This is a genomic window from Streptomyces sp. NPDC001851 (assembly GCF_040297165.1).
Lineage (GTDB): Bacteria > Actinomycetota > Actinomycetes > Streptomycetales > Streptomycetaceae > Streptomyces.
The window spans coordinates 1-176,670 of record NZ_JBEOYR010000019.1 but is presented as its reverse complement, the minus strand read 5'-3'; the positions used below and the strand labels follow the sequence as shown (position 1 = coordinate 176,670).

The 176,670-nt window shown below is 72.5% G+C and carries 142 protein-coding genes and 5 pseudogenes; 58 read left to right on the top strand and 89 right to left on the bottom strand.

Annotated features, from left to right (window positions below):
• Positions 1-101: 101 nt before the first annotated feature.
• Both ABT171_RS27155 and ABT171_RS27150 read right to left on the bottom strand, forming a co-directional pair.
• Complete coding sequence (locus tag ABT171_RS27155) at positions 102-1,280, bottom strand: acyl-CoA dehydrogenase family protein (RefSeq protein ID WP_351248182.1); 1,179 nt, start codon at positions 1,278-1,280, stop codon at positions 102-104.
• Positions 1,281-1,388: 108 nt separating this feature from the next.
• Positions 1,389-1,760 (bottom strand): four-helix bundle copper-binding protein, encoded by a 372-nt coding sequence (locus tag ABT171_RS27150; RefSeq protein WP_351248180.1) that lies wholly within the window; start codon positions 1,758-1,760, stop codon positions 1,389-1,391.
• Between the two features lie 184 nt (positions 1,761-1,944).
• Here ABT171_RS27150 and ABT171_RS27145 point away from each other — a divergent pair, with 184 nt between their 5' ends.
• Complete coding sequence (locus ABT171_RS27145) at positions 1,945-2,310, top strand: DUF6479 family protein (RefSeq protein ID WP_351248178.1); 366 nt, start codon at positions 1,945-1,947, stop codon at positions 2,308-2,310.
• 31 nt (positions 2,311-2,341) lie between these two features.
• Here ABT171_RS27145 and ABT171_RS27140 read toward each other — a convergent pair whose 3' ends face one another.
• The 15 genes from ABT171_RS27140 to ABT171_RS27070 form a co-directional block, all read right to left on the bottom strand.
• Entirely contained in the window at positions 2,342-2,797 is a 456-nt protein-coding gene (locus tag ABT171_RS27140) for an RpiB/LacA/LacB family sugar-phosphate isomerase (RefSeq protein WP_351248176.1), read from the bottom strand.
• 126 nt (positions 2,798-2,923) lie between these two features.
• Positions 2,924-4,447: an ANTAR domain-containing protein gene (locus tag ABT171_RS27135; RefSeq protein WP_351248174.1), complete on the bottom strand. Its 1,524-nt coding sequence runs from the start codon at positions 4,445-4,447 to the stop codon at positions 2,924-2,926.
• A gap of 123 nt (positions 4,448-4,570) precedes the next feature.
• Positions 4,571-5,035 (bottom strand): STAS domain-containing protein, encoded by a 465-nt coding sequence (locus ABT171_RS27130; protein ID WP_351248172.1) that lies wholly within the window; start codon positions 5,033-5,035, stop codon positions 4,571-4,573.
• Between the two features lie 125 nt (positions 5,036-5,160).
• Complete coding sequence (locus tag ABT171_RS27125; RefSeq protein ID WP_351248170.1) at positions 5,161-6,069, bottom strand: glycosyltransferase family 2 protein; 909 nt, start codon at positions 6,067-6,069, stop codon at positions 5,161-5,163.
• Positions 6,066-7,007 (bottom strand): glycosyltransferase family 2 protein, encoded by a 942-nt coding sequence (locus ABT171_RS27120; RefSeq protein WP_351248168.1) that lies wholly within the window; start codon positions 7,005-7,007, stop codon positions 6,066-6,068. Before ABT171_RS27120 ends, ABT171_RS27125 begins: the two co-directional genes overlap by 4 nt.
• The gene (locus ABT171_RS27115) at positions 6,997-7,995 is read right to left on the bottom strand and encodes a glycosyltransferase family 9 protein (protein WP_351248166.1); all 999 of its coding nucleotides are present in this window, start codon (positions 7,993-7,995) and stop codon (positions 6,997-6,999) included. The genes ABT171_RS27120 and ABT171_RS27115 overlap by 11 nt, the downstream gene beginning before the upstream one ends.
• Before the next feature lie 563 nt (positions 7,996-8,558).
• A complete protein-coding gene (locus ABT171_RS27110) occupies positions 8,559-9,989 on the bottom strand; it encodes a PfkB family carbohydrate kinase (RefSeq protein ID WP_351248164.1) in 1,431 nt (476 codons plus the stop codon).
• The gene (locus ABT171_RS27105; protein WP_351248162.1) at positions 9,986-10,687 is read right to left on the bottom strand and encodes a D-sedoheptulose-7-phosphate isomerase; all 702 of its coding nucleotides are present in this window, start codon (positions 10,685-10,687) and stop codon (positions 9,986-9,988) included. The genes ABT171_RS27110 and ABT171_RS27105 overlap by 4 nt, the downstream gene beginning before the upstream one ends.
• The gene (locus tag ABT171_RS27100) at positions 10,684-11,916 is read right to left on the bottom strand and encodes a glycosyltransferase (protein WP_351248160.1); all 1,233 of its coding nucleotides are present in this window, start codon (positions 11,914-11,916) and stop codon (positions 10,684-10,686) included. The genes ABT171_RS27105 and ABT171_RS27100 overlap by 4 nt, the downstream gene beginning before the upstream one ends.
• Entirely contained in the window at positions 11,913-12,875 is a 963-nt protein-coding gene (locus tag ABT171_RS27095) for a glycosyltransferase (protein ID WP_351248158.1), read from the bottom strand. The genes ABT171_RS27100 and ABT171_RS27095 overlap by 4 nt, the downstream gene beginning before the upstream one ends.
• The gene (locus tag ABT171_RS27090; RefSeq protein ID WP_351248156.1) at positions 12,872-13,882 is read right to left on the bottom strand and encodes a glycosyltransferase family 9 protein; all 1,011 of its coding nucleotides are present in this window, start codon (positions 13,880-13,882) and stop codon (positions 12,872-12,874) included. Before ABT171_RS27090 ends, ABT171_RS27095 begins: the two co-directional genes overlap by 4 nt.
• Complete coding sequence (locus ABT171_RS27085) at positions 13,879-14,928, bottom strand: HAD-IIIA family hydrolase (RefSeq protein WP_351248154.1); 1,050 nt, start codon at positions 14,926-14,928, stop codon at positions 13,879-13,881. Before ABT171_RS27085 ends, ABT171_RS27090 begins: the two co-directional genes overlap by 4 nt.
• Positions 14,925-15,920 carry a glycosyltransferase family 2 protein gene (locus ABT171_RS27080; protein ID WP_351248152.1) on the bottom strand — a complete coding sequence of 332 codons (996 nt, stop codon included), beginning with the start codon at positions 15,918-15,920 and terminating at the stop codon, positions 14,925-14,927. Before ABT171_RS27080 ends, ABT171_RS27085 begins: the two co-directional genes overlap by 4 nt.
• The gene (locus ABT171_RS27075) at positions 15,917-17,551 is read right to left on the bottom strand and encodes a carbamoyltransferase family protein (protein WP_351248150.1); all 1,635 of its coding nucleotides are present in this window, start codon (positions 17,549-17,551) and stop codon (positions 15,917-15,919) included. Before ABT171_RS27075 ends, ABT171_RS27080 begins: the two co-directional genes overlap by 4 nt.
• Before the next feature lie 31 nt (positions 17,552-17,582).
• Complete coding sequence (locus tag ABT171_RS27070; protein WP_351248148.1) at positions 17,583-18,590, bottom strand: NAD-dependent epimerase/dehydratase family protein; 1,008 nt, start codon at positions 18,588-18,590, stop codon at positions 17,583-17,585.
• A 381-nt stretch (positions 18,591-18,971) separates the two neighbouring features.
• Here ABT171_RS27070 and ABT171_RS27065 point away from each other — a divergent pair, with 381 nt between their 5' ends.
• Together ABT171_RS27065 and ABT171_RS27060 are read left to right on the top strand one after the other, a co-directional pair.
• Positions 18,972-19,865, top strand: coding sequence for a polysaccharide pyruvyl transferase family protein (locus ABT171_RS27065; RefSeq protein WP_351248198.1), 894 nt, complete (start codon positions 18,972-18,974; stop codon positions 19,863-19,865).
• A gap of 544 nt (positions 19,866-20,409) precedes the next feature.
• Complete coding sequence (locus ABT171_RS27060; RefSeq protein ID WP_351248146.1) at positions 20,410-20,973, top strand: hemerythrin domain-containing protein; 564 nt, start codon at positions 20,410-20,412, stop codon at positions 20,971-20,973.
• Positions 20,974-21,058: 85 nt separating this feature from the next.
• On the opposite strand, the gene ABT171_RS27055 is transcribed toward ABT171_RS27060, so the two are convergent.
• The 3 genes from ABT171_RS27055 to ABT171_RS27045 all read right to left on the bottom strand — a co-directional run bounded on the left by ABT171_RS27055 (position 21,059) and on the right by ABT171_RS27045 (position 22,758).
• Positions 21,059-21,382, bottom strand: a complete 324-nt coding sequence (locus tag ABT171_RS27055) for a DUF3040 domain-containing protein (protein WP_351248144.1) — start codon at positions 21,380-21,382, stop codon at positions 21,059-21,061.
• Between the two features lie 115 nt (positions 21,383-21,497).
• Positions 21,498-21,857, bottom strand: coding sequence for a hypothetical protein (locus ABT171_RS27050; protein ID WP_351248142.1), 360 nt, complete (start codon positions 21,855-21,857; stop codon positions 21,498-21,500).
• 259 nt (positions 21,858-22,116) lie between these two features.
• On the bottom strand, positions 22,117-22,758 hold the full coding sequence (locus tag ABT171_RS27045; protein ID WP_351248140.1) for a histidine phosphatase family protein: 642 nt from the start codon (positions 22,756-22,758) through the stop codon (positions 22,117-22,119).
• 327 nt (positions 22,759-23,085) lie between these two features.
• On the opposite strand from ABT171_RS27045, the gene ABT171_RS27040 reads away from it, so the two are divergent.
• Positions 23,086-23,751 carry a response regulator gene (locus tag ABT171_RS27040; RefSeq protein ID WP_351248138.1) on the top strand — a complete coding sequence of 222 codons (666 nt, stop codon included), beginning with the start codon at positions 23,086-23,088 and terminating at the stop codon, positions 23,749-23,751.
• Positions 23,748-24,854 (top strand): sensor histidine kinase, encoded by a 1,107-nt coding sequence (locus tag ABT171_RS27035; RefSeq protein WP_351248136.1) that lies wholly within the window; start codon positions 23,748-23,750, stop codon positions 24,852-24,854. The genes ABT171_RS27040 and ABT171_RS27035 overlap by 4 nt, the downstream gene beginning before the upstream one ends.
• Positions 24,855-24,961: 107 nt before the next feature.
• Here ABT171_RS27035 and ABT171_RS27030 read toward each other — a convergent pair whose 3' ends face one another.
• Both ABT171_RS27030 and ABT171_RS27025 read right to left on the bottom strand, forming a co-directional pair.
• Positions 24,962-25,789 (bottom strand): oxidoreductase, encoded by an 828-nt coding sequence (locus tag ABT171_RS27030; RefSeq protein WP_351248134.1) that lies wholly within the window; start codon positions 25,787-25,789, stop codon positions 24,962-24,964.
• Positions 25,790-25,885: 96 nt separating this feature from the next.
• Positions 25,886-26,308 carry a hypothetical protein gene (locus ABT171_RS27025; protein WP_351248132.1) on the bottom strand — a complete coding sequence of 141 codons (423 nt, stop codon included), beginning with the start codon at positions 26,306-26,308 and terminating at the stop codon, positions 25,886-25,888.
• A 316-nt stretch (positions 26,309-26,624) separates the two neighbouring features.
• On the opposite strand from ABT171_RS27025, the gene ABT171_RS27020 reads away from it, so the two are divergent.
• The 4 genes from ABT171_RS27020 (at position 26,625) to ABT171_RS27005 (ending at position 33,044) form a co-directional block, all read left to right on the top strand.
• Entirely contained in the window at positions 26,625-30,695 is a 4,071-nt protein-coding gene (locus ABT171_RS27020; protein ID WP_503076740.1) for a beta-galactosidase, read from the top strand.
• A 276-nt stretch (positions 30,696-30,971) separates the two neighbouring features.
• On the top strand, positions 30,972-31,964 hold the full coding sequence (dhaK, locus tag ABT171_RS27015) for a dihydroxyacetone kinase subunit DhaK (protein WP_351248128.1): 993 nt from the start codon (positions 30,972-30,974) through the stop codon (positions 31,962-31,964).
• Between the two features lie 67 nt (positions 31,965-32,031).
• On the top strand, positions 32,032-32,631 hold the full coding sequence (dhaL, locus tag ABT171_RS27010; protein WP_351248126.1) for a dihydroxyacetone kinase subunit DhaL: 600 nt from the start codon (positions 32,032-32,034) through the stop codon (positions 32,629-32,631).
• Between the two features lie 2 nt (positions 32,632-32,633).
• Positions 32,634-33,044: a PTS sugar transporter subunit IIA domain-containing protein gene (locus ABT171_RS27005; protein ID WP_351248124.1), complete on the top strand. Its 411-nt coding sequence runs from the start codon at positions 32,634-32,636 to the stop codon at positions 33,042-33,044.
• Between the two features lie 23 nt (positions 33,045-33,067).
• Here ABT171_RS27005 and ABT171_RS27000 read toward each other — a convergent pair whose 3' ends face one another.
• Positions 33,068-33,769, bottom strand: coding sequence for a glycoside hydrolase family 75 protein (locus tag ABT171_RS27000; protein WP_351248122.1), 702 nt, complete (start codon positions 33,767-33,769; stop codon positions 33,068-33,070).
• 413 nt (positions 33,770-34,182) lie between these two features.
• On the opposite strand from ABT171_RS27000, the gene ABT171_RS26995 reads away from it, so the two are divergent.
• The gene (locus ABT171_RS26995; protein ID WP_351248120.1) at positions 34,183-35,157 is read left to right on the top strand and encodes a fibronectin type III domain-containing protein; all 975 of its coding nucleotides are present in this window, start codon (positions 34,183-34,185) and stop codon (positions 35,155-35,157) included.
• A gap of 298 nt (positions 35,158-35,455) precedes the next feature.
• Positions 35,456-36,004 carry a hypothetical protein gene (locus ABT171_RS26990; protein ID WP_351248118.1) on the top strand — a complete coding sequence of 183 codons (549 nt, stop codon included), beginning with the start codon at positions 35,456-35,458 and terminating at the stop codon, positions 36,002-36,004.
• Positions 36,005-36,012: 8 nt separating this feature from the next.
• Here ABT171_RS26990 and ABT171_RS26985 read toward each other — a convergent pair whose 3' ends face one another.
• Both ABT171_RS26985 and ABT171_RS26980 read right to left on the bottom strand, forming a co-directional pair.
• Positions 36,013-36,558, bottom strand: coding sequence for a PadR family transcriptional regulator (locus tag ABT171_RS26985; protein WP_351248116.1), 546 nt, complete (start codon positions 36,556-36,558; stop codon positions 36,013-36,015).
• 31 nt (positions 36,559-36,589) lie between these two features.
• On the bottom strand, positions 36,590-38,605 hold the full coding sequence (locus ABT171_RS26980; protein ID WP_351248114.1) for an FAD-dependent oxidoreductase: 2,016 nt from the start codon (positions 38,603-38,605) through the stop codon (positions 36,590-36,592).
• A gap of 164 nt (positions 38,606-38,769) precedes the next feature.
• On the opposite strand from ABT171_RS26980, the gene ABT171_RS26975 reads away from it, so the two are divergent.
• Entirely contained in the window at positions 38,770-39,183 is a 414-nt protein-coding gene (locus tag ABT171_RS26975) for a tautomerase family protein (protein WP_351248112.1), read from the top strand.
• Positions 39,184-39,195: 12 nt separating this feature from the next.
• On the opposite strand, the gene ABT171_RS26970 is transcribed toward ABT171_RS26975, so the two are convergent.
• Both ABT171_RS26970 and ABT171_RS26965 read right to left on the bottom strand, forming a co-directional pair.
• Positions 39,196-39,567, bottom strand: a complete 372-nt coding sequence (locus ABT171_RS26970; protein ID WP_351248110.1) for a hypothetical protein — start codon at positions 39,565-39,567, stop codon at positions 39,196-39,198.
• 104 nt (positions 39,568-39,671) lie between these two features.
• The gene (locus ABT171_RS26965; RefSeq protein ID WP_351248108.1) at positions 39,672-40,544 is read right to left on the bottom strand and encodes a hypothetical protein; all 873 of its coding nucleotides are present in this window, start codon (positions 40,542-40,544) and stop codon (positions 39,672-39,674) included.
• A gap of 326 nt (positions 40,545-40,870) precedes the next feature.
• Between ABT171_RS26965 and ABT171_RS26960 the strand changes: the two genes are divergently transcribed.
• Positions 40,871-42,949, top strand: coding sequence for a SpoIIE family protein phosphatase (locus ABT171_RS26960; RefSeq protein ID WP_351248106.1), 2,079 nt, complete (start codon positions 40,871-40,873; stop codon positions 42,947-42,949).
• Positions 42,950-42,952: 3 nt separating this feature from the next.
• On the opposite strand, the gene ABT171_RS26955 is transcribed toward ABT171_RS26960, so the two are convergent.
• Positions 42,953-43,804, bottom strand: a complete 852-nt coding sequence (locus ABT171_RS26955) for a putative protein N(5)-glutamine methyltransferase (protein ID WP_351248104.1) — start codon at positions 43,802-43,804, stop codon at positions 42,953-42,955.
• 321 nt (positions 43,805-44,125) lie between these two features.
• Positions 44,126-45,220 (bottom strand): ABC-2 transporter permease, encoded by a 1,095-nt coding sequence (locus ABT171_RS26950; protein ID WP_351248102.1) that lies wholly within the window; start codon positions 45,218-45,220, stop codon positions 44,126-44,128.
• Positions 45,221-45,344: 124 nt separating this feature from the next.
• On the opposite strand from ABT171_RS26950, the gene ABT171_RS26945 reads away from it, so the two are divergent.
• On the top strand, positions 45,345-45,743 hold the full coding sequence (locus ABT171_RS26945; protein ID WP_351248196.1) for a MarR family winged helix-turn-helix transcriptional regulator: 399 nt from the start codon (positions 45,345-45,347) through the stop codon (positions 45,741-45,743).
• 22 nt (positions 45,744-45,765) lie between these two features.
• On the opposite strand, the gene ABT171_RS26940 is transcribed toward ABT171_RS26945, so the two are convergent.
• Entirely contained in the window at positions 45,766-46,527 is a 762-nt protein-coding gene (locus ABT171_RS26940; protein WP_351248100.1) for a GNAT family N-acetyltransferase, read from the bottom strand.
• A 230-nt stretch (positions 46,528-46,757) separates the two neighbouring features.
• On the opposite strand from ABT171_RS26940, the gene ABT171_RS26935 reads away from it, so the two are divergent.
• The 6 genes from ABT171_RS26935 to ABT171_RS26910 all read left to right on the top strand — a co-directional run bounded on the left by ABT171_RS26935 (position 46,758) and on the right by ABT171_RS26910 (position 52,197).
• Positions 46,758-47,363: a sulfite oxidase-like oxidoreductase gene (locus ABT171_RS26935; RefSeq protein ID WP_351248098.1), complete on the top strand. Its 606-nt coding sequence runs from the start codon at positions 46,758-46,760 to the stop codon at positions 47,361-47,363.
• 91 nt (positions 47,364-47,454) lie between these two features.
• On the top strand, positions 47,455-48,174 hold the full coding sequence (locus ABT171_RS26930; protein WP_351248194.1) for a ferredoxin reductase: 720 nt from the start codon (positions 47,455-47,457) through the stop codon (positions 48,172-48,174).
• A gap of 217 nt (positions 48,175-48,391) precedes the next feature.
• A complete protein-coding gene (locus ABT171_RS26925; RefSeq protein ID WP_351248096.1) occupies positions 48,392-48,976 on the top strand; it encodes an Rv1733c family protein in 585 nt (194 codons plus the stop codon).
• Positions 48,977-49,078: 102 nt separating this feature from the next.
• Complete coding sequence (locus ABT171_RS26920) at positions 49,079-50,047, top strand: acetylxylan esterase (protein WP_351248094.1); 969 nt, start codon at positions 49,079-49,081, stop codon at positions 50,045-50,047.
• A gap of 109 nt (positions 50,048-50,156) precedes the next feature.
• Positions 50,157-51,323 (top strand): serine hydrolase domain-containing protein, encoded by a 1,167-nt coding sequence (locus tag ABT171_RS26915; protein WP_351248092.1) that lies wholly within the window; start codon positions 50,157-50,159, stop codon positions 51,321-51,323.
• 130 nt (positions 51,324-51,453) lie between these two features.
• Entirely contained in the window at positions 51,454-52,197 is a 744-nt protein-coding gene (locus ABT171_RS26910) for a GntR family transcriptional regulator (protein ID WP_351248090.1), read from the top strand.
• On the opposite strand, the gene ABT171_RS26905 is transcribed toward ABT171_RS26910, so the two are convergent.
• Positions 52,167-52,919, bottom strand: coding sequence for a class I SAM-dependent methyltransferase (locus tag ABT171_RS26905; protein ID WP_351248088.1), 753 nt, complete (start codon positions 52,917-52,919; stop codon positions 52,167-52,169). The two genes, ABT171_RS26910 and ABT171_RS26905, sit on opposite strands and share 31 nt — an antisense overlap.
• A gap of 4 nt (positions 52,920-52,923) precedes the next feature.
• A complete protein-coding gene (locus ABT171_RS26900; protein WP_351248086.1) occupies positions 52,924-53,487 on the bottom strand; it encodes a PadR family transcriptional regulator in 564 nt (187 codons plus the stop codon).
• Positions 53,488-53,559: 72 nt separating this feature from the next.
• On the opposite strand from ABT171_RS26900, the gene ABT171_RS26895 reads away from it, so the two are divergent.
• Positions 53,560-53,958, top strand: coding sequence for a nuclear transport factor 2 family protein (locus ABT171_RS26895; RefSeq protein ID WP_351248084.1), 399 nt, complete (start codon positions 53,560-53,562; stop codon positions 53,956-53,958).
• Positions 53,959-54,040: 82 nt separating this feature from the next.
• On the opposite strand, the gene ABT171_RS26890 is transcribed toward ABT171_RS26895, so the two are convergent.
• The gene (locus ABT171_RS26890) at positions 54,041-56,143 is read right to left on the bottom strand and encodes a HelD family protein (protein ID WP_503076713.1); all 2,103 of its coding nucleotides are present in this window, start codon (positions 56,141-56,143) and stop codon (positions 54,041-54,043) included.
• Between the two features lie 515 nt (positions 56,144-56,658).
• On the opposite strand from ABT171_RS26890, the gene rho reads away from it, so the two are divergent.
• Both rho and ABT171_RS26880 read left to right on the top strand, forming a co-directional pair.
• Positions 56,659-57,807 carry a transcription termination factor Rho gene (rho, locus tag ABT171_RS26885; protein WP_351248082.1) on the top strand — a complete coding sequence of 383 codons (1,149 nt, stop codon included), beginning with the start codon at positions 56,659-56,661 and terminating at the stop codon, positions 57,805-57,807.
• A 102-nt stretch (positions 57,808-57,909) separates the two neighbouring features.
• Positions 57,910-58,743, top strand: a pseudogene (locus tag ABT171_RS26880) (D-alanyl-D-alanine carboxypeptidase family protein); the annotation flags it as partial.
• A gap of 83 nt (positions 58,744-58,826) precedes the next feature.
• Here the strand turns inward: ABT171_RS26880 and ABT171_RS26875 are convergent.
• The 14 genes and pseudogenes from ABT171_RS26875 to ABT171_RS26810 all read right to left on the bottom strand — a co-directional run.
• A complete protein-coding gene (locus ABT171_RS26875) occupies positions 58,827-60,188 on the bottom strand; it encodes a glycosyltransferase family 87 protein (protein WP_503076708.1) in 1,362 nt (453 codons plus the stop codon).
• A complete protein-coding gene (gene mptB / locus ABT171_RS26870) occupies positions 60,185-61,591 on the bottom strand; it encodes a polyprenol phosphomannose-dependent alpha 1,6 mannosyltransferase MptB (protein WP_351248080.1) in 1,407 nt (468 codons plus the stop codon). Before mptB ends, ABT171_RS26875 begins: the two co-directional genes overlap by 4 nt.
• A 111-nt stretch (positions 61,592-61,702) precedes the next feature.
• Positions 61,703-62,641: a glutaminase gene (locus tag ABT171_RS26865; RefSeq protein WP_351248078.1), complete on the bottom strand. Its 939-nt coding sequence runs from the start codon at positions 62,639-62,641 to the stop codon at positions 61,703-61,705.
• A gap of 50 nt (positions 62,642-62,691) precedes the next feature.
• The gene (aspA, locus tag ABT171_RS26860) at positions 62,692-64,101 is read right to left on the bottom strand and encodes an aspartate ammonia-lyase (RefSeq protein WP_351248076.1); all 1,410 of its coding nucleotides are present in this window, start codon (positions 64,099-64,101) and stop codon (positions 62,692-62,694) included.
• A 73-nt stretch (positions 64,102-64,174) separates the two neighbouring features.
• On the bottom strand, positions 64,175-65,191 hold the full coding sequence (locus ABT171_RS26855) for an asparaginase (protein ID WP_351248074.1): 1,017 nt from the start codon (positions 65,189-65,191) through the stop codon (positions 64,175-64,177).
• 41 nt (positions 65,192-65,232) lie between these two features.
• A complete protein-coding gene (locus ABT171_RS26850; RefSeq protein ID WP_351248072.1) occupies positions 65,233-66,672 on the bottom strand; it encodes an amino acid permease in 1,440 nt (479 codons plus the stop codon).
• Entirely contained in the window at positions 66,669-67,346 is a 678-nt protein-coding gene (locus tag ABT171_RS26845) for a FadR/GntR family transcriptional regulator (protein WP_351248188.1), read from the bottom strand. The genes ABT171_RS26850 and ABT171_RS26845 overlap by 4 nt, the downstream gene beginning before the upstream one ends.
• A 171-nt stretch (positions 67,347-67,517) precedes the next feature.
• Positions 67,518-68,354, bottom strand: coding sequence for an undecaprenyl-diphosphate phosphatase (locus ABT171_RS26840; RefSeq protein ID WP_351248070.1), 837 nt, complete (start codon positions 68,352-68,354; stop codon positions 67,518-67,520).
• Positions 68,355-68,429: 75 nt separating this feature from the next.
• Positions 68,430-68,804: a fluoride efflux transporter CrcB gene (gene crcB / locus ABT171_RS26835; protein WP_351248068.1), complete on the bottom strand. Its 375-nt coding sequence runs from the start codon at positions 68,802-68,804 to the stop codon at positions 68,430-68,432.
• Positions 68,801-69,181: a DUF190 domain-containing protein gene (locus tag ABT171_RS26830; RefSeq protein WP_351248066.1), complete on the bottom strand. Its 381-nt coding sequence runs from the start codon at positions 69,179-69,181 to the stop codon at positions 68,801-68,803. Before ABT171_RS26830 ends, crcB (ABT171_RS26835) begins: the two co-directional genes overlap by 4 nt.
• Positions 69,178-69,639 (bottom strand): fluoride efflux transporter CrcB, encoded by a 462-nt coding sequence (gene crcB, locus ABT171_RS26825; RefSeq protein ID WP_351248064.1) that lies wholly within the window; start codon positions 69,637-69,639, stop codon positions 69,178-69,180. The genes ABT171_RS26830 and crcB (ABT171_RS26825) overlap by 4 nt, the downstream gene beginning before the upstream one ends.
• Before the next feature lie 67 nt (positions 69,640-69,706).
• The gene (locus tag ABT171_RS26820) at positions 69,707-70,666 is read right to left on the bottom strand and encodes an SMP-30/gluconolactonase/LRE family protein (RefSeq protein ID WP_351248062.1); all 960 of its coding nucleotides are present in this window, start codon (positions 70,664-70,666) and stop codon (positions 69,707-69,709) included.
• Between the two features lie 65 nt (positions 70,667-70,731).
• Positions 70,732-71,019 carry a helix-turn-helix domain-containing protein gene (locus ABT171_RS26815; RefSeq protein WP_351248060.1) on the bottom strand — a complete coding sequence of 96 codons (288 nt, stop codon included), beginning with the start codon at positions 71,017-71,019 and terminating at the stop codon, positions 70,732-70,734.
• 188 nt (positions 71,020-71,207) lie between these two features.
• A pseudogene (locus ABT171_RS26810) lies at positions 71,208-71,384 on the bottom strand (glycosyl hydrolase 53 family protein); the annotation flags it as partial.
• Positions 71,385-71,387: 3 nt separating this feature from the next.
• Here ABT171_RS26810 and ABT171_RS26805 point away from each other — a divergent pair.
• The 3 genes from ABT171_RS26805 to ABT171_RS26795 all read left to right on the top strand — a co-directional run bounded on the left by ABT171_RS26805 (position 71,388) and on the right by ABT171_RS26795 (position 72,742).
• On the top strand, positions 71,388-71,858 hold the full coding sequence (locus ABT171_RS26805) for an ABC transporter permease (RefSeq protein WP_351248059.1): 471 nt from the start codon (positions 71,388-71,390) through the stop codon (positions 71,856-71,858).
• 55 nt (positions 71,859-71,913) lie between these two features.
• Entirely contained in the window at positions 71,914-72,267 is a 354-nt protein-coding gene (locus ABT171_RS26800; protein WP_351248057.1) for a VOC family protein, read from the top strand.
• Between the two features lie 73 nt (positions 72,268-72,340).
• The gene (locus ABT171_RS26795) at positions 72,341-72,742 is read left to right on the top strand and encodes a MarR family winged helix-turn-helix transcriptional regulator (RefSeq protein ID WP_351248055.1); all 402 of its coding nucleotides are present in this window, start codon (positions 72,341-72,343) and stop codon (positions 72,740-72,742) included.
• 36 nt (positions 72,743-72,778) lie between these two features.
• On the opposite strand, the gene ABT171_RS26790 is transcribed toward ABT171_RS26795, so the two are convergent.
• The 6 genes from ABT171_RS26790 to ABT171_RS26765 all read right to left on the bottom strand — a co-directional run bounded on the left by ABT171_RS26790 (position 72,779) and on the right by ABT171_RS26765 (position 76,719).
• The gene (locus ABT171_RS26790) at positions 72,779-73,177 is read right to left on the bottom strand and encodes an SseB family protein (RefSeq protein WP_351248053.1); all 399 of its coding nucleotides are present in this window, start codon (positions 73,175-73,177) and stop codon (positions 72,779-72,781) included.
• Between the two features lie 172 nt (positions 73,178-73,349).
• Positions 73,350-74,057 carry a GntR family transcriptional regulator gene (locus ABT171_RS26785; protein ID WP_351248051.1) on the bottom strand — a complete coding sequence of 236 codons (708 nt, stop codon included), beginning with the start codon at positions 74,055-74,057 and terminating at the stop codon, positions 73,350-73,352.
• Entirely contained in the window at positions 74,054-74,605 is a 552-nt protein-coding gene (locus tag ABT171_RS26780) for a cysteine hydrolase family protein (protein ID WP_351248049.1), read from the bottom strand. Before ABT171_RS26780 ends, ABT171_RS26785 begins: the two co-directional genes overlap by 4 nt.
• Positions 74,602-76,116, bottom strand: a complete 1,515-nt coding sequence (locus ABT171_RS26775) for a purine-cytosine permease family protein (protein WP_351248047.1) — start codon at positions 76,114-76,116, stop codon at positions 74,602-74,604. Before ABT171_RS26775 ends, ABT171_RS26780 begins: the two co-directional genes overlap by 4 nt.
• A gap of 116 nt (positions 76,117-76,232) precedes the next feature.
• Positions 76,233-76,556, bottom strand: a complete 324-nt coding sequence (locus ABT171_RS26770; protein WP_351248045.1) for a DUF2795 domain-containing protein — start codon at positions 76,554-76,556, stop codon at positions 76,233-76,235.
• A 10-nt stretch (positions 76,557-76,566) separates the two neighbouring features.
• The gene (locus ABT171_RS26765) at positions 76,567-76,719 is read right to left on the bottom strand and encodes a hypothetical protein (RefSeq protein WP_351248043.1); all 153 of its coding nucleotides are present in this window, start codon (positions 76,717-76,719) and stop codon (positions 76,567-76,569) included.
• Positions 76,720-76,897: 178 nt separating this feature from the next.
• Between ABT171_RS26765 and ABT171_RS26760 the strand changes: the two genes are divergently transcribed.
• From ABT171_RS26760 to ABT171_RS26750, 3 genes and pseudogenes are all read left to right on the top strand, one after another.
• Positions 76,898-77,092, top strand: coding sequence for a DUF2795 domain-containing protein (locus ABT171_RS26760; RefSeq protein ID WP_351248042.1), 195 nt, complete (start codon positions 76,898-76,900; stop codon positions 77,090-77,092).
• 71 nt (positions 77,093-77,163) lie between these two features.
• Positions 77,164-77,461: pseudogene (locus ABT171_RS26755) on the top strand (helix-turn-helix transcriptional regulator); the annotation flags it as partial.
• Between the two features lie 171 nt (positions 77,462-77,632).
• Positions 77,633-78,706: an NAD(+)/NADH kinase gene (locus tag ABT171_RS26750; RefSeq protein ID WP_351248040.1), complete on the top strand. Its 1,074-nt coding sequence runs from the start codon at positions 77,633-77,635 to the stop codon at positions 78,704-78,706.
• A gap of 137 nt (positions 78,707-78,843) precedes the next feature.
• Here the strand turns inward: ABT171_RS26750 and msrA are convergent, their stop codons facing one another.
• Together msrA and ABT171_RS26740 are read right to left on the bottom strand one after the other, a co-directional pair.
• Positions 78,844-79,365, bottom strand: coding sequence for a peptide-methionine (S)-S-oxide reductase MsrA (msrA, locus tag ABT171_RS26745; protein WP_351248038.1), 522 nt, complete (start codon positions 79,363-79,365; stop codon positions 78,844-78,846).
• 158 nt (positions 79,366-79,523) lie between these two features.
• Positions 79,524-80,315: a TetR/AcrR family transcriptional regulator gene (locus ABT171_RS26740; RefSeq protein WP_351248036.1), complete on the bottom strand. Its 792-nt coding sequence runs from the start codon at positions 80,313-80,315 to the stop codon at positions 79,524-79,526.
• A gap of 158 nt (positions 80,316-80,473) precedes the next feature.
• Here ABT171_RS26740 and ABT171_RS26735 point away from each other — a divergent pair, with 158 nt between their 5' ends.
• Positions 80,474-82,186, top strand: a complete 1,713-nt coding sequence (locus ABT171_RS26735; RefSeq protein WP_351248034.1) for an MFS transporter — start codon at positions 80,474-80,476, stop codon at positions 82,184-82,186.
• 380 nt (positions 82,187-82,566) lie between these two features.
• Here the strand turns inward: ABT171_RS26735 and ABT171_RS26730 are convergent, their stop codons facing one another.
• Genes ABT171_RS26730 through ABT171_RS26715 form a run of 4 tightly spaced genes read right to left on the bottom strand, consistent with a single transcriptional unit; the run spans position 82,567 to position 87,304 of the window.
• Positions 82,567-83,610 (bottom strand): 2-hydroxyacid dehydrogenase, encoded by a 1,044-nt coding sequence (locus ABT171_RS26730; RefSeq protein WP_351248032.1) that lies wholly within the window; start codon positions 83,608-83,610, stop codon positions 82,567-82,569.
• A gap of 25 nt (positions 83,611-83,635) precedes the next feature.
• Positions 83,636-84,241, bottom strand: a complete 606-nt coding sequence (locus ABT171_RS26725; RefSeq protein WP_351248030.1) for a histidine phosphatase family protein — start codon at positions 84,239-84,241, stop codon at positions 83,636-83,638.
• Positions 84,238-85,752, bottom strand: a complete 1,515-nt coding sequence (locus ABT171_RS26720) for an FGGY-family carbohydrate kinase (RefSeq protein WP_351248029.1) — start codon at positions 85,750-85,752, stop codon at positions 84,238-84,240. Before ABT171_RS26720 ends, ABT171_RS26725 begins: the two co-directional genes overlap by 4 nt.
• A complete protein-coding gene (locus ABT171_RS26715) occupies positions 85,745-87,304 on the bottom strand; it encodes an FGGY-family carbohydrate kinase (protein ID WP_351248027.1) in 1,560 nt (519 codons plus the stop codon). Before ABT171_RS26715 ends, ABT171_RS26720 begins: the two co-directional genes overlap by 8 nt.
• A 298-nt stretch (positions 87,305-87,602) precedes the next feature.
• Here ABT171_RS26715 and ABT171_RS26710 point away from each other — a divergent pair, with 298 nt between their 5' ends.
• Together ABT171_RS26710 and ABT171_RS26705 are read left to right on the top strand one after the other, a co-directional pair.
• Positions 87,603-88,394, top strand: a complete 792-nt coding sequence (locus ABT171_RS26710) for a DeoR/GlpR family DNA-binding transcription regulator (protein WP_351248025.1) — start codon at positions 87,603-87,605, stop codon at positions 88,392-88,394.
• A gap of 249 nt (positions 88,395-88,643) precedes the next feature.
• Positions 88,644-89,927: an MFS transporter gene (locus tag ABT171_RS26705; protein ID WP_351248023.1), complete on the top strand. Its 1,284-nt coding sequence runs from the start codon at positions 88,644-88,646 to the stop codon at positions 89,925-89,927.
• Positions 89,928-90,025: 98 nt separating this feature from the next.
• Here the strand turns inward: ABT171_RS26705 and ABT171_RS26700 are convergent, their stop codons facing one another.
• On the bottom strand, positions 90,026-91,330 hold the full coding sequence (locus tag ABT171_RS26700) for a serine hydrolase domain-containing protein (protein ID WP_351248021.1): 1,305 nt from the start codon (positions 91,328-91,330) through the stop codon (positions 90,026-90,028).
• A gap of 366 nt (positions 91,331-91,696) precedes the next feature.
• Between ABT171_RS26700 and ABT171_RS26695 the strand changes: the two genes are divergently transcribed.
• Genes ABT171_RS26695 through ABT171_RS26675 form a run of 5 tightly spaced genes read left to right on the top strand, consistent with a single transcriptional unit; the run spans position 91,697 to position 99,060 of the window.
• The gene (locus tag ABT171_RS26695) at positions 91,697-92,959 is read left to right on the top strand and encodes a phenylacetate--CoA ligase family protein (protein WP_351248019.1); all 1,263 of its coding nucleotides are present in this window, start codon (positions 91,697-91,699) and stop codon (positions 92,957-92,959) included.
• On the top strand, positions 92,956-94,233 hold the full coding sequence (locus tag ABT171_RS26690; protein ID WP_351248017.1) for an MFS transporter: 1,278 nt from the start codon (positions 92,956-92,958) through the stop codon (positions 94,231-94,233). Before ABT171_RS26695 ends, ABT171_RS26690 begins: the two co-directional genes overlap by 4 nt.
• Positions 94,230-95,369, top strand: coding sequence for a GNAT family N-acetyltransferase (locus ABT171_RS26685; RefSeq protein ID WP_351248015.1), 1,140 nt, complete (start codon positions 94,230-94,232; stop codon positions 95,367-95,369). The genes ABT171_RS26690 and ABT171_RS26685 overlap by 4 nt, the downstream gene beginning before the upstream one ends.
• A complete protein-coding gene (locus ABT171_RS26680) occupies positions 95,366-96,532 on the top strand; it encodes a LuxE/PaaK family acyltransferase (protein WP_351248013.1) in 1,167 nt (388 codons plus the stop codon). Before ABT171_RS26685 ends, ABT171_RS26680 begins: the two co-directional genes overlap by 4 nt.
• Positions 96,529-99,060, top strand: a complete 2,532-nt coding sequence (locus tag ABT171_RS26675; RefSeq protein WP_351248011.1) for an acyl-CoA reductase — start codon at positions 96,529-96,531, stop codon at positions 99,058-99,060. Before ABT171_RS26680 ends, ABT171_RS26675 begins: the two co-directional genes overlap by 4 nt.
• A gap of 4 nt (positions 99,061-99,064) precedes the next feature.
• On the opposite strand, the gene ABT171_RS26670 is transcribed toward ABT171_RS26675, so the two are convergent.
• The 5 genes from ABT171_RS26670 to ABT171_RS26650 form a co-directional block, all read right to left on the bottom strand.
• Positions 99,065-99,868, bottom strand: a complete 804-nt coding sequence (locus ABT171_RS26670; protein ID WP_351248009.1) for an IclR family transcriptional regulator domain-containing protein — start codon at positions 99,866-99,868, stop codon at positions 99,065-99,067.
• 61 nt (positions 99,869-99,929) lie between these two features.
• Entirely contained in the window at positions 99,930-100,883 is a 954-nt protein-coding gene (locus ABT171_RS26665) for a quinone oxidoreductase family protein (protein WP_351248007.1), read from the bottom strand.
• A gap of 295 nt (positions 100,884-101,178) precedes the next feature.
• Positions 101,179-103,422, bottom strand: coding sequence for a prolyl oligopeptidase family serine peptidase (locus ABT171_RS26660; RefSeq protein ID WP_351248005.1), 2,244 nt, complete (start codon positions 103,420-103,422; stop codon positions 101,179-101,181).
• Positions 103,398-105,179, bottom strand: a complete 1,782-nt coding sequence (locus tag ABT171_RS26655; protein WP_351248003.1) for an N-acetylglutaminylglutamine amidotransferase — start codon at positions 105,177-105,179, stop codon at positions 103,398-103,400. The genes ABT171_RS26660 and ABT171_RS26655 overlap by 25 nt, the downstream gene beginning before the upstream one ends.
• 183 nt (positions 105,180-105,362) lie before the next feature.
• Complete coding sequence (locus tag ABT171_RS26650; RefSeq protein WP_351248001.1) at positions 105,363-106,553, bottom strand: carboxylate-amine ligase; 1,191 nt, start codon at positions 106,551-106,553, stop codon at positions 105,363-105,365.
• Between the two features lie 245 nt (positions 106,554-106,798).
• On the opposite strand from ABT171_RS26650, the gene ABT171_RS26645 reads away from it, so the two are divergent.
• Both ABT171_RS26645 and ABT171_RS26640 read left to right on the top strand, forming a co-directional pair.
• Positions 106,799-107,938 (top strand): hypothetical protein, encoded by a 1,140-nt coding sequence (locus ABT171_RS26645; protein ID WP_351247999.1) that lies wholly within the window; start codon positions 106,799-106,801, stop codon positions 107,936-107,938.
• Positions 107,939-108,030: 92 nt separating this feature from the next.
• Positions 108,031-108,372, top strand: a complete 342-nt coding sequence (locus ABT171_RS26640; RefSeq protein WP_351247998.1) for a hypothetical protein — start codon at positions 108,031-108,033, stop codon at positions 108,370-108,372.
• A 46-nt stretch (positions 108,373-108,418) separates the two neighbouring features.
• Here ABT171_RS26640 and ABT171_RS26635 read toward each other — a convergent pair whose 3' ends face one another.
• From ABT171_RS26635 to ABT171_RS26620, 4 genes are all read right to left on the bottom strand, one after another.
• Positions 108,419-109,717: a M64 family metallopeptidase gene (locus ABT171_RS26635; protein ID WP_351247996.1), complete on the bottom strand. Its 1,299-nt coding sequence runs from the start codon at positions 109,715-109,717 to the stop codon at positions 108,419-108,421.
• A gap of 158 nt (positions 109,718-109,875) precedes the next feature.
• Positions 109,876-113,451 (bottom strand): sodium/proline symporter PutP, encoded by a 3,576-nt coding sequence (gene putP / locus ABT171_RS26630; protein WP_503076773.1) that lies wholly within the window; start codon positions 113,449-113,451, stop codon positions 109,876-109,878.
• 129 nt (positions 113,452-113,580) lie between these two features.
• Entirely contained in the window at positions 113,581-115,650 is a 2,070-nt protein-coding gene (locus ABT171_RS26625; protein ID WP_351247992.1) for a SpoIIE family protein phosphatase, read from the bottom strand.
• 162 nt (positions 115,651-115,812) lie between these two features.
• Entirely contained in the window at positions 115,813-116,856 is a 1,044-nt protein-coding gene (locus ABT171_RS26620; protein WP_351247990.1) for a PP2C family protein-serine/threonine phosphatase, read from the bottom strand.
• 193 nt (positions 116,857-117,049) lie between these two features.
• Between ABT171_RS26620 and ABT171_RS26615 the strand changes: the two genes are divergently transcribed.
• Positions 117,050-119,869: a SpoIIE family protein phosphatase gene (locus ABT171_RS26615; protein ID WP_351247988.1), complete on the top strand. Its 2,820-nt coding sequence runs from the start codon at positions 117,050-117,052 to the stop codon at positions 119,867-119,869.
• A gap of 64 nt (positions 119,870-119,933) precedes the next feature.
• On the opposite strand, the gene ABT171_RS26610 is transcribed toward ABT171_RS26615, so the two are convergent.
• The 4 genes from ABT171_RS26610 to ABT171_RS26595 form a co-directional block, all read right to left on the bottom strand.
• Positions 119,934-122,009, bottom strand: a complete 2,076-nt coding sequence (locus tag ABT171_RS26610; protein ID WP_351247986.1) for a SpoIIE family protein phosphatase — start codon at positions 122,007-122,009, stop codon at positions 119,934-119,936.
• 153 nt (positions 122,010-122,162) lie between these two features.
• Positions 122,163-123,170, bottom strand: a complete 1,008-nt coding sequence (locus ABT171_RS26605) for a YihY/virulence factor BrkB family protein (RefSeq protein WP_351247984.1) — start codon at positions 123,168-123,170, stop codon at positions 122,163-122,165.
• A 122-nt stretch (positions 123,171-123,292) separates the two neighbouring features.
• Positions 123,293-123,688, bottom strand: a complete 396-nt coding sequence (locus tag ABT171_RS26600) for a peptidoglycan-binding domain-containing protein (protein WP_351247982.1) — start codon at positions 123,686-123,688, stop codon at positions 123,293-123,295.
• 96 nt (positions 123,689-123,784) lie between these two features.
• Entirely contained in the window at positions 123,785-124,156 is a 372-nt protein-coding gene (locus ABT171_RS26595) for a peptidoglycan-binding domain-containing protein (protein ID WP_351247980.1), read from the bottom strand.
• Between the two features lie 256 nt (positions 124,157-124,412).
• Here ABT171_RS26595 and ABT171_RS26590 point away from each other — a divergent pair, with 256 nt between their 5' ends.
• Complete coding sequence (locus ABT171_RS26590; protein ID WP_351247978.1) at positions 124,413-127,949, top strand: nSTAND1 domain-containing NTPase; 3,537 nt, start codon at positions 124,413-124,415, stop codon at positions 127,947-127,949.
• Between the two features lie 26 nt (positions 127,950-127,975).
• Here ABT171_RS26590 and ABT171_RS26585 read toward each other — a convergent pair whose 3' ends face one another.
• Entirely contained in the window at positions 127,976-128,560 is a 585-nt protein-coding gene (locus tag ABT171_RS26585; protein ID WP_351247976.1) for an isochorismatase family protein, read from the bottom strand.
• A 95-nt stretch (positions 128,561-128,655) separates the two neighbouring features.
• Here ABT171_RS26585 and ABT171_RS26580 point away from each other — a divergent pair, with 95 nt between their 5' ends.
• Positions 128,656-129,324 carry a TetR/AcrR family transcriptional regulator gene (locus ABT171_RS26580; RefSeq protein WP_351247974.1) on the top strand — a complete coding sequence of 223 codons (669 nt, stop codon included), beginning with the start codon at positions 128,656-128,658 and terminating at the stop codon, positions 129,322-129,324.
• Between the two features lie 35 nt (positions 129,325-129,359).
• Here ABT171_RS26580 and ABT171_RS26575 read toward each other — a convergent pair whose 3' ends face one another.
• A complete protein-coding gene (locus ABT171_RS26575) occupies positions 129,360-130,403 on the bottom strand; it encodes a cytochrome P450 (RefSeq protein WP_351247972.1) in 1,044 nt (347 codons plus the stop codon).
• Positions 130,404-130,503: 100 nt separating this feature from the next.
• Positions 130,504-130,584: a tryptorubin family RiPP precursor gene (locus ABT171_RS26570; RefSeq protein WP_351248186.1), complete on the bottom strand. Its 81-nt coding sequence runs from the start codon at positions 130,582-130,584 to the stop codon at positions 130,504-130,506.
• Between the two features lie 206 nt (positions 130,585-130,790).
• Between ABT171_RS26570 and ABT171_RS26565 the strand changes: the two genes are divergently transcribed.
• Entirely contained in the window at positions 130,791-132,413 is a 1,623-nt protein-coding gene (locus ABT171_RS26565; protein WP_503076627.1) for a serine/threonine-protein kinase, read from the top strand.
• A gap of 48 nt (positions 132,414-132,461) precedes the next feature.
• Here ABT171_RS26565 and ABT171_RS26560 read toward each other — a convergent pair whose 3' ends face one another.
• From ABT171_RS26560 to ABT171_RS26520, 9 genes are all read right to left on the bottom strand, one after another.
• A complete protein-coding gene (locus ABT171_RS26560; RefSeq protein WP_351247968.1) occupies positions 132,462-134,315 on the bottom strand; it encodes a peroxidase family protein in 1,854 nt (617 codons plus the stop codon).
• Positions 134,312-136,237, bottom strand: coding sequence for a GMC family oxidoreductase (locus ABT171_RS26555; protein WP_351247966.1), 1,926 nt, complete (start codon positions 136,235-136,237; stop codon positions 134,312-134,314). Before ABT171_RS26555 ends, ABT171_RS26560 begins: the two co-directional genes overlap by 4 nt.
• Positions 136,234-136,641 carry a hypothetical protein gene (locus ABT171_RS26550; protein ID WP_351247965.1) on the bottom strand — a complete coding sequence of 136 codons (408 nt, stop codon included), beginning with the start codon at positions 136,639-136,641 and terminating at the stop codon, positions 136,234-136,236. Before ABT171_RS26550 ends, ABT171_RS26555 begins: the two co-directional genes overlap by 4 nt.
• Positions 136,642-137,006: 365 nt before the next feature.
• Complete coding sequence (locus ABT171_RS26545; protein ID WP_351247963.1) at positions 137,007-137,963, bottom strand: hypothetical protein; 957 nt, start codon at positions 137,961-137,963, stop codon at positions 137,007-137,009.
• Positions 137,964-138,002: 39 nt separating this feature from the next.
• The gene (locus ABT171_RS26540; RefSeq protein WP_351247961.1) at positions 138,003-139,646 is read right to left on the bottom strand and encodes a M4 family metallopeptidase; all 1,644 of its coding nucleotides are present in this window, start codon (positions 139,644-139,646) and stop codon (positions 138,003-138,005) included.
• 252 nt (positions 139,647-139,898) lie between these two features.
• Positions 139,899-140,258: a nuclear transport factor 2 family protein gene (locus ABT171_RS26535; protein ID WP_351247959.1), complete on the bottom strand. Its 360-nt coding sequence runs from the start codon at positions 140,256-140,258 to the stop codon at positions 139,899-139,901.
• Positions 140,255-143,512, bottom strand: a complete 3,258-nt coding sequence (locus ABT171_RS26530) for a non-ribosomal peptide synthetase (RefSeq protein ID WP_351247957.1) — start codon at positions 143,510-143,512, stop codon at positions 140,255-140,257. Before ABT171_RS26530 ends, ABT171_RS26535 begins: the two co-directional genes overlap by 4 nt.
• 17 nt (positions 143,513-143,529) lie before the next feature.
• Positions 143,530-147,609 (bottom strand): non-ribosomal peptide synthetase, encoded by a 4,080-nt coding sequence (locus tag ABT171_RS26525; protein WP_351247955.1) that lies wholly within the window; start codon positions 147,607-147,609, stop codon positions 143,530-143,532.
• 10 nt (positions 147,610-147,619) lie between these two features.
• Positions 147,620-149,587 carry an aminotransferase class III-fold pyridoxal phosphate-dependent enzyme gene (locus tag ABT171_RS26520; protein ID WP_351247953.1) on the bottom strand — a complete coding sequence of 656 codons (1,968 nt, stop codon included), beginning with the start codon at positions 149,585-149,587 and terminating at the stop codon, positions 147,620-147,622.
• A 294-nt stretch (positions 149,588-149,881) separates the two neighbouring features.
• On the opposite strand from ABT171_RS26520, the gene ABT171_RS26515 reads away from it, so the two are divergent.
• The 7 genes from ABT171_RS26515 to ABT171_RS26485 are packed head-to-tail and all read left to right on the top strand — an operon-like array spanning position 149,882 to position 165,695.
• Entirely contained in the window at positions 149,882-151,096 is a 1,215-nt protein-coding gene (locus ABT171_RS26515; protein ID WP_351247951.1) for an MFS transporter, read from the top strand.
• Entirely contained in the window at positions 151,093-156,933 is a 5,841-nt protein-coding gene (locus tag ABT171_RS26510; RefSeq protein WP_351247949.1) for a non-ribosomal peptide synthetase, read from the top strand. Before ABT171_RS26515 ends, ABT171_RS26510 begins: the two co-directional genes overlap by 4 nt.
• Positions 156,930-159,245 (top strand): type I polyketide synthase, encoded by a 2,316-nt coding sequence (locus tag ABT171_RS26505; RefSeq protein WP_351247947.1) that lies wholly within the window; start codon positions 156,930-156,932, stop codon positions 159,243-159,245. The genes ABT171_RS26510 and ABT171_RS26505 overlap by 4 nt, the downstream gene beginning before the upstream one ends.
• A complete protein-coding gene (locus tag ABT171_RS26500) occupies positions 159,242-162,457 on the top strand; it encodes a non-ribosomal peptide synthetase (protein WP_351247946.1) in 3,216 nt (1,071 codons plus the stop codon). Before ABT171_RS26505 ends, ABT171_RS26500 begins: the two co-directional genes overlap by 4 nt.
• 19 nt (positions 162,458-162,476) lie before the next feature.
• Positions 162,477-162,659 (top strand): MbtH family protein, encoded by a 183-nt coding sequence (locus ABT171_RS26495; RefSeq protein WP_351248184.1) that lies wholly within the window; start codon positions 162,477-162,479, stop codon positions 162,657-162,659.
• The gene (locus ABT171_RS26490) at positions 162,649-164,574 is read left to right on the top strand and encodes a S9 family peptidase (protein WP_351247945.1); all 1,926 of its coding nucleotides are present in this window, start codon (positions 162,649-162,651) and stop codon (positions 164,572-164,574) included. The genes ABT171_RS26495 and ABT171_RS26490 overlap by 11 nt, the downstream gene beginning before the upstream one ends.
• 23 nt (positions 164,575-164,597) lie before the next feature.
• Entirely contained in the window at positions 164,598-165,695 is a 1,098-nt protein-coding gene (locus tag ABT171_RS26485; protein WP_351247943.1) for an ornithine cyclodeaminase family protein, read from the top strand.
• A 109-nt stretch (positions 165,696-165,804) separates the two neighbouring features.
• Here the strand turns inward: ABT171_RS26485 and ABT171_RS26480 are convergent, their stop codons facing one another.
• Positions 165,805-166,674 (bottom strand): trypsin-like serine peptidase, encoded by an 870-nt coding sequence (locus tag ABT171_RS26480; protein WP_351247941.1) that lies wholly within the window; start codon positions 166,672-166,674, stop codon positions 165,805-165,807.
• Between the two features lie 372 nt (positions 166,675-167,046).
• Here ABT171_RS26480 and ABT171_RS26475 point away from each other — a divergent pair, with 372 nt between their 5' ends.
• The gene (locus ABT171_RS26475; protein ID WP_351247939.1) at positions 167,047-168,294 is read left to right on the top strand and encodes a S53 family peptidase; all 1,248 of its coding nucleotides are present in this window, start codon (positions 167,047-167,049) and stop codon (positions 168,292-168,294) included.
• A gap of 76 nt (positions 168,295-168,370) precedes the next feature.
• Here ABT171_RS26475 and ABT171_RS26470 read toward each other — a convergent pair whose 3' ends face one another.
• Positions 168,371-168,769, bottom strand: a complete 399-nt coding sequence (locus tag ABT171_RS26470; RefSeq protein ID WP_351247937.1) for an ArsR/SmtB family transcription factor — start codon at positions 168,767-168,769, stop codon at positions 168,371-168,373.
• 96 nt (positions 168,770-168,865) lie between these two features.
• Here ABT171_RS26470 and ABT171_RS26465 point away from each other — a divergent pair.
• From ABT171_RS26465 to ABT171_RS26445, 5 genes and pseudogenes are all read left to right on the top strand, one after another.
• Positions 168,866-169,837: pseudogene (locus ABT171_RS26465) on the top strand (HAD-IC family P-type ATPase); the annotation flags it as partial.
• A gap of 76 nt (positions 169,838-169,913) precedes the next feature.
• The gene (locus ABT171_RS26460) at positions 169,914-170,852 is read left to right on the top strand and encodes a metal ABC transporter ATP-binding protein (protein WP_351247935.1); all 939 of its coding nucleotides are present in this window, start codon (positions 169,914-169,916) and stop codon (positions 170,850-170,852) included.
• Positions 170,839-171,750 carry a metal ABC transporter permease gene (locus ABT171_RS26455; RefSeq protein ID WP_351247933.1) on the top strand — a complete coding sequence of 304 codons (912 nt, stop codon included), beginning with the start codon at positions 170,839-170,841 and terminating at the stop codon, positions 171,748-171,750. Before ABT171_RS26460 ends, ABT171_RS26455 begins: the two co-directional genes overlap by 14 nt.
• Complete coding sequence (locus ABT171_RS26450; RefSeq protein WP_351247931.1) at positions 171,747-172,631, top strand: metal ABC transporter permease; 885 nt, start codon at positions 171,747-171,749, stop codon at positions 172,629-172,631. The genes ABT171_RS26455 and ABT171_RS26450 overlap by 4 nt, the downstream gene beginning before the upstream one ends.
• Before the next feature lie 13 nt (positions 172,632-172,644).
• Complete coding sequence (locus tag ABT171_RS26445) at positions 172,645-173,103, top strand: Fur family transcriptional regulator (RefSeq protein WP_351247929.1); 459 nt, start codon at positions 172,645-172,647, stop codon at positions 173,101-173,103.
• Positions 173,104-173,194: 91 nt separating this feature from the next.
• Here the strand turns inward: ABT171_RS26445 and ABT171_RS26440 are convergent.
• Positions 173,195-173,434: pseudogene (locus ABT171_RS26440) on the bottom strand (cation transporter); the annotation flags it as partial.
• A 47-nt stretch (positions 173,435-173,481) separates the two neighbouring features.
• Here ABT171_RS26440 and rpmF point away from each other — a divergent pair.
• Both rpmF and ABT171_RS26430 read left to right on the top strand, forming a co-directional pair.
• Positions 173,482-173,652: a 50S ribosomal protein L32 gene (rpmF, locus tag ABT171_RS26435; RefSeq protein WP_067052544.1), complete on the top strand. Its 171-nt coding sequence runs from the start codon at positions 173,482-173,484 to the stop codon at positions 173,650-173,652.
• A gap of 6 nt (positions 173,653-173,658) precedes the next feature.
• The gene (locus tag ABT171_RS26430) at positions 173,659-174,843 is read left to right on the top strand and encodes a GTP-binding protein (RefSeq protein ID WP_351247926.1); all 1,185 of its coding nucleotides are present in this window, start codon (positions 173,659-173,661) and stop codon (positions 174,841-174,843) included.
• Positions 174,844-175,083: 240 nt separating this feature from the next.
• Here ABT171_RS26430 and ABT171_RS26425 read toward each other — a convergent pair.
• A partial coding sequence (locus ABT171_RS26425; protein ID WP_351247924.1) for a putative Ig domain-containing protein occupies positions 175,084-176,670 on the bottom strand: 1,587 nt, incomplete at its 5' end.

The window sequence follows — 176,670 nt, the reverse complement described above, 5'->3', positions numbered from 1 at the left end:
CACAGTCGGCGCGCCAGACCCGCTACCCACTGGCCCGCGACTTCAGACCGGTGCCAACTATCCCGCTTTTGTGCCAACTAAAAAGCCTCGTCACAAGCAGGCTAGCGCCGTACCCTCGGCATCCCCAGGCCGATCCAGGAGATGATCTCGCGCTGGATCTCGTTGTTGCCGCCGCCGAAGGTGAAGATGACCGCCGAGCGGTAGCCGCGCTCCAGTTCGCCGTGCAGGACGGCGCCCGCCGAGCCCTCCTTCAGCGGTCCCGCGGCCGCGACGATCTCCATGAGCCAGGCGTAGGCGTCGCGGCGGGCCTCGGAGCCGTAGACCTTGACGGCGGAGGCGTCCTGGGGGGTGAGCGTGCCGTCCTGGACGGCGGTGACCATCTGCCAGTTCAGGAGCTTCAGCGCGTCGAGCCGGGTGTGGGTGCGGGCGAGCAGCCGGCGCACCCAGCCGAGATCCACCACGCGGCGGCCGTCGGCGAGTTTGGTCTCCGTCGCCCAGCGCTGGACGTCGTGCAGGGCGCGGACGGCCATGGTGCCGTGCGCGGCGAGGGTGACGCGTTCGTGGTTGAGCTGGTTGGTGATCAGCCGCCAGCCCTGGTTCTCCTCCCCGACGCGGCGGGAGAGCGGGACTCGGACGTTCTCGTAGTAGCTGGCGGTGGTGTCGTGGGAGGCGAGGGTGGTGATGAGCGTGCAGGAGTAGCCCGGGTCGGAGGTCGGCACCAGCAGCATGGTGATGCCCTTGTGCGGCGGGGCGGCGGGGTCGGTGCGCACGGCCAGCCACACCCAGTCCGCGGTGTCGCCGTTCGTCGTCCAGATCTTCTGCCCGTTGACGACGTACTCGTCGCCGTCGCGGACGGCCCTGGTCTTCAGGGAGGCGAGGTCGGTGCCGGCGTCCGGTTCGCTGTAGCCGATGGCGAAGTCGATCTCGCCGGAGAGGATGCGCGGCAGGAAGTACGCCTTCTGCTCCTCGGTGCCGTAGCGCATGAGCGTCGGGCCCACCGTGTTCAGCGCCATCAACGGCAGGGGTACGCCCGCCTGCGCGGCCTCGTCGAAGAAGATGAACTGTTCCATCGCCGTCATGCCGCGCCCGCCGTACTCCTTCGGCCAGCCGACGCCGAGCCAGCCGTCGGTGCCGAGCCGGCGGATGGTGTCCCGGTAGAACCGCTTCTGGGCGGCCGGGTTGGCGTACCGGGCGTAGGCGTGGTCCGGAACCAGCTCCGCGAAGTAGGCGCGCAGTTCGGCGCGCAGTCGCTGCTGCTCGGGCGTGTGGTCGAGATGCACGGCGCCTCCAGGCTCCCCAAGGGCGGTCCTGACGGCGCACACCGTAGAACGTGTTCCAGAAATAGGGAATGACGCGTCGCGGGGAATTCCCGGCTTCGGGCGGGAAGGTCACACGAGGCTCTGCAGGAACTCCGAGCAGGCGTCGGCGCATGCCCTGCAGGTGGCCGAGGCCGACTCGGCGCCGGGCTGGTCGTCGAAGGCGCGGGCGCACTCCAGACAGGCGGAGCGGCACCACTCCAGCCGGACGCGGATCTCGTCCTCGTCCTGCCGCCCCTCCTCGCACAGGACGCGGCACGTGGAGTCGCAGACCTCCGCGCACATGATGCCCAGTCGGCGCACCCGCTCCTGCCGCTCGGTGCCGTCCGGGTCGACCAGGCTCGCGCGCACCGCACAGGCCCTGGCGCACTCGGTGCACGCCTGTGCACACGCGAAGCGGTCTTCCAGGAACCGGTACAGCTGCTGCGAACTGGGCGATGTCACATCATGCGGGTAGCCGGGGCACAGGACGGCAAACCACCGTACGGGCGGACGAGCGCCCGTGACGACGCACGCACGGCGGCGGGCACGCGGCCGCCGTGCACCGTGGGCACGGAATCGCCGTACGTACGGTACCGTCACGCAGTGCGTCCGGTTCGTCCGGTTCTGGGTGGGGTATCCCTCTTCTATGAGTACCGCATCGACGCAGCTGGCCGCAGCGAGCGGCCTGATGAGCCTCGTCCTGTTCATCGTGGCCGTGGGCCTCCTGGCGCTGCTCGCCGGCGGCTTCTGGATGAACTCCCGTGTCAAGTACCGAGAGTCTCCTCGGCCGCGCCCCGAGGAGCAGCCCACGCTGCCGCCGGACGGCCCGGTGCGCGAAGTGCGGGAGAACAGGGAGTCCCAGGAGGTTCCCCAGATCCCCAAGGGCGGCCGTCCGCTCACCCCGTACGAGCTGAGCAACATGGACTCCAAACCGAGCGCGTCGAAGGATCGTCCGCGCTGGAGCAAGGGTTCCAGCGGTTCGTTCGGCGGCGGCGGGCTGGGCGCCCACTGAATCCCGGCCCGCGCCGGACCGCCGTACGCCCCTAGGAACCGTGCCGGGCGGCGTCGAGGCGGCCGACGCGGGCCATGTTCCGCCGGTCCTCGGGGTCCTGGCTGGGTTCCGCCGCGAACCAGGCGTCGAGGATCTCCTTCAGCAGCGGTTCCGAGGTCAGGCGCAGGCTCAGCGCGAGGACGTTGGCGTCGTTCCAGCGGCGCGCGCCGTCCGCGGTGACGGCGTCCGTGCACAGGGCCGCGCGTGCGCCGGGCACCTTGTTGGCCGCGATGGACGCGCCCGTGCCGGTCCAGCAGCACACCACCGCCTGATCGGCCCCGCCCTCGGCGACGTCCCGGGCAGCCGCCTCCGAGCAGACCGCCCACTGCGCGTCGGCGCCCGGCCGCAGCGCGCCGTACGCCCGCACCTCATGGCCACGGCGCCGCAACTCGGCGACCAGGAGACGGGCCACGGGTTCGTCCATGTCGGAGGAGACGGAGATCCGCATACCGGGGAGCCTAGCGTCTGGAGCGCGAGCCCGGTGACGGCCTTCGCGGGCGGGGTCGAGCGCGTGACCGGGGCCCCGGCGGGCGCTCAGCGCCGGCCGGGGCCCGGTGGCGGCGGATGCGGGCGGTCACGAGTGGTCGGGGCGCTGCGACGGAGGTACGCCGCCGCCCTCGCCGCCGCCCTTCTCGCCCTTGTCCGAGCCGTGCGGGCGGCCCGCCTTCCGGTCGGCCGTCTGGCGGGCCTTCAGCTCGCCGCTGTCCTGCGGGGTGGCGCCTCCCTTGTCACTGCGCCGCTGTTCGGGCTGCTGCGGATTGGACATGCGCCGGACTCCCTCCGAATGGTGCGGGGTGCGTGCACGCTCCGGGTTCCCAGAGCCGTGCGGGTCACCCGCGCCGGACGCGGCGGGCGAGGGGGCGGAACCGCTCGCCGCCCGGTGGAGGTGTTCGAGGGCGTCGAGGAGTACGGAGCGGTGGTACCAGCTCAGCCAGGCCGCCGTGTCGGAGGCCAGCAGGGCGAGGGCCTCGGCCTGGGGGGCGGCCGGCCGGTGCCCGGCGCCGGGCCAGTGCAGGGTGATCACGCCGGTGCAGGAGCCGGCTGAGGACAGCACGGGCACGGCGTGCAGGGCGCCGGTGCCCGTGGTCAGCAGGACGCGCCGGAACTCCTCGGAGAGCAGCGCGTCGGCGGCCACGTCGGGCACGCTCACCCGGTGTCCGCTCAGTCGCGCCACCGCGTCGGCCGTACCCTCGTCCCGGCCGCGCACGAGGTGGTCGACGAACGTCTCCGCACAGCCGTAGTGGGTCTCCAGCATCAGCGTGTTCGCGGCCGGGTCGACGAAGCGCACATACCCGGCCGGCGCCCGCCCGATGGCCAGCGCCTCGTGCAGTACGGCGTCGATCATCTGCCGGCGGTAGCGGGGGTCCCGGCCGTCCCGGGCCAGGATCCGCAGCTGCGGCACGGGCAGGGAGCGCCGGCCCGGGAACCACACCTCGCCGTCCGGGGGCCGGGCCACCACCACCGCGGAGACGAGGACGCGCAGCGGCACGTTGAACCGCTGCGAGGCCTCACGCAGCACCCGGAAGGCGCTGCCGGAGTCGGGCAGGCCGTAGCGGACCATGAGCACGCCCTGCGCCATGCCGATGACCGGCGCGGTGCGCACCCGGGCGCGCAGCGCGCGCACCTCCTTGCGCAGGTCCTCGTAGCTGGGCCGCAGCGGATCCGCCATCTGCGAGCGCCAGGCGGGCAGGTCCTCCACGCGGGAGGCGGCGCGGGCGAGCTCCCGCAGCGCCTCGTCGAGGGTGGTGTAGAGCCGTACGCCGTTCAGGCGGGCCAGGTGCACCGCCTCGCGCACTCCGGGCCGGGCGCGCACGATGATCAGGTCCGGGCGTCCGGCGCGCTGCCGGGTCGTCTCACTGAGCGTGTGCAGCACGGCGGCGCCGCCGAGCTGCACATGGGCCATGTCGAGGACGGGGCGCAGGCCCGCGCGGTCCGCCTTTTCGAGGTGGCCGCGCAGCTCCGCCGACCAGGCCTCGGCTCCCGCGGCGTCGAGGCTGCCGGACATGCGCAGCAGCAGCGCTCCCTCGGCGGGCAGTCCCTCCACGACGGACGACTCGATGACGAGCGGGGCCGGGGGCGGGTCGGAAGAGGGTTTCATGGCATCACCGGGATCAGGACGTCGCAGAAGACACGATGGGCCTCTTCCTGACCACTGTGCACGCCAGGTGTCCGGCCCGCGATCGCGCCATGCACCGCGCCGGGAGGCCCGGGGCCGGTGTTCTCACCATGCGGTGCCGCCGGGCGGCGGGCTCGCGCGCGGCCCGGCCTCCAGGGGTTCCCGCAGCGAGTTCAGGGCGGACGCCATCGTGGCATGGGCCCGCACGCCCGGCAGCCCCGCGGCGCGCAGCGCCTCGCGTACGTGCGGCCGGGGCTGGACGACGGGCAGAGCGCGGCCGGAGAAGGCGAGGATGCCGGTGGCCCGGTCGACGGCGCGCACGGCGGCGGCGCAGGCGAGGTAGAGCTCGGTCATGTCCAGCACGGGGTGTTCGCCGGCTCGGTCGGCCTGGGCGATGTGCTCGGCCAGCGCCTCGGAGAACTCCCCGGCGTTGACGGCGTCGACCGTGCCCCGGGCCTTCAGGAGGCTGATCGCGCCGAGTTCGGGGCGGTGCTCGTGCACGGTCTGCAGGAGCAGCGGGGCCGGGCCGCCGGGGCGGAACCGGGCACGGGGGCGCTGACCGTCATCCATGGGATCGCGCTTCCTGGGCGGGGAAGGATCAGAGCAGCCAGCCGCGTCTTGACCGGGGAGTTCACTGTGCCTGCGCCCCGCGCCCGGCGCAACGACTCGGGCCGGGCGTGTCGCGCTGGCGCCGTTCAGCCGACATACCGCCGTGCGGGCGAATTCCGGCGGGCCCGTTCCAGCGCCGCGAGCCGGCGTTCCAGGTCCGGCGGTACGGGGTCGCGCTGGCGCAGCACCCAGGGCAGTCCGGCGGTGGCGTGGGCGAAGGCGCGCGCGGAGGCGGCGTCCCGGGGCACGGTCCGCATCAGGTGCCCGGTGCGGCGCAGCGCCGGCAGCAGCGGGCGGCGCAGCCAGGTGAACCACAGCGTGTTGCGCAGGCCGAGGACGCGCCGGGCCGTGCTGTCGCGCAGCCGGGAGGCGTGGTGGTGGACGGTGAGGTCCTCGGCGTAGGCGAGCCACCATCCCTGCCGCAGCAGGTCGCAGGCGAGCAGTTCCTCCTCGCCGCCGAGCCACAGCCCCGGGTGGAAGCCGCCACCCGCACGGAAGGCCTCGGTCCGCAGCACGGTGGCGGCGGCGAGGAACGAGCCGAGGGCGGGGCCCGGCAGCCAGTCGGGTCCGGGCAGCGGGGACTCGCGCAGTTCGCGTACGACGGGGTCCTCGGTGCCGTCGGGTTCCACGACGATCCGGGCGGTGACGGCCGCCAGCCCGGGCCGGGCGTCGAGCAGGTCGGCGGCGCGGCGCAGGCTGCCGGGCTCCCACCAGGTGTCGTCGTCGCAGAAGGCGACATAGGGCGTGCGGACCTGCCGGACGGCGAGGTTGCGGCCGATGGCGCCCAGGTTGCGGCCCGGGCGCAGCAGCGTCACCTGGGGGAAGTCGCGGGCGACGGCTTCGGCGGTGCCGTCGGTCGAGGCGTTGTCGGTGACGATCACGCGGGGGCGTTCGGGCAGCCGGTGCAGCAGGGCGAGGGTGTGCAGCAGTTCCTCGCGGCGGTTGTGGGTGATCACCACGACGGTCGTGCGGTCGTCGGGGGCGGCCGGGGTCATCGCGCGGGGTCTTCCTGCGGGCGTACGGCCGCCTGCCGGTCGAGCAGGCGGGCGGCGTGTTCGACGTGCGGGGGCAGGGTGCGGCGGCGGGCCAGGGCGGCCGGGAAGCGTACGAGGGTCTCCTTCAGGGCGCGGCGCGCACCGGGGCGGCCGGCCGCGGCGGCCACGGCGAGGTCGGTGCCGGCCCGCAGGGCCACGGGCCAGGGGCGGCGCAGACAGGTGGTCAGCACGTGGTTGCGGCGGACGAGGAAGGCGCGGCCGGTGCGGCCGCGGTCCTCGGGGAGGTGGCGGGCGCGCAGCGTGGGTTCGTAGGCGACGCCCCAGCCCTCGGCGGCCAGGTCGTAGGCGAGCAGGGTCTCCTCGCCGCCGAAGAAGAGCAGCGGGTGGAAGCCGCCGACGTCGAGGAAGGCCTCCCGGCGCACCACGCAGGCGCAGCCGAGGAAGCCGAGCACCGGGCGGCCGGGCAGGTCGGGTTCCGGGGGCAGGGGCGAGGCGGCGAGGACGGCGTTGAGGGGGTCCTCGACGGCCTCTTCGCCGACCAGGGTGCGGGCGGCGAGCAGACCGAGCCGGGCATGGTGGTCGAGGAGGTCGGCGGCGCGGCGCAGGCTGCCCGGCTCCCACCAGGAGTCGTCGTCGCTGAAGGCGACGTAGGGGGTGCGGGCGTGCCGGACGGCCAGGTTGCGGCCGAGCGCGCCCGTGTTGTCCGCGGGCCGCAGCAGGCGGGTGAGGGCCGGGTGGCCGCGCACGGCCCTGCCGGTGGTGTCGTCACGGGAGTTGTCGACGACGATGACCGGGGGCCGCTCGGGCAGCTCGGCCAGCGCGTCGAGCGTACGCAGCAGGCTGGCGGCCCGGTCGCGGGTGATGACGGCGACGGTGATCCGCGGGTCCGGCGCGGCGGTGGGCCTGCGGGTGCGGCCGGCGGCGGACTCAGTGGACACGCGCCACCTCCGGTCCGGCCTGCCGGGAGCCGCTGCCGGCCGGACGGAGCAGCGTCAGGCAGGCCGCGGCCACCTCGCCGGAGCCGATGCGCAGCAGGCGGGCGTCGGGGGTGCGGCCGTGCGGGTCGCCGGGCGGGCCGGGCTTCCACAGGGCCAGGTGGGCCGGGCTCGGCGGCGGGCCCCACAGGTGGGGGGACACCGGGCCGAAGAGGGTGACGGAGCGGGTGCCGTGGGCGACCGCGAGATGCGCCAGGCCGGTGTCGCCGCTGAGCACCAGGGACGCCTCGGCCACCAGCGCGGACAGCTCCGCGTACGGCAGGCCGCCGGTGAGCACGTCACGGGCCCGCTGTCCGCTGCGCTCGGCGACCGAACGCACGAGGGCGTCCTCGCCGGGTCCGCCGGTGAGCACGACGTGGTGTCCGGCCGCGCGCAGGCACCGTACGACGGCGGCGAACCGCTCCCCCGGCCAGCGGCGGGCGCCGGAGGCCGCGCCGGGGTGCACGACCACCGCGCCCGGCGCCGGGGACGGCGTCCGGGGCCGGGGCAGCCGCAGGTCCAGGGGGTCGGCGGGGATGCCGTAGGCGTGCAGGAAGGCGCACCACCGGTCCCGTTCATGGAGCCGGGCCTGCCACGTCGGGCCGTCCGGGCCGGCATGGGCGAGCAGTCTGCGCGGGTGTACCGCCGCGAGGGCGTCGCGGCTCTCGGGGCCGTTGCCGTGCAGGTCGATCGCCACGTCGGGCGGCGGGCCGGTCCAGTGCGCGAGGGAGGGCACCGCCCGCCCCGGGGCCTCGGCCGGGAAGACGGCGTCGACCGCCCCGGTGGCGAGCGCCGGTTCGGCGAGGCCCGGCGGCACGGCGAGAACGGTGCGATGGCCGGGGAAGGCCCGCCGGATGCCGCGCAGGGCGGGCACACCGGCCAGCAGATCACCGAGCCCGAGCGCGCGCAGCACCAGGACGACCGGGGGGTGGGACGAGGGCGTGCGGGTCACCGAGTGACTCCTCCGAAGGGTGCGGCTGCCGTGACGGAACGGCGGGCGAGTACCGCGTCGCGGGCGGGCGACGCGTACCGGATGGCGGAGTGCGCCGGGCGGGGGCGCACGGCACCGGGGCGGGAGCGCCCGGCATCGGACCGGTGCCGGGCGGCGCGTAGACCGGACCAGTGCGGTGCGCGGACCCGGACCAGCGCGGTGCGGCGGCCGCCGAGGGCCGCCCCCGGCGGGCCGGGCACCGCCCCCAGCCGGGACCGCCGTGCGGACCGCGCCGGGGCGGGGAGCCGCGCAGAGCGAGCCCGCCCACCGGCGTACGGCATACACCTGGCCCCCAGGACGGCCAGGCACCGCGAACAGGCCGCCCACCGACGTACGGCGGACGCCGGGCGTCGGCCCCGGCCGGCCAAGCAGCGCCCGGACAGCCACGGCACCCGCCGTACCGACCAGGCCGCGGGGACGGCCGAGCAGCGCGCGGAGGCCTGCGCCGGGGCGGGGCGGTCGGGCGCTGTCGAGAGGCCATGCCGTGCCGTGCGGTACTCGCCGGGGTGCGGGGTGTCCGGGGATCACCTGGGGGTTCCTCCCGTGGGGGCCGGGGACTGGGCGGCTCGGTGGGCCAGGGCGGTGGTGGAGCGGCCGTCGAGGTAGGGCAGCAGCAGGACCTGGCCGCCCCAGCTCTCCACGAGGGGCTGTTCGGGGAGTTCGGTGCGGGCGTAGTCGCCGCCCTTGGCCCAGATGTGCGGGCGGAGTTCGCCGAGGATGCGTTCGGGCGTGTCCTCGTCGAAGACGGCGACCGCGTCGACGCACTCCAGGGCCCGTAGCACCCGGACCCGGTCGGGGGCCGGGACCAGGGGGCGGCCGGTGCCCTTGCGGCGGCGCACCGAGTCGTCGGAGTTGATGCAGACGATCAGGCAGTCGCCGGCCCGGCGGGCTGCCTGGAGGAGGGCGACGTGCCCGGCGTGCAGCAGGTCGAAGCAGCCGCCCGCGGCGACGACGGTGCCGCCCGCGGCCCGGACCCGGGTGGCCGTGCGCACGGCGTCCGCCGTGGTGTCCCCGGAGGGCGGGACCGCCTCGGGAGCGTCCGCCCGGTCCGCGGTGGCGACCGCGCGGGCACCGCCCTCGGCGACGTAGCGGGTCGCGGCGTGGACGGCGGCCTGCACGGCGGCCTCGGTGAGCGCGCCGTCGGCGAGCAGGCCGGCGGCCGCCGCGGCGAACCGGTCGCCCGCGCCGCACGGGTCGCCCGCCGCGGCGGCCGGGGTCGGTACCAGCAGCGGTGTCTCGCCGTGGGAGAGCAGCGCGCCGCGCTCGCCCAGGGTCACGGCGACGGCCCGGGCCTGCCAGGCACGGACCAGGGTGCGGGCGTCCCGGGCGGCGGTGCGCAGTCCGGCCTCGTCACCCGTCCCGTCGGCGTCGTCCAGCCTGCGCGCGAAGGCGCGGGCCTCCTGCGCGGACGGCGTGGCCAGGCGGACGCCGGGGACCGGGGGCCGGCCGCGCACATGGGGGTCCCAGACCACGGGGGTCCGGGTGGCGGCGGTGGTCAGGGCCGCGCGCAGGACGTCGGCGGTGCCCCGGCCGTAGTCGGCGACCAGAACGCCGTCGGCTCCGGTCACGGCGGCCTCGGCGGCCCCCGTCGCCGCGCGGGCGCGTCCCTCGCCGTCGTCGAGGCGGAGCAGCGGCCGGTCCCCGGCCATGACCCGGGTCTTGCTGCTCAGGGTGCCGTCCAGCGGCACCTCGACGAGGTCGACGCGGCCGGACAGCAGCTCGCGCAGGGTGTCGCTGGCGGGGTCGTCGCCGAGCGCGGTGACGAGCGTGACCGGGCGGCCGTCGGCGGCGGCGAGGCAGGCGGCGAGGGCCGCGCCGCCCGGGCGGGAGCTGCGCCGGGTGCCGTGCACCACCGGCACGGGGGCGTCCGGGGCCAGCCGCTCGGCCCGGCCGCACAGGTCGTGGTCGAGCAGTGCGTCGCCCACGACGACCAGGGGGGTGCGCGAGCTGTTCATGCGTGCCCCTTCCTGGGGGCCATGGGCGTGCCGTCCACGGACCGCCCGACCGTGCGGGCCCGGCCGACGAGCCGGCCGACGACCCCCGGCCTGCCGTCCGCGCCGCCGGACCCGGTGCGCCCGGCCTCCCCGCGCTCCAGCGCGCTGTCGAAGGCCTCGCAGAGCATGTGCACGGCCACCAGGTGGAGTTCCTGCACGGTGGCGGCGGCCGGCGTGTCCACGCACAGCGCGTCGTCCGCGCCGAGCTGGAGGGGGTTGGGGGCCCGGCCGGTCAGCGCCCACACCGTCATGCCGAGCCGGTGCGCGCAGTCGGCGGCGGCCAGCAGGTTGGCGCTCGCGCCGCTGGTGGACAGCAGCATGAGCACGTCTCCCGGGCGGCCGTGGGCGGCGGTCTGCCGGGCGAAGATCTCCTGGACGCCGTAGTCGTTGGCGATCGCGGTCGTGGACGAGGTGTCGGCGTGCAGGGCGAGGGCGGAGAACGGCGGCCGGTCGTCGCGGTAGCGGCCGACGAGTTCGGCGGTCAGGTGCTGGGCCTGCGCCGCGCTGCCGCCGTTGCCGGCGACGAGCAGCCGGGCCCCGGAGCCGAGGCGGCGGGCGAGTTCGCCGCCCCACCGCTCGATGAGGGAGCCGTGCTCACGGAACGCGTCCAGGGCCTTGGCGAGGTCGTCGCAGTGCGTGGTGTCGTGGACGGTCTTCATCGGACGACTCCCGAGAGCGAGGGGGCCGAGGACACGGCGCCGTACACCGCGGCCACGCCGTCGGCCACGCGGTCCCAGGTGTAGTGGGCCAGCACCCGCTGCCGGCCGGCGGCGCCGTACCGGGCGAGGCGGACGGGGTCGGCGAGGAGCGAACGGACGACGGCGCCGAGGTCGTAGTCGTCGTCGGCCGGCACCAGCACGCCCGTGGTGCCGTCCACGACCGTGTCGAGCTGGCCGCCGACCGCGGTCGCGACCACCGGCGTGGCGCAGGCCATGGCCTCCAGCGGGACGATGCCGAAGGGCTCGTAGCGGGGCAGCGACAGCACGAGGTCCGCGCCGGCCATCAGCCGGGGCATCCGGGCCCGGCTGATCCCGCCGAGCAGGGTGACGCGGTCGCTGACGCCGTACTCGCCGGCGATGGCGTAGAGGCGCTGTGCCTCGGGTTCGGCGCCGAGCAGATCGGCCTCGGGGCCGCCCGCGATGAGCAGTTCGGCGTCGGGGATGCCGGCCAGGGCGCGGATGGCGCGGTCGAAGCCCTTGCGGGGCACCAGCCGCCCGACGGACAGCAGCCGCCTGCGGGCACCGGCCGGGCGGGGGCGGGCGGCGGGCGCGAACTGGTCGGGGTCGACGCCGCACGGTACGACGCTCATCCGGTCCTCCGGCAGGCCCATGGCCTTCAGCTCGCCGACCTCGTCGCTGCAGGTGGCGATGATCCGCGCGCACTCGTGGCCGACGGCCTCCTCGATGGCGAGGCGCTGCGGCGGGCTGGTGTCGGCGGCGCCCTGGTAGCGCTTCTTGACCGTGCCCAGCGCGTGGTAGGTCTGCACGACCGGTATGCCGAGGTCCCGGGCTCCGGCGAGGGAGGCGAGGCCCGACATCCAGAAGTGGGAGTGCACCACGTCCGGCGGGCGCTGCGACCACTGCCGGGCCAGGAACGCCCCGAACTCGCCCATGTGCGGAAGGAGTTCGTCCTTGGGGACGGGGGCGGGCGGCCCGGCGGGCACGTGCACCACCTGCACCCCGTCGATCAGGGTCACCCGGTCCGGCAGGCCCGCCGAGTCCCGCCGGGTGTACACCGTGACCCGGTATCCCTTTCTGGCGAGCTGCCGGGCTACCTGCGCCACGTACACGTTCTGGCCGCCGGCGTCCGGTCCGCCGAGCGCGGCCAGCGGGCTGGCGTGCTCGGAGACCATGGCGATGCGCCCGGCCGTGTGCGGAATGCGGCTCATCGGGTGACCTCCTTGATCAGGCGCTCCCAGTCGTCCAGGAAGCGCCGCTCTCCGTAGCGGGCCTGGGCCGCGGCCCGGGCCGCCGCGCCGGTGCGGCGGGCGAGCCCGGGGTCGGCGAGGAAGGCCCGTACGGCGTCCTCCAGTACGTCGAGACGGTTCGAGACCACCCCGGCGCCGTCGGGTACCGCTTCCCGTACCTCGGTGGTGCCGAGGGCGACCACCGGCATGCCCAGGAACATCGCCTCCAGCAGGGACAGTCCGAGCGAGGTCCAGCGCACGGGGTGCAGATAGAGCCGGCAGCGGGCCATCTCCCGGTGCAGCGCGTGCTGGGGCAGGTCGCGGGTGCGGCAGCGGTCGGGGGGCAGGCCGAGGTGTTCGGCGAGCCCTTCGGTGCGCATGCCGAAGACGTCCAGGGGTGCGCAGCGGGCGAAGCGGGGCAGTAGATCCGTGCCGGTGGTACGGCCCCTGCGCACGGGCTCGTTGACCACGACGGCCGCGCGGCGCTCGGTGCCGGTCCAGCGGTGGCCGGGGTCGATGATGCCGTGTTCGACGACCTCGGTGGGGGCCTTGCCGTTGTCCCACATGAGCCGGTTGAAGTGGGTGACGTGCACGATCGGGATCTGCGACTGTCCGGCCAGCGGGTGCGGTTGGCGCTCCGGGGTCTCCTCGGGGCTGTTGTGCTCGACGTACACGGCGGGCACGTCCACGCCGGGACGGCGGCCGGTCCAGCGCGGGGCCAGGTCGAGTTCGTGCGGCCGTTGCAGCACCATCAGGTCGATGTCGCGGTCCCCCAGCTCCTTCGGGGTGCACTCCTCGACGGCCTGGGGCCAGTCCCAGGTGACGGCACGGCCGAGTCCGTCGGGGCCGCGGTCGTCGGTGACCGGGACCAGGTAGGTGTGCGGGCCCTGCACGAAGGCGGTGAGCCACGATCCGTGCACGTGCCAGACGAGGATGTTCATGAGTGCCGCTCCTGGATGAGCTTGTGCACCGCGCGCACCACGTCCTGGCCGGTGACCTCGTCCAGGCAGGGGTGTCCGGGCACCGGGCAGATCAGCGCCCTGGTGTCGGCGCACGGCGCCGACTGGTCGCCGAGCAGGATGGTGGGGACGCCGTACGGGGCCCAGCGCTCGGCCGGGACGACGGGCGCGAACAGCGACACGACCGGGGTGCCGACGGCGGCGGCGAGGTGGGCGGGGCCGGTGTTGGCGCTGACCACGACGTCGGCCATGCGCAGCACGCCCGCGAGGGTGCGCGGGGAGGTCCGCCCGCCGAGGTCGACGCCCACGTCCCCGCTCACGCTCCGGGTGAGCACGCGCTCGTGCGGGCCGCCGGTGACGACCACGCGGTGCCCGGCGTCGGTGAGCAGGGCGACCGCCTCCGCGCACCGGTGGGGGTTCCAGGCGCGGGCGGGCGTGCTGGCGCCGGGGTGCAGGACGACGTACGGGCCGTTGCCGGTGAGGCCGCTGGTGTCCGGTGGCGGGAGCACGCGCAACCGTCCCTCGTCGCCCGGCGGGAGCCGGAATCCCATCGCGGCGGCGGTGTCGAGCGCCGCCTCCGCCTCGTGGCGGCCCGGCAGCCGCCGGTGCCGTACGTCGAGCAGTCGTCCGGGGTGGTCGAAGCTGTCGGCGCCGATCCGGCCGACGCCGGCCAGCCGCAGCAACAGTGCGGTGGGCAGCGGGCTCTGGTGGAAGGAGGTGAGGACGAGCGCGGCGTCGAAGGCTTTCGCGCGCAGCCGGGCGAGGAGGTCCTCGACGTCCTCCGGGCTCACCTCGGGCGGGTCGAAGCCCTCCCAGGGCGCCTCCCACACCAGCACCTCGTCGGCCCCGGGCAGCAGTCGGGCCGCATCCGCGCCACGCGGGCCGCACAGCACGGTGACGTGCGCGCTGTGCGCGGCGACGGCACGCACGGCCGGCCCGGCGAGCAGCACGTCCCCGAAGCTGTCGAGCCGCACGACGAGAGCCTTCACGCCGACCGCCTCCTCCCCGGGAACGGCCCGCCCGACTGGACCGTCCGCACACCGCCCCGGGCCGCCAGGTCCCGTTCGGAGGGCCGGGTTCGGCCAAGGACCGCAGCGTCCCGTTCGGAGGGCGAGCTTCGGCCGAGGACCGCCACGTCCTGTTCGGACGGCCGGGTTCGGGCCGAGGCCGTAGCGTCCTGGCCGGACGGCCAAGTCCCCTCGGGAGCCGGAGCCGCAGCGTCACGCGAAGACGACCGGCCCTGAACCACCGCCTCCCACTCCGCCGGCCGGCCTCGGACCCAGGCCGCCGTCTCCTGCCCGGACGGGCTCAGCCCGGCCGGGCCCATCGCGTCCGGCGAAGGCGACCCCGTCCGGCCAGGACCCCGCGTGTCCGGCGAAGACGGCCGTGCTCCGGCGGGCAGCGCCGCCTCCCCGCCCGGCGACCGCCGCCCGGCCGAACCCGTCGCGCCCTGCGACGACGACCGCACCCCACCAGGACCCGGCGTGTCCGGCGAAGGCGACCGTGTCCCCGCTGCGCCGGTGAGCGCCGCGCGCACTGCGGTGAGCAGGTCAGGGGCGCTCTGGTCGGCGAAGCGCTCGACCTCCGCGGGTGCGGTGGCCGCGTTCGGTACGAGCACCCCGTGGGCGCCCGCCGCGCGCGCGGCCAGCACGTCGGCGGCGATGTCGCCGACCACCAGGCACTCGGCGGGCGCCACCCCCAGCCGGGCCGCGGCCGCGAGTACCAGGCCCGGTCGCGGCTTGCGGCAGTCGCAGCCGGCGTCCGGGGTGTGCGGGCAGAACTCCCAGGTGTCCAGGCCGCCCAGCAAAGTGTCGACGCGCTCGTTGACGCGGCGTACGTCGTCCTCGGTGAGCAGACCGCGTCCGATGCCGGACTGGTTGCTGACGACACCGGTGGCGAGGCCGCGGGCGCGTGCGAGTGCGACGGCGGCCGCGGCGCCGGGCCGGAGCCGGACACGGTCGGGGTCGGGGTTGTAGGGCACGTCCTCCACGAGGGTGCCGTCGCGGTCGAACAGGATGGCGGAGACAGGATTCACCCGGTACCCCCCAGCGGTCGTGCGTGCCGGTGGCGAACGACTCCGCGCAGCCAGTGCCGTACGGCGAGGGGCGGTATGAGGAGGCTGGTGCCGAGCATCCCGGCGGTCTCGCGGGCCGTACGGGGGCCGGGCAGGATGCGGGCCAGGGCGAACTCGGCGGTGCCGAGCGTCCACAGCGCCGCGCAGGCGGTGGCGGCCCTGCGGCGGCCGGTCAGCGCGCAGGCGGCCGTGGCGAGGGCGGCACCGGTCACCGCCAGGTGGCGGGGCAGCCGGCCGCGGGGCGCCCGCGCGCGGTCCCACCAGTCGCGCCCGTGCAGCCGGTTCATCAGCGCGTCGTCGGCGTTGCCGCGCTGCGCGGGCAGCGAGGCCCACCAGTGCGCCGGGCGGACCGGGTGCCGGGTGATCCGCCTCCCGCGGATCAGCGACCAGCCGGCCCGCTGGACGCGCAGGGCGAGGTCGGCGTCCTCGCGGAAGGCACGCCGGAAGCGTTCGTCGAAGCCGCCGACCCGGGCCAGCGCGTCGGTGCGGTACGCCATGTCGGCGGTGGCCCAGGCGGCGTTCTCCAGGCCCTTGGTGTTGCGTTCCCAGTCCGTGGGCCGGCGGTCCGGGGGCAGGGGGACACGCAGCTGTCCCTGGATGCCGCCGACCTGCTCGTCGGCCTCCCGCAGGTCCTCGGCGAGCAGCCGGGACCAGTCGGGCAGCACCTGGACGTCGTCGTCGAGGAAGACCGTCCAGGGGGTCTCGACGGTGCGCCAGCCGGCGTTGCGGGCCGCGGCCGGGCCCTTGCCGCCGGTGCGCAGGATCCGCACCCGGTCGAGCAGCGGCCCGGCCGCCCGCAGCGGCAACTCGCCGTCGGGCGCGGGCCGGTCGTCCACCACGATCACCTCGTGCGGCGGCTGTCCCGCGGCCTCGGCGAGCGCGCGCAGGCACTCGGCGAGGCAGGGGCGGCCGATCGTCGGGACGACGACGGTGTAGGCGGGCGCACCGGTCATGCGAACGCCTTCCCCCGGCGGATGGCGAACGGCCCGAGCACCAGCAGGTCCACGGGTGCGGAGCCGAAGCACTCCAGGGCGTCACGCGGGTCGTCGACCATGGGCCGGCCGGCGGTGTTCAGGCTGGTGTTGACGACCACCGGCAGCCCGGTGCGCCGCTCGAACCCGTCTATCATCCGTGCGACCAGGGGCTCTTGGGCACGGTCGACGGTCTGAATGCGGGCCGTGCCGTCGACGTGGACGACGGCCGGGATGCGGTCCCTCCAGCCGGCGGCCACATCGTGCACGAACAGCATGTGCGGGCTGGGCAGCGGCCCGTCGAAGATCTCGGCGGCGCGCTCGGCGAGCACCATGGGGGCGACCGGCCGGAACTCCTCGCGGCCCTTGACCGCGTTGAGCCGTTCCAGGTTGTCCGCCCTGCCGGGGTGGGCGAGCAGTGAGCGGTGGCCGAGGGCACGCGGCCCGTACTCGCTGCGGCCCTGGAACCACGCCACGATCCCGTCGGCGGCCAGCGCCTCGGCGGCGGTCTCGGCGATGTCGGCGGGCTCCTCGTACGGTACGGCGGCCCGCTCCAGCCACGCCCGCAGCTCGTCGTCGGCCCACCCCCGGCCGAGCGCGGCGGTCGGCATCGGCTCCAGGGTGTCCTTCTGGCCGGCGACATGCGCGGCCGCGCCCAGGGCCGTACCGGCGTCTCCGGCGGCGGGCTGCACCCACACGTGCCGGAAGCCGCTCTCGCGCCACAGCCGGGTGTTGGCGACGCAGTTCAGGGCGACACCGCCGGCCATGGCGAGCGCGTCCTCGCCGGTGCGTTCGCGCAGCCAGCGGGCGAGGGCGAGCATGGCCTCCTCCAGGCACAGCTGGGCGCTGGCGGCGAGGTCGGCGTGGTGCTGGCTCCAGGTTCCGCCGGCCGGGCGGGGCGGGACGAGGTCGGCCCAGGGGACGGGCCGGGCACGGAAGCCGCCCTGCGCGTCGGCCCGGACGTACTCCCGCAGCCGCTCGGCGAAGCGCGGGGTGCCGTAGGAGGCGAGGGCCATCACCTTGAACTCGTCGCTGCTGCGCAGGAAGCCGAGGTGCTGGGTGAGGTCCTCGTAGAACAGGCCGAGGGAGTCGGGCAGTTGCTGGGTGCCGAGGACCGTCAGTTCGCGGTTGGTGTAGCGGCCGGCCAGGTGGGAGCCGCACTCGCCACGGCCGTCCAGGACGAGGACTGCGCAGTCCGGGTACGGCGAGACGGGCCCGGCGGAGGCGGCGTGGGCCACGTGGTGCGGGACGAACCTCACCTTGGCCGGGTCGAGTCCGGGCAGGGCCTCGGCGAGGAAGTTGGGGGCCTCGCGGGCGTACTGCTGACGCAGGTGGTCCCAGGGATCGGCCAGCCCCATCTGCTCGGCGGGGCGGGCGAGTGCGGGGTCGTAGGAGTAGGCGACGGCGTCCAGGTCGGACGGGGTGAGGCCGCCCTGCTCCAGGCACCAGCGGGCCGACTGTTCGGGGAGTTCCCAGGCGGAGAAGGGGACGGGCCGCTTGCCGTGCTTGCGGCGCGAGAACCGTTCCTCCTCCGCCGCCGCCACGATCGTGCCGTCGGTGATCAGGGCGGCGGCGGGGTCGTGGAAGAGTGCGTTGATACCGAGGACGTGCATGCGCTGCTCCAGTGCGGCGGGCGGTCGGGGGTCAGGACTGCGGTGCCGGGTCCTCCTCCCGCGGGACCGGTTCGGGGGGCCGGGCGGCGAAGTAGGCGATGGTCTGCTTCAGGCCCTCCTCCCAGGGGACCTGCGGCGACCAGCCGAGCAGTTCGCGCGCGAGGGTGGTGTCGGGGCGGCGCCGGCCGGGGTCGTCGACGGGCCGGTCTATGAAGGCGATCGGGGAGCGCGAGCCGGTGAGGGCGACCACCCGGCGGGCCAGGTCGGCGACGGTGATCTCGTCGCTGCCGCCGATGTTCACGGGCCGCACGGACCGGCTCGCGGCGACCCGGAGGATGCCGTCGACGGTGTCGTCCACGTAGCACAGCGAGCGGGTCTGGCTGCCGTCGCCGGTCACGGTGAGGGGCTCCCCGGCCAGGGCCTGGCAGATGAAGGTGGGCACCGCGCGGCCGTCGTGGGCCCGCATGCGCGGCCCGTAGGTGTTGAACAGCCGCACGATCCCGGCGTCGGTGTCCCTGCTGCCGGCGTGCGCGGTGACCAGGGCCTCGGCGAACCGTTTGGACTCGTCGTACACACTGCGCGGACCGACGGGGTTCACATTGCCCCAGTAGCCCTCGTGCTGCGGGTGCACCAGCGGATCGCCGTAGACCTCCGAGGTGGAGGCGAGCAGGAAGCGGGCGCCGTCACGTTCCGCGATCGTGAGCGCGTTGCGGGTGCCCAGGCTGCCGACGTCCAGGGTCTCCAGCGGCAGGCGCAGGTAGTCCGCGGGCGAGGCCGGGCAGGCGAAGTGCAGGACCAGGCCGTACGGCCCCGTCAGCGACTGCACGCAGTCGGGGTCGGAGACGTCGCAGTACACGTACCGGAAACCGGGCCGCTCCTCAAGCTGGGCGACGTTCTCGCGCCGCCCGCAGGCGAGGTTGTCGGCGCAGTCGACTTCGACGCCCGAATCCAGCAGGCTCTCGCAGAGATGGGAGCCGAGGAAGCCGGCGCCGCCCGTCACGAGGGCGCGCCGCCAGGAAAGCGGTGTGTCACCAGTCATGGGGGCCATTCCTTCGTCCACGTCGTCGCGCCCGTGTGGAACGCTCCTGGCCGGGCCGTCGCAAGGCGCCTGCCTGGGCGTTCGGCGCGTACCGCGTCGCCGGGCCGATCTCGTCGGCCCGCTGGGGAAGCACGGGGAGAAAACCCGAGAGGAATCAGTGATCTCTGGGCAGGGCACGGGTCCCGCTGGTCCGGAGGACCGCCCTGCTCGGCCGCCACTGGCTGGACGGCACTGGCAGGCTGAGTGCCCCTGCCAGTTGGTTTCACACGTTGGATTCTTATTGTCCGGAAGCCCGGGTACTCGCGCGACTTCGACGGCGGTCCATGGGCGGACGGCTGGGGAAGAGGCGCACAGCCGGGCAGGAAAGGGCTGGTGAGGGACATGGACGACGACCTCACGGCCGGCTTGCTGCGCATGGTGCGCGGGTCCGGCCGGCCTCCCGGGCGGGTGCTGCTGACGGGCTGGTTCAGCTTCTGGGACGGAGAGGCGACGGCCGGGGACACGCTCGCGCAACGCCGGGCGTCGGCCGCGCTGACCCGGGCGGGCATCCCGCACGACACGGCGTGGAGCCCCGGCTTCCGTCCCGGCGCGCTCTCCTTGGAGGCGGCGCGGCCGGAGGCGTACGACACCGTGCTGTTCGTGTGCGGTCCGGTGCACGGGCCGCAAGTCGCCGGGCTGCATGCCAGGTTCGGGACTTGTCGGCGGCTCGCCGCCGGAGTCTCGGTCGTCGATCCGGCGGATCCCGCGGTCACCGGTTTCCACGAGATCGTCGCCCGGGACGGCACGGCGGCCCCGGCTCGGCGCGACCTGGCGGCAGCGGCCCCGGCGGGCCCGCTGCCGCCCGTGGCGGGGGCGCTGCTCTCCCATGGGCAGGGCGAGTACGGGGCGCGCCGCAGGCACGAGGAGGTCAACGCGCGGCTCACCCGCTGGCTGTCCGGGAAGGACTGCGCCCGCGTGGCGGCCGACACCCGGCTGGCCACCGACGACTGGCGGCTGTGCGCGACGGCCGAGCAGTTCCTCGCCCTGGTCTCCCGTTTCGACGTCGTCGTCACCACCCGGCTGCACGGCCTGGTGCTGGCCCTGCGCACCGGCACCCCGGTGATCGCCGTGGACCCGGTCGCGGGCGGCGCCAAGATCACCGCGCAGGCGCGGGCGCTGCGCTGGCCGGCGCTGGTGGACGCGGGGGCGCTCAAGGAGGAGTTGCTGGACCACTGGTGGTGGTGGACGCTGTCGGAGGCGGGCCGGACGGCCGCGGCACGCCACGCGATGCGCTGACGTCGGCCACCGAACGCGCGCACAGCCACCGCAGCCGGACCGGACGGCCACGGCCGTCGCGCCCCCTTCACTCGCTGCGCCGACTTGACGGCCCCCGCCGGACTGGACGACCGCGGCCCGCTCACGCGATACGCCGACCCGAAGGCTGCCCGAGCCCGCCGGACCGTCGCATCCCACTGCCGTCATGCACAAACCTGGCGGCCGCCCAAACCGGACCGCACCACCGCAGCCCCGCACACTCGACACACGACCCGGCAGCTGCCCAAGCCTTACGGCACCCGTCGCAGCCTGGCTGCTCGACAGGCCGGTCCGACGACTGCCCGAGCCCGCCGGGCCCCGCCTCCCACCGACCTCATACCCAGACCCGTCGGCCGCCCAAGCCGGACCACACCGCCGGCTGACCGAGTCCGCCGGACGGGTGCGGTCGGACACCCGATGCGCTGACCGGCGCGGGCGAGCCGTGTAGCGCGTCGCGCGCGGGGCACTCGACGCGGCGACGGCAGGCCGTCATGGGCCGCCGCGATGTCTCCCAGGAGGTAACGACATGGGTCACGGCGGAAACGTCATCCAGGAACTGACGACCGACCACCGCGAGGTCGAGGAGATCTTCGGCCGTATCGAGGCGCTGCCGCCCGGCTCCAAGGACCGCAAGAACCTCGCCGACCAGGCCACGATCGAGCTGGTGCGCCACTCGGTCGCGGAGGAGGCCTATCTGTACCCGGCGGTGCGCGAGCACATCTCCGGCGGGGACGCCCTGGCCGACAAGGAGCTGGAGGATCACGCCAAGGCCGAGCAGCTCATGAAGGACCTGGAGGGCCTGCAGGCGGACGATCCGCGGTTCGACACGTTGATGGCGCAGCTGATGAGCGAGATCCGCTCGCATGTGACGGACGAGGAGCAGAACCTCTTCCCGCGGCTGGCGGGCGCCTGCCCCGCCGATGCGCTGATGGACCTGGGCGACAAGGTGCGCCGGGCGAAGAAGATGGCGCCCACGCGCCCGCACCCGTCCGCACCGGACACTCCCCCGGCCAACAAGCTCCTGGCCCCGGGCGCCGGCCTGGTGGACCGCATGCGCGATGCGCTGACGGGTCGGGGCAAGAAGAGCTGAGAGCAGCGGCTGGCGAAAGCAGGACCCCGGCTCGGCAGGGCCGGGGTCCTTCCGGGCCGAGCCGGGGTCCTTGCGGGCCGAGGAGTCACCCGTTCCCCGTGTGGGACCGAAGGCGCGCCGTGCGGCGGAGGAGGCGGACGGCCTGGAGGACGGTCAGGGGCCACAGGAGAGCGAAGCAGCACAGCAGCGCGGGGTCCGAGGTGCGGATGCCCATGACGGCCACGAACGCCGAGGCGATGCCCAGCAGGAGTACGGCCACGTGCAGCCAGGCCCTGCGATGACCGTCCCCCATGCGGTGCGCGAACCGGCGGTCCTGCCGGAGGTCGGTCTCGATCTGCAGCAACACCAGCCGTTCGCGCAGCGACAGCCGTACCTCGTCGTGCATCTCCCACATCTCCCAGTCGTCCACGGCAACGGCACCTCCTCCGCCGATCGGCGGCTTCCGTCCCCGGACGCCCGAGTTCCCCCGACGGCCCGGCCGATGCGGTCCGCGGTCGCCCCGCGCCCCGCACCCCGGGCAGCTGTCACCCAGCGGGCCTGAACAGCACCGACCGGAAGTGCAGTGTGTCCGGGGCCCCGGGGGCATCGGGTGCGAGGGTCGTCCTGGTGCCCTCGCAGTCCCTGCCCTCGTACACATCGGCGTAGGCGTCGGTGACGTTGTGCGGGGCGTCCGCATAGGTGCCCGAGTCCGTGGAAGACCCCAGTTCAGGAACGTTGACGCACTCGTTCAGGGCCGGGTCTTCCAGCGTTCCGGCGTGATGGCCGCCCGCCTGTACGAAGCCGTAGTCGAATGCGCCGTCGGCCCCCGCGTGCGCGGATGCGGAGACGGAGAGGACAAGGGTGACAGCACTCGCGAGGGAGAGCAGCGCGGTGCGCAGGCGCATGGGGTTCCCTTCGGGGGTGGGTCCGGGCCGGTCTTCCCATGGTGCGGGTGCCCCGCCCGGAAACTCGCCGGCAGCGCTGTTCAGGGGCCCATTCCACTCTCGGGGGTGAAGGCACGGTGATCACCGTGAGGAGTGGTGTCAGTGCTCGGCCCAGGCCAGAGGATCGAAGCGCGGGCGATCACGGTCGGACGGCTTGCGTCCCCGCATGGGCGAAGGACGAGTGCCGGGTGTCCGCCGGGCGCGCCTGCGGCGTGGTCGGCTACCTGGTCAGGGGTGCCTGAGCCGCACCGGGCCGGCCCTGGGCGGCGTCGGACAGCGGCCGACGCTTGGGTGCGGGGAAGATGGTGGCCGGCTGGATGCTCCAGGCGGCACCGCGACGCGTGAGGCAGACGGCGTGCCGGGGCGATATCCGGAGTTGCCAGAAGGCGCGTGCGGGTGCGGACAGGCCGTGGACGAGGAGGGCCCGCCAGACGGCCGGTTCGGCGATGGCCACGGCGTGGCCGGTGCCGGCGGGCAGGCCGTCGAGCCAGAGCGCGGTCCGGTGGCAGAGCCGGCGTATGGTTTCGCCGCCGTGAGGTGCGGCATCCGGGTCGGTGAGCCAGGCACTGTATCCGTAGGGGTCCGCGGCGACGATGTCGGCCGCGGTGCGGCCGCGCCATGCGCCGTAGTCCAGGTCGCGCAGGGCGGGCTCCGTTGTGGCCCGCAGTGCGAGGGCTGCGGCGGTTCGTGCGCAGCGGCTCGTGGGCGACCGCATGGCCGAGGTGCCGGGGCCCAGCGTCGTCAGGACGGTGCCGGCCACGTCGATGCCGGTTGCCCCGTCGGTGTCGCGGTCACCGGGCAGCGGGTGCCCGAAGGGCGCGTCTGCGGGGTGCGCGCACACCAGTGTCAGGCTGATCGTCATGCGGCTGCCCTCCTCATGCGGCCCGGCGTGACACCGCCGGGGTGCGACACCGCCAGGGCGATGCCGCTGGGCCGTCGTGCCGGCCCCCGTGCGGCGGCGGCGAACGGTCGCCGACCGCCACCCGCGCCACCTCGGTCCGACTCGTTGCGTTCCACGTGCTCCAGGGTCCGTGCACCCGGTTGCCGTAACCATCCGGCAGCAGGCCGGAGCGTCCCCGCCGACCGGCCGGTACCGGTCCCGCCACCCGGCCGGTCATCCGTCTCGGGGCGCGGGGCGCGGCTCGGCGTGGTACGACGGACGGTGATCCGACGGCGAGTGGGAGCGTGCGTGGTCCGGGTACTGGTGGTCGACGACGAGGCCCTGATCCGTACGGGCTTCCGGTGCATCCTGGACGCGGCGGACGATCTGGAGGTCGTGGCGGCGGTCCCCGGCGGGGAGGCGGTGCGGACGGCGCGGGAGATGCGCCCGGACGTCGTACTGCTGGACATCCGCATGCCGGACGTGGACGGACTGTCCGTCCTGGCCGAGCTGCGCCGGCTCCCGCAGCCTCCGGTGGTGGCCATGCTCACGACGTTCGACATGGACGAGTACGTGGCCACGGCCCTGCGCTGCGGGGCGGCGGGGTTCCTGCTGAAGGACACCGACCCGGAGCAGCTGCCGTTCCTCGTGCGCGCCCTGGCCGACGGGGGAACCGTCCTGTCGTCCAAGGTCACGCGGACCGTCGTGGACGGATACCTCGAAGCCAGCTGCCAGGGAACCGTGCCCCGCGGCCTGGACCGGCTGACCGAGCGCGAACGCGCCGTGCTCGTCCTGATCGCCGAGGGACTGTCCAACGCGGACATCGCCGCCCGGATGCACCTGGGCACCGGCACGGTGAAGGACCATGTGAGCGCCATCCTCACCAAGCTGGAGGTCGGCAGCCGCGTCCAGGCGGCCCTGGTCGCCGAACGCGCCGGACTGCTCAGACCGTCCCGAGACCTGGAGCCGGGATGACGCCCCGCCGCCTGGCCGGCGCACTGCGTGATGCCGGCTTCGTCGGCGCCGCACTGCTGGACGTGTGGGTGCATGTCGGTGTGGACGAGCCGCTGCGCATGGGCTTGGCCCTGGCCGCTGCCTGCCTGCTCCTGCTGCGCCGGCGCCGACCGCTGCTCACCTTTCTGCTCACCGTGCCCGCCGTCCTGCTGTCGGACGCGACCTTCGCCGCGCTGGCGGCGCTGTACACCCTGGCGACGCGCACCCGGAGCCGGATGCTGCTGGCCGCGTGTGCCATGGCCTACACGCTCTGCGACATGACCTCCTGGTCGCCGCCGCCGCATCTGGATCTGTGGACCGCCTCGGCGTTGATCACTCTGGGCTACACCGCGGCGACGGCTGCGGCGCCCGTCTTCCTGGGGCAGCTGGTTCAGGCTCGGTGTGATCTGTCGCTGCGGCTGGCCGAGATCTCGCAGGCCCGGGACCACGAGCGGCGGCTGAGCGCACAGGCCGTCCTGGCCGAGGAGCGCGCGCAGCTGGCCCGCGAGATGCACGATGTGGTCGCCCACCAGGTGAGCCTGATCGCGGTGCGGGCGGGTGCGCTGCAGGTCGGCACGCGGGACGCCGGAGCGAGGGAAGCCGCGGCCACCATCCGGCGGCTGAGTGTGCAGACGCTCGACGAGCTGCGGCACATGGTCAACGTCCTGCGTGACTCCCACAGCCGCCCCAGGGAACTGACTCCGCAGCCTTCCCTGGCCGATCTGCGGCGGCTGATCGACGCCAGCGGAATCGACACCGACCTGACGACGGATCTGCCCGCCGACCTTCCGCCGGCTGTGCAGCGCGCCGTCTACCGCACCGTCCAGGAAGCGCTGACCAACGTGCGCAAACACGCACCCGGTGCCACCGCCACCGTGCACGCCCGCTGCAAGGGCGACGTCGTTCGTGTCACGGTCGGCAACAGCGTGCCGACCCGGCCCGCCCTGCCCCTGCCCAGCGCGCACTACGGCCTGGTCGCCCTGCGACAGCGGGCCGCCCTCCTCGGCGGCACCGTCACGTTCGGCCCCACCGCCGACGGCGGCTGGGAGGTCCTCCTGGAACTCCCGGTCCAGCCGGCATCGTGACGTCGGAGCCCGGTGGGAAAGCACGACCGCCGCGTCCGTGGGCCTGAACCGGAGCAGCTGTGGGCCCAGGGTGAACCGGCTGCGTGACCGCCGGCTGTCCCGGAGACTCAGATGCCGGTGGAGAGCGCTACGTGCCGCCATTCATCGAGTTCACGTCGCACCAGATCCAGCTTCGCCTCGACGCGCTCGACCGCGTCCGCGCCCAACTGCAGGCGCAGCGGAGGCTGCGCGGCCTCGGTGACGTCGACGATGGCCTTCGCTCCCTTCACCGGATCCCCTGGCTGGCGGCCGTCGTTCTCGGCCAGTGCCTCGCGCACTGGTCCGGCACCGGCGACGTAGTCCCCGATCGAGGCCGGTTCGACCTGGATGCTTGAGCTGTTGAGGAAGTCGGTGCGAAACCCGCCCGGCTCCACGATGGTGACGCGGACGCCCAGCGGTGCCAACTCACCGTGCAGTGCCTCGGAGATGCCCTCGACGGCGAATTTGGACGCGCCGTACAGGCCGACGGCCGGAGCGGTGGCGAAGCCGCCCACGGAGCCGATGTTCAGGACGTGCCCGGACCGCTGGGCCCGCAAGGTCGGCAGGGTCGCCCGCAAGGTGTTGAGCACACCGAAGACGTTGACGTCGAACAGATCCCGGGCCGCCTTGTCGGAGACCTCCTCGACCGCGCCCACGAGGCCGTATCCGGCGTTGTTGACCACGATGTCGATCCGGCCGAACCGCGCCAGACCGGCATCCACCGCGGCCGTCAACTGCCCCGGTTCGGTCACGTCCGCACTCACCGCCAGCAATCCGTCCGGCTTTTCCGGATACGCCGCAAGCACCGCCGACACGTCCCTCGCCGTAGCGATCACGCCATGTCCTCGGTCCAGCGCCTCACGGGTGATCTCCGCGCCGAGTCCACGCGACGCACCGGTGACAAACCACACGCTCATTGCTCTCCCCTGTTCCGATCGCCCGATGGGCCAACAGCTCGACGCTACAAGTTGGAGTCGGGTCTAGATCAATGGCTGTGTGACGGAGGTCAGCGCCTACCGCGGGGCGGACTTCCTCACCACGGGGGCGGTCACGGGCCGGCCCGTGGCTCCGTCGATGATCGTGCGCCCGCCCAGGGACCGCGTCAACGTCACCTTGAGCGGAACGAGTTCGACGTTGGCGGTGCACACCTGGCCCGGGTCCTGTCGGGTAACGACCTCGATCGTCAGGGTCAGCGCGGCAGTCGCCTCCCGGGCGGAGAGGCGGGGTGTCAGACAGCCGCCCCCTGTCGCCCCGACGGACACAGTACGTCCGTCTTGGCTGACGGAGATCGGACGCACCGGAGAGAACGGCTGGGTGTCGCCCTGGACGGTCGGAGCCGTCGGGACGCCGCCCTGCTCGATGGCCTTGCCTGACTTCTCTGCTGTGCCGCACGCGCCGAGCGTTGCGGTGGCAGCAGCGACGAGGAGTACGGTCACGGTTCGTCTCATCATGCCTGTGGGACGGAGACGAGCCCTGCGAGGTTCGCCACTGGCCCGCCCGCCACGGCCGGCCGTGTCCACGGTTTCCGGGCCGCCCCCGCCAACTCAGCGGTGTCTCCCGCCCCATTGTGTTGAGCCTTGCGCCCCTTTACTGTTCGACTTTGCCTGAGTCTGTTGGATGTTGATTGCTCAGGCGGTATTGGAGGCCGCAGTGCGGAGTGATCGGATCGGTTCAGTAGCTGCGAGACCCGGTAGCCGTCGGCGGTGGAGGGCGGTCCTCGCGACGGCCGCGACCATCGCCCTGGCCACGGGCGTGACCGCGCCCGCCGCGGCGCAGGACGGCGGCGGGCAGGCACCCGCCGCCGCGTCCGCCGCCAGCCCGGGGGCGCGCACGGTGACTTTCGACGGCTACTCGTTCCTCGTCGACGGCAGGCGCACCTACCTGTGGTCCGGCGAGTTCCACTACTTCCGGCTCCCCAGTCCGGACCTGTGGCGCGACATCTTCCAGAAGATGAAGGCCGCCGGGTTCAACGCCACCTCGCTGTACTTCGACTGGGGTTACCACTCGCCGAAGCCGGGTGTGTACGACTTCAGCGGGGTGCGTGACGTCGACAAGCTGCTCGACATGGCCCAGGAGGCCGGGCTCTATGTGATCGCGCGCCCGGCGCCGTACATCAACGCGGAGGTGGACAGCGGCGGTCTGCCCGGCTGGCTGACCACCAAGCCCGGGCACAACCGCAGTGACGACCCGCAGTTCCTGAAGTACGCGGACGAGTGGCTGACGCAGATCGACCGGATCATCGCCCGCCACCAGCTGACCAACGGCACCGGGTCGGTCATCGCCTACCAGGTCGAGAACGAGTACTACAACGGCTCGGCCGCCGGCCGCTCCTACATGAAGCACCTGGAGGACAAGGCCCGCGCCGACGGCATCACCGTACCGCTGACCGGCAACAACAACGGCACCTTCAACTCCGGTACCGGCGCCCTGGACGTCGACGGACCGGACTCCTACCCGCAGGGCTTCAACTGCTCGAACCCCGCGAAGTGGAACGGCGTACCCGACATCAGCTACGACCACCCGGACGGCAGGCCGCTGTACTCGCCGGAGTTCCAGGGCGGCGCCTTCGACCCCTGGGGCGGTCCGGGCTACGACAAGTGCGCCCAGCTGATCAACGACCAGTTCGCCAACGTGTTCTACAAGCAGAACATAGCCGTCGGCGCCACCGCACAGAGCTTCTACATGACCTACGGCGGCACCAACTGGGGCTGGCTGGGCATGCCGGAGAACTACACGTCGTACGACTACGGGGCCGCGATCCGCGAGAACCGCCAGCTCGATCCGAAGTACTACGAGGACAAGCTGATCGGGTACTTCACACAGTCCGTGGCCCCACTGACCAAGACCGAGGCGATCAGGGCCACTCCGCCGGACGACTCCGCGGTCGTCGACACCGCCCGGATGAACCCGGACACCAAGACGCAGTTCCATGTGCTGCGGCACGGCGACTCCACGTCCACGGCGGTCGACAAGACCCACATCTCGCTGGACCTCAACGCCCAGCCGTCCGCGGACACCACCTACACCTGGGACGACCCCGACTCCGCGCTGCAGTACACCGGTTCGTGGTCGCACATGGCCGACCAGAGCTACACCGGCGGCGACTACAAGCACACCGAGTCGTTCTCCAACAAAGCCGGTGACTCGGTCACCGTTCCCTTCGACGGCACCGCGATACGCTGGATCGGATCGAAGACCAGCAACCACGGCTACGCCGACGTCTACCTCGACGGCACCAAGGTGGCGACGGTGGACGACTCCGGCGGCGAGAACCAGGCGGTGATCTTCCAGAAGACCGGCCTGACGCCCGGAGCGCACACGCTGAGGATCGTCGTCAGCGGGAGCCACAGCTCGGGCTCGACGGACAACTACGTGTCCATCGACGCCATCGACGTGCCGACGGCGGCCACCGCGACGCCGACGTACCCGGTCGTGCCGCAGCAGCCGGGCACCGCGATCACCCTCGACGGACGCGACTCGCACGTGATCGTGGCGAACTACCGGCTCGGGAACGCGCAGTTGCAGTACTCGACCTCGGAGATCATGACCCACGCGGCCATCGGCGACCGGGACGTCGCCGTGCTCTACGGCGACCCGGGCAGCGACGGCGAGACCGTGCTGCGCTACTCGTCCAAGCCCACCGTGACCAGCAGCGGCGGCAGGGTCACGACCACCTGGGACGAGGCCACCGGTGACCTGCGGCTGAACTACACGCACAAGGGCCTGCTCCGCATCAGCGTCAGCGGCGGCGGAAAGCGCCCGCTGCTGCTGCTCGTCGGCGACAAGGCCACGGCGGAGACCTTCTGGCGTCAGGACACGGCGACCGGGCCGGTGCTCGTGCGGGGCACCCACCTGCTGCGGACGGCGACCAGCCCGGACGACGGCCGCACCCTGGCGCTCACCGGCGACAACGCCGACGACGAGAACATCGAGGTGTTCACCTCCGCCGACCACCTCACCTGGAACGGCAGGGCCTTGGGCACCCGGGCCACCGGCACCGGAAGCCTCATCGGGAAGATCCCGGTGGCCGCCCCGGTCCACCTGCCGGCACTGACCGGCTGGAAGCACGCCGAGGAGTCCCCCGAAGCCGCCCCCGGTTTCGACGACACCAGCTGGCAGGTGGCCGACAAGACCACCACCAACAGCGTCTCCGGCGCCGACTCGCTGCCGGTCCTCCACGCGGACGACTACGGGTTCCACACCGGCAACACCTGGTACCGCGGCCGCTTCCGCGCCACCGGCAAGGAGACCGGCATCCGCCTGGTCTCGGACTCCGGCGGCAAGGCGCAGGCGTTCTCCGCCTGGCTCAACGGCACCTTCCTGGGCAGCTCCACCACGGGCGGCGCCGACCTCACCTTCCCCGCCGGCTCGGTGCAGCCGAAGGGCGACAACGTCATATCCGTGCTCACCGTGAACATGGGCCATGAGGAGGACTACAACTCCACCAACGGCAACAAGGCCGCGCGCGGCCTGACCAGCGCCTCCCTCGTCGGGGCGCCGCTGACCCCGGTCACCTGGCGGCTGCAGGGCGTACGGGGCGGCGAGGAGCTGCAGGACACGGTGCGCGGCCCGCTCTCGACGGGCGGTCTGTACGGCGAGCGGGCCGGCTGGTCCCTGCCGGGCTACCCGGACGGCACCTGGAAGGGGGTGTCCCTGCCGACGACCGACACCCGTCCCGGGGTCTCCTGGTACCGCACCGACGTCAGCCTGGACCTGCCGCACGGCCAGGACACCTCGCTCGGGCTGACGTTCACCGACGACCCGCGACGCAAGTACCGCGCCACGATCTTCGTGAACGGCTGGCAGGTCGGCAACTACGTCAACTACCTCGGCCCGCAGCACACCTTCCCGGTCCCCAACGGCATCCTGGATCCGAACGGCCGGAACAGCATCGCCATCGCCGTGTGGAACCTCGACGGCAGCACCGGTGGGCTGGGCAGGGTCTCGCTCACCGACTACGGCAGCTACGCCTCGTCGCTGCGCGTAGGGCAGAACGACAGCCCCCGCTACGACCACCGGAAGTACGCGATGCCGAAGCGTCCGGGAGCGGATGTCACCCTGGGCGTGCCGGACACCGCTCGGCCGGCACAGGCCTTCACGGCCGAGGCGACGGTGCGGGTGCCCAAGGACGAACCGTCCGCCTCCCGGCTGACGGCCTCGCTCTCCGCGCCCGACGGCTGGACCGTGGCTGCCACGAGCCCCGCGTCGGTCGAGCGCGTGCGGCCCGGCGGTTCCGCCGCCTTCACCTGGAAGGTCCAGCCGCCGGCCGGGAAGCTGCCCTCCGCCTCGGCTCTCGCCGCCACCGTGCACTACCTGCAGAACGGACGGCGGGCTGCCGGCGGTGACGAGCGCATCGTCGGCGGGGTCCCGCCGGCTCCACCGGCCGGCAGGAGTGCCGTGAGCGACCTGCCGTTCCTCTCGTCCACCAACGGGTGGGGGCCCGTCGAGCGCGACAGCAGCGTCGGTGAACAGGCGGCCGGGGACGGCCGTGCGATCAGCATCGCCGGTGCCGGTCACGCCAAGGGCCTGGGCACCAACTCGGTCAGCGACGTCGCGCTCTACCTCGCCGGAAAGTGCTCCCGCTTGACGGCGGACGTGGGTGTCGACGACGAGACCGGCGGTGCGGGAACGGTGACGTTCTCGGTGATCGCCGACGGCAGGACCCTGACGACCACGCCGACGCTCCGCGGCGGACAGGCCGCGGCGCCGGTCGACGTGGACGTCAGCGGCGCCCAGGTGGTCGACCTCAAGGTCGGTGACGCCGGCGACGGCAACGGCGACGATCACGGCGACTGGGCGACGCCCACGCTGACGTGCGGCTAGACGTGCGGCTGGGCGTGCACTGACGGACGCCTGCGACAGCGGATACATGGGGTAGCCGGAGGCTACGCTCCGTACGGCCGCGCTGTCGCAGGTGACCTTCGCTGGTGCAAGGCCGATACTTCCAGTAGACGGGGCGGGCGGCCGCCTCCACGAGGCGGCCGTCAGCACCTGACGTCCCGTCACCGAAGTCGGCCATGAGTCGGCGACAGTCCCGCCGCAACCCGCCTCCGACCGCAACGGACCGCCAAGATCGAGAACCGGAACGAGGAGATACCGATGAGGATGCTGATCAACGTGCCGGAGACCGTCGTGGCGGACGCGCTGCGCGGGATGGCGGCCGCGTATCCGGATCTGACCGTGGACGTGGAGAACCGGGTGATCGTCCGGAGGGACGCCCCGGTGGCCGGGCAGGTCGCGCTGGTGTCCGGCGGCGGGTCCGGGCACGAGCCGCTGCACGGCGGGTTCGTCGGCCCGGGCATGCTCTCCGCCGCCTGCCCCGGAGAGGTGTTCACCTCGCCGGTGCCGGACCAGATGGCGCGCGCCGCGGCCGCCGTGGACAGCGGCGCCGGGGTGCTGTTCGTCGTGAAGAACTACACCGGTGACGTGCTGAACTTCGACATGGCCGCCGAACTCGCCGAGGACGAGGGCATCCAGGTCGCCAAGGTGCTCGTCAACGACGACGTGGCCGTCACCGACAGCCTGTACACCGCCGGCCGGCGCGGCACCGGCGCGACCCTGTTCGTGGAGAAGATCGCGGGCGCGGCCGCGGCCGAGGGGCAGCCGCTGGAACGCGTGGAGGCCATCGGCCGCCAGGTGAATGAGAACGCGCGCAGTTTCGGCGTGGCGCTCAGCGCCTGTACGACCCCGGCGAAGGGCAGCCCCACCTTCGAGCTGCCGGACGGAGAGCTGGAGTTGGGCATCGGCATCCACGGGGAGCCGGGCCGGGAGCGGCGCCCGATGATGACCTCAGGGGAGATCGCCGACTTCGCGGTGAACGCGATCCTGGAGGACATGCCCCCGCGCAACCCCGTACTGGTGCTGGTCAACGGCATGGGCGCCACCCCGCTGCTGGAGCTCTTCGGTTTCAACGCCGAGGTGCAGCGGGTCCTGCGCGAGCGCGGCGTCGCCGTGGCCCGCACGCTCGTCGGCAACTACGTCACCTCCCTGGACATGGCGGGCGCGTCGGTGACACTCTGCCAGGCCGACGAGGAGCTGCTGCGGTTGTGGGACGCGCCGGTGAAAACCCCGGCGCTGCGCTGGGGGATGTGATACGGCGGGAGAGGCGAACCTCACCCGTGGGACGCAGGTCAGCATCCCTACCACGCAAGGAGATCCAGTGCTCGACGCCGACTTCTTCCGCCGTTGGATGGCGGCGACCGCCGCGTCCGTCGACCGTGAGGCGGAGCGGCTCACCGCCCTCGACTCGGCCATCGGGGACGCCGATCACGGCAGCAACCTGCAGCGCGGTTTCACGGCCGTGCGGACCGCTCTGGAGAAGGAGGCGCCGGACACCCCGGGGGGCGTACTGACCCTGGCCGGGCGGCAGCTCATCTCGACGGTCGGCGGTGCGTCCGGACCGCTGTACGGCACGCTGCTGCGCCGCACCGGCAAGGCGCTCGGCGATGCGGCCGAGGTCAGCACGGAGCAGCTGGCCGAGGCGCTGCGCGCGGGTGTGGAGGGGGTGATGGCGCTGGGCGGGGCGGCCCCCGGCGACAAGACCATGATCGACGCCCTGGCGCCGGCCGTGGACGCGTTCGGTGGCGGCTTCGCCGCCGCGCGGGCCGCCGCCGAGGAGGGCGCGGTGGCCACCACGCCGCTGCAGGCCCGCAAGGGCCGGGCGAGTTATCTCGGTGAGCGCAGCATCGGCCACCAGGACCCGGGCGCCACCTCGTCGGCGCTGCTGATCGCCGCGCTGGAAGAAGCGGCGGAGGGCTGACGGTGAGTGACGAGAAGCTGGTCGGTATCGTGCTCGTGTCGCACAGCGCGGAGGTGGCCGCCTCGGTCGCCGAGCTGGCGAAGGGGCTGGCGGGCGGGGCCGCGGCGGTGCCCGTGGCCACGGCGGGCGGCACCGAGGGCGGCGGGCTCGGCACCAGCGCCGAGCTGATCTCCGCCGCGGCGGCCTCGGTCGACCGGGGCGCCGGGGTCGCGCTGCTCACCGATCTCGGCAGTGCCGTGCTCACCGTGAAGGCGCTGATCGCCGAGGGCGACGAACTGCCGGACGGCTCACGGCTGGTGGACGCGCCCTTCGTCGAGGGTGCGGTGGCCGCCGTGGTCACCGCCGCCACCGGCGCCGGCCTGGACGCGGTCGAGGCCGCGGCGAAAGAGGCGTACGGCTACCGCAAGGTCTGATCGCGCCTCGGGGGACGCGCTGGTCACCTGTCCGCGACGAACAGTCTGGCCAGCCGCACTCCCGCGGCCGCCGCCGCGGCGTCGTCGTCGATGTGGTCCACGCGCGAGTTCCTGAAGACGATGTAGGTGACCCCGGAGGGCGCCCCGCCGCCGCGCGGGTCGGCCCGGATGCCGAGGCGCCGGGCGGTGGCGTAGGAGGCCTCGCCGATGAGGTCGCGCGGACCGGTGTCGGCGACCACGGCGTACTGCACCCGGTCCCGGTAGACGACGGCGGCGATGGAGCCGCCGCGTACGCCGTCCTTGCCGGGGTCCCAGATACGGCTCGCGGCCGGCACGACGATGTAGGGCAGCGTCTCGGCGTTCAGGTGGCGGCCGTCGGGCGGTTCGTAGGCGGTCGCGTCGGAGAACTGCGGGTCGGTACGGCGGTTGCAGCGGGCGGTGGACTGTCCGTCGCAGTCGACGTCCAGGTCGGCCTTCCAGTAGACGGCGTCCCGGGTACCGCAGACGGGGACGTTCGCGGGGCTGTCGGTGTCGGTGCGGTACCGGCCCCGGGAGATCTGCCGGCAATCCCCCAGCCGGGCCAGCAGGTCGGTGGCGGCCACGGCGCCCCCGCCACGGGCCGTGGACCGTTCCCCGGGCGGGAGGGCGGCCGCCGGGACGGGCAGCGCGGCCGGGGCGAGCAGGGTGGCGCCGGCGACGGCCAGCGTCAAGGACGGGACACGCACGATGAGGACCCTCTCGACGGGGACGGGCGGACACCCAGCACACTGTGGTGCGCGTACACGGCCCCGGCGGTCCGGGCCACTCCGAAGCGGCCGGATGGAGCACGCTTATGACACCCGGTGAGGGACAACTCCACCAGTCGGCCCAATGCACGGCGACCACAGGGGCCGGGTATCCGGGCCGTAGCCGGTCCGGATACCCCGGCCGCCCGCGCCGGCGCGGGTTCGGCGACGACAGCGTGTCCGCGCCGCAGGCGTGAACTCCCCTGTCCTCTCGGGCAGTTCAGCCGTAGGGAGGCTCAGCATACGTAACGCCCCCGGCGGTCACCACCGCGGCCCTCTTGCCACTCCGCACCCACCGCGCCATATTGGTCCGGACCTTTGCGTGATGCCGACGCCGTCCGGGAGGCAGAGCCGTGCGACGCGTTCCCTGGCCGCTCGTCCCGGTCTGCGGGGCCCTGTTGCTGGTGACGGCCTGTGGCCAGAGCCGGGCCGCCGACGGCGAGGAGGGCCGGGCGCCGGGTCCTCCGACCGGGGTCACCGCGCAGGCGGGCAGCGCCACGAGCGTGCACGTGATGTGGAACGCGGTGGCGGACGGGCCCGGCATCCGTTCCTACGAGGTATATCGCGGCACCACAGAGGTGGAGGAAGTGCCGGGTTCGCAGCACATGGTGGACGTCACCAGGCTCAGGCCGTCCACCGTGTATGCCTTCACCGTGCGGGCCCGGGACACCGCGGGCCGGCTCGGCCCGCCGAGCCGTGTGGTGCGGGCGCGCACACCGGCCAGGGCGGCGGCGGACCGTTCGGCACCCACCCGGCCGTCGGAACCCGCCGGGCGGATCGTCGGCAGCCGCGCGGTCGAGCTGTCCTGGGGCGCCTCCCGGGACGACCGGGGCGTGGTGTCGTACGACGTGTACCAGGGCGGGGCGAAGATCCATGGTGTCGGCGGGAGCCAGACCGCGACCGTGGTGACCGGACTGCGCCCCGGAACCGGTTACGTGTTCACGGTGCGGGCCCGCGACGCCGCCGGCAACCTCTCCCCCGCGAGCGCCCCGGTCCGCCTCACCACCCCGGGCACCGACGACGGCCGGAACACCGCGCCCACCGGCTTCCGCGCGACGACCCACCGGTCCCAAGGGGCGTACTACCTCGACCTGTCCTGGGACCCGCCGCGCGTGGACGGGGTGGTCACCGAGTACCAGATCCGGCTCGACGGCGCCTCGGCCACGTCACTGGTGTGGGGCGGCACGCCACCCGCCGGCCGGGCGGGCTACAGCTTCTACGTCGGCCGGAGCGCCGGCGAGGAGCACCGCGTGCGGCTGCGGGCGCGGCTGCCGGACGGAACCTGGGGCGGCTGGTCTGCGCAGCGGACGGTGATCACCGGTGGGTGACGGGGGGCAACCTCCTCACGCTCCTCACGCCGGTTCCGGCGGCACCCCAGGGGCGCGGGGAACTGCGCGACCCGCCACGAACGACGTCGCACCCGCCAACGCGCAGCCTCCGGCGCACGAGTAGGCGATCCGGCCCCGTACCGCGCTGCGCCGGACGCAGGAAACGTTCACCTGACTGGCTGCGCCCAGGTGCGGGCGCCCCCGTGGCCGCGTTGGCTGCTGTCGAGGCAGCACGGACGTTTCCCGACCCCGGCGGCGCATCGGACGTACCGCCAACCGTGCCGCCGGAGGCCAGCCCATGCACACCTCGCGACTCCTCGTCCGCTCCGGTCTGTTCCTGGCGGCCGCCGCGGCGCTCCCGACCGCCCTCGCCGCCCCGTCCGCCGCGGTCTCGGGCATCTCCGTCAGCACCACCGGGTCCACGGTTTCGGTGGTCACCAGCGCCTGCACCCAGATCAACGGCAGTTGGGGCACCGCGGCCCTGCTCGGCAGCCGGCAGGCCAACTTCGCCCAGGGCCGCCAGGTGGCGCTGTCGGGTACGACCATCAGCCAGTCCGCGGCGTGGACGGGGGTGAGCCCGGGGACGTACACCGTGGTCGTGGTCTGCTCCAGCGGCAGCACCGCGGGCACCCAGTCGGTGATCGTCTCGGCGCCCTCGGTGCCCTCGGCGCCGACGATCTCCTCGACGCGCACGCCGGCGCCGTCGCGGGGTGTGATGGGCGGCGCGGGCGGTGCCACCCGGGACTACGGCTCGCTGACGCTGGGCGTCGGCGGGGCCCTGGTCGGCGCCGGAATGATCGCCACCGGCTGGTACCTGCGCCGGCGTTCGCGGCCGTACCGGCTCTGAGCGGGGGCTCAGTCGGCGTCGGGCAGTCCGGCGAACTCCGCCAGGGCATGGGTGAGCCACTGGGTCCAGAAGGTCTCCAGGTCGATGCCGGCCCGCAGCACGAGGTGGCGGAGCCGGTCCTCGGGGGCGTCGCGGTCCGGCGGGAAGTCGCGCTCCTCGATCTCCCGGTACTCGGCCAGCTGCCGCCGGTGCAGCTCCAGATGGCGGCGCAGATCCGCCTCCAGACCGGCCGTGCCGACCACCGCCGCGGCCCGCAGCCGCAGCAGGAGCACGTCCCGCTGGGGCTTCGGGTCCTGGGTGGCGGCGGTCCAGCGGGCCAGTTCGGCGCGGCCCGCGGGCAGCACCTCGTAACTCTTCTTCTGCCCACGGGCCGGCTGCTCGGCCGGCAGTGTGCGGATGAGCCCTTCGGCCTCCAGCTTCCCCAGCTCGCGGTAGATCTGCTGGTGCGTCGCGGACCAGAAGTAGCCGATCGACTTGTCGAACCGGCGGGTCAGCTCCAGTCCCGACGACGGCTTTTCCAGCAGGGCGGTGAGGATCGCGTGCGGGAGTGACATGGGCTCATCCTAGGGACGTGCTCCGGGCGCCCTACAGCGCCGCCGCCAGCTCCGTGCCCTGCTTGATGGCCCGCTTGGCGTCCAGCTCGGCCGCGACGTCCGCGCCGCCGATCAGGTGGACGCTGCGCCCGGCGGCGGCGAGCTCGTCGTACAGGTCGCGGCGCGGCTCCTGGCCGGTGCACAGGACGACCGTGTCGACCTCCAGGACCGTGCTCTCCTCACCGACGGTGATGTGCAGGCCGGCGTCGTCGATCCGGTCGTAGCGCACGCCCGGGACCATGGTCACGCCGCGGTGCTTGAGCTCGGTGCGGTGGATCCAGCCGGTGGTCTTGCCGAGGCCGGCGCCGACCTTGGTGGTCTTGCGCTGGAGCAGATGGACCTGGCGGGGCGGCGCCGGCCGCTCGGGGGCCGCGAGGCCGCCCGGCGCCCGGTACTCCATGTCGACACCCCAGTTCCGGAAGTACGTCTCCGGGTCCTCGCTCGCCTTGTCGCCGCCGTCGGTGAGGTACTCGGCGACGTCGAAGCCGATACCGCCCGCCCCGAGGATGGCGACGCGGTCGCCGACGGGGGCGCCGCCCTGGAGCACGTCGAGGTAGCCGAGGACGCGGGGGTGGTCGACGCCGGGGATGTCCGGGGTGCGCGGGCTGACGCCGGTGGCGACGACGACCTCGTCGTAGCCGGCCACGGTCTCCGCGGTGGCCCGGGTGCCGAGCCGTACGTCGACCCCGTGGGCGTCGAGCTGGTGGCGGAAGTAGCGCAGCGTCTCGTCGAACTCCTGCTTGCCGGGGACCTTGCGGGCGACGTTGAGCTGGCCGCCGATCTCGCTCGCGGCGTCGAAGAGCGTGACCTCGTGGCCGCGTTCGGCGGCGCTCACCGCACAGGCGAGTCCGGCCGGTCCCGCGCCGACGACGGCGACCCGCTTCTTCAGCCGGGTCGGGGCGAGCACCAGCTCGGTCTCGTGGCAGGCGCGCGGGTTGACCAGGCAGGAGGTGATCTTGCCGCTGAAGGTGTGGTCGAGGCAGGCCTGGTTGCAGCCGATGCAGGTGTTGATGGCCTCCGGTGTCCCGGCGGCGGCCTTGGCCACGAAGTCGGGGTCGGCGAGCATCGGGCGCGCCATGGACACCATGTCCGCGCAGCCGCCGGCCAGCAACTCCTCGGCGACGTCGGGGGTGTTGATGCGGTTGGTGGTCACCAGGGGCACGGACACCTCGCCCATGAGCTTCTTGGTGACCCAGGTGTAGGCGCCGCGCGGCACGGAGGTGGCGATGGTCGGGATGCGGGCCTCGTGCCAGCCGATGCCCGTGTTGATGATCGTCGCCCCGGCGGTCTCGACCGCCTTGCCGAGGGCGATCACCTCGTCCAGGGAGGAGCCGCCGGGGACCAGGTCCAGCATGGAGAGGCGGTAGATGACGATGAAGTCCTCACCGACGGCCTCGCGCACCCGCCGCACGATCTCGACCGGGAAGCGCATCCGGTTCTCGTAGGAGCCGCCCCAGCGGTCGGTGCGCTGGTTGGTCCGCGCGGCGATGAACTCGTTGATGAGGTAGCCCTCGGAGCCCATGATCTCCACGCCGTCGTAGCCGGCCTGCCGGGCCAGGCGGGCGGCGCGGGCGTAGTCGTCGATGGTCCGCTCGACGTCGGCGTCGGTCATCTCGCGGGGCACGAACGGGCTGATCGGCGCCTGCAGCGGGCTCGGCGCGACCAGTTCCTGGTGGTAGGCGTACCGGCCGAAGTGCAGGATCTGCAGCGCGATCCGTCCGCCCTCGCGGTGCACGGCCTCGGTGACGGCCTTGTGCTGCTCGGCCTCCGCCTCGGTGGTGAGCTTGGCGCCGCCCTCGTACGGCCGGCCCTCGTCGTTGGGCGCGATGCCGCCGGTGACGATGAGGCCGACGCCGCCGCGTGCGCGGGCCGCGTAGAACGCCGCCATCCGCTCGAAGCCGCGCTCGGCCTCCTCCAGGCCGACGTGCATGGAGCCCATCAGCACGCGGTTGGGCAGTGTGGTGAAGCCCAGGTCGAGCGGGGTCATCAGGTGCGGGTAACGGCTCATCGGGCCCTCCGTGCGCGGTGTCGTCGCCTCTTGTTGTAGAGGACACCCGAGGTTTATGCAACTAGTTGCACAATCGCCTCGGCGTGACACCAGCCCCTCTGTACCTACTAGTATGTACACGCACGGCGCGGAGACCCGTGCCCGATCCGAAAGGACGCTCCGTCATGCCCTTCGTCCGGATAGACGCCCTCGGCACCGACCCCGCCCGGCTCGACGCGCTCGGCCAGGCCGTCCACGACGCCCTGGTGGAGACCCTCGGCGTCCCGCCCGAGGACCGGTTCCAGGTGCTGACCGGCCACGACGGCGTCACCAGCACGCTGCGCTACGACGACCACCTGGGCGTGCGCAAGGACGGCTCGGTGGTGTTCGTGGCGATCACCATGCGCTCGGGGCGGCCGCCGGAGCTCAAGCGCGCGCTGTACCGCAGGATCGCCGGGCTGGTGCACGAGCGCACCGGTACCGAGCCGCGCAACGTCCTCGTCACCGTCACCGAGAACGCGTCCGTCGACTGGTCCTTCGGCGACGGTGAGGCGCAGTACGCCCCGGCCGGCGCGGAGCCGGACGGGGCGTTGCGGTAGCGGGCAGGCGGGTCAGCGGCTCTGCAGCCGCAGATGCAGATCCCGCTCCTGGTCGCCGGAGGCCGCGCAGGTCTCCTCGACGGTGAACATCGCGTCCAGGGTGTGCCGGAACCGGTCCACGGCCCAGTAGCCGCCCTGGACGTCCGCCTGCACGGACGCGCCGAGGTGGACCGGCGCACAGCCCTGGCCGCGGGCGTCCGCGACGTCGTAGGTGCCCAGCCACACCATCGGCCGGACCTCGTGGAGCTGCTGAGGGATCTCGTCCGCGCCCCGGTCGGACGCGAAGCAGGAGCTCAGCGCGTCGAAGACGAGGCGGGCGTCCTCCTTGTCACCGCTGATCTCCACCGTGACGGTTTCCGGATGCGACCGCTCCGTGTGTGCCATTGATCGCTCCTTTCGTGGCCGCGCTGCGGTGGAACGGGGTACCCCGCCGAACCGCGTCCACCCTCAGGAAAGCACCACCGGCCGCGCGGCACACCCCAGCGGGCTCAGCCGCGGGAGAACTTGTACGTCTTGCTGTCGGTCAGGACGCAGAAGCCGGGCGACATGACGATCACGCGCAGGATGCCGGTGCGGCGGTCGTAGTCGATGCCCTCCGCCTCGAAGGAGCCCGAGCACGAGCTGCGCAGCGGGAGCTGGCGCAGGGCGGTGACGTGGCCGGTGACGTCCACGGAGCCGCTCGGCGGGGCCGACAGGTCGATCTGGAGCAGCGGCTTGGTGAGGCCGAAGAGGCTGCCGTCCGGGTCGTCTGAGGAGCACAGCAGGGTGGTGGGGGCGGAGAAGTCGCAGCCCTGGACGTCGCGGACGGCGTGGTCCAGGCGGACCGTCGAGGCCTGCGGGAGGTTCGCGGAGGGCGAGGTGGCCGGGTTGACGCCGGGGGTCGGGAAGACCAGCAGGCGGTTCATCGTGCCCCACTCGCCCGAGAGCATCCACTGGCCGTCGGGCGAGATCGCGTCCCAGGAGTTGTTCAGGGCCTCACCGGGGCTCAGCGTGTGGACGTACTCCGACCAGGTGCCGTCGGGCGCCTGCACGCGGTACATCTTCGAGTTGCCGGAGTCCTGCTGGTAGGGCTCGATGTAGTAGCCGTCGTACGAGGCGTCGGGGTCGCCGACGTGGTTCCAGCCGCGGCTGGAGACACCGAGCGGAATGGTGCCGATACCGGTGTACCGGTTGGGGCTGTTCGCCGGGACCTCGACGGAGGTGAGCCCCTGGCTCTCGTCCAGCGGACGGGCACGGTCGGAGCCGGTCTCCGTCCAGGTGTCCGCGGCTGCGGCGGAACCGGGCACGGCGAGGGACACGACGGCGAAAGTGACGAGTCCGGCGAGAACTGCGTGACAACGTAGCCGGGCGGACGCGGGCATGGCCGACTCCTCGAAGGGGGTGGGGTGCGAGGCGGGTGTGCGGAGACACTCGGACGGCGGACAGTCTGGCGTGGCGTCGTGGTCATGTACAGGCCAATGGAGCAACATGAGCGTGAACTCTCCCGGCCCGCCGCCCGGGCGTGCACGATGTCCGGGAGAGCACTCGCGCCCGGGCGTGGCGGCCTCGTCGGACGTGCACCGCCGGGGTGAGAGATGGTGGAGCCAGTCGGCGAGGGCGTCGCGGAGTCGGGTGTGAGTGCGGTGGAAGCAGGGGAGTCGGCACGGGGGACGACGTGCCGTGCCAACGGGCGAAGGCGGTGCATGGCATGAGTGCAGCCGAGGCTCCGGTGACGGAGGGCGGCGAGCCGGTGCGCGGGCCGGTGCGGCCCGGCGGTCTGCTCGACGTACTGGGCGTGGCCTCGGTGGTGCTGGACACCACCGGGAGGATCGTGCTGTGGAGCCCGCAGGCGGAGGAACTGTTCGGATACAGCGCCCGCGAGGCCCTCGGCCAGTACGCCGCCCGGCTCATGGTCCACGAACGGCATTTCGAGCTGGTCGGCAAGCTCTTCGCCGATGTGATGCGCACCGGCCAGAGCTGGGCCGGCGGCTTCCCGATCCGACGCAAGGACGGCAGCACCCGCCTGGTGGAGTTCCGCAACATGCGGCTGCTGGACGACCGCGGTGACGTGTACGCGCTCGGGCTCGCCGCCGACCAGACGACCGTGCGGCGGCTGGAGCAGGACGTGGCGCTGTCCGAGCGGATGGTGAAGCAGTCACCGATCGGTTACGCCGTTCTGGACACCCGGCTGCGGTTCGTCTCGGTCAACCCGGCCCTGGAGCAGATCAACGGGGTGCCGGCCGCCGAGCACGTGGGCCGGACGCTGCGCGAAGTGCTCCCCATGCTGGACTCCGAGCCTGTGGAGACGGACGCCCGGCGGGTGCTGGAGACCGGCGTGCCCGTGATCGACAACACGCTGGTCGGCCGTACCCCCGCCGACCCGGACCAGGACCACGCCTGGGCGCACTCGCTGTACCGGCTGGAGGACGCGATGGGCAACGTGCTCGGCGTCGCGGTCTCGGTCGTCGACATCACCGAGCAGCACCGGGCCTCGCTGGCGGCGGAGGCCGCCCGGCGCCGGCTCGCGGTCGTCGCCGACGCCTCCGCCCGGATCGGTACGACGCTGGAGCTGGACCGCACCGCCTGTGAGCTGGCCGAGGTCGCCGTGCCGGAGCTGGCCGACGTGGCCGCCGTGGATCTGCTGGACGCGGTGGTGGAGGGCCGGCGCAGCACGCTCGGGCCGTCGGAGGCTGCGGTCATCCGGGCCCTCGCGGTGCGCCCGCAGGACGGCTCGGACGCCGTACGGGCCGCCGACCCACCCGGCCGGATCGCCCGGTACGCACCCGACCGCCTGGTCACCGAGTGCGTGCGCTCGGGCGAGGCGGTGCTGGTGCCGCACGTGAAGGACGACGATCTGCCGCGCATCGCCCGCTCCGCCGAGGCGGCCGAACTGCTCGGCCGGGCGGGACTGCACTCGTATCTCGCGGTGCCGCTGATCGCGCGGGGCGAGGTGCTCGGCGCCCTGGACCTCAAACGCACCCGCAATCCGGCGCCGTTCGACGAGGACGACGTGCTCCTCGCCCGGGAGCTGGCCGCCCGCGCGGCCGTGCAGATCGACAACGCGCGCTGGTACCAGAGCGCCCGCAACACCGCCCTCACCCTGCAGCGGAGCCTGCTGCCCGGCCATCCGCCGGTCATGACCGGTCTGGAGGTGGCCTCCCGCTACCAGCCCGCCGGGGCCACCAGCGAGGTCGGCGGCGACTGGTTCGACGTCATCCCGCTGGAGGGCGGCAAGACCGCGCTCGTGGTGGGCGATGTGATGGGCAGCGGAATCAGCGCGGCCGCGACCATGGGCCGGCTGCGCACGGCCACCACCACGCTGGCCGCCCTCGGCCTCGACCCGGCGCTGCTGCTGGAGCACCTGGACAAGACGACGTCGGCCCTGGACCACTCCATCGCGACGTGTGTGTACGCCGTGCACGATCCGCATCTGCGGCAGTGCCGGATCGCCAACGCCGGCCATCTGCCGCCGGCCCGGGTCCGCCCGGGCCGGCCGCCGGAACTGCTGGAGCTGCCGACGGGGGTGCCGCTGGGTGTGGGCGGGGTCGGATTCTCCACCGTCGCCTTCGACTTCGAGCCCGGCGACGAGCTGGTGTTCTACACCGACGGGCTGGTGGAGACCCGACGCCACTCCCTGGACGAACGCCTGGACTTCCTGCTGTCCCTGCTCGACGACCCGGCCCGCCCGCTGGAGGAGACCTGCGACCTCCTCCTGCGCACCCTGCACCACCCCGACAACCACGACGACGTCGCCCTGCTGATCGCCCGGGCGCAGGAACTGCGCTGACGGTTACGGCAGTACGCCGACCACCACGTGCGCGGACAGCTCCTCCGAAACCGCCAGACGGGTGGTCAGACCCGCGCCGGTGAGGGCCCGCACGGCGGCCGGCGCCTGCCGTTCGCTGGTCTCGGTCAGCAGGCAGCCTCCCGGCGCCAGCCACTCGGGTGCCCCGGCGGCCACCCGGCGCAGTACGTCCAGGCCGTCGGCACCGCCGTCGAGGGCGACGCGCGGCTCATGGTCGCGGGCCTCCGCCGGCAGCAGACACAGTTCGGCGGTGGGGACATAGGGCACGTTGGCGGTGAGGATGCCGACGCGGCGGCGCAGCGCGGCGGGCAGGGCGCCGTAGAGGTCGCCGGCGTGGGCCCGGCCGCCGAAGGCGGCGAGGTTGCGGCGGGCACACCGTACGGCGGCGGGGTCGATGTCGGCGGCGTGCACCTCGGCACCGTCCAGGGCGGCGGCGAGGGCGGCGCCGAGCGCGCCCGAACCGCAGCACAGGTCCACGACCACCCGCGCGTACGGCGCCTGGGCCAGGGCCTGGTCGACCAGGAACTCGGTACGGCGGCGCGGGACGAACACCCCCGGTTCCACGGTGACGCGCAGCCCGCGGAACTCGGCCCAGCCGAGGACCTGTTCCAGCGGGAAACCGGCGACGCGCCGGTCCACCATCGAGGACAGTTCGTCCGCGGTGCCGGCGGCGGCGAGGATCAACTCCGCCTCGTCCTCGGCGAAGACGCACCCGGCGGCACGCAGCGCGGAGACGACGGCGGTGCGGGAACGGGAAGGTGCCGAAGACGAGGAGGACAAGGAAGACAAGGAAGACGAGGGCGAAGAGGGAGAAGAGGAAGGCGACGAGGATGACATGGAGGCGACGGGCCTTTCGGGAGCGCGAGACCTTCAGGGCGCTCCCGCGGTCACCGCTGCCGGTGCACCGCGTCGTCCTGAGGAGAGAGCACCCCGGCTGACACAGCGGTAATGGGTCCCACCTCCTCGCGATCGAGGCCGCGAACGTCCGCGACCGGGCAGCCACCCTACCCCAAACGGGGCCCGTCGCAGCGGGGCGAACGGCCGGCGGCGGTGAGGAAGTGGAGGGGCCGGTGGCGGTCGGTCGGGGTCGCCCTGAAAGACCGGCAGGGAGCCCCGCCCGTCGGCGGGCGGTGTGCTCCCTGTCGTGGCCGGCCGGGGTCAGACGCCGACCGTCTCCTCGGCCTCTTCCTCGGCGGCCTCCTCCTCGGCCCGCTCCGTCTCCCGCTCGGTGGGAGTCAGGGCCGGTGTGGCCGCCGTCTCCGTCGCGGTGCCGGGGTGGCCGGCCGCGTGCCGGGCCTTGCGGGGCCGCTCGTACAGGGCGGCGATCCCGGTCACGACCAGGCCCGCCGCCAGCCAGAACACGAGGGTCCAGACGTTGCGCGAGAGACCGTCGTCGCCGAAGTACAGCAGGCTGCGGACGCCCTCGACGAAGCCGGCGCCGTTCCAGAAGGCGTGCAGGGTGCCGAAGAAGCCGTTCTGCAGCTCGGGGCGGAACAACCCGCCGGAACTGGTGAAGTTGAGCATAACGAACAGCACCATCATGGTGAGCGTGGTCCACCGCTTCAGGAAGGTGTGCAGGCCGACGCCGATGAAGAGGATGCCGGCCGAGTACAGCCAGGCCATGCCCCACACGGCGGTGAGGTCGTGGTGCGCGAGATGGAACACCGGTCCGGCGAGCAGCGCGCCGATGCCGCTGACCACGGCGGAGACACCGAGCGCGAGCAGTGCCCGCGCCCGCATCGCCAGGCCCGCGCCCGCGGCACCGAGGGCGGCGACCGAGGCGTAGGAGCCGATGCTGAGGGCGATCAGCAGAAAGAACAGGCCCTGGCCCGTCGGGTCGTCGGCGACCGGCTGGGCCACGTCGGTGACCTTCAGCGGCACGCCCTGCTTGGCGGCGACCGGCGTGAAGACCTTCTCCACGGCCGTCGCCCCCATGTCGGAGGCGGCGCTCGCCACCAGCAGCTCGGGGGCCTTGCCGCTCGGCACATAGGCGCCGGTCACGTCGCGGGACTTCAGCAGGCCGACGGCGTCGGCGCGGGTGGCCACGGTGCGGACGTCGAGCTTGTCCCCGGCGGTGTCCTTGACCGTCTGGGCGAAGACCTTGGCCTGCGGGGCGGTGCCGACGACGGCGACGGGCAGGTGGTGCGGCTCGGGGGTGACGAAGGCCCCCATGTATGCGAGCCCCATGCCTATGCACATCAGCAGCGGGGTGATCAGGTGCGTCAGCACATGGCGCAGTGCCGGTGACCTCATCGCGGGCGACCTCCAAAGGTTGGCATATACAACTTCCTTTTCGGTTGTACTATACAACTAGAACGCCGGAGGAGGTATTCCCGTGAACGCAGCAAAGTCGGCCGTCAAGGCGATCCAGCGCGAGATGACCATCTTCGCCCGCCGGGCGCGCGCCTCGGCGGGACGTATGCACCCCGAGCTGTCACTGGTGTCGTACACCCTGCTCAGCCATCTGGAGGAGCAGTCCGGCCGCCGTGCGACCGACCTGGCCGCGCACTACGCGCTGGACAAGTCCACGGTCAGCCGCCAGGTGGCCGCGCTGGAGCGGGCCGGGCTGATCGAGCGCCGCCCGGACCCGGAGGACGCCCGGGTCCAGGTGCTGCATCTGACGCAGGCCGGCCGCGAGGTCCTGGCCCAGGTCACCCGCAGCCGCCGCGCCGCGTTCCGCGAGCGGCTCGCCGACTGGCCGGAGGAGGACCTCGTGCGCTTCGCGGCCTACCTGGAGCGGTACAACGCGGGGCCGGGCGAGACCGGGTCCGCCTGACCCCTCTGCTGTCCGCGCCGGCTCACGCCACCGGTACGGCGGCGTGCGCGTCCGCCGGCCGCCGCGGGGCGCGGGCCGCGAGGAACGCCGTACGACGTCGCAGCCGGAAGCCGAGGGACTCGTACAGCCGGATCGCGCCCGTGTTCTCGGCGCTCGTGTGCAGGAAGGGCGTCTCGCCACGCTCCCGTATGCCGTGCGCGACCGCGAGGATCAGCCGGGTGGCGAGGCCCTCACCCCGGAAGGCGGGGTCGGTGCAGACCGCGCTGATCTCGGTCCAGCCCGGCGGGTGCAGGCGCTCCCCCGCCATGGCGATCAGCGCGCCGCCGCGGCGGATGCCGAGGTAGGTGCCGAGTTCGACGGTGCGCGGCAGGAACGGTCCGGGCCGGGTACGGGCCACGAGGTCGAGCATCTCCGGCACGTCCGCGGCGCCCAGGCGGACCGCCTCCGCGTCCGGCGCGGCGGCCAGGCCGTCGTCCACGAACTGCACGCCGTCCACGCGGAAGGTGATCTCCCAGCCGTCCGGCAGCGCGCCCTGGTAGCCGGGCAGCGGGATCTCCCCGCCGGGGCCCGCCAGCGCGGCCAGGTCCGCCCAGTCCCGTGCGTCCGGCTCGGCGGGCAGCGCCAGCCACGGGGAGACGTCGTCCGGGTAGCGCAGCACCCGGCCGCGCCGCTCGGCGAAGTGGGCGTGCGGGCCGGTCAACGAGGCGTGGGCCGGGTTGTCCAGGACGTGCGGGACGCCGGCGGCGCTCCGGTCGCCGACGTCCGCACCGGCGGTGACGCTCACGCGGCCACCTCGCTCACGATCTCCGGTCCGCCGTGCCGCCTGTGCACATACGCCTTGGGCATGCTCTCCCTCGCTTCTCTCGCGCTGTCACCGGTGTACCGGTGCCGGCATCGAGCGCAAAGGAGAAGCGTCGCGGAGCTATTCCCTGTCCCCGAAGAGTTCATACGGGCGCAATGGTCCGGGGCGTGACCAGGGACGGAGCACCCGGAACGACAGCGTACGGTTGAAGGATGAACGTCACGCGAGGCTTCACGGGCCGCCCGCGCGTCCACAACCCGGGGCTGCCGCCCGGGCAGTACGACGCGGGTGCGGACTGGCCCGTCCTGTCCGCCGAGGTCACCCCCGACCTCGCGCCGGCCGACTGGTCCTTCCGCATCGACGGACTGGTCGAGGCGCCGTACACCTGGGACTGGGAGGCCGCGCACGCGCTGCCGGCCTCGGCGTACGACGGCGACATCCACTGTGTGACCGGCTGGTCGAAGTTCGGCGTGCGGTTCGGCGGTGTCTCCCTGGACGCGTTCTTCGATGTGGTGCGGCCCCATGTGTCCGCCACCCATGTACTCGCCCGCTCTCACACGGGGTACACCACCGGCCTGCCGCTCGCCGACGTCACCGGCGGGCGGGCCTGGATCGTCTGGGAGTACGGCGGCGAGCCGCTGCCGTCCGAACACGGCGGGCCGGCGCGGCTGCTGGTCCCCCACCTCTACTTCTGGAAGAGCGCCAAGTGGATCGCGGGCCTCACGCTCCTCGACCACGACGAGCCCGGCTTCTGGGAGCGCAACGGCTACCACGCGCGCGGCAACCCCTGGGAGGAGCAGCGGTACTCCGGTGACTGAGACGCAGACGACGGACCCGGGCAACCCGGCGACCGCCCCCGCCGGGACCTCCCCGGCTCCCGGCCCGGGCGCTGCCGCGCGGGAGTTCGCGGTGCCCGGGCGCATCGCGGTGAGCGAGCAGGCGGCGGCGGTGTGGCGGACGGCCACGCTGGTGGAGATCCGGCGCGAGACGCCGCACGCGGCCACCTTCCGGCTGGCGGTGCCGGGCTGGGCGGGGCATCTGCCCGGCCAGCATCTGATGCTGCGGCTGACCGCGCCGGACGGCTATGTGGCGCAGCGCCACTACTCGATCGCCTCGGCGCCGGACCACTCCGGGCACATCGAGCTCACCCTGGACCATGTGCCGGACGGCGAGGTCTCCGGCTGGTTCCACACCATCGCCCGCCCCGGGGACACGGTCGAGGTGCGCGGGCCGCTGAGCGGGTTCTTCGCCTGGCCGGGCGACCGGCCCGCGCTGTTGGTCGGCGCCGGCTCCGGGATCGTCCCGCTGATGTCGATGGCGCGGCACCACCGGCGGCGCGGCCTCACCGTGCCGCTGCGCATGCTGGTGTCCGCGCGCAGCCCCGAGGAGCTGATCTACGCCTCCGAGCTGGGCGAGGAGTCGACGCCCGTGTTCACCCGCAGGGCTCCGAACGGTGCGCCCGTGGGACGCATGGCGGCCGCACATGTGGCCCCGCTCCTGGCCGAGCAGCCTCCTGGTGGATGGGAGGCCTATGTGTGCGGGTCCAACGGGTTCGCCGAACACGCGTCCCGGCTGCTGGTCGCGGCGGGCCAGCCGGTGGACCGGATCCGCATCGAGCGCTTCGGCTGATCCCGGGGCGCGCCCGGCTCCCGGTCGCGCGATCGTGGGGCGCAGGGCGCGTTCCGCGCTTCGGACGGACGTGAACTCACGGTTCGCGGCGTGAGCGAGGGTGCTCCGTACGGGGTACGAGACGGGTGTGGACGCTCGTGTGCGTGAGCGGCGGGGGTGACGGGCGCCGGGAAGCGGCCTGTCGGCTCTCCGGCGCAGGCGGTGCGAGGAGGTGGACATGCGTACCCGGGTGCGTGGCTGGCGCTGGCGGCGCAATCCGCTGCGGCGCCGATCGGATCTCGTCGAGGCGTGGACGGTGCTGGTCGTCGCCGTCCTGCTGTTCGTCGTCGCGCCCCTGGCGGGCGTGGCCGCGGGCCTGCGCGCGCATGATGAGGCCCGAGCCCTCGCGGCTGCCCAGCGGGCCGAGCGCCACCGGGTGCGCGCCCTGGTGATCGGCTCCCCGCCCGAGCGGGTGTCCGCCGGGCAGGGCGACCGTGAACACCCGTACCGCGCCCAGGTCCGCTGGACCGAGCCCGGCAGGGGGACCCGGACGGCGGTGGCCCGGGTGTCGGCGGGGACCCGGACCGGTGACACGGTCTCCGTGTGGTTCGACGCCAGGGGCCGCAATGTCGCACCGCCGGCCGGCGACGCGGCGGTCTGGCAGCACGCGGTGACGGTCGGCGTGTGCGCGGCGGGCGGTGCGGCGGCCGTCGTCCTCCTCGGACACGCCGTCGAGCGCCGGATCGCGCTGCGCCACCGGCTTGCGGAGTGGGAACGGGAGTGGGCGCGCACGGGACCGAGGTGGACCCAGCCGCGGACGTGACGGCGATCCGCCCGCCGAGCGGGAGCAAACGCTTACTGGTCAGCCTCCGACCGCCCACGTACGGTGAGTTGACGTCGGTTCCCTTCACCAAGGCGGTTGCTGATGGCCCTGTTCGACCTTCCCCTCGACGAACTGCGCACGCATCGCAGCGAGTCCACCGAGCCGGAGGACTTCGACGCCTTCTGGGAGAAGACGCTGGAGGAGGCACGCGAGCACGAGCTGGACGTCCGCTTCGAGCCGGTGGACGCCGGGTTGTCGACGGTCCAGGTGTACGACGTGACGTTCGCCGGGTTCGGCGGGCATCCGGTCAAGGGCTGGCTGCGGTTGCCGGCCGGTGCCAGTGAACCCCTGCCGCTGGTCGTGGAGTTCATCGGCTACGGCGGCGGGCGCGGGCTGCCGCACGAGAACCTGTTGTGGGCGTCGACGGGCCGGGCGCACTTCGTGATGGACACCCGCGGCCAGGGCAGCGCCTGGGGCGGCGGGGGCGGCACGGCGGATCCGGTCGGTGCGGCGCCGGCGTATCCCGGGTTCATGACGCGGGGCATCGACGCGCCCGAGAACTACTACTACCGCCGGGTGTACACGGACGCCGTGCGCGCCGTCGAGGCGGCCCGCTCGCACCCGCTGACCGACGCGGCGCGCACGGTGGTGCTCGGGGCGAGCCAGGGCGGCGGCATCTCCCTGGCCGTCGGCGGCCTGGTCCCCGACCTGGTCGCGGTGGCGCCGGACGTACCGTTCCTGTGCGACTTCCCGCGCGCGACGGTACTGACGAACCGTCATCCATACCGGGAGATCGGGCTGTTCCTCAGGACGCACCGCGGCCGCTCCGCGGAGGTGCAGCGCACGCTGTCCTACTTCGACGCGGTGCACTTCGCGGCCCGGGGCCGGGCGCCGGCGCTGTTCTCGGCGGCGCTGGAGGACGAGACCTGCCCGCCGTCGACGGTGTTCGCGGCGTTCAACGCCTGGGCACACGCGGACAAGGCCATCGAGGTCTACGACTTCAACGACCATGAGGGCGGCGGCCCCTTCCACGTGGCCGAGCAGGTGCGCTGGCTGAGGTCCTACGCCTGACGGCGCCCGGGACAGCGGGGGCACTTCCCTCCAGTCCGACCAGTCGGTACGTTCGGAGCGCCGGGGTCGCGGGGCCGCGGCCCGGGTTCCCGGCGACGAGGGAGGCTCCATGTCCGCGCCCGAGGCTCACCTCCACGGCCACTGCGACGCGCGTTTCGCGGCGGTGCGGGAGGCGTTCGAGGAGAACTTCCGGGAGCGGGGTGAGCTGGGCGCCGCCGTGGCGGTGACCGTGGACGGCGCCACGGTGGTGGATCTGTGGGGCGGCTGGGCGGACACGGCCGGCACCCGCCCGTGGGAGCGGGACACACTGGTCAACGTGTGGTCGACCACGAAGGGCCCGGTCGCGCTGTGCGCGCATCTGCTCGCCGACCGGGGGCTGCTCGACCTCGATGCGCCCGTGGCCGCGTACTGGCCGGAGTTCGCGGCGGCGGGCAAGGACAAGGTGCTCGTACGACATCTGCTGTCGCACCGCGCGGGACTGCCGGGGCTGCGGGAGCCGCATTCCCTGGCGGACCTGTACGACTGGGGGCTGACGACCGCCCGGCTGGCGGCGACCGAGCCGTGGTGGGAGCCGGGCACCCGGTCCGGATACCACGCGCTGACGTACGGCTTCCTGGTCGGCGAGGTGGTCCGGCGGGTCTCCGGGGTGCGGCCGGGGGCCTTCCTGGAGCGGGAGGTGACCGGGCCGCTCGGAATCGACTTCACGGTCGGGCTGCCCGCGAAGGAGGCGGGACGGGTGGCCGAGCTGGTCCACTCGCCGGCCGCGGCCGACAGTGAACGGGTGGCGGCCTTCAGCCGGTTGCCGCCCCTCGCGCTCGCGGCCCTGACGAATCCCGCGGTCGGCGCGGCACAGGCGAACACGCCCGAGTGGCGGGCGGCGGAGATCCCCGCGGCGAACGGGCACGGCACGGCACGCGCGGTCGCGGCCCTGTACGGCGTCCTCGCCGGGCGCGGCTCCCGCGGCGGGCGGCGCCTGCTGTCGCCGGAGGCCGCGGAGCGGGTGCGGGAGGGGCAGGGAGCCTGCCGCGATCTGGTCGTGGGCGCGGGTTTCGCGGGCGAGACCGAGGTCGGGCTCGGTCTGTGGCTGAGCGGCCCCCAGGGCTCGTACGGCCCGAACCCGCGGGCATTCGGTCATGACGGGTTCGGCGGTTCGTGCGGGCTCGCCGATCCGGAGGCGGGCGTGTCGCTGGGGTATGTGATGAACCGGATGGGGCCGCACATCGCCAACGACCCGCGGAAGACGGCGTTGGTCGACGCTCTGTACAGCGCCCTGTGACCACGGCGTCGCGCGGGTGGGTTTCGGCCGAACCGGCGGACCGCCCTTCCCTCGTGGTTTAGACCAATGCTAATTGTGGTCGCGCAACGAGCCCGCACGACTACGTCTTGTCACCACAGGAGGGCGCGGCATGGCCCGCACCACCCCGCACGAATCCGCCCGGAACGACGACCGGCCCCTGTACGGGCGCATCGCGGCGCTGCTGCTCGACGAACTGCGCGACGGCACCATCCCGCCGGGCGAACGGCTCCCGGGCGAACGGCACTTGGCCGAGCGCTTCCAGGTCAGCCGGGAGACCGTCCGGCAGGCCCTGGAGGTGCTGCGGCGCGGCGGCCTGGTCGCCACCGACCGGCGGGGCAGCCATGCCGCGCTGCCCACCCGGCCGCTTCAGGCACAGGGCACGCCGGCCTTCCCGCTGGGATCCCGCCCGGCGGACCCGGGCGCGGTCGACCGGGCCACGGTGACGTGGGAGACTCCGCCGCCGGAGCACGCGCGGGCGCTGGGCCTGGCCCCGCACCGACCGACGCTGGTACACCGCTACCGCTCGGCCACGCCGGACGGCCGGTCGCTGCGGACGGCGGTGACGTCGTTCTCGGCGGTGGCGCTCGCGGAGGTCGCGGAGCTGGCCCGCTACCGGGACCGGGCCGACGGCGCAACCCCCGCGCATCTGCGGCGAGCCTACGACTGGATGCGCAAGGCAGGCCTGTCCCTGCACCACCGCGATGCCATCACCCAGGCGGACGGTGCCTCCTCGGTGCGGGTGACCCGGCACGTGCACGACCAGTACGCCCGGCCGCTGGAGATCACCGATCTGGTGGTGAACGCCGAACGGGACACCCTCGTCTACGAGTTCACGCTGCCCGCGGCGGGGTGAGCTCGCCGGGCCTCGACCAGCCGGGCCCGTGGGCTGCCGTCGCCGCGCCGCCCGAACTCGGGCAGGGCGTGCAGCTCGACGGTGAACCCGGCCCGCGCCAGCTCCCCGAGCACGTCGCCGAGCCGGAAGGCCCGGTAGTACATGACGAACGGCGGTCGCCACAGCGCGTTGCGCACCCGCATCACCGCGTCGAAGCCGAGCAGCACCCAGAAGCCGGGCCGCGTGGGCCGGGGCGGGGCGAGCACCGGGAAGGCGAACCGGCCGCCGGGCCGCAGCACCGAGTGGACCTGCGCGAACAGCCCGGGCAGCTCGCGTGGCAGGAAGTGACCGAACGCCCCGAAGGAGACCACGAGATCGAAGGCGGCGCGGAACGGCAGGGCACGGGCGTCGCCGCGTACCCAGGCGACCTCGGGCCCGCCGGCGGGCCGCACCCGGCGCCCGGCGACGTCGAGCATGCCCGCGCTGAAGTCCATCCCGGTGACGCTGCGACGGCACACACCGGTCAGGACCTCCACGCCGGCACCTGTGCCGCAGCACAGGTCGAGCCCGTCCTCGAACGGCCCGAGCGGGGCCAGCGCCTTCGCCACGGACTCCAGGACCCGGTCGGGGGTCCGGAAGGGCGTGTGGTCGAACTTCGGGGCGAGGAGGTCGTAGCCGTGCTCGACGGACGACAGGGCCTGTACGGCCAGTTCACGCAGACTGGGGCCTTCGGGACCGAACATCTCCTCAGCCTAGGGCCACCCGCTCGGCCAGGACCGCGAGGGCCCGCTCGCACCAGCGCAGGTTCTCCTCCTCGAAGGCGATCCCGGCCATGAGGGTGAGATAGGGGCCGACGCGATCGGACTCGCGGAGGTACTCGTCCTCCGAGCGACCGCCGAGGAGGCGGGCCTGCACCCGCCGGTAGCGGTCGAGCTTGCCGCGCGCCCAGCCCCTGCGCTCCTCGATCAGCGCGCGGGTGACCTCGGGGTCGCCGCCGTCCATCGCCTGCACCTTGATGAGGAGTTCGTCACGGATGGCGGTGGGCCGCTTCGGCGGCTCGGCGGCGAAGGCGCCCAGCTCCGCCCGGCCCGCCTCGGTGAGCGTGAACATCCGCTTGTTCGGCCGCCGTTCCTGCTGCACCGTCCGGGCCTGGACCAGCCCGTCCTGGGCCAGGCGCTCCAGCTCCCGGTAGAGCTGCTGCGGGGTGGCGGGCCAGAAGTTCGCGAGCGAGACGTCGAACGCCTTCGACAGCTCATAGCCCGAGGCCTCGCCCTCCAGCAGGGCTGCCAGGACGGCGTACTTGAGGGACATGTGGACAGGCTAGCAGCCGTTGATTAATCTCATCCGCACCTATTCAATAAATTGATTATGCGAGGTGGTCCGATGCGCGCTTTCCGCGAGGCGGTGGAGGCGGGGGACATGGACGCCGTCGAGGCGCTGCTGGCCGAGGACGTCGTCTTCACCAGCCCGGTCGTCTTCAAGCCGTACCCGGGCAAGGCGATCACCGCGGCGATCCTGCGCGCGGTCTCCCAGGTGTTCCAGGACTTCCGGTACGTCCGCGAGATCGGCGACCCGGCCGGCTCGGACCACGGGCTGGTCTTCACGGCCCGGGTCGGCGACCGGGAGCTGACGGGCTGCGACTTCCTGCACGTGAACGAGGAAGGCCTGATCGACGACTTCATGGTCATGGTCCGCCCGCTCTCCGGCGCCCATGCCCTCGCCGAGGCCATGGGCGCGCGGTTCGACCAGATCGCCAAGGAGGCGGAGGCCCGGTCGGCATAGGTCCGGCGCGGCGAAGCACGGGGATGTCGTGCCCGCCCTGTCAGCCCGTCGAGGTACCGGCTCCGAGCGTCCCTCACAGGCGTCATGAGGTGTGCTGCGGCGCCGTGTGTACGGCGATCGTGCACAGTCTCTTGGTCGCACGCGTGAGGGCGACATACAGGTCGCGCTCGCCGCCGGGGCGGGCTGCGGCGATCTCCTCCGGGGCGACGACGACGATCGCGTCGAACTCCAGGCCGCGGGCTTCGGAAGCGGGCACGAGGCGGGCCCACCGCGCTACATCCGCGGACGCCAACTCCTCGACCCGGTCGTCCGCGCAGATCACGGCGAGCAGGTCGTCCGGGTGCGATGCCGCCTGCGCCCGAAGTTCTGCGGCCACGGTGGTGGCGACGGAGCGGGGGCAGGCGGTGAGGTGGCGGGGAGGATCGCCGTGGCGGATCGACCGGCTCGGCGTCCGACCGGGGGCGATCCGCGCCAGCAGGCCCTGGGTGATCGCAAGGATCTCCTGGGTCGTGCGGTAGCTGACGGTCAACGTGTGCAGGGAGAACCGGTTGCCGATGTGCGGACCCAGCGCCTGGGACCAGTCGCTCGCCGCCGTCGCAGGGCCCGCCTGGGCGAAGTCACCCACCAGCGTCATCGACCTGGCCGGACACCGGCGCATCACCATCCGCCACTGCATCGCGGTCAGTTCCTGGGCCTCATCGACCACGACGTGCCCGAACGACCGCTCCGGCAGCCCGTCCACCAGGGCCGCCGCCTCATCCAGCAGCGGTACGTCGGCATCCGTCCACGGGGCATCAGGCGACCGCACCAGCCGGGACCGTTCGTCGCCGGCGAGCGAGGGCAGGTGCCTCGCCAACGTGCGAGCGTCCGCCAGCAGGGCCCGTACGACCACTTCGGGCGTCAGCCGCGGCCAGAGGGACTCCACCGCACGGTCGACGTGGGCGTCGCCCGAGAGGTCCGCACGGACGGCGTCCGCGTCGAACACCTCAGCCGGATCCGCGGACGGCGCGTCGACGAAGCCGAGAGCCCGCAGATCGGCCTCGGCCGCGGCATCGAGATCCATGCCCGTGCTCTCGGCGATCTCGGCGTCGATACGTTCGAGGTCCTCGACGGCGCCGCGTTCCAGGGCATCCGTGACCGCGCCGATCAGGTGTTCCTTGAACACCTCCCGCGCGCGGTTGTGCGCCAGACCGCTCGCCACCGCGGCCTCCCGCGCCGCCGCGACATCCACGCTCTCCAGCCGGACCGACTGCCGCCCCACCCCGACCACGAAGCCGCCGGCAGGTGCCTGCAGGGAGTGCACCAGGTCCGCGAGCGCCTCGGCCAGCGCGGAACTCCCCTTGAGGCGCGCGACGTCGAACGACTCCACAGCAGCGGGCTCCACCCCGGCCAGCTCCGCGCACGTCGCCAGGAGCACGTCGTTCTCCCCCAGCGAGGGGAGCACCTGGGAAACGTAGTCGAGGAACCGCGCGTTCGGCCCGAGCACCAGCACACCGCGCGCGGCCGCTCCCGGGAACGCGTACAGCACGTACGCCGCCCGGTGCAGCGCGACCACGGTCTTGCCCGTACCGGGGCCGCCCTGCACCACCGTCACCCCCCGATGCGGGGACCGGACGATCGCGTCCTGCTCCGCCTGAAGCGTCGCCACCGCCGCACGCATCCGCCCCGTGCGCCGCGCCTCCAGCGCTTCCGTCAGCGGACCGTCGCCGACGACGTCGCCGACCGCGGCCGGCGATCCGTCCAGCAGTTCGTCGCTCACCGCACGTACCGCACGGCCCTCGACCCGCAGATGACGCCGGCGCCGCAGCCCCATGGGGTGCACGGTCGTCGCCTCGTAGAAAGGCCGCGCCGCGTCCGCTCGCCAGTCGACCAGCAGGGGCAGGTCCCGGTCACCCACGTGCAGGCCGAGCCGTCCGATGTGCAGGACGGTTCCGTCCGCGCCATCGACCCGGCCGAACGCCAGCCCCTCCTCGGCCCCCTCCAGCCCGCGAATCCGACGTGCCAGACGCTCCGCGGCGACATCGCGCGCGTACACCTCGCCCGCACTGTCGGCCGACGACCTCAGCACATCCGCCAGTTGAGCCCGTGCCTCCGCCAATCGCTCGTCGAGCAGCCGGTACATGGCGGCCACGTGGGTCTGCTCCACCTCGACCTGTCCTGCGGCATCCTTATGGAACTGCGGCAACGGCGGCCCTCCCTTCGACTCGGCCCTCCACTATGCAGCCGACTTTCCAGGAAAGTAAGGCTTGACTTACTTGTCCGAGTCAGCCGCCGCGGCTGGTCCGCCGTCACGGTTCAGCCGGTGAAGTCCCTTGACGTCCGGGGTGGTTGGGGTCCGGGGACATCCGGGCGGGGTATCCGCAGCCACGGGGAACTGCGCGAGGGAACAGACGCGGGCGCCGTCATGTTGACCCGAGCGGACGCACGGGTATAGTGCGATCAGCGCATGTGCGTGTCCCGTCGTACGGACACCGGTGCCGTTCTCTCTTCATCAGCCCCTCGGCCAAGGCTTCCGACCGGCTCGGGCTTCTTCTCCGCACCACCTCGTGACCAGGGCGTCCGCGCCGTACCCGAGGTGCCGTTCCCGCCGCCCGGAGACGGCTGTCAGGGCCTCCCGCTCGCGGTCTCTCCCCCTTCCCACCCCCATCTTCCGTCCGCAAGAGGACGCACCCCCTTCCGTCCGTGAAAGGACTTCCCACCATGACCACCACACTCGAACACCCTCCCGTGGTCCAGCAGACCCCGGCCCCCCGGCTCGTCACCGGTGTCCTCGACATCGACGCGCGGGGGAAGGGACATCTGCGGGCCGCGCACCTGCTCCCCTCCCCCGCCGACCCCCAGGTGCCGCCGGCCGCGATCCGGCGCCACCGGCTGCGCAAGGGCGACCTCGTCGAGGGCGTCCTGGGCGACCGGCGCGCCCTGACCGAGGTCACGCGCGTCGACGGACGCGACCCGGCGGACCTGCGCGACCGGCGCCACTTCCATGACCTCACCCCGCTCCACCCGCACGACCGCATCCGCCTCGAACACCCCGCGTCCGGACTCGCCGGGCGGGTCACGGATCTCTTCGCGCCGGTCGGCAAGGGCCAGCGCGGACTGATCGTGGCTCCGCCGAAGAGCGGCAAGACGGTGCTGCTCCAGCAGTTCGCCGCCGCCGTGGCCGGCAACCACCCCGAGTGCCGGCTGATCGTCCTGCTGCTGGACGAGCGTCCCGAGGAAGTCACCGAGATGCGCCGCTCGGTGCGCGGCGAGGTGTACTCCTCCACCTTCGACCGGACCCCCGAGGAGCACATCGCCCTCGCCGAACTCGTCGTCGAACGGGCCAAGCGCCGGGTGGAGGCCGGCGAGGACGTCGTCGTCCTGCTGGACTCGCTGACCCGGCTGTGCCGGGCCCACAACAACGCCTCCGCCGCCGGCGGCCGCACGCTGAGCGGCGGTGTCGACGCGGGCGCGCTGCTCGGCCCCAAGCGGTTCTTCGGTGCCGCGCGCCAGGCCGAGGAGGGCGGCTCGCTGACCATCCTCGCCACCGTCCTGGTGGACACGGGCTCCCGCGCCGACGGCTACTACTTCGAGGAGCTCAAGAGCACGGGCAACATGGAGCTGCGGCTCGACCGCGAGGCCGCCGCCCGGCGCCTCTTCCCCGCTGTGGACCTCGGCGCCACCGGCACCCGGCGTGAGGAACTCCTGCTCCCCGCGGCCGAGTTGACGGCCGTACACGGTCTGCGCCGCGTCCTGCGCTCCCGCGAGAGCGGCCCGCCCGGTCTGGAGACCCTCCTGGAGCGGCTGCGCTCCACCCCCGACAACGCCGCGTTCCTGAGGCAGGTCCGGCCCACCCTGCCCGGCGGCTGAGCCCGCGCCGTGGGCGGCCGGGGTGCGGCATCCGGGTTGCTCCGGTGGGCCGAACGGCCCCGACAGCGCGAGGGACGGCGCCCCCGTTCGTACGTTGATCATATGTTCACAGCCCTTTCTCATCGGGCGGCCGTGTCGGCCTGTTCCCTGTGCGTGGCGGGCGTGCTGGCACTCGCGCCGGCCGCCGCCGCTGCCGGGCCCCGGGTCGGCGAGCCCGCACCGCCCGGACCCCGGGCGGCGATGCCCGCGCCGTCCCTGCTCTACCGCTCCGGACTCCAGGTCCGCCCCCGCCGGGGCGCGCCCGAGGTGCCGGAGGTGTCGGCGCTGTCCTGGGTGGTGGCCGACGCGCACGACGGGGAGGTGCTGGCCGCGAACGACGCGCACCGCAAGCTGCCTCCCGCGAGCACCCTGAAGACGCTGTTCGCCCTCACCGTGCTGCCGACGCTGCCCGCCGGGATGCTGCACACCGTGCGGGACGAGGAACTGGCGGACATCGGTGCGGGCAGCAGCCTGGTCGGTGTCGAGGAGGGGCACGCCTACCAGGTGGCCGACCTGTGGCGCGGGGTCTTCCTCAGCTCCGGCAACGACGCGGTGCACGTGCTCGCCTCGCTGGACGGCGGCTGGGCGGCCACGGCCGCGCGGATGCAGGGCAAGGCACGTTCGCTCGGCGCCCTGGACACCCATGTCGTGTCCCCCGACGGCTACGACGCCCCCGGCCAGGTGTCCTCCGCCTACGACCTGGCGGTCTTCGGCCGGGCCGGGCTGCGCAATCCCGACTTCGCCCGCTACTGCTCCACCGCCCAGGCGCAGTTCCCCGGTGAGGGCTCGTCGTACGGCATCGAGAACACCAACCGGCTGCTGACCGGCGAGGACGGGGTGGCGCCGTACCCCGGGCTGATCGGGATCAAGAACGGCTACACCACCAACGCGGGCAACACCCTCGTGGCCGCGGCCCGACGGGGCGGGCGCACGCTGGTGGTGACCGTGATGAACCCTCAGGAGGGCGGCGGACTGGCCGTCTACGAGGAGGCACGCCGGCTGCTCGACTGGGGCTTCGCGGCGGCCGGGCGGGTGGATCCGGTCGGCTCGCTGGACGGGCTGCGCGCCAAGTCGTCCCCGGCGTCCGCCGCCGCACCGGTGGCCGCGGCCACCTCACAGACACAGGACGACGACTGGTCGGGCACCGCCGTCGTGGTAGGGCTTTCAGGGCTCGGCGCGGTGGCCGTGGCGCTGGTGCTGCGGTCCAAGGGCGGCCGCGGCGCGCGCGGGTGACCCGTCGGCAGGCCGCACAGCAGACCCAGCGTGATCCACGTATAGGTGTTGCTGCCGAGGAAGCCGCCGATGCCGGAGGCGTCGTCGACCCACAGCCAGACCACGCTCGTGCACAGCACCGCGTACAGGGCGCATGCGATCCGCCGGTGCCCGGCGCGGACCAGGACGGCGAAGGACGGCAGCAGCCACACCAGGTGGTGCACCCAGGTGATGGGGCTGACCAGGCAGGCCGCCGCCGCGGTGAGCGCGAAGGCCGCCGTCCAGTCGCCGGCCGTCACCGCCCTGCGGGCCCGCCACGCCCAGACGCACAGGGCCAGCAGGACCGCCGTCGCCCACAGCGGACGGCCCGGCTCGCCCAGGCGGGCCAGCACGCCCTGGAGCGACTGGTTCGACACATAGTCGAGCCGGCCCACCCGGCCGGTGTCCCACAGCGCCTCGGTCCAGTAGAAACGGGACGCCCCCGGGTCCGCCCAGGCGGCCAGCCCGGTCGCCGCGGCGGCGACGGCCGTGGCGATGCCGGCCGCCCGGCGCCGTCCGGCGAGCAGCAGCAGGCCGATGAACAGGGCGGGCGTGAGCTTCACGGCGGCGGCGAGCCCGATCCCGGCACCCGCCCGGCGCTCCCGGCCGGTCGCCAGCAGCCGGCAGTCGCCGAGGACGAGCGCGAGCAGCACCAGGTTGACCTGGCCGAAGCTGAAGGTGTCCCGCAACGGCTCGAACAGGGCGAGCAGGCACAGGCCCAGCGACCACCGGTACCAGCCGTGCCGCCGCCAGCCGGGCCCGGCCAGGAACCGCAGGACCACCGCCATCGCGGCCAGGTTGACCAGCAGGGACGCCAGGATCGCCGGGGTACGGCCCAGCAGGGCCAGGGGCAGCATGGCGAGGGCCGCGAACGGCGGATAGGTGAAGCCGTACGAGGTGCCCGGCACCCGGTAGTCGTAGATCCGGCCGCCGTGGTGCACCCAGGTGTGCACGGTGCCGTAGTAGACGCGCAGGTCGAAGAAGCCGCGCAGCAGCGGCACGGTGGCGGTGAAGACCGTGACGGCCGCGACGAGGAGGAGCACGAGCAGCACGCGTCCGCGGTCCGTACGGGGGCGCAGCGGGCCGCTCACGCCGTGCGTCCCGGTGCCGGGGCCTGGACGTGGACCTGGGCCGACTGGTGGGCCTGCCACAGGACGACCACGCCGAGCACCCCGCCGGAGACGGCGAGCACCAGCTGGCCGGGGCCGGCCGGTCCGCCGCTCGGCAGGACGGCGAGGGCGAGGACGCCGGCCAGGGCCGCGACCCGGTGCCGCACCGAGGTCTCGGGCGCGCCGGCGGCGATGAGGAACAGGCCCCACAGCACGTACCAGGGGCGGATGGCCGGGCCGAACACGGCGACCGTCAGCAGGCTGAGTCCGAGCGCGTACTCCGGTCTCAGGCGCAGTCGGAGCCAGATCAGCGCCACGGCGACGGCGGTGGCCGCGAGCCCGAGCAGGTGCCAGGCGGGCACGGCCAGCGGGGCCAGGCCGCTGTGGAGGTGTTCGAGCAGAGCGCCGGTGGCGCGGCCGGCCAGGCTGGTCAGGGCCCAGTTCTGCGGGGAGACCGGGGTGGTCAGGGCACCGATCCAGCCGTAGCCGGTGCCGGCGACGGCGGTGGCGGCGACCGTGGTCAGGGCGGAGGCGCCCGCCGTGGTCAGGGTGGCCGGCAGCGGGCGGCGGCCGGAGCGGACCTGGAGGACCAGGACGGCGAGGAGGCCGAGGCCCGCGGGTGCCTTGACCAGCGCGGCGAGGGTGACGAGGACGGCGCCGAGGGCGGGTCGGCGACCGCGCGCGGCGACCAGTCCGAGACCGAGCAGGCCGAGCATGAGGGCGTCGTTGTGGGCACCGGCCACCAGGTGCAGCAGGACCAGCGGATTCAGGGCGCCGAGCCACAGGGCGGCGGCCGGGTCGGCACCGCTGTGCCGGGCCAGGCGGGGCAGCGCCGCCGCCATCAGGGCCACACCGAGCAGGGCGAGCAGGCGCATGCCCAGCAGGCCGGCCGGGAGCTGACCGCGGGTCAGGCCCGCCAGGGCGGAGGCCACGGCCAGGAAGGCGGGCCCGTAGGGGGCGCCGGTGTGCTGCCACATCGGGGCGACCTGGTCGGCGAGCGGGCCGCCGAGCCTGTCGGGCCCGTGGGCGTAGACGTCCATGTGGGCGTCGGCCATGGCGCCCTGCGCGAGGTAGCTGTAGACGTCCCGGCTGAACAGCGGCGGGGCGAGCAGCAGCGGGGCCGCCCACACGGCGAGCACCAGCAGCAGGGCACGCGGGGTGGGCGGCTGGGGGCCGCGCACCAGACGGCCGAGGAGCACCCAGGCCGCGATGAGCAGCACGACACCGAAGTACACCCCGACCAGGCCGAGCGCGGCCCGCGCGGAGGCGGGTGCGAGGAGATCCTGTACGGGCAGGGCACCGGCTGTCTCACCGCCCAGCGCGAGGAAGGCGGTGCCCGCCAGCCCGAGCAGCCGGCAGCGGCGGAGATCGACGGGGAATGCCATGGCCAACACTGGGTGAGCGTGTCAACGCCGGGTGGCCGGAAGGCGACGGTGGCCCTGCCGGGCGGGGGCGACGATGTAACCGGCGGGTGCGGGTGCGTGGTCGGGCCGCCCTCAGAACACCGACAAGCCCGTCAGCGTCGTGAACCGGTCGAGGGCCGCCACCCCCGCCACCGAGTTGCCCCGTTCGTCCAGCCCGGGGCTCCACACGCACAGCGTGCACCGGCCCGGTACGACGGCGATGATCCCGCCGCCGACCCCGCTCTTGCCGGGCAGCCCCACCCGGTACGCGAAGTCCCCGGCCGCGTCGTACGTGCCGCAGGTCAGCATCACCGCGTTGACCTGCTTGGCCTGGCTGCGGGTGAGCAGGCGGCTGCCGTCGGCGCGTATGCCGTGCCGGGCGAGGAAGCCGGTGGCGAGGGCCAGGTCGGCGCAGGAGGCGGTGAGGGAACACTGCCGGAAGTACTGGTCGAGCAGGGTCGGCACGTCGTTGTCGATGTTGCCGTAGGACGCCATGAAATGGGCGAGGGCGGCGTTGCGGTCGCCGTGGGCGGTCTCGGAGGCGGCGACCTCCTCGTCGAAGTCCAGGGAGGCGTTGCCGCTCTCGGCCCGCAGAAAGGCCAGCAGCTCGCCGGCCGCGTCTCCGGTACGGGTCTGGAGGCGGTCGGTGACGACGAGGGCGCCCGCGTTGATGAAGGGATTGCGCGGGATGCCGTTCTCGTACTCCAGCTGGACCAGGGAGTTGAAGGGGTTGCCGGAGGGTTCGCGGCCCACGTGCTCCCAGAGTTCGTCGCCCTCGCGGGCCAGGTCCAGGGCGAGCGTGAAGACCTTGGTGACGGACTGCGTGGAGAACGGCTCGCGCCACTCCCCCACCCCGTACACCGTGCCGTCCAGCTCGGCGACGGCCATGCCGAACCGGCGGGGATCGAGGGCGGCGAGGGCCGGGATGTAGTCGGCGGCCCGGCCGCGGCCGGGCGTGCGCTCCATCTCCTCGGCGATGCGCTCCAGGACCGGCAGGAAGGTGAGGGACGACGTCGTTGTCATGATCACCATTGTGCCTCCCGCTCGCTCCCGGAGCGCAATCGGCCCCGCGTCGCCGCAGGTCAGGCGGCTGGTGCCCCGCTGCCTGCGACGACCTCGGGGCGCAGCAGCTCGGCGAGCCGCTCGGCCGGGAGCAGGCCCTTCTCCAGCACCAGTTCCGCCACTCCGCGGCCGGTGACGAGGGCCTCCTTGGCGATGTCGGTCGCGGCCGTGTAGCCGATGTGCGGGTTGAGCGCGGTGACCAGGCCGATGGAGTTCTCCACGGTCGCCCGCAGCCGCTCGGTGTTGGCGGTGATGCCGTTCACGCACCGCTCGGCCAGCGTCAGACAGGCGCTCCGCAGATGCGTGATCGACTCCGACAGGGAGTGCAGGATGATCGGCTCGAAGGCGTTGAGCTGGAGCTGTCCGGCCTCGGCGGCCATGGTGATGGCGACGTCGTTGCCGATCACCTCGAAGGCGACCTGGTTGACCACCTCGGGGATCACCGGGTTGACCTTGCCCGGCATGATGGACGAACCGGCCTGCACCGGCGGCAGGTTGATCTCGCCGAGGCCCGCGCGCGGACCGGAGGACAGCAGCCGCAGGTCGTTGCAGCTCTTGGAGAGCTTGACCGCGATCCGCTTGAGCACACCGGACATCTGGACGAACGCACCGCAGTCCTGGGTGGCCTCGACCAGGTTGGCGGCGGTGACCAGCGGCAGCCCGGTGATCGCGGACAGGTGCCGGCGGGCGGCTTCGGCGTAGCCGGCGGGCGCGTTGAGCCCCGTGCCGATCGCCGTGGCACCCAGGTTGATCTCATGGATCAACTCGACGGCCTCGGCAAGACGGCTGCGGTCCTCCTCGATCATGACGGCATAGGCGGAGAACTCCTGGCCGAGCGTCATCGGCACCGCGTCCTGCAATTGTGTACGGCCCATCTTGAGCACGTCACGGAACTCGACCGCCTTGCGGGCGAACGCGTCCTGGAGTACGGCCATCGCCTTGAGCAGTCCACGCACCGCGAAGACCGTCGCTATCTTGACGGCGGTCGGGTAGACGTCATTGGTCGACTGACCGAGGTTGACGTGCTCGTTGGGGTGCAGGTGCGCGTACTGGCCCTTCTCGTGCCCGAGCAGTTCCAGCGCGCGGTTCGCCACGACCTCGTTGGCGTTCATGTTCGTGGACGTGCCGGCGCCGCCCTGGATGACGTCGACCACGAACTGGTCGTGCAGCTTGCCGTCGCGGATCTCGCGGCAGGCCGCCACGATGGCGGCGGCCTTCTTCGGCTCCAGCAGGCCGAGTTCCTCGTTGGCGAGGGCGGCGGCCTCCTTGACGGCGGCCAGGGCGTCGATGAGATGCGGGTACGCGGAGATCGGGGTGCCCGTGATGGGGAAGTTCTCCGTCGCGCGCAGGGTGTGCACACCCCAGTACGCGTCGGCGGGTATGTCGCGGTCGCCGAGCAAATCGTGTTCGCTGCGGGTGGCGGCGGTCATGAGGTATGGGTTCTCTTTCTGAGACACGGAGGTGGCAGCGCCCCGTATGGGGCGCGGGGCTGTACTGATGCGCCTATGCGCAGGCGGTGACGGGAACCGGGTCCAGCGCACGCACCGCACGCACGCACCCCACCGGCTCCCCGCCCCCGAGCAGCGGCTCCCCCGCGAATTCGGTGAGCAGCCCGGGGTCGACGCCCGCGCGAGCGAGAGCGGCGGCCGCGACCGGAACGCGGGCCCGGTTCGCCCCGTCGGCGATCTTGACGGCGATGGCCCGGCCATCGGGCAGCGCAGCGACCTGAACGCCCTCGAACCCGTCCTTGGCCAGCAGCCCCGGCACGGCCCGCATCAGCGCGGCGACGTCCCGCCCCGAGCCGGAGGCCATCTCGGCGTGCGAGCGCATGGCGTCGGCGACCCGTGCCTCGGGCGTCCCGGGGGCCGCCGAGGCGAGGCGGGACACGGCGCGGGCGAGCCCGTGCAGGGAGATGGCGAACAGCGGAGCCCCGCAGCCGTCCACGGTGACGCGGGCGACCCGCTGGCCGGTCAGGTCCTCGACGGCCGCCTCGATCGCCTGCTGCAGCGGGTGCTCCGGGTCGAGGTAGTCCGGCAGGGACCACCCGTTGAGCTGGGCGGTCCACAGCATGGCGGCGTGCTTGCCGGAGCAGTTCTGGGCGAGCCGGGAGGGCATGCGGCCCTCGCGCACCCAGGCGTCCCGGACGACCGGGTCGAACGGCATGTCGGGGACGTTGCGCAGGTCGTCCTCAGTCAGCCCGGCGAGGTCGAGGATGCGCCGGGTGCCGGCGAGGTGGCGTTCCTCGCCAGAGTGGCTGGCCGCGGCCAGGGACAGGAGTTCGCCGTCGAGCGGCAGTCCGGCCCGCAGCATGGCCACGGCCTGGAGGGGTTTGACGGCCGAGCGCGGGTAGAAGGCGGCCTCGATGTCGCCGAGCTGGAACTCCACCCGGCCGTCGGCGCCGAGGACGACGACGGAGCCGTAGTGGATGCCCTCGACGACCCCGCCGCGGAGGAGGTGGGCGACGGGAGCGTGGAGGGGTTCGCGTATGACGGGTGCGTCGGCGGGGGAACTGCTGTACATCACTGCCTGTATCGAGGGATCGGGGCGGTCCGGGTCGCGGGTCACGCGTCGGCGCCGGTGGATGTGCGCGCTGTGCGGACGCGGATGGCGTACCAGCCCGCGACCAGCGCTGCGACGATCAGCGGCAGGCAGAGCACGGTGGTGCGTCCGGCGCCGCCGTCGGCGTACATGAGGACCAGGACGGAGGCGAGGAACGCCAGCGTCACGAGTTCGGTCCAGGGGGAGCCCGGCAGCCGGTAGGACGGCCGGGTCAGTTCGCCCTTCTGGGTCTTCCGCCAGAAGAGCACGTGACAGAGCATGATCATGCCCCAGGTGGCGAGGATGCCGATCGCCGCGAAGTTGAGGACGATCTCGAACGCGTCGGCGGGGACGACGTAGTTGAGGCCCACTCCGAGGACGCAGATGCCGCTGGTGAGCAGGATTCCGCCGTACGGGACCTGGCTGCGGCTCATCTTCGCGGTGAACTTGGGGGCCGAGCCGCTCATGGCCATGGAGCGCAGGATGCGGCCGGTGGAGTACAGGCCGGAGTTGAGCGAGGACATGGCGGCGGTGAGCACGACCAGGTTCATCACACCGCCGGCCGCCGGGACGCCGATGTGCGACAGGACGGTCACGAAGGGGCTCTCACCGGCGCTGTACTTGTTCCAGGGCAGCAGCATCGAGAGGAGGACGACGGAGCCGACGTAGAACAGGCCCACGCGCCACATGATCGAGTTGATCGCCTTCGGCATGATCTTCTCGGGGTTCTCGGTCTCGCCGGCGGCCACGCCGACCAGTTCGACGGAGGCGTAGGCGAAGACGACGCCCTGGATGATCAGCAGCATGGGCAGCAGGCCGTTGGGGAAGATGCCGCCGTTGTCGGTGATCAGGGCCGGGCCGGGGTGGTGACCGTCGACCGGGTGCTGGGTGACCAGCAGGAAGATGCCGATGCACATGAAGACGACGAGCGCGCCGACCTTGACGATGGCGAACCAGAACTCCAGTTCGCCGAAGATCTTGACCGAGATCAGATTGACGGTCAACACGACGGCCAGGGCGATCAATGCGATCAACCATTGGGGGATGTCCGAGAACATGCCCCAGTAGTGGGTGTAGGTGGCGACCGCGGTGATGTCGGCGATGCCGGTGGTCGCCCAGTTGAGGAAGTACATCCAGCCCGCGGTGTAGGCGCCCTTCTCGCCCAGGAACTCCCGGGCGTACGACACGAAGGCGCCGGAGGACGGGCGGTACAGGACGAGTTCGCCGAGGGCCCGGACGACCAGGAAGGCGAAGACGCCGCAGACGGCGTACGCGATGAAGAGGGAGGGTCCGGCGTCGGCGAGCCGGCCGCCCGCGCCGAGGAAGAGGCCGGTGCCTATGGCGCCGCCGATGGCGATCATGTTGACGTGCCGGTGCTTGAGGCCCTTGCTGTAGCCGGCGTCTCCGGCGTCGACATGGCCGGACGAGGGGCGCGTCTCGTCTTTGAGGTGCTGCTCGCTCACGCCTCGGGTCCGCCTTCCGTGGGGAGGTCCGTGCGCGCGGGGCGCACGATGTCGGTGAGGGTCGTCTCGACGCGGTCCAGGTGGTGGCTCATGGCCTCCACGGCGTCGAGTTCGGAACCGTCGATCAGCGCCTCGACGATCGCCCGGTGCTCGCGGTTGGACTGCTCGCGACGGCCGCCCAGTTCGTTGAGGAAGGCCGACTGACGCGCCAGTGCGTCGCGGATCTCCTCGATGACCCGGCGGAAGACCGGGTTCTGGGCGGCCTCGGCCACGGCGAGGTGGAAGAGCGTGTCCATCGCGACCCACGCGGTGGTGTCCGTCTCCCGCTCCATGCGGTCGAGCAGGTGGGCCAGGTGGTCCAGGTTCTCCGGGGTGCGGCGCAGGGCCGCGTATCCGGCGACCGGGATCTCGATGTGCCGGCGCACCTCCAGCAGGTCGCTGGCCGCGTAGTCGCCGAAGGTGGGGTCCTCGACGGCGGTGGCGACGACGAAGGTGCCCTTGCCGGTCCGGGAGACCGTCAGGCCCATCGTCTGCAGCGCGCGCAGCGCCTCGCGGAGCACGGGCCGGGACACCTCAAGGGTGCGGCACAGCTCGGCCTCGGAGGGGAGCTTGTCGCCTATGGCGTACTCGCCGCGCTCGATGGCACCGCGGAGGTGGGCGAGGACCGCTTCCATGGCGCTGACGCGCCGGGGCCCCCGACCAGCTGTCTGGCTGTCTGACAGGTTCACGGGAGCGATCCTGCGGGTTGCGCGCCAGGACTGTCAAGACATCGAGTAAGGAAACATTCACGGGGTGCGGCGCCTGAATGCAGGCATCCGCACCCCGTGGGTGATCGGCAGGTTCGGTCAGGCGCTGAGGGTGCCCGTGGCGAGCAGGCCGAGCAGGCCCGCGCCGATCACGATGCGGTAGATCACGAAGGCGTTGAAGGAGTGCTTGGCGACGAACTTCAGCAGCCAGGCGATCGAGGCGTAGGCGACGACGAAGGACACGATGGTGCCGACGGCCAGCGGGGCGGCGCCCACGCCGGCGCCGAGGGCGTCCTTCAGCTCGTAGATGCCGGCGCCGGTCAGGGCCGGGATGCCGAGGAAGAACGACAGGCGGGTGGCGGCGACGCGGTCCAGGTCCAGGATGAGCGCGGTGGACATGGTGGCCCCGGAGCGGGAGAAGCCGGGGAAGAGCAGGGCGAGGATCTGGGAGCAGCCGACCCACATCGCGTCCTTGAAGGAGGTGTCGTCCTCACCGCGCTTGTGCCGGCCCATCTGGTCCGCGCACCACATCACGACGGAGCCGAGGATGAGCGAGCCCGCGACGACCCAGAGGGAGCCCAGCGGCCCGTCGATCAGCGGCTTGGCGGCAAGACCCACCACGACGATCGGAATGGTCGCGGCGATGACCCACCAGGCGAACTTGTAGTCGTGGTGGTAGCGCTCCTCGCGGTTGGTCAGGCCGCGGAACCAGGCGGAGACGATCCGCTTGATGTCCTTGAGGAAGTACACGAGCACGGCGGCGATGGCGCCGACCTGGATGACGGCAGAGAACCCGACGACGGACTTGTCGTCGACCGGGATGTTCATGAGTCCCTCGGCGATCTTCAGGTGACCCGTGGAGGACACCGGGAGGAACTCGGTCACCCCCTCGACTACTCCGAGGACGACGGCCTGACCGACGGAGATGGCGCTCATGGGATCCAGTTCTGAGGAGAGTTGGTCGACAGTGCTGTAGACAGTACTTGCTGCGTCCGGCGGCCTGGCAAGCGCCTAGCCCCACAGGGCGCCGGCGAGCGAGACCCCGGCGAAGGCTGCGGCGAGCCCCGCCGCGACGCTCGCGACGACGTTGACGGCAGCGTAGAGGCCGGAGCCGGCCTCCGTGAGGCGCAGGGTCTCGTAGGAGAAGGTCGAGTACGTCGTCAGCGCGCCGCACAGCCCCGTGCCGATGAGAAGCTGCAGGTGGGGGCCGGCGGCTCCGGCGGACACGGCGCCCGTGAGCAGCCCGAGGACCAGCGAGCCGGTGACGTTCACCACGAAGGTGCCCCAGGGGAAGACCGAGTCGTGGCGGGCCTGCACCGCCCTGTCGGTGAGATAGCGCAGCGGTGCGCCGACCACGGCCCCCGCGATGACCAGCAGCCAGTTCACAACGACTTCTTACCCTTCGGATCCGTGTCCTCCGGGCCGGCGGAGCGCCCCACGTACCGGACGACCTCGCATTCCTCCAGGGTCACCAGACCTTCCTCGACGAGTTCGTCGAGTTGCGGCAGGAAGGCCCGTACGCGCTCCTCGCCGTCCACGACGACGACGGCCACGGGCAGGTCCTCGCTCAGCGACAGCAGGCGGGAGGTGTGGATGCGGGAGGAGGCGCCGAAGCCCTCGATACCCCGGAAGACGCTCGCCCCGGCGAGTCCGGCCGCGTGGGCGCGGTGCACGATCTCGGAGTAGAGGGGCTTGTGGTGCCAGGTGTCGTCCTCACCGATGTAGACGGTCAGCCTGAGGGCGCGGCCGGTGAGTGATGTCATCGCTGCCTCCTGACGAGCACCCGGCGGGCGGCGGCCGAGGCGAGCCACACCGCGGCGAGGGCCGCGCACAGCGTCGCGGCGAGATAGGCGAGCCCGAGCCCCGGGCGGCCGGCGTCGACCAGCCTGCGGATGTCGACGGCGTAGGTGGAGAAGGTGGTGAAGCCGCCGAGCACACCGGTGCCGAAGAAGGGGCGTACGAGGCGGTGGGCGGCCCACACGTCGGTGATCAGCACCATGAAGACACCGATCACCGCACAGCCGGCGACATTGGTCCAGAAGGTCGCCCAGGGGAAGCCGCCGGGCGGTGTGGGCCAGGCGAGGGTGAGCCCGTACCGTGCGCACGCGCCGAGGGCGCCGCCGATAGCGACCACCGCGACGACGGGTATCTGGTGATGCCATGCGGACCGCCGCCGTGGCGTGGGGCGGACACGGAGGCTCTCGGCTTCCGGGGCTGTCATGCGCTTGCTTCTCCTGTTCGGCCTGCCCCGACGGGTGATCACGGCCGGGCACCAGCCTACCGCCGTGTCAGGGGGCCGCGGGCCGCGCGCAGACCGCGACGCCGGGCTCCCGGAGGCTGCCGAGGACCAGGTGGTCCCCCGTCGCGCAGACGCTGGTGACCATGCGGAAGCCGGAGCGGCGCCGGGTGAGGTGGTGCACGGTCCGTCCGGCGTCGTCGAGGGCCACGACCCCGATCGTTCCGCTCGGGCGGTAGGGCGCGTGGACGGCGGCCCGGGCGGCGGCGCCGCGCACGGCGGGCCGGGTGCGGTGCAGGAGGTCCAGCGGCGGGACCCGCGGACTGGCGAGCGCGGCCCAGAGCGGGCCGTCGGGACCCTCGCGCCAGAGGTTGTCCGGCATACCGGGCAGCGCGGCGAAGAGGTCGGTGCGGCCGGCGCGCGGGCCGGTGAGGTGGTAGCGGGTCAGCCGGCAGGCCCCGGTCTCGGCGATTACCAGGAAGGCGCCGTCGCCGCCGACTGCCAGACCGTTGGCGAACTGCAGCCCCTCCAGGACGACTTCCGGCTCACCGCCCTCGGCGGGAAGGCGCAGCAGACGCCCGGTCCCGGTGTGTTCGACGATGTCGCCGATCCACTGGTCCAGCGGGTAGCGGCGGCTGGAGACGGTGAAGTACACGGTGCCGTCCGGCAGGGCGACGACGTTGCTGCAGAAGCGGAGCCGCTGCCCCGCCACCGAGTCCGCAAGGACGTGGACGGTGCCGCCACCGGGCTCGACGCGCAGCAGGCCGCGTTCCGCGTCGCACACCAACACACCGCCGTCCGGGAGCGGTTCGAGCCCGAGCGGACGGCCGCCGGTCTCGGCCAGCACCTCCACGCGGGCCGTGCGCGGGTCGCCGAGATGGTGGACGCGCAGGATCCGCCCGTCCTCCGCCCCGGTCAGCACGCGTCCGTGCGCGTCGGCCACCACGTCCTCGGGACCCCGGGCGCCCAGCGAGACGTAGTGCAGCGGGTGGAGTGCCGTCGGTCGGTCCATGCGCGGTGCCCTTTCGCCGTCGGTCGTCCCGCCTGCCCGGCCACTCTCTCCTGCCCGGCCGCCGCTCACCACCCCTTCTCGAACATCCGGGCCACCTCGGCGATGCGGATCTCGTCGCGCCGGTAGTAGGTGCGGCAGCAGACGCGGCGGGTGCGCAGCACGCCGAGGCGGGTGAGGAAGTCCAGGTGCGCGAGGGCGGTCCGGCGGGGTACGCCCAGCTTGACGGCCACGGCCCGCGCGGTGACGCCTCTCTCGACGGGGTCGCGGCGATGGTGCGCCGGGAAGTGGGCCGCCGGGTCCTTGAGCCACTCCAGGATGGTCTGACGCATCCGGCCCGAGGGAGTTCCCATCATCCGTCCGCCTCCGTCCCCGGCCTCCTCGTACGCAGTCTTCCCACTGTCGCCCGGGCGACTCCGCCGCGTCCGGAAGTCGTACACCGTTGTCCGGTACCGAACGGCCGTACGACCGCGGAGCTCCGTCCGGCCCCGGAAACACGGCGGGGTCCGGCCGCCGCCTACCGCCGGGCCCCGCACCGGGTGGTTCAGCGGTGGCTGAACCACGTCATGGAGGGCAGCGCCTTGTCGTCGTAGCCGAACAGGGCCTGGTTCTCCCAGCCGTTGCCGGAGCCGGCGCCGGCCGGGTCCCAGCCGTCGCCGGAGACGGCGGTCCAGGTCGCCTCCCGGTAGAAGACGCCGAAGCCGCGGCCGTTCGGGACGGCCGGGTGCCGCTGGTCTCCAGTCACTCCGGCGATCTGATGCTGGCCCTGGTCGCCTCCCTCGGGGTGTTCAACACGGCCGTGCTCAACACCCACGACCGGCGCCGCGACCTCGGCATTCTGAAGTCGATCGGTATGACCCCGCGCCAGGTGACGGTGACGTCGATGGCCGTGCTCGGCGTGCTCGGGTCGGTGCCGGGCATCCCGCTGGGCGTCGCCGCCTACGAGGTGGTCGTCCCGCGGATGGCCGCGGGGATCGGCGTCGTCCTGCCGTCGTACATGACGGACGTCTGGCACGTGCCCCGGCTGGCCGGGCTGGCTCTCACGGGGCTCGTGATCGCCGTCGCCGGTGCCCTCGTGCCCGCCCGGCGGGCCGCCCGCCTCACCGTCTCGGAGGTCCCGCACAACGAGTGGGGGTGCCGGGGAGGCCGCAAGCGGTCAGGATCGGAGAAGCCCGGGCGGGCTCCCCGGTCCTAGCGTGAAGTGCACCGGCGGACAACGCGTCGGCCCGCACCTCGCGAAGGAGAGTCCCATGAGCGCCACCGGCCTGCAGACGATCATCTACCCCGTCAAGGACAAGGACCGCTCCAAGGCGCTGTTCACCGCCTTGCTGGGGGTAGAGCCGTATGTGGACGAGCCCTATTACGTCGGTTTCAAGGCCGAGGGTCAGGACGTCGGCCTCGACCCGAACGGGCATGCCCAGGGCCTGACCGGGCCGGTGCCGTTCTGGCACGTCACCGACCTCCGGGAGCGGCTCGCGGCGCTGCTGGAGGCGGGCGCCGAAGTGGTCCAGGAGGTGCGGGACGTCGGCAACGGCAGGCTCATCGCCTCGGTGAAGGACCCGGACGGCAATCTGGTCGGTCTCCTCCAGGACCCGGTCGCCTGAGCGGCTGAGCTGCGCGCTCACCCACACTAGTTGCACACTCAATGATTGCCGGGATCGGTGCTACGGTGCGGGTATGGCAGTCAAGACGGCCGACGCCCGGCTTGAGGAACGGTGGCGGGACATCCTCGCCGTGCACGCGCGCACGATGTGCGAGATCGACCGGGCCCTGCACCCGCACGGGCTGGGCGCCAGCGACTTCGAGGTGCTGGACATCCTGGCGACCGAGTCGCCCGCGGAGGGCGACCAGTGCCGGGTGCAGAACCTGGTCGGACGAGTCCATCTCAGCCAGAGCGCGCTGTCCCGGCTGATCGGCCGGCTGGAGAAGGACGGGCTGGTGGAGCGTTCGGTGTGTGCGGACGACCGGCGCGGCGTGTGGGTGGCGCTCACCGGCAAGGGCCGCGCGCTGCACGCCGAGGTGCTGCCGCTGCAGCGCGCCGTGCTGCAGCGGATGCTCAGCGAGCAGCAGGGTGAGTGAGGCAGCCCGGCCCCGTCGCGCAGGGCCGGGCTCCGGTCACCGCGCCAACAGGGTGCGGACCCCCTGTGACGTGAGGGTCAGGGCGTGGGTGGAGTTGCCGTCGATGGCCAGGGAGAGGTCCTCGTCGGGCCACTGGGAGGCCAGGGCGCCCAGGGGTATGAGGCGGTAGCGGGAGACGAACGGCAGCAGTCCGGTCATCTCGCCCTCCGTGGTGAACACGGGGACGACCTGGTCGCCTCCGGGCTGTTCGAGGACGGGCAGGGCCACGCTGGTGGCATCGGCGCCCTCCCCGTCGATCGCGTCGTCCGGCACGGGGACGAGTACGTCACTGTGGGCGAGGACGTCCAGCGCGGCCTGGTCCTCGGCGTTCACGGCCAGCGCGTCCAGCGCCTGCTGGGCGGGCGTCGGCAGGTCGTCGTGTGCGGGTGTCTCCATGGCAGATCCCCAGGTAGCGGCGGTCGTACGGGCCACCCGGGACGGTTGCACCCGGGCGTGCTCCCGCCTCGCGTACCCGGTGGACGGCGGGGCATGCGTCGGTCATGGTGATCACCGCCAGGCGAGCCCGTCCCGTCGTCACCGGAAGCGGTGAGAGGCGGAGGCGGGCGGGTCAGCCGACGGTGAGGGCCAGATGGAAGTGGCCGGGGTCGAGCAGGGTGACGACGTGTTCGACGAAGGAGCCGTCGGCCGCCCGGCCGGTCCGCCGCGTCCGCAGGAACCAGTCCCCCGGCGTGCGACGCAGCAGTTCCGCCTCCTCGGCGTCGACCGGCCGCCCGCAGACCCGCTGCTCCCCCTGTTCGGCGCGCAGCCCGGCCCGCTGCAGCAGTGCGGTGAGCGACTCCTGACCGAGGCCGCGGGCGGGCAACTCACGGATCACGGGCACCGGCGGCAGGAAGCTGCGCTCGTACGACACCACAGTGCCGTCCGCGGCCAGCTCGCGGACGCGCTCCACGCAGACGAACACGTCCTTCTCCAGGCCGAGTTCGGCGGCGAGTGCGGCGTCGCGCGCCTCGCGTACGGCGAGGGTCCGCACGGTGGTGTCCCCGCCCGGCACGGCGACGGCCCGGGCCCAGCCGGGCCGGTCGTCCGGCGGGCGGCCGTCGAAGAGGACGTAGGAGCCCTTGCCGGTGCGGGTGGTGATCAGGCCCTGCTCGGACAGTTCGGCGAGGGCCGCGCGGATGGTCGTACGGCTGACGCCGAACCGCTGGGCGAGGGCGTGTTCGCCGGGCAGCCGCTCGCCGGCCGGGCGGGCGCCGTCGCGGATCTCCCGGGCGAGGATCCGGCTGATCCGCTGGTGCTTGAGCGGCACGCCGGTCATGGTCCGCTCTCCGCGAGCAGGTCGTCGACGGTGGTGACCCGGACGAGCGGCCGGTACAGGTCCATGATCTGCAGGGCCTTGAGATGGGAGTCGTCGTCCACACCCGCGCAGGCGTCGGCGACGACCAGCACCTCCCTGCCGGCGTCGGCGGCGGCCAGGGCCGTGGACAGCACACAGCACTCGGTGCTGACACCGGCCAGGACCAGGCGGTCGTCCGGGCCGACGCGGGCGGCGAGGTCCGGGGTCCACTTGCCGAAGGTGGTCGCCTCCAGCACGGGGCCGGCCAGGTCGGCGAACTCCTCGGACAGCCGCCACAGTCCGGCGTCCGGGGGCTGGAGCGCGAAGGGCCACTGGTCGTAGTAGGCGCGCCAGGCTCCGGTGGGTTCCGCGGGGGCGAGGAAGCGGGTGAAGGTGACCCGGCCGGCGAAGGCCGGCAGCAGGCTGCGGACGCCCGCCGCCGCGTCGGCGTACCGGGGAGTGGCCCAGGGGCTCGCCGGGTCGGCGAAGACCTGCTGCATGTCGATGACGGCGAGGTGTCCGGCGGTCATGCGTTCAGCACCCCCTCGTCGCCGACCGGGCTCGGCGCCTGCGCCTCCTGGGCGCGCACCCGGCCCCGGGCGAGCAGCAGGGTGCCCGTGAAGGCGAGGGCGAGCGCGACCAGGACGCCGAGGTTGGCGTACGCCCAGGCACCGGTCTTGCCGCCGAGGCCGAGGGGAGCGAGGAGGTAGCCCTGCCAGGCGAGCCAGCTCGCGGCGGTGTTGGTGACCAGGCCCCAGCCGACGGCGGTGGCGGCGAGGGTGAGCAGCAGGGGCGGCAGGGGGATGTCGCCGTAGCGGCCGTGCGGGCGGTACAGGTCGCCGTCGTCGTAGTCGCGGCGGCGCAGGGCGAGGTCGCCGAGCATGATGCCGCACCAGGCGGCGATGGGCACGCCGAGGGTGGTGAGGAAGCCCATGAACTGGCCGAGGAAGTTGCCGGCGAAGAAGACGATGTACACGGAGCCGGCGATCATCAGGACGCCGTCGAAGAACGCGGCGAGGTAGCGGGGGACGCGCAGCCCGGCGGAGAGCAGGGCGAGGCCGGAGGAGTAGATGTCGAGGACGGCGCCGCCGACCAGGCCGAGCACGGCGACCACGGCGAAGGGCACCAGGAACCAGGTGGGCAGGATCGTCGTCAGCGCACCGATCGGGTCGGCCGCGACGGCCTTGCTCAGGCTCGGGGAGGAACCGGCCAGCAGCAGGCCGAAGACCAGCAGGAGCAGCGGGGCCACGGAGGCGCCGAAGGCGGTCCAGCCGACCACTCCCCGGCTGGACGAACTCCGGGGCAGATAGCGGGAGTAGTCGGCGGCGGCGTTGACCCAGCCGAGGCCGAAGCCGGTCATCATGAACACCAGGGCGCCGACGAACTCCTGCGCGGAACCGGCCGGGACGGCGCTGACCGTGCTCCAGTCGATGTGGTCGGCGACGAGGGCGACGTAGACGAGCGTGAGGACGCCCGTGATCACGGTGATGGCCGTCTGCAGCCGCATGATCAGGTCGAAGCCCATGACTCCGCCCACGACGGTCAGCGCGGCCACCACTATGAGGGCGACCACCTTGGTCTCGGTGCCGCCGCCCCAGCCGAGGCGGCTGAAGACGGTCGCGGTGGCCAGCGTGGCGAGCGCGGTGAGGACGGTCTCCCAGCCGACGGTCAGCACCCAGGAGATCACGGACGGCAGGCGGTTGCCGCGCACACCGTACGCCGCCCGGCTGAGCACCATCGTGGGCGCCGAGCCGCGCTTCCCGGCGACCGCGATGAAACCGCACAGCAGGAACGAGACGACGATGCCGAGCACACCGGCGGCGAGCGCCTGCCAGAAGGAGATGCCGAAGCCGAACGCGAAGGCGCCGTAGCTCAGTCCGAGGACGGAGACGTTGGCTCCGAACCAGGGCCAGAACAGCGTGCGCGGGGTGCCCTTGCGGTCCCCGTCCCCGATCACGTCGAGCCCGTGCGTCTCCAGCTGGATCGGGCGGCCGGGGGATCTGCCGTCGGTGCTTGTGAGCGGATCCTGCGGGTGCGTCATCGCCGAGCCACCTGCCCTGCCTGTCCAGACGTGTCTGATCGAGCACCTAGCGTACGGGGGCGGGGTGCCACGGGCGTCTGGAACGCTCGGGCGGCGCCTGGGGCGCCGGCGCCGGGTCAGCGGTCGAACTCCTCCTGGATCGGTGTCTTCGGCTCCTCCCGCAGATGCTGGGAGAGGCCGGGCTTGCCTCCCTCGCGTGCCTGCTCCGCGCGCTGGGTGGCGTTGAGCCCCAGGTCCGAGTCCAGGTCCACCCGTACCGACCTCGCCACGTCCTCACGGCCCGTGTACTGCTCGGCGGGGATGGCGCGCAGGGCCTTGACGACCTCCTCCGACGCACCCGCCTCCCGCGCGGCCGTGACGAGGTGCTCCTTGTCCGTCGGGTACGACACGTCCTTCAACGCCGCCAGCACCTCGGGGACGCTGGTGTGTGCCGTGCTCATGACGCCTCCTTCACTCGTCGCCCTGCTCGCTGTCGTCGACCGCGTTCTCGTCCGCGGTGTCGGGTCCCTCCGCCTGGGAGGGAGTCGTGCGCGGTGGCTGGTCCGCCTGCGCGTCGCCGGGGTCCCGCTCGCCTTCCGCCTGGGAGGGCGTGGACTCGCTCATGGGCGCCTCCCTGATGTGTCCGTGCCTGTTCCGAAGCCCTCGGGTACCCGTCCGCCCGGTGGCCCATGACCGGGGGAATCCGTGAATCCGCTGCCAGGGCGTGGGTACCTGGGCAGTCCCGGCGCAGCATGCGGCGCCGGCGCACAGACCGAGCACCATCTCACCGCCTGGAGGAACCATGGCGGGTATCAGCCCCCCTGATCTGCAGAAAGCACTGTCCGGCGCGGAGTACCCGGCCAACTCGGAACAGCTCCGGAAGGTGGCCGAGAAGAATCACGCGTCCAAGGAGGTCACCGAGCGCATCGCGCACCTCGGCAAGAAGGAGTTCCAGAACCCCGCCGAGGTGAGCAAGGCCGTCTTCCGGGACGAGTGACGGACCACGGCGTGCGGCGGCCGGGCATCCCGCTCCGGCCGCCGCACGGTCCGTCTGCGCTCGTCGCTCACGACCAGCTGAGGGCCTCGCCGCAGCAGCCCACGCCCCGCCCCCGCCCCCGTCGCCCCTGCTGCGCGCGCTGTGCGACATCCTGCGCGCCGATCCGGCCGACGGCGGCACCCTGGTCGAGCCGGGCCGGGAGGTCAGGCGCGCAACCGTACGCTGTCGCGGCTGTTCCAGACGCCGGTGGCCACGGTGGCGCACCGGTACGGCTGGTCCTCGGCCGGCGCGTTCATCGACGCCTTCCGCCGCACCTTCGGCCACGCACCGGGCTACCGCCCGAAGGACACCGGCGGACCGGCCGACTGACGCGGCGTCGACGTCGACGTCAGGGGTATGACGGGGGTGTCAGGAGAGACGGCCGTACTCGGGCCCGTCGGCACACGCGCCCAGGAGGCCGCCCGCCCGCGTGGCGGGGGCCGCACCGCAGCGGTTCGCGGGCGAGGATGGCGCGGGGGAACAGCCGGCTGGGAGGCGGATATGAGGGTGAACCATGTCGGCCTGGTGGTGCACGGCGGCCGCGCCGAGGCCGTGGCCGCCGCGCAGGCGGTGCGCGAGTGGTGCGCGGAGCACGCCGTGGCGTGCGCCGACATCGACGTGTGGCAGGAGGGGGCGCGGCACAGCGCCCGCGAGGAGGTCGACGCGGCGGGCGATCCGGACCTCATCGTCACCCTCGGCGGGGACGGCACGTTCCTGCGCGGCGCCCGGGTAGCGGCCGAGAACGACGCCCTGGTCCTGGGCGTCGACCTCGGCCGGGTCGGCTTCCTCACCGAGGTCCCGGCCCCGGCGGTGCGCGCGGCGCTGGACGCGGTCCTGGCCGGAGGCATCACCGTCGAGAGCCGGATGCTCCTCACCCTTCGGGCGTCGTGCCGGCTGGAGGTGCCCGCGCAGATGGAGGCGCTGCTGCGGTACGGCCGCGGGCCGATGCTGCCGCCGCCCCGGGTGCGGACGGAGTGCGTGACGGGTGACGACTGGGGCGTCGCGCTGAACGTCACGGCGCTGAACGACGTCGTCGTGGAGAAGCTCGCCAGGGACCGGCAGGTGTCGGTCGGTGTCTATCTCGCCGGCCGGCTCCTGGCCTGCTACTCCGCCGACGCACTGCTGGTGGCCACGCCCACGGGCTCGACCGCGTACAGTTTCGCCGCCGGCGGTCCGGTGGTCTCGCCGCGCGCGGAGGCTCTGGTGTTCACGCCGGTCGCCCCGCACATGGTGTTCAACCGCTCGGTCGTCGCCGCCCCCGACGAACCGATCGCGCTGCGGATTCTCGAACGGTCCGGCCAGGCCGCCGTCAGCATCGACGGCCAGCTGCGCGGGGTACTGAGCCCCGGGGACTGGATCGGCGTGTACGCCGCGCCACGCCGGCTGAAGGCGGTCCGGCTGGGCCCGACGGACTTCTACGGCCGGCTGCGCGAGCGCATGAACCTCACCGACGCGCCGGCCGCGCTCGCCGACGGGGAGGCCGCTCCCCTGTGGCCGGTCACCACACCCCGACCGGGCGACCTCGCCCACCTCGCGCTGCCACCGGCTCCCGAGAAGGGGACTCGGCTGTCGTGAGGTGGACGCGTGTGCGGCCTCACGGCTGCCGTGGGCTCGACCGCACGGCGCGGCGGGCACGGTCATGCTGCCGACCCTCGTCCGCGCCGGACTGGACTCCAGCAGCCGGCCGACCGGAACCACCTCGCCCGCTCGGCTCAGTTCTTCGGGGACGCCTCCCGGCGCGGCAGCTTCCAGTTCGGTCGCGGGAAGTGGCACGTGTAGCCGTCGGGATACCGCTCCAGATAGTCCTGGTGCTCGGGTTCCGCCTCCCAGAAGTCGCCCAGGGGCTCCACCTCGGTGACCACCTTTCCCGGCCACAGCCCGCTCGCCTCGACGTCCGCGATCGTGTCCACGGCGACGCGGTGCTGTTCTTCGTCGCCGTAGAAGATGGCGGACCGGTAGCTGCGTCCGATGTCGTTGCCCTGGCGGTCCCTGGTGGTCGGGTCGTGGATCTGGAAGAAGAACTCCAGGATGTCGCGGTAGCTCGTGACCGTGGGATCGAAGAGGATCTCGATGGCCTCGGCGTGGTCGCCGTGATGGCGGTACGTGGCGTTCGGGGTGTCACCACCGCTGTAGCCGACGCGTGTGGAGACCACACCCGGCTGCTTGCGGATCAGATCCTGCATGCCCCAGAAACAACCCCCTGCGAGTACGGCCCGCTGGATTTCCACGGTCATCGGTGACTCCTGACGCTCGAACCCGGCACCGCTGTCGGCATTCCGGCTTACCCGATCACCCTAATACCGGCCAGGCACTTACTTGGTCTGGTCCTCTTGACGGGACATCGTCCGGGCTGCTTGGTACGCACCAACGCCGGATACCGGGCCCTCATTCCTCAAGACCGCCGAGGCGCGCTGGACTCCGGGTCGGGCAGATAGCTCGCCAGGCCGCGCAGGATGATCTCCAGGCCGATATCGAACCTCTCGTCGGAGGAGTCCGACACGATCAACCCGGCCAAGGCGCGCAGATGGGGAAATTCCGCTGCGGACAGGGACGCGAAGTACTCCCGCATCTCGTCGGCCATCTCACGCCAGTCGGGGCGGGCCGGCGAGGAATCGTCACTGCTGTGCCGGGCGGCCCGGTCCTGCCACATGCCCTCCTCCAGGACGAACCCGTCGATGTAGGTGGAGATGAGATCCCCGGCCTCCGCCGCGATACGGTCGGGCAGCCCTGCGGCGCGGAAGATGGCGAGCAACGCTTCGAGGTGCGGCAGAAGTTCGGCCGTGAAGGGAACGTGGGCCATGGAGATCCTGGCCATGTCGCGGTGGGACAGCAGGCGTTGCCGTCCCGAACGGGCGTAGTCCCGCACCTGTTCCCGCCACCGCTCCGGGTCGGGCTCGGGCAGGGCGAAGCCGTCGAAGAGCCGCGTGTACATCAGCTCCAGGAGGTCGTCCTTGGAGCTGACGTGGGCGTAGAGGGCGGAGACCGCGACTCCCAGTTCGGCCGCCACCTGACGCATCGACAGCCCGTCGAGTCCTTGGCGGTCCAGGACGGTGAAGGCGGCCTCGACGACCCGTTCCCGCGACAGCGGTGCGCGCGCGGGCGTCACGGGGGTACGCGCACGCCGCTCACGCTCCCAGGGCGACGGCGGAGGGGAGGTACGGGCATCGGCGGCCTCGTCGGTCATGTCGCCAGTCTAGGCATCACGGAGAACAGCGTTCTGCCGCGTGAGCGGCCTCCGAAGACCCTTCCATACGCGATATATCTTGTCGCGGGATCGCCGATTGCGCTATATCTTAATGAACGCCGTTCTCTCATCGAACACTGTTCTGCCAGGGGGTACCGATGTCCACCACCGATGTCGCGTCCGTCGAGACGCCCACCGACTCGCCAGCGCCCTACCGGTGGCGCTGGGCTGCGCTCTTCGTGATCCTCGCGGCCGAGGTGATGGATCTCCTCGACGCCGTCGTCACGAACATCGCCGGCCCGTCCATGCGAGCCGACCTCGGCGGAGGTGCCTCCACACTGCAGTGGCTCGCCGCCGCGTACACGCTGGCGATGGCCGTCGGGCTCGTCACCGGTGGCCGGCTCGGGGACATTCACGGGCGCCGCCGGATGTTCCTGGTGGGAGCCGCCGGCTTCACCGCGGGGTCGCTGCTGTGCGCGGTGTCCGTGTCGCCCGAGGTATTGATCGCCGCACGTGTCGTACAGGGGCTGTTCGGCGCGGTGATGCTGCCGCAGGGCCTCGGCATGATCAAGGAGATGTTCCCGCCGCAGGAGTCGCAGAAGGCCTTCGGCATGTTCGGCCCGGTCATGGGGCTGTCCGCGGTGTGCGGACCGATCCTGGCGGGCTGGCTCGTGGACGCCGACTACTTCGGCACCGGCTGGCGGATGATCTTTCTGATCAACCTGCCGCTGGGCGCCGCGGCCTTCCTCGGTGCCGTGCGCTACCTGCCGAGGGGCCGGTCCGGCACCAAGCCGCGCCTCGACATCCCCGGCATGCTCCTGGTCTCACTGGCCGCGCTGCTCATCATCTTCCCGCTGGTCCAGGGCCGTGAGTACGACTGGCCCCTGTGGACGTTCGCGATGATGGCCGCCTCGCTGGTCGTCTTCATCGCCTTCGGTGTGTACGAGGGCCGCCGCAGCAGGGCCGGCCGGGACCCGCTCGTCGTGCCCAGCCTGTTCCGCAAGCGCGGATTCAGCGGCGGCATGACGCTCGGGCTGGTGTTCTTCTCGACCATGCAGGGCTTCATGCTGGTCTTCAACCTCTACACCCAGATCGGTCTCGGCTACTCGCCGCTGAAGGCGGGACTCGTGATGGTGCCCTGGTCGGGCGGCATGATCGTCGGGTTCGGGATCGCTCAGGGGGTCGCCCGGTTCGGCCGGGCCGTCCTGCAGGCGGGCGCGCTGGTCATGGCGGTCGGCGTGTTCGGCGTGTGGCTGACCCTCGACATGGTGGGGTCCGGCGTCGGCCCCTGGCAGCTCCTGCCGTCCCTGCTCGGCACCGGAATCGGAATGGGCCTGCTGATGGCGCCGTTCTTCGACATCGTGCTCGCCAGCGTCGAGCAGCACGAGACGGGTTCGGCGTCCGGCACGATGACCGCGATGCAACAGCTCGGCGGCGCGTTCGGGGTGGCCGTACTCGGTACCGTGTTCTTCGGTCTGCTGGGCAGTGGGATCGCCACCGCCGTCGACCACCACGCGGACGGCCTGCGGGGGCAACTCGCCGCCGCGCACGTTGCGCCCGCCACCCAGGAGCGCCTCGTGGCGGACCTTCGCACGTGCACCTCGGACCGTGCCGTGGCCAAGGATCCTGCCGCGACGCCGGCGTCCTGCGCACGCCTGGAGAAGGACACCCGCGCCGCCGTGACCTCACCTCAGGCCGGCGCCCGGATACCCGGCGCGCTGCATGCCACCGCGTCGTCGGCCTTCCGGAGCGGTTTCGGCTCCGTCATGAAGACGGTGCTGTGGATCGTCGACGGCATGCTCGCCCTGACCTTCCTGCTGGCGTTCCTCCTGCCGCGCCACGCGCGCCCCGAGGGAGCCGCCGGACACTGACGCGAGCCTGGCCGGCACCAGCGCCGACGGGTGGCCGGGCCCCTGAGCAGAACCCGTCCGGCCGCCTCGTCCGCGTGGGGAGGGTCTGGCCCCGGCGTTCCGTCCAGGTGGAGAGGGGCTGACCCGGCGTCCCGTCTGCACGTGGAAGCGCTGCCGGAGCGCCCCGTCTGCGGGAGAGGGGCCGCCGCGTCTGTATGAAGGGCGCCCGTGCGACGCGCCGCGCTCGGGCGCCGCGCTCCTGGCCCGTCGGCCCTGGTGCCTGCGGCGCGCCGCTGTCGCCCCGCACCGCCGCGCCGTGAAGACGGGCCCGGTACGGGCGGTTGCGTGCTCGGAAGAGAATTGAGCCGCCTTGTGACCTGTGCGGAAGGCGGGGCGCCGGGTCAGCCCTTCAGGGCCTCGGGGTTGGCGCAGTGGGCCAGTGGCTCGCCGCGGAGGAAGCGGGCGGCCTCGGCGGCGACGATCCGGGCGGCCTTGTGGGCGACCTCGCGGCTGGCGCCGGCGATGTGCGGGGTGAGGATGACGCCCGGGGTGGACAGCAGGCGCGAGCCCGCCGGTACCGGTTCGACGGGGAACACGTCGAAGCCGGCGGCTGCCAGATGTCCCGAGTCGAGCGCGTCGCACACCGCGTCGTAGTCGACCAGGGCGCCGCGCGCGCAGTTGACGAGCACGGAACCGCGCGGCATGGCCCCGATCTGGGCCTGCCCGATCATGCCGCGGGTCTCGTCCGTCACGCGCGCGTGCAGGGAGACGATCCCGGAGCGGCTCAGCAATTCGTCCAGCGGCACGAGCCGTGCCACACCCTGCACCGCCTCCGGAGACACATAGGGGTCGTGGACGAGAACCGTGGCCCCCATCGCGGTCAGGACGCGGGCGACCCGCGAGCCGATGGCGCCGAAGCCGACCAGGCCCACGACCGAGCCGTCGATCTCGACGCCGCAGCGCGTGTAGTCGTAGTAGTCGCCGCGCCAGGTGCCCCGCTTGAGGTCGGTGTGGACGTCGCCGATCCCGCGGGCGGCGGCGAGGACGAGCGCGAGGGTGTGCTCCGCGGTGGCGACGGCGTTGCGGCCCGGTGCGTAGCAGACGGCGACGCCATGGCGGCCGGCGGCCTCCAGGTTGGCGTTGACGGGGCCGCCCCGGCTGACGCAGAACAGCTCCAGATCGGGGCAGGCGGCCAGCACCCGTTCGGTGAGCGGGGCCATCTGGGTCACACAGATCCGTACGCCGCGCAGCGCCTCGATCAGCTGCTCCTCGGTTCCGGATGCCTCGTCGACCTCGGCGACCCTTCCGAACGGGGTGTGCGGCCAGGGCAGTTGGAGCTGCCGGATGTCCAGGTCGGTGTCGGCGGGCGCCGCGGCGCGCACTTCCTGTGCGAGCAGCCCGGGCAGGACGAAGTGGTCGCCGGCGGCGAGGACGGTGGTGGGCACGGTGGTTCTCCCGGAGAGCGAGGGGTCAGCGAACGGGTGCGTTGAGGCGGAGCAGGGACGCCTGGTCGTCGCGCAGCCGCAGTTCGGTCAGGGCGCCGTTGTGCAGGGCGGGGAAGACCTGGCGGTAGCGGGCGAGGCGGATGCCGAGCAGCTTGCACAGCGCCAGGCGCAGCAGGGTGGAGTGGGCCACGACGAGGACGCGCCCGCCGGGGAGCTTGTGCGCGGTCTCCTGCAGGCAGTCGACCGCGCGGTCCGCCGCCGTGGCGGGATGCTCCCCGCCGGGCAGGTGGTGGGCGACCGGGTCGCTGAGGAAGGCGGCGAGTGCCTCGGGGAAGGCCTCGGCCATCTCGGCGCGGGTGAGCCCGTCGCCGCGGCCGAAGTCCACCTCGTAGAGGCGCTCGTCGACCCACGGTGTCAGGCCGAGCGCGGTGGCCGCGGGCTCGGCGGTCTGCCGGGCCCGGGACAGCGGTGAGCAGAGCACGGCGTCCAGGTGCTGCCCGGCGGCCCAGACCCCCAGTTCGGCGGCCTGGCGGCGGCCGAGTTCGGTGAGCGGCACGTCGGTGCGGCCCGCGTAGCGGTTGTCCGCGTGCCAGACGGTCTCCCCATGGCGGACGAGGACGAAGTCGGTCACTGGAGGGCCTTTCCGCGCGCGTGGCCGGCCACGGCCGGTGCCAGCCAGCCGCGGTGGACCAGCGCGTCGACGAATGCGAGGTAGGCGGGCAGCAGGCGGGCGGTGCGGGCGGGATCGGGGTGGAGTTCCTCGCGCAGCCGCACCATGGCGCCCGCGGCCTCCTCCAGCGTGGCACCCGAGGCGGTGGCGGCGAGCACCGCCATGCCGAGGGCGCTCTCGGCCTGCTCCGGCAGCCGGGCGGGGCGGCCGAGCACATCGGCGCGCAGCTGCGCCCAGTAGCGGTTGCGGGCCCCGCCGCCGGTGAACGTGAGCGGGCCGTCGACCGGGGCGCCGAGGAGGTCGAGGTAGTCGAAGCAGAGCCGTTCGAGCAGCGCCACGCCCAGCAGACAGGCGTGGAACACCTCCGCGTCGCCCGAGGGCTCGCCAAGGACGAAGGACTCGGCGCCGGGGGCACGGAACGGGAAGCGCTCGCCGCCCGAGCCCACCAGCGGGTAGACGACGGCGGTGGAACCGGTCGCGGCGGCCCGCGCGGTCAGCGCGTCGAGGTCCGCGGCGCTCGCCGAGGGGAAGCGGTGGGCGAGGACGCCGGCACCGCTGCTGGAGGCGCCGCCGGGCAGCCAGGTGCCGCCGGGTGCGCGGTGGCAGTAGACCACGCCGCCGGGATCGCGGACGAGATGGGGGCTCGTCCCCTTGAACACCAGGGTGGTGCCCAGCACGGAGTTCCAGGAACCGGGGGTGAGCGCCCCGGCTGCGATCTGCGCCGCGCAGCCGTCGGTCATGCCCGCGGTGATGAGGGTGCCGGCGGGGATGCCGGTCGCGTCGGAGGCCTCGGCGCACACCGTGCCGAGGACCGTTCCGGGCCGTACGACATCGGGCAGCAGCCCGCCCGGGACGCCCAGCGCGTCCAGCTCGTCCTCGGGCCACCGCTCGGCGACCAGGTCGTAGCCCGTCTTCAGGGCGTGACTGGCGTCGCTCGGGACCTGGTGCCCGGCGAGCCGCCAGGTGACCAGATCGGCCTGGTGCAGCAGGCGGGCGCCCGCCGGGAGGCCCCGGCCGCCGGAGCGGGCCGGGTCGTCCAGCAGCCAGAGCAGTTTGGGCAGCGCCCAGGACGGCTGCATGGCGCGGTAGCCGAGCTTCTCCCACACCCGCGCGCCACGCGTGTTGACGCGGTCGGCGTACGCGTCGGCCCGGCGGTCGTCGTACATCAGCCCCGGGGTGAGGGGGACGCCCGCGGAGTCGGCCAGGAGCACGGTTCCGGAGGTGGCGTCCACGGCCAGGCCCCGCACCCGGGACGGGTCGATGCCGGTCAGGGCCTCGCGGCAGGCGGCGGCGAGTGCGGACCACCACTGCTCGGGGTCCTGCTCGTGGCGTACGCCGTCGCGGCGGCCGGTCAGCGGACGGGAGGCGGCGCCCAGCAGCAGGCCGGTACCGTCCACGGCGACCGCGCGGGCGCTCTGGGTGCCGAGGTCCAGTCCGAGGTGCACGGCGTCGGGTGACAGGGCGTCAGACATGCGGGGTCTCCTGGGCGCGGGCCGGGGAGGCGGCCGGTACGGCAGCGGGCGGTGGGGCGGGGACAGCGGCGGGCGCGGAGGCCCAGCCGAGGGAGCGGGCGGCGTCGCGCCAGGTGAGGTACGCGTCGTAGAGACCGTCGTAGAACGCGGCGCGCCCGGCGTCCGGTTCCCAGCTCGCGCGCATGCGGACGTACCGGGTGGCGGCGCTGTGCATGCTGCTCTCCGCCCCGGTGAGGACGAGACCGGTCAGGAACGCGCCCTTGGCGCCCAGTTCCGCGTCGGCGCTGCGGGCCGTCGGCACGCCGGTGACGTCCGCGATGAGCCGGCACCAGGCGTCGCTGGCGGATCCGCCGCCGCACAGGCGCAGTTCGTGGACGTCGGTCCCGGACGCGGTCAGGCAGTCGCGGACGACGAGGGACAGTCCCTCGAAGACGGCGCGGGCGACATGGGCGGGGGTGTGGTCGAGGGACAGGCCCCAGAAGGCGCCGCGGGCGTGCGGGTCCAGGAAGGGGGCGCGCTCACCGGCGGGCGAGAGGTACGGCAGGAACGACAGTCCGGCCGCGCCCGGTTCGGTCGCGAAGGCGAGCCTGCCGAGGTGGGCGGGGTCCTCGACGCCCAGGGTGCGGCAGGCCCAGTCGAGGACCTCGGTGCCGGAGAGGGTGGGGAAGGCGCGCAGGATGCGTTCGCGGCCGCGATAGGCGATGTTGATGCCGCACGGCTCTCCGCCGGTGTCCGGCTCACGGGTGACGATCTCGGTGCAGAGGGTGGTGCCGAGGATGGCGCACGCCTGGCCGGGGTTGACGGCTCCGGCGCCGCGGGCGGTGGCGGCGATGTCGTAGGGGGCCATGACGACGGGGAGCCCGGCCGGCAGGCCCAGTTCGGCCGCGGTGCGGCGGGTGATCTCGGCGATGCGCTCGTGCTCGCCGAGGATCCGTGGCAGCAGCGGCTCGGCCCACTTCATGGCGAACAGGTCGAGGATCACGGGGTCGTACGCGCCGGTGGTGTGGTCGAGGAAGGGCGCCGAGGCGTCGGACTCGTCGATGGCGGTGACCCCGGTGAGCTTCAGGAACAGCCAGCCCGCCGCCGTCAGCGCGGTATGGGAGCGCCGCAGTCGCTCCGGGTCGTGCCCGGCGAGCCAGCTGAGCACCGCGTTCGGCATGCCGCTGCAGGTGAGCGAGCCGTTGCGGCGGAAGGCCTGCTCCAGGACGCCGTCGGTCTGCCAACGGGTGAGCAGGTCGCCGGCGCGCCCGTCGGACCAGAGGATCGCGGGGCCGGTGGGGCGTCCGTCGCCGTCCACCAGCCAGCAGCCGTCGCCCTGGGCGGTGAAGCTCACCAGCCAGACCGGGTCCTGGGCCGGGCCGAGCTGGGACTGGACGCTGCGCACGGTGTGGACGACCCCGTTCCACACCGCCTCCATGTCCTGCTCCGCCCAGCCGGGACGGGGCCGCAGCACCTCGGTGCCGATACGGGAGACCGCCAGCTCCTGGCCCTGGTCGTCGAACACGACGGATTTGATGACCGAGGTCCCGACGTCGATGGTGAGAACCGACATGACTGCAATACCTGCCCCTTCACAAAGGCCCGCGCCCGCGGAACGGACCGTCGGATCGAACGGTCCGCCCGGGCGGCTCGCAGAAATCAGCAAACGCGTCTCGGAAAGGGCCGTCAATCGTCCTGGCGACTTATCCCGCGGCCGGGCCTGTGCACCGTGTTAAATTCCCTGCCGCATCCGGTGCGCCACCGTCCGCGTGCACCGCTCGCCGGGACACCGGCCAGGCCAGGGCCCGCCTCCGCCGTGTTACGTTCATGTGGGATTCTCATGAGCCTCTTCTCAGGAAGGAGCGCCCGCCATGGCCGGTCCGGACACCCGGACGGACGTTCAGGAGGGGCGTCGGAGCCGGGTGCGCGAACGCGTGACGAGCAAGGGCTTCGTCCGTACCGCCGAGCTCGCGGCCGAGTTCGGCGTGAGCGTCATGACCATCCACCGTGATCTGGACGCTCTGCAGGCACAGGGCTGGCTGCGCAAGGTGCGCGGCGGGGCCAGCTGTCTGCCCTCGACGCAGTTCCACGGCAGCGCCAGTGAACGCCTGTCGACGATGGTGCCCGCCAAGCAGCTGCTGGCGCGGGCCGCCGCCGAGGAACTCGCGCCCGGTCAGGTCGTGATGATCGACGATTCCACGACCTGTCTGCACCTGGTCCGGCACCTGCCGGACCACACCCCGATCACGGCGATCACCAACTCGCTGCCGGCCGTCTCGGCACTGGCCCGCGAACCCGGCGTGGCCCTGGTCGCCCTCGGCGGCACCTACTTCCCGGCCTACGACGCCTTCATGGGCGTGCACACGGCGCACAGTGTGGAGGCGTTCCGGGCGGATGTGCTGTTCATGTCCACCACGGCGGTGACCGGCGGCCGCTGCTACCACATGTCACCCGAGACCGTGCAGGTCAAGCGGGCCATGATGGCCGTCGCCGCGCGCCGAGTGCTGCTCATCGACCACACCAAGTTCGCCAACCAGGGCCTGTACGCACTCGCCCCGCTCACCGACTTCGACCTGGTCCTGGTCGACGACGCGGCCCCTGCGGGAGAGGTGCGGCGGCTGCGCGACAGCGGAGTCCACGTCCGCACCGTCGCGGGAGCGTAGCCACGTGAACATCACACGGTTCTCACTCGGCGTGCTGCACCCCGGCGGCGCGCACACCCCTCTGATCTGGGGTGACACGGCCATTCCCGGGCTCCCCCGCAGCGGCGGGACGACGACTTAACACCACGGGTCACACGGCCGACGAGGTCTTTCCCATGACGGATTGACCCCGCCCGGAGCGGGACTTTTTCATTCTTGCCACGCCGTGAGGCGCTCCGCTCTCCCCATTTCCGCACAAAGGTGGCTGCCGTGACCGTCCCCCTGGCCCTGGATCGCATAGGTATTCCCAAGTCCCTTTCCTGGGGATTTCTCGGTGTTCTCATCTTCATGATCGGTGACGGTGTGGAATCAGGATTCCTCTCGCCCTATCTGCTGCACGAGGGCATCTCCAAGGAACGCGTGGCCCTGCTGTTCACCGTCTACGGCGTCACGGCGAGCATCTCCGCCTGGTTCTCCGGAGCGCTCTCCGACCTGTGGGGCCCGCGCCGGGTGATGACGCTCGGCCTCGGCATCTGGGCCGCGCTGCAGGTGGCCTTCCTCGGCCTCGCCGTCCCGACGCACCACTACTGGCTGCTGCTGACCAGCTATGGTCTGCGCGGCTTCGGCTATCCGCTGTTCGCCTACGGCTTCCTGGTCTGGGTGACGGCGGTGACGCCCAGACACCGGCTCGGCTCCGCGGTGGGCTGGTTCTGGTTCGCCTTCACCGGCGGGCTGCCCACGCTCGGCTCGCTGCTCGCCAGCTTCACGGTGCCGTGGGTGGGCACGTACCGCACCCTGTGGTTCGCGCTGGCCCTGGTGGTGGCGGGCGGTCTGATCACCCTGCTCCTCGTGCGGGAGCCGACGGGCAGGAACCGGCTGGCGCCCACCGGTGAGCGTCCGGTGGCCACGCTGCTCGGCTCGCTCTCCATCGTCTGGCGCAGTCCGCGCATCGGAGTCGGTGCGGTGGTACGCACCATCAACACCGCGGCACAGTTCGGATTCCTGGTGTTCCTGCCCGTGTTCTTCACCGACACACTGGGCTTCTCGCTGACCGAGTGGCTGCGGCTGCTGTCGGCGATGTTCGCCACCAACATCTTCTTCAACCTGCTCTTCGGCCTGGTCGGCGACCGCCTCGGCTGGCAGCGCACCGTCGCCTGGTTCGGCGGGGTGGGCTGCGCGGTCACCACGCTGCTGCTCTACTACGGCACCGTGGCCGCCGGCGACGACTTCCCGCTGGCCATGGTCCTGGTGAGCCTCTTCGGCGCGACGCTCGCCGGTTATGTGCCGCTGTCCGCGCTGATGCCCTCACTGGCACCGGAGCACAAGGGGCAGGCGATGTCGGCGCTCAACCTCGGCGCGGGCGCCAGCACGTTCGTGGGCCCGGCCGTGGTCGCCCTCTTCCTCGGCCCGCTCGGCGTCCAGGGCGTGATGTGGATCTTCGCCGGGCTCTACCTGGCGAGCGCCGGCATGACCCTCTTCCTCACGCTGCCGGAGCACTCCGCCGCGGCCGGCGCCTCCCTGGTGCGGGCACCGGACCGTGCCGAGAAGGTGTAGCCGCCCGCCGGTGCGCACCGTTCCCCGCCCGGGGTGGGGAACGGTGCACGTGGGAGCCCTGCCCCGGGCGCGCATGCGCGCCCGGGGCAGGACCGGTTTCAGCGCAGGCCCTCGGCCCACGTCCCCGGCGCCAGGTCCACGGTGGGCAGCACCGTCCGGGGCGGCGCCGTCGCCGAGTGGGAATCGGCGGGCGGGGTCGCCGGGCACAGTGCGCGCACGACCTGGCGGTTGAGGGCGTCGTCGATCGGGCTGTCCTCGAACCCGGTACCGTCGGATTTCAGGCGCTCGTACTTCATGAGGTTCCAGCCCATGGCGAGTTGGCGCTTGCCGTCAGGGCTGGAGTAGACGAGGGTGCCGGCACCGAAGACCGCGCCGTCGTGCCCCCAGAAGCGCCCGCAGCCGCGGATGTCGACGCTGTAGATGCCCAGGCCGTAGTTCGCGCCGCCGCCCGTCGGGACGGTGCGCTGCATCTCCCGCAGGGCGGCCGGGCCGATCAGTTCGCCGCCCAGCAGGGCGCGGTAGAAGCGGTTGAGGTCGTCGGTGGTGGAGACGAGCGCACCCGCGGTGTACGCCCAGGACATGTCGTAGTCGCTGTAGTCGCGGGGCGGGTTGTTCAGGCCGTAGAACGAGTCGTACATGCGGGCGTGCGGGCCCTGGATGTACGGGGTGCGCGGGAACGAGGTGTGGTGCAGGCCGGCCCGGGCGATGACGTGGCGGGTGATGTAGGCCTCGGCGTCCTGGCCGGTCAGCTTCTCCAGGAGCAGCCCGGCGATGACGTAGTTGGTGTTGGAGTACGACCACTTCTCGCCGGGCTTGCCGGTGGCCGGGGCGGCCAGTCCGAGGCGGACCAGTTCCTCGGGACGGATGGAACGGAAGCGGTTCTCGTCGAGGCTGGCCGTCGAACCGTGGGCCAGCGAGGGGAAGGCGCCGGCGATGTAGTCGCCGATGCCGCTCGTGTGGTTCAGGAGCATCCGGACCGTGATCTCACGGCCGCGTTCGCCGGGGACCAGGTGGGGGAGGTAGTCGCCGATGGGCGCGTCGAGGCGGAGCCGGCCGCGTTCCACCTGCTGGAGGAGGGCGACGGAGGTGAAGGCCTTGCTGACGCTGCCCACCCGGTGGAGCATGCCCGGCCGGACGGGGCGGCGGGTGTCCACGTCCGCGACGCCGGCCGCGCCGGTCCACCGCTGGGAGCCGTCGCGTACGGAGGAGTAGATGCCGTACATACCCGCGTCATGGATGGCGCGGAGGCCGGAGTTGAGCGCCGCGTCGTCCAACTTCCCCTTGTTCGAGGACGATGCGGACGCCATCGAGGCCGGTCTGGTGTCCGCCTGTGCGACCGGAGCCGTGGCGGTCAGCACAAGCGTCGTACCCAGGACGGTTCCGACGAGCCGGAGTTTACGCAAGGGGTCCCCCTTCCCTGGGGTCCGGACCCCGTGTCCGGACCTCACCCGGCCATCGTCGTCGATCATGGATGCGGCCTACATCCTTCTTGCGGAGGATCATGGTGGCGCGCGCTACGACGTGAGACTTCAACGCACCGATATGCACGCCCAGCTGAATGTGATCGCCGTCTCCGCGACAGAAGGAACCCAAGGGCTCCGCAATACGTCCGCGAGGCGCGAACCCCTTTTCAGCCCTGGCGGGTTGGCGCAAATCCGTCCCGCATAGTGAGATATCCTGGTGCACCGGCCGCCCCGTTCGTCATGGGCGCCGCTTTTCCTCGCCGGTGATGTGCCGTCCCGGCGGGCCACGCCTTTGAGCAGGAATTGATGCCCGTTCAACGTTTTGCGGAACTCATATGTTTCGCCCGCAACAACTCGCCTTTCTACCGTGAGCTCTACACCGGACTTCCCGAGCGCGTCACCCGGCTCACGGATCTTCCCGTCGTACCCCAGGCCGATTTCTGGCGGGCCAATTCACCCCGCGACAACCGGCTGCTGACCGCCCCGCTGGACGAAGCGGTCGTCTTCCGCAGCGGCGGGACCACCGGGTCGCCGAAGTTCTCGTACTACACCCGCACGGAGTGGCGGGAGTTCACGACCGCGTTCGGTGCCGGGCTCGTCCGCGCCGGGCTGAAGCCCGGTCACCGGGTCGCGGACCTCTTCTACGCGGGCGACCTGTACGCCAGCTTCAGCTTCGTCCTCGACTCGCTGCACCGCTCTCCCGTGGCCAACGTCCGCCTGCCCATCGGCGGCGCGGCGCCCTGGGAGTCCACCGCGGCGACCCTGGAGGAGTTCCGGGTCCAGGTGGTCGCCGGTACCCCGACCACACTGTGCTCGCTCGCCGAGCGCCTCGGCTGTGCCGGCCGGACCCTGCCGGACGTGGAGCTGCTGTTCTTCGGCGGGGAGTGCCTCTTCGGCGACCAACTCCCCTTGCTGCGGGCCGCGTTCCCGAACGCCGAACCGCGTTCCCTGGGATACGCGAGCGTGGACGCCGGGCTCCTCGGCGAGGCCGTGCCCGGCGACGACCCGCGCGTGCACCGCGCGTTCACCCCGTACACGGCCGTCGAGATCCTCTGCGACGAGACCGACCGGCCCGTCGAGGCGAACGGCGTGCCGGGGCGGCTCGTCGTCACCGATCTGCGCAGGCGGCTCATGCCGGTGCTCCGGTATCCGGCGGGCGACCGGGCCGAGTGGGTCGACCGGGACACCGGTGTCTTCCGCATCCTCGGCCGCGCCGAGGAGGGCGTGCGGGTCGGTCCCGTCTCCCTCTACACCGAGGACGTCCATCACGTCGTCAACACCGCCGACGCCTCCGGCGAGGTGTCCGGGCTGCAGCTCGTCGTACGGCGGTGGGACGGCCGCGACGGGCTGGTGCTGCGCCTCGCGGTCGCCGATCCTGGCGAGGACCATGCCGCGCTGGGCGAGTCCGTCATAGCCGCGCTGCTCGCGGAGCGCCCCCTCTACCTGACCGCGACCGCCGCCGGGCACGTGAACCCGCTGACCGTCGAATGGGTGCGGCACCGGGACCTCGCGGTCAACTCCCGCTCCGGCAAGCTCATCCGCGTCATCGACGAACGGCCGCACGCGTGAGCCCGGCACCCGCGCGCGCACGGCGGCTGCCCCTCGTGCTGCGCAATCCGTCCTTCGGCCGGGTCTGGGCCGGTCAGCTCCTCACCCAGGCGGCGAGCCGCATGTTCCAGGTCGGCGCGGTCTGGTGGCTCGTCGGCTTCGCGGGCGGCGCGCACCGCGGCCTGGCCTCGGGTCTGTTCCTCATGGTGAGCACCCTGCCCGCGGTCGCGCTCGCTCCGGTGGTCGCGCGCGTCGTCGCCCGCTGCGCACACCGCACGGTGCTGGCCGGCGCGGCGGCCGTGGCGGGAGCGGTGGCGGGCACGGCGGCCGTCATGGCGTACTCCGGACTGCTGTCCATGCCCGCCGCCTACGCGGTGGGGCTGGCGCTGGCCGCCTGTCAGGCGGTGTTCGACCCGTGTCTGACCACCTCGGTGCCGGAACTCGTCGAGGACGCCGACATCGAGTCGGCCACCGGATTCGAGCTGTCCACCCAGTCCGTCGCGGGGCTGTGCGGCGGACTGCTCGGCCCGCTCGTCGTCGACGCGGGCTCACTGGCCGCCGTCGTCGCCGTGTGCGCCGCCGCGTACCTGCTCGCCGCCGTGCTGGCCGGCTCCACCCGCTTCCCGCGGACCGGGGCGGGGCACGAGGACACGGCCGGCCCGTCCCCGAGGCGGCGCACGCTGCGCCAGGTCCTGGCCGGTCTGCCGTTCATCCGCCGGGTGCTGGTCTGTTTCGCCGCCGCCAACGTCTTCACCACCGCGGTCTACGTCGTGATGCCGCTGTACACCCGGGAGGTGCTGCACGCCACCGGCTCGACCGTGGCCTCCCTGGAGGCGGCCCTCGGCGCGGGCACCCTGGTCGGGTCCTTCAGCGGCGGGCGGCTGCCCGGCCGCCCGGTCGCCGTCGGCAGTGTGTGTCTCGCGGTCATGGCCGCGGCCCTCGGGCTGCCGGGGCTGTTCGCCGGACACGCGGCGGCGGTCGTCTCGATGGCCGCCGCCGGCTGGTGCGTCGGTGTGATCGGCGTGCGGTTCGTCGCGCTGTTCCAGCGGCTGGTGCCCGCCGCCGACAAGCCGGGGTTCTTCGCGGTCATGCAGGCGCTGCTGGGCGCGACCTTCCCCGTCTCGTCGCTCGTCTTCGGCGCGCTGGGCGACCATCTGGCGGCCCGCACGCTGTGCCTGGTCCAGGGCGCGGGTCTGGTACCGGTGGCGCTGGCACTGTGGTGGCTGGGCCGCCGGTCCGACGCCGGGGCCCAGCGGACACCCGTCGTACCGGAGCCGGCGGGAGCGGCGTCGTGACCGCCGTCCTCTCCCCCGCCTCCGCCCAGGACATCGCCGAGCTGCGGCAGTTGTACTTCGAGGTGTACGGGCACGGCTATCCGGTGCCGCTGGGCAGCGACCCGGTGGTCATGCGCCGGCTGATCACCGACGGCACCGCGCACTGGCTGACCGCCCGCACCGCCGGCGGCGTCCTGGTGGGCTCCGCCGTCGTGGTGACCGAACCGGGCAGCCGCATCGGAAAGCTCGTCGGCCTCGCCGTACACCCCGGCCATCGCGGCGGCGGGCTCGCCTCCCGGCTGACCGGAGCGGTCTGCGCCGAGGCCTTCGCCACCGGCGGCCTCGACTCGGTGTACGCCACCGTCCGCCTGGTCACCGAGGGACCGCAGCACGTCGTCGTGCGCAACGGCTTCCGGCCGCTCGGCCTGCTGCCGAACGCCGTCGAGGTCGAGGGGTGCGAGACCCTCGCGCTGTTCGCCCGCTACGCCGACGGCGTGCTGGAACACCGCGCACCGGTGGCGAGCGTGCCCGAACGGCTGTCTCCGCTGCTGTCCGCCGTGGCCGCCGGCGTCGGCATCGACTACGCCGGCACCCGGCACGCCCCCTCCCGCCGCGCGGCGGGGGGCGCGGCCCCCGGTGCCGAGCCGATCGAGCTGATCACCGCCCCGGCCTTCGTGCGGCGCCGCTTCCTGGAGCTGTTCCCGGAGGCCGACGACCGCTTCTTCCCGCTGCACACGCCCAACGCGGTCCTGGTCGCCGCCGACGGCAGCTTCGAGGCGTACGCCGACCTGGACGCCGTAGCGGGCAGTTGTGCGCTCGTAGCCGTCCATCCGCGTCCGGCCGCGGTGGCCGGCGCGCTGGAAGCGCTGATGGCCGCGGTCCGCCGGGCCGGCGCGGACTACGCCGAGGCACTGCTGCCGCTGGCCGACACCGAGGCCCTGGAGGTCTTCCTCGCCTCGGGGTTCGTGCCGAGCGCGGTCTACCCGGCGATGCGCCGCATCCGCGACCGCCTCCACGACTACGTGGTGCTGTCGCGGACCAGCCGTCAGATCGACTTCCGCACCACCGCCGTCAGTCCGCTGCTGCAGCCGTACCTCGGCGCCTACCTGAGTGCCTGGACCGCCACCTATCTGCCCGTTCACGAGGTGTCCCGATGAAACCCCATCTCGCTCCCGTCGAGGTTCCCGACCCGGCGGAGCTGGCCCATGTGCAGCGGCTGTGCGACCTGGCCGAGCCGTACGCGCACGGCCCCGCCGCGGACGAGCTGTTCGCCGCCGCCATGGCGGAGACCAACGCCTGGCACGCCCGCCGCTCCCCCTTCTTCGCCGCCCTGCTCCAGGACCCGGCCGAGGCGCCCGCGCCCAGCGTCGGCGACGGGGTGCGCAGCCCGCTGGTGCCCGCCGCCTTCTTCAAGCGCCATGAGGTGCTCTCGATCCCGCGCGAGGAGGTGTTCCTGCATCTGACCTCCTCGGGGACGACGGGCCAGAAGTCGCAGATGTTCTTCGACGAGTGGACCATCCGCTCGGCCCAGCGCATGGTGGCCCGGATCTTCGACCACTACGGCTGGATCACCCCCGAGCAGCCGGTGAACTACCTGCTGTACAGCTACGAGCCGGCGCCCGCGCTGAAACTGGGCACGTCCTTCACGGACAACTACCTGTGCGACTTCGCCCCGGCCCGGCACACCACGCACGCCCTGCGGCACACCGGCAGCGGCCACGAGTTCGACGTGCACGGCTGCATCGCGGCGCTCCAGCGCTACGCCGAGGACGACGTGCCGGTCCGCATCCTGGGCTTCCCGGCGTTCCTGTACTTCACCCTGGAGCGGATGCGGGCGATGGGGCTGCCGCCGCTCACCCTGCCCGAGGGGTCGCTGGTGGTGCTCGGCGGCGGCTGGAAGGGCCACGCCGACCGGCAGATCGGCAAGGAGGCGTTCTACGCCGAGGTCACCGACCTGCTCGGCGTGCCGGGGGACCGCGTGCGCGACACCTTCGGCTCGGTCGAGCACTGTGTGCCGTACGTCGAGTGCGCGCACCACCGGCTGCACGTGCCCGTGTGGTCGCGGGCGGCGGTACGCGACACCGGGACGCTGCGCCCGCTGCCGTACGGCGAACGCGGATTCCTGCATCTGGTCAGTCCCTACATCACCTCCGTGCCCGCACACAGCGTGGTGATGGGCGACCTCGCGTCGCTCCACCCGGGCGGGGAGTGCCCCTGCCCGCTGTCCACCGACTGGTTCACCGTGCACGGCCGGGCCGGGGTGAGCCGCAACCGCAGCTGTGCGGTGGCCGCCGCCGAACTGATGAAGGGAATGTCGTGACCGCCTCCGTACTCCATCCCGTGTCCCGCCCCGGACTCCACCTCTGGCAGGGCGAGTTCGTCGACGAGGCCGAGGCCGGCCGGCGGCTCGCCGACCTGCCGGAGCTGGCCGCGCGGGTCCTGACGCGCCCGCTGCCCACCGAGGTGGTGCTCGGCGCCTGCGCCCTGGTCGGCCGTGACCTGGCCGATCCCGCCTCCGCCCTGTACGGCCGTCTCGCCGGGCACCTGCCCGCCGGTGAGGCCCCGGTCGTCCTGGCCGAACTGGCCGGCATGCTCACCCGGGAGGTGCTGGAGCGCAAGCTGCGGCGGGAACTGGGCGGCCTGCGCCCGGAGCGGCTGACCCGGCCGGACGCCCGCGAGACGGTGTACGAGGCCTGGGCGCCCGTCGGCCTGCTGGTGCACATCGCGCCGGGCAACGCCGCGGCCGTGGCACCGCTGAGCGTCGTGGAGGGGCTGCTGGCGGGCAATGTGAACGTGCTGAAGACCAGCAGCTCCGACTCGGCTCTCGCCCTCGACCTGCTGGCCGCGATCGGTGCGGCCGATCGCTGCGGACTGCTGGCCGAACGCGTCATCGCCCTGCGCTTCCCCTCCTCGCGCCGCGCCTGGCTGGAGGCGCTGTGCGGGCAGGCCGACGCGATCGCGGTGTGGGGCGGCGAGGACGCGGTGCGCGCGGCGGGCGAACTGGCGCCGTCCGGCTGCCGGGTGGTCGAGTGGGGCCACCGGATCTCCTTCGCCTATCTGACCCGGCGGGCCGCGTCCGACGACGGTGTCCTCGACGCGCTCGCCGAGGACGTCTGCCGGCTCGAACAGCAGGCGTGTTCCAGCCCGCAGGTGGTCTACCTCGACACCGAGGACACCGATGAGTTGTCCGGGTTCGCCGGACGGTTCGCCGAGCGGCTCGCGAAGGTGTCCGCCGAGCGGCCGGCGTCCGCTCCGCCCGGTCCGGCGGAGCAGGCCGAGATCACCACCGTGCAGCAGCTCGCCCGGCTCGAACAGCACCTGGGGCTGACCCGGGTGTTCGCCGCCGAGGACGGTTCCTGGCGGGTACTGGCCGACACCCGGCCCGCGCTCGACGCGTCGCCGCTGTACCGCACCGTTTGGGTCAAGCCCCTGCCCCGGCACGCGGTCACCGCGACCCTCCGCCCCATGCGCCGCTATCTGCAGACGGCGGCGGTCGGGGGCGACCGCGCGGACGTGGCCGCGCTGTCCCGGGCGCTGTTCGCGGCGGGTGTCACCCGCGTCACCCCGGTCGGCTCCATGCTGGACGGCTACGAGGGCGAACCGCACGACGGGGTCTACGCGTTGCAGCGCTACAGCCGCCGGGTGAGCGTGCGCGCCGCGGACGCCGGATTCCGCACCGTGGCCTGCCTGGACGATCTGGTGGCTCCGCCGGTGCTGCCCACCGCGCCGGACGCGCCGCTGCTCGGCAAGGAGGGCGTACAGCACGCGCTCGCCGCCCTGGACCCACGCCACGCGCAGCTGTACTTCCGCAGCGGAGGTTCCACGGGCGCGCCCGCGCTGTCGGTGTTCACCTGCGACGACTACGACAACCAGATGCGCGCCGCGGCGGACGGACTGCTCACCGCGGGCTTCGACCCGGCCCGCGACCGGGCGGCCAACCTGTTCTACTGCGGCGGGATGTACGGCAGTTTCATCAGCTTCTTCTCCATCCTGGAACGGCTGAACGCCACCCAGCTGCCGATCGCCGCGGGCCCCGACCACGCCGCGGTGGCCGAGGCCCTGGTCACCCACCGGGCGGACACCGTCTTCGGCATGCCGTCCTACCTGTGGCAGCTGTTCCACGCCGAGGCGGACCGGTTCCGCTCCTACGGCGGCATCCGCAAGGTCTTCTACGGCGGCGAGCACTTCACCGCCGAACAACGCAGGGTGCTCACCGACGAGTTCGGGGTGGAGGTGATCCGTTCCGCGGCGTACGGCAGCACCGACCTGGGGCCGCTGGGCTACCAGTGCGCGTCCTGCGGCGGCTCGGTCCACCATGTGCTGACGGACCTGCACACGCTGGAGATCCTCGACCCGCACGAGGACCGGCCGGTGGCGCCGGGCGAGCCCGGACGGCTGGTGTTCACCTCCCTGGCGCGGTCCGGGCAGCGGCTGGAGCGCTACGAGATCGGTGACCTGGGCCGGGCGGTGCAGGGGCCGTGCCCGTGCGGCAGCCACGTGCCCCGTCTGGAACTGCTCGGGCGCTACGGCGACGTCGTCCGCGTGGGCACGTACTTCGTCAACTACCGGCGCGTCGTCCGGGCGTTGGAGGAGCGGCTCGGCTACCACGGCGAGGTACAGCTGGTGGTGGCCCCGGGAGCCGGGCGTGAGCGGCTGACGGTCCGGCTCGACGAGCAGTACGCACCGGGTCCGGAGGCCGTCCGGGGCGCTCTTGCCGCCGAGGTGGCGGAGCTCGCCGCGGCCGAGACGGAGGGGCTGTTGTCCCTCGCCGTGCAGACCGCCCGTCGGGAGGAGTTCGAGCGCACCGCGACCAGCGGCAAACTGCGCACGGTCGTCGACCTGCGCTAGGTGATCAGTCGGCCGACCAGGCTCCGCCGAGCCGGCTGAGCCTGGCAGCCGCCGTGATGGTGGCGTGGATGTAGCGCTGGGGGGCTTCCGGCATGACGTCGGCGGGCTTGAGCAGCAGGACCGCCCCCCAGATCGCACCGTCCCAGATGACGGGGGCGGCGATGGAGTTCCACTTGGCCATGCACTCCTCGCGTCCCAGGGCGTAACCCTGGTCGCGGATCTCGGCGAGTGAGGCGAGCAGTTCGCCGCCGTCCCGGATGACGCCGGGTCCCGCTTCCTGCGGGACCGGGTCGGCGGCGACGCGCTCCTGGATCTGCGCGGGCAGGTAGGCGAGGATCGTCCGGCCCGAGGCGCCGGTGCGCAGCGACCGTGTGACGGAGAGGACGTCGCGCGGTGTCATGCCGAGTTCCACGAGGTCGGAGTCCCCCACCGCCATGTCCAGGCACTGTCTGCCTGCTATGCCGAAGGGGGCCCTCATGTACAGGAAGACCAGACCGCTGTCGGTCGCCTCCCGCAGGCCCCGCAGCACGTGGGTGGCCTCGTGACCGGAGAGTTTGTCCTCGGAGAGTGCGTGGAGCCCCAGGTCGGCGACCGTGCTGCCGAGCTGGTACAGGCCGCGGTCGACCCGGACGAAGGTGCTGTTGTAGGTGCCGGCGGTCAGCATGCGGCTGGTGGTGGAGTCGTCGAGATCGGCGGCTTTGGCGATCGCGGACAGCCGGTGGGCACCGGGCCCCAGAGTGATGAACGCCTGCTGCACTCGCATGAAACGGTCGGCGTATCCGGTCCCGCTTCCGCGCTGCCCACTCATCAGCCGTACCCCCTTCGTCCCGCCCGCGCGCCCCTCCGTGGGAACGCGGTCGGCACCAAGACTATGGCGTGACCGTATCGAGGCTGAACTTGCCCGTACCGAGCCTGTTGTTGAGCATGCTGTGCGCCTTGGCCGCGTCGGCCAGCGGGAAGGTGCCGCCGCCGACGATCTTGAGCGTGCCGTTGCCGACGGCGTCGAAGAGCACCCTCATGGACGCCGACAGCGGGAGCGTCCGGTCGGTGTACAGGTGGGGGAGCCAGAACCCGGCGGCGGTGACGGACTTCTGGAGCAGTGTGCGCACGGGGACGTCGGCCAGCTCTCCGCCGGCGAAGCCGTACACGGCGAGCCGGCCGCGCGGAGCCAGCACGTCGAGGGTCTGGTGCAGCGTCCTGCCGCCGGTCATCTCCAGCGCGGCGTGCACCGGCCCTCCTGCCGCGTCCAGGATCCGTTCCGCCAGGCCGTCCGGGTCGGAGGAGTCGACGGCTGCCGCCGCCCCGAGTTCCAGGGCCAGCCGGCGCTTCTCGGCCGTGCCGGCGAGAGCCACGACGCGGGCGCCCACCCGGTGCGCCAGCTGCACGGCGAGCGAGCCCACGCCTCCGGCCGCGGCGGGAATGACGACCGTCTCCCCCTTGGTGACCCGCGCGACCGAAAAGAGGAGGTGGTACGCGCTGTTCCCCTGCAGCGCCAGCGGCATCGCCTGTTCGTCGGTGAGGTCGTCCGGGATCTCCCACTGCAGCCTGCGGTGCACGGCGGCCTTCTCCGCGTAGCCGCCGCCCTGCGTCAACGCCACGACCCGCTTGCCGTCCGGCGTGGTGCCGACCACCTCGTTGCCGGGGATGTACGGCAGTGCGACCGGAGCGAGGTAGGTGTTTCCACGAACGTGGACATCTGCGTAATTAACACCCGCCAGCTTCACATCGAGCAGGGTTTGTCCACGCGCGGGCTCGGGGTCGGGAACCTCTTCCAGCCGCAGAACCTCAGGGCCGCCGAATTCCCTCATGACAATCGCGCGCACGGTACTCCTATCGACACGGGCCGGATGCGTACGCGGACAGGCTAGGGCATCCCCACACCGCTTCCGGCCTGGGACCCGTGCCTCGTACACATTTCTCACCAGCCGAGGAACGACCCTTCATTTCTCACTCGACGAGAATGTTTATTCTCGAACTTCTCGCGAGATGAGAAAGGGAATGGGCGAGTTGCCTTCTCCCCTTTCAAAGAGCCATAGTGATCCCGCCCTCCTTTCTGCCGGGCAGGTTTCCGACGGGGGATCTGACGGAACGGCCCGGCAGCACGGGGGAGGAGGGCACTCATCGTCCGGTCAGGTGCCGCTGCAGCCAGTCGGCGGCGGCACGCCGGAAGAGCCGCCGGTTGTCGGCGCGTAGGAAGTCGTGCCCCTCCTCGCGCAGCGTGAGCAGCTCGGCGGTCACACCCCGTTCGCGTGCCGCCCGCACGAACTGCTCCGACTCCCCCGGCGGCACATTGGTGTCGTGCTCCCCGTGCACGGCGAGCACCGGCGCGCGCAGCGCGTCGATACGGCTCATCGGTGACAGGGAATGCAGCAGTTCGCGGTCGTCGACCGGGTGACCGTACTTGTTGGCCGCCGACTGGGCGATCCAGGGTTCGGTGCCCTCGAAGAACGTCGCGAAGTCGGACATGCCGCACACCGCCACGCCGGTGCGGAAGAGGTCCGGGTGCCAGACCAGGGACGCGAACGTGAGATAGCCGCCGTACGAGCGGCCCATGACCGCCAGCCGGGCGGGATCGGCCGGGCCGGCCACCACCGCGTGGGCGGCGCAGTCCGCCACGTCGTCGATCGCCGCGAACCGGCCCCTTCCCAGGTCCGCGTCGACGAACGACCGGCCGTATCCGGACGATCCGCGTACGTCGGGTGCGAAGACGTCCAGTCCTCGCCCGAGGATCTCGTGGTACAGCGGATCGAGGACGGGGCGCTCCTGGTCCTCGGGGCCGCCGTGCAGATGGATGACGCAGGGCGCCGGCTCACCGGGGCCGCGACCCGGTGCGCGGTAGTACCAGCCGTTCAGCGGCAGCCCGTCCCGTGCGGTCGGACGGCGGTGGACCGGTCGTACGGGCGGGCGGCCCGGGGGAACGGCGTCCTCGTCCCGTGACGACCAGGGGGTGCGTACCGAGGTCACGCCCTCGGGAAGCCACCAGATGCCGGGGCGCCGCCGGGAGCCCGACAGGGCCAGCAGCAGCCGGGGGCCGGCGTCCACGATGCGGGTGACCACCTCGTGGGGCAGGGGCACGGGCCGGGACGGACCGGTGGCGGGCCCGGCCGTACCGGACGGGTCCGTGTCGCGGACCTCCACCTCGCTCATGCCCCGGACGTTCCAGGCCAGCACGGCGGCACTGCCGTCGTGGACGCAGCGCAGCAGCTCCAGGTCGCAGTCCTCGCGCGACGCCCCCACGGACCAGCCGCGCGGCAGTCCCTCCTCGTCGAGTCCGGCGGCGAGCAGGACCGCGAACTCCCGGTGGGCGTTGCTGCGCAGCCACAGGGTGTCCGCACGGGGCGAGAAGCTGCCGATCCACGGGTCGCCGTCGGCCACCGGCACCACACAGGTCGTCACGTGGTCGGTGGTGCGCAGGACGACGGCCTCGCGCCGCCCGCGGGGCCCCCGGCGCAGCAGCACCAGTCCGCCGTCCCGGCTGAGATCGCACACGCGGAGCGTCGCCGCGTCCTGCTCGGTGGCGAGCAGGACGGGGGCGGCCACGCCGTCGGGGTCGATGAGATAGGCGGACAGCCCGTCGCCGAAGCCGGCCTCCGGGGCGATGTGCGCCTCCCCCGGCGCGCCCCGTTCCCGCGTGTCGACGGTGCCGGGGGGTGACGGCACTCCGAGTCCGGGGTCCGCCTGGGGTGCCGCCCCGAGGAGTTCGGCACCGCCCATCCGGCCCTGCCAGTGCTCCGGCAGGCGACCGGCTGCCGGAGCGCCGGCGGGGCCGGGCTCTGCCATGGTGTCCAGGGCGGGTACGGCGGTGGGGACCGCGACGGTGACCGCGACCGCCGATCCGTCGTGCGCCCAGCAGCCCAGGTGGGCGGAGCTGCCCGGCTCGGCTCCGGCCAGGATGTGCCGGTCGGTGCCGTCGGGGCGTACGCACAGCACCCGCGTGTGCTCACCGCCGCCGGGAGCCACCGTATAGGCGATCCAGCGGCCGTCGGGCGACCAGGCCACCTCCCGGACGGGGTCGGGGCCGTCGTCGAGCAGACGCACCGCGTCGCCGTCGACGGGGCCCGTCCACAGCTGGGGTACACCGCCTCGGTCGCAGATGAAGGCGACCTGTGTGCCGGCCGGGTCGGCCGAGGGGTACCAGCAGCCGTGCGCGATGAGCCGTGTCGTGGCGTCGCGTGGCCCGGAGGCGTCCGGCAGGGGGATGCGGGCGGGTGCGGCGAAGGAGGTGCCGTGGCCGTCCGGGCCCGGTGGAGGCGAGTCGGCGGTGGGAGGCGCGGCGGCGGGCCGCTCGGCAGCGGGCCGGTCCGTGCCCGGCGTGCGCTCGGTGAGGAGTTCCCCGGTCAGATTCCGTGCGTCTGCAGCCATATCTCCAGCAAAGCCACTTGCCACAGCGCGTTCGCCCCGCGCTGGGTACGGTGTCGGTCGGGGGCCGCCAGCAGTTCGCGGACGTAGGAGTCCTGGAAGAGCCCGCGCCGCTTCGCCTCCGGGGCGCCCAGTGCCTCGCGCACCCTTTCCAGGACGGGTCCGGCCAGGTGGGTGATGGCCGGGACCGGGAAGTAGCCCTTGGGGCGGTCGACGATCTCGTGGGGCAGCAGTTTGCGGCCGGCCTCCTTCAGGACGCCCTTGCCGCCGTCGGCCAGCTTCAGCTCCGGCGGGCAGGCGGCCGCCAGCTCCACCAGCTCGTGGTCCAGGAAGGGCACCCGGGCCTCCAGGCCCGAGTCCATGGTCATGTTGTCGACCCGCTTGACCGGATCGTCCACCAGCATGACATGCGTGTCGAGCCGCAGCGCGGCGTCCAGCGCGGTCTCGGCGCCCGGCGCCGCCATGTGCTCCCGGACGAGCCGGCCGGAGACGTCGTCCCGGGGCAGCATGTGCGGTTGCAGCATCGCCGCGAGGTCGGCGTGCGGCCGGTCGAAGTACGTCTCGGCATACCTGTCCGGTTCCTCCTCGCGGGCCGCGGAGGCGAGGCGCGGATACCAGTGGTAGCCGGCGAAGACCTCGTCGGCGCCCTGCCCGCTCTGGACGACCTTCACATGCCTGGCCACCTCCTGGGACAGCAGATGGAACGCGACCACGTCATGGCTCATCATCGGCTCGCTCATCGCCAGGACCGCCGCGTCCAGGGCCGTCGACACCCGCCGCGAGGGAACCACCAGCTGGTGGTGGTCGGTGGCGAACTCCCTGGCGACCAGGTCGGAGTACCGGAACTCGTCCCCCTCGTCGCCGCCTTCCGACTCGAAGCCCACGCTGAACGTCGCCAGGTCCCGCTGCCCCTCGTCGGCCAGCAGCGCCACGATCAGGCTGGAGTCCAGCCCTCCGGAGAGCAGCACACCGACCGGCACATCGGCCACCATCCGCCGGCGTACGGCGGTCCGCAGGGCGTCCAGCACCGCGTCCCGCCACTCGGCGGGGCCCATACCCGTGTGCTCGGGGCGGCGTGTGTACGACGGCTGCCAGTAGCGGTGCTCCGCGTAGGTGCCGTCCGGTTCGACGATCCGCACGGTGGCCGGGGGGAGCTTGCGCACCCCGTTCAGGACGGTGCGGGGTGCGGCGACGGTCGCGTGCCAGCTGAGGTACTGGTGCACGGCGGCCGGGTCCAGCGAGGTGTCGACGTCCCCGGCCGCGAGCAGGGCGGGCAGCGTCGAGGCGAAGCGCAGCCGCCCGGGGGTCTCGGCCAGGTAGAGGGGCTTGATGCCGAGCCGGTCGCGCACCAGGATCAGCCGGCCGGTCCGGTGCTCGACGAGGGCGAAGGCGAACATGCCGTAGAAGCGGTCGACGCAGGCGGTCCCCCACTGCTGGTACGCCTTGAGGACGACCTCGGTGTCGGAGGTGGACCGGAACCGGTGGCCGCGGGCCTTGAGTTCCCGGCGCAGCTCGGCGTAGTTGTAGATGCATCCGTTGAAGACGCCGGTCAGCTCCTGCCGGTCGTCGGTCATCGGCTGCGCGCCGTGCTCGGAGAGGTCGATGATCTTCAGCCTGCGGTGCCCGAGCGCCACCGCGTCCCGCGACCAGATCCCGTGACCGTCGGGACCGCGGGAGGCGAGCCGTTCACTCATGCGCTCGACGGCCGCCAGGTCGGGCCGCGTGCCGTCGAAGCGCATCTCCCCGCTCAGGCCGCACATCCGCGACCACCTCCCCACGGCGCGTACCGGTCGCGTGGGCTGCGCGGCGGTGCGGTGGGCGCGGGCCCAGTCGGGGTGCCCGTCGGTATGGGGTCGGGACTGGTTGACACGGTGTTGTTCCCTTCGCGACGAGAGGACATACAGGGGTGGGCCGGTGAGGCGGCTGAGCTCCTAATGCACGCCTCAGCGGCCGGCGATGTGTGCCGGGCGGGCCCCGGAGGCCTCCGCGGCGGGCCGCCCCGGGGAGGCGACGTGCCGGGCGGGGGCGGCGGACCGCGGACGCGGCTGGTCGTCACCCCTGGTTTCCGCGATCGCCAGATCCGTGCAGGCCAGGAGGTCCTCCTGCGCGGCCGTACGGCGCAGGCGGTGGGCGGCGCTGCCGGTTGCGAGGGCCCTCTCGGTGAGCTCCCGGACCGTGTGCCAGTCTCCGGCGGCCTCCAGTGCCGGGCGCGCCCGGCGCAGCAGGCTGCGCACGACCTGGGCCGCGGGCGCCGCATGCCGGCTTCCGGGATCGATCAGGGCTCCTTCCAGGCCCGACCGGGCGGCCCGCCAGGCGGCGGCACGCAGCCACTCGTGCCGGCCGGCGCAGGCCCGGACCTCCGTCGTTCCCAGCCGCTCATGGGCGTCGCTCACCAGCGCGCGGAAGAGTCCGGCGATCAGCACGACCGTTTCCGCGCGCGGACAGGCGTCGCAGATGCGCAGTTCAAGGGTCTGCTGGTGGGCGGAGGGCCGGATGTCGTAGTAGATCATCCCCGGGTCGCTGATGACGCCGGAGTCGACGAGGCACTGCACGGCCGCGTCGTAGTCGGCGGCGTCCGCGAAGCACCCGGGCGGCCCCGAGGTGGGCCAGCGCTGCCACACCATGGTGCGCCAGCTGGCGTAGCCGGTGTCGGCGCCCAGCCAGAAGGGCGAGCTGGCGGACAGGGCCAGCAGCACGTGCAGCCACGGCGACACCTCGCACATGACGCGTACGGCCAGGTCACGGTCGGGGGCGTCGACGTGGACGTGGGTCCCGCAGATCAGCTGCTCGTCGGCGATCATGCGGTACTCGTCGACCATGCGACGGTAGCGGTGGCCGGGCGTGGGGAGGATGTCCGCCGTGCGGGCCAGCGGCACCGTTCCGGTGGCCACCACGGCCAGCCCGTGGGCGGTCGCTGCGGCGTCGAGCCGGCGTCTGGTGCCGATGACGTCGCCGTACAGGCCGTCCAGAGACGTGTGCACATCGCTGTTGGACTCCACCGTCGCCTGCTGCAACTCGGTCGTGAAGGTGCGTCCCGGCAGCTCTGCCAGCACGGTGTCGGCTCGGGACACGAGCAGACCCGTCTCCACCTCGACGATGTGGAACTCCTCTTCCACTCCGATGCGAAGGGTCACGACACTCCTCGGGTGACGGGCGTACCCGCCCCACCGGTCCACCGGCGGCGGGCTGTGCCCCTCCCGACTTCCCACCCAGCCCATTGCCAATCAGACGGCGCTCTCCGGAGACACCGGCATCACAGATGAGCGGCAGACACAGTGGGGTCGTCCGCCTGAGTACGCGTACTCAGGCAGCACCGGCTGCGCCCCGGGAGAATCTTCGCCATGAACAGACCTGAGAGGCCCGGGGCGGGGGAACGCACGTGACCTGTCGGCGTGCGGTGATACCGGCACTGCTCGGTGCCCTGCTGATCACCTTGCTGCTGTGGTGGGCGGGGGCGAGCGCGCAGGCGCTGAACCTGCCCGGCGCCACGCGCGTGTTCGATGGCCAGTCCGCGGGCGAACTCCGGCGCTGGCTCACGCCCTGGTCGTACGACCCCGCGACGGCGCTGCCCTACGACGGGCCCGCGGACGCGGGGACGAGCGGGGGCGCCGCCTTGAGCGCGGACACCCAGTACGCCGATCTGTACCGCACCGCGATGCAGATCAGGTTCCTGGCGGTCTTCCTCTTCTTCCTGGCGGGCGCGCTGCTCCTGATCCGCAGGATTCCGCCGACGCAGCGGCGTACGCCGGCCACGCTGCTCGCCCTGTGGGCCTGGGGCCCGGTGGCCGCGACGCTGGCCGTGACGGTCTCCGCGCCGTGGCTGATCGCGTCCCGGGGGCACGGCAGCTACCGGGTCCTGCCGCAGCTCGCGGAGGTGATCGCGTCGAGCGGGCCGGCGGTGGTGGCGGTAGCGCTGTTGACCGCCGTGCTCACCGTGCTCGTGGCGCGTGTCACCGCGAAGGACGCGGACCCGCAGCCGCGGCGGAGTGCGCCGCCGCGCGCCGCGCGCTCGGCGGCGACCGCCGGGACCGCGGTGATCGCGCTGTCGCTGGTGGTGCTCTCGTACGAACCGGTGGCGGCCAGGATCCAGACCTGGTTCAGCGGTGCGGGTCTGCTGTCGGAGCCCGGCGACCTCCTGCGGCAGTGGCTGCTGCTGGGCTCCTGGACCGGCCCGTCGACCACGCCACCCGGCCACTGGCTGCTGTACCGGGCCGCTGACGTGGTCATGCTGGCGGTGGTGTGGTGGGCGCTGCGCCTGCTGCCCGGCCTGCTCACCCGGGCCACCGTGCCGGCGATGGCGGCAGGTGCGGTCTGCGCGACCGTGCTGGGGCTGCTGGCGAGCCAGGTGCTGCACATGGTGATGGACGACACCGTCAGCGCGTGGGGGCCTGTGTACCTGTTCTCCGGGCTCGGCGCCGGCGTCCCGGCCGCCCTCACCTTCGGTGTCGCGGCGGGTATGGCGGCCCTGGCGACCCTGCGGCTGACCGGGGGCCGGGACGCCGGTGCGTCGCCCCGGTGAGGGGGACCCTCGGATGTCTCAGGTTCACGCCGGGGCCCCGCTGCTCTTCACTGATCACAGGAAGACAGCGACTCCACCTCACGGGGGTACACATGCACAGCAGGAAGCGCATCCTGGCAGCCGGCCTGGCCACCGCGGTGTCCGCGGCGGCCCTCACCCTCGCCGGTGCGGCGGTGCCGGCGCAGGCAGCCGCCGCCGAAGGGACCGTCGACTGCGACGGCTGGGTGCACAACAACGATCCGGACGTCGGCATCGCGGGCTGCCAGAACAACACCGACCACACCGTCACCTTCCGGGCCGAGATCGTCTGCGGCTGGGCGCCGGACGTCTCCGGCAACTGGGTGACGCTCGACCCGGGGCAGTACGGCGAGTCCACGGGCTCCTGCGCGTTCTACAGCACGGGAGTGGGCAGCGTGGGCTGGACCATCCAGTGACGCCCAGGTGTCCGGGCGCCCTCAGTCGGCGGTGAGGGCCGCTGTGTCACCGCACCGTCCACGTCAGCGAGGTGGTCGCCCGGGCCCGGGCCGCGGGGTCCCGTAGGGCCGTCGTGCGGTCGGTCACGGTCGCCGTGACCTGGTGGCCGTGGCCCCGAACACCCAGTTCGTGCGGCGTCACCGACAGATCACCCGTCGCCGACCGGACCTGCCTGCCGTCGACGTACCAGGTCAGTTCCGGGTCGGCGAGGCCGGTCAGCGGCGCCAGGCACACCGTGATCCGGCGCCCTTGCCCGACGGGCCGGGATGTCGGGAGGGCGGAGGTCAGCGCGTCCGCGTCGGCGTAGAAGCCGGCGATCATCGCCTCCCGGCCGACGACGTTGAACTCGGTCGAGGCCAGGGACCGCATGATGGACGTCTCGGTCGGACGGTAGACGCCCGCCTCGTAGTAGCCCCCGCCTTCGTACGTGCCCACGACCGAACCGGACGGGTCCTGGGTCCCGAGCCAGCGGTACCACTTCGTCGTGCCCAGGTCGCGGTGGACGGTGAGGTTGGCGGTGGCCGGTTCCTCGGCGGAGGGATAGGTACCGTAGCCCGTGTACTGGTATTCGTCGGCCAAGTGGCCTATGGAGTGGCCGAGTTCGTGGGCGCCTATGAGGTACGACCGGTCGTTGCCGGACGACATCGTCGCCACCCCGTGGAAGGCCGAGCCCGGCGGCAGGTCGGCGGCGGAGTAGCCCGCGCCGCCGTACTTGGCGGAGTGGGCGATGACGAAGACGATGTCGGCTTCCGGTGCCAGGCCGGCGTACTGGGCGACCTCGCCGGTGTCGACGCACAGGAGTCGCTCGATGCCGTCGCAGAAGAAGGAGGAGCCCAGCGCGGTGTGCTTCACGACGCCGGCCGCCGGGTCACCGGAGACGCCGGACTCGTCGGAGACGGCGTTGACCAACCAGATGTTGAACAGGCCGCGGTAGCTCCGGTACGGCTCGACACCGAAGATCGCGTCCAGCTTCTCCTGGGCGTCGGCGGCGAACTCGCGCTGTTCGCCGGCCGTGTAGCCGTCCCCCATCACCACCAGATCGAGCCGCCCGGACACCGGTCCGGTGCGCTGGAGGGCCTTCACCGCGGGGGCGGTGCCCGTCAGGGCCGGCGCGGGGCGGGTGATCCGGCCGGGGGCGTCCGCCGGCACGGTCACCTGGCGGGGCTCGGCCCGGGGTCCGGGGAAGTACTCGACGTGCTGAGTGCGGGCCGAGGGGCCGGCCGCCTCGGCGGGTGCTGGGTTCACTCCGCCGGCCAGCGCCGCGACGGCGGCGAGGACGGCCCCGGCAGCGGTGATCCAGCGCATGTGCGGTCTTGCGGGACGCGGCACGGCAACCCCCACTTAAGTGTTCAGTTAAATAGATTTAATGGCTGGCTTAATGTAGGGGTCGCGGCCTCAACCGGCAAGTGTCACTTCATAGTTGAGGCGTCGCGTGGTCACCTCATACGCGACGGTGGCTCCGCTCAGATGTCCGCCGGGACGACCTGCTCCGTCCAGATGATCTTGCCGCTGGCCGTGTAGCGCGTGCCCCACCGGTGGGCGAGCTGGGCCACGATCAGCAGGCCCCGCCCTCCCTCGTCGGTGGTCCGTGCGTGGCGCAGGCGCGGCGAGGTACTGCTGGCGTCGGAGACCTCGCAGATCAGGGCGCGGTCCCGGATCAGGCGCAGACACACCGGCCCGGCGGCATGCCGGATGGCGTTGGTGACCAGTTCGCTGACGATGAGCTCGGTGGTGAACGTCAGATCGGGCATGCCCCACTCCGTCAGCTGCCGGACGGCGAGGGCGCGGGCGTGCGCGACGGCCGCCGGATCGCTGGCCAGGTCCCAGGAGACGACCCGGTCGGGGGCCAGCACACGGGTCCGGGACAGGAGCAGGGCCGCATCGTCGGACGGCGGGTCCGCCAGCAGGTCGTCGATCACCCCGCGGCCGGTCTCCTCCAGTGTCGGCCGGGGCGCCGCGAGGGCAGCCCGCAGCCGGCAGAGACCGGCGTCGATGTCCCGGTCGAAGGACTGGATGAGGCCGTCGGTGTAGAGCGCGATGAGGCTGCCCTCGGCCAGCTCCAGCTCGACGGACTGGAAGGGGAGGTAGCCGAGGCCGAGGGGCGGTCCGGCGGGCAGGTCCAGGACGTCCGCACCACCGCCCGGACCGACGATCACCGGCGGGAGGTGACCGGCCCGGGCCAGCGCGCACCGCCTGCTGACCGGGTCGTAGACGGCGTACAGGCAGGTGGCGCCCATGAACGCGGTGCCCGCGGCCTCCTCCTGGGTGGCCGTCGGGGTGTCGCCGTCCTGCGCGCCCATGAGCCCGATGACCAGGTCGTCCAGATGGGCCAGCAACTCGTCCGGGGAGAGGTCGAGGTTGGCGAGCGTGCGTACCGCGGTGCGCAGACGCCCCATGGTCGCCGCGGCGTTGATGCCGTGCCCGGCCACGTCCCCGACGACCAGCGCGACCCGCGCTCCGGACAGCGGAATCACGTCGAACCAGTCGCCGCCCACCCCACTGGGGACATCCGCCGGGAGGTACCACGACGCCACCGCCAGCGCGGACCCTCCCGTCAGTTCCTGCGGCAGCAGATAGCGCTGCATGGAGCGGGCCGCGGTGCGCTCGCGGGTGTAACGGCGCGCGTTGTCGATGCACACCGCCGCGCGGGAGACGAGTTCCTCGGCGAGTCGCACGTCGTCGTCCTCGAAGGGGCCCCTCCGCCGGGACCGGGCGAACGTCGCCGCGCCCAGGGTGACGCCACGCGCCCGCACCGGGAGCACCATCACCGAGCGGAAGTCGTAGTCACGGAAGGAGGCGCCCAGCGACTCGTCCTCGGTCACCCATGGGCTGGCGTCGCGGTCCAGGATCCGTTCCACCAGGGTCCTGCTCTCCAGCAGACAGCGGGTCACGGGCGACGAGGCGGCCCGCCGGACCGTCTCCCCCACGGTCAGACTCGCCTCGGGGCAGCCCTCGCGCACCGACTGCTGCCCCGCGCGCCGGATGACGGGCGACATGCCGACCGGCCCGGGCGCCGGTTCCTCGCCCCGCATGACCGAGTCCAGCAGGTCCACGGCGACGAAGTCGGCGACGGACGGCACGGCGTCGTCGGCCAGTTCCTGGGCGGTCCGCGTCACGTCCAGGGTGCTGCCGATGCGGGTGGCGGCGTCGTTGAGCAGGGCCAGGCGTTCCTGGGCCCGCCAGCGTTCGGTGACGTCGATGACCATGTACCAGACACCGACGTTCCGGCCGTGGCGGTCCTTCATCGCGAAGAAGGACGCGGAGATCGCGCGGCCGGTGTCGGGGTCCGTGCCACCGGTGCCCCGGTATTCGTAGTCCATCACCGGAGCGCCGGTCTCCAGGACCCCGCGCATGTTCTCCTCCAGGGCCGCGGCCTCCGCCTGCGGCAGCACGTCCACCGGCCGCCGGCCCAGCCGGTGTTCGAGGGGGATGCGGCGTTCCAGTGGTTCGTTCACCCAGACGTACCGCAGGTCCGTGTCGAGGACGGCGATGCCGACCGGCGCGTGGGTGAGGAAGGGAGTGAGCATCAGCCGGCTCACCCCGCCGCCCGGCATCCGCCAGAAGGCCCGTTTCGGAGGGCGGCCGACGAACCTGCCGAAGACCAGTGCGGCAACCGTGGCGACCAGGACGCCCGGGACCATTTCGTAGATGCCCGACTCGAAGGGACCGAGCAGCGGATTGATCTTCTTCCACAGCAGCACCGTGCCCGCGCCCGAGACGATCCCGGCCATGGCCCCGGCCCAGGTCATGCGCGGCCAGTACAGCGAGAGAAGCACGACCGGCCCGAACGCGGCGCCGAAGCCCGCCCAGGCGTAGGCGACGATGCCCAGCAGCCCGCCGCCCCTGAGCGCGATCGCGAAGGCCACCAGGATCACGGCGACGACGGCGGCGCGACCGGCCCAGACCAGTGTCCTGTCCGAGGCGCGCCGGTTGAGGAACGCGCGGTAGAAGTCCTCCGTGAGGGCGACCGACGACACGAGGAGCTGGCTGTCCGCGGTCGAGATGATCGCGGCCAGTACGGCGATCAGCATCACCCCGGCACCCCAGGGATTGAGCAGGGTCCGGCTGAGACTGATGTACACCGTCTGCGGGTCGTGCAGCGGCGTGCCGGTCCGGGCGATGCCCACCAGGCCGACGAGGGTGGCGCCGGCGAGTACGACGATGACCCATCCGGTTTCCAGGCGGCGGGCCGCGGGGATGGCGCCGGTGCTGCGGATGCCCATGAAGCGGGCCAGGATGTGCGGCTGGCCGAAATAGCCGAGTCCCCAGGCGAGCAGCGAGACGATCGCGACGGCGCCGAGCGACCCGCCTGCCGACCACCGCCCGTGCGAGAAGTCGACCTTGGCGCCCATGTCCAGCAGGCCGGGAGCCTTGCCGCCGAGGGCGTCGCTCAGTGCCCCGAAGCCGCCGAGCGCTCCGATCCCGACGGCGGGGAGCACGAGCAGGGCGAGGAACATCAGCGTGGCCTGCATGACGTGGGTCAGACTCACGGCGAGGAAGCCGCCCAGGCACGAGTAGACGACGATCACCAGGGCGGTCAGGGTCACTCCGAGCGCGAAACTGACACCGAAGATGTGCCCGAACAGTACGCCGCCGGCCACCAGCCCACTGGCGACGTAGACGGTGAAGAACACGAGGGTGACCGCGGCCGAGACCATCCGGAGCATCCGGGTGCGGTCCTCGAACCGCTCCTCCAGGTAGGCCGACAGACTCACGGCGTTCCCGGCGCGCTCGGTGTAGGTGCGCAGCCTCGGCGCGACGAACAGCCAGTTGAGATACGTACCGAGTACCAGACCGACCGCGATCCAGCTGGCGCCGACGCCGGCCGCGTACACCGCTCCGGGAAAGGCGAGGAAGAGCCAGCCGGACATGTCGCTGGCCCCGGCGGACAGGGCGGCCACGAACGCGCTGAGCCTGCGGCCCCCCAGGGCGAAGTCGGCGAAGGTGTGAGTGCGGCTGTAGGCCCAGACCCCTGTCGCGATCATGACGGCCACATACACGAGGAATGTGGCCACGATCGGCGCACTCAAGTCGATCATGTCGTCCTCGCCTGCGAGGTTCTTGAGCATGGGCGCGACCGTCGCATGCCCGACGGCCGCGACTCTCCATGTACAAATGTACAGATTCCGGCCATCACCGGCCGCCGGCACCGTCCGGATCGAGTCGGCTCAGGGCTGGGCCCGGGCCACGAGCAGCGCGACGTCGTCCTCACCCCCCGGCGAGCGCAGGGCTTCCAGGATGCGGTCGCAGGTGTCTTCCAGACCGTGGCCGCGTGTCGCGGTGAAGGCGTCGAGGAGGGCGTCCAGGCGGGCGTCGATGGGTTCGCTCCGGGTTTCGACCAGGCCGTCGGTGTAGAGGGCCAGCGCGTCGCCGGGGCGGAAGGGGATGGTGGTGGCCTCGAAGGGCACCCCGCCGACCCCTAGCGGTGCGCCGGCGGGAAGGTCGAGAAGCCGGGCCGCGTGGCCGGCACGCATCAGGACCGGGGGCAGGTGGCCGGCGAGGCAGATCTCGCACTGCCCCCGGTGCGGGTCGTAGACGCAGTAGATGCAGGTGGTGATGGTCTGCTCGACACCCTCGGTCAGGTGGTCCAGGTGCCGGAGGGCCTCGGCGGGGGCGAGCGCGAGTTCGGCGAAGGCGCGGGCGGCGCTGCGGAGTTGACCCATGGTGGCGGCGGCGTTGATGCCGCTGCCCATGACGTCCCCGACGACCAGGGCGGTTCTGTCGCCCCGGAGGGGTATGGCGTCGTACCAGTCACCGCCGATCTCGCTCGTGGCGCCGGCAGGCTGGTACCGGCAGGCGACCTCCAGGCCGGGCAGGCGCGACGGGGGGTCGGGCAGCAGGCTGCGCTGGAGGGTGAGGGCCGCCTGGCGCTGGGCCTGGTATCCGCGGGCGTTGTCGATGCACACCGCGGCTCGTGCGGCCAGCTCCCAGGCCAGGAGTGCGTCGTCGGCGTCGAAGGGCGCGGGGTTCCGGGTGCGTTTGAGGTCGAGGGCGCCCAGGACCTCACCCCGGGCCATGAGCGGTACGGCCAGGTAGGAGTGGACGCCGGCCGACGCGAGCAGGGAGGCTGCCTCGCCGTGCCGGGCGATGCGCTCCAGATCCCGACGGGTGGTGCGGGGCACCAGGACCGGTTGCCGGGTGCGGACGCACTGGGTGATCAGGCGGTCGTCGGCGTACGAGGCGAGTTCCCCCGGCGGGTCGGCCGCGCGGACCGCCTCCGTGGAGTGGGCCGCGTGCACGGCGAGGGCGCGGAAGTGGGCCGGCCCCTCGCGTGGCGCCATCCGGCCGGCCAGGGCGCTGTCGAGTACGTCCACGGCTGCCACATCGGCCAGGACCGGGACGACGACGTCGGCGAGCTCGCGTGCCGTGGTTTCCAGATCGAGGGTGGTGCCCACGCAGGCGGAGGCCCTGGCGATCAGCGTCAGCCGTTGCCGGGCCTGTGCCGCCTCGGCCGCGGCCCGATGCCGCTCGGTGACGTCGATGACGGAATAGGCCAGACCCAGCACCCGCCCGGCGGAATCCTCCAGCCGGTAGTAGGAGACGGACCAGGCGTGCTCGTGGTCGGGATCGACGGGGGGCCGGCAGACGATGTGCCGGTCCACCACCGACTCGCCGGTCTCCAGAACACGGCGCAGACGCGCCTCGGGGTCCGTGTCCAGAAAGCTCAGGACCTCGCCGGCCGGCCGACCGAGACGCTCGGCGGCGGACTGACCGGTGATGCGTTCGAGAGCGGGATTCACGGCCAGGTACCGCAGGTCAGGGTCCAGAATGGCCAGCCCGACCGGGGACTGGGACACCAGACGCATGGCCAGGGCGGCATCGCGTTCGACCCGCTCCACGGCGGCCTGGTCCGCGGCGAGGCCCAGGGCGTAGACGTCGCCGAGCTCGTCCAGCAGCCGCATGTTGCGGAACTCCACCAGGCGGGTGCTGCCGTCCTTGTGCCGCACCGGGAACGCCCCCGCCCAGTCGGTGCCGGACTCCATGACCTCGGCGAACAGCTTGATCACCGCGTCCCGGTGCTCCTCGTGGACCGTCAGCCGAGCCGCGTGCTGGCCCAGCGCCTCCTCCGCGGTGTAGCCGAACAGTTCCTCGGCCTTCGGGCTCCAGAAGACCACCTGGCCCTCCGCGTTCAGCACCACCGCGGCGACGCTGAGCAGATCGAGCAGGCCGCTGGGCGGAGCGGCGGGACCCGCCACTGACCGGTCGTCGCCTGCTGGGGAGGAGTCCGTCGTGCCCATGCCTCATTTCCCTTCCCGCTCGGCACCTTGCGCGTGCCGTACCGGCGGGCGTGCTGCCTTCCTCCATGGTCGGCCCAGAACGAGGCAGCAGACACCTGGACCGGCCGCCGGCACACCGGCCGGCGGCATCGTGGCCGCAGCCGCGGCGGGGCCGGCGGCCACCTACGCGGAGGACTCCTGAACCGCGGCGCGACTACAGCGGACGGCGACGGCCGCGATGTCGTCGTCGAGCCGTCCGCCGCTGTAGTGGAGCAGGTCCCGGTGAAGCCGGTCCAGCAGCTCACGGGGCGCCGCCGGGCCGAGCTGCCGCATCCACTCCGGCAGCGGGAAGAACGCGCCGGCGCGGTCCCGGGTCTCCGTCACGCCGTCGGTGTAGAGCAGCATCTGGTCGCCCGAGGCGAAGGCCACGGTGTCGACGTTGTAGTCCTCTCCCAGGAGCGACGCCAGGTTGAGGGGCGGCGAGGGGACGGTGGGTTCGAGGACACGGACCTCTCCGCTCCGCATCAGCAGGGGCGGGGGATGTCCGCAGTTGAGGATTTTCACCTGCCCCCTGCCGTAGGGGATCTCGGCGATCAGAGCGGTGGCGAAGTGCTCGGGCTGGTCCGGGTCGAGGAGCGCGACGCTGTAGCGGCCCATGCTGGTCTCCAGGCGATGGATGATGCCCCTCAGGTCGGGCTGGTCGTACGCGTTCTCCCGGAAGCAGTTGATCACCGCCGAGGCCGCCCCCACCGCCGACAGCCCTTTGCCGCGCACGTCACCGATGAGCAGCCGCACCCCGTACGGCGTGTCGGCGACCTCGTAGAAGTCGCCTCCGATGCGGGCCTGCTCCTGGGCCGCGAGATACAGGGACTCGATGTCGACGTCCTGGACGCGGCGCGGCAGCGGGCGCAGCAGGACCTGCTGCGCCGCGTCGGCGACCAGCCGGATCTGGAAGAGCGTCTCCTCCCGCTGGAGTCGGAGACGGCTCGTGTAGGCGGCTGCCAGAGTGACCGCGACGATCGCAGCCGCCGTGTAGGGCGTTCCCAGATCGGTGTAGACGAGGCTGAGCCCGATCATGACCAGCAGGCAGAACGCGCCCAGCAGGATCGTGGGGAGCACGGGCCACATCGCGGCGGCGAGGGCGGGTGCGGCGGGCAGGAGACGGCTGAAGGCGATCTCCCTGGGGGTGGCGAAAGCCAGGCCCGTGATGAGGACGGTGAGGATCACGGGCGACACCAGTACGGTCTCGCGTCGGCCACCGTAGCGAGCGCGGTGGCGCCGATGCCGTCCTGTCCTGATCACAAAAGATATCTTATCGGGGCATAACGGCCTTCGTTGCGGCCGACGGACCGGAGGGCGCCGCCGCGCCGCCCGGCCGCTTGGGACTTCGGCTTGCCCACAGTGGTGTTATCAAGGGTGTATGGAGGTAATCTCCGGGCCCCCTCCGAGCCCGGAACGTCATCCGCCCGTCGGACGCTCGCGCCGGCACCGGGCCTCCCTGCTGGACCCGCGCACTGCGGCCGGTCAGGTGTTCCTTCTCCAGGTCGTCATCGTGGTCCTGCTGGTGGTGGCCGCGGTGGCGGCCATGGTGCTCCAGACGGCGCGGGACGCGCTGCAGCAGGGGCGTCGTGAGTCGGTGGTCGCGGCCCAGTCGTTCGCGAGTGCGCGCAGCACGGCGGAGGCGCTGCGCAGCCGGAACCCGACGGCGCTGCTCCAGCCGCAGACCGAGGCGGCGCGGAAGCGCGCGGGCGTGGACTTCGTCATCGTCATGAACACCAAGGGGATCCGTTACACGTACCCCTACCCCCAGGAGATCGGGAAGAAGTTCGTCGGCACCATCGCACCGGCGCTGCAGGGCCGTACCGTCGTCGAGCAGGCGGGAGGGCCGCCCCTGCCCGCGGGCAGGGGGACGACCGTACAGGCGGTGGTCCCGGTGACCGACTCGCAGGGGAAGGTGATCGGTCTGGTCTCGGCCGGCATCACGGTCAAGAACGTGGCGGCACTGTGGGCGCCGCAGCTGCCGATCCTCCTGGCCAGCGGCGCTGCCGCGCTGGCGCTGGCCGTGGCGGGAACGACGCTCGTGTCCCGGCGGCTGCGCCGGCAGACGCACGGCCTGGCCCCGGTGGAACTGGCGCAGTTGTACGAGCACCACCACGCGGTGCTGCACTCGGTGCGGGAAGGAGTGCTGATCACCGGGCCCGACGGGCGGCTGCTGCTGGCCAACGACGAGGCGACGCGGCTGCTCGGGCTGCCGGCGGACGTGCGGGGGCGCCCGCTGGGCGAGCTGGGAATGCCGGAGCCGATCACGGGTCTGCTGTCGTCGCCGGAGCCGGTCACCGATGAGCTGCATCTCGCCGGGGACCGGTTGCTGCTGGTGAACAAGCGTCCGACATACCCGCGCTCCGACCGGGGAGGCGACGTGGTGACCCTGCGGGACACCACGGAGCTGGCGGCGGTCTCGGGGCGGGCAGAGGTCGCGCGGGAGCGGCTGAAGCTGCTGTACGAGGCCGGAGTGGGGATCGGGACCACGCTGGACGTGGAACGCACGGCCCAAGAGCTGGCCGATGTGGCGGCGCCCCAGTTCGCCGACCTCGTGACGGTGGATCTGCTGGAGGCGGTACTGCGGGGGTGGGAGCCCACGGCGGAGGGCTGGCGGCGGCTGCGCCGCACGGCGATCGGCGGCGACCAGCGGATGGTGCCGGTGTATCCGCTGGGTGAAGTGATCACGTTCTCGGCCGGGACCCCGCAGATGCGGACACTGCGGGAACGGCGGCCCATGCTGGAGGCGGACCTGCGGGAGGCGCACGGCTGGCGGGCACAGGATCCGGAGCGCTCCCGGATGGCCCTGGAGCGCGGGCTGCGCTCGCTGGTGAGCGTGCCGCTGCGGGCGCGGAACGTGCCGCTGGGCGTGGTGAACTTCTACCGGACGGCGGACTCCCCGGCGTTCGAGCCGGAGGACCTCACCTTCGCGGAGGAACTCACCACCCGGGCGGCGGTGGCCATCGACAACGCCCGCAGGTTCACCCGCGAGCACGCGATGGCGGTGACGTTGCAGCGCAGCCTGCTGCCACGGGGGCAGCCGGAACAGGACGCGCTGGAGGTGGCCTGGCGGTATCTGCCCGCGGAGGCGGGGGTGGGCGGGGACTGGTTCGACATCATCCCGCTTCCGGGCGCCCGGGTGGCCCTGGTGATGGGTGACGTCGTCGGCCGCGGGCTGCACGCGGCGGCGACCATGGGCCGGCTGCGCACCGCGGTGCACAACTTCTCCACTCTGGACCTGCCCGTGGACGAGGTGCTCGGGAACCTGGACGACCTGGTCGTCCGCATGGACAACGAGGAGAACACGGGCGACGCCGCGGCGGGCGGCGAGGGTGGGGGCGTGACCGGGGCGACCTGTCTCTACATGGTGTACGACCCGGTGGCGGGGGTCTGCACGATGGCCCGTGCGGGACACCCGGAACCGGTGGTGCTGCACCCGGACGGGACGGTCACCTGTGCCGGCGTGCCGGCCTCGACACCGCTCGGCCTGGGCGGCTACCCCTTCGAGACCGCCGAGCTGTCCCTGCCGGAGGGCTCACAACTGGTGCTGTACACCGACGGCCTCGTGGAGGACCGCACCCACGACATCGACGCGGGGATGGAGCGGCTGCGCCGGGCGCTGGGCGGATCCGGGGGCCGTACTCCGGAGGAGACGTGCCAGGCGGTGATCGACGCCCTCAAGCCGTCACCCGCCCGCGACGACATCGCGCTGCTGACGGCGCGTACCCGGAGGTTCCCGGCCTCGCGCGTGGCCGAGTGGGACGTGCCGCCGGACCCGGCGCTGGTGCCCTCGGTACGGGCCCGCTGCAGGGAGACCCTGCGGGGATGGGGGCTGGAGGAGACCGGATTCGCCACCGAACTGATTCTCAGCGAGCTGGTCACGAACGCGATCCGGTACGGCTCGCCGCCGGTCAGGGTGCGGCTGCTGCACGGACGCTGTCTGATCTGCGAGGTGTCGGACGGCAGCGGCACCCTGCCCCGCCTGCGGCGGGCGGCGACCACGGACGAGGGCGGACGCGGGCTGTTCCTGGTGGCGCAGTTCGCCCAGCGGTGGGGAACGCGGTACACGACCCGCGGCAAGGTCATCTGGGCGGAGCAGCTTCTCGACGACCGCACGGCGGCCGCCACCACGGGCTCCGTACCGGTCGACTTCCTTCTCGACCAGTTCGACGATCCCGATCAACAGGGCCGGGACGCCTGAGGCCCGTGACCCGCGCGCCGAGGCCGCCTCGCACGGTACCGCGCTCACCGCCCCGCCGTCCCCCTCAGCCCCGGGCGCGGGCCAGGAGGAGGGCGACGTCGTCGCCGGCCCGGGGCCGGAGGGTCTCCAGCACCCGGTCGCACGTCTCCCCCAGATCCTGGGCGGCCGTCGCGGTCAGGGCGTCGCGGAGGATGCCGAGACGGGCGTCGATCGGGTCGCCGCGCGTCTCGACCAGACCGTCGGTGTAGAGAGCGAGTTGGTCGCCGGGGCGGAAGGGGAAGGCCGTCGTCTCGAAGGCCCATCCGCCGACGCCCAGCGGCACACCGGAGGGGATGTCGAGCAGCTCGGCCGGCCGGCCGGAGCGGACCAGGGCCGGAGGCAGATGACCGGCCAGGCTGATACGGCACTCGCCCCGCTCGGGGTCGTACCGGCAGTAGACGCAGGTGGCGATGGTGTGCTCGACGTCCTCGGCCAGCCGGTCGAGATGGCGGAGAACCTCTGCCGGGTCGAGGTCCAGCTCGGCGAACGCGCGGGTGGCGCTGCGCAGTTGGCCCATGCTGGCGGCGGCGTTGATGCCGCTGCCCATCACGTCCCCGACGACGAGCGCGGTCCGGTCGCCCGGCAGGCGCATGGCGTCGAACCAGTCTCCGCCGATCTCACTGACGGCTCCGGCCGGCCGATAGCGGCAGGCGATCTCCAGGCCGGGCAGGCGGGTCGGCAGCTCGGGCAGCAGGCGGCGCTGGAGGGTGAGGGCGGTGTCGCGCACACTCTGGTACCAGCGGGCGTTGTCGACGCAGGTCGCGGCGCGGCCGGCCAGTTCGCAGGCGAGGAGGGTGTCGTCCTCGTCGAACGGCGCGGGTGTGCGGACGCGTGCCAGGCTGAGCGCTCCCAGGACCTCTCCGCGGGCCAGGAGCGGCACCACGAGGTAGGAGTGCACGCCGGACGCCTCCAGGAGGGCGGCGGCCTCGCTGGTGCGGGCGATGTGCCGCAGGTCCCCGCGTGTGGTCTCGGCCACCAGCACCGGCCGGCGGGTGCGCACACACCGCGTGATCAGACGGTCGCTGTCGTAGGTGGCGAGGCCTCCGGGCCTGTCGGCCACCGCCTGTGCCGCCTCGCCGGCGGGGGCCGCGGCGACGGCGGCGACACGGAAGCGGGCAGGGCCGGTCTCCGACGGGGTGCGTCCGCGCAGCACGCTGTCGAGCACGTGGACCGAGGCCACGTCCGCCAGGTCCGGTACGACGACACCGGCCAGCTCGTACGCCGTCCGCTCCACGTCGAGGGTCGTACCGATGGAGGCGGAGGCGTGGGCTATCAGGGCCAGGCGGTTCCGGGCGCGGATCGCCGCCCGGGTGGCCTGGTGGCGTTCGGTGATGTCGATGACGGACGTGGCCAGACCGATCACCCGGCCGGTGGCGTCGTCCAGCCGGTGGTACGACACCGACCACGCGTGTTCGCGGTCCGGGTCGGCGCCGGTGCGGCCGACGACATACCGGTCGGACACCGGCTCTCCGGTGTCCAGGACCTGGCGCATACGGGCTTCGACGGCCTCGGCGTCCAGAAAGGTCAGGACGTCGCGGACGCGCCGGCCCAGATGGTCGGCGGCGGGGAGGCCGTGGATGCGCTCCAGCGCCGGGTTCACGGTCACGTAGCGCAGGTCGGGATCCAGGATGGCCAGGCCGATCGGGGACTGCGAGACCAGACGTGCCGAGAGGGCCACACCCCGCTCGATCCGTGCCACCGTCGCCTGGTCCACGGCCAGGCCCAGGGCGTAGGTGTCCCCGAGATCGTCGAGCAGCCGCATGTTGCGGAACTCCACCAGCCGCGTGCTGCCGTCCTTGTGCCGGACCGGAAAGGCCCCGGCCCAGTCGGCGCCTGACTCCATGACCTGGGCGAACAGCGCGATCACCTGGTCCCAGTGCTCCTCGTGGACCAGCAGCCGCGCCGCGAACCGGCCCAGCGCCTCCTGTCCGCTGTAGCCGAACAACTCCTCCGCCTGGGGACTCCAGAACACCACGCGTCCCTGGGCGTCCAGCACCACCGCGGCGACGCTCAGCAGGTCGAGCAGGCCGGTGGGCGACGAGCCGGCCCCGGGCAGGGGCCGGCCCGGGGCGCCGGAATGCGGGGGGCCCGTCCTGCCCATAGGCCGTCCTCCTCTGCCTCGGCGGGAGCGCGTGCCGCGGCGGCGACCTGCCGCCTTCCTCTTTTCGCTGCCTTCCTCATTTCATAGTCACCGCGTTCCAGGCGGCGTGCCTCCCAGCGAGCCGAGACGGGCGCCCGCCTGCTCCCGGTCGGATCAGGGAGGTCCCGTGTCGCCCACGGCCGGCGGCGGAGGCTCGCCGAAGCGGACGTCGATCTTCTCGAAGCCCTTGAAGGACTCCGTGGTCGCGTACGAGCGGTAGGCGCGCAGGTCGCCCGTGGCGAGGTGGACATGGTCGGTGAAGGGTGTCAGCAGGCTGCGCGGCCACAGCCGCAGGCAGCGTACGGCGATGATCTCCGCTGTGGTCAGGTACACCGTGGCGGCGAGGTAGATCCAGGCGAGCAGGCCCAGCACGATGCCGAACATGCCGTAGGTCGCGGTGGTGCCCCGCAGCACGTGCCCGACGTAGTAGGAGCCGCCCCACTGCAGTGCCTGCCAGGCGCAGGCGGCTCCCAGGGCCGGTCCGTACGTCAGGCGCAGCGGCAGCTCGCGCCTGGTCATCAGCCGGTAGCTGAGCAGGAGGAGGGCGGCGTCGACGGCGACCGCCACGACGCCGAGGGCGACCCTGATGCCGATGGCCAGGCGGGTGCCGAAGAGGGTGGCCGCGGATTCGGCGGTGGACAGTGCGGTCGTCAGGCAGAGGCCGATCGCGAGCAGCAGCAGGAAGTACAGGCTCCTCACCCGTGAGCGCAGCGGGTCGGGACGGGCGTGCCGCGGCACTGCGAAGATCTTGTTCAGGGCGTGCTGGACTGCCTGGGCGATCCCGAGTGCGCCGTACACGCTGCCCGTGACACCTACCGCGACGGCGGCGCCGCTGCCGTGGAACGAGTGGATGTTGTGGCCGAGTTGGTCGCCGATCACCGGGAACTCGCCCAGTGCCGAGTGCAGCATGGTGTGCTGCAGCTGCGGATTGCCGTGCAGGGCGGCGCTGAGGATCGCCACCAGGAAGAGCAGCAGCGGGAAGAGGGAGACGAAGCCGTAGTAGGCCATCAGCGCGGCCAGGTAGGTGGCCTGGTCGTCGAAGAACTTGTACACGACCGCGAGCGGCATCCCCGCCCACCGGTGCCGTCTCTGATATCGGTCCAGCCGGGTCAGCACGTCCATGTGCCCTCCCACACCCTCGGGTGCGAGTCCGCGCGTCAGCGGAACACCTCAGCATTCCCGTGCCCCGGCCGGGCTCTCCCACACCGCCGCTGGTGGGAGCCGTCCGGAAACCCGCCTCGTCCTCATGCGCGCGCCGAGGCCGCCTGCCACCGGACGCCGGCTCGCAGGGCCGCCCAGGTGGCGGGGCCCACGATGCCGTCGGGGGTGAGCCCGGCATGCTGTTGGACCACGATGACCGCGCGTACGGTTTCGGGGCCGTAGACGCCGTCGACGGGGAGGGGCGGGCGGTAGCTGGTGTTGGTGTCGATCAGGCACTGCACTTCGGCCACCCGCCGGTCCGGATACGTCCTCCCGGACTGTACGGGCCCGATGCCGGAGTAGTAGGTGCAGGCGGCGACACGCGTGGTTGCTGCGGCGGGCGTGCGGGCCGGTGCGGCTGCGGACGGCCCGGCGGCGGCAAGCCCGCCGCCGAGAAGCAGCACGGTCGAGGTCAGCAGGGCACGGCGCGGTGAGGCCATGATCCGGCTCCTGTTCTGGGATCGGTGGGGCGCTGTGGCGGGGCGGCCGGCGAGTGCCGGGCCGGAGCGCTGTCGGTCTCCGGCCCGGCACGCCGGTCACTTGTGGCAGTCGATGTCGTTCAGCCACCACTGGTCGAGCGCGGACCAGGTGTTCGGGCCGATGATGCCGTCGGCGCTGAGGCCGGCGCACTGCTGGAAGGCGATGGTGGCGCTCTTGGTGCCCGAACCGAAGACGCCGTCCACGCCGACCCGACGGTCCAGGACGCTGTTGAGCTGGCACTGGGCCTGCTTGACGGCCGCACCCGTGGAACCGACGGAGAGTTGCGGCTCGGCAGTGGTGTAGGTGCAGGTGAAGTGGTGCGGCTGGAGCGGAGCGGCGGTGGCCGCCGGGGCGGTGGCGATCAGGCCGCCACCGCCCAGAAGGACCGCGCTGGTGAGCAGTGCGGCGCGGGAGCGGAACGACAGCATGCGTACCTCCGATGGGATAGGGGTGTGGTTGGCCGGCGTCGTCCCCCGAGACACCGTTCGTCGCCGGCCAGGCATCAGGCTTCCCGGTCGCCTGGTTGTTGCGCACCCTGGTTCCACCGCGTGCAACAAAATTCCGAAGACCGGCGACCGTACCGGTAGTTGGCTGAAAAGTGCAGGTCAGCGGGCTTGTAGCTGCCTCAGGGGCGTGCGTAGGTTGTGGCCGGCTGCGATGCGTCGACGGGGAGGCGAGGCAGGGATGGGCCGCCGTGAAGGCCGGCTGGATCCGGCGTCAGGGCCGACTCAGGCCTTCGCCTTCGAGTTGCGCAAGCTGCGCCAGGAAGCGGGAGGCCTCACCTACCGAGCCATGGCGCAGCGCACGTCGTACTCGGCGGCGACGCTGTCACGGGCGGCCGCGGGAGAGCAGTTGCCGTCGCTCGCGGTGGCGCTGGCCTATGCGCAAGCGTGCGGCGCGGATGCCGCGGAGTGGGAGAAGCGCTGGCACGCGGTGGCCAGGGACCTGGCCTCCGGTGCGGAGGACGGTGACGACGCGCAGGCGCCGTACCGTGGGCTGGCCCGCTTCGAGACGGGCGACCAAGACGTGTTCTTCGGCCGGGACCAGCTCACCGCTCAGCTCGCCGAGCGGGTGCACGCCCACCGCCTGGTAGCCGTGGTGGGCTCCTCGGGCAGCGGCAAGTCCTCACTGCTGCGCGCGGGGCTGATCCCGCTCCTCCGGAACGAGGAGTCCCCGGACCGGCGGCCGGCGGCCATCCGCATCCTCACCCCAGGGCCCCGGCCCATGTCCGCCCGCGCCACTGTGACGAGGGTGAGCCAGGAGCCCGGGGACACGGTCGTCGTGGTCGACCAGTTCGAGGAACTGTTCACCCTGTGCACCGACCCGGCTGAACGCGGGGCGTTCATCGGCCTGCTCCTGACCGCGCTGGAACCCGGGCGCGGCCTGAGGGTCGTGCTCGCGGTGCGGGCCGACTTCTTCGGCCGCTGCGCGGAACACCCCGCGCTGGCCGCGGCGTTGCGCGAGGCCACCGTGCTCGTCGGTCCCATGAGCCCGGCGGAACTCCGGCAGGCCATCGTGAAACCGGCGATGGCCTCGGGGCTGATCGTCGAGCGGGAACTGACCACGAGGATCGTCGAGGACGTCACGGAGAAACCGGGCGGCCTGCCCTTGATGTCCCACGCCCTGCTGGAGACCTGGCGCCGTCGCCAAGGACGCGCGCTGACCCTGTCCGCCTACGAGGCGGCGGGCGGTGTCCAGGGGGCCATCTCCCGTACCGCGGAGGAGCTCTACGCCCGGTTGCCCGTCCACCAGGCCGTCTGCGCCCGGAGGATCCTGCTGCGCCTGATCACTCCGGGCGAAGGGGTGCAGGACACACGGCGCCCGGCGGACCGCGCGGAACTGGACGCCCACGGCTCACCGTGCGCCGGTGACACGCTTGAGCAGCTGGTGAGAGCACGGCTGGTCACGGTCGACGGCGACACCGTCCACCTGGCGCACGAAGCGCTCATCACCGCGTGGCCCAGGCTGCGGCGCTGGATCGACGACGCCCGTGAGCGCCTGCTGGTGCACCGGCGGCTCACCGAAGCAGCCCGCACCTGGAACGCCCTGGACCGCGACCCGGGCGCCCTGTATCGCGGTGTCCGTCTGGCCGCGGCGGAGGAAGCCTTCGGCGACCCGGACACGGTCGAGGAACTGACCTGCTGGGAACGCGACTTCCTCACCAGCAGTTCGACGGCTCGTGACCGCGAGCATCGCGCGGCCGCCCGCACCACCCGCCGTCTGCGCCGGCTCACCGCCATGCTGTCCGCCCTGCTCGTGGTGGCCGTCGCCGCGGGTCTGGCCGCGTGGTACCAGTACGGCACGAGCGAGCACCGGCGTCAGGAGGCGCTCGTCGCACAGCGCACCGCCCTGTCCCGCCAGCTGGCCGCGCAGTCGGCCGCCCTCCTGGGCGACGATCCCGATCTGGCCTCGCTCCTGGCCGTCCAGGCGTACCGGATCCGCCCCACGGCGGAGGCCACGTCCAGCCTGTACGCCGCGGCGGCCCTCCCGCTGCGACACCGTCTGACCGGACACGCCGCTCCGGTGCAGGCGGTGGTGTTCAGCCCCGACGGCCGCACGGTGGCCGCGGCCCGTGCGGACGGCGCCGTGCAGCTCTGGGACGCGCACACGGGGGCACTCCGCGAGGCGTTTCCCGGCTCCGCCGCCGGCGTGCATGTGATCGCCTACCGGCCGGACGGCGGTCTTCTGGCCGCTGACGACAGCCAGGGAACGCTGCGCGTGCGGAACGTGTCGAGCGGCAGGGCCTGGACCGCCACGGACTGCGGGGTGGACGGGGAGAACTCCGTACCGATGGTGTTCAGCCCCGACGGCCGCGTCCTGGCCGTCGGCTGCTCCGACGGCCGGGTCAGGCTGCGGGATGCGGCCACCGGCGCGGTCCGTACGGCCTTCCGTGTCTCGGCCTCCGCGGTGGGCGCCCTTGCCTACAGCCCGGACAGCCGCCTGCTGGCGGTCGGAGACGCGCACGGCCGGATGTGGGTGCGCGAGCTGTCCGGCGGCACGATGCGCACCGTCCGCTCCCCCGGGCTGGGTCCTCTGACATCGATGGCTTTCAGCCAGGACGGCCGCATACTGGCCTCTGCCGGTCTGGGGGGCCTGGTGCAGCTGTCGGACACCGTGACAGGCGCACCGCGCACCCGCCTCGCCGGCCACGACGGAGCCGTGCGTGCCGTGGCGTTCAGCCCGGACGGGCGGGTGGCGGCCACCGGTAGTGACGACGACACGGCCCGGCTGTGGGATGTGGCCACAGGCAGGGTCCGGGCCGTCCTCACCGGGCACTCCGACAGCGTGTCGTCCGTGTCGTTCAGCCCCGATGGGAGCACCCTGGCCTCCGGCGGCCGTGATCGTACCGTCCGCCTGTGGGATGCCTCCGCGGGGCAGGTCGAGGTGGCCAGGGTGGAGACGGCCACCGTGTCGGCGATGGTGTTCGCGGGTGACGCGCGCACGGTGGAAGTGGGTGACGCCGGTGGAGTCGTGCGGGAGTGGGATGCGGCCGGCGAACAGGTGCGCAACGCCCGCCCCGTGGGCTCCGGCCTGGTGACGTCGCTCGGTGTTCGCCCGGACCACCATGTGATGTCCGCCCTGACCAGCTACGACGGTGCGACCGTGCGGGTGTGGGACACAACGGACCACACGCTGCGCACGACGGTCCGCTGCCGTCCCCGGACCGACGCCTGTGTGGCGGCGGCTCTCAGCCCCGACGGCCGGCTCCTCGCCACCGGGGGCACCGGTACGGCCGTGGGGCTGTGGGACGTGGCCACCGGCAGGCGCCGGGCCGTTCTTTCCGGGCACACGGATGTCGTTGTCGCGCTTGCGTTCAGCCGCGATGGGCACACACTCGTCTCCGCCGCCGCCGATGGAACGCTGCGGCTGTGGGACACGGCCACCGGGAAGGACAGCGCCATCCTCACGGACACGGCCTCGTCGGTGGCGCTGAGCCCGGATGGCCGCACGCTCGCCGCCGGCCACGCCAACGGCACGGTGCGTCTGTGGGACCTTTCCACGCGAACGGTCCGCGGCACTCTCGCAGGACGGCGGTCAGCCGTGCACGCACTCGCCTTCGGCCCCGGCCAACGCACACTGATCGCAAGCGGCGAGGACGGCACGATCCAACGATGGAAACTGCGTCTGCCCAGTCCCGCCGGAGCGATCGGCATGATCCGCCGAGCCGTCGGCCGGGACTTCACCCAGCAGGAACGCCACCGGTATCTGCAAGGTGGGTGACGGGGACGCAGCACGGAATTCCTGCCTTACGTCAGGTCGGAAGCGGACGGGACCACCACGCCGTAGAGTTCCGTGATCGTCGCGAGGGCGCCGTCGTGGATCTGCCGGGCGGTCAGCGTGGCACCGCCCGCGTGCGTCGTGGGAAGGGAGCGGGTCGCGCAGGCGCCGGCGACGACGGTCGGCCGGTCACCCCTCAGGAATGCGCCCTGGGCGGTGAACAGGACACACATGTTGGTCATGAATCCGGCGAGGACGACGTCCTTGCGGCCTGCCTTCTCGACCAGCTCTCCGAGGCCGGTGCCGTGGTAGGCGTTGGGGACGCTCTTGACGACAACCGCCTCCCCCTCGATCGGCGCGACGTCCGGGTGGATCCGGCCCCCCTCGGAGTCGATGTCGTAGCCGGCGTCCTGAACGTGGATGACCGGGGCGCCCGCCGCACGGGCGGCGGCGAGAAGCGCCTTGCCTTCGGCGACGGCCTCGGCGTAGCCGTCCAGTTCCATGACACCGCCGGTGTAGGTGTTCTGGTAGTCGATCAGGATCACCGTGGCGTCGGCCAGTGAAGCCGGCGTCTCGTCGAAGCCGTTCAGCTCACGCAGGGTCGTCGTACCCATGGGGAACCGCCTTCAGGTCGTGGACTGGTTGTCGCGCCGTTTACGACGCTAACACAGGATGTAATCAACGTTCCCTCCGCTGTTAGCATGACCGCATGACGTCGGCACGAGAGCGCATCCTGCAGGCCACCGCGGAACTACTCGCCGGCAAGGACGCGCCGGCGATCTCGACCCGGGCCATCTGCGAACGAGCCCGGGTCGGCGGCCCTGAGATCTACCGCCAGTTCGGAGACAAGCAAGGCCTGCTCGCCGCGGTGGCGGACATCGGCTTCGAACGCTTCCTCGCCGGCAAGAGGCGCAATCCGCGCACCGCCGATCCGGTGGCGGACCTGCGTACCGCCTGGGACAGCCATGTCACGTTCGCGCTGGCCAACCCCCACCTGTACCGGCTGATGTTCACGCCGGCGGGGGACCCCAAGCCGCAGGCGGTCAAGGAAGCGCAAGCCCTGCTCCTGGCGGCACTGCGGCGCTGCGGCGACGCCGGGCGGCTGCGGATGCCCCCCGAGCTGGCAGGCCAGTCGATCCTGGCCGCCAACGTGGGGGTGTGCCTGATGATGCTGTCCTTCCCCGAGCAGTTCGGGGCGCTGGACGTCTCCGCGTCGGTGCGCGACGCCGTGATCGGAAAGGTCACCGGCGAGGATCAGGAGGACACCCGGATCAGCGCCGCGACCGTCCTGGCCCGTGCACTGGCCGGCACCCTCACCGGAACGGTGGCCGTCGACGGCGCCACCATCGACAGCGTGGCCCGCGCACTTCCGTCCTAGGGCCGGAGTCGGCCGTCCCGCTGGCGTACGACGGCTCAGGAGGCGCCGGCGCGCACCTTGGTCACGTGTACGTCCTCCACGCCGAGCAGACCGACGAGGGGGACCTTCGCGGTGGACTGGTCGGGGCTGACCGCCAGGCCCGCGCCGCGTATCAGGTCCAGGAGCAGCTCGGCGAGCGGCATCACCATGTGCCGGCCCCAGCAGCGTTCGGAGGAGTGGCCGAAGGGAAGGTAGCCGGGGGCGGAGTCGGGGTCGAGGGTGTCCCAGCGCTCCGGACGGAACGCGTGCGGGTCCTCCCACGACTTCGGATCACGATGGGAGAGGAGGGGCAGGACGAGGACGTCGTCGCCCGCGCCGATGCGCCGGTCGACGGCGGGGTAGTCGGCGCAGGCGTTGCGCAGGATGTTCCAGGACGGCGGCAGCAGCCGCATGGCCTCGTAGAGGATGTGCCGGTTCGGCGTGCCGGAGTCGAACGGCGAGCCGAGCCACAGCGCGTTCGCGACCAGGGTGGAGACCGTGAAGCACACGGGGGCGGCCGCGCGCCGGTACATGCCCATGGCGTACCGGCGTTCGTGGTAGCCGGTGGCGCCCGCCGTCAGACTCCCGATGCCCGTCACCTGACCGCCGCGCCGCCCCACCCGTCCCGGGAGCGCGGCGCCCGCCGCTATCACCGCCCAGGTGAGCTTGGGGGTCAGTTCGAGGTTGCGGCTCATCAGGATGCGCAGCCGGTAGGGGTCCTGGCCGAGGATGAGGTCCCGCAGGAACACATGCCCCGTGAGGGGCCAGACCCCCGACAGATCGACGTCCTCCGGCCGGGGCCGGGGCTTCTTCAGCGCCTCGCGCACATCGCCGCCGATGGTCCGCATCACCGAGGACGCCTCGTTGCGCGAGATCGAGCGCCCGTGCAGCGGCTTGAACGTGGGCCGTTCGGTCTCGGTGGCGCGGCGGGCTGCGAGGATCCTGTCGGCGACCTCGTGTCCGGCGACTCCGACGGTGTCGGGTTCGAGCCGGAAGACATCCTGCCCGAGGTGTTCCCGGAACAGGGCGGCAAGTCGTGGATGGAACACCGTGGTGCGCATGGGGGTCTCCGGGAAGGCCGAGGGCCGACGGGGTCGTCCCCGCCGTGCGACGGGGACGACCTCACCGTTTTCTACGGTTACCAGGGGTACGAGGATCGGCCTAGTACCAGAAGTACCAGGCGCTGGCCTTCAGGCTCTTCTGGGCCGACACCTTGTTGCGAAGGGCGAAGAGGAGCTTCATCACTGCACCCCCTTTCAGGGTGGAGACATACGCACGCTCTCTTGTGAAGATCGTGCGCAACCGACTGCCGCATGCTCCCTCGCTGCGCTCAACAAATGCTCAACGCCCTGGTCAGCCCCTCGGCTGCGGCCTCGCACGCCCGGGCGCCATGCGTGACGGAAGTCACGTGCACATTTCTCCGCATTGGCTCCCAATCCCCAACGGTTATGGTGGCGGGGCGACCAAACGCACGGAACACGGACAGAGGTGGCGGAGGGCACACGGTGTCTGAGGAGGGACGGCTCGTCGCCGGGCGGTACCGGCTCGCCGAACACATCGGCAAGGGCGGGATGGGCACGGTGTGGCGAGCCGTGGACGAGGTGCTGGACCGTGAGGTCGCGCTCAAACAGCTGCACGCACCGCCGCACCTTTCCGCCGAGGATCTCGCCACCCTCTACGAGCGCACGCGGCGCGAGGCCCGCAGCGCCGCCCGCATCGCCCATCCCAACGTGATCGTCGTGCACGATGTCGTGGAGGACGACGGACGTCCCTGCATCGTCATGGAGTACATCCCCGGCCACACGCTCGGCGACCTCCTCAAAGGAGGCGCCACCCTCCCGCCCCGGGAGGCGGCCCGCATCGGCCTCGGCATGATCGCCGCTCTGCGGTCCGCACACGCCGCCGGTGTGCTGCACCGCGACGTCAAGCCCGGCAACGTGCTGCTCGGCGCCGGGGGCCGCGTGGTCCTCACGGACTTCGGGATAGCCATGACGGCCGGGACGTCGACGCTGACCCGGACCGGCGAGATGATCGGGTCCATCGACTACATGGCCCCGGAACGCATACGCGGGCAGCGGCCGGGGCCGGAATCCGACCTGTGGGCGTTGGGCGCGACCCTGTACCAGGCGGTCGAGGGACGGCCGCCGTTCCGCCGGGAGACGGCGATGGAGACCGCGTACGCCATCGCCGTGGACCCGCTGGAGCCGGCGGCGCAGGCCGGACGGCTGGCGCCCCTCATCGAGTCGCTGCTCGCCAAGAACCCCGAGGAGCGGCCCTCCGGGCAGGACACGCAGCACGTCCTGGAGGCAGCAGCACGGGAGGGCGGGACCACGGTCGTCTCGCCTCCGGCTGGTGCCGTCCCGCCGGCCGGCGCGAGCGGTCGGGCGCCGGGACACGAGCCCGCTGCGGCCCCGGTCCGCGAGCCGTCGTCCCCCGCGCCCGCCCGCGCCGGCCACCGTGGCCGCAGGCGGCGACGGAGCCGCACCGCTGCCGTGTCGGCGGGAGTGGCCTTGACCGTGGCCGCGGGAACGGCGTTCTACCTGGTGTCGTCGCACGGCCGAGGCGCCACCGGTACCCGGCTGATCCACCAGCCCGCCACACCGTTCCCCGGGTCCTCACAGGTACCCAAGGGCTACCGCATGGTCCGCGAGGAGCGGCTCGGAGTCTCCTTCCCCGTCCCGGACGGCTGGAAGGCCGGCAAGCGGGCGTCCGACGAGGTCGTCTACACGGACCCGACCGGCCTGGCCGACATCACCATCGGTACCGTCGCGCCCGCCGGGCAGAGCCCGGTCACCCACTTCGACGACATCGAGACCAACACCAGGACCAACTACCCCACGTACCGTCGGCTGCGCATGCAGCACACCTCCTTCCGCGGTCAGCCCGCAGCCGTGTGGGAGTTCACCTTCCAGGGCCGCGCCCGCGCCTTCCGCGCCATCGACCTCGGCTACGGCCGCGAAGGCGACCGCGAGTACGACATCTACCTCTCCGCACCCGACTCCTCGTGGGACACCTACCGCCCCGTCTTCGACCAGGTCACCCGCGGATTCACCACGGGCGCGACCAGCTGAGCCAGGCGTCGGGCGTGGTCAGCGGTTCCTTACGGCACCGCGCGCGTCTCAGGTCCCCTTCGGCGCGGTGCTGTGCCAGGGTACGAAGGCGTTGGTCAGCCCGGACAGGGCCGTACGCAGCTCGGGGTGGTGGCGCAGCAGGACGGTGACCATGCTGTTGTCGTCGATCCAGGCCATGCCGGCCTTGGAGTAGACCTGCGGGGTGTAGTGGGTGGTGAAGAACCGGTCGCTGTTGAGCCGGCGCGAGGCCATGAGGATGAAGATGCGGAACGCCGTGTCGCTGAAGGCGAATCCGGCCGGCAGTTTCTCCGCGTACAGGCCGACCGTCAGGTCGACCTTCTCGATGTCGCCGCCGTACACCCGCTCGATCTGCTCGGCCCACGCCGGGTCGTGCGCCAGCTCCGTGAAGCTCTCCGCGGGCTTGAGCCGCAGCAGCCGCCGGAACTCGTTGTAGCGGGGGACGCCCAGTTCCCGGGAGCGCAGGATGTCGGTGGCGGCGAGGTCCTGCAGATGACCGTCCGGCCGCTCGAACTCCTGCAGGAACCTGGGGAAGTTGTGCAGGGTGACCAGTCCGGGATGCAGCGTGCCGAAGCTGTAGAGCAGGTCGGCCATCTCCGTGGTCTCCAGGAACTTCAGCGATCCCGGGCCGGAGATGTCGCGCAGGGTGCAGTGGCGCAGGGTCGTGTCGTCGGCGGCGGCACGCAGGTGCCAGTCGTCGCGGATCAGCGGGTGCATGCGGTACACCGCCACGAACTCCTCGGTGAGCGCGTACGGGACGCCGTAGTGATCCGTCTCGCCGCCGGGGATGCCGCTGATGACCTCGCTGCCGCTGATGCGCCCGAACAGATTGTGGACGCGCTCGCCCGCGATGCCCCACCAGTTGGCGCGCAGCGCCTCGACCGTCGTGGGGTGGCTGATCACGGCCGGTGTCCACTCCACGGTGTGGATCTTCGCGAGGAGCGCGGAGGTGATGAGCCGGGCACGCTGGAACAGTTCCTCGTCCTTCCAGGACGGGTAGGCGCCGTGCAGGTGGTCGCAGACCGCGTTGTGCTCGCGGGTGAACAGGTCCTGCATCATGGCGAGGCCCAGCCAGAAGCCGGGAACGCGGGTGGGGTCCTGGGACGGGTCGGCGGGGACGGGGGCCTGTTCGTCGTCCCACAGGTGCAGCTTGCCCAGCTCTCCGGTGCGCAGCCGCTGCTGTTCCACCTCGTTCTTCCCGTAGATCTGGGAGGCGTCCCACCAGTGGGAGGACACATTGACGCGGGTGTCGGGCGTACCGGGAGGTGCCGCGGGGTCGCGGGTGGGGTCGTCCGGGACCCGCATGATCCTCATGGGGTGTTCCGGCCACGGGTCGTCGTCCAGCAGGGGGACCTCCCAGGGCCGGTCCGTGGGGCTCGTGCCGTGGCTGAACCAGTCGCGGATCATGAACTGGAGCCAGGCGGCGACCAGGGAGTTGACGGTTTCGGCCGGGACGAGTCCGTCGCGGGTGAGCAGGGTGCGGCTGACCTCGCGCGGACTGGGCGCGGACAGTACGTTCCCGGGCGCGGCCGGGGCGATGGCCTCCAGCGGAATGTTGCGGCCGAAGCGGGTGCCGGCCATGCCCATGCGCGGTTCGCCGAGGTCGTTGTGGCTGCCGTCGGCGGTCCGGTTGACCTGGTGGCTCGCGGACGGGGGCGCGGGCTCGGGCTGGTTGATCGCGGGCAGCCCGCTGGTGTCGTACAAGTTCTTCTGCCGGAGCCTGACACGCAGCCCGAAGAGTGTCAGCAGACCGGCCGGTACGGGCAGTTTGTCCCAGCCGATGCGGCGATCGACGTACTGGGCGGCACTGGTGATGATCCGCCAGGGAAGTGAGCTGCGGTATCCGGCCGGGGAGCGCCCTGGGGCGCGTCGGTGCGTGCTCATGGCGGTACTCCTTGGGCGTGGGCGGCGTCTGCGAGGATCACGTCGCTCGCCTTCTCGCTGATCATGTAGATGGGGGCGGCGACGAAGAAGCCGGGAATGCGGGGGAAGACCGAGGCGTCGACGATCCGCAGACGGTCCACCCCGAGGACGCGGAACGCGCTGTCGACCACCGTTGAGGGATCATCGGCGCGTCCCATCCGGCAGGTGCACGAGGCATGGTGGCCCCAGGCCTCGTCCTGGACGAATCGGCGGAGGGCGTCACGGTCGTCGGCCTCTTCGCCCGGCCACAGCTCCCTGAGGACGACGGAGTCGGCCCTGCGGTTCATCCCGCGTACGAACTCCACGGCGTCGACCATCGCTTCGAGGTCCAGACCCTCCTTGTCCGTGCCCTCGGTGAAGTAGTGGAAGTCGACCAGTGGGGTGTCGCGCGGGTCCGCGGAGCGCAGCCGGACCCGGCCTCCGGTGTTGTGGGTACGGCTCTTGAGGATGGCCCAGGTGAAGCGGTCCTTGTGCTGGGTCAGCTCCAGGGAGTAGCCAGGGCGGTATCCCCGGAAGTCGAAGGGGCCGCCGAAGATGAACAGGTCGGGGGCGTCCAGGTCCGGGCGGGACATGCGGGTGATGCCGAGGACGGCGCCGTTGGTGGTGTACAGGCCCTGGCCCTGCTGCCACGCCCGGTAGCAGCGGTCGGGTTCGGTTCCCGGCTCGGGGGCGTGGAAGTCGCACTCCTTGAGGAGCGGGAACTCACGGTGCATCTGGCTGACCACGCCGACTTCGTACCGGTCCTGGAGATGTGCGCCGACCCCGTGCAGTCCGACGCGGACGGGGATGCCGTGGCGCCCCAGTTCCTCAGGTGGTCCGATGCCCGAAAGCATCAGCAGCTGGGGGGTGTTGAAGGCGCCGGCGGCCAGGACGACCTCGCGGGAGGCGAGGACCCGGCGCAGCACGGCCGGCCCGGTGTCCGGCCGGGAGCCGGGATCGGCCCGGTAGGCGTGCGCCTCGTCCAGGTAGTCGACGCCGGTCGCCGCATGTGCCTCGTCCAGTACGATCCGGGCGGCCAGCGCGTGGGTACGGACCACCAGGCGGTCCGGATGAGCGCGCTGTACGGCCTGGACGCGTTCGCGTACGGCACTGCGACGGCCGCCGGCCGTGGAGATGGGGATCTGCCACAGGCCTTGCAGCGCCTCGGTCTGCACCCGCCAGTCGTTGGGGTCGACGAAGGAGCCGAAGCCCTCAAGGGGGGACAGCGGCCGGCCGAGGAAGCCGGCGAGCGCGTCCTCGGCGGCGGAGAGGATGACCTTCAGCAACTCCGGGTCCTGTACGGCGAGTCGGGGATCGGCGAGCGCGGTGGGCAGCCAGCCTTCGAATCCGTGGCGGGCGTCGTTGCGGTACCGGGCGGCCACGAGGGGCAGGTTCCGGAGCACCGCGGCCAGCAGCGGGTTGCGGGGCGGGCTCTTGGGTTTCGGCAGGTAGGTGCAGCGCTCCAGCCGCTCGAAGTACCGGCGCATGGCCGTGCTGTGCCAGGTGGCGTCGCCGGTCTCCAGCGCGATGGCGTCCCAGTCGCGGTTGTACGGATACACGGTGATCAGGGCGTGGTGTGCGGTGCACCCGCCGATCGTCCCGGCGCGCGGGTAGAGCACGCCCTTGCCCGGTACGAACTTGCCGTCGCGCCGTTGCTGCTGCTCGTCGGCGTAGTGCCGTACGAAGTAGTTCCAGCACTGCACGGGGTCCTCGGAGGCGTCGGCGTGGAACGCGGGCACCAGGTAGTTGTCGTTGTCCCCGGCACCGCCGGCGTCCAGCAGCAGGGTGCGCATACCCGCGGCGGCGAGGTTGGCCGCCAGCGGACCGCCACCCGCGCCGGCGCCGACGACGACGTAGTCGAAGCCGGTCTCGGTGGGAGGATCGGGCCCGGACGCGGCCGTCATGCCGGCTTGTCCTTCGCCGGGTTGGCGAGTGCGGCGGTGGCACTGATGGACAGGGCGGTGTTGACGGCCGAGATGAGGGTGGTCAGTACCGCGGTGCGCGGCGGGACGTGCCCGTGCAGGCCGACCGTGGCCGCCGTCGCGGTGTCACTCCCGTGGATCAGGATGGCCTCGCGCAGGTCGTCCCGCAGCCGTTCACCGCTGTGGGTCAGCAGACCGAGGCCCAGCAGGACCGTGCGGATGCCGAAGAGGCGAAAGGCGTAGACGGCTGCCGGGCTCGGCGGATCGCTGTCGGGATCGAACCGTCGGATGAGCAGGTCCGGTGCCAGCAGACCGGCGGCTCCGTTGACGAGTCTGATGGCGGCGAGGAGGTATACCGGGACAGGGCGGCTGGGGGCCGTGGCCATGATGTCTCCTGGGAGTGTGGTGATTCTCGTGATGACGGGACGATCCGCCGAACCCCCATGGGAAGGGAGAGGAACACCCTGGACGCACTCTTGTGTCCACGCTATGGGACAGGCCGCTGAACGGCATCTTGAGGAGACGCGCCGAGCCGGCATGTCCTGTGACATCCGTCTTGACCAGCGAAAACCGTAGCGTCCCCGCCCGATCGGCCACCCAGAAGGTACGACCTTGCAGATGCCCGGCGCGCGCACCCGCTGGCACCGCCACCCGCTTGAGCCAGACCGTCTTCGTCACCGAGGGGGTCGGCCTGCCGGCTGATGGTCACATCGTGGCTCTCCGGCGTGGCAGCGCCCCATCGCGGTGCGCCTCAGCTGCCGGGCCAGTCCTGGCCCTCTGTCACCTCGCGTGCGATGCGACGCCACTGGTCCTCCCCGCCGGGCAGGGGCCAGGCCCAGGTCGGCTGTTCCGCGGTGTCCAGGTCGTGGAGCAGGCGGACGAGTTGCGGGCCGGCGGTGGCGGCGCCGTCCGGGACGGTGGGGCCGTGGACGGCGCGGAGTTCGGCGAAGCGTGCCAGCTCGTGCTCGTAGAAGCCCACGGCCTCATCGGTGCGCGCGGCCAGGTCGTCGCGCGGCACCGTGCGGTGCAACTGCAGCAGCGGAGGTTCGACGGATTCGGCGATCGCCGCGGCGAGCCGCGCGTGACCGTCCAGGATCAGATGGCAGTCCAGGCCACTGACCCACCACAACAGGACGGGCGGGAGCGTCCCTTCACGGGCCTGCTTGCGGTACGCCTTGACCCGGCTGTCGTCGGCACCGGGCATGGGCCGCAGCGGAAGGACCTCCCACGAACCGGAATGGACGAACCAGTCGATGTATCCGTCCGGATGGCCGTCGACGAGCATCGAGTCCCAGTACTCGGCATGCGAAGCGCCGGCGTGGCGCCGGCGCCGGAGCGGACTCTCGCGCGAGAGCAGCCACCGGCCCTCGTGCAACGGGCTGTCCGGCGAGTCGATGAGGTACTGCGCAAAGCGGTGAGCCCACCGTTCCGGGCTGCCCGCCAGGGCGCGCGCCACATCGGCCCGCAACGGCGGGACGACGGAGCGGTGTTCGTCGGTGCGCCAGAAGTCCACGCCCTGGAGTCGCTCGTCGACGACGGCGAGCAACACGGGCCGCGACAGCCGGGAGACCAGCAGTCGCTGTCCGGCACTGAACACGCACAGCCCCGGCTGGTGGCGGTCTTGTACGTCCAGGGACAGGCCCACCCACGTGCCGTCGTCCCGCGTGACATCGCTGCGCTGCATACCGGCGAGGGCCAGGGGCGGCACCCGGGGTGTGTCCCGGCCGCCGGCCCTGGCCTGTGGGGATCAGCTGACGTTGACCGCGGACCAGGCTGCCTCGACCGTCTTGTACTCGGTGCTGGAGGCACCGTAGAGGTCGGATGCCGCCTTGAGGGTGCCGGCGCGGGCGCCCTTGTAGTCGGTCGTCGAGGTGAAGTACGTGGTCAGCGCCTTGTACCAGATCTGCAGCGCCTTGTCCCGGCCGATGCCGGTGACCGTGGAGCCGTTCTGTGTGGGCGAGTCGTAGCTCACGCCGTTGATCGTCTTCGCGCCGCTGCCCTCGGACAGCAGGTAGAAGAAGTGGTTGGCGACGCCGGACGAGTTGTGCACGTCCAGGCCGCCCACGCTGGAGGACCAGTAGTCCGCGGAGCCGCCGTCCTTGCTGGGCTTGTCCATGTAGCGCAGCGGCTTGCCGTCGCCGTTGATGTTGATCTTCTCGCCGATGAGGTAGTCACCCGGGTCGGACGAGTTGTTGGCGTAGAACTCCACGCCGGTGCCCATGATGTCGCTGGTCGCCTCGTTCAGGCCGCCGGACTCACCGGTGTACTCCAGCCCGGCGGTGTTGGAGGTGACGCCGTGGCTCATCTCGTGCCCGGCGACGTCGAGCGCGGTCAGCGGGTCGTTGTTGCCGGAGCCGTCGCCGTACGTCATGCAGAAGCAGCCGTCGTCCCAGAACGCGTTCACGTACGAGTTGCCGTAGTGGACGCGGGAGTACGCGCCGACGCCGTCGTTCTTGATGCCGCTGCGGCCGAAGGTCTTCTTGTAGAAGTCCCAGGTCTCCTGCGCGCCGTAGTGGGCGTCCGCGGCGGCGGTCGCCGCGTTCGACACCGTTCCGTCGCCCCAGGTGTCGCTGGACTGGGAGAACAGCGTGCCGGTGCCGGAGGAGCCGTGGTTGAGGTCGTAGGTCTTGTGACCACCGCGCGAGGCGTCGGTGAGGGTGTAGGACGAGCCCGACTGCGCCGTCGACAGGTCCACCTTGCCGCTGTAGTGGGTGTTGCCGACGCCGGTCTCGATGCCCTGGTACTGGAAGAGCTTCTTCCCGGTGGCGGCGTCGGTGATGACGTGCAGTTGGTTGGGGGTGCCGTCGTCCTGCAGGCCGCCGACGACCGTCTCGTAGGCGAGAACGGGCTTGCCGCTCACCGCCCATATGACCTTGCGCGGAGCCTGGTCCGCGGCGGTCTTCGCCGACCCCGCCGCCTTGGCCAGGCCCAGGGCCTGCTTCTCGGCCCTGGCGGCGGTGATCTGCGGCTTGAGCGACGCGAGCTTCAGCTTCTGCGTCGTCGCCCGGGTCACGCCCTCGGTCCTGCCGGACTCGGCGGTGTGGACGACGAGGTCGCCGCCGAGCACCGGAAGGCCCGCGTAGGTGCGCTCGTAGCGGGTGTGGACGGTGCCGTCCACATCCTTCACGACGTCCTTGACGACCAGTTTCTCCTTGGCGCCGAGACCTATGTGCTGCGCGGTCCGGGCCGCGTCGGCCTGCGCCTTCTGTATCAGCCCCGCACGGGCGGCCGCCGACAGCGTGACCGGGGCCGCGGCAAGGCGGGGGGCGCCGGTGGCGGGCTGGGCGGTGGCAGTCGAGGTGAGCGTGGTGCTCAGAAGTGCCGTGGTGGCGGCGACGGCTGTGGCCGCGGCTGCAGCGGTGCGCCGGTGGCGTGTGTCGCGGGAGGTCACACAAGCTCCTTTTGTGGGGGGAACGCCCGGCCGGTGTGGGGCCGACCGGGACGGTTGTGGATGCTGTCGTGCTCGTGCGGCGGTGGGAGAGAGGGTGCCATGGATGGCATGCTCATGCCATCAGATTCGCTACGCGCGTGGACCAGATACGACAACTCCCCCACCCCGCCTTCACCAGCAGCGCACAAAGACGGACCCGGGCCGCCATGAGCACCTTCTGCACCGTGCCCTGACCTCGCCCGGCCGCTCTGCTCAGACGAGCGGGGCGAAGAAGTAGGTCTCCCGTCGGGCGAACCGCCGGTCCTCGTTCAGTTCGAAGAAGTCCGCGAATTCCACGGCGACTTCGCAGCCGTTCTTGAGGACGCCGCCGAACACGCCCCGCACGGCGACGCGATCACCTTCCACCACGGCCGAGGTGATCCTGTGGGTGCCGCCGGCTATGACCCGCTCTTCGCTGTAGAAGGATTTCAGGTCGGCGTGCCCCCGCATGGGCTCGTAACCGGGCCGGCGGTAGACGGCGTCCTCGGCGAACAGGGCGACCAGCCCGGACACGTCGTCGGCATCAACCAGCCGGTAGTACTCGTGCACTCTGGCCAGACGCTGATCGGTCACCACGGTTCCCCTTCCGTGTCGAGCGCGGTGAGGAGTTCCTCCTCGGACATCGCACCCACCTGTGCGCTCACCTGCTCCTCGACCACCCGGGCCAGTGCCGCGACCGTGCGGCGCTCGAACAGGTCCCGCAGGGGGACTTCGGTGCCGAAGGTGTCGAGGATCCGTGCGGTGATCCGGGTGGCGATCAGCGAGTGGCCCCCGATCTCGAAGAAATCGTCCTCCACGCCGACCCTGGGCAGGTGCAGCGCCTCGGCCCAGATCCGCGCGATCGCGGCTTCGCATTCGTCTCTCGGCGCCACGTACTCCCCGCCCGGCTTCTCGGGAACCGGCAGGGAGGTGCGGGCGATCTTTCCGGACGTGGTCATCGGCATCGTCGCGAGGGCGACGAAGATGTCCGGAAGCATGTACTCGGGCAGATTCCCCCGGAGCCGGTCCCGCAGCTCCTGTCCGGCCGGGGCGTCCTCCCCGTCGGGCGTGTACCAGGCGATGAGCCGCTGGGAGCCCCGGACCGGGGCCGGACCCACCGCCGCGTCGCGCACGCCGGGCAGGGCGCGGAGCGCGGCCTCGATCTCACCGGTTTCCACGCGGTACCCGCGGATCTTCACCTGGCGGTCCGCACGGCCGAGGAACTCCAGCACCCCGTGGGAGTTCCAGCGGCCGAGGTCACCCGTTCGGTACAGGCGGCCGCCGGGAGTGACGGCGAAGGGGTCCGGCAGGAACCGCTCGGCGGTCAGCGCCGGGGCGCCGAAGTAGCCCCTGGCCAGACCCTCTCCGGCAAGGTAGATCTCGCCCGGCAGCCCGACTCCCACGGGCCTGAGCCGGTCGTCGAGTACGTGGACACGGACGTTGTCGATCGGCCGGCCGATACCGTTGCCGGGGTGCGTGACGTCGAGGCCGGTCGCGGTGGCGAGGACGGTGCCCTCCGTCGGTCCGTAGACGTTCAGCCCCGGCACCTTGGCCACGTCCGCCGGCTGCGGGCGGAACAGGTCGCCCCCGGTCAGCAGGGTGCGCACGTCGGTGACCTCGCTGAGCGGGTGGCCGACCAGCTGTTCGGCCACCGCCGGGGTGGCGAAGACCACCGTGGTGCCGGACTCCGCGAGGTACTCGACCATTTTCTCGGCCGACGGGATCGTGTCGTCCGGCGGGAAGTGAAGACAGGCTCCGGACGCCAGCGCCCCCCAGATCTCCCAACCGGCGGCGTCGAACGAGATGTTGGCCACCTGCGTGGCGGTGTCACCGGGACCGAGGGCCTGCTCACGGATGTGCCAGTCCAGGAGATTGGCGAAGGAGCGGCGCTCGATCGCGACGCCTTTGGGGCGTCCGGTGGAGCCGGAGGTGTAGATGACGTGCATGAGGGCGGCGGGGTGTGCGCCTTCCCGCGGTTCCGCGACGGCGGATGCGTCCCCCGGCTCCCCCGGTTCCGCCGCGGCAGGCTCGTCCCCGGGCTCGTCGGCTGCGTGCTCGGCCACCAGCACGGCACGCGTACCCTCGGGCAGCGCGTCCGCCAGGTCGCGGTCGGTGAGGACCAGCTCGACGCCTGTGTGGCCGAGCATGTACGCCATGCGTTCTCGCGGGAGCCGCGGGTCGAGGGGGAGGTAGGCGCCCCCCGCCTTCAGCACGGCCAGCCAGGCGACGACGAGGTCCGCGCCACGGGGCAGGAACACGCCGGCGACCCGTTCGGCGCCGAGCCCGTGCCGGCGCAGGGTCCCTGCCAGCAGCTCGGCGCGGGCGTCGAGTCGACCGTAGGTGAGCCGCACGTCGTCGGCGACGACGGCGAGGGACTCCGGGTCCCGCCGGACCGCTTCGGTGAAGCGTTCGAGGACGTCCGGGCCCCCGTCACGGCCCCGTCCGGTGGCGTTCCACCGGGTGAGCAGCCCCTTCTCCTCGGGGCCGAGCAGCTCGACGTCGTACACCGGAGTGTCCGGGGCGGCGCAGACGGCGGTCAGGAAGGTGCGGTAGTGGTCGACGAAGCGTGCCGTCGTGGCGGCGTCGAAGAGGGCGGTGGCGTAGACGAGGTGTCCCCGCAACTCGCCCCGCCCCTGGTCGATCAGGTGCATTTCGAGTTCGAAACGGGTGGCCCGGGACTCGTCGGCGAAGGGTGCGACCTCAAGCCCCGGCAGGGACAGGGCACTCGGCCCCCCGTCCGGGTCGCTGTGCAGGAGCTGGAACGTGTGCCGTACGAGGGGGTCCCGGCCGACCTCCCGCGGCAGCCCCAGCTCCTCGACGAGTTGCTCGAAGGGCAGCTCCTGCCGGGCGAACGCCTCCAGGAGCGCCGTCCGTACCTGGGTGAGCAGTTCCCCGAAGGAGGGGTCACCCCGGAGATCGGCCTTCAGCGGCAGAAGGTTGACGAAGAAGCCGACCATGTCCTCGTACTCGGGCTCGGTACGGCCGGCGAACGGGTACCCCACGACGACCTCGCGGGCGCGGGACCAGCGTGCGAGGACGGCGTGGTAGGCCGCCAGCAGCACCATGAAGGGGGTCGCCCGGTGGCGCCGGGCCACCGTCCGCACCGCTTCGGTGAGTTCCGCGGAGAGGGTGAACTCGACCACGTGGCCTTCGTGGCCCGGGGCCTGGGGCCGGGGCCGGTCGCAGACCAGCTCCACTCCCTGCGGGTCGTCCCCGAGATGGTCACGCCAGTGGTCCACGTGTTCCCGGACCACGTCATCGGTCAGCCGCTGCCGCTGCTGCTCCGCGAAGTCGGCGTACTGCAGCGGCAGTCGGGGCAGTTCCGGGGTCCGGCCCGCGAGGTGCGCGGCGTAGCCCGCGGACAGCTCCCGGGCCAGGACGTCCCAGGACCAGGCGTCGAAGACACTGTGGTGGGCGGTGACCAGCAGGACGTGGTCGTCGGTGCCCAGTCGCAGGAGGCGGGCGCGGAACAGGGGATCCCGCGCCAGGTCGAAGGAGCGTGCCGCCTCGGCCCCGGCCTGCTCGCGCGCCCGGTCCACGGCGTCCGGGCCGGACAGGTCCAGGCACTCCAGCCGGAAGGTCCCCGGCTCCGCCACGGTCACGTACGGAGTGCCGTCCTCGGCGCGGAGCCGCGACCGCAGCACCTCGTGGCGCTGTACGACCAGGTCGAAGGCGCGGCCGAGGGCTTCGGTGTCGAGCCGGCCGCGCAGCCGGAAATCGTAGGTGATCGTGTACGCGGGCGATCCCGGGTGGAGCTGTTCCAGGAACCACAGCCGCCGCTGGCCGAAGGACGGCAGCGCCCCGGGCGTGGCGGATCGTGCGGGCCGCTGGGTCGGCTCGGTGCTCATGGTCTCTCCTGGCAGGCTCACCGCGGACCCGTGGGCAGGTGGGGGGCGAGCCTGCGCAGCAGATCGGCGGCGAACCCCTCGGGGTCGTCGTTGAAGTGGAAGTGGCCGCCCGGGAAGAGACGCGTCTCCACCGGACCCGTCGTCGTCTCGCGCCAGCCGGCCAGGGTCGCCCGTGTGGTGCCCGGATCGCCGTGTGATCCGTAGACCACCAGCGGGCAGTCGAGGGGTGGTCCGGGCGACCACCGGTACGTCTCCGCCATCGCGACGTCGGCACGGAGCGTCGGCACGACCAGTTCGAGCAGCTCGGGCTCGTCGAAGACGGCGGGGTCGACGCCCCCGAACTCCGCCAGCGCGCGGAGCATCTCCTCCGGGGGGAGCTTGTGCAGCCCCGCCGGGTCGCGGCGCTGCGGGCTGGTCTGGCCGGAGACCACGAGGCAGGCGGGGGAAACGCCGTACGACCGCTGGAGTTCGCGAGCCAGCTCGTACGCGAGGAGCGCCCCCAGACTGTGCCCGAACAGGACGACGTGCTCACCGAGGAAGGGCCTCATCTCCGCTGCGATGGCGGGGACCAGTTCGTCGGTGGAGTGCGGCATGGCCTCGGTGAAACGTGCACCGCGGCCCGGCAGCAGGGCGACATGGACGTCGAAACGGTCGGCGAGAGGGGGCAGCCAGGCGTCGAAGCCGTCGGTGCCGCCGCCGGCGAACGGCAGGCAGAACAGCTGCGTCCGCCCCGGAGCCGGGCGGCTCAGCCCCCGGAAGGTGACCGGCTTGGCGGGCTCGGCCACGCCATGTCCCGCTTCCCGGGCGGCGGCGGCGAAGTCCTCCAGTACCGGCTGGTCGAACATCGTCCGCAGGGGCAGGTCGATGCCGAAGTGCTCGCGGACCCGGTAGACGACCTGGGGAACCGCAAGGGAGTGCCCCCCGAGCTCGAAGAAGTTGTCGCGCAGGCCGACCCGTTCCACCTTCAGGGCCCGGCGCCAGATCTCCGCGACGGCGCGCTCGGCCTCGTCACGGGGAGCGACGTAGTCCTCGGCGTTGGCGACGGGCCGGGGCAGCCGCGAGCGGTCCACCTTGCCCGAGACGGACAGGGGCAGCTCGTCCAGCACGACGAGGGCGGCCGGGATCATGTAGGCGGGCAGCCGCCGCCGGAGACCGGCGATCAGGTCGTCGGCGCCGAGGGGCGAACCCGGGGCCGTCTGCGCGTAGGCGACGAGCTGCTGTCCGCCGGCGGCCGCCGCCGTGACGGTGACGATCGCCCGGACGACGCCGGGCAGCTCGGCCAGCGAGGCCTCGACCTCCTCCGGCTCGATCCGGTAGCCACGGATCTTGACCTGGAAGTCCGTCCGGCCGAGGTACTCCAGCGTGCCGTCCTCCCGGCGGCGGGCCTGGTCGCCCGTGCGGTACATGCGGTCCCCGGGCTCGCCCGCGAACGGGTCGGGCAGGAAGGCCCGGGCGGTGAGGTCCGGACGGCGCAGGTACCCGCGGGAGAGACAGGGACCGGCCACGTAGACCTCTCCGGGCAGTCCCGGAGGCACGGGCTCCAGGTTCCCGTCCAGCAGGTAGACCCGGACGTTGGCGATGGGTGTTCCCACCGGCGGGCTGTCCGGCCAGCCGGCGGTGTCTCCGGTCATCCGGAACGCGGTGACCACATGCGCTTCGGTCGGGCCGTACTGGTTGTCGACGGCCACACCGGGGAGCCGGTCGAGCAGCGTGCGCAGTTCCGCCCCCAGGCGGAGCTGTTCGCCCGCGGGCACGATCTCGGACAGGGGCGGCAGGGCTGTGTGCGCGCCGCTGCCGCGTGCCGCGGCGGCGGCGACCTGTTCCAGTACCGGCGGTGGGCAGTGGAACCGGCGGACGCCGTGCTCGGCCATGAGCGCCAGGAGCTGTTCGGGGTCCCGGCGCTCCTCTTCGACCGGCAGCACCACCCGTTCTCCCGCCGCCCAGGAGGTGAACAGCTCCTGGAACGAGATGTCGAAGTTGATCGCCGCGAACTGGAGCGTCGGCCCGTGCGCCGAGGTGCGGCGCAACTGCCAGGAGACCAGGTTGAGGATCGGCCGGTGGGTCATCATGACGCCCTTGGGCCGTCCGGTGGATCCCGAGGTGTAGATGACGTACATCAGATGGTCCGGGCCGGCGCCGCCCGGCAGGTTCCCACCCGGGTGAGCCTCGATCTCGTCGTGGTCCGCGTCCACCCGGACCACCGGCTCACCCGCGAGCAGCGACCCGGCCAGGTCGGACTGGGTGACGGTGAGCAGCACCGCGGACTGGTCCAGGATGTAGCGCAGCCGCTCGGGCGGTGTCTCGGGGTCCATGGGGACGCAGGCTCCCCCGGCCTTGAGTACGGCCAGCAGCCCGACCAGCATCTCCGGGCCGCGCCGGAGACACAGGCCGACCAGGACCTCGGGGCCCACGCCCCGCTCGCGCAGGAACCGGGCGAGCCGGTTGGCGCGTGCGTTCAGCTCGGCATAGGTCATCTCCGTCTCGCCGCAGACGAGGGCCACGGCCTGCGGGGTCGCGGTCGCCTGCCGCTCGAACAGGGCGGCCGTGCTGAGTTCCTGTTCCCAGGGCTCGGCCGGGCCGCTGCTCACGGCGACGGCGGCACGGCGTTCGTCGGGAGGGGTGAGGGGCGCCTGCGACACGCGCAGGGACGGGTCCCGTACGACGGCGTCGAGCAGGTGGAGGTAGTGGCGGGCGAAGCGGCGGGCGGTGGTCTCCTCGAACAGGTCCTGCGCGCAGATCACCCGCCCGGTCAGGCGGTCGCCTCCGGCGTCGTAGAGGTGGAGTTCGAGGTCGAACCTGGTGGTGGCCTCGCCCGTCGGGAGGTCCGTCGCCTCGATGCCCGGCAGGTCCAGGGCCGCCAGTTCGCCCGCCGAGCCCTGGTTGAGCAGGCCGAACCAGACCTGGAAGATGGGGTTCCGGCTCAGGTCACGGCTCGGGGAGAGCTCCTCGACGAGCTGTTCGAAGGGGAGGTCCTGGTGGGCGTAGGCGTCGAGCGCCGTCTCCCGCAGACGGTCCACGAGCGTGGTGAAGGGCGGGTCGTCGCCCAGCCGGGCGCGCAGTGGCAGCGTGTTCACGAAGAACCCGATCATCGGTTCGAGTTCGGACCGGGACCGTCCGCTGACCGGGGTGCCCACCACGATGTCGTCGCTGCCGCAGTACCGGGCCAGCAGCGCCTGCTGGGCGGCGAGGGTGACGACGAAGGCCGTCGTGCCGTGCGACCTGGCCAGCTCCCGCACGCCGCGTACGGTCCGGACGGGCACCTCGAAGTCGATGTCGACGGCGCGATGGCCGGCGACGGCAGGCCGGGGCCGGTCGGTGGGCAGTTCCAGAGGCGTGATGTCCGCGAGCTGTTCCCGCCAGTACCGGGACTGCCGTGCCGTCTCCGCCCCACCGAGCCATTCCCGCTGGCCTGCCGCGAAGTCCGCGTACTGCAACGGCAGGAGGGGCAGCTCGGGCTGCCGGCCCTGCGCGTGGGCGGCGTACGCCTCGGAGAGTTCCCGGACGAAGACTCCCGCGGACGTGCCGTCGAAGACGCTGTGGTGCACGGTCACCAGGAAGAGGTGGTCGTCGGCGGCGAGCCGGACCAGGCGGGCGCGCAGGAGCGGTCCGGCCGTCAGGTCGAAGGGTGTTGCCGCCTCGGCGGCGCAGAGGGCCTCGACGGTGACCTGCCCGCCCCGGGCCGACGAGGCCGGGGGACCGGAGGCGTCCTCGCGGCGCAGCACCTGGTCCGGGGCGGGCTCGATGATCTGGAAGGGTTCGCCGTCGGCGGCGGAGAACCGGGTGCGCAGCGCCTCGTGCCGCCCGACCACGGTGACCAGGGCCCGGTCGAGCGCGGCCGGGTCGAGCGGGCCGCGCAGCCGGTAGGCCGCCGGGATGTTGTACGCCGGGCTGCCGGGCAGCAGCCGGTCCAGGAACCACATGCGGCGCTGGGCGGAGGACAGGACCGGCCGTAACGTGTCCCGTCGGGGGCCCGGGCGCTCCGGTACGACGGGTGCGGCCGGGGACTTGGGCGCGGCCTGCGGGCCGTGGCCGCGCAGGCGTCGCCGGATCAGCTCCTGTCGGATGGCTGCCAGTTCCGCGGCTGTCCGCTCACTCATGGCTTCCTCCTCAGTCGGTCTGGACGAAGCCGTCGGCCGCCATCTCCTCGACCGTGGCCTGGACGGTCTGCGCGACGAAGGCCACGTCGTCGTCGGTGTGTGCCGTGGAGAGGTAGCAGTTGCGGCCCTCCCAGACGTAGACACCCCGGTTGAGCAGGTGGTGGAAGAAGAGGTCCGGATAGGCGAAGCCGCGTCCGAAGGAGAAGCGGAACAGGGAGCCGGCGCGCTCCACGCGCAACGGGATCGCGGCGCGTTCCATCGCCGTGTTCACCGTCGTCCGCAGTCGCTCGGTGCGGGCGCCGAGGTCCTCCTGGAGGCCCGGGCCCTCGTCCTTGATGCGGCGCAGCACGGCGTGGGCGGCGGCCATGGCGAGCGGGTGCTTGGAGAAGGTCCCGGCGAACACGGTGGTCTCGGCGCTGGGCCAGGAGTCGTCGCCGTAGGACCACAGGCCGCCGTCGACGGGAGCCATGTACCTCTCGCTCCCGGCGACGACGCCGATGGGCATGCCGCCGCCGATGACCTTCCCGTAGACCGCGAGGTCCGCCCAGACGCCGCTGAGTGCCTGCATGCCTCCCGGGTGCAGCCGGAACCCGGTGATCACCTCGTCGAAGACGAGCGCGATGCCCAGCCGATCGGTCAGCTCGCGCAGGTCGCGCAGCCAGCCGAAGGGCTGGACCTGCGGCACCCGGCTCTGGACGGGTTCGACGAGCACGGCCGCGATGTCGTCGGCATGGGCGGTGATCACGTCGAAGGCGGACGGGTCGGCGAAGTCGGCGACGATGACGTCCTGCGCCATCGAGTGCGGGGTTCCGCGGGTCAGCGGTACGGCGGTGCCCGGCGGCCGGGACGGGTCGGCCGACCCGCGGGCGAGGACGCCGTCGAACGTTCCGTGATAGGAACCGGAGAAGATCACGATCTTGCGCCGGCGGCTCACCGTGCGGGCCAGCCGCACGGCCACCATGACGGCCTCGGTGCCCGAGTTCTGGAAGGCGACCCGGGACAGCCCGGTGAGGTCGGAGATCAGCTCGGAGACCTGGCCGACCAGAGCGTTGTACGGGGCGAGCGGCATGCCCTTGTCGAGCTGGGCCTGGAGGGCGTCCCGGATGAACGGCGGGTTGTGGCCGAAGAGGTTGACGCCGAAGTCCATGGAGATGTCCACGTACTCGTTGCCGTCGACGTCGGTGAAGCGTGCGCCCTCGGCCCGGTCGGCGACGACCGGGTGGACGATTTCCTTCCACAGGAAGTGGAAGCCGGCCGACATCCTGCTGTCGGCGTGGCTGGGCCGCTGGCGTGCCGTCTGCCGCTTCGACTCCTCGGTGCGGGCCTCGACGGAGGTGACCAGGGCCTTCACGTGCTGCAGCTGGCTTGCGGTCAGCTCCCTTCCGGCCCGGGCTTCGATGGGCCGGTACGGGCCCAGCGCCTGGGACGACGCCGCTTCGGCGGGCTCAGCGGGCTCGACGGGCCCGGTGGCCCCGGTGGGCGAGAGCCGTACCGCTGCCGGCTGCGGCGGTGCTGACGGGGTCGGACGGGGGCTCCGTCCACGAAGCACGTCGAGCTGCTGTCGCATGACCTCCAGCTGGAGGCCGATGATCTCCCGTTCGAGGGAGGCCGCCTCGCCGTGGTCCGGCGGCTGCGACAGAGCCTGGGCGTACCCGGCGGGAGACGGCTCGGCGTACGCGGCGGGAGACGGCTCGGCCGGCGCGGTCTCGGGCGCCGGGACGGTGGTCCCGCCGACCGCGGACTCGTCCACCTGCGCGACGCTGACTCCGAGCTCCGCCAGATAGGCCGCGAGTGAGGCGATGTCCCCGCACCGGTCGAGCAGATCCCTGAACGGCACGTCGACACCGAGCCGGTCCTCGATCACCTCGGTCGCTTCCACCAGAAGGAGCGAGTCCGCGCCCAGTTCCACGAAGGAGACATCGGTCGGCACCTGATCGGCAGGAAGGCCGAGAAGTTGGCCGAATAATGCCCTCAACACCTTGACAGTCTCTGCACTCTCAGCGTTCGACACTTTCGCCGAATCCTCGCCTTCAAACCGTAGGGAACGGAGCAGCTGCGGCGCGATGAAGCAGCGTCATGTTCACCCGGCAACTGCACCTCTGTAAAGCCAATTCGGAACGCCATCGGGACGCACGGGGTCGTGCGCGGGTTCACTCAGGTCTCCGGAGTCCGAAGTGAGTTGAGTCACACCCTGACGCGGGTGGCTCGATCTTGACTTCGGCGAGGGGCGCCGCCTAAGAATTGGCGGGTGCCCAAAAATACGAGATCTCTGATGGCTCTGCTGGGTGCCGAGGTGGTCTCTGTCTCGGGGTCGCTGGTTACCCGGGTGGCGTTACCCTGGTTCGTCCTTGCGACCACAGGATCCGTTGCACGGATGAGCCTGGTACTGGCCGTTCAAATGCTGTCCATGGCGATCTGGGGGATTCCGGGAGGAGTTCTCGCGGCTCGGCTGGGAACGCGCACCTTCATGCGCATTGCCGACGGCTCACGCGCCGCGCTGATCGCGCTGGTACCGCTGCTCTACGGAATGGACCTTCTCACTTTTCCCGTCCTGCTGGGGATCGTCTTCGTCGTGGGCGGGTTTTTCACCCCCTATTACGCCTCCCAACGGGTGCTGCTCCCCGAACTCGTAGGAGATGACGAGCAGTTGCTGACCCGGGCGAACTCCCTGCTGGGGGTGGCCAACCGGGTCACTCTCCTGCTGGGGGCTCCGCTCGGCGGGGTCCTGGTGGCGGCCTTCGGTGCGCGGCAGGTGCTCTGGATCGACGCGGCCAGCTTCCTCGTCGCCTTCCTGCTCATCTCGTTGTTCGTACAGACCGGAAAGGTCGCCCCCACCACCTCAAGCCGCGGTGAATTGGTCGCCGGCGTGCGGTTCCTGTGGCAGGATCGGGTCCTGCGGCTGTGGACCGTGGCCAACGTGGGATTCGAGATGGCCTGGCAGTGCGTCTTCGCGGCCATTCCCATTCTGGCCTTCTCCCGGTATGACGACGATCCGCGCGTCGTGGGTGTACTGCTCGCCGTGTTCGGGGTCGGAGCCGTCACCGGGAATATTCTGGTGGGCCCTCTGATGAAGGCCGTCAAGCCCATCAAGCTGATGATCTGCGGTGCCATTGCGGAGTCCTTGGTGCTCTGGGTGGCCGTCATCGATCTGCACGTGGTGACTTTCGGTGTCGTGCTGTGTCTCGGGGGAGTTTTCATGGGTTTCATCGAAGCCCCCACCACCGCGCTCCAGACCAGGCGGACGCCATCCGGTCTCCGTCCGCAGTCGATGTCCGCTTTCATGACGCTGACGCTGGTGTCCGGTTCACTGGCACTCTCCCTGACCGGTCCCGCGTTCGCTCATTTCCAGACCAGGATTCCGTTCACCGTGGTGGCTTCGCTCTATTCGTTCGGCACCCTGCTGCTGATGGTGTCGTCCACCCGGCTCGGGGAGCGGGCCACCGGTGAACCGCCGGTCTCCGGCATGACGGCAAAGGATTCCGCGTGAGTGACAGCGCAGTGACGCGTGCGGCGCTGCCCTACTGGACCGACCGGCTGCGCGACGTCCCTCCGACGCTCGACCTGCCGGCCGACGAGCCCCTCGGTGCGACCGGGGACGGCTCGCCGAGCCGCGTCGGCATCCCCCTCCCCGCCCCGCTCGCCGACCGGCTCCGCCTGCTCGGCGAGGATCAGAACACCGACCTGTCCACGGTGTTGCTCACCGCCGAGGCCGTGCTGCTCACCCGGCACACCGGACAGCGGCGCCTGATCGTGGGCACCGCCCACGGCACGCCGGACGGCGAACTCACCGTCCTCCCCCTCCCCTTCGACTTCTCCGGCGACCCCGGGTTCGCCGAATGCCTCCGGGCAGCACGGGACGGGGCCGCCGATGCCCGGGCTCATGCCCCCGTCCCCCTCACCGACCTGGTCCAAGCACTCGGGCTCGATCCGGAGCCGTCCCGCCCGGCCCTCGTACAGGCCGGCTACCTGTACGAGAGCCGCCTCCCGGACGCGGCCGTCTCCGGCTGGGAGCGGAGCGTCGAACTCGGCCTGCACATCCAGGAGGGACCGGACGGCCCGAAGGCATCGCTCGTGCACCGGCCCGACGTCATCAGCACCGCCGCGGCGCGGCGGATGGCCGGGCGCCTGCTGACGCTGCTGGACGGCGTGGCGGCCGATCCGCACCGGCCGGTCTCCCGGCTGCCCCTCCTCGACGACGACGAACGCCGCCGTGTACTGGAGTCCTGGAACGCCACCGCGCGACCGCTCCGCACCTCCGCCCGCTGCCTGCACCAGTTGGTCGCCGAGCAGGCGGCACGCACCCCACAGGCGCCGGCGGTCTCCTCGGGCACCGAGACGCTCAGCTACGCCCAACTGGAAACAGCGGCCGACCGGTTGGCGCTGCGGTTACGGGCCGCCGGCGCGGCGCCGGACGTTCCGGTGGCCGTCTGCCTGCGCCGAGGACGCACCGACGCCATCGTCGCCCTGCTCGCGGTGCTCAAGGCCGGAGCGGCCTATCTCCCGCTGGACCCGGACTACCCCGAGGACCGCCTGCGCTGGATGGTCCGCGACTCCGGCACCCGTACCGTGATCACCGACGGCGACGCGTTGCCGCGGTCCCTCGCCGAGGGACTGCAGGTCCTGGAGCCCGACCGGCAGCCCGGGGCGACCGCGGACGGCTCCGCCCGGCCGTCCAGCGGGACCTGCCACCCGGACGGCCTGGCCTACGTGATCTACACCTCCGGCTCCACGGGACGTCCCAAGGGCACGGCGATCAGCCACCGCAGCGCGGTCAACCTCGCCCTGGCCCAGTGGGAGACCCTCGACGTGCGACCCGGTGACCGGGTCCTGCAGTTCGCGTCGCCCGGCTTCGACGCGTCCGTGTGGGAGATCGTGATGGCGCTGTCGGCCGGGGCCGAACTCGTCCTGCCCACGGCCCAGGAGGCGGCGGCGGGGCCGGAGCTGACCGCCCTGCTCAAGACGGCGGGGATCACCCATGTGACGCTGCCGCCCTCGGTGCTGAGCCAGCTCGACCCGAAGGAGTTCCCGGCCCTGCGGGTGTGCGTGTCGGCCGGAGAGGCCTGCCCGGCCGACCTGCCCCGGCGCTGGGCACCGGTGCCGCGGTTCATCAACGCCTACGGGCCCACCGAGGCCGCGGTCTGCGCCACGCTGGGCGACGTCCCACGCGCGCCGGAAGACGCTCCGGAGGCGGCCCGGCAACCGGCGATCGGCCGCCCGGTCGCCAACATGCAGACCTATGTGCTGGGGCCGGGGCTGGAACCCGTACCCGTCGGCGTCGAGGGCGAACTCTTCCTGGCGGGACCCGGACTCGCCCGCGGCTACCTCGGCCGGCCCGCGACCACCGCCCGGCACTTCCTGCCCAACCCCTACGGCCCACCCGGCAGCCGCCTCTACCGCACCGGAGACCTCGCCCGCTGGAACCCCGACGGCACCCTGCAGTACCTGGGCCGCACCGACCACCAGCTCAAGATCCGCGGCCACCGCATCGAACCCGGCGAGATCGAGGCAACCCTGCGCCGCCACCCCGCCATCCACAACGCCGTCGTGACCGTCAGGACCACCGCCCAGGGCCGTCCGCGGCTCGTGGCCTACGCCGTTCCCGCCGACCCGCCCGCGGAACCCGGGGCCCTGCTGGACCAGCTGCGGGCCGGCCTGCGGGAACGCCTCCCCGCCTACATGGTCCCGGCGGACCTGATGCTGCTCGACGCGTTGCCGCTCACACCCCACGGCAAGGTGGACCGCTCGGCACTGCCGGAGCCGCAGCGCCCGCCCGGTTCCGTGCACCATCCGCCCCGCACCGCCCGGCAGCGCGAACTCCACGGGCTGTGGCGGGAGATACTCCAGCTGGACCGGGTCGGCATCACCGACGACTTCTTCGCCCTGGGCGGCGACTCGCTGCTGGCGGCACGCCTGACCGCCCGGATCCAGGAACGGCTGGGCATCGGGCTCCCGGTGCGGTCGGTCTTCGCGCAACCGACGATCGAGGCTCTGGCCGCTCTGCTCGACGAGCCCGGGCAGGCGTCCCCCATCCCCGGCATCCCCGCACGCGACCGCAGGCGGCCCGCCCGCGCCTCGTTCGTCCAGGAGAGGTTCTGGTTCCTGGAACGGCTGCGCACGGGCACCGCGCTGTTCAACCTGCCCACGGCACTGCGGCTGCGCGGCGAACTGGACCGGGAGGCACTGCGCGCCGCCCTCGCCCACGTCACGTCCCGGCACGAGGTACTGCGCACGAGGTTCGCCGAGGAGGAAGGCACCCTGGTGACCCACCTGTCCGACCCGGCACAGGTCCCCTTCGCGGAGGCCGACCTCACCGGGGAGCCCGCGACGGCCGTGGCCCGGCGGATCGGGCAGACGGTCCGCCGCGCCCTCGACCTGTCCACGGGCCCGCTGATCTCGACGACCCTGTTCAAGGTCGCCGAGCAGGAACACATCCTCGTCCTGGTGCTCCATCACAGCGCCGGTGACGCGTGGTCGATGGGGATCCTGTACGACGAGCTGACCGAGTGCTACCGGGCCTTCAGCGAGGGCCGCCCGCCCCGGCTGGCCGAACTGCCCGTACAGTACCGGGACGTCGCCGCATGGCAGCGCGAGCAGGCGCACGAGGAGGACCACGAACGGCAGCTCGGCCACTGGAGGCGGGCACTCGACGGGGCCCCGACCGTCCTGGAGCTGCCCACGGACCGGCCGCGGCCGGCGGAGATGTCCTTCCGGGGCGGCCGCGTACGGTTCCGCGTCCCGGCCGGGCTCGCCGCGCGCGCCCGAGCACTGGGACGCGCCGAGGGAGCCACCCCGTTCATGGTCCTGTGCGCCGCCTTCGCCGTCCTGATGAGCCGGTACGCCGGCGAACGCGACCTGATCGTCGGAACCTCGCCCGCCGTCCGCCCGCCCGGCACGGAGCAGCTGATCGGGCCGTTCGTCAACACGGTGCCGCTCCGCGTCGACCTCGCCGGCCGGCCGGGCTTCCGGCAGCTCATCCGCCGGGTGCGCGAGACGACGCTCGGTGCCCTGGCCAACCTCGACGTGCCGTTCGAGCAGATCGTGGAAGCGGTACGGCCCAGTCGAAGCCCCGACCGGCCGCCGCTGGCCCAGGTCACCTTCAACCTCCACACCACCGGTGCCCCGCCTCGGCGCCTGGCCGGACTGGAGGTGGTACCGGTGCCCACCGACACCGGCACCAGCCGGTTCGAACTGGAGCTGGCGCTGTGGGACGACGGCGACGGCCTGGCCGGTGAACTCGACTACAGCGCCGACCTCTTCGAGCACGACACCGCCGAGCGGCTGGCCGCGCACTACCGGCTTCTGCTGGAGGGACTCGTCGCGGCCCCCGACCGCGACGTGCTGGCCGTACCCTTCACGGACCGGGCCGAACGGGACCGGCTCACGCGGTGGGCGGACGGCGGCCCGGGTCACCCGGGACCGTCCCTGCCCCGGCTCTTCGAGGAACAGGCCGGACTGACCCCGGACGCCCCGGCCGTCACCGACGCCGGCGACCGGCTGCTGACCTACCGGGAGCTGAACCGCCGGGCGGAGCACCTGGCGCATCGTCTGCGGGCCCGTGGCGCAGGTCCGGAGAAGATCGTCGGGGTGTGCCTGCCCCGTTCCGCGGACCTCCTCGTGGCACTCCTCGGCACGCTCAAGGCCGGAGCCGCCTATCTCCCCCTGGACCCGGAGCATCCGCCGTCCCGTCTGCGCGCGCTGCTCGCCGACGCGGGTGCCCATGTGGTGCTCGTGGCCGAGGGCGGCGGGATCGGCACCGCGGAACTCGGGGTGCCCACGCTCGACCCCGGTGCGATCGGCACCGCGGCCGCCCCCACCGGAGAACTGCCCGCACCGCACCCGGACAGCCTCGCCTACGTGATCTACACCTCGGGTTCCACCGGCCGGCCCAAGGGCGTCGGTGTCACCCACCGGGGACTGTCCAACTACCTGCAGTGGGCACGGACCGCCTACGGCGACGGCGCGGCCGGAATCGCTCCGGTGGCGACGTCCGTGGCCTACGACATGGCCGTCACCCCGCTGTTCGTCCCGCTGATCAGCGGCGGCACCACCGAGGTGATGCCTGCCTTCACCGACGATCCCCAGGCGGGTGTGGAACTGCTCGGCCGCGACCGGGCTCCCGGCCTGCTCAAGGTCACCCCGTCGCACCTGCGCATGCTGCTGTCGCGGCACGATCGCTCCGAGACGCTCACCTGGCCCACGACACTGGTGCTCGGCGGAGAACAGCTCACGGCGGACGTGCTGGCGCGCTGGCGCGAGGCGGGCGGACCGTGCGAGATCCACAACGAGTACGGCCCGACGGAGACCGTCGTCGGCGCGTGCGTCCACCGTTGCAGCCCGGACGAACCACTGTCGGACGGACGGCCGTTGCCGATCGGCCGCCCCGTCGCGGGCACTCGGCTGTACGTGTTGGACGACCGCATGGAGCCGGTCCCGCAGGGAGTCCCCGGCGAGCTGTACATCGGCGGCGCGGGCGTGGCCCGCGGCTATCTGGGCCGGCCCGGGACGACCGCGGGAGTCTTTCTGCCCGACCCTGTCAGCGGCCGTCCTGGCAGCATCCTGTACCGGACCGGAGACCTCGTACGGCACCGGCCCGACGGCACCCTGGAGTTCCTGGGCCGCAGGGACGGCCAGATCAAGCTCCGCGGGTTCCGGCTCGAACTCGAAGAGGTCGAAGCAGCCCTGAGTCGTCATCCGGCCGTGCGCCAGGCGGTGGTCCTCACCGAGACCCCGCAGGGCGCCGCCGAGCCACGGCTCACCGCCTGGCTCGTCGCCGCCGACGGTGCCCCGGTGCCGCCCCCCGGCCAGCTCCGCGACTTCCTCCGTGGCCACCTGCCCGAGCACGCGGTACCGGCCGGGTACTCCTGGCTCGACGCCATTCCCCTCACCCGCAACGGCAAGGTGGACCGGGCGGCGCTCCGCGACCGGAGCCCTGAGCGACTTCCCGAGCACGCCGCGGCCCCTCCGGCGAACGGAACGGAGGAGGCGATCGCCGGTATCTGGTGCCGGTTGCTCGGACGGGACGGCGTCGGCGCGGAGGAGAACTTCTTCGACGTGGGCGGCACCTCCCTGCTCGCCGTGCGCATGCACCAGGAACTGCTGACCCTGCCCGCCGCCTCGACGCACTCGGCGGGGATCCCGCTCGTGACCGTCTTCCGGCACCCGACGGTCCGCGCGCTCGCCCGCTTCCTGCAGGCCCCGCCCGCCACGGCCCGGACGGCCGAGCCCGCGGCGGTCCGGGCGGGCACCGACCGCGCGGCCGCGCGCAGGGCGGCACGCGGCAGACGAGTGCGACGTACCGGATCCACGACAGGAGACGAGGGATGAGCACCGCACCTGACGAGTCCGGCGCACCGCGCGCGGACCTCGACGACGGTGAACCGGACGGGCGGATCGCCGTCATCGGCCTGGCGTGCCGGTATCCGGGCGCCCGCGACGCGGACGGCTTCTGGAGCAATCTGCGTGACGGTGTGGAGTCGATCTCCCGTTTACCCCGGTCGCCCGGCGCGGCGGAACGCCACACGGTCGACGCGGCGGGACTGGTCGCGGACATCGACCGGTTCGATGCCGCGCTGTTCGGGTACACCGCACGCGACGCCGCCCTCCTCGACCCCCAGCAGCGCCTCTTCCTGGAGTGCTCCTGGGAGGCACTGGAGTCGGCGGGTTACGACACCACGAGGCACCCGGGCAGCATCGGTGTCTTCGCCGGCCAGGCGTCCAGCGCGTATCTCCGGCAGATCCAGGCTTCGCCCGGGCTGCGCGACCGGATACCGTACCGGCGGCTCGAACTCGGCAACGACAAGGACTTCCTCGCCACCTCCGTCGCGTACCGGCTGGATCTGCGCGGGCCGGCCATCAGCGTGCAGAGCGCCTGCTCGACCTCACTGGTGGCGGTCCACCTCGCCGTCCAGAGCCTGCTCAACGGCGAGTGCGACATGGCCCTGGCCGGAGGTGTCTCCCTGCGGGTCCCGCAGGACAGGGGCTACCGGCCCGAAGAGGGCATCAGCTCCCCCGACGGGCATTGCCGGGCGTTCGACCAGGACGCCGGCGGCTGTGTGCCGAGCGGAGGCGCCGGCGTCGTCGTCCTCAAGCCCCTGGCCGCCGCCCTGAACGACGGGGACTCCATCCGCGCCGTCATCCTGGGCTCGGCCGTCAACAACGACGGCGCGGCGAGGGTGGGCTACACCGCACCCGGCGTGGAGGGTCAGACGGCGGTCGTGCAGGAGGCCCTGGACATCGCCGGCGTGGACCCGGAGACCGTCTCGTACGTGGAAGCCCACGGCACCGGGACCCCGCTGGGCGACATGATCGAGGTGGCCGCACTGACGGCCGCCTACGGGGCGCGGACCGACCGCCGCCGCTGGTGCGGGCTCGGTTCCGTGAAGACCAACATCGGCCACGCGGACGCCGCGGCAGGGGTGGCGGGCCTGATCAAGGCCGTCCTCGCGCTGGAGAACGAACTGATTCCGCCGAGCCTGAACCACCGGGTGCCCAACCCGCGGATCGGCTTCGAGCAGACCCCGTTCCGCGTCGTCACCTCAGCCACGCCCTGGCCCCGCACGGAGGCGGCCCCGCGCCGGGCGGGCGTGAGTTCCTTCGGGATGGGCGGCACCAACGCCCACCTCGTCCTTGAGGAGGCACCCGACCGGGCACCCGCTGCCCGAGCGGAAGGAGCGGGAGGAGCGGTGCCGGAGGAAGGCGCCGAGCTGCTCCTGCTGTCCGCGCAGACCCCACAGGCCCTGGAACAACTCGCGGACCGCATCCGGCACTTCCTGCGGCAGAACCCGGGCGTCCGTATCGCGGACGTCGCCTACACCCTGCGGGTCGGCCGCCGAGCCCTTCCGCACCGCGCCGCCGTGGTCTGCCGGGACACCGCCGATGCCGTACGGAGGCTGCGGCCGGAGCTCTGGGTGCGCGGCGTGGCCGGGAACGAGGCCCCCTCGGTCGCCTTCGTCCTCCCGGACGTTCCCGTGGCCCCGGAAGGGACCCACAGGGACCCGGCGGCCGAAGTCCGGCGCTCGACACCGGGCCTCGCCAGGGATCTCGCGGCCCTGTCCGCACTCGTACGCGCCGAGACCGGCCTCGACCCCGCCACGGACGACCGGCTGCTGCTGTTCGCGCTCCAGACGGCCGCGGCCCGGCAGCTCATGTCCTGGGGCGTGGTGCCGGAGGCCATGGCCGGCCGGGGTGTGGGCGCCTGGTCCGCGGCGTTCCTGTCCGGCACCGTGCCGCGGACGGAGCTGATGCGCCTGCTGGCGAGCGGCGCCCCCGCGGCGCACCAGGCGTCCGACGACGACCTCCGCCGCCTCACCGACGCCCCCGGGCGGGTGGTGGTGACGATCGGCAGGGAGGAGGCAGGGCCGGGCCTGCTCGGGGTGCTCGCGGACCTGTGGACCCGGGGCGCCGCCGTCGCCCCCTACCGCATGGACGGGGACGAGCACCGCCGGCGTGTCCGGTTGCCCGCCTATCCGTTCGCCCGCGAGCGCCACTGGCTGCTGGAGGACGACGGGTCGCAGAACCGGGACACCTCCGACGACAACCTGCGGCAGCTGCTCGGCGGGCAGCTCGACCTCATGCGGCAGCAACTGGCCTCCCTGGCCGGTGCCCGGCCGCCCGACACGGAGCCGACCTCGATATGAACACCGGCCGAAGCACCCTCAGGACGAGGACCGTTCCCCTCACCGACCAGCAGCGCGAGGTCTGGATCGCCAGCAGGCTCGGCGGTGCGGCCACGGGCGCCTACCTGTGCCCGATCGCCCTGGAACTGCGGGGCCCACTGCGGGTCACCGCCCTCGTCGGCGCCGTCGACGACCTGGTGGAGCGTCATGAGTCGCTGCGCACGTGCTTCCCGGACGGGGACGCCGCGCACATCTGGGACGGTCTGCTGGTCAACGTCCCTCTGCTGGACCTCTCCCCCTACTCGGGCGCCCGGCAGGAGACCATGGTGCGTCAGTGGTACGACGCCGAGTTGCGGGCCGGTCTCGACCCGGGGCAGGCGCCACTGGTCCGATTCCACCTGCTGCGGCTGGATGCGGAGCGCCACCACCTGGTCGTCACCCACCACCACATCGTCGCGGACGGCTGGGCCGGGGACGTGCTCCTGCGCGAGCTCGGTGCGCTCTACCGGGCCCGTTGCGAAGGCACCAGCAGCTCCCTGCCGCCCGCTCCACGCCTCGCGGACCACGGCGAGCAGTGCGCGGCCCTCCAGGAGTCCCCCGCGTTCGCGGCGGCCCGGGCCTACTGGACCGGCAAGTTCGCCGACGGCTTCCCGGACGTCCGCCTGCCCGCCGACGCCACCGCGAGCGGAGCCGGTGACCAGGCGGCGCGGCGGATCCGCGTCCCTCTGCCCGCGCCCCTGGTGCGGGAGCTGCGCCGGGTGAGCGCGCACCACTCCGCGACGTTGTACATGACACTGCTGGCCGCGTTCCGCGTCTTCGTCCACCGGATCTCCGGCGCGGACGACCTGGTCGTGGGCGCCTCGTTCCTCAACCGGCCCTCGGCGCAGGACCGCGATCTCGTCGCCCACCGTGCCAACGTGCTGTGTCTGCGCGAGCCGGTGTACGACCCGCGGCGCCGCTTCGACGCCGTTCTGGACCAGGTGCGAGCCGAGGTCCTCACCGCCCACGAGCACGGCGTCTACCCCCTGCAACGGCTCGTGGAGGAGGTCGGGTTCGCCCGCGACTCCCGGCGTTCCGCACCGGTGACCGCCGTCTTCAACATGGAACGCGAGGACGTGACCGCCGACTTCGGTCCCGCGGTCGAGGTGAGCCCGGTACCCATGGACACCCTGCCCGGCTCGCCGTTCGAGGTCACCCTCACCGCGGTGCAGACGGGTACGGACATCTCCCTCGACCTGGTCTTCCGCCCGTGCCTGCACTCCGAGGGCACCGCCCGCCGCTGGCTGGAGCAGTACCGCACCCTGCTGGAAGGCGTGGCGCGGGACCCGGCCGGACCGGTGGGACGGCTGCCGATGATGCCGGCCGAGGAACGGCGGACCGTCGTGGAGACCTGGAACCGCACCGAGCGGGACCTGCCCGCCGAGCAGTGTCTGCACCGGCTGGTCGGTGGCCACGCCGCGCGGACACCCGGGGCAGCCGCCGTCGTCTCCCCGGCCGGGACCCTGACCTACGGGGAACTGGACACGGCCGCCAACCGGCTCGCCCACCATCTGCTGGCCCAGGGCGTGACGGTGGACCGGCCCGTCGCCGTGTGCCTGCCCCGTACCCCCGAGCTGATCGTGGCCCTGCTGGCGGTGCTCAAGGCCGGAGGCGCGTACCTGCCGCTCGACGCGAACTACCCCGCGGCACGGCTGACACACATGCTGGACGACTCCGGCGCCGCCGTGGTGATCACCCGGCACGGCATGCTGCCGGAGACGGTCACGGCGACGCGCCGCGTCGTCGAACTGGACCGGCAGCGGACGGCGATCGACTCCCTCCCGAGCCATGCTCCGCGGACCGTGGTGGCTCCGGACAACCTCGCCTACGTGCTGTACACCTCCGGGTCCACCGGTGTGCCCAAGGGCACGATGACCAGCCACCGCAACGTCACCCGGCTGGTGTTCGGCCTGGACCACCTGGGACTCGGCCCCGGCCGGCGGATCCTCGCCGCGGCACCCATCTCCTTCGACGCCTCGACGTTCGAGATCTGGGGCGCACTGGCGCACGGCGGCACATGTGTCCTCCACCCGGACGGAGTTCCCGAGGCCCACGCACTGTTCGCCGTCATGCGGGAGCACCGGGTGGACACGGCCTGGCTGACCGCCGCGCTGTTCAACGCGGTCCTGGACTCGGGCCCCGAGCAGTGGCCGCCGCTGCGGCATCTGGTGGTCGGCGGGGAAGCGCTGTCGGCCGGCCATGTGCGACGGGCCCTGGCCCGGCTGCCCGGCACATCGATCACCAACGGCTACGGCCCCACGGAGAGCACCACGTTCGCCTGCTGCCACGAGATACCGGCCGATCTCCCGGCGGAGGTCCATTCGGTGCCGATCGGCCGCCCGATAGGCAACACGCAGGCCTATGTCCTGGGGCCGGGGCTGGAACCCGTACCCGTCGGCGTCGAGGGCGAACTCTTCCTGGCGGGACCCGGACTCGCCCGCGGCTACCTCGGCCGGCCCGCGACCACCGCCCGGCACTTCCTGCCCAACCCCTACGGCCCACCCGGCAGCCGCCTCTACCGCACCGGAGACCTCGCCCGCTGGAACCCCGACGGCACCCTGCAGTACCTGGGCCGCACCGACCACCAGCTCAAGATCCGCGGCCACCGCATCGAACCCGGCGAGATCGAGGCAACCCTGCGCCGCCACCCCGCCATCCACAACGCCGTCGTCGTCCCCTACCGGACCAGCGCGGGCGACCAGGAACTGGCCGCCCATGCGGTGCTGGTACCCGGCCGCACCTGCTCGGCCGAGGAGGCGAAGGAGTTCCTCGCCGGTGTGCTGCCGAGGTACCTCCTGCCGGCCCGGATCCTGTTCCTGGACGCGCTGCCGCTCACGGCCAACGGCAAGGTCGACCGCCGAGCCCTGCCGGACCCGGCGGACCACTCCCCCGCACCGCCCGCCGAAGACACTCCCGCCGGCGCCGGGGCCTCTCCGGCCGGCCCGTCCGGTCCGACGCCCACCGAGGAGCGCCTGACGGCGATCTGGGCCGAGGTCCTGAAGAAGGACGGCATCGGCCTGGACGACGACTTCTTCGAACTCGGCGGCCACTCGCTGCGCGCCACCCAGATCATCTCGCGCATCCGCCGGTCCTTCTCGGCGGCCCTTCCTCTGACCGCGTTCTTCGACCACCCGTCGATACGCGCCCAGGCAAAGATCATTGACTCGCTCGTCCAGGAGGTCTCCGGTGATTGACGACGAACAGCAGCAGTTCATGGTGGTCCTGAACCACGAGGAGCAGTACTCGATCTGGTTCGCGGACCGCGAGCCCCCGGCCGGCTGGACCGCGGAGGGAACGACCGGCACCAAGACCGAGTGCCTGGCCCACATCGACAAGGTCTGGACCGACATGCGGCCGCTCACCCTGCGCCAGGCGATGGACCGCGATGCCGGATAGCCCCGAGACGGCCCGGACCGCGCTGCCCTTCGGCACCTGGCCGTCCCCGATCACGGCCGCAGCGGTCAGCGCGGCCATGCCCGCCATGAGCGCGCTCCACCTGGACGGCACGGACCTCTACTGGCTGGAGCGGCGCCCGGACTCCGGCCGTACGGTGGCCCTGCGCCGCACACCCGACGGCCGGGTGACGACCCTCACCGGAGAGGGCACGGACGTGCGGTCGTCCGTGTACGAGTACGGTGGCGGCGCCCTCCACGCGCACGGCGGCGTCGTCCACTACGTCAACGGTGTCGACCAGCGTGTGCACCGCCTGGACGACCGTGACGACCGTCCCCTCACCCCCGACCACGGTCCCGGCACCGCACACCGCTACGCCGACCTGCGGGTCGTCCCCGGGGCGGCCGGGGACGTGGTCTGCGTACGGGAACGCCACGAGGACCGGGGCGTGGTGAACGACATCGTCAGGCTCGACGGCACGGGCGCCGCGGCGCCCACCGTCCTCGTCTCGGGCGACGACTTCTACGCCTCCCCACGGCCCAGCCCCGACGGCACCATGCTCGCCTGGCTGGCCTGGGATCACCCGGACATGCCCTGGACGGGCAGCCGGCTGTGGCTCGGCCGGCTCGGTGCCGACGGCACCGTCTGCGATGCCCGGCCGATCACCGGTGGCCATGGTGAATCGGTGTTCCAGCCGGACTGGAGCCCGGACGGTGTCCTGCACTTCGTCACGGACCGCAGCGGCTGGTGGAACCTCCACCGGCTGGGCGGCGCCGGCAGCGAACCGGTCCTGGAGATGCGGGCCGAGTTCGGCTGGCCCCAGTGGACCCTCGACCCGTCCGCCTACTGCTTCCTGGAACAGGGACGTATCGCCTGCCTCGTCATCCGCGACGGTGTCCAGCGGCTGGGCATCATCGAGCCCGGCCCCGTCGCCGAACTGCGCGATCTGCGGCTGCCGTACACCGGGTACCAGGCGATAGCCGGGAACCGGCACGGTCTGTACGCCATCGCCTCGGCCGCGGACCGGCCCCAGCAGCTCATCCGTGTCGACCCGGTCTCGTACCGTCATGAGATCCTCCGCACCCCCGGGACGGCCCTCGGCGCGCAGTGGCTGCAGAGCCCCGAGCCGCTCGGGATCACCGGGGAGGACGGCCGTACCGTCCACGGCCTCTTCCACCCGCCGAGACATCCGGGACACACGGGTCCGGCCGGCGCGCTGCCGCCGCTCATCCTGGTCTGCCATGGCGGCCCCACCACCCAGCTGCTGCCCGAGTACAGACCCGGCATCCAGTTCTGGACCAGCCGCGGCTTCGCCGTCTTCGAACTCAACTACCGGGGCAGCTCCGGTTGGGGGCGCTCCTACCGGGCGGCGCTGGACGGGCGCTGGGGTGTGGCGGACGTCGAGGACTGCGCCGCTGCCGCGCGGGGGATGGCCGCGCTGGGCCTGGTGGACGCCGACCGCATGGTCGTACGCGGCGGCAGCGCGGGCGGATTCACGGTACTCGCCACGCTGGCGGAGTCGGACATCTTCGCTGCCGGGGTCAGCTACTTCGGCATCTGCGATCTCCGGCTGCTGCGCGACAACACCCACAAGTTCGAGAAGGGCTCGCTGGAGGTGCTCGTAGGGCCCTGGCCCGAGGCGGCGGAGGAGTACCGGCGCCGTTCGCCGATCGAACGGTGCGACGAGATCTCCGCGCCGGTGCTGTTCCTGCACGGCCGGCAGGACCGGGTCGTACCGCCCGAGCAGTCCGCGCTGATGGCGGAACGCCTGACCGAGCGGGGTGTCCGTTCCGACACCGTCTTCTTCGACGACGAGGGGCACGGCTTCGGCAGGCAGGCGAGCGTCGTCGAGGCGCTGGAAAGCGAACTGCGCTTCTACACCGACGTGTTGCAGCTGCGGCCCATGAACGCAGAGTGACGAAAATGAACGGGGACGGAAACGTGGAACATCAGACCCTCGTACTCGGACAGTCCGACATCCACCGGATCGTCGACCTGGCCGGACGCGACCGCGTCATGGACGAGATGATCGACCGGCTGCACAGCGCGTTCTCGGCCGCACGGTCGGGGAAGTCCGTCACGCCCGCCCGCCAGGGCTTTCTGACGGGGACCCGGCGCACCGGTGTGCTCGAATGGATGCCCCACCATGACATCGGCAGCGCGATCACCGTCAAGACCGTGTCGTACGCGCCGGAAAACCCCAACGTGTTCGGACTTCCCACCATTCTGGGCACCATGGCGCGGTTCGACGACGAGACCGGCCACCTGCTGGCGCTCAGCGACGGTGTCCTGCCCACCGCGATCCGCACGGGCGCGGCATCGGCGGTGGCGACCCGGCTGCTCGCTCACCCGGAGAGCCGGGTGGTCGGACTGATCGGCGCCGGCGCCCAGGCGGTCACCCAGGTGCACGCGCTCTCCCGTGTCCTGCCCATCGACGAGGTGCTCGTCCACGACGTCGACGACGAGCGCAGCCACTCTCTCCCCAAGCGTCTGGAGTTCCTGGGGCTCGACGTCCGGGTCGCCGCTCCGGACGACATCGAGTCCCGCGCGGACGTGATCTGCACCGCGACCTCGGTGGACGTCGGCGACGGCCCAGTCCTGACCGGAACGCGGCTGAAGGCGCACGCGCACATCAACGCCATCGGCGCCGACCTCCCCGGCAAGGTGGAGATTCCGGCGGCGGTGCTCAAGGACGCGTTCGTCTGCCCCGACCACCTGGAACAGGCGATGCGGGAAGGCGAATGCCAGCAACTCGCCCCCGAGGACATCGGCCCGAGCATTCTTGAGCTCGCGTCCGACCCGTCACGCGCGGAACCACTACGGTTCTCCCGGACCGTCTTCGACTCCACTGGATTCGCTCTCGAAGACCACGTCGCCTTCGACGTCTTCCACGACTTCGCCCAGCGTTTCGGCGTCGGCCAGAGGATTCGCCTCGAATCGGTCCCGTCCGACGTGCTGAACCCGTACGACCCCGTACCGGCCATCGAGTGGTACGCCGAGACGTGCGCGACGGTCGGCGGCGATGTGCCGGGGCGATGAGACGGGCCTCCGCGGTGGTGAGCGAGGCGTGTGAAGAGCCGGACTCCGAAACCACGGGCGGCGATCCGGACGTCCTCACCGGCGACCGCCTCGCCGGTATGAACTCGGCTCAGTCCTCGTCCTGGGCGCGCCGGTAGAGCTTGGCGATGTCGTCGTCGAAGTACGCGGCGTAGGAGACGTCGTCCTGGTCGCCGCCACCCTCGTGGCCGCCCAGGACGCCGATGACCGTGCCGGTGTGGCTCTCGGGGTCGTAGTCGGTGAGCCAGGGGCTGCCGCTGGTGCCGTCCGCGAGGTCGGTGCACTCGATGCGCAGCTGGGTGTCGCTGAACTTCGTGGTGCGGTTCTGGCAGGAGATGGGGGTGTCACGACTGGTGGGATAGCCGGTGATCTTGACCTTGTGGTCGAAGCCGCGGTTCGTGCCGAGGGTGTTGCCGCCCAGGAGGTCCTGGATGTCCTTGCCGTCCTTCTGGTCGACGACGAGGAAGGCGACGTCGAGGTCCTCGTCCTGCGACTTCGCCCAGCGGTCGTCGACGACCACCTTGCTGACCTTCCACAGGCCGCTGGGTTCCTTGCCGTCGCGGTAGCCGGGGGCGAAGACCAGGTCGTTCACCGGCTGTCCGGAGTCGGCGTCGAAGGCGCAGTGGGCGGCGGTGATCAGCATGTTCCGGCCCGGACTCCGCACCACGCTCGCCGTGCAGAAGTGGGCGCCCTGGTCGTCCTTCTCGAAGACCGCGCCGATCCGGGCGTTCTCCGCGGTCCTGCGGGGGGTGTACGAGGTGCCGTCCTTGGCCGGGGCCGTCGCGGAGAGGGCCTGGTCCTGGTCCTGCGGGTACTGGCCCGGCTCGCCGGACTTGCCGAAGCCGCTGCGCCAGCTGCTTCCGGCCGTGTGGGTCACCCCCGCGGCGTCGCCGACCACTGCGGCTGCCCCGACGATGACCAGCGTCAGGGGCAGGATGGATTTCCTGGCTAGCGAGCGCACAAGGTCATTATCGACGCCGGACGGGAATTCGGGGCTCGTTCACCGGGAGGATCCCGTCACAGTCCACCGTCCCGAGGGCATTCAACGCCGGTTCACCCGCTCACCGCGGCAGCCTCACAAGACCTGCATCGGCATGGCCTTGACCAGCGCGAGAAGGCGGCCGCATGGTGAACCGACCAGTCCGCGGCCGACCTGACACGCCGTCTGTCCATGCTGTTTTCCGTCATGTCTGGCGCTTCCACAACACCCTGAAACCGCCCGAAACCGCACGGAGGCTTGATGCACCCAAGCGAGATACCCTCCGGATCCCCGGTGATCCACCGCCACCGACCGAGACGACAGGTGCGGCGAACGGCAGCTGCCCTCACCGCGATGCTCACCGTCACCGTCACCGCTCTCACCGTCGGCCTGGCCACCGGTGTCCAGGCCGCGGCTCTCTCGTCCACCCCGGGTGCGTCCGCCTCCGCGGGTACGGCGGGCTTCGGCTGTGTCCATCCCCTGGAAGCGGGACAAGCCCGTTGTTTCGGGGTCTTGAAGGCCCACCGCACCACCTCGGGCCGCATGTCACCGTTCACCGCCGGATCCCCGAGCACGATGGGGTACGTATCGTCCGATCTGCGTTCCGCCTACAAACTGGGCGGGACCTCGGGAGCGGGCCGGACGGTGGCGATCGTCGACGCCATGGACGATCCGAACGCGGAGGCCGACCTGGCCGCGTACCGCAGGTCCTACGGTCTGCCGTCGTGCACCACCTCCAACGGCTGCTTCCGCAAGGTGAATCAGAGCGGTCACGCATCGCCGTTGCCCCCGGGTGACTACGGATGGGCCGAGGAGATCAGCCTCGACCTCGACATGGTCTCGGCCGCCTGCCCTGGCTGCCACATCCTGCTGGTCGAGGCGAAGTCGGCGAACGTCGCGGCTCTCATGACGGCCGCGGACACCGCCGCCACCACACCGGGCGTCGTCTCCGTCTCCAACAGCTGGGGCGGGTCCGAGGACAACACCATCACCTCCCTCGACTCGCACTTCCGCCACCCCGGCGTCGCGATCACAGCGAGCTCGGGTGACTCCGGTTACGGCGTCTCCTGGCCGGCCTCCTCCCGGTACGTCACGGCCGTGGGCGGCACCTCGCTGAGCAAGGCGTCCAACTCCCGCGGCTGGACCGAGGCCGCCTGGAGCGGCGCGGGCTCGGGCTGCTCGGCGTACGAGGCCAAGCCGTCCTGGCAGCATGACTCCGGCTGCGCCCAGCGCGCCGTGGCCGACGTGTCCGCGGTCGCCGATCCCACCACCGGGGTGGCGGTCTACGACACGTACAGCAGCTGCGGCGGCGCGTTGTTGTGCGACACCGAGCTTCAACTCGGTCTCGCACAGGGGGCCGACGGATGGGTGGAAGCCGGCGGCACCAGCGTCTCGTCGCCGATCATCGCCAGCGTCTACGCACTGGCCGGGAACACCTCCCGGGTCGTCAACGGCTCGTATCCGTACAGCCACAAGTCGGCGCTCAACGATGTCACTTCGGGCAGCAACGGCTCCTGCGGCGGCACTTACCTGTGCACGGCGCGTCCGGGTTACGACGGGCCGACCGGTCTCGGCACGCCCAACGGCACCGGCGCCTTCTGACGGCAACGTCCCCTGCCCTGTCCCGGCCCTCCAGCGGGCCGTGGACACACGCTCCACGCGGTTCCCGGCCTGGCGGTCAGCGGTTCACGCCGGGCGTGGGCTCCTCCGCATGGTCCGCGTCCGAGGCGTCGCTGAGCCCGAGGCGCTGGTGCTCGATGTGGTAGACGGCCTGGTCGAGGAGTTCGGCGACGTGGTTGTCGTAGAGGGCGTAGATCACCGAGCGGCCCTGGCGCCGGCCGACGACGAGGCCGAGGTTGCGCAGCAGGCGCAGCTGGTGGGAGCAGGCGGACTGTTCCATGCCGACCTCGGTGGCGAGTTCGGTGGCGGCGCAGGGGCCTTCCCGCAGGCGGGAGAGGATCAGCAGCCGGGAGGGGGTGGCGAGGGCCTGGAGGGTGGTGGCCACCCGGGCGGCGCTGTCCGCGTCCAGGCGGGTGTGCGGGACGGGGGTGTTCGCGGGAGCTGCTCCATGGCCCATGGGGGCCATCATACAAGCGACACTTGAAGAGGTCTTCATATGTACCTGTATGGTGGCTGGTTCGAACCGTCCTGCCCTCCCGAAGGGTTCTTCGTCATGTCTTCCACCCTGACCGAGCGGCCCGCGCCCACCGTGACCGCGCACCCGGATGCCACCCCACGGCGGCGGACCCGGGTCTTCGCGCTGCCCGAGGCCCGCTGGGCCGCGGCGGCCACGGTGCTGTTCCTGCTGGCCCTGCCGATGCAGCTGACCGGCGCACCCGCCTGGGTGTGGGGATCGCTGTACGGGCTCGCCTACGCCGCCGGCGGCTGGGAGCCCGCACTGGCCGGGCTGCGGGCGCTGCGGGAGAGGACCCTCGACGTCGACCTGCTGATGATCGTGGCCGCACTCGGGGCGGCCGCCGTCGGCCAGATGATGGACGGCGCCCTGCTGATCGTCATCTTCGCCACCTCCGGCGCCCTGGAGGCCCTGGCCACCGCCCGCACCGCCGACTCGGTGCGCGGCCTGCTCGACCTTGCCCCCGCCACCGCGACCCGGCTGCGCGGCGACGGCGGCGAGGAGACCGTGCCCACCACCGAGCTCGCCGTCGGCGACACCGTGCTGGTCCGGCCCGGCGAGCGCATCGGCGCCGACGGCCGCGTGCTGGACGGGGCGAGCGAGGTCGACCAGGCCACCATCACCGGCGAGCCGCTGCCCGTCACCAAGGAGCCGGGCGACGAGGTGTTCGCCGGCACCCTCAACGGCACCGGCGCCCTCCGCGTCCGCGTCGAGCGGGACGCCTCCGACTCGGTGATCGCCCGGATCGTGCAGATGGTCGAGGAGGCGTCCGAGACCAAGGCGCCCACGCAGTTGTTCATCGAGAAGGTCGAGCAGCGCTACTCGATCGGCATGGTGGCGGCCACACTGGCCGTGTTCGCGGTGCCGCTCGCGTTCGGCGCCGCGCTGACCGGCTCGCTGCTGCGGGCCATGACCTTCATGATCGTCGCCTCGCCGTGCGCGGTGGTGCTGGCGACCATGCCGCCGCTGCTGTCCGCGATCGCCAACGCCGGGCGCCACGGTGTCCTCGTTCCAGCAGTGGCAGACCACCCAGCTGCAGGGCATCGAGCAGGCCCTGGCCAAGGCCACCGGGAAGTGAGCTGAAGCCATGAACCCGATAGCGAAGGTCCGCGAAGCCGTCACCCACGCGGTGCCCACTGCGCCCGCCCAGCGCAGCGGCGGCCACGAGGCGGTCGCGGGAGAGGGAAGCGGCCCAGTGGTCGACCTGCGCGGGGCCGCCGTGCGGGTCGGCGGCCGGATGCTGTGGTCGGGTGTGGATCTTCGCATCGGGGCCGGCGAGTTCACCGCCGTGCTCGGCCCCAACGGCGTCGGCAAGTCCACCATGATCAAGGTCCTGCTCGGCGCCCTGCCCGCGGCGGCCGGTGAGGTTCGGGTGCTCGGCGCCCGGCCCGGGCAGGCCAACGAGCGCATCGGCTATCTGCCGCAGCGCCGCAGCTTCGACGCCAACCTGCGCATCCGCGGCATCGACGTGGTGCGCATGGGCCTGGACGGCGACCGCTGGGGGGTACCGCTGCCCCTCCCGAGTGCGCGTCGGCGGGCCGCCCGCGCGCGGGTGGACGAGGTGATCGAGCTGGTCGGGGCGGCGGCGTACGCGCACCGGCCGATCGGGCAGTGTTCCGGCGGCGAGCAGCAGCGGCTGCTGATCGCCCAGGCACTGGTCCGCAGGCCCGAACTGCTCCTGCTCGACGAGCCGTTGGACAGCCTCGACCTGCCCAACCAGAGCGCGGTCGCGGCGCTGATCGGGCGCATTTGCCACCGGGAGGGCGTGTCGGTGGTCATGGTCGCCCATGACGTGAACCCGATACTCCACCACCTGGACCGGGTGGTGTACCTGGCCGAGGGCGGAGCCGCCGCCGGAACCCCGACCGAGGTCATCACCTCCGGGACACTGACCCGGCTGTACGGCACTCCGGTCGAGGTGCTGCGGACCTCGGACGGGCGGCTGGTCGTGGTGGGACAGCCGGAGCCACCGGCCGTACACACCGACCGGCACGACACCCCGGGGAGCGGTCATGCTGCTGGCTGAGACAGGGGCACCAACCTGGTCGTGGAACCTCCTGACCGACTTCCAGGACATGTGGTCCTACCCCTTCATGGTCAACGCGTTCCGCGCGGGCGCGGTCGTGGCCGTGGTCTCGGCGGTCGTGGGGTGGTTCGTGGTGCTGCGCCGGCAGACGTTCGCCGCGCACACCGTCTCCGCCGTCGCCTTCCCCGGCGCCGCCGGGGCGCTCCTGCTCGGGTTCAGCGCGGTCTACGGCTACTTCACGCTGTGCGTGGCCGCCGCGCTGGTCATCGCCGCCCTGCGCGGCGGCGGTGAGCACGAGGAGTCGGCGCTGACCGGGACCGTGCAGGCGTTCCTCCTCGCGTCCGGGTTCCTGTTCACCGCCCTGTACAGAGGGCTGCTGGAGGGGCCGCAGACCATCCTCTTCGGCACCTTCCTGGGAATCACCTCCTCCCAGGTGACCGTGCTGACGGTGGCCGGCGCGGTGGTCCTCGCGGTGCTGGCGCTGATCGGACGGCCGCTGCTGTTCGCGTCCGTCGACCCGCAGGTGGCCGCCGGACGCGGGGTGCCGGTCCGCGCCCTGTCGGTGGTCTTCCTCGTCCTGCTCGGTGCGGCCACCGCCGAGACGAGCCAGATCACCGGAACCCTGCTGGTCTTCGCCCTCATGGTCATCCCGGCCGCCACCGCACAAGTCCTCACCGCCCGCCCGGCGTTGAGCCTCGTGCTGGCCGTCCTGCTGGCCTTCGCCGCCACCTGGCTGGGACTGACCGCCGCCTACTACTCGCCCTACCCCTTGGGCTTCTTCGTGGCGACCATCGCCTTCGCCGGATACCTGCTCGCGCTGGGCCGGCGCTCGCTGCGCGAGGTGCTCAACCGCACCCGGGCCGGGGCCACACCCACCGCCAAGGAGGCGATCGCATGACTGTCCTGCTCGCCGCCTCCCCGCTGTCCCACCCGTTCTTCCTGCACGCCTTCCTCGCCGGTACCGCCATCGCCGCCGCCTGCGGGCTGGTCGGCTACTTCCTGGTGCTGCGGGCCCAGGTCTTCACCGGCGACGCGCTCAGCCACGTCGCCTTCACCGGCGCGATGGCCGCCCTCGCCTTCGGCGCCGACCTTCGCCTCGGCCTGTTCGCCGCCACCATCGCCATGGCTCTGCTCTTCGGCGCCCTCGGCCGCAAGGCCCGGCCCGACGACGTGGTCATCGGGAGCGTCTTCTCCTGGATCCTGGGCCTGGGCGCCTTCTTCATCACCCTCTACACCACCTCGCGCAGCACCACGAACGGCACCGCCGGGGTGAGTGTGCTGTTCGGCTCCATCTTCGGCATCTCCTCCAATAGCGCAGTCGTCGCCGCTCTGGTGGCCGCAGGGGCCGGCCTGCTGGTGGTCCTCATCGCCCGACCGTTGCTGTTCGCCACGCTCGACGAGGCCGTGGCCGCGGCTCGTGGGGTACCGGTCCGGCTGCTCGGCTACGGCTTCCTCGCCCTGGCCGGCATCAGCGCCGCCGAGGCCACCCAGGCGGTCGGCTCCCTCCTCCTGCTCGGCCTGCTCGCCGCTCCCGCGGGCGCCGCGATCCGCCTCACCGACCGCCCCTACCGTGCACTCGCCCTCTCCGCCGGCCTGGCGGTACTGGAGATGTGGGCGGGGCTGTTCGCCTCGTACGCGGTGCCGAAGATGCCGCCGAGCTTCGCCATCATGGCCGCCGCCACGGCCGTATACGCCGCGACGTTCCTGATACGACAGCCCGCCTCCGACCCCCGTACGGCCGAACCTCTTACGCGAACCGCCGTCCCCACCGGCACATGAGCGAAGGCACCCGATGGCACCCGACCGCCAGTGCACCCCCATCCCGTCGCGCGACGTCACGCTGATCGGCCGCCTCACCCAGCAACGCACCACCGTGGTCGCGGCGCTCATCCGGGCCGACGGCTTTGTCGGCGCCCAGGCCCTCCACAACCAGCTCGTCGCCGCCGGTTCACCGGTCGGCCTCTCCACGGTCTACCGCACGCTGACCGCCCTGGCCGGCGTCGGCCGGGCCGACATGGTGCGCGACACCAGCGGTGAACGCCTCTTCCGCTACCGCCCGGGGCCCGAACACCGCCACTACCTCATCTGCACCGAATGCGGCCTGAGCCGGCCCGTCGACTCCGGCCCGGTGGAGGACTGGGCCGACACCATCGCACAGACCTCCGGCTTCGCGAACGTCCGGCACACGGTGGAGCTGTCCGGGGTGTGCCCGGACTGCGGCCCAGGGCAGGCGGCGGACGAGCGCCGGTGAACGCCGGCGTCGCTCCCTCTCCGGAGTGGTCTCCGTCAAGGGCAGCAGTCGCATCGCGGGGTACAGCCGCAGGCATCCGCCCCTGGTCGAGCACCGCGTGCTCGCGGGCGGAGAACTGCCAGGCGACGGTGGCGGCCGAGGAGACCTCGATGACGGAGTCGAGGCCGAAGCCGATCAGCGCGGTGGACGAAGCCAGGGTCCCGGCCGTGAGGGCGACGGCCGCCTCGACGGCGTTGTAGGTGATGGTCGCGGCGACCAGCAGCCGTATCCGCCGGGCAAGCACGCCGCGCCTGGCCGGGTCGGGGCCGACGGGCACACTTGGTAATGGTATTCATTTCCATATAGTCTCTGCTCGCCATCGCAACCAGGAGGACTCCCATGGCTGTTCCCAAGCGGAAGATGTCCCGCAGCAACACCCGCCACCGCCGCGCCCAGTGGAAAGCGACCACGCCGGCGCTCGTGCCGGTCACCGTCGACGGAGTGTCGTACCTGGTGCCGCAGCGGCTGGTGAAGGCGTACGAGCGCGGGCTGCTGCGCCCCGAGGGCTGAGCGTTGATGACGTACGGCACCTCCACCCGACTACCCGTCACCGTGCTGTCCGGATTCCTCGGCGCGGGCAAGACCACCCTCCTCAACCACATCCTCGGCAACCGCGAGGGACTGCGCGTCGCGGTCATCGTCAACGACATGAGCGAGGTCAACATCGACGCCGCCCTGGTGCGCGGCGGCGAAGCGGCCCTGTCGCGCACCGAGGAACGCCTGGTCGAGCTGACCAACGGCTGTATCTGCTGCACCCTGCGCGACGACCTGCTTGAGGAGGTCGACCGGCTGGCCCGCGAGGGCCGCTTCGACCACCTGCTCATCGAGTCGTCCGGCATCTCCGAACCCATGCCGGTCGCCGCGACCTTCGCCTTCGCCCGCGACGACGGCGCCACCCTCGGCGACCTCGCCCGCCTGGACACCATGGTCACCGTCGTGGACGCCGCGCACTTCCTGCCCGAGCTGGCAAGCGGTGACGAACTCGCCGAGCGCGGCCTGGACCAGTACGAGGACGACGAACGCACCGTCAGCGACCTGCTGATCGACCAGATCGAGTTCGCCGACGTCATCGTCCTCAACAAGCTCGACCTCGTCGACGAGGAGTCGGCCGACCGGCTGCGGGCGACGCTCACCCGCCTCAACCCGGCCGCACGCCTCATCCCGGCCGTCCACGGCCGCGTGCAGGTCGGCGACGTACTGGGCACGGGCCTGTTCGACCTGGAACGCGCCCAACAGGCCCCCGGCTGGGTGCGGGAACTCAACGGCGACCACATCCCCGAGACGGAGGAGTACGGCATCTCCTCGACCGTCTTCCGTGCCGAACTTCTCTTCCACCCCGGCCGGTTGTGGACCTTCGTGACCGAGGAACTCGACAGCGGCGCGTACGGACAGATCCTGCGCTCCAAGGGCTTCTTCACCCTCGCCAGCCGCCCGCACGTGACGGGCCTGTGGTCACAGGCCGGCTCCGTCGCACGCTTCGAACCCTCCGCCGCACGCGACCCCGACAGCCCCCAGTGCCAGGAACTGGTCTTCATCGGCACACACCTGCACGCGGACGTACTGCACGCGGCACTGACCGACTGCCTCATGGCCGACGGCGAGAGCCCGCCGCCCACGGACCCGTTCCCCACCTGGGACACCTACGGCATCGACGACCACTGCGAGCACGACGAGCATCCCGAACCCGTGGCGGGCGTCTGAGAAACCCGTGCCGGGCGGCGAACTCAGCCACGGCGCCGCCCGGCACGGCACGGACAACAAGACCTCCGGCTCAGGCGGACCCTGAAGCGTCCAGGGCAGCATTCAGGGCGCCGGACTGGATCTTCCCGCCAGGCCATGGCGTGACCAACAGCAGTCGGTAACACGGCACGCCAGGGGCTCACAACGGGGGCACCGCACGCGGACGGCTTCCGCGTGCGGTGCCCGGGCCGTAGCGGAAGATCAGCTGGTCGTCAGGGCGGTGTCGTCCACGACGAAGCTGGTCTGGAGGGAGGAGTCCTCCACGCCGTTGAACTTCAGGGTGACCGTCTGGCCCGCCAGCGAGGACAGGTCGAAGGTCTTCTGCGCGTACCCGGAGTTGTGGTTGAGGTTCGAGTACGTCGCCAGGGTGGTCGACCCGGCGGTGACCGTCAGCTTGTCGTACGCGGTGCTGCCGGTGGTCTCCGAGGTGTCGATGTGCAGGTAGAAGGTGAGCGTGGCCTTGCAGCCGGCCGGGATCGTCACCGACTGGGACAGCGTGTCGGTGTGCGAGGAGCCGTAGCCGTCCAGCCAAGCCTTGTACGAGCCGCTGTGCGCCGCCTCACCGGAGTCGTTGGTGATCACCCCGCTGGTCGCGGTCCAGCCGGTGCTGCCCGACTCGAAGCCGGGGTTTGCCAGCAGCTGGGAGGAGGTGCAGCCGCCACCGCCGGAGCCGACGGTCCAGGTGAACGAGGTCGAACCGGAGGCACCGGTGGAGTCCTTCGCGGTGACCGTGACCTGGTAGGTGCCGGCGGTGGACGCCGTACCGGAGATCAGGCCGGTGGAGCTGTTGATGGACAGCCCGGTCGGCAGGCCGGAAGCACTGTAGGTGAGGGCCGCGCCCGCGCTGTCGGTCGCCTTGATCTGCAGGCTCACCGAGCTGCCCGTGGTGGTCGACTGGCTGCCCGGGTTGGTGACGGTCACCGTGTTGCCGCCGGTGGAGCCGGCGGTGAAGGCGGCGGTGCCGTTCGGGGTGCCCCAGCCGGTCGGGCCGTCGTAGCCGGTGCCCGCAGTGCAGAAGTACGCCGGGGAGCAGGAGCCGTTGTTGCCGCTGGTGACGTCGTACAGGTTGCCGGTGTGCTGGTACGGGTACTTCGCCGGATAGTCGGTCGAGCCCGGGGTGCCCGCGAGGGCGTAGACGGAGGCGATGATCGGCGAGCTGGCGCTGGTGCCGCCGTAGACCGCCCAGCCGGAGCCGCCGTAGGTGTCGTAGACCGCCACGCCGGTGGCCGGGTCGGCGACCGCGGAGACGTCGGCCTCCATGCGCTTGGCGCAGCCGGAGTCGGTCTGCCAGCTCGGCTTCGGGTCGTAGGCGGAGCAGCCGGAGCCGGTGCCCTCGGTGGAGTTGGTGTGCCACACCGACTCGCTCCAGCCGCGGGAGTTGGAGGCGGTGGTGAGCGCGGTGCCGCCGACGGCCGTCACGTACTGGGAGGTCGCCGGGTACTCGGCGCCGTAGGCGGAGTCACCCGAGGAGACGGTGATCGCGACACCCGGGTGCTTGAAGTACGAGGTGTCGTCGCCGGTCTGGGAGGAGGACTCTCCGCCGCCCCAGCTGTTGGAGATGAACTTGGCGCCGAGTGCCACGGCCTCGTTCTCGGCGGCGCCGAGGTCGGCCATGGTCGCGGAGTTGGCCTCGACCAGGATGATGCTGCAGTTCGGGCAGACCGCGCTGACCATGTCGATGTCGAGCATCTCTTCACCGGCCCAGCCGGTGTCGTTGGTCGGCAGCTGGGTGGTGGAGCCGGTCTGGCTGACCTGCTTGAAGCAGCCGTTGGCCTTGGTGCAGGCGGA

Coding starts and splice junctions, on each gene's coding strand:
- ABT171_RS26470 (WP_351247937.1), bottom strand. CDS start 168,769: ATGGGCCATGGAGCAGCTCCCGCGAACACCCCCGTCCCGCACACCCGC.
- ABT171_RS26785 (WP_351248051.1), bottom strand. CDS start 74,057: ATGACCGGCGTGCCGCTCAAGCACCAGCGGATCAGCCGGATCCTCGCC.
- ABT171_RS26585 (WP_351247976.1), bottom strand. CDS start 128,560: ATGGGTACGACGACCCTGCGTGAGCTGAACGGCTTCGACGAGACGCCG.
- ABT171_RS26715 (WP_351248027.1), bottom strand. CDS start 87,304: ATGTCGGTTCTCACCATCGACGTCGGGACCTCGGTCATCAAATCCGTC.
- ABT171_RS26770 (WP_351248045.1), bottom strand. CDS start 76,556: ATGAGCACGGCACACACCAGCGTCCCCGAGGTGCTGGCGGCGTTGAAG.
- ABT171_RS27095 (WP_351248158.1), bottom strand. CDS start 12,875: ATGAACATCCTCGTCTGGCACGTGCACGGATCGTGGCTCACCGCCTTC.
- ABT171_RS26615 (WP_351247988.1), top strand. CDS start 117,050: ATGGAGGTAATCTCCGGGCCCCCTCCGAGCCCGGAACGTCATCCGCCC.
- ABT171_RS26525 (WP_351247955.1), bottom strand. CDS start 147,609: ATGAGTGAGCGGACAGCCGCGGAACTGGCAGCCATCCGACAGGAGCTG.
- ABT171_RS26445 (WP_351247929.1), top strand. CDS start 172,645: ATGGCACCCGACCGCCAGTGCACCCCCATCCCGTCGCGCGACGTCACG.
- ABT171_RS26555 (WP_351247966.1), bottom strand. CDS start 136,237: ATGACGGCCGCGTCCGGGCCCGATCCTCCCACCGAGACCGGCTTCGAC.
- ABT171_RS26950 (WP_351248102.1), bottom strand. CDS start 45,220: ATGAGGTCACCGGCACTGCGCCATGTGCTGACGCACCTGATCACCCCG.
- ABT171_RS26710 (WP_351248025.1), top strand. CDS start 87,603: ATGGCCGGTCCGGACACCCGGACGGACGTTCAGGAGGGGCGTCGGAGC.
- ABT171_RS26845 (WP_351248188.1), bottom strand. CDS start 67,346: ATGGAAGCGGTCCTCGCCCACCTCCGCGGTGCCATCGAGCGCGGCGAG.
- ABT171_RS26605 (WP_351247984.1), bottom strand. CDS start 123,170: ATGGACGTGCTGACCCGGCTGGACCGATATCAGAGACGGCACCGGTGG.
- ABT171_RS26505 (WP_351247947.1), top strand. CDS start 156,930: ATGAGCACCGCACCTGACGAGTCCGGCGCACCGCGCGCGGACCTCGAC.
- ABT171_RS26910 (WP_351248090.1), top strand. CDS start 51,454: ATGGCCCGCACCACCCCGCACGAATCCGCCCGGAACGACGACCGGCCC.
- ABT171_RS27075 (WP_351248150.1), bottom strand. CDS start 17,551: ATGCACGTCCTCGGTATCAACGCACTCTTCCACGACCCCGCCGCCGCC.
- dhaK (WP_351248128.1), top strand. CDS start 30,972: ATGAGGATGCTGATCAACGTGCCGGAGACCGTCGTGGCGGACGCGCTG.
- ABT171_RS26790 (WP_351248053.1), bottom strand. CDS start 73,177: ATGGAGACACCCGCACACGACGACCTGCCGACGCCCGCCCAGCAGGCG.
- ABT171_RS26820 (WP_351248062.1), bottom strand. CDS start 70,666: ATGGACCGACCGACGGCACTCCACCCGCTGCACTACGTCTCGCTGGGC.
- ABT171_RS26900 (WP_351248086.1), bottom strand. CDS start 53,487: ATGTCCCTCAAGTACGCCGTCCTGGCAGCCCTGCTGGAGGGCGAGGCC.
- aspA (WP_351248076.1), bottom strand. CDS start 64,101: ATGACCGCCGCCACCCGCAGCGAACACGATTTGCTCGGCGACCGCGAC.
- ABT171_RS26500 (WP_351247946.1), top strand. CDS start 159,242: ATGAACACCGGCCGAAGCACCCTCAGGACGAGGACCGTTCCCCTCACC.
- ABT171_RS26655 (WP_351248003.1), bottom strand. CDS start 105,179: ATGTGCGGCCTGAGCGGGGAGATGCGCTTCGACGGCACGCGGCCCGAC.
- ABT171_RS26970 (WP_351248110.1), bottom strand. CDS start 39,567: ATGGCACACACGGAGCGGTCGCATCCGGAAACCGTCACGGTGGAGATC.
- rpmF (WP_067052544.1), top strand. CDS start 173,482: ATGGCTGTTCCCAAGCGGAAGATGTCCCGCAGCAACACCCGCCACCGC.
- ABT171_RS26640 (WP_351247998.1), top strand. CDS start 108,031: ATGCACAGCAGGAAGCGCATCCTGGCAGCCGGCCTGGCCACCGCGGTG.
- ABT171_RS26945 (WP_351248196.1), top strand. CDS start 45,345: ATGACCATCTTCGCCCGCCGGGCGCGCGCCTCGGCGGGACGTATGCAC.
- ABT171_RS27110 (WP_351248164.1), bottom strand. CDS start 9,989: ATGAACAGCTCGCGCACCCCCCTGGTCGTCGTGGGCGACGCACTGCTC.
- ABT171_RS27080 (WP_351248152.1), bottom strand. CDS start 15,920: ATGACCGGTGCGCCCGCCTACACCGTCGTCGTCCCGACGATCGGCCGC.
- ABT171_RS26590 (WP_351247978.1), top strand. CDS start 124,413: ATGGGCCGCCGTGAAGGCCGGCTGGATCCGGCGTCAGGGCCGACTCAG.
- ABT171_RS26580 (WP_351247974.1), top strand. CDS start 128,656: ATGACGTCGGCACGAGAGCGCATCCTGCAGGCCACCGCGGAACTACTC.
- ABT171_RS26830 (WP_351248066.1), bottom strand. CDS start 69,181: ATGACATCACTCACCGGCCGCGCCCTCAGGCTGACCGTCTACATCGGT.
- ABT171_RS27135 (WP_351248174.1), bottom strand. CDS start 4,447: ATGAAACCCTCTTCCGACCCGCCCCCGGCCCCGCTCGTCATCGAGTCG.
- ABT171_RS26920 (WP_351248094.1), top strand. CDS start 49,079: ATGGCCCTGTTCGACCTTCCCCTCGACGAACTGCGCACGCATCGCAGC.
- ABT171_RS26865 (WP_351248078.1), bottom strand. CDS start 62,641: ATGGTGATCATGACAACGACGTCGTCCCTCACCTTCCTGCCGGTCCTG.
- ABT171_RS26855 (WP_351248074.1), bottom strand. CDS start 65,191: ATGTACAGCAGTTCCCCCGCCGACGCACCCGTCATACGCGAACCCCTC.
- ABT171_RS26760 (WP_351248042.1), top strand. CDS start 76,898: ATGGCGGGTATCAGCCCCCCTGATCTGCAGAAAGCACTGTCCGGCGCG.
- ABT171_RS27045 (WP_351248140.1), bottom strand. CDS start 22,758: ATGACGATCAGCCTGACACTGGTGTGCGCGCACCCCGCAGACGCGCCC.
- ABT171_RS26490 (WP_351247945.1), top strand. CDS start 162,649: ATGCCGGATAGCCCCGAGACGGCCCGGACCGCGCTGCCCTTCGGCACC.
- ABT171_RS26460 (WP_351247935.1), top strand. CDS start 169,914: ATGAACCCGATAGCGAAGGTCCGCGAAGCCGTCACCCACGCGGTGCCC.
- ABT171_RS26775 (WP_351248047.1), bottom strand. CDS start 76,116: ATGACGCACCCGCAGGATCCGCTCACAAGCACCGACGGCAGATCCCCC.
- ABT171_RS26895 (WP_351248084.1), top strand. CDS start 53,560: ATGCGCGCTTTCCGCGAGGCGGTGGAGGCGGGGGACATGGACGCCGTC.
- ABT171_RS26550 (WP_351247965.1), bottom strand. CDS start 136,641: ATGGCCACGGCCCCCAGCCGCCCTGTCCCGGTATACCTCCTCGCCGCC.
- ABT171_RS26625 (WP_351247992.1), bottom strand. CDS start 115,650: ATGGGCACGACGGACTCCTCCCCAGCAGGCGACGACCGGTCAGTGGCG.
- crcB (WP_351248064.1), bottom strand. CDS start 69,639: ATGACAGCCCCGGAAGCCGAGAGCCTCCGTGTCCGCCCCACGCCACGG.
- ABT171_RS27060 (WP_351248146.1), top strand. CDS start 20,410: ATGGGTCACGGCGGAAACGTCATCCAGGAACTGACGACCGACCACCGC.
- ABT171_RS27130 (WP_351248172.1), bottom strand. CDS start 5,035: ATGGATGACGGTCAGCGCCCCCGTGCCCGGTTCCGCCCCGGCGGCCCG.
- ABT171_RS26635 (WP_351247996.1), bottom strand. CDS start 109,717: ATGCGCTGGATCACCGCTGCCGGGGCCGTCCTCGCCGCCGTCGCGGCG.
- ABT171_RS26565 (WP_503076627.1), top strand. CDS start 130,791: ATGGTGGCGGGGCGACCAAACGCACGGAACACGGACAGAGGTGGCGGA.
- ABT171_RS26935 (WP_351248098.1), top strand. CDS start 46,758: ATGAACGTCACGCGAGGCTTCACGGGCCGCCCGCGCGTCCACAACCCG.
- ABT171_RS26960 (WP_351248106.1), top strand. CDS start 40,871: ATGAGTGCAGCCGAGGCTCCGGTGACGGAGGGCGGCGAGCCGGTGCGC.
- ABT171_RS26915 (WP_351248092.1), top strand. CDS start 50,157: ATGTCCGCGCCCGAGGCTCACCTCCACGGCCACTGCGACGCGCGTTTC.
- ABT171_RS26610 (WP_351247986.1), bottom strand. CDS start 122,009: ATGGGCAGGACGGGCCCCCCGCATTCCGGCGCCCCGGGCCGGCCCCTG.
- ABT171_RS26990 (WP_351248118.1), top strand. CDS start 35,456: ATGCACACCTCGCGACTCCTCGTCCGCTCCGGTCTGTTCCTGGCGGCC.
- ABT171_RS26530 (WP_351247957.1), bottom strand. CDS start 143,512: ATGAGCACCGAGCCGACCCAGCGGCCCGCACGATCCGCCACGCCCGGG.
- ABT171_RS27065 (WP_351248198.1), top strand. CDS start 18,972: ATGGACGACGACCTCACGGCCGGCTTGCTGCGCATGGTGCGCGGGTCC.
- ABT171_RS26600 (WP_351247982.1), bottom strand. CDS start 123,688: ATGGCCTCACCGCGCCGTGCCCTGCTGACCTCGACCGTGCTGCTTCTC.
- ABT171_RS26815 (WP_351248060.1), bottom strand. CDS start 71,019: ATGATGGGAACTCCCTCGGGCCGGATGCGTCAGACCATCCTGGAGTGG.
- ABT171_RS26575 (WP_351247972.1), bottom strand. CDS start 130,403: ATGCGCACCACGGTGTTCCATCCACGACTTGCCGCCCTGTTCCGGGAA.
- ABT171_RS27100 (WP_351248160.1), bottom strand. CDS start 11,916: ATGAGCCGCATTCCGCACACGGCCGGGCGCATCGCCATGGTCTCCGAG.
- ABT171_RS26450 (WP_351247931.1), top strand. CDS start 171,747: ATGACTGTCCTGCTCGCCGCCTCCCCGCTGTCCCACCCGTTCTTCCTG.
- ABT171_RS27030 (WP_351248134.1), bottom strand. CDS start 25,789: ATGAGCGTGTGGTTTGTCACCGGTGCGTCGCGTGGACTCGGCGCGGAG.
- ABT171_RS26780 (WP_351248049.1), bottom strand. CDS start 74,605: ATGACCGCCGGACACCTCGCCGTCATCGACATGCAGCAGGTCTTCGCC.
- ABT171_RS26985 (WP_351248116.1), bottom strand. CDS start 36,558: ATGTCACTCCCGCACGCGATCCTCACCGCCCTGCTGGAAAAGCCGTCG.
- rho (WP_351248082.1), top strand. CDS start 56,659: ATGACCACCACACTCGAACACCCTCCCGTGGTCCAGCAGACCCCGGCC.
- ABT171_RS26475 (WP_351247939.1), top strand. CDS start 167,047: ATGCTCACCGTCACCGTCACCGCTCTCACCGTCGGCCTGGCCACCGGT.
- ABT171_RS27035 (WP_351248136.1), top strand. CDS start 23,748: ATGACGCCCCGCCGCCTGGCCGGCGCACTGCGTGATGCCGGCTTCGTC.
- ABT171_RS26925 (WP_351248096.1), top strand. CDS start 48,392: ATGCGTACCCGGGTGCGTGGCTGGCGCTGGCGGCGCAATCCGCTGCGG.
- ABT171_RS27070 (WP_351248148.1), bottom strand. CDS start 18,590: ATGACTGGTGACACACCGCTTTCCTGGCGGCGCGCCCTCGTGACGGGC.
- ABT171_RS26975 (WP_351248112.1), top strand. CDS start 38,770: ATGCCCTTCGTCCGGATAGACGCCCTCGGCACCGACCCCGCCCGGCTC.
- ABT171_RS26560 (WP_351247968.1), bottom strand. CDS start 134,315: ATGAGCACGCACCGACGCGCCCCAGGGCGCTCCCCGGCCGGATACCGC.
- ABT171_RS26430 (WP_351247926.1), top strand. CDS start 173,659: ATGACGTACGGCACCTCCACCCGACTACCCGTCACCGTGCTGTCCGGA.
- ABT171_RS26800 (WP_351248057.1), top strand. CDS start 71,914: ATGAGCGCCACCGGCCTGCAGACGATCATCTACCCCGTCAAGGACAAG.
- ABT171_RS26680 (WP_351248013.1), top strand. CDS start 95,366: ATGAAACCCCATCTCGCTCCCGTCGAGGTTCCCGACCCGGCGGAGCTG.
- ABT171_RS26735 (WP_351248034.1), top strand. CDS start 80,474: ATGTCCACCACCGATGTCGCGTCCGTCGAGACGCCCACCGACTCGCCA.
- ABT171_RS26515 (WP_351247951.1), top strand. CDS start 149,882: ATGGCTCTGCTGGGTGCCGAGGTGGTCTCTGTCTCGGGGTCGCTGGTT.
- ABT171_RS26660 (WP_351248005.1), bottom strand. CDS start 103,422: ATGGCTGCAGACGCACGGAATCTGACCGGGGAACTCCTCACCGAGCGC.
- ABT171_RS26965 (WP_351248108.1), bottom strand. CDS start 40,544: ATGCCCGCGTCCGCCCGGCTACGTTGTCACGCAGTTCTCGCCGGACTC.
- ABT171_RS27125 (WP_351248170.1), bottom strand. CDS start 6,069: ATGACCCCGGCCGCCCCCGACGACCGCACGACCGTCGTGGTGATCACC.
- ABT171_RS27105 (WP_351248162.1), bottom strand. CDS start 10,687: ATGAAGACCGTCCACGACACCACGCACTGCGACGACCTCGCCAAGGCC.
- ABT171_RS26570 (WP_351248186.1), bottom strand. CDS start 130,584: ATGAAGCTCCTCTTCGCCCTTCGCAACAAGGTGTCGGCCCAGAAGAGC.
- ABT171_RS26980 (WP_351248114.1), bottom strand. CDS start 38,605: ATGAGCCGTTACCCGCACCTGATGACCCCGCTCGACCTGGGCTTCACC.
- ABT171_RS26670 (WP_351248009.1), bottom strand. CDS start 99,868: ATGAGTGGGCAGCGCGGAAGCGGGACCGGATACGCCGACCGTTTCATG.
- ABT171_RS26765 (WP_351248043.1), bottom strand. CDS start 76,719: ATGAGCGAGTCCACGCCCTCCCAGGCGGAAGGCGAGCGGGACCCCGGC.
- ABT171_RS26720 (WP_351248029.1), bottom strand. CDS start 85,752: ATGTCTGACGCCCTGTCACCCGACGCCGTGCACCTCGGACTGGACCTC.
- ABT171_RS26905 (WP_351248088.1), bottom strand. CDS start 52,919: ATGTTCGGTCCCGAAGGCCCCAGTCTGCGTGAACTGGCCGTACAGGCC.
- ABT171_RS27050 (WP_351248142.1), bottom strand. CDS start 21,857: ATGCGCCTGCGCACCGCGCTGCTCTCCCTCGCGAGTGCTGTCACCCTT.
- ABT171_RS26740 (WP_351248036.1), bottom strand. CDS start 80,315: ATGACCGACGAGGCCGCCGATGCCCGTACCTCCCCTCCGCCGTCGCCC.
- ABT171_RS26495 (WP_351248184.1), top strand. CDS start 162,477: ATGGTGGTCCTGAACCACGAGGAGCAGTACTCGATCTGGTTCGCGGAC.
- ABT171_RS26455 (WP_351247933.1), top strand. CDS start 170,839: ATGCTGCTGGCTGAGACAGGGGCACCAACCTGGTCGTGGAACCTCCTG.
- ABT171_RS26595 (WP_351247980.1), bottom strand. CDS start 124,156: ATGCTGTCGTTCCGCTCCCGCGCCGCACTGCTCACCAGCGCGGTCCTT.
- mptB (WP_351248080.1), bottom strand. CDS start 61,591: ATGGCATTCCCCGTCGATCTCCGCCGCTGCCGGCTGCTCGGGCTGGCG.
- ABT171_RS26695 (WP_351248019.1), top strand. CDS start 91,697: ATGCCCGTTCAACGTTTTGCGGAACTCATATGTTTCGCCCGCAACAAC.
- ABT171_RS27140 (WP_351248176.1), bottom strand. CDS start 2,797: ATGCGGATCTCCGTCTCCTCCGACATGGACGAACCCGTGGCCCGTCTC.
- ABT171_RS26955 (WP_351248104.1), bottom strand. CDS start 43,804: ATGTCATCCTCGTCGCCTTCCTCTTCTCCCTCTTCGCCCTCGTCTTCC.
- ABT171_RS27145 (WP_351248178.1), top strand. CDS start 1,945: ATGAGTACCGCATCGACGCAGCTGGCCGCAGCGAGCGGCCTGATGAGC.
- ABT171_RS26795 (WP_351248055.1), top strand. CDS start 72,341: ATGGCAGTCAAGACGGCCGACGCCCGGCTTGAGGAACGGTGGCGGGAC.
- ABT171_RS26840 (WP_351248070.1), bottom strand. CDS start 68,354: ATGAGCGCCATCTCCGTCGGTCAGGCCGTCGTCCTCGGAGTAGTCGAG.
- ABT171_RS26750 (WP_351248040.1), top strand. CDS start 77,633: ATGAGGGTGAACCATGTCGGCCTGGTGGTGCACGGCGGCCGCGCCGAG.
- msrA (WP_351248038.1), bottom strand. CDS start 79,365: ATGACCGTGGAAATCCAGCGGGCCGTACTCGCAGGGGGTTGTTTCTGG.
- putP (WP_503076773.1), bottom strand. CDS start 113,451: ATGATCGACTTGAGTGCGCCGATCGTGGCCACATTCCTCGTGTATGTG.